Consider the following 230,686-nt stretch of genomic DNA (forward strand, 5'->3'; position numbering starts at 1 on the left):
CTGTCGCTAATTTCAAATTCTGAAGAGGAGGTGTGACATGAATCGATTGACTGGCAGTTGCCTATGCGGTGATGTCCGTTTCGAAGTGACAGGTCAGCCTTACCGCGTGGGCATCTGCCACTGCCTCGACTGCCGCAAACGCCACGGCGCGCTGTTCGGTACCTCGGCCATATTTCCTGAGGATGCGTTGAAGGTCACCGGCGAAACCCGCGACTACAACGGGCGCTTTTTCTGCCCGCGCTGCGGCTCACCGGTGTTCACACGTTCGGCAGATGAAGTAGAGGTCAACGTCGGATCGCTCGATGAGCCTAATCAGTTCAAACCCACCTACGAACTCTGGACTATTCGCCGCGAGTCTTGGCTACCGGCGCTGCCACTAGCTCACCACTACGAGCGTGATCGTGAAAGCACGGGGTGCACTGAGGAATAAAGGATGTAAACCCAATCACATCCCCCTTGTGGGAGCGAGCCTGCTCGCGAAAGCGGTGGGTCATTCAGCTCAAGTTCAACTGACAGATCGCATTCGCGAGCAGGCTCGCTCCCACAGGGGGGAAGTGTACGGCTGCCAATGATCTCAGCCGCGAATAAACGCCAGCAGATCCGCGTTGATCGTTTCGGCCTCTGACGTCGGCATCCCGTGCGGGAATCCCGGATACGACTTCAGCGTGCCATTGGGCAGCAACTTCGCCGACAACGGCCCCGAATCCGCATACGGCACAATCTGATCATCCTCACCATGCATCACCAGCACCGGCACCGTGACCTTCTTCAAATCCTCGGTGAAATCGGTCTGCGAAAACGCGACGATCCCGTCATAATGCGCCTTCGCCCCGCCAATCATCCCTTGCCGCCACCAGTTGGCAATAATCCCTTCCGATGGCGTGGCACCCGGCCGGTTGTAGCCATAAAACGGCCCCGTCGGAATATCCCGATAAAACTGCGCGCGATTCGCCGCCAACTGCGCCTGAAAATCATCGAACACCGCTTTCGGCAGACCACCCGGATTGCTCTCGGTCTGCACCATCAATGGCGGCACCGCACTGATCAACACGCCTTTGGCGACGTTGTCCTGGCCATGCCGGGCGATGTAATGGATCACCTCACCGCCACCGGTCGAGTGGCCGACGTGCACGACGTTCTTCAGACCCAGATGATTGACCACCGCCAGCGTATCGTCGGCGTAATGATCCATATCGTGGCCATCCCAGACCTGACTCGAACGCCCATGCCCACGCCGATCATGGGCAACCACACGGAAGCCTTTGCCCAGAAAAAACAGCATCTGCGCATCCCAATCGTCCGAGCTGAGCGGCCAGCCGTGGTGGAAGTGGATCACCGGCGCGTCTTTCGGGCCCCAGTCTTTGTAGAAAATCTCGACGCCGTCTTTTGTGGTGACAAATCCCATGTTCGCAACTCCAGACCAATCTGATGGATAACCCGCGCGGTGATCGCGGACCGGTTTCGCTCATGACGAGTTTTCTACAGTGCAGGCTCAGTGCGAGCCGTTATCAACTGTAGGTATAAAGCCGACATCTGCATGACCGGTGGTCGCAACGTCTGGCTTCGTACGCAAATTAGGCTTTGCTGAAAGGGATAAGCCGAGGCGCGCGTAGGCATCGATGGCCACAGCGACGCCCCTTCAGAACACCGTGAGTCTGAGGAATTTCCCCGATGCTGACCTTGAATATCAATGGCAAGGATCAGGAGCTCGATGTCCCTGCGGACATGCCGTTGCTCTGGGTCCTGCGCGATGTCGCGCACCTGACCGGTACCAAATTCGGCTGCGGCATGGCCCAGTGCGGGGCCTGCACCGTGCACGTCGACGGGGCGCCGTTGCGTGCTTGCATCACCCCTGCGACGGCCGTGGCGCATGGACAGAAAATCCTCACCATCGAGGGCTTGTCCACCGACGGTTCGCACCCGGTGCAGCAAGCCTGGGCCGAACTCGACGTGGTGCAGTGCGGTTACTGCCAGTCGGGGCAGATCATGTCTGCGGCGGCACTGCTGGCGAAAATCCCCAAACCCACCGACAGCGATATCGATCAGGCGCTCTCCGGCAATATTTGCCGTTGCGGCACCTATCCCCGGATCCGCGCAGCAGTTAAACGCGCATCGGAAATCGGCTGATTCAGTCTGTGGGAGATAGGTGATGAACAGTCCTGTATCGCGTCGGGATTTTCTCAAGGGTAGTGCTGTGTTGGGCGGCGGCTTGATGGTGGCGTTTGTCGTCCCCAGCGGCCACAAGTTTGCCTATGCGGCGGAAAATGAAGGCAAGGTGTTTGCGCCGAATGCGTTCTTGCGCATTGCGGCAGACAACAGCGTCACCGTGTTGCTCGGGCATTCAGAGATGGGCCAGGGCATCTGGACCGGGCTGACCATGTTGATTGCCGAGGAGCTGGACGCGGACTGGTCGAAGATCCGCGTCGAACACTCGCCTGCGTCGGCGGCGGATTACGGCATGCCGGGGTTTGGTGGCATGCAGATTACCGGCGGCTCGACGTCGACGTGGATGGAGTTTGACCGTTATCGCCTGGCCGGCGCGACCGCTAGGCAGATGCTGGTGGAGGCGGCGGCGAAACGCTTTGAAGTGGCGCCATCGGCGATTCGCACCGAATCGGGCGTGGTGATCGCTGGCGATAAACACGCGACCTACGGAGAGCTGGCGGATGCCGCCGGGCAACTGCCGGCACCGGATCCGAAGTCGATTACGTTCAAGGAAGCCAAGGACTGGAAAGTCATTGGCAAGCCGACCAAACGCCTCGATACGCCGGAGAAAATCACTGGCCGTGCCAGGTTCGGCATGGACGTGCAGTTTGAAGGCTTGATGACCGCGATGGTCGCGCGCCCACCGGTATTCGGTGCCAGCGTTAAATCCTTCGAAGGCGCTGAAGCGTTGGCGGTGCCGGGCGTGCACAAGGTGGTGCAAGTGCCGACGGGCGTGGCGGTGATTGCCGAGCATTACTGGGCGGCGAAACTGGGCCGTGATGCGCTGAAGGTCGATTGGGATCTGGGGCCGAATGCAGATCTGAGCAGCGAGAAATTGCTGGCGAGTTTCCGCAAACTGGCCACGACGCAGGGCACATCGGCGAGTCAGGCCGGCGATGCCAAGGGCAGTTTCGGCAAAGCCGCGAAGAAGATCGATGTCGAATACAGCGTGCCGTATCTCGCCCACGCGCCGATGGAACCGCTCAACTGTACGGTGAAGATCAGCGCGGAAAAATGCGAGATCTGGACCGGCACACAATTCCAGACACTGGATCAAATGGTCGCCGGCAAGATCACCGGGCTGAAACCCGAGCAGGTCGAAATCCACACTGAGTTTTTGGGCGGTGGATTTGGTCGCCGGGCCAACCCGACCTCAGACTTTGTCGCCGAAGCAGTGCAGGTGGCGAAAGCCGCCGCGATGCCGGTGAAAACCGTGTGGTCGCGCGAAGACGATATCCGTGGCGGTTATTACCGTTCGATGTTCCTGCATCAAGCGAAGATCGGTTTGGGCGCGGATGGTTTGCCGTCGAGTTGGCAGCACGTGCTGGTCGGGCAGTCGATCATGACCGGCACGTTGATGGAGGCGACGATGGTCAAAAATGGCATCGATCCGACCTCGGTCGAAGGCGTGGCCGACAGTCCTTACGTCAAAGGTCTGGCCAATCACCAGGTCGATCTGCATTCGCCGCAAACCGGCATCAATGTGTTGTGGCTGCGCTCGGTGGGCCATAGTCACACCGGTTTTGTCATGGAGTCGCTGATCGATGAAATGGCCACGGCGGCGGGCAAGGATCCAGTCGAATACCGACGAACCTTGCTCAAGGATCATCCTCGGCATCTCGGTGTGCTCAATCTGGCGGTGGAAAAGGCCAATTGGAAAGCTCCTCTGCCGGACGGCCATGCGCTGGGCGTGGCGGTGCACGAGTCATTCGGCAGTTACGTGGCGCAGGTCGCCGAGGTGTCACAGGACAATCTGAAGATTCGCGTGCACCGCGTGGTTTGTGCGGTGGACTGCGGAATCGCGGTGAATCCTCAGAGCATCGCGGCGCAGATGGAGTCGTGCATCACTTTCGGTCTGGGCATGGCGCTGCACAGCAAACTGACGGTCAAGGACGGCGCGGTGGTGCAGTCCAACTATCACGATTATCAGGTGCTGCGGCTCAACGAGATGCCGGTGGTCGAGGTGCACATCGTGCCGAGCAGCGATAAACCCGGCGGTATCGGCGAGGCCGGTGTGCCGCCGACCGCGCCGGCGGTGGCCAACGCGGTGTTCGCCCTGACCGGGCAACGTCTGCGCGAGTTGCCGTTGCAACTGTCGGGGGTGTGAGATGAAACGACATCTGTTGTTGGGCACGGTGGTTTTGCTGGGTCTGGGTGGCTATGCCTCGGACTTGTTTGCTGATGATCAAGAGGCACTGAAAGCGTTCGGCACGGTGCAGAAAGTCTTTCAAAGTCCGCGCTGCCAGAACTGCCATATTCCCGGGGATTCGCCGCTGCAGTTCGACGCCGGCATTCCCCACGCGATGAACGTGGTGCGCGGCATGGACGGCAAGGGCGCGGCCGGTTTGCCCTGCGCTACCTGCCATGCGGAAAACAATCCGCCGGCCAGTTACGGCCCGCATGCGCCACCGGGGGCACCGCACTGGAGCCTGCCGCCGGCGTCACACAAAATGGCCTGGATTGGCCTGCCGCCGGACAAGCTCTGCGCGATGATCAAGGATCGTTCGAGCAACGGCGATCGCGACTTTGCCGCGCTGATCAAGCACGTCAGCGAAGACAAACTGGTGCTGTGGGGCTGGAACCCGGGGGCAGGGCGCGCGCCGGTGCCAGTGCCGCACGATATTTTTGTCACGCAATTCAAGCTGTGGGCCGATGCCGGCGGGCCGTGTCCGGTGGCGGGGATCTGATGAGAGGAACCCACGCGGATTTAACGCTACGCTGAAGAGCATTGATGCCAACGGAGTGTGCGAATGCTGGTTCCAGGAAAACCCGCGAATGAGGATAAACGTCTTCAAGTGCTGCACGGCCTTGACCTGCTTGACTCGGCCCCGGAGGAGCGGTTCGACCGACTGACACGGCTGGCCAAGCGCCTGTTCAACGTGCCGATTGCACTGGTGACGCTGGTCGACAAGGATCGGCAGTGGTTCAAGTCCTGCGTGGGGCTGGATGCCACTGAAACTCCAAGGGATGTTTCGTTCTGTGGCCACGCGATACTTCAGAACGAACTTCTGTTGGTGCCTGACGCCAGGGAGGATGTGCGTTTCCATGACAATCCGCTGGTGACTGGCGCGCCGAATATCCGCTTCTACGCCGGTTACCCCTTGACCGTGCCCAACGGCAATAAAATGGGCACGCTGTGCCTGATCGACACCAAACCTCGTGAACTCGACGATGAAGAGCGCGCGTTGTTGCGCGATCTGGCGGAAATGGCCGAGCAAGAGCTGACGGCCGTGCAGATGGCGAGCATGGACGAACTGACGCTGCTGTCCAACCGTCGCGGCTTCAAACAATTGGCTCAGCATGCGCTGGACGCCTGCGCCCGATTGGAGCGCCCGGCAACCTTGCTGTTTTTTGATCTGAATGATTTCAAGCAGATCAACGATCTTTATGGCCATGCCGAGGGCGACAGTGCGCTGAAGACCTTCGCCGATGTGCTGCGCATCGCCTTTCGCGAAAGCGATGTGGTCGGGCGCTTGGGCGGCGATGAATTTGTCGCACTGTTGACCGGCTCAAGCCACATCGAAACCACGGCAATCATGGCGCGGCTCAAGGAAATTCTCGAAGAGCGCAATGCCACGTTGCACCGGGGTTATGCGATCCGCTTCAGCGTCGGGCAGATTGAATACGACGCCAAACGCCATGAGACCGTGGATCGACTGTTGGCGGATGCCGATGGCGCGATGTATGCGCACAAGCAGGCACTGAAGCGTTGTTGATTTGACAGTCATCAGGGCAAGCCCGCACTTTCGCGACGGCTTGCTCAGATGTTTTTACGACACCGTAACGTCGTTGTGAAACTGATCTGCGGGACGAACGCACACTAAAGGACTCAGAAAGTCGATGTGAAAGCCGGATGAACCGTCGCCAATTGCTAAATGAATCCCGCTGATGCCTTCGTTCATTTGTGAGTTGATTCCGTAATTAATATCTGCAGCGATGCGCTTGTTCACGCCAACGGCGAACTCTGTCAGTTTCAGCCCTCGATTGCCTGCCGCCAGATCAAGTAGTTTGATCTGTTCTTCATTTTGCACTTTAAGTGAGCTTACAGCGTTGTCTTTTACTGACAACAGAGCGCCTTCTTGTGCAATTCGATTTCGCAACCACTCAAGCGAAGATCTTAATCCTGTGGGCAATGTCGGATTTGGTTTTCTAAGGACGGTTAAAATCCCTGAAATCCTTAACGTGCCGTTAAATGTAAATGGGCATGGCTCATCTGCTTTCATATGCGCGTAATGGACTTCAAAGAGCTCCGCCACAGACTGGACAAAGCTTCCACTCAGATCTTCAGAAAGTAGTGCGTAAGGCTGTGCATGGGGATGAATGACCAATGAAGCATCAGCGTTGTTGCCAGAAAAGCAAAATGTCTGGTGGGAATTCAACATGTGCAGTACGGATCGTTGCGTATTGATGCATTGTTCAATATCGCTGCTGAGCAGAAGCCTCAGGCTATAGAGTGCGGCAGCTACGGACGGCTCAAAAACTTGTGTTGCACAGAAAATACTTCTCTGCAATGGCGTATTTTTCGAGACCTCAAACATCGCTTTTGCTGCATCGTTGCTGAAGGAAAAAACAATACTGTTTTTGGGGAGTTCAGTCAGTTTCGAGAGTTGAGCTGTCTTGAAACCAAGAAGCGCGCACTCTTCAAGAAATTCATCGGAGTCGGCAACAATTGAAAACTCTTCATGGTCGAAAAGTGTAGAAATCATGGTCGAGGTGGACATCGAATGCTCCTTGTTGATAAGTGCGCGACAAAATAGATTGTCGCGCTTTAAGGGCTATTCAATCTTCAGTATGAGCCCAGGCCAGAGGTGCCCATCCAAAGTTTTCAGGGCCGGAAGTGATTCGTTTCAGGTTTTCTTCGTTGTTTATTTCAGATTTCATTTCTATATCCTTATTGGTTTGCAGTTTCTCCCGGGATCGGGAGTGGAAGAATTAATACATGAGCAGTCTGGTCGGTTAAATAATTATTTTGGTGTTTTAAGACCGATTTTTTATTTGCGCTGGCTTTTCTGTGGAATTCTGTTATTTCTGTGGGGAGAGGCTGTAGTCCAGTTCTGAAAGTTTGCTGTTGGTTGTATTTGTTGTTGTGATCGTCAGGTGTTTGTAGTTAGGTTTATTTATGGTCTTTTTATCTGGCTTTTATAAATCGTGGATACAGGGGGCGAATAGTGCGCGTATCGAAGAAATACCTGACAGATGCATCTGTCCACCAGGCTTTGCTATTGAATGATTTAACCGAACAGGCACATCCCGAGCACGCAGTACGGATATTGCTCAATGAAGTGCTTCGAGGACTTGCCACGATCGGCTGGCCTCGAGCACAGATACAGGTGGGGCCGAGGATCGTGTCCGCCGAGGAAAATTACGGCTTGCTCGGTTATGACTCCACCGAGATCACACTCGGCAGTGAGCACACCCGGTGGGTCGATGAGTATTCGCTTCTGCGCACGCAAACCACCAGTCAAATTCCCATAGCGCTTCAACTCGCTGCTCAGGCACGTCAATCGGGACAAATGGTCTTGCTGGCCGCGCCGGGAATCACTTTCAGACGTGACAGCCGGGATCGCTGGCACTGTGCTGAGCCGCATCAGATGGATATTTGGGTACTGGGGGATCCGGAACTGGCATCGCATGGAAATCTGCTGCGTCTGGTGAGCGATATTCTGGGATTCGCTGTTCCTGGAAAGCCTTGGGTCTATAGCGAGAGTCCGCATCACTACACGGAGGGCGGAATTGAAGTGAATGTGTTGAATGAAGGCGCGCCGGTGGAGGTTCTGGAGTGTGGCCGCATCGCGAAATCACTGTTGGAACGCTTGGCAATTGACCCGCAGCGGCATGGCGGGCTAGCGCTTGGCATGGGTCTGGATCGTTTGACAATGTTGCACAAAGGCATTCCGGATATTCGTTTGTTACGCGATCAAAACCCCCGCGTGCAGGCGCAAATGCATGATTTGGAGCCGTGGACTGCGGTCTCTCGCTTACCTTCGATTGTTCGTGATATCTCATTGGCCGTAAGCCCGGGTCTTAGTGAGGAAATTCTGACCGAGCGGATGTTGCAGGCGGCAGGTGATTGTTCGGGCTGGATTGAGGAAATGCAATTAAAGGGACGTTGGCCTTATTCGGATTTGCCGGTGAAAGCCATCGAACGACTCGGGTTGTTGCCGGGACAAGAGAACGTGCTTTTGCGGGTGGTGTTGCGAGATTGCTCGCGATCGATTACGACGGCCGAGGCAAATGCCGTGTATGCGGATATACAAACTGCGATGCATGAGGGCGCGCCGGGGGCGGGGTACAGAATGGATCTAACGAAAGCCTGAAGATCCCGTGTACAGATAACCCGCCAGGTCGGCGGGTTTCTTAGGTGCGCCAGACATCCTGCTCGATCTCACCAGGCATCACATCTTGTCTGACACCGATGCACGACACGGCATTATTTGGGCGGAGTCAGAGTCGCGTAAAACTTCAGCCATTGCTCTTTATTGCCATCGGCATCCTTGAGCGCCGGTGCGATCAGGGCTTGTTGCAGTGCCTGGTTTTCGTAGGCATCGAACAGGTGCCGGACAGCGGTGCTGGCGATGGCTTCGACCTTTTTCGAGGAAAAGGTATCGGGAACGTCGCTGCGTGTCTGCTGCGCCAAGGGTGCGCCGTGAACGTCGAGGCAGCGGATGAGTGCGTTGCACGTGGCGTTGGCGACGGGCGAGGTTCCGTTGCGATAGGCCAGGGCATCGAAAGGCAGCGATTTCGCCTTCGCGTTTGCAGCAGACGGCGTCAGCAGGGCGAGATCGATATCGCGCCGCAGAACCACCTCCGAGCGTTGGGTGAAAATTTCGAAGACCCTGTCGGTCGTCCCGCGTAACAGAGCAATGATCGCGAACGGTGCGGTGTCACCAGCGGGTTTTATTTGCCCCGCAAGTTTTTTTGCCGAGGAGGGCAGCGCCTGCAGGGCGAGCAACTCCAGGGTGTTGTCTTCGATGTCGAGCCGTTGCGCGAGCGGCAAACGGCAGAAGGCTTCCTTGATCAAGGCGATATGGGCGTTTTTCATTTGCTTGAGGCGCGCAGCCAGCGCCGCATGAAAGAGCGTCGGCACGTGGCGGAGCCTGGCAAATGATGCGCTGATTGAGGTCAACGAGACCTGCGCATGGTTCGATTGCCAGGCCTGCATATCGGTGGAGAGCCTGGCCGCCAGGTGCAATTCGATCAGCGAGTAACAGTCATTTTTCGATGCTGGAAGAAACAGCGCCTTGTCCTCCAGATGCGCATGATCGACCAAGACCTTGCGCAGATCATTCAGGGCGAGCGTGGCGGGCGCCGGGAATGTCGCCATAAAAGCATGCCGGTAAAGCAGGCGCATCTGTCGATTGTGGTTGCGAAAGGCAATATCGGCGCGCTTCAGCGAGACGGCGTCATAGACAGTCGCCGAGCTTGCGGATTCGCGCTGGATCAAGCCTCTGACCACTGCCCAGTCCAGCACGGCCGAGGCGCAGGCATTACTGCGCAGGAACGTGTAGAAGTCCGCCGGAACCTGCCCTTTGTTCAGCGTCGACAATTGTTCGTACGTCATCAGGCGTGCCACGCCGGGAAAACGGTTTTCGATATAAAGCACGATCTGTTTCAACCTGACCCAGCGCACGCAACTCATGTAATGCATGTTGGCGGGAATATCACGGATCAAAAATTCCGGGGCAAGGCCGGATAACAAAAGATGGGTGGCCAGGGTCTTGTTTTTTACCAGCGTCAGACCGAATTGGTGATCGATAAAGCGTCGCACCTCCTCGTAACTCTCGCCCCAGAAAAACGGGTCATTCAACGACTGGCCGATGATACGGTCCAGATGCTCACCCGCTGTCGCGTCGAGGCTGAGAATCAGCGCCGCGATGAGCAGGCGCTCGCGATTGGTGGCCAGAAGTGCCTTGGTGTGAACAGGCGCGGCAAGTTTGTCGAGTAATTCATGGCCCAATGACCGGGCTCGCGCGGTGATCAGAATCCGGCTGATCAGATAATCGGCTTTGGCCTTGAGGGTGGCGAGCGGCAGATCGGTATCGACGCCTTCGCTCAGATAATCGATCAATGGTTCCGCGTCCTTGGGCATGAACGCAGCGGTGGTCTCAATGATGATTCGCCGTTGCTCGGCAGTGAAACGCTCGGTCTGTTTGCCAGGCTGACCCAATAAATACCAGGGATTCATGTGCCCGGGGCGCATGTGCAAGTTTGACTTCTCCCATTTGGCGACAAGCAGTGCCTGCTCGACCGTTTTGGGCATTGATATCTGGTAGAAGCCCAGCATTTGCGCAAGGCTGACCTGGCCGCTGACGCGAAGAGCACCGCCGGCTTCACGTGCCTGGTCCCTGAGTCGATCACGCCGGGATTTCAGGCCTGCGTGTTTTTCCACCTGCGGGGTCAGCGTGACCCAGCCGTGCTCGCTGGACGTACCGACGTGACCGGTAGCGGTCAACAGCAGTTGACTGTCCGCAGGCAATTTGTGTTGCAGCAAAATAGCCTGGAACGCCGGATCGGACCGCAGCTTCAGCAAATCACGTTGGCCGATTGCAATACGTTCACCCAGGTCCGAGGCGGCAATCGGTTCACTGAGTTCTTCCAGATCGATTTTCGCCGTGGGGGTCTTGTTCCAGCTCAGGCCTTCCAGACGCCGGACGATATGCCGACAGTCTTCGATATCGGCGAACCCTTCCTGATAGTGCTTGATCCGGATTCCGGTCTGTACATATTCGCTGACGTAGGGCAGCGGCGGCCAGTCGTGCTGTCGCAAGCGTTGCGCAAGCGCCCGAGCCTCCTCGACATTTTCCGGTTGAGGCGATCCGTAGCTCGCCAGCAGCTGACCGAGCTTGAGACGCGGACCGCCGCGCGTGGCCAGGACGGACGCCGAGTTGAGTGACACGGGAGTGTTGGCGAGGCCGCGTTGCTCGAACGGATCGCTGCTGCGCACCACGTTATCGATGGTTTCGGCGATGACCTTGAAGTCCTGCAGCTGCGCGGTCCGTTCCTTGACCACCGCAGAGGTAGTGGTGCCGTTTTGATCGATTGCAGCAAGACCGCCAGCCTTCAATTCGGCGACGATCACTTTCGCCTGAATCGCGTTTTGCGGCTCCGGATAACCGTAAAACGCCAGTACTACTTCACGGGGAAACCGATGCAGCGGATTGGCGGATTTACCACCGATGTAGGGCAAGCCGAGCCTGCCGGGGTCGATGTGCTGGGAAATGGACAATAACATCGGCGCCATCTGCCACCAGCCGGAGTCATCCTCCAGCGTGAAGGTGCGCAGGCTAGTGGTGCCGTTTGCCGGAGTCTGCGCCAGCAGGGTGTCGCCCTTGAGACGCAAGGTATCCAGATCGATGTGGAAGCGGCTGGCCCAGTCCAGAAACTCGGGACGTTCAAGGGCTGTCCAGTAAAGCTCCATCCATTCACGCAGAAGGCATGCGCGAGGGATTTCGAGCGTTCGCGCAGGGGCATCGGGCGTGATCACGGGGGCTGCGGTCAGTTCGGCAATAAGGTTTTGAATCAGGGTCTGTTGCGGGGGCAGGGTGGGTGGTGTGTCGCTCATCTGTGCTCTCCTTGGCGGCTGACAGGCTTCAAGCGCCGATTATCGAGCGAGGGACAACAGGCCGGGCGGTACATATGTAGTGCAGGAGCGGTTTGCTTCAGGCATAAAAAAACCCGCCGGATCGGCGGGTTTTTATCGGCTAAGCGAAGATCACTCTTCGATGTTGCCCATGGCGGTGGTGTTGAAGCCACCGTCGACGTACATGATTTCGCCGCTGATGCCCGACGCCAGGTCGGAGCACAGGAAGGCGCCGGCGTTGCCGACTTCGTCGATGGTGACGTTGCGACGCAGCGGGGTTTGCGCTTCGTTGGCGGCCAGCATTTTGCGGAAGTTCTTGATGCCCGACGCTGCCAGGGTACGGATCGGGCCAGCCGATACGCAGTTGACGCGGGTGCCGTCCGGGCCCAGGGAACCGGCCAGGTAACGTACGCCAGCTTCCAGCGAAGCCTTGGCCATGCCCATCACGTTGTAGTTCGGCATGGTGCGCTCGGCGCCCAGGTACGACAGGGTCAGCAGGCTGCCGTTGCGGCCTTTCATCATTTCGCGGCCGGCTTTGGCCAGGGCCACGAAGCTGTAGGCGCTGATGTCGTGAGCGATGCGGAAACCGTCACGGGTGGTGGCTTCGGTGAAGTCGCCGTCCAGTTGGTCGCCCGGGGCGAAACCAACGGAGTGAACGATGCAGTCCAGGCCGTCCCACTTCTTGCTCAGTGCTTCGAAGACCTTGGCGATTTCTTCATCGCTGGCCACGTCGCACGGGAAGCACAGCTCAGGGCTCGAACCCCAGCCTTGAGCGAATTCTTCAACACGACCTTTCAGTTTGTCGTTCTGATAAGTGAAGGCAAGCTCAGCGCCCTCGCGATGCATGGCGGCAGCGATGCCGGATGCGATGGACAGCTTGCTGGCGACACCGACGATCAGTACGCGCTTACCGGCGAGAAAACCCATGTGTTGCTCCTCTTTCAGGTTATTGCGCAGTGGCTGGTGCCAAAAAAGCGGCTTCCAGCAACTGCTGTGTATACGGATGTTGGGGGGCGGCAAAAATACTTTGCGCGTCTCCCTGTTCGACCACTTGGCCATGCTTGACCACCATCAACTGGTGGCTCAGCGCTTTGACGACAGCCAGGTCATGGCTGATAAACAAATACGTCAGGTTGTACTTGGCTTGCAGTGAACGCAACAGCTCCACCACTTGCCGCTGCACCGTGCGGTCGAGCGCCGACGTCGGCTCGTCCAGCAGGATCAGCGCCGGTTTCAGCACCAAAGCCCGGGCAATGGCGATTCGTTGCCGTTGCCCACCGGAAAATTCGTGGGGGTAGCGGTGCCGGGTTTCCGGATCCAGACCTACCTCCTTCAATGCCGCAATAATCGCCGCCTGTTGTTCCTCAGCGGTGCCCATCTTGTGAATCCGCAGGCCTTCGCCAACGATGTCACTGACACACATGCGCGGGCTCAGGCTGCCAAACGGGTCCTGAAACACCACCTGCATCTCCCGACGCAACGGGCGAACCTCGTTCTGCGTCAGGCAGTCTAGCTGTTTGCCTTCAAAGCGGATCGCGCCTTTGCTGCCAATCAGCCGCAAAATCGCCAGACCCAGCGTGGATTTGCCGGAACCGCTTTCGCCGACAATCCCCAGGGTCTGACCCTGCGGCAGGCTGAAATTGATGCCGTCCACTGCCTTGACGTGATCCACCGTGCGCTTGAGCAGGCCTTTCTTGATCGGGAACCAGACTTTCAGGTCCTCGACCTCAAGCAGCGGCGGCCCGATTTTATTGCTCGCCGGACCTCCGCTGGGCTCCGCGCCGAGCAATTCCCGAGTGTACGGATGCTGTGGCGAACGGAACAGCTCTGCGCACGATGCCTGTTCGACGATGCAACCGCGCTGCATGACACATACGCGATGCGCAATTCTTCGCACCAGGTTCAAATCGTGACTGATCAGTAACAGCGACATGCCCAATCTGGCCTGCAGTTCCTTGAGCAAATCGAGGATTTTCAGCTGAACGGTCACGTCCAGAGCCGTGGTCGGCTCGTCGGCAATCAGCAGTTCCGGCTCGTTGGCCAGGGCCATGGCGATCATCACCCGCTGGCGCTGACCGCCGGACAATTCATGGGGCAGGGCCTTGAGGCGCTTGTGCGGCTCGGGGATGCCGACCATCTCCAGCAGCTCCAGCGTGCGCTTGGTCGCGACTTTGCCGGTCAGGCCTTTGTGGATGCCGAGCACCTCGTTGATCTGCTTCTCGATCGAGTGCAACGGGTTCAGCGAGGTCATCGGCTCTTGAAAGATCATCGCGATGCGGTTGCCGCGAATATGGCGGATGGTCTTTTCGCTGAGGCCCAGCAGGTTTTGCCCGGCATAGTTGATGCTGCCGGCCGGATGACGGGCCATCGGGTACGGCAGCAGGCGCAGGATCGAGTGGGCGGTCACCGATTTTCCCGAGCCGGATTCGCCGACCAGCGCCAGGGTTTCGCCACGCTTGATGTCGAAACTCACGCCTTCGACGACCCGGTGCACACGCTCGCCGAAACCGAATTCGACGGCGAGGTCGCGCACTTCGATCAGATTGTCCTGATTCATTTCACTTCCTCGGGTCGAAGGCATCGCGAGCGGACTCGCCGATAAACACCAGCAAACTCAACATCAACGCCAGCACGGCGAAGGCACTCATGCCCAGCCACGGCGCTTGCAGGTTGGATTTGCCCTGGGCGACCAGTTCGCCCAGCGACGGACTGCCGGCCGGCAAACCGAAACCAAGGAAGTCCAAAGCGGTGAGGGTGCCGATGGCGCCGGTGAGGATGAACGGCATAAAGGTCATGGTCGAAACCATCGCGTTGGGCAGGATGTGGCGGAACATGATCGCACCGTTCTGCATGCCCAGCGCCCGGGCGGCGCGCACGTATTCAAGGTTGCGCCCCCGGAGGAACTCGGCGCGCACCACGTCGACCAGGCTCATCCACGAGAACAGCAGCATGATCCCCAGCAGCCACCAGAAATTCGGCTGGACGAAACTGGCGAGAATGATCAGCAGATACAGCACCGGCAAGCCCGACCAAATCTCCAGAAAACGCTGCCCGGCCAGATCGACCCAGCCGCCATAGAAGCCCTGCAACGCGCCGGCAATCACGCCGATGATCGAACTCAACACGGTTAAGGTCAGCGCGAACAGCACGGAAATGCGGAAACCGTAAATCACCCGCGCCAGCACATCGCGGCCCTGATCGTCAGTGCCGAGCAGGTTGTCCGCCGACGGTGGCGCCGGGGCCGGGACTTTCAGGTCGTAGTTGATGCTCTGATAGCTGTAGGGAATCGGCGCCCAAAGCACCCACGCATCCTTGGCCTTGAGCAGTTCGCGGATGTACGGGCTCTTGTAGTTGGCCTCCAGCGGGAATTCACCGCCGAAGGCGGTTTCCGGGTAGCGCTTGATCGCCGGGAAGTACCAGTTGTTGTCGTAATGCACCACCAACGGCTTGTCGTTGGCGATCAGCTCGGCGCCCAGGCTCAGGCCGAACAGCAGCAAAAACAGCCACAGCGACCACCAGCCACGCTTGTTGGCCTTGAACAGTTCGAAGCGGCGGCGGTTGAGAGGGGACAGGTTCATCTCAATGCTCCCGGCTTTCGAAGTCGATGCGCGGATCGACCAGGGTGTAGGTGAGATCGCCGATCAGTTTCACCACCAGCCCCAGCAGGGTGAAGATGAACAGGGTGCCGAACACCACCGGGTAATCGCGGTTGATCGCCGCTTCGAAACTCATCAGGCCGAGGCCATCGAGGGAGAAGATCACTTCCACCAGCAGGGAGCCGGTGAAGAAGATGCCGATGAACGCCGAGGGGAAACCGGCAATCACCAGCAGCATGGCGTTGCGGAACACATGGCCGTAGAGCACACGATGGCGCGTCAGGCCTTTGGCCTTGGCGGTGACCACATACTGTTTGTTGATTTCGTCGAGGAAGCTGTTTTTGGTCAGCAGGGTCATGGTCGCGAAGTTGCCGATCACCAGCGCGGTCACCGGCAGCGCCAGGTGCCAGAAGTAATCGAGGATCTTGCCGCCGAAACTCAGCTCATCGAAGTTGTTCGAGGTCAGGCCCCTGAGCGGGAACCAGTCGAGATAACTGCCGCCGGCAAACACCACGATCAGCAGGATCGCGAAGAGGAACGCCGGGATCGCATAACCGACGATGATCGCCGAACTGGTCCAGACGTCGAAGTGGCTGCCGTGCCGCGTGGCCTTGGCGATCCCCAGCGGGATCGACACCAGGTACATGATCAGCGTGCTCCACAGCCCCAGCGAGATCGACACCGGCATTTTTTCCTTGATCAGGTCGATGACCTTGGCGTCGCGGAAAAAGCTGTCGCCGAAATCCAGGGTCGCGTAGTTCTTGATCATGATCCACAGGCGTTCCGGGGCCGATTTGTCGAACCCGTACATGTGCTCGATTTCCTTGATCAGCGCCGGATCCAGACCCTGCGCGCCGCGATAGGAGGAGCCGGCCACCGACACTTCGGCACCGCCGCCGGCAATGCGGCTGGTGGCGCCTTCGAAGCCTTCGAGCTTGGCGATCATTTGTTCCACCGGCCCGCCGGGCGCGGCCTGAATGATCACGAAGTTGATCAGCAAGATGCCGAACAGGGTCGGGATGATCAGCAGCAGTCGCCGAAAAATATACGCCAGCATCTGATTACTCCGTGCCCACAGGGTCGGTTTGCAGTTTGGTTTCGACTTCTATCGCCGGTTTCGCGTCCGGCTTGATCCACCAGGTATTGATGCCGATGTCATATTTTGGTGAGACCTTCGGGTGACCGATGTGATTCCAGTACGCCACGCGCCAGGTCTTGATGTGCCAGTTGGGCACCACGTAATAACCCCATTGCAGCACACGATCGAGTGCACGGGCGTGGGCCACCAGGCTTTTGCGCGAGTCGGCGTTGATCAGGTTCTCGACCAGTTGATCGACGATCGGGTCCTTCAACCCCATGGTGTTGCGGCTGCTGGCCTTGTCGGCAGCGGCGCTCATCCAGTATTCGCGCTGTTCGTTGCCCGGCGAGTTGGACTGCGGGAAGCTGCCGACCATCATGTCGAAGTCCCGCGAGCGGACGCGGTTGATGTACTGCGAAACGTCGACGCGGCGGATCACCAGATCTATGCCGAGATCGCTGAGGTTGCGTTTGAATGGCAGCAATACGCGTTCGAATTCGGTCTGCGCCAAGAGAAACTCGATGACCACCGGTTTGCCGGTGGCGTCGACCATTTTATCGTCGACGATCTTCCAGCCAGCCTCTTGCAGCAGTTGGTAGGCCTCGCGCTGCTGGGTGCGGATCATGCCGCTGGCGTCGGTCTTGGGGTTTTCGAACGCTTCGCTGAACACCTGCGCCGGCAGTTTGCTGCGAAACGGTTCGAGAATCGCCCGTTGATCGGCATCGGGCAGGCCGGTGGCGGCCATTTCCGAGTTCTCGAAATAGCTGCGGGTGCGGAAGTAGGCGCCGTTGAACAGTTGTTTGTTGGTCCATTCGAAATCGAACAGCAGGCCCAGTGCCTGACGCACGCGCACATCCTGAAACACCGGGCGGCGCAGGTTGAAGACGAACCCCTGCATGCCGGTCGGGTTGCTGTTGGCGATCTGCTCCTTGATCAAGCGGCCTTCAGTGACGGCCGGAATGTTGTAGGCGTTGGCCCAGTTTTTTGCGGCCATCTCCAGCCAGTAATCGAACTGGCCGGCTTTCAGGGCTTCAAGGGCGACGGTGTTGTCGCGGTAGTAATCGGTGGTCATCGTGTCGAAATTGTAGAAACCGCGATTGACCGGCAGATCCTTGCCCCAGTAATCCTTGACCCGCTCGTAACGCACCGAGCGGCCGGCCTTCACTTCGGCGACCTTGTATGGGCCGCTGCCCAGGGGGATTTCCAGGTTGCCCTTGTTGAAATCGCGATCGGCCCACCAGTGTTTCGGCAGCACCGGCAACTGGCCGAGGATCAGCGGCAACTCGCGGTTGTTGGTGTGCTTGAACTTGAACAGCACCTTGAGCGGGTCTTCGGCGATGACTTCGGCGACATCGTTGTAGTAGCCGCGAAACAGTGGCGAGCCTTCCTTGGTCAGGGTGTTGAAGCTGAACACCACGTCGTCGGCGCGCACCGGGTGGCCGTCATGAAAACGAGCTTCGGGACGCAGGTAGAAACGCACCCAGCTGTTGTCCGGGGCTTTTTCGATTTTGCCGGCGATCAGACCGTATTCGGTGAACGGCTCGTCGAGGCTGTGCTTGGTCAGAGTGTCGTAGATCTGTCCGACGTCATCGGCCGGCACGCCTTTGCTGATAAACGGGTTGAGGCTGTCGAAGCCGCCGAATCCGGCCTGACGAAACACGCCGCCCTTGGGTGCGTCGGGATTCACGTAATCGAACTGCTTGAAATCGGCCGGGTATTTCGGCGGCTCGTTGTACAGGGTCACGGCGTGTTGCGGGGCGGCACAGGCCAGCCCGGCGAACAGCAAGCCGCTGGCCTGGACGAGCAGGGCGCGGATCGGTTTCATTGATCTTTCTCCGAAGACTTCAGCCACCACGCGCTCAGGCCCAGGGTGTAGGGCGGCGTGGTGACGAAGGCCAACCGGTTGCGGTAGGCCAGACGGTGATAATTGAGGTACCAGTTGGGAATGCTGTAGTGCTGCCAGAGCAGCACGCGGTCGAGCGCCTTGCCGGCGGCGACCTGTTCGTCGCGGGTGCGCGCGGCGAGCAATTGTTCGAGCAGGTGATCGACCACCGGATTGGCGATGCCCGCGTAATTCTTGCTGCCCTTGACCCCGGCCTGGCTGGAGTGGAAGTACTGCCACTGCTCAAGGCCCGGGCTTAAGGTCTGGTTGAGCGTCATCGAGATCATGTCGAAATCGAACTGATCGAGGCGCTGTTTGTACTGCGCCCGATCCACGGTACGCAGGCGCGCGTCGATGCCGATGCTGTTGAGGTTCTCGATGTAGGGCTGGTAGAGGCGCTCAAGGTTCGGATTGACCAGCAGCAGCTCAAACCGCAGCGGTTGGCCGTCAGCGTTTTGCAGGCGCTGGCCGTTGAGCTTCCAGCCGGCCTCAGCGAGCAGCGCCAGTGCCTTGCGCATGGTTTTCCGGGGGATGCCGCGACCGTCGGTTTGCGGCAACGTGAACGGCTCGGTAAACAGCCTGGCCGGCAGTTGTTCCTTGTACGGCTTGAGCATCAGCCATTCATGTCCGACCGGCAGCCCAGAGGTCGTGAATTCACTGTTGGGGTAGTAACTGGTGGTGCGTTTGTAGGCGTCGCTGAACAGCGCGCGGTTGGTCCACTCGAAGTCGAACATCAGGCCCAGCGCTTCGCGGGTCTTGACGTCCGAGAACGTAGCGCGGCGGGTGTTCATGAACAGGCCCTGAGTCTGGGTCGGGATCTGATGCGGGATCTGCGCCTTGATCACATCGCCCCGGCGCACGGCAGGGAAGTTGTAGCCGTTGGCCCAGTTCTTCGCCTGATGCTCGATGTAGATGTCGAACTCGCCAGCCTTGAACGCTTCGAAGGCGACATCGCTGTCACGGTAGAACTCGACTTCCATGCGATCGAAGTTGTACTTACCGCGATTGACCGCCAGATCCTTGCCCCAGTAATCCTTGACCCGTTCGAAGATCAACTGCCGACCCGGCGTCACCGAGGTGATGCGATACGGGCCGCTACCCAGTGGCGGTTCGAAGGTGGTGGCCTTGAAGTCGCGGTCTTTCCAATAGTGCTGCGGCAGCACCGGCAATTCACCGAGGCGCAGGATCAACAGCGGATTGCCCGAGCGCTTGAGCACAAAGCGAATGCGCTGTTTATTGAGAATGTCGACGCGCAGCACTTCCTGCAGAGCGGTGCGGTACAGCGGATGACCGTCCTTGAGCAGCGTTCGATAGGAGAACGCCACGTCGTAGGCGGTGATCGGCGTGCCATCGTGAAAACGCGCTTCCGGGCGCAGATTGAACACCACCCAGCTGCGATCTTCGCTGTACTCCACCGATTGCGCGATCAAGCCGTAACTCGACGCCGGTTCGTCGCCGGACGGCGAATACTGGCCGGTGCCGACCATCAACGGCTCGTTCAGCTCGTTGATGCCGTACTGGAGGAAATTCGCTGTGGTCACCGGGCTGGTGCCCTTGAACGTGTACGGGTTGACCGTATCGAAGGTGCCGAACGCCATCACCCGCAACGTACCGCCCTTGGGCGCTTGCGGGTTGACCCAGTCGAAGTGGGTAAATCTGGCCGGGTACTTGAGCGTGCCGAACTGCGCATAACCGTGACTTTCGGTAATCGTCGCGCTTGCGGTTGAGCTCAAGGCCAGGCTGATCAGGAGCAGGAGGAGGGGACGCTTCAAGTCAGATCCGATCCAGGCGGCTTGGGCTTAGTGGGCCGTACAGTAACAGCTTGTCTGGGCAGGAAAAAGATGCGGGTTAATGCGGGGTTAATCGTTTGCGCGAAGAGCCCCTCACCCTAACCCTCTCCCGGGGGGAGAGGGGACTGACTGTGGTGTTTGGGATAGTTGCGCCGACGTGCGACACCGAGTCGAACTCGGATTTTGAAAAGCCCCCCGATCGGCTCCCTTTCCCCCTCGCCCCTTGGGGGAGAGGGCTGGGGTGAGGGGGATCGATCTAAAGCACGCCACAAAGTCCGGACCAAAAAAAGCCCCTGAAATCTCAGGGGCTCTTCTGTCAGTGCGGCTGATAAACCGTGAGCATCTGCCCAGGCTTCAACGCCTTGCCCGCACCCGGATTCCAGCGCTTGAGATGCTGCATCTCAACGTTGAAACGCTTGGCCACCACGTACAGCGTGTCGCCGCGTTTGACCTTGTACTGAGTCTGCTGCGCGCTGTCGTCCTTGCCTTTGCTCTTGCTGTTGGACGCAACCACCGTGTTGACCCGGCCGGACTTGCGAGCAGCCGGCGCGCGTTTGCTGGTGTCCTGCATGACCAAAGTCTGGCCAACCTTGAGGTTCTTGCCGGTCAGCTTGTTCCAGCGTTGCAGATCCTTGACTTCAACCTTGTTGGCCTTGGCAATGGAACCGAGGTTATCGCCACGCTTCACGCGATAAGCACGCTTGAGTTTTGCCACTTCGGAAGGATCGGCGCCTTCGAACACTGGTTTCAGCGAACGCGGGCTGATCAGCTCGTCAGGCCGCATGGTCTGCAAACTGGCGGTCAGCAACTGCGCCTTCGACGTCGGCACCAGCAAATGCTGAGGGCCGTCGATGGTGGTGCGCTGCTTGAACGCCGGGTTGAGCTGGAACAGTTCGTCTTCGTCGATGTTGGCCACCGCCGCAACCTTGGACAGGTCCATGCGCTGGTTGATTTCGACGACCTGGAAGTACGGTTCGTTGGCGATCGGGTTGAGGTTGACCCCGTAGGCTTCCGGCGCCAGGACCACTTGCGACAGTGCCAGCAGTTTCGGCACGTAGGCCTGGGTTTCCGCCGGCAGCGGCAGGTTCCAGTAGTCGGTGGGCAGGCCGAGCTTTTCGTTACGCTCGATGGCGCGGCTGACCGTGCCTTCACCGGCATTGTACGCCGCCAGCGCCAGCAGCCAGTCACCGTTGAACATGTCGTGCAGACGGGTCAGGTAGTCCATCGCTGCCGTGGTCGAAGCAGTGATATCGCGACGGCCATCATAGAAGCGGGTCTGACGCAGGTTGAAGTAACGCCCGGTGGAGGGAATGAACTGCCACAGCCCGACAGCATCGGCCCGGGAATAGGCCATCGGGTTGTAGGCGCTCTCAATCACTGGCAGCAGGGCCAGTTCCAGCGGCATGTTGCGTTCTTCGAGGCGTTCGACGATGTAGTGAATATAGAGACTGCCGCGTTCGCCGGCGTTCTCGAGGAAAGAGGGATTGCTGGCGAACCACAGGCGCTGTTGCTCGATGCGCGGGTTGACGCCGAGGCCTTCCTGCAACTGAAAGCCCTGGCGCATGCGTTCCCAGATGTCCTGAGGAACCTGTGGGCTGGGCTTTTCGGTCAGCCAGATCGGCTTCTGCTTGGCTCGCGCAGCAATGTTCGGCGTATGGGTCGCTTCAGTCTGCGGAGCATGGCTGGAACAGCCCGCCAGCGTGGCGGACACAGCCACCGCGATGGCTTGCGCCAGGCGGGTCAATGCGTCTGAATTGACGGACTTACGTATGGATGACGACATTGGCTGGAAGTAAGTTCCGGGCAAAAATGTCGGGCGATTCTAGAAAGCGCACCCCTCGCGGTCAACCATTCAGAATTTTTGTACCAGGCGGTGGGGTGCTTAGAACTTATCTTTCCATGCCCGCAGAGCCGCAAAAACCTCACTCGGCGCCCGGTTTTGAGCGCCTGCCCGTTCGTCCACTTTTTGTTTAACTAATGTTTCAGTGGTACGTAAAAACGGATTGGTGAGCTTTTCCAGGGCCAGGGTCGAGGGCAGGGTCATGACGCCGTTTTGCCGCTGCTGGCTGACTTTTTCCAGACGGGCGGCAATGTCCGGGTTGCCAGGTTCGACAGCAGCGGCAAACTTCAGATTGCTCAAGGTGTATTCATGGGTGCAGTAGACCAGCGTATCTTCCGGTAAAGCGGCGAGGCGACCGAGCGAATGGTGCATTTGCTCCGGCGTGCCTTCGAACAAGCGGCCGCAACCGGCAGCGAAAAGGGTGTCGCCACAGAACAGCAGGCCGTGGTGGTAATAGGCAATGTGTCCCAAGGTGTGACCGGGCACCGCATAGACATCGAAGTCCCAGCCGAGCACGCTGACTGTGTCGTTGTCCTTGAGCGCCACATCGCGCGCCGGGATGCTTTCGCTGGCCGGGCCGTAAACGGTCGCGCCGCTCGCGGCTTTCAGGCGTTCGACGCCGCCGACGTGATCATGATGGTGGTGGGTGATCAGGATATCGCTCAACACCCAGCCCGGATGCGCTTCGAGCCATGCCTGCACTGGCGCGGCGTCGCCCGGATCGACCACCGCGCAGCGCTGGGTGCGGTGATCCTGTAACAACCAGATGTAGTTGTCGGTGAACGCGGGCAGGGCACTGATCTGTATCATCGTCGGAATTCGCCAAGCGGAAAACATTGGCGCATCTTAGTAGTTCCTGGCGCTTTGGAGAATGCGATGAGTGATAAAGCGTTCGCACAGGCTGATCCTGACTGGCTGGCCCTGATCGGTGCAGCCCGTGAATGGCTGTCCGGCCCGCTCGGGCAATTTCTGCTCGATGAAGAGCGGCGCATGCTCGAAGACGAGTTGGGCCGCTTCTTTGGCGGCTATCTGGTGCATTACGGGCCATCGGCCGAGACCCCGCCGGCAGCGCCGCAAGTGCAGCGCAATGTGCGTCTTGGCGCGCCGTTGCCCGGCGTCGAGATTGTCTGCGAAGAGCAGGCCTGGCCGCTGAGCGAGCACGCCGCCGACGTGGTGGTGATGCAGCACGGTCTGGATTTCTGCCTGTCACCCCATGGTTTGCTGCGTGAAGCGGCAAGCAGCGTGCGCCCCGGCGGGCATTTGCTGATCATCGGCATCAACCCGTGGAGCACTTGGGGCTTGCGCCATGTTTTTGCTCACGACGCCTTGCGTCAGGCGCGCTGCATCTCACCGTCACGGGTCGCCGACTGGCTCAATCTGCTGGGCTTCGCGCTGGAGAAACGCCGCTTCGGGTGCTATCGTCCGCCGCTCGCGTCAGCCAAGTGGCAGGCCCGACTGGCCGGCTGGGAACGCAAGGCTGGTGACTGGCAACTGTCCGGCGGCGGCTTCTATTTATTGGTCGCGCGCAAGATTGTGGTCGGGCTGCGGCCGTTACGTCAGGAACGTCGCGAGCCGATGGGCAAGCTGATTCCGCTGCCGATGGCCAAGGTCAATCGCCGGCGCATCGAACCGTAAACCTTCTTTTATTTGTGGCCGGGTATTTCCCGGCCCGGGCCATCGTCGATCCGTGATCGGCGAGGCAGGCATTTATTCTGGATAGAGTGGCATGAGCGAAAGCGTTGAAAGCGTCGACACCGTAGAACTGTTCACTGACGGTGCCTGCAAGGGCAACCCCGGCCCGGGCGGCTGGGGCGCCTTGCTGGTGTGCAAAGGCGTCGAGAAGGAACTGTGGGGCGGCGAAGCCAACACCACCAATAACCGCATGGAACTGCTCGGCGCGATTCGTGGCCTCGAAGCTTTGAAGCGTCCGTGTGAAGTGCTGTTGGTGACCGACTCGCAATACGTGATGAAGGGCATCAACGAGTGGATGGCCAACTGGAAGAAACGCGGCTGGAAAACCGCGGCGAAAGAGCCGGTGAAGAACGCTGATCTGTGGAAAGAGCTGGATGAGCAGGTCAATCGTCACAAGGTCACCTGGAAATGGGTGCGTGGGCATATTGGTCATCACGGTAACGAGCGGGCGGACCAGTTGGCTAACCGTGGGGTGGATGAGGTTCGCGGTTACAAACAGACCTGATTTTGTCGTTACACCGTGTCGCGGCCTTCGCGAGCAGGCTCGCTCCCACATTGGAATGCGGTTCCCTGTGGGAGCGAGCCTGCTCGCGAAGGCCGCGACACGGTCTGACTGAAACACCCCGCCGAGCGTGTTAACATCCGCGTTTTTTGCAAGATCGACCCGTTGAGAGCTGAACACTGATGGCCACCAGATCCGTTGTACTCGATACCGAAACCACCGGCATGCCGGTGACCGATGGTCACCGGATCATTGAAATCGGCTGTGTCGAACTGATCGGTCGGCGCCTGACGGGCCGGCATTTTCACGTTTACCTGCAACCCGATCGCGAAAGTGATGAAGGCGCCATCGGCGTTCACGGCATCACCAACGAATTCCTCGTCGGCAAGCCGCGTTTCAACGAAGTGGCCGATGAGTTCTTCGAGTTCATCAAAGGCGCGCAGCTGATCATCCACAACGCGGCGTTCGACGTTGGCTTCATCAACAACGAATTCGCCTTGATGGGCCAACAGGATCGCGCTGACATCACGCAACACTGCTCGATCCTCGACACCCTGATGATGGCCCGGGAGCGTCACCCGGGCCAGCGCAACAGCCTCGATGCGTTGTGCAAACGTTATGGCGTCGACAACTCCGGCCGTGAACTGCACGGCGCCTTGCTCGACTCGGAGATTCTTGCCGACGTCTACCTGACCATGACCGGTGGCCAGACCAGTCTGTCGCTGGCGGGTAATGCATCGGACGGTAATGGCACCGGCGATGGCGCCGACAACTCGGCCACGGAAATCCGTCGCCTGCCGGCGGATCGCCAGCCAGCGCGGATCATTCGCGCGACTGAGGATGAATTGGCGGCGCATCTGGTGCGGCTGGAAATTATTGCCAAGTCTGCCGGTGGGCCGGCGTTGTGGACGCAGATCGCCGAAGCTGACGCGCAGGTTTAAAAGATCTTTTGCTTTTGCAGACATGAAGCCAAGTGGCCACCCTCGCCACATTCGCTGCAACCCTCTACCCTGAGTGCATTGGCAGATTCAAACCTGCCGCCTCAGGACACTGAGCCTCATGTACAAAGATTTGAAGTTCCCGGTGTTGATCGTCCATCGCGACATCAAGGCCGACACGGTCGCCGGTGACCGTATCCGTGGCATCGCCCGGGAGTTGGAGCAGGAAGGTTTCAATATCGTTTCGGCCATCGACTACACCGAAGGGCGGTTGGTCGCGTCGACGCATCACGGCCTCGCGTGCATGCTGATTGCCGCCGAGGACGCCAGCACCAACTCGCATCTGTTGCAGAACATGGCCGAACTGATCGGTCTGGCGCGGGTGCGCGCACCGGATCTGCCGATCTTTGCCTTGGGTGAGCAAGTCACTCTGGAAAATGCCCCGGCCGATGCGATGGCCGAGCTTAATCAGCTGCGCGGCATTCTCTATCTGTTCGAGGACACTGTGCCGTTCCTCGCCCGGCAAGTCGCGCGGGCGGCGCGCAAGTATCTGGATGGTTTGCTGCCGCCGTTTTTCAAGGCGCTGGTGCAACACACGGCGGACTCCAATTATTCCTGGCACACCCCCGGCCATGGCGGTGGCGTGGCCTATCACAAAAGCCCGGTGGGGCAGGCGTTTCACCAGTTCTTTGGCGAAAATACCTTGCGTTCGGACTTGTCGGTGTCGGTGCCGGAACTCGGTTCGCTGCTCGATCACACCGGGCCGCTGGCTGAAGCCGAAGAGCGCGCGGCGCGCAATTTCGGCGCCGATCACACCTTTTTCGTGATCAATGGCACCTCGACCGCCAACAAGATTGTCTGGCACTCGATGGTCGGACGCGATGATCTGGTGCTGGTCGATCGTAACTGCCACAAATCGGTGTTGCACGCGATCATCATGACCGGCGCGATCCCGCTGTATCTGTGCCCGGAGCGCAATGAGCTGGGGATTATCGGGCCAATCCCACTGAGTGAGTTCAGCCGCGAATCGATTCAGGCCAAGATCGATGCCAGCCCGTTGACCAAGGGCCGCGCACCGAAAGTCAAACTCGCCGTGGTCACCAACTCGACCTACGACGGCCTGTGCTACAACGCCGAGCTGATCAAGCAAAGCCTCGGCAACAGCGTCGAAGTGCTTCATTTCGATGAGGCCTGGTACGCCTACGCGGCGTTTCACGAATTCTTTGCCGGGCGTTACGGCATGGCCACCTCGCGCAGTGACGACAGTCCGCTGGTGTTCACCACCCATTCCACGCACAAACTGCTCGCCGCGTTCAGTCAGGCCTCGATGATTCATGTGCAGGACGGCGGCGCACGACAACTGGACCGCGATCGTTTCAACGAAGCATTCATGATGCACATCTCGACCTCGCCGCAGTACAGCATCATCGCCTCGCTGGACGTCGCGTCGGCGATGATGGAAGGCCCGGCCGGTCGTTCGCTGTTGCAGGAAACCTTTGATGAAGCCCTGAGCTTTCGCCGCGCGCTGGCCAATCTGCGCCAGCACATTGCCGCTGATGACTGGTGGTTCTCGATCTGGCAGCCGCCGGGTGTCGAGGGTATCGACCGCGTGCGGACCGAAGACTGGTTGTTGCAACCGGATGCCGAATGGCACGGCTTTGGTGAGGTCAGCGACGATTATGTGTTGCTCGATCCGATCAAGGTCACGCTGGTGATGCCGGGACTCAATGCCGGTGGCGCGCTGAGCGAGAAGGGCATTCCGGCGGCGGTGGTCAGCAAGTTCCTCTGGGAGCGTGGGCTGGTGGTGGAAAAGACCGGGCTGTATTCGTTCCTGGTGCTGTTCTCGATGGGCATCACCAAGGGCAAATGGAGCACGCTGCTCACCGAGTTGCTCGAATTCAAACGCAGTTACGATGCCAATGTGCGCCTCGACAGTTGCCTGCCGTGCGTCGCCCAGCAAGATACCGCGCGTTATCGCGGCATGGGCCTGCGCGATTTATGCGATCAGTTGCACGCCTGCTATCGCAGCAATGCCACCGCCAAACACCTTAAACGCATGTACACCGTGCTCCCGGAAATCGCCATGAAACCAGCGCACGCCTACGATCATCTGGTCCGTGGCGAAGTCGAAGCAGTGCCCATCGATGAGCTCGAAGGACGCATTGCCGCAGTGATGCTGGTGCCGTATCCGCCGGGGATTCCGTTGATCATGCCCGGTGAGCGCTTCACCGAATCGACGCGCTCGATCATTGATTACCTGAAATTTGCCCGCACGTTCGATAGCAGCTTCCCCGGTTTTGTCGCTGATGTGCATGGACTGCAACATGAAGACGAAGGCAATGGGCGGCAGTACACCGTCGATTGCGTCAAGGAATGAGGACTTTCCCGAGTATGCAACCGGTCATGAATCCGAAATACCCAGGGTTGTCGGTGCGGGTCGCCGATGAAGGCTTTGCGCCGTATATCTGGGGTAGCGACTTCAGCTTCGAAGTCGCGGCTTATGGGGCCGCCGTGATTGGCCAGCCTGTCGAACAGTGGCGGGTCACGCCGATCGTGCCTTATCGCAAGTGCTACGGCATCGATCCCGAGGAGTTCAGCGCTTTCCACAATGCGCCGGACAGCGCGATTTTCATGGCGTATCTCGACGATGAGCCGGTCGGTCATCTGGTGATCAGCACCAACTGGAATGGCTTTGCGCATATCGATGAACTGGCGGTGCACGCGCCGGCTCGCCGGCATGGTGTGGCCAAGGCATTGCTCGATGTTGCGCAGTTCTGGAGTCGCAAGAAAAAGCTGCCGGGGATCATGCTCGAAACCCAGAACAACAACCTTGGCGCCTGTCGGCTGTATGAGCGCTGCGGTTATGTGATTGGCGGCGTTGACGAGTTGCGCTATCGCGGCATTGATCCGAACACCGCCGAAGTGGCGCTGTTCTGGTACCGATTGTTCGATAACCCGCTGGAAAACCCGCTCAGCTCGAAAGCATCGCCTCGGCTTGTTCCGTGACGATGGTGAGCAGCGTCTGAATCGCCGCTGACGGCGCGGCGTGCTTGAAGGTCAGGGCGAACAGGCTGATCGGCACCGCTGGCGACAGCGGGCAGACATCCAGCCCGGCAGAGCGTGCGCCCAGTGCGGTGAACGGGTCGACGATGGCCAGGCCTTCGCCGGCCTCGACCATGCTGCGCATCATCTGATGGGTTTGGACGCGGGTCTGGATGCTCGGTGCCGGGCGCAGTGCCTGCAGCTTGTTTTCCAGCGCCGGGCTCAGCGGGTCCTGGCCTTCGAGGCCGACCATGGTCTGACCCGCCAGGTCCTGCACGGAAATGTATTTCTGCTTCGGTTGCAACCAACCGTGGGGTGCGAGCAGTTGCAGCTTGCCTTGTGCCAATGGCCGGCAATCGATGTCAGGGTGTTCGGGGTCGTGCAGGCTCAAGCCCAGATCGCTTTCACGCAACAACAGGCTGCGGACAATGTCGCGGGTCGGTGCGCTGAGCAGGCTGCACGGTGCATCGGGCAGACGTCGGCGCAGGGCGGCGAGACTTTGCGGGAGTAATTGTTGCGCCAGCGGCGGGGTGCCGATGATACGCAGGGGCGGGGCGAGGTATTGCTTGAGGCTGCTGGCCAGACGTTGCACCGGCTCCAGCGCTTCATAGACATGGGCAATTTCGATCTGCAATGCCCGCGCTTCGGGCGTCGATTGCAGGCGTCCGCGCACGCTGGCGAACAGCATGAACCCCAACTGACTCTCGGCTTCGCGCAAACGCTCCTCAACCTCGGCCACCGGCAACTGCAGCCATTCGGCGGCAGTGCCCAGGTGACCGGTCTGCAAGAGCGCCTGAATCACTTCGATATGACGTAAACGCATGCGTGAAGTCCATGTTCAGCAGGTGGGGTCAGTGGCTGAATCCTACCCCAAGTCTGCGCATATGACTTCTGCTCATAACGGTCGGTTATGAAGCGACGGTTGGCTCAGGCTCGCGAATCAGGGTGATGCCGGACTGAACCAGTTCGAACGTCTGGTCATCGATCTTTTTGATGCGATCACCAATGGCCAGTCTGTAAATCGGCTCCGAGCCAGTAGAACCGTCGACCGACGGGTTGGATTCCTGGAACTCATGCACGGAATAAACGCGGCCTTCCGCATCTCTTGCATGGAACTGACCGACGAGTACTGCTGCCATCTGCTTAGAACCTCTGGAGATAAAACGCTTGATTTGCGGCTTGGTAGACCGCCATCAAGGCCTGTAAGTTTTCCTACAGGAAAAAAATAATCAGCGCGCGGGAATTTCCCATTGTGTGCTGGTGGAATCGTCACCGGATCATCTATAACTACTGGCTCCTCCCACGGACCATCGAGAGTCTTCCATGAGCAATGTCTACAACGTCGCTGTAGTGGTCGGTAGCCTGCGTAAAGCATCGATCAATCGCAAAGTCGCTCTGGCGCTGGCGGAACTGGCGCCGGCGAACCTCAAACTTGAGATTGTCGAAATTGGCGATCTGCCACTTTATAACGAAGATATCGACGGTGATTCACCGCCGGCAGCCTACAGCACTTTCCGGGAAAAAGTGGGTTCTTCCGACGCGGTGCTGTTTGTCACGCCTGAGTACAACCGTTCGGTGCCGGCGCCACTGAAGAATGCCATTGACGTCGGCTCGCGGCCTTATGGCAAAAGCGTCTGGAGTCGCAAGCCGGGAGCGGTGATCAGCGTGTCGCCGGGGGCGATCGGTGGTTTCGGGGCGAATCAGCATCTGCGCCAGTCGTTCGTGTTTCTCGATGTGCCGTGCATGCAGCAGCCGGAAGCGTATCTGGGCGGCGCGGGTTCAGCGTTTGATGAGGCGGGCAAGTTGAGTGAGTCGGTGAAACCTTTTCTGCAGAGTTTCATCAATGCTTACGGACAATTCGTAGAGCAACACAAAAAATAACCTCACCGAAATCCCCTGTGGGAGCGAGCCTGCTCGCGAAGGCGTCGTCAGTCGTTGCATTTTTGGCGACTGACACTGCGCCTTCGCGAGCAGGCTCGCTCCCACAGGTTTATCTGTTCGGCTCGGCATTAGTCGTGTTCTTTTTACCCAATTATTGAAGGCTGTTGCGGATGCTCGCTGCGTCACTGATTTTCCTGCTGACCATCACCCTTGTCATCTGGCAACCCAAAGGCCTCGGCGTCGGCTGGAGTGCGACGCTTGGCGCCGTATTGGCGCTGATTTTCGGCGTCGTCCATCTCAGCGATATCCCGCTGGTGTGGCAAATCATCTGGAACGCCACCGGCACCTTTGTCGCGCTGATCATCATCAGCCTGCTGCTCGACGAAGCCGGTTTTTTCAACTGGGCCGCGCTGCATGTGGCGCGCTGGGGACGCGGCAGCGGGCGCAAGCTGTTTGCTTTTATGGTGCTGCTCGGCGCGCTGGTTTCGGCGCTGTTTGCCAACGACGGGGCGGCACTGATTCTCACGCCGATCGTGATTTCGATGTTGCTGGCGTTACGCTTTTCCCCGGCGGCGACATTGGCCTTCGTCATGGGCGCAGGCTTCATCGCCGATACCGCGAGCCTGCCGCTGGTGGTGTCGAACCTGGTCAACATCGTTTCGGCGGACTTCTTTCACATCGGTTTCAACCGCTACGCAGCGGTGATGGTGCCGGTCAACTTCGTCAGTGTGGCGGCGACGCTGGGCATGCTGCTGTGGTTTTTCCGCCGTGACATTCCGGCGGCTTACGACCCCGAACAACTCGAACATCCAGAGACCGCGATCCACGACAAAGCGACGTTTTATGCCGGTTGGGCGGTGTTGGTGATCCTGCTGATCGGTTGCTTTGCGCTGGAACCATTGGGCATTCCGATCAGTGCGATTTCCGCCGTGTGCGCCGCGCTGTTGCTGGGCATCGCCGCCCGTGGTCACAAGATTTCCACGCGCAAGGTGATGAAAGAAGCTCCGTGGCAGATCGTGATCTTCTCGCTGGGCATGTACCTGGTGGTCTATGGCCTGCGCAATGCCGGGCTGACCGGTTATCTGGCCGGCTGGCTGGACGTTTTCGCCGGTCACGGTGTGTGGGGCGCGGCAATGGGCACCGGTGTGCTGACGGCGTTGCTGTCGTCGATCATGAACAACTTGCCGACGGTGCTGATTGGTTTGTTGTCGATCGATGCGAGCCAAGCGAGTGGGGTGGTCAAGGAGGCGATGATCTATGCCAACGTGATTGGCAGTGATCTGGGGCCGAAGATCACGCCGATTGGCAGTCTGGCCACTTTGCTGTGGCTGCATGTGCTGGAGCGCAAGGGGATTCATATTGGCTGGGGGTATTACTTCAGGGTGGGGATTGTGCTGACGGTGCCGGTGTTGTTGGTGACGTTGGCGGCTTTGGCTTTGCGGCTTTCGTTGTAGACCGAGGTGGCCCATTCGCGAGCAAGCTCGCTCCCACATTTGGAATGCATTCTAATGTGGGAGCGAGCTTGCTCGCGAAGGGGTCATATCAAACGCCAAAAAACTCAGGGCTGGCCGGGAACATTCGGCCAAAGATCGGACACCAGAAACAACCGCTCCGCCTCTTCCCATTCCCCCTGCGCATTCTCGATCAGGCGCACCATCAACTGCGCCGGGGCCAACGGTTCGAGGTCTTCCAGCCACATCCGTAAATGCTCCAACGTCCATGTCTGATCCGCCGGGTAGTGTGCCGGCGCCAGCCAGGCGTGGCGGGGCAGGGGTTGCCAGCGTCCGGCCGGACGTTGCGCGACGAACGCCGGCCAATCCTTTTGATGCAACCAGCTGCCGCGTAAATGCTGCGGATGCGCACCGCTCGGCGATTCAGCCTGCCCCGGCCATGGGTACAACAGATATCCGCCGAGCCACAGTTGCGCGCTGAACGATTCGATATCCAGCGCCGCGAGCACTTCGCGACTTTCCGCGCGCGCCGAGATTGGTAACTGATGTTCGGCCAGATGCGCCAGTTTGCGGTCGAGCCGATCATGACAACCCGGCCCCAGCCACTGCGCCGGATCACGGCCATCGCCATTCTGCGGGCCGAGGTAAAGCTTGATCGCCAGCTCGAGGTGATGCACGCCATCGCGATCACGCAGCAACATGTCCAGTTCACCGAGGGTGTGGCCCTCGCGGCGGATCGGCAGATTGGCCGCGATCAGTTCAATCCCCGGCGCATGCTCCACGGCAAACTGCCACAGCCGCTCGTAATACAGGCCCAGACGCCGCGTGCGTGCCTGCGATAACCAATGCAGCAGGCCATAACTGTCGCGGTCGAGCTGGCGCAACCAGTGTTCCAGGCGTTCGGGATCGTGCACCCAATCGCTGCCGGCCAGCGGATGGCGCTGCGGCCACGGCGTGCTGGCGAGCATCGGCGGGGCGAGGATCACCCACGCCAGATCGCGCACTTCCGGATGGCGTAATTGGTGAGGCAACTGGAGCAAGTCGGGAAATAGGATCATCTTGCGAGCATAGCCGTAAACACGAGCGCACCCTTGAGGCTGAAAGGATTTTGTCTAACCGGCGCTTTCGCCCATAATCGGGTTTTTCGCGTTTTCGATTGTCCGCAGAGGTCTCATGGAGCAATTTCGTAATATCGGCATCATCGGTCGCCTGGGCAGTTCCCAGGTGCTGGATACCGTCCGCCGACTGAAACGGTTTCTGCTCGATCGTCACCTGCATGTGATCCTCGAAGACACCATCGCCGAAGTCCTGCCGGGCCACGGCCTGCAAACTTCGTCGCGCAAGATGCTCGGTGAAGTCTGCGACATGGTCATCGTCGTCGGCGGTGACGGCAGCCTGCTCGGCGCCGCGCGGGCGCTGGCCAAACACAATATTCCGGTGCTGGGGATCAACCGTGGCAGCCTCGGCTTCCTCACCGATATTCGCCCGGACGAGCTGGAAGTCGAAGTCGCCAAAGTGCTCGACGGCCACTATCTGGTGGAAAACCGCTTCCTGCTGCAAGCCGAAGTGCGCCGCCATGCCGAGGCCATTGGCCAGGGCGACGCGCTCAACGACGTGGTGCTGCACCCCGGCAAATCGACGCGGATGATCGAGTTCGAGCTGTACATCGACGGCCAGTTCGTTTGCAGCCAGAAGGCCGACGGCCTGATCGTCGCCACGCCGACCGGTTCCACCGCGTATGCGCTGTCTGCCGGCGGTCCGATCATGCATCCCAAGCTCGATGCCATTGTGATCGTGCCGATGTACCCCCATATGTTGTCGAGCCGGCCAATTGTGGTCGATGGCAACAGTGAGCTGAAAATCGTCGTGTCGAAAAACATGCAGATTTACCCGCAAGTCTCCTGCGACGGGCAGAACCACTTCACCTGCGCGCCGGGCGACACCATCACCGTCAGCAAGAAAGCGCAGAAACTGCGACTGATTCATCCGCTCGACCATAACTACTACGAAGTCTGCCGCACCAAGCTCGGCTGGGGCAGCAAGCTGGGCGGTGGAGGCGACTGATGCTCGATCCCGCGCGCAGTTATGACCTGATTGGTGACGTGCACGGATGCGCCCTGACCCTCGAACACTTGCTTGACCGCCTCGGTTATCACAAGCAGGGCGGGGTCTGGCGGCATCCATCGCGCATGGCCGTGTTTGTCGGCGACATCATCGACCGAGGCCCGCGCATTCGCGAGGCGCTGCACATCGTCCACGACATGGTCGAGGCGGGGCAGGCGCTGTGCATCATGGGCAACCACGAATTCAACGCACTGGGCTGGAGCACCCCGGCGCCACCGGGCAGCGGCAAGCAGTTCGTCCGCGAACACACGCCGCGCCATGCGCGCCTGCTGCACGAGACCCTGACGCAATTTGAAGACCATCCCGGCGACTGGCACGATTTCCAGCGCTGGTTTTATGAGTTGCCGCTGTTTGTCGACGCCGGACGCTTCCGCGTCGTCCACGCTTGCTGGGATGCCGGCTTGATCGAACCGTTGCGCGCGCTGTTCCCCAATGGCTGCATCGACGAACACTTCCTGCAAGCCTCGGCGGTGCCGGACAGTTTCGCTTGCACCGTGTTCGACCGCCTGCTGCGCGGCACCGACATGCGCTTGCCACACGGTTTGACCATGACCAGCGGCGACGGCCTGGTGCGCTCGTTCTTCCGCACCAAGTTCTGGGAAGATGACCCGAAAACCTACGGCGATATCGTCTTCCAGCCCGATGCACTGCCGGAACCGGTCGCACAGACTCCGCTGACCTCCAGCGAAAAAAACAACCTGCTGCGCTACGGCGTCGACGAGCCGTTGCTGTTCGTCGGCCACTACTGGCGCAGCGGCAAACCGGCGCCGATCCGCCCGAACCTCGCGTGCCTGGATTACAGCGCGGTGCTCTACGGCAAACTGGTCGCCTATCGTCTGGATCAGGAAACTCGTCTGGATCCGCATAAATTTGTCTGGGTCGATGTCGAGCGGCCGGAGGTGCTGCAATGAGTGCGGTAGAGGTATTGCGTCTGCCGTTGGCGGTGGACTTGAGTGGCTTCGTCAAATTGCTGCAACGCATGCAAGTGCCACATCGCGTCAGTGAAGAGGCCGGCGAACAAGTGTTGTGGGCACCGGCGGAAATCAGCGAAGACGTGCGCTCGTTGTACGAACGCTTCCCGGCGGGTGATCCCGATCAGCAAATGGACATTCCCGTCGCGCCGACCTTCAAGCGGCCGAGCTTCGCCGAGCAACTGAAATACGCCAAGGCCACCGGGTTCATCCTGTTGTTGTGCCTGATCGTTGGCGGGCTGACCTACCTCGGTGAAAACCTGCAGACCTTGCGCTGGCTGACCTTCCTCGATTTTCAGGTGGTCGGCGAGTACATCCATTTCACACCGTTAGCCGACAGTCTGGCGGCGGGGCAGTGGTGGCGTCTGGTCACACCGATGCTGATCCACTTCGGCATCCTCCACCTGGCCATGAACGGCATGTGGTACTGGGAGCTGGGACGGCGCATCGAGTCGCGCCAGGGCAGTATTAACCTGATCGGCCTGACGCTGTTGTTCAGCCTGGTGTCCAACTACGCGCAGTTTGCCTGGAGCGGTCCGACCTTGTTCGGCGGTCTGTCCGGCGTACTTTACGGTTTGCTCGGGCATTGCTGGATCTTCCAGCTGCTGGCACCGAACCCGGCCTATCGCCTGCCGCGCGGCGTGCTGGTGATGATGCTGGTGTGGTTGCTGGTGTGCATGTCCGGGCTGATCTCGATGATCGGTTTCGGCGAAATCGCCAACGCCGCCCACGTCGGCGGGTTACTCATCGGATGCTTCACCGGTTTGTTGGGTGGTTTGTATAACCGCCGTAAACTGGCCGCCTGAAATTTTCAGTAGATAAAGAGCACGGAGACCCTGATGTCCTCTTTTAACGACATGATCAACAACATTACCCCGGACATCTACGAGAGCCTGAAACTGGCCGTTGAAATCGGCAAGTGGTCCGACGGTGGCAAGCTCACCGCCGAGCAGCGCGAGCTGTCGTTGCAGGCGATGATCGCCTGGGAAATCCAGAACCTGCCTGAAGACCAGCGCACCGGTTACATGGGTCCGCAGGAATGTGCATCGAAGTCGATCGAAGTGCCGAACATCCTGTTCAAATCGGATGCCATCCATTGATCGAGATTGGCCGCGGTGCAATCAGCAAAATGTCGGCGCGTCTGGACGGGCCGAACGTGCAATACGCGTTTCGTCTGGATGACGTCGAGGTGCCGGTCAACCCGTTGATCGGCACCACGGTGCGTCTGGAATACCTCGGGGCGATCCACTGCACCCATTGCGGGCGGAAGACCAAAACCAGTTTCAGTCAGGGTTATTGCTACCCGTGCATGACCAAACTGGCGCAGTGCGACCTGTGCATCATGAGCCCGGAGCGCTGCCACTATGACGCCGGCACCTGTCGCGATCCCGCGTGGGGCGAGCAGTTCTGCATGACCGATCACGTGGTTTACCTGTCCAATTCGTCGGGCATCAAGGTTGGCATCACTCGTGCTACGCAACTGCCGACTCGCTGGATCGATCAGGGTGCATGTCAGGCGTTGCCGATCATGCGCGTTTCGACGCGGCAGCAATCGGGCTTCGTTGAAGATTTGTTCCGCAGTCAGGTAGCCGACAAGACCAACTGGCGCGCGTTGCTCAAGGGCGATGCGGTGGCGGTCGATCTGGCACAAGTGCGCGATCAACTGTTCGAGAGTTGCGCTGAAGGTCTGCAAGGCCTGCAAGAGCGATTCGGCCTGCAGGCGATTCAGACCATTGCCGACGTCGAACCGCTGGAAATCCGCTACCCGGTCGAGCAATACCCGGCCAAAATCGTCAGCTTCAACCTGGACAAGAACCCGATTGCCGAAGGCACGTTGTTGGGGATCAAGGGCCAGTACCTGATCTTCGATACCGGCGTGATCAATATTCGCAAGTACACGGCTTATCAGCTCGCCGTGCATCAATAAGGACTCCAGCATGCGCACCGAACAACCGAAGATGATTTACCTCAAGGACTATCAGGCGCCCGAGTACCTGATCGACGAAACACACCTGACCTTCGAGTTGTTCGAGGATCACAGCCTGGTGCACGCGCAGTTGGTGATGCGCCGCAACCCGGCGCGTGGCCCGGGCCTGCCGCCGCTGGTGCTCGATGGCCAGCAGCTGGAATTGTTGACGGTAACGCTGGCTGATAAGGAGCTTGGCGCTGCTGACTATCAATTGTCCGAGAATCATCTGACCCTGCAGCCGACCGCCGAAACCTTCACAGTCGACACCAGCGTCAGGATCCACCCGGAAACCAACACTGCGCTGGAAGGCCTGTACAAGTCCGGCACGATGTTCTGCACCCAGTGCGAGGCCGAGGGTTTCCGCAAGATCACTTATTACCTCGACCGCCCGGACGTGATGAGCAAGTTCACCACCACCGTGGTCGCCGAACAGCACAGCTACCCGGTGCTGCTCTCCAACGGCAACCCGATCGCCTCGGGCCCGGGCGAAGACGGCCGGCACTGGGCAACCTGGGAAGACCCGTTCATGAAACCGGCGTACCTGTTTGCGCTGGTGGCCGGTGATTTGTGGTGCGTCGAAGACACCTTCACCACCATGACCGAACGCAACGTCGCGCTGCGCATTTATGTCGAGCCGGAAAACATCGACAAGTGCCAGCACGCGATGAACAGCCTGAAGAAGTCGATGCGCTGGGACGAAGAGGTCTACGGTCGCGAGTACGATCTGGACATCTTCATGATCGTCGCCGTGAACGACTTCAACATGGGTGCGATGGAGAACAAAGGCCTTAACATCTTCAACTCCAGCGCCGTACTGGCTCGCGCCGAAACCGCTACCGATGCCGCCCACCAGCGCGTCGAGGCGATCGTCGCCCACGAATACTTCCACAACTGGTCGGGCAACCGCGTGACCTGCCGCGACTGGTTCCAGCTGTCGCTGAAGGAAGGCTTCACGGTGTTCCGTGATTCCGGCTTCTCCGCCGACATGAACTCGGCCACGGTCAAGCGCATTCAAGACGTGGCTTACCTGCGAACCCACCAGTTCGCCGAAGATGCCGGCCCGATGGCCCACGCCGTGCGCCCGGACAGCTTCATCGAAATCTCCAACTTCTACACCCTGACCGTGTACGAAAAGGGCTCGGAAGTGGTCGGCATGATCCACACCCTGCTCGGCGCCGAAGGCTTCCGTAAAGGCAGCGATCTGTACTTCGATCGCCATGACGGCCAAGCCGTGACCTGCGACGACTTCATCAAGGCGATGGAAGATGCCAATGGCGTCGATCTGACCCAGTTCAAGCGCTGGTACAGCCAGGCTGGCACGCCACGTCTGGCGGTGAGTGAGTCGTACGACGCCGCCGCGAAAACCTACAGCCTGACCTTCCGCCAGAGCTGCCCGGAAACCCCGGACAAAGTTGAAAAACTGCCGTTCGTGATTCCGGTCGAACTCGGCCTGCTCGACAGCCAAGGCAACGAGATTGCTCTGCGTCTGAGCGGTGAAGCGGCGGCGCAAGGCACCACCCGCGTGATCTCGGTGACGGAAGCCGAACAGACCTTCACCTTCGTTGATATCGCTGAACAGCCGCTGCCCTCGCTGCTGCGCGGCTTCTCCGCACCGGTGAAACTGAGCTTCCCGTACAACCGCGATCAACTGATGTTCCTGATGCAGCACGACAGCGACGGTTTCAACCGCTGGGATGCCGGTCAGCAACTGTCGGTGCAAGTGCTGCAAGAACTGATTGGCCAGCAGCAGAAGGGTGAGAGACTGAAGCTCGATCCGCGTCTGGTGTCGGCACTGCGCACGGTGCTGTCGGATGAGTCGCTGGATCAGGCGATGGTCGCCGAAATGCTCTCGTTGCCGGGTGAGGCGTACCTCACTGAAATCAGCGAAGTGGCGGATGTCGATGCGATTCATATCGCCCGTGAGTTCGCCCGTCAGCAACTGGCGGAAAGTCTGTTCGAAGCGCTGTGGCTGCGTTATCAGGCCAACCGTGATCTGTCGAAGCAAACCCCGTATGTGGCCGAAGCCGAGCATTTCGCCCGTCGCGCGTTGCAGAACATTGCGCTGTCGTACCTGATGCTCAGCGGCAAACCGGAAGTCCTGGCGGCGGCGCTGGAGCAATTCGAAGCGGCCGACAACATGACCGAACGCCTGACGGCGCTGGCGGTGCTGGTCAATTCGCCGTTCGAAGAACAGAAGGCTGCGGCGCTGGCGAGTTTCGCCGAGCACTTCAAGGACAACCCGCTGGTCATGGATCAGTGGTTCAGCGTGCAGGCCGGCAGCACCTTGCCGGGCGGGCTGGAGCGGGTGAAAGCGTTGATGCAGCACCCGGCGTTCAACATCAAGAACCCGAACAAGGTGCGTGCATTGGTTGGCGCGTTTGCCGGGCAGAACCTGATCAACTTCCACGCGGCCGATGGCTCGGGTTATCGCTTCCTCGCGGATCTGGTGATCGAATTGAACGGCTTCAACCCGCAGATCGCTTCGCGTCAACTGGCGCCGCTGACGCGCTGGCGCAAATATGACGATGCGCGTCAGGCCTTGATGAAGGGCGAGCTGGAGCGGATTCGGGCGTCGGGGCAGTTGTCGAGTGATGTGTATGAGGTGGTGAGCAAAAGCCTGGCTTGATGGGCCCCTCACCCTAACCCTCTCCCAGTGGGAGAGGGGACTGACCGAGGTGTCTTTGCGCTATACGCCGACCTGAATGGCCGAGTCGAACTCAGGTTTTGAACAGCAAGAAGATCGGCTCCCTTTCCCCTTCGCCCCCTTGGGGGCGGTCCGACGTTTCGGGAGGGCTGGGGTGAGGGGGTACGATCCAGGCCTCACCACAAACCCCAAGCCGTACACATAAAAAAACGCCGCATTAACCAATGCGGCGTTTTTATTGACTAAAAGTTACTTCAGGTCGAAACGATCCAGATTGGTGACCTTCGTCCACGCCGCAACAAAGTCCTTAACAAACTGCTCCTTCGCATCCGAACTGGCATACACCTCGGCCAACGCCCTCAACTGCGCGTTGGAACCAAACACCAGATCCACCCGCGTCGCGGTCCACTTCACACTGCCGGTTTTACGGTCGCGTCCTTCAAACTCATCCGCATCCCTTGAAGTCGGCTTCCACTCCACGCCCATGTCCAGCAAGTTGGTGAAGAAGTCATTGGTCAGCGCTTCAGTCTGCGAGGTGAACACACCATGCCGGGTTTGCCCGACGTTGGTGTTCAACACCCGCAAGCCACCCAGCAGCACAGTCATTTCCGGCGCGGTGAGCGTCAGTAGCTGCGCCTTGTCGATCAGCAGTGCTTCCGCCGAAACGGTGTATTTGCCTTTGCTGTAGTTGCGGAAGCCATCGGCAATCGGCTCAAGGAAACCAAAGGAATCTACGTCGGTTTGCTCCTGGCTTGCATCCGCGCGGCCGGGCGTGAACGGCACGGTGACCGAATGGCCGGCGTTTTTCGCCGCTTGCTCGACCCCGGCGTTGCCCGCCAACACGATCAGGTCTGCCAGTGAGACTTTCTTGCCGGCGCCGCCGCCATTGAACTCGTTCTGAATGCCCTCAAGGGTTTGCAGCACTTTGGCCAGTTGCTCAGGCTGGTTGGCCTGCCAGAATTTCTGCGGTGCCAGACGCAGACGACCGCCGTTCGCGCCGCCGCGCTTGTCCGAACCGCGGAACGTCGAGGCGGCAGCCCAAGCGGTCGAGACCAGTTGCGACACTGAAAGTCCTGACGCGAGGATTTTGCCTTTCAGCGCAGTAGCGTCGCCGTCGTCGATCAGCGGGTGAGCGACAGCGGGAATCGGATCCTGCCACAGCAGTTCTTCGCTCGGCAGTTCCGGGCCGAGATAGCGGGACAGTGGGCCCATGTCGCGGTGGATCAGTTTGTACCAGGCACGGGCGAAGGCGTCGGCCAATTGATCCGGATTGGCGAGGAAACGCCGCGAGATCTGCTCGTAAGCCGGGTCGAAACGCAGCGCCAGATCGGATGTAAGCATGGTCGGCGAGAGTTTTTTGCTCGGGTCATGGGCGTGCGGAACGGTGCCGGCACCGGCGCCGTTTTTCGGTATCCACTGGTGTGCACCGGCCGGGCTTTTGCTCAGCTCCCACTCGAAGCCGAAGAGGTTTTCCAGGTAGTTGTTGCTCCACTTCGTCGGTGTGGTGGTCCAGGTTACTTCGAGGCCGCTGGTGATGGTGTCGGCGCCCTTGCCGGTGCCGAAGGCGTTGCGCCAGCCGAGGCCCTGTTCTTCGAGGCCGGCCGCTTCCGGCTCGGGCCCGACATTGTCGGCAGGGCCGGCGCCGTGGGTTTTACCGAAGGCGTGACCGCCGGCGATCAGTGCCACGGTTTCTTCATCGTTCATGGCCATGCGGCCAAAGGTTTCGCGGATATCGTGGGCGGAAGCGACCGGGTCCGGATTGCCTTCCGGACCTTCGGGGTTCACGTAGATCAGGCCCATCTGCACTGCAGCGAGGGGGTTTTCCAGATTGCGTTCGCCCTGATCGGTGCGGCTTTCTTCTTTGCCATGCAAATCCGGCTCGGCGACCAGCGTGCCGTCTCCGGGCTCCTGCATGGCAGACTTGTCTTTGCCATAACGGCTGTCGCCGCCCAGCCACTCGTGTTCCGAGCCCCAATAAACATCTTCGTCCGGCTCCCACACATCGGGGCGGCCACCGGAGAAACCGAAGGTTTTGAACCCCATGGATTCCAGCGCAACGTTACCGGTGAGAACGATCAGGTCAGCCCAGGAAATGTTGCGGCCATATTTCTGTTTGATCGGCCACAGCAGGCGCCGAGCCTTGTCGAGGCTGACGTTGTCCGGCCAGCTGTTCAATGGTGCAAAGCGTTGTTGCCCGGAGCCGGCGCCACCACGGCCATCGGCGGTGCGATAAGTGCCAGCGCTGTGCCAGGCCATGCGGATGAAGAGGGGGCCGTAGTGGCCAAAGTCGGCCGGCCACCAGTCCTGAGAGTCGGTCATCAGCGCATTGAGATCTTGTTTCAGCGCTTGAAAGTCGAGGCTTTTGAAGGCTTTGGCGTAGTCGAAATCCTTGCCCAGTGGGTTGGACTTTGGCGAATGCTGACTGAGGATTTTCAGGTTGAGTTGATCCGGCCACCAGTCACGGTTCGTCGTACCACCACCGGCGGCGTGGTTGAACGGGCATTTCGATTCGTTTGCCATGTTCGGGTCCTTATCAGGTCTGCTACGGCCGGCTCGTGCCGACTTCGGACTAGTAAGGCTAGACCCGACTTGGAGAGTCAGCTAATAGGCCGACTATTGGACATTGATAGTCAGAACCTTTTACTGCGCGCTCGCCCTTATAGAACTTTGGTCAGGTGGATTGCGCGGTGTCGTCATCCGGCACGTCGTCGAGAATATCCTCTTGCCCCGGCAATTCAGTAATCACACTGAAGTCCGTCACCTCAACCGCACCCAGCCCATACCCCAGCAAATGGAAAGAAAACGCTTTGCGCTCTTGCGGGTTGTCGAAGCTGAAGTTCATTTCCAGTGGCTGGTCGGCGGTTGCGACCATCTCCTCAGGCAGACCGATCTGCACGTCCTGTTCGAATTCCTTGGCCTTGAGCTGAATGTACGCCGCCTGCTGCGGGTCGACTGAACGTACCGTCAGACGCACGCGAGTGTGCGAGCCTTTGGGCATTTCCAGGTACTGCGCACCGATCAGATTGTCGGCCCAGTCATCCTTGATTTGCGCTTGCAGCGGGATGACGTTGGTACTGCCGAACTGATAGCGGTGATTGAGCGGTGTGCGCAGCAGCGACAGGTCGAGGGCGTTGGCGCGCGCGGCGATTTGCCGGGCCGGGTGGCCGCTGTAGTTGCCTTTGTACGTGGCACTTTCGGCGATGAAACCGGCGCTTTCGTAGTAGCGGCAACGGCGTGGCATGTCGCACTCGGAGAAGATTCCCTGACCGTTGTGATAGCGCAGTTTGCCGTTGGTGAACGACATGATTTCGCGGCCGCTGTCGTAGTCGCGAAACAGCGAACGACCGCTCAGCGCGGAAGGCACTGGCAGGTCGAAATAGTCGAGGATCGAGGTGCTCAGATCGACGTGGCCATACACGCCTTTGTTCAGTCGTGGCAGTTGTTCATGTTCTGGCGCCAGGGTCAGATTGAAACCCCACGACGAGGCCAGTCGCACGCCATCGATGCCGTGGGATTCGTCGGAAGTGATCACCACCAGCGTGTCTTTCAGAACACCCTGACGTTCGAGGCCGCTGAGGAACTGTTCCAGCGCGTCGTCGAGATAACCGACGGCGGCTTGTTTTGGCGTTTCGTAGCGCTCCAGATATTCCTCGGGCGCGGAGTAGGGCTGATGGGTGCCGACGGTCAGCAATGTCAGCATCCACGGTTTTTTCTGCTTTTTCAGTTGGCCGACATAATCCAGCGCGCCTTCGAAAAACGCCTTGTCATCCTTGCCCCACGGGAATTCCAGATAGTTGCTGTTGCTGAACCATTCGAGACCATGAGTCGCATCGAAACCGATGTGCGGCATGATCTTGTCTTTGGCCATGAAACGCAGGCCGGCACCTTGCAGATAGTGTGTGCTGAAGCCGTGCTCCCGCAGTTGCGCCGGCAGGCAGGCCTGATTGCGCTCGTTGAGAGTGAGCATCTCCACGCCTTTGGGCGTGCCGTTGTTGAGTTTGTCGTAGTCACCGCAAAGCATCGCGTACAGACCGCGAATGGTCTGGTGCGTATGCAGCACGTAATCCGGGGTGTTCATGCCGCGCTCGGCCCAGCGGCTGAGGTTGGGCATCAGGTCTTCCTGATAATGGCTGCCGATGGCCTCGCGGTTGGCGCGGATGTAGGCACCGGGAATGCCTTCAAGGGCGATGATCAGTACGTTGCTCGCCTGACCTGGTGCGGCCAGCAGCTTCTGCCCGTTGAGGTCGACGTCGGTGAGTCCGGCCATGGCCGGCGCGGGTTCTTCGACATCGCCATCGAGCCATTCCTCGGCCCGGATCTGCAAATCGGCCACTTCGGTGGCCAGCAACTGGTGCGGCAGATTGTACTGGCGCCACGGATCCGCTTCGCTTGGCCACAGGTTTTGCGCGCCCCAGTGCGCGGCGAACAGCGCCAGCGGCGCGCCCCAGACCGCACGGGGAAGGGCTGGACGCGGCGTGCCACGGCCAGCAAATTGGGTCAGCAGCCAGAGCAGCAGGGCGAGCAGCAAGGTGATGCCCAATGCCGGATGCGCCAGCCCGCCGCCGGTGGAGTTCTCGACGAACTGCGGATCGATCAGGTAATGAATGTCGGAAGGTGTCGGCAAACGTCCAACCGCGCTGACCAGCTCAGCCGTCGCCACCGCCAGCAAGCCCCAGAACACCAATACCGGCAAGGCCAGCCACCACACCCGACGATGCAGCAAAACCACCAGCAGGCTGCCGATGGCCAGGTCCGACACATAGCCCAGCGGTGTCGACCAGCCCAGTGCTGCACGCAGGCACACCGGCACAATCAACACGAGAAAAATCAGCGAAAAGAGGCGGGCATACGGCTGCCGCAACCGGTTAAAAAGAGCGCTCACAAAAAAAGACCTTCCAGCCATTAAAACGTCATAAAAGTGTGGGCGATGATACCAAGGGTAGGCTGTCTGATCGCCCTTTTAAACGCACAGCTGATGCGCTGGCGCGGTGCCCTCTGAAGGTGCTGAAATGTCTGCGGCCCTGACCGGGCCTCGTGTGGCAGGGCAATCGGACATATTGCTGCGGGTGGATTTATTGTTTCAGGCTGTTTAACCCGTCATCCGGCAACGAAGATCCAGTGTGGGAGCGAGCTTGCTCGCGAAGGCGATCTTTCAGTCGACAGAGCTTTTGCCTGTGCCGACGCTTTCGCGAGCAAGCTCGCTCCCACATTTGATGTGTAGGCAGACCAGGCAAGCAGAATGAGCCTTTGATCCGTAAAAGCTGCATTTGCGAAACGTTGCGATTTACAATGCGCATCTTCTGTTGGAGATCGGCCTTCGTGGACGTCCTCACACAACTGCTTGCTCAGCTTGAGCGATGGGTGATCACCCCGGTCACCACGCAATTTTTCGGCCTGTTCGACCTCAATGGTCGCCTCGGCGTGGTTTTTCTTTGTGCTTCGTTCAGCATTGCCTACGCACTGTTCCGCTTTAGAAAGTCGCGCCAGCTGACCGATGCGCAGACCTTCTGGCAATACATTGGCGGCCGGCGCGTGTTCGGCCATCGCTCGGCATGGCTCGATTACCGCTACTACTTCATCAAGGCGATACTGAAAGTGGCGCTGGTCTTGCCGCTGGTGGCCTTGGTTGATCCGTACATTCTGCGCTCAGGCGACTATCTGCAGTTTTTCACGCAACTGTGGGGCGCACGCGAGCAAGTGCCCAATCACCCATGGATCGCCTCGCTCTACGGCTTCGGCGTGTTCCTGCTCAGAGACTTCCTGCATTACTGGATTCATCGCGCCTTTCATTCGCGCTACCTGTGGGATTTTCACAAGGTTCATCATTCCGCGCCGGTACTGGTACCGGCCACGGCGAGCCGCATTCATATCGTCGAAACACTGGCAGAAAGACTGGTCATGGCCGTCGGCCTCGCGGCGTTTGCCGGCGTGGTCTGGTACGCCTGTGGTGGTGAAGTCAGCCGCTACACCTTGTTCGGCGTGACCTGGCTGGTGTTGTTCGTCAACAGCCTGGCAGCCAATCTGCGTCACAGTCACGTCTGGCTATCGTTCGGCCCGAGGATCGAGCATGTGCTCAACAGCCCGGCGCAACACCAAATTCACCACAGCGATGCGCCACGTCACCACAACAAGAACTTCGCCACCAATCTGTCGGTGTGGGACTGGATGTTCGGCACGCTGTATCTCACCACTTCGACACCGGAACCGCTGCGCTTCGGCACTGGCGAAGCAGACCGAGAACGTTACCTGACGTTGTACAGCCTGATCGTTATGCCTTTTGTCGACAGCGCCCGGCGCTTACTGCCCGCCAGACGTCCTCGTGCTATCTTTATGCGATAAAGATATTTAATTTCTGTTTTTTATATCTATAAAGTCAGACCTTTCAGCAAACCACCCCATGCTGCGAGGTTGTCATGGCCACACCGTTCAAACGTTCCGGACTGACTCTGTTGGCCGCTTCCCTGGCCGCGAGTGCGTTGTTCAGCACCGGCGCTCAGGCCGAAGGCAAGATCAGCATCGCCCAGCAATTCGGCATCGGTTACCTGATTCTCGATGTGGTGCGCGATCAGAACCTCATCGAAAAACACGGTAAAGAGCAGGGCCTCGACATCAAGGTCGACTGGAACAGCATTTCCGGCGCTACAGCAATGAATGAGGCGCTGCTGACTGGTTCGCTCGATGTGGTTTCGGCGGGCGTGCCGCCGATGCTCACCGTGTGGGATCGCACCAAAGGCAAACAGAACGTCAAAGCCATCGCCGCACTGGGTTCGATGCCCAACTATTTGTTGACCAACAACCCGAACATCAAAACGCTCAAGGACTTCAGCGACAAGGATCGGATTGCTGTGCCGGCCGCCGGTGTCGGCTTCCAGTCACGCACCTTGCAGATCGAGACCGCCAAGGAATTCGGCGACGCCCAGTACAAGAAATTCGACGATATTTCGGTGAGCCTGCCGCACCCCGATGCGACGGCCGCGCTGATTGCCGGCGGCTCGGAAATCAACTCGCATTTCTCCAGCCCGCCGTTTCAATACCAGGCCCTGCAGAATCCCAACGTGCACAAAGTGTTGAGTTCCTACGACGTGCTCGGCGGACAGGCAACGTTCAACGTGCTCTACACCACGGAAAAATTCCACGACGAAAACCCGAAAACCTATAAGGCGTTCTACGACGCGTTGGCTGAGGCTGAGAAGATCATCAAGGCTGACAAACCCGCTGCTGCACAGGCTTATATTCGCGTAGAACAGTCGAAGTTGCCGCTGGCCCTGGTCGAGCAAATCGTCAAGGATCCGGAGATCGACTTCACCGTGGTGCCACAGCGCACGTTTATTTACGCAGAGAAATTGCAGGAACTGGGCGTGCTGAAGAACAAGGCGGGGAGCTGGAAGGATTATTTCTTTGAAGAGGCGCATGGTGGTGCGGGGAGTTGATGGAGAGGCGATATCGGTACTTCGCCTCAGATGTACTAAGGCATGTTGGCGCGTTTCCGAAGAACAGTGGCCTGCCCATATTACAGGCCGCTGTCAGGCAGAAAGTTAGTCAACTACCGTGAGAATTTCATAAGTAAAATGAGGCCCAGGCCACCATTTGATTGTAAGTATTACTTCTTCGCCTGAGATCAAACACCACCTTGGTACGATTCCGTGAGTTTCCATTTTCTTGAGGTCCGTGACATCGGTAGTGTGCGCACGACCGTCTTGCAAGTGCACGCCCACTTCATAGCGGTTCATTTTTACGGCAGGGGTAACTATGGCGCCGAATGTTTCAGTTTTCGACAATGAAATGGTTTTCGCCTGATGATCCAGACCCTGAAATTCAAAGGGCAAGTCATTGATGTGTTTTAAAGCCATTTTTCATCTCTCCGCAAACCCCTGCACATTTTGCAGGCGAGGCCAGCGTAACCAGTGGCCCACCGCATGCCCACTGTAAGAACTGACAGTTTTTTATAACGAAAAGAAATTGCTGTTCGCTGTAACGGCTATATGGATTGATGAGCACCAGCGGCCACAATCAATGTAAAAAAAAGGGGCGGCCTGATCATCGATCAGGCCGCCCCTTTTTTATTGGCGCTCAGTCAGATCAATGCATTTTGCTGTGATCGTGACCTTCCATGTTGGTCAGCGCACGAACCGGTGCCTTCACTTCGATGGTCTCTTTTTCGCCCTTGGCGTTTTCCACGGTCAGGGTCAGCGGAACTGTTTCGCCTTCCTTCAACTGACCATTCAGCTTCATCAGCATCACGTGGTAGCCGTTCGGATCAAGTTTGACGGCTTTACCAGCGGGCAGGTCGACCGACTTCACTTCGCCCATTTTCATCACATCGCCGTTCATGGTCATTTCGTGGATCTGCACATCTTTGGCCTCTGGCGTCGCGACGCTGAGCAACTTGCTGTCGCTGTCGGCGGTGAGGGTCATGAACGCGCCGCTGGCGGTCTGGGTTGGCACGGTGGCACGCACCCAGGCGTCGTCGACTTTGGTCTGCGCGGAGACCTGGAACGCCAGGCCCAGCAGAGACAGACCGATGACAGCGCGTTTGATGTGGTTCAGAACAGGTTGCATCAGCAAACCTCCATAACAGTAAGCAAATCTTCAGTGCATTGTTCTGCCGAAAGCGAGGTGGACAGCCCCAGGCGCAAGCCGCCATTGGAGTCGTAAACGTAACTGGTGGCAGTGTGCGAGATGGTATAGGTGTCGCCGGCGGGGACTTTCTCGTAGAACACGTCGAATTCCTTGGCCGTGGCCGCGGTTTCCTCAAGCGTGCCGTACAGCGCAACGAAGGTCGGGTCGAAGGCTTTCATGTAGGCGTCGAGGATTTCCGGCGTGTCGCGCTCGGGATCGAGGCTGATGAAAATCACCTGCAGACGGTCGCCATCAGCGCCCATCAGCTTCTTGATTTTGGCCGCACGGGCGAGGGTGGTCGGGCAGACTGCCGGGCACTGGGTGAAGCCGAAAAACACCATCGGCATCATGCCGCGAAAGCTCGACAGCGTCATGGTTTCGCCGTCGGTGTTCTTCAGTTTGAAGGTACGTCCCATGATCTTGTTACTCAGATCCTTGCCGTACTTGTACGACAATTGGCCACGGGTGTCGCAACCGGCGAGCAGGCCCAGCCCGAGCACGCCCATTCCCGCAAGCACCTTGCGGCGAGTCAACAAAGCCGTCATCTAATACCGCCTTTTGCAGCCCGTCAGTCGGCAGGACTGGCGGGGGGTTAACCGTAAAAGCGGCGCATGATACCAAACTGAGACCAGACGACGGCTGCGGATCGCCGTGCGGCGTCGGATCGGGCGACAAAAGGTGTAAGAAAAAGTGACGTGGTCTCACTGCACGCGCGGTTCATCTCCCTGCCAGCCACCGCCGAGCGCGGTGTACAGATTGACCTCGGCGACCAGTTGCGCGAGGCGATCGGTGATCAGGCCTTGCTGTGAACTGAACAGCGAACGCTGCGCATCGAGGAACGTCAGGCTGCTGTCGACGCCGTTCTTGTAACGATTCTGCGCGAGGTTGTAATAGGTCTGCGTGGCCTGAACCAGATCGCGTTGCGCCTGCAATTGCTGCTGATACGTGCTGCGTGCGGCGAGGCCGTCGGCGACTTCCTGGAACGCGGTCTGGATCGATTTTTCGTATTCGGCCACGGCCACGTCTTTCTGCAATTTCGAATAATCCAGGCTCGCGCGCAGGCTGCCGGCGTTGAAGATCGGCAGGTTGATCTGTGGTTGAAAGGTCCACGCACCCGAGCCGGCGCCGAACAATCCGGACAGGTCACGACTGGAGGTGCCGGCATTCGCCGTCAGGCTGACGCTGGGGAAAAACGCCGCTCGCGCTGCACCGATGTTGGCGTTGGCCGCTTTCAATTTGTACTCGGCCTGGAGAATGTCCGGGCGCCGTTGCAGCAGATCCGAAGGCAGCCCGGCGGGCAGTTGTTGCACCAGATCGCTGGCCAGCGGACGCGCCGGCAGAGAGTCCGGCACTGGCGCGCCGACCAGCAGGGTCAGGCTGTTCAAGTCCTGCGCGACCTGCCGCTGATAACGCGCCAGATTGGCGCGTGAACTGTCGACGCTGGTCTGCGCCTGCGCCTGCTCCAGGGCCGACGACTTGCCGGCCTCGCGATTGCGCGTGGTCAGGTGCAGGCTCTGTTCGTCGGCGGCGAGGGTGTCGCGGGTCAGTTCCAGCAGCTCCTGATCGGCGCGCCAGGTCAGGTAGGCATTGGCGACGTTGGCCACCAGACTTAATTGGGCGCTGCGCCGCGCCTGTTCGGTGGCCAGCCAGGTCTGCAAGGCCTCCTCGCTGAGGCTGCGCACGCGACCGAAGAAGTCCAGTTCATAGGCGCTGATGCCGAGGTTGGCCGAGTACGTCGAGTTGATCAGCGCTTTGCTTCCGGTCACGCTCGGCGGCATCCGCTGGCGTAACTCGTTGGCGTTGGCCGACACCGCCGGGAACAGGTCGGCGCGCTGAATGCGGTATTGCGCCTGAAAGGCTTCGACGTTGAGTGCCGCTACACGCAGGTCGCGGTTGTTGATCAAGGCGCTTTCAATCAGCTGTTGCAGCGCCGGGTCGGTGAACAGCGTGCGCCAGTCCTCGCTGTTCGTCGCCGCTTGCGTTGCTGTCGGATAGTGCGCGGCACTGGGTGAAACGGGCCGCTGATACTCGGGAATCAATGAACAACCGCCCATCAGCATTGCCATGGACAGCAGGGAAAGTCGCAACGTCAACATCGAACTGCCTCATGCATATAAAGAGCGTTGTGCTCAGGCCCCGGCCATCCATTTCGCCAGACCATGGCGACCACTGACCCCGAGTTTGGCGGTGGCGCGCTTAAGATACGTCTCGATCGAACTGTTTTTGACCCGCAGTTTTTCCGCCATTTGCGGCACGGTGCCGCCCGTCAACAAACCCAGGCAGACTTCTTTCTCGCGCACCGACAGGGCGATGTCGCTGAGCGCCAAGCGCTCATCGAACACTTGCGCCAGCGGTGCCTGATCCAGCTCGGCCAAGGGTTGGCGAGGTTGCCTGGCAAGGATCTGCCGGCTGATCTGCGCATGGCGTTCGATCAGTGGCAGCAGGGTGTCGGACAGACTTTTCAGAAACGACAACTCCGGCAGGGAAAACACCCGTTGCGTATGCGGTCGGTAAAACGAAATCACGCAACGCCGGTTGGACGTGCGCGAGACCAGATTGCATTGGTGGGCGCTGTGTTGCGGATGGCGCGGCTGCAGCGAGGCTCTCAGTTGAATCAGCAGCGAATCGTTCATCTCGATCATTTTCTGCAACAGCGGATGATCGTCGGGACTCTCCAGCGGATCGGGCGGGGCACACGTCTGCGCCGGACCGGCGCTGCCCAAGGGCTTGATGTCGACCACACTGGCCTGACGCTCATCCAGCGTCCACTCACTGAGATCGACCCGGTTGACCGGCACCAGCGTGTCGACCAACTGGAACATGTTCGTGGCGAAATGATCATCGCCGGTACTGGCAATCAGTTCACCGAGTTGCCAGTAGAAATGCGGGTTTTCGGTGTTGCGAATAGTGCCGGTCAGATTCATATCCTTCATCCCTGGTTCAGAGCCATCACTGAATCGTCTGCCGTCTCTGTAAAAGCCGCCCACGCAGTCATTTCTCCTTGAACATGATCTGGAGCGGGATTTAAGCCTATGGATTTGTCCTACGTCTGTAGGGGAAAACAGGGACACAAAGTGCCACTATTTCTGAATCTTGGCGCCGGGGTTCTGACGCCGCTGAACACAGGTGTACCGGTGTGAGTGACTGTTCAGTCACGCTCAGGCCCCTGAAACCCGGGCGATGGTCAATTCTGATCGGCAACGCTCGAGCAAATGGCGGCGCTGCTATGTGGTTTTTTTCCTACAAGCTTTTCAGTATTTCCTCTCCGAACTTTTAGACAGTGCCTGCGACAACCACGCCAGCAAAGCTTCACAGGCAGGTACGGACCGGGTGATTGTCCGGGTTTCAGGTGTCATGTCAGCGTCGGGGCCGATGCTTGAATACCGGCAAAATCACATGAGAAGGATCTTATGCAGCCTACTTCTGCCAACGTGGCGGACGATCTGTCCGTGCCTGTCGAGACATTCGCGCTGACTGCCGCTCAACGGGATATCTGGCTGGACCAACTGAGCCGCGGAGATTCGCCGCTGTATAACATTGGCGGTTATGTCGAACTGACCGGACCGCTGGATCCGGCATTGCTGCAATCGGCACTTGAATATCTGGTTGAAGCCAACGATGCCTTGCGCATTGTTCTGCAATCGGACGTTGGCCACGACGGGCTACCGTTGCAAGGGTTTGCCGAGGCGTTGCCGGTGGTTATGCCGCTGCATGACTTCAGTGGACACCCCGATCCGCAGTCGGCGGCCCGTAAGCTTGTCGAAGAGCAGATGGCGCATGCCTTCGTGTTGCACGGGCAAGCGTTGTTTCGCTTCACGCTGATTCGCCTCGATCGCGATCGCCACTGGTTGGCAGCGCAGGCCCACCACTTGATTATCGATGGCTGGGCTTTCGCGCTGCTGTTCAAGTCGCTGGGCGACATCTACAGCGCGTTGTGCCGTGGCGAGCGCCCGAGTGTGGCGGCACCTTCCTATGTCGGCTTTATCGAAGATGACGCGCGCTACCATCAGTCACCCCGCTATGAGCGAGATCAACGCTACTGGCTGGACAAGTACCGCAGCTTGCCCGAACCCTTATTGACTGCCCGCCATCGCGAATCTCTCGACGTTGAAGCGGCGCCAAGTCGCATCCACGTCGAGGCTTTTCCAGCCGTGCTGCACGAGCACATGAAAGACTGCGCGCGACAATTCGGTGGTTCGGCCTTTCACGTCTTGCTGGCGGCGTTGCATGTGTATTTCAGTCGCACTGCCCAACGTGACGAGTGGGTGGTCGGCTTGCCGATTCTCAATCGTTCCGGTGCCCGCTTCAAAAGCACTCTTGGGTTATTCACCCAAGTCAGTGCAATGCGCATGGGCTTTGGCCGGGCACTGTCATTTGGTGAGTTGATCAAAGCGATTGGCGCTGGCCTGAAGCAGGATTTCCGCCATCAACGCTACCCGCTGAGCGAGATGAACCGCGCACTGGGCCTGTTGCGTGAAGACCGTGCGCAACTGTTCGAACTGTCGGTGTCCTACGAGCAGGACGACCATGACTACCGTTACGGTGAGGCGTTGGGACACTCGGTCAAGGTCTCCAACCAGCACGAGGCGACACCGCTGGCCATTCACCTGCGCAGCAACCGCTACAACGACAAAGCCTGGTTGCATCTGGTGTATTCGCCAGCCTGTTTCACGGCTGACGAGATCGCGTCGTTCACCGAGCGTTTGTTGCTGATTCTGCAGCAAGGTCTGGAATGTCCGGAGCGTGCAGTCGCCGATTTCAACTTGAACAGCCCGGCGGAGCTTGCCCGGCTCAATCAGTGGAACGACACCCGAGTCAGTTATCCGCAGGGCCAGCTGATTCATCGGCGATTTGAATCCCGAGTGACCGAACAACCGGACGCTGTGGTCGCGACTTGTCAGGGGCGGACGCTGAGCTATGCCGAACTGAACCGGCAAGCCAATGCACTGGCCCATCATCTGCTGGGCCTCGGCGTACGGCCTGATGACCGGGTAGCGATCGTTGCCCGCAGAGGCCTCGATACATTGGTCGGGCTGCTGGCGATTCTCAAGGCTGGCGCCGCTTATGTGCCGATTGACCCGGCGCATCCGCCCGAACGCCTGAGCTATTTGCTCAGTGACAGCGCTCCGGTGGCGTTGTTGAGCCAAAGCGATCTGCGTGAGCGTTTGCCTGCAACATCGCTGCCGGTGATCGAGCTTGATCGGCGCGAATGGTCGCTCGACAACACGACCGATCCTGACCTGCCGGGGTTGACCACGAACAACCTCGCTTATGTGATTTACACCTCCGGCTCTACCGGATTGCCCAAAGGCGTGATGGTCGAGCACCGCACACTCGGCAATCTGGTCGACTGGCACTGCGCGGCATTCGGCCTCGGCATCGGACAGCACACCTCGAGCCTTGCCGGCTTCGGTTTCGACGCGATGGCGTGGGAGGTCTGGCCGGCGTTGTGTGCCGGGGCGACGCTGCACTTGTCGCCCGCAAGCGAAGGCAACGAAGACATCGACGCGCTGCTCGACTGGTGGCGTGCGCAGCCGCTGGATGTGAGCTTCCTGCCAACGCCGATTGCCGAATACGCTTTCAGCAAACAACTCGACCATCCGACCTTGCGCACCTTGCTGATCGGCGGTGATCGTCTGCGCCAGTTCAACCGTGCGCAGTCGTTTGCGGTGGTCAACAACTATGGTCCGACCGAGGCCACGGTGGTCGCCACTTCAGGACTGATCGCACCGGGGCAGGCGTTGCACATCGGCAAACCCGTCAGCAATGCCACGACTTACCTGCTCGATGATCAACAGCGCCCGGTGCCGATCGGCATCATGGGCGAGTTGTATGTCGGCGGCGCGGGGGTGGCCCGGGGTTATCTGAATCGCCCGGACCTGACGGCCGAGCGCTTCCTCGACGACCCGTTCAGTGTGCAGCCGGATGCGCGCATGTACCGCACCGGCGATCTGGCCCGGTGGCGCGCCGACGGCAACCTTGAGTACATCGGTCGTAACGATGATCAGGTGAAGGTGCGCGGCGTGCGTGTCGAGCTGGGCGAAATCGAAGCGGCGCTCAGCAGTCATGACGCGGTTCAGGAAGCCGTGGTGCTGGTGCGCGACGGTCAGCTGTTGGCATGGTTCACCGAGCATGAGGCGCTGGATATCCTGCAACTGCACGCGCACCTGACCTCGCGCTTGCCGTCCGCCCTGTTGCCGGCGGCTTACGTGCGCTTGGCGACGTTGCCACTAACCGCCAACGGTAAGCTCGATCGCCAGGCCTTGCCAGCACCGGGACCGGAGGCGTTGATCCGTCGTGAATACGAGGCGCCACAAGGTGACGTCGAAATCGCCCTGGCGCAGATCTGGGCTGAAGTCCTGCAGGTCGAACGGGTAGGGCGTCACGACCATTTCTTTGAACTGGGCGGCCACTCGTTGTTGGCGGTCGGGCTGATTGAGCGCATGCGTCAGATCGGTATGAGCAGCGATGTGCGGGTGCTGTTCAGTCAGCCGACACTGGCCGCGCTGGCGGCAGCGGAGGGCAGTGGCCGCGAAGTCGAGGTGCCGGCCAACCGCATTCCTGCCGATTGCACGCACATCACCCCTGAGCTGCTGCCACTGGTGCAACTGGATCAGGCGATGATCGAACGTATCGTCGCAACCGTGCCGGGCGGTGCCGCCAATGTGCAGGACATCTACCCGTTGGCGCCGTTGCAGGAGGGCATTCTCTATCACCACATCACCGCCGCGCAGGGCGATCCGTACCTGCTGCAATCGCTGCTGGCATTCGACAGCCTCGAACGGGTCGAGGCCTTCGTCGCTGCGCTACGTGAGGTCATGGCGCGGCACGACATCCTGCGTACGGCGGTGGTCTGGGAGGGGCTGACGTCACCGGTGCAAGTGGTCTGGCGCGAGGCCATTTTGCCGGTGCAAGAGGTTGAACTTGATCCTGCCCACGGCGCGATCATCGATCAATTACACCAGCGCTTCGACGCGCGGCGCTATCGCCTCGACGTCAGTCAGGCGCCGCTGCTGCGCCTGATGGTTGCCCGTGATCCGGCGCACAACCGAGTGGTCGGCATCTTGCTGTTCCACCATCTGGCGATGGATCACATCGCACTGGAAGCGATGCGCGAAGAAATTCACGCCAGCCTGTCCGGGCACTCGGAGACGCTGGCGCCGCCAGTTCCATATCGCAACTACGTGGCGCAGACGCGACTGGGCGTCAGTGAGCAGGAGCATGAAACGTTCTTTCGGCAGATGCTCGGCGACATCGACGAGCCGACCTTGCCGTTCACTTTGCAGAACGTGCAGGGTGACGGCAGCAACATCGAAGAAGCCGAGCAAACCCTGGCATCCGATCTCTATCAGCGCATGCAGCAGCAGGCGCGTTCGGCGGGCGTGAGTGTTGCCAGTCTGATCCACCTCGCTTGGGCGCAAGTGTTGGCGGCGACATCCGGCCAGCAAAGTGTGGTATTCGGCACGGTGTTGATGGGGCGCATGCAGGGCGGCGCGGGTGCCGACCGGGCGCTCGGGGTGTTCATCAACACCTTGCCGCTGCGGGTCGATGTCGGTGAGGGCGCGCGCGCGGCGGTGAAGTCCACCCATGCACGGCTGACCGCTTTGCTCGCCCATGAACATGCCTCTTTGGCGCTGGCCCAGCGTTGCAGTGGCGTCGCTGCGCCGGCGCCGCTGTTCAGTGCCTTGCTCAACTACCGACACAGCGATGATGCTGAGCAAAAAAACTCCCGGCAAACCTGGCAGGGCATCGAGACCCTGGCCAACGAGGAACGCACCAATTACCCGTTTACCCTGAGTGTCGACGATCTCGGCACGGGCTTGCGTCTGACCACCCGAACCTTGTCGAACATCGGCGCGCAGCGGATTTGCGCTTACGTGCAAGCAGCGTTGAGCGGTTTGGTCGAGGCACTGGAGACCACGCCGCAGCGGCCACTGAACAGCCTGCCGTTGTTACCGCAGGAAGAACGGCAACGGCTGCTGATCGAGTTCAACGCTACTGAAGTCGATTGCCCGATGGACCAGCCACTGCAGGCGCTGTTCGAACAACAGGTGCAGCGCAAACCGAATGCCATCGCCGTGCAATTCGCCGAGCAGCGCCTGACCTATCGCCAGCTCAACGAGCAGGCCAACCGCCTGGCCCATCATCTGCGCGGGCTCGGCGTACAGCCGGATTCACGGGTGGCGATCTGCGTCGAGCGCGGGCCGGAACTGGTGATCGGTCTGCTGGGGATTCTCAAGGCCGGTGGTGCGTATGTGCCGCTCGATCCGGATTATCCACTGCAACGGCTCAACTACATGTTGCAGGACAGCGCACCGGTTGCGCTGCTGGTGCATGAGGCGACGCGCGATCTGCTTGGCGAAACCGGCGTGCCGCTGATCGACCTCGACCTCGGCGTCTGGCAGGACCATCCCTACGACAATCCGCAGGTGCCGGATCTCGGCGCGGCGAATCTGGCCTACATGATCTACACCTCCGGCTCCACCGGCACGCCAAAAGGCGTGATGATCGAGCACCGCAGCGCCTGCAACATGGTGCACTGGGGCTCGCAGTTGTCGCCGCCGACTGAACACGGGGCGTTGCTGCAAAAAGCACCGTACAGTTTCGACAGTTCGGTGTGGGAGATCTTCTGGCCACTGTGCTCGGGCATGCGTCTGGTGCTGGCGCGGGCCGACGGCAATCGCGATTCGGCGTATGTCACGCAAGTGATCCGCGAGCAGAACATTACCGTGGTCAAGTTCGTGCCGGCGTTGTTGCAACAGTTCATCGAACAGGACGATGTCAGCCAGTGCACCAGCCTCACCGACGTGCTCAACGGTGGCGGTGAGTTGACCGTTGCGCTGGCCCGGCAAGTGCGCGAGCGCCTGCCGTGGGTGCGCCTGCACAACGTCTACGGGCCGACCGAAACCACCGTCGACAGCAGCGGCTGGACCCTGGAACCCGGTGAACCGGTGCCGCAGACACAGGTGCCGATCGGCAAGGCGCTGAGTAACACGCGGCTGTATGTGCTCGATGCCAGCGATCAACCGGTGCCGTTTGGCGTCAGCGGGCATTTGCACATTGGGGGGGTGGGCGTGGCGCGGGGCTATTTGGGACTGCCGCAATTGCAGGCCGAACGCTTTATCGACAGCCCGTTTGTGGCCGGTGATCGCTTGTATCGCACTGGGGATCTGGTGCGTTACGGCGCTGACGGCAATCTCGAATTCCTCGGTCGCAATGACTTCCAGGTCAAGCTGCGCGGGGTGCGCCTTGAGCTGGGCGAGATTGAAGCGCGCCTGCTGGAACACCCGGCCATTCGCGAGGCGGTGGTGCTGGTGCGCGATGAGCGGTTGGTGGCGTATTACACCCTGCGTGCCGAGCTGACTGCGCCAACGCTTGAAGCATTGCGAGCGCATGTATTGGCGCAGTTGCCGGAATTCATGGTGCCCGGCGCCTACGTGATGCTGGTGGCGTTGCCCCTGACGCCCAACGACAAAATCGATCGCAAGGCGTTGCCGGAACCGGGGGCGGAAGCGCTGCTCAGTCGGCCTTATGCGCCACCTGAAGGCGACGTGGAAACTGCCTTGGCGCAGATCTGGGCGCAGGTGCTCAAGGTCGAGCAGGTGGGGCGCGACGACAACTTCTTCGAACTGGGTGGGCATTCGTTGCTGGCGGTCAGTCTGGTCGCGCGCATGCGTCTGGCCGGCCTGCATGTCGACGCGCGGACGCTGTTCAGCCAGCCGACGCTGGCGGCGCTGGCGGCACAGACCTCGCGACAGGCCAGGCACGTCGAAATCGCCCAGACCACCATCCCGAGCCTCAACCGCAAACGCCGCCTCTGATTCTCGGACACAAACCCTGTGGGAGCGAGCCTGCTCGCGAAGGCGTTGGTTCAGTCAATGATGATGTCGACTGACCCACCGCTTTCGCGAGCAGGCTCGCTCCCACAGGGGACTTGCGGTGCTCACGCCGGCGGCTTGTCCCCGCTTCCCATGTCAGACACCCACGCCCCGATGTTTTAGTTTTTCCAGGCTGCGCGCCGTCTGCACGGACTCGCTGCTGCGCGCTCCTTTTTTCCGTATTTACAGCAGGTTACCTCATGCATTTCAGCGAACTGATGGCTGTTATTTCCACCCATGCGATCCGCCTTCAACAGGAAGATGAAGACCTGATCATTCTGGGCAGCGACGACGCGCTGGATGACGCGTTGTGGGACAGCCTCTCGGCGCACAAGGCGCAACTGCTGGAACTGGTTGCAGAACACGGCGGCGACTGGCTGAGCCCGGCCTTTCGCATCACCCCGGACATGCTGCCGCTGGTGAAGCTGAATCAGGACACGCTTGACCGCATCGTCGCCACCGTGCCGGGCGGCGCGGCCAATGTGCAGGACATTTATCCGCTGTCCGCATTGCAGGAGGGCATGCTCTATCACCACCTCTCTGCTACTGCTGGCGACCCTTACATTTCGCAGGCGCGCTTCGTGTTCGACAGCCAGCAACGGCTGGACGCGTTTGCCGACGCGCTGCGCTGGGTAATCAAGCGCCACGACATTCTGCGCACGTCGTTCGTCTGGGAATACCTCGATGAAGCCGTACAAGTGGTCTGGCGCGAGGCGCCGCTGGTGTGTGAGCAAGTCAGCGTCGACAGCGCTGCCGACGTGCTCACGCAACTGCTCGAACGTCACGACCCGCAGCACTTTCGTCTGGACATGCAGCAAGCGCCGCTGCTGCGCATGGTCTATGCGCAGGATCCCGCCCAGGGCCGAGTCGTTGCGCTGTTGCTGTTTCATCACATGATCATGGATCACGTCGCACTGGATGTACTGCGTCGGGAAATCCAGGCCTGTCTGCTCGGGCAGACCGCGCAAGTGCCTGCGGCGGTGCCGTATCGCGATCACTTGGCCAAGGCGCGCAGTGCCGGTAATGAGCAGGCGCAGGAAGCGTTTTTCCGCGACATGCTCGCCGATATCGACGAGCCGACGCTGCCGTGTGGTTTGCAAGATGTGCAGGGTGACGGCCACGCCATCGAGGAAGCCTCGCGGATGCTCGACAGCCGCTTGAGCCGGCAGTTGCGCGAGCAGGCGCGGCAGCTCGGCGTGAGTGTCGCGAGCCTGACGCATCTGGCCTTGGCGCGGGTGTTGGGGCAATTGTCCGGGCGCACGGCGGTGGTGTTCGGCACTGTGCTGCTGGGGCGGATGGATGCGGGCGAGGGTGGCGAGCAAGCGCTGGGCATGTTCATCAATACCTTGCCGCTGCGCGTTGATGTCGGCGCGCAAAACGTGCGCGCGGGTGTACGGGCGACCCATCAGCGCCTGACTGCGTTGCTGGCGCATGAGCAAGCTTCGCTGGCGTTGGCACAACGCTGCAGCGCCGTCGCGGTGCCGACGCCGCTGTTCAGCGCGATCCTCAACTACCGGCACAGCAGCGTCGAAGAAGTCGCGGACGTGGTCGACATTGCCCCCGGTGTGCAGGTGCTCGGCGCCCGCGAGCGCACCAACTATCCGTTGACCATAAATATCGATGACCTCGGCGCAGACTTGCGCATCACCGCGCTGGCGGATGCAGCGCTGGGTGCCGAGCGCATGGCCGCGTACCTGAACACGGCGCTGGAGAGTCTGCTCGCGGCGCTGCAAACCAGCGCCGATGTGCCGCTGCAAACGCTGCAAATCCTCCCGGCCAGCGAACGTGAACAGCTGCTGCGCGGCGTCAATTTGCCGCTGGCGCAGTTCCCTGAAACCCCGATGATCCATCAGCAATTCGAAGCCCACGCGCAGGCTCGACCTGACGCCACGGCGTTGATTTTCGAGGGGCAGACGCTCAGCTACGGCGAGCTCAACCGCCGCGCCAATCAGCTCGCCCATCATCTGCTGGCCCTCAACATCCGCCCCGATGACCGCGTGGCCATCTGCGTCGAGCGTGGCCCACAGATGATCATTGGCCTGCTCGGCGTGCTCAAGGCTGGCGCCGGCTACGTGCCGATCGATCCGGCCTATCCGCTCGACAGAATCAGTTTCACCTTGCAGGACAGCGCCCCGGCAGCGCTGCTGATGCAAGCGGCAACGCGTAATCGCGTGGCTGATCTCGACGTGCCGCAAATTGACCTCGGCAGCGCTCACCTCAAGGCCGAACTCGACAGCAATCCGCAAATTCCCGAGCTGACCCCGGCGCATCTTGCCTATGTCATCTACACCTCCGGTTCCACCGGTTTGCCCAAAGGCGTGATGGTCGAGCATCGCAACGTGACGCGGCTGTTTTCTGCTACTCATGACTGGTTCCAGTTCAATCAGCAGGACACCTGGGCGCTGTTCCATTCCTTCGCGTTCGATTTCTCTGTGTGGGAAATCTGGGGCGCGCTGGCCTTCGGCGGGCAATTGTTGCTGGTCCCGCAAGCCGTCAGCCGCGCGCCGGACGACTGCTATGCATTGCTTTGCGAAACAGGTGTCACCGTGCTCAACCAGACGCCGAGCGCCTTCCGCCAATTGGTCGCCGCACAGGGCCGCAGTCCGTTGCAGCACTCGTTGCGGGAAGTGATTTTCGGCGGTGAAGCCTTGGAGCCGGGCCTGCTCAAACCGTGGTATGCACGGGTCGGCAACGCCGGTACACGGCTGGTCAACATGTACGGCATTACCGAAACCACCGTGCACGTGACCTATCGACCGCTGCAAGCCGCCGACGCGCAGTTGGTCGGCGTCAGCCCGATAGGCGTGCGCATTCCCGACCTGCAACTGTATGTCCTCGATGCGCAGCGCGAACCGGTTCCGGTTGGCGTGATCGGCGAGTTGTACGTCGGCGGCGCCGGGGTGGCGCGCGGTTATCTGAATCGCGAAGCGCTGACGGCCGAGCGTTTTATCAATGATCCGTTTGGCGCAAACGCCGAGGCGCGTTTGTATAAAACCGGCGACCTTGCGCGTTGGGCGGCGGACGGCAGCCTCGAATACCTCGGCCGCAACGACGATCAGGTGAAAATTCGCGGCTTCCGTATTGAACTGGGTGAGATCGAGGCGCGGCTGTCTACTTGCGAAGGCGTGCGTGAAGCCGTGGTGATTGCTCGCGAAGACAGCCCCGGTGATAAGCGTCTGGTTGCCTACTGGCTGGCTGACGCCGGCGCCGCGCCGGATGTGGCGCAATTACGTGAGCATCTGCTGGCGGTGCTGGCTGATTACATGGTGCCGAGCGCCTTCGTGCGTCTGGACACTTTGCCGCTGACCACCAATGGCAAGCTCGACCGCAAAGCCTTGCCGGCGCCGGACAGCGAGGCCTTCGCCCATCGTGGCTTCGAAGCACCGGTCGGTGCCGTGGAAAACCTGATTGCCGAACTCTGGCAGACCTTGCTCGGTGTCGAGCAAGTCGGTCGCCACGACAATTTCTTCGAACTCGGTGGTCATTCGTTACTGGCGGTGAAGCTGATCGAGCGCATGCGTCAACAGGATTTGCATTGTGATGTGCGCGTGCTGTTCGGTCAGCCAAGTGTGGCAGCGCTGGCGGCGACCTTGAGCAGCGAACGCGTCATCGTCGTGCCGGACAATCTGATCGAGGCGGGTTGCTCGCGCATTACCCCGGCCATGCTGCCGCTGGCCGATCTCGATCAGGCCGCGATCGACCGTGTCGTTGCAATTGTGCCGGGCGGCGTCGCCAATGTGCAGGACATCTATGGGCTGGCGCCGTTGCAGGCGGGGATTCTCTATCACCACTTGGCAACCAGCGCTGGTGACCCGTATGTGTTGCAGGCGCAATTCGCCTTCGACGGTCTGGCACAGATCAAAACCTTCGTCCGCGCCTTGAACGGCGTGATCGCGCGCCATGACATTCTGCGCACTGGCATCGTCTGGGAAGGGCTTGAGGAGGCGGTGCAAGTGGTCTGGCGCGAGGCGCCACTGGCGCTGGAACGCGTCGATGCCGATGAACTCGACGGCGATGTACTGGAACAGATGCAGGCGCGTTTCGATCCACGCCACTATCGCCTGGACCTCAATCGCGCGCCGCTGATGCGCTTTGTCTATACCGAAGATCAGCCAAACCAGCGCTGGGTCGGCATTCTTCTGCTGCACCATATCGTCCTCGATCACACCGCACTGGACGTACTGGTCGCGGAAATGAACGACGTCATGCGCGGCGTCAGCAGTGATCTGCCGCCGCCGGTGCAGTACCGCCAATTTGTCGCGCAGGCGCGGCTCGGCGCCGATGATCAGGCCCACGAAGCGTTCTTCCGCGAGATGCTCGCTGACATCGACGAACCCACCGTGGCCTTCGGTTTACAAGACGTGCACGGCGACGGCAGCGACATTCTCGACAGTCATTCCGAGTTGGACGCCGGCCTCGGCGAACGTCTGCGCGAGCAGGCGCGGCGCCTGGGTGTCAGTGTGGCCAGTCTGGTGCATCAGGCCTGGGCGCAGGTGTTGGCGCAGGTGTCCGGCCAGCAGGACGTGGTGTTCGGCACGGTATTGCTCGGGCGCATGCAGGGCGGAGAGGGTGCTGATCGGGCGTTGGGTATGTTCATCAACACCTTGCCGCTGCGCGTCAGTGTCGGGGCAGATTCGGTAGAAAGCGGCGTGCGTGCCACCCATGCACGTCTGGCGCAGTTGCTCGGCCATGAGCAAGCTTCGTTGGCGTTGGCCCAGCGTTGCAGTGGCGTCGCCGGGTCGCAGGCGCTGTTCAGCACCTTGCTCAACTACCGCCACAGTGCGCCGGAGTCGGCCGCTGTCACGTGGGACGGCGTGCAGATTCTCAGCTCCCGCGAGCGCAGTAACTATCCGTTGGTGGTCAGTGTCGACGACCTCGGCGACGGGTTCCGCCTGAACGTGCAAGCGGTGCCGCAAGTGGACGGTGCGCGGGTCTGCGATTTCTTGCAAACCGCGTTGCACAGCCTGGTCACGGCACTTGAGTACACGCCAACGGCGCCGTTGCAGCAACTGTCGATCGTGTCGCCAAGCGAGCGGCAACGCGTGCTGGTCGGCTTCAATATCAGCGCTCGTGAATACCCGCCCGCGCAAACCGTACCGCGTCTCTTCGAAGCACAAGTGGCGGCGCATCCCGAGGCGCTGGCGGTGGTGCAGGGCGAGCAACAGCTCAGCTACCGCGAACTGAATCAGCGCGCCAATCGCCTCGCCCATCACTTGATCGGTCTCGGCGTGCAAGTCGACGACCGTGTTGCGCTGTGCCTGCGTCGCGGGCCGGACATGCTCGTTGCGCTGCTGGCGATTCTCAAGGCCGGCGCGGGTTATGTGCCGATTGATCCTGAATACCCGGCTGAACGCATCGCCTACCTGTTGCAGGACAGCGACCCGATCGCGGTGTTGGCGCAGGCCTCGACGCGTGACTTGCTTGGCAGGGTGCCGGTGATCGATCTGGACGCCAGCGACTGGCAGCACTTGCCGGACAACAACCCGGCACTGTCGAGGCTGACCCCGGCGAATCTGGCCTACGTGATCTACACCTCGGGTTCCACCGGGCAGCCGAAAGGCGTGATGGTCGAGCACCGCACTCTGGAAAACCTCGTGCACTGGCACGCCGACGCTTTTGATCTGCACGCAGGCAGCCACACCGCCAGCGTTGCCGGTTGCGGTTTCGATGCCATGGCCTGGGAAGTCTGGCCGGCGTTGTGCGTCGGCGCGACCGTGCACCTGCCACCGTCATCGATCAACAACGAACATCTTGATGAACTGCTCGAGTGGTGGCGCGCGCAGCCGTTGCAGGTGAGCTTTCTGCCAACCCCAGTGGCCGAATATGCCTTCAGTCGCGGGCTGGGCCATCCGACCCTGCGCACGTTGCTGATCGGTGGCGACAAGTTGCGTCAGTTCCCACGGGATCAGACGTTCGCCGTGATCAATAACTACGGCCCGACCGAAGCCACGGTGGTGGCGACGTCCGGGCGTATCGAACCCGGGCGGGTTTTGCACATTGGCCGGCCGATCGCCAATGCGCGGGTTTATCTGCTGGATCGCCAGCAACAGCCAGTGCCGACTGGCGTGCAGGGCGAGTTGTATGTCGCTGGCGCCGGGGTTGCACGCGGCTATCTGAATCGACCGGAACTGACCGCAGCACAGTTCCTCGACGATCCCTTCAGCGACGAACCGCACGCGCGGATGTACCGCACCGGCGACCTCGCGCGTTGGCTGGACGACGGCCATATCGAATACCTGGGGCGCAACGATGATCAGGTGAAGCTGCGCGGCGTGCGCATCGAGCTCGGCGAAATCGAAGCGGCGTTGAGCGCCCACGACAAGATCCGCGAATGCGTAGTGCTGGTGCGTGACGGACGCTTGGTCGCGTGGTTCACCGCAATCGAGTCTGTCGAGATTGCTGATTTGCACCAGTATCTGCAAGCGCGACTGCCGGACACCCTGGTGCCGGCCGCCTATGTGCGCCTGGATAGCCTGCCGCTGACCGCCCACGGCAAACTCGACCGCAAGGCCTTGCCCGAACCGGATCAGCACGCTTGGCTCAGCCGTGAATATGAAGCGCCGCAAGGCCCGGTCGAGATCGCGTTGGCACAGATTTGGGCCGACGTACTCAACATCGAACAGATCGGCCGTCACGACAATTTCTTCGAACTCGGTGGCCATTCGCTGTTGGCGGTGAGCCTGATCGAGCGCATGCGTCAAGCCGGTTTAAGCGCCGATGTGCGCGTGCTGTTCAACCAGCCGAGCCTGGCCGCGCTAGCGCGAGCCTTGGGCAGTGGCCGGGAAGTCGACGTGCCGGCCAATCTGATTCCAGCCGATTGCACGTACATCACCCCGGATATGCTGACCCTGTCCACACTGGATCAGGCCAGTATCGATCGTATCGTCGCCACGGTACCGGGCGGCGCCGCGAATGTGCAGGATATCTATCCGTTGGCACCGTTGCAGGAAGGCATTCTTTATCACCACCTCAGTGCTGAGCAGGGTGATCCGTATCTGCTGCAATCACGTCTGGCCTTCGACAGCCTCGAGCGTTTACAAACCTTCGCCACGCATTTGCAGCAGGTCATCGCCCGTCACGACATTCTGCGCACCAGCGTGGTCTGGGAAGGATTGCCGAGCCCGCAGCAAGTGGTCTGGCGCGAGGCGCAGATGGTCGTACAGCAAGTGCCGCTTGATGTGCAGGACGGCGACATTCTTGAGCAGTTGCACGCGCGTTTCGATGCGAGGCATTTCCGACTCGACCTCAATCAGGCTCCGCTGATCCGCATGGTCTACGCCGAAGATCCGGCGCAACAGCAAGTCGTCGCCATCGTGCTGTTCCATCACTCGATTCTCGACCACACCGCCATGGACGTGATCGGTCGGGAAATGCACGCGCTGATGTTCAAACAACTCGACACGCTGACGCCGCCGATGCCGTACCGCAACTACGTGGCGCAGGCGCGCTTGGGCGCCGATGCGCAGGAACATGAGGCATTCTTCCGCGAGATGCTCGGCGATATCGATGAGCCGACCTTGCCCTTCGGTCTGCAGGATGTTCAGGGCGACGGACGCGGCATCGAAGAAGCACTGCAAGCGGTCGATGCCGCGCTCAATTTGCGCCTGCGTGAACAGGCGCGGCAGTTGGGTGTCAGCCCGGCGAGTCTGATGCACATGGCCTGGGCGCAGGTCTTGGGCGTGGTCTCCGGGCGCCGCGATGTGGTGTTCGGCACGGTGTTGATGGGGCGCATGCAGGGCGGTGAGGGTGCCGACCGCACCCTCGGGGTGTTTATCAATACCTTGCCGTTGCGCGTTGATCTCGCTGAAGGCGTGCGTGCCGGGGTGAAAACTACCCATGCGCGGCTGACGGCGCTGCTCGGACATGAACATGCGTCGCTGGCGCTGGCCCAGCGCTGCACTGCCATGGCCGGTTCTGCACCGCTGTTCAGCGCGCTGCTCAACTATCGACACAGCGCCGCCGCACAACAGCCGCGCGACAACCAGGGTATCTGGCAGGGCGTGCGCATGCTGGGCGGCGAGGAGCGCAGCAATTATCCGCTGACCTTGTCGGTGGATGATCTGGGCGAAGGCTTTGCCCTTGATGTGCTGGCAGTCGCCGAGATCGGTGCGCAACGGATCTGCAGTTACATGCACACCGCGCTCGAACATCTGGTGACGGCACTGGAAGAAGCACCGCAACGTCCGCTCAATCGTTTGCCGGTGCTTTCGGTGGCTGAATACGAACACTTGCTGGTCGGTTTCAATCAGCACTCAGCGGCTTATCCGCGTGGCGCGACGATTCAGCGCTTGGTCGAGGCGCGGGCCGAGCAGCAGCCGGACGCTCTGGCGGTGGTTCAAGGCGCGCAGCAACTGACTTACGCGCAACTCAATCTGCGCGCCAATCGCCTGGCCCATCACTTGCTCGGGCTCGGCGTGCAGCCCGATGACCGCATCGCCGTGTGCCTGCGCCGCAGCCCGGACATGCTCGTCGCGTTGCTGGCGATCCTTAAGGCCGGCGCCGGTTATGTGCCGGTCGATCCGGCGTACCCGGCGGAACGCATTGCTTATCTGCTGCAGGACAGCGCGCCGATGGCGGTGCTGGCGCAAGCTGCGACGGCTGATTTGCTCGGCGCCGTGCCGCTGATCGATCTGGACCATCCCACCTGGCAGCACTTGTCCGAGAGCAATCCGCAATTGCCGGCGCTGACCCCGGCGCATCTGGCCTACGTGATTTACACATCCGGCTCAACCGGCCAGCCGAAAGGCGTGATGGTCGAACACGCAACACTGGAAAACCTTGTGCACTGGCACTGCGAGGCCTTTGATCTGCGCGCTGGCAGCCACACGTCGAGTGTCGCCGGCTTCGGTTTCGATGCGATGGCGTGGGAAGTCTGGCCGGCGTTGTGTGCCGGCGCGACCTTGCATCTGCCGCCGCAAACGGTGAGCAACGAACACCTCGATGAATTGCTGGAATGGTGGCGGGCGCAGCCGTTGCAGGTGAGTTTCCTGCCGACGCCGGTGGCCGAATATGCGTTCAGTCGCGACCTCGGCCACCCGACTTTGCGCACGCTGTTGATCGGTGGCGACAAACTGCGCCAGTTCCCGCGCGAGCAGACCTTCGCGGTGATCAATAACTATGGCCCGACCGAAGCCACGGTGGTTGCCACCTCCGGCGCGGTCGAGGCCGGGCAGGTGCTGCACATTGGCCGGCCGATGGCCAACGCGAAGATTTACTTGCTTGACGACCAGCAGCGCCCGGTACCAATCGGCGTCGCGGGCGAGTTGTATGTCGGCGGCGCCGGTGTGGCGCGCGGCTATCTGCATCGCCCCGAACTGACTGCCGAGCGCTTCCTCGACGACCCGTTCAGCGACGAACCGCAGGCGCGCATGTACCGCACCGGCGACCTCGCGCGCTGGCTGGCTGACGGCACAATCGAGTATCTGGGACGCAACGATGATCAGGTCAAACTGCGCGGTGTGCGCATCGAATTGGGCGAAATCGAAGCGGCGTTGAGTGCTCACGAGGCTGTGCAGGATTGCGTGGTGCTGGTGCGCGACGGCCAGTTGCTGGCGTGGTTTACCGAACGCCTGAACGTCGACATCGAGGATTTGCGCCGTCATCTGCAAGCGCAATTGCCGCAAGCCCTGGTGCCCGCCGCTTACGTGCGCCTGCCAGCACTGCCGCTGACCGCCAACGGCAAACTCGACCGCAAGGCTTTGCCAGAGCCGGATCAAACGGCGTGGCTGAACCGCGAATACGCCGCGCCACAAGGTTCGGTGGAAATTGCGTTGGCGCAGATCTGGTCGGACGTCTTGAACGTTGAACAGGTCGGGCGCCACGACAACTTCTTCGAACTGGGCGGGCATTCATTGCTGGCGGTGACGCTGATCGAACGCATGCGTCAGGTCGATCTGAGCACGGATGTGCGTGTGCTGTTCAGCCAACCGACCCTGGCCGCATTGGCGGCGGCGGTGGGCAGTGGTCGCGAGGTTGCAGTCCCGGACAACCTGATTGCGGCCGATTGCACGCACATCACCCCGGACATGCTGCCGCTGGTGCAACTGGATCAGGCCAGCATCGAACGCATCGTCGCCACGGTGCCGGGTGGCGCGGCCAATGTGCAGGACATTTATCCGCTGGCGCCGCTGCAGGAAGGCATTCTTTATCACCACCTCAGCGCCGTGCAGGGCGATCCATACCTGCTGCAATCGTGTCTGGCATTCGACAGTCTCGAGCGTTTCCACGCGTTCGCGGTGGCGCTGCGTCAGGTCATGACGCGCCACGACATCCTGCGCACCTCCATCGTCTGGCAAGGGCTTGCGGCGCCGGTGCAAGTGGTCTGGCGGCGTGCGGAGCTGCCGGTACAGGCCGTGGCGCTGGAGCCCGCGCAGGGAGAGACCATCGAACAGCTGCGGGCGCGCTTCGATGCGCGGCACTGGCGTCTGGAGCTGGATCAGGCACCACTGATGCGTCTGGTGTATGCCCTCGACCCGGACAATCAGCGCGTGGTTGCCATGCTGTTGTTCCACCACATCGCCATGGACCACACCGCGCTGGCGGTGGTCAGCGCAGAAATGCAGGCGATTTTGCAGGGCGATGAGCGCCTGCCGGTGGCCGCAGTGCCATACCGCAATTATGTCGCGCAGACCCGCCTCGGCGTCAGCGAACAAGAGCACGAGGTGTTCTTCCGCGAGATGCTCGGCGACATCGACGAACCGACGCTACCGTTTGGCTTACAGGATGTGCATGGCGACGGTAATGACATCGAGGAAGCCTGCCAGCCGCTGCCTGCCGTGGTGGCGCAGGGTCTGCGCAGTCAGGCGCGCTTGCTCGGTGTCAGCGTCGCCAGCCTGTTCCATCTCGCCTGGGCGCGGGTGCTGGCGGCAACGTCCGGTCAGGAACGCGTGGTCTTTGGCACCGTGTTACTCGGGCGCATGCAGGGCGGCGCGGGCGCGGATCGCGGCTTGGGCATGTTCATCAACACTTTGCCATTGCGTGTCGATGTCGACGAAACCACCGTGCGCGCCGGGGTCAAGGCGACCCATGCGCGGCTCAGTGCACTGATGGCCCACGAACATGCTTCGCTGGCGCTGGCCCAGCGTTGCAGCGGTATCGCGGCGCCGTCGCCACTGTTCAGCGCGATGCTCAATTACCGGCATAGCGACAGTGACGCTCAGCAAAATACCAAGCGTGAGGCCTGGCAAGGCATCGAATCGCTGGCCGGCGAGGAACGGACCAATTACCCGTTGACCCTCAACGTCGATGATCTGGGCAACGGCTTCCAACTGACAGTGATGACCCCGGCGCGCATCGGCGCGGCACGCGTCGGCCAGTTCATGCAAAACGCGCTGCTTGCACTGGTTGCAGCGCTGCAACAAACACCCCTGCAACCGTTGAACCGCTTGACGGTGTTGCCGGAGGAGGAGGAGCGGCAGGCGTTGTTGTTCGGCCTCAACGACACCAACGTCGATTACGATTTGCAGCAGACGCTGCATGGCTTGTTCGAGGCGCAGGTGCGGCGTACGCCACAGGCTGTCGCCGTCGTCGCTGGCGAACAGGCATTGAGCTACACGCAGCTGAACGAACGCGCCAATCGCTTGGCCCGGCACTTGATCAGCCTTGGCGTGCAAGTGGATTCGCGGGTGTCGATCTGCGTCGAACGCAGCCTGGAAATGGTCATCGGTCTGCTGGCGATCAACAAGGCCGGCGCTGGTTATGTGCCACTCGATCCGGCTTATCCGCCAGAGCGCCTGGCCTACATGCTCGAGGACAGCGCGCCGGCCGTGGTGCTGGTGCACGGGGCGACCCGAGCGCTGTTGGGGGACATCTCGGAAGCGATGGTCGATCTCGACCAGAGCACTTGGCAATCCTTGTCCGCCGACAATCCGCAAATCCCGGCGCTGACGCCTCAGCACAGCGCTTACGTGATCTACACCTCGGGCTCGACCGGCCAACCGAAAGGCGTGGTCAACGAGCATGCCGGGGTGGTCAACCGCTTGCTGTGGATGCAGGACGCCTATCGCCTGAGCGCTGCCGATTCGGTGTTGCAGAAAACCCCGTTCAGCTTCGACGTGTCGGTGTGGGAATTCTTCTGGCCACTGATGACCGGCGCGCGACTGGTCATGGCGCGGCCAGACGGACACAAGGATCCGCAATACCTCACTGAAGTGATCGAAACCGAAAACATCACCACGCTGCACTTTGTGCCGTCGATGCTCGACGTGTTCCTCGCCAACAGCGACACCACACGCTGCGACAGCGTGCGTCGGGTGATGTGCAGCGGTGAAGCGTTGCCGGGCAGTCTGGTGCGACGTTTCAAACTTCAGTTAACGGGCTGCGAGTTGCATAACCTCTACGGCCCGACTGAAGCCGCCGTCGATGTCACCGCGTGGAACTGCGCCGGGCCTGTCGAGCAGACCCCGGACAACACGCCGATCGGCAAACCGATCGCCAACACCCGCCTGTACATCCTCGATGCGCAGCAGCAACCGGTGCCGCAAGGCGTGATCGGCGAGTTGTACATCGCCGGTGTGCAGGTGGCGCGCGGTTATCTGAACCGACCTGAGCTGAATGCCGAGCGCTTCCTCGACGATCCATTCCAGGCCAACGGGCGGATGTATCGCACCGGTGACGTCGCCCGCTATCTGGCGGATGGCAACATCGAATATCTGGGGCGCAACGATGATCAGGTGAAAATTCGCGGTCTGCGCATTGAACTGGGCGAAATTCAGGCGCGGCTTGCCCGGATCGAAGGTGTGCAGGAGGCCGTGGTGGTCGCCCGTGAAGAAGTGCCCGGCGACAAGCGGCTGGTCGCGTATTACACCGGTGAACGCCTGGAAATCGACGTGCTGCGCGCCCAACTGCTGGGAAATTTGCCGGACTACATGGTGCCTGCGGTGTTCGTACATCTCGACGCTTTGCCGCTGAGCCCCAACGGCAAACTCGACCGCAAGGCGTTGCCGGCGCCTGATCAGCAAGCGCTGAAAACACGCGAATACGAAGCACCGGTCGGCGACGTCGAAATCACCCTCGCACGGCTCTGGGCCGAGCTGCTCAATGTCGAGCGGGTAGGGCGTCACGACCATTTCTTTGAGTTGGGTGGTCACTCGCTGCTGGCGGTCAGTCTGATCGGCCGGTTGCGTCAGGAAGGCATGGAAGCCGATGTCAGGTCGCTGTTCGAACATCCGACCCTAGCCGGCTACGCCGCAATTACCGAAAGAATGGAGATCGTCCTGTGAATGTGCTCGAACTGTTGGCCACGTTGAAGGCTAAAGACATCCAACTGGCGGTCACCGATGATCAGCTGCGGGTGAACGGCAACAAGCAGGCCTTGAGCGATCCGGCATTGCTGGCGTTGTTGCGCGAACACAAACCGGCGCTGATCGAACTGATCAAGGCTGGGCAATACTCGGCCACCAAGGCCGGTCAGGTCGAAGTCCCGGCCAACGGCATCGCTGCCGACGCCACGCAGATCACCCCGTCGATGCTGACCCTGGTCGAGCTGGATCAGGCCAGCATCGACCACGTCGTGGCGCAAGTGCCCGGCGGCGCGGCGAATGTGCAGGACATCTATCCGCTGGCACCCTTGCAGGAAGGCATTCTTTACCACCACGTCAGTGCTGGTGAAGGCGATCCGTATGTCATGCAGTCGCAATTTGCCTTCGCCAGCCGCGAGCATTTTCAGGCGTTCGCGCAAGCGTTGCAAACCGTGATCGATCGCCATGACATTCTGCGCACGTCGGTGCACTGGCAAGGCCTGGACGCACCCGTGCAAGTGGTCTGGCGCCGTGCCGAGCTGCCCGTGGAAGAAGTCGTGGTGCCTGACGCTGGCAGCGATGTGCTGGCGTACCTGCACGAGCGGTTCGACGCGCGACACTTTCGCCTCGACGTCAGCCGCGCGCCGCTCATGCGTCTGGCCCACGCCTGGGATGAAGCCGGGCAGCAAGTGATCGCGACCTTGCTGTTCCATCACATGGCCCTCGACCACTCGGCCCTCGACGTGGTGCGGCATGAAATGCGTGCCTGTCTCAGCGGGCAACGTGAGTTGTTGGGGCGGCCGGTGCCGTTCCGCAATTACGTGGCGCAGGCGCGCCTGGGTGTCAGCGAAGTCGAGCACGAGGCGTTTTTCCGCGACATGCTCGGCGACATCGACGAGCCAACGTTGCCGTACGGCTTGCAAGACGTGCAGGGTGACGGCAGCGAGATTGTTGAATTGAGCCAGCCGATCGAGCCGCTGCTGGGCCAGAGCTTGCGTGCTCAGGCACGCCAGCTCGGGGTGAGTGCCGCGAGCCTGTTTCACCTCGGTTGGGCGCAGGTGCTGGCAGCGTTGACCGGCAAGCAGCAGGTGGTGTTCGGCACGGTGCTGATGGGGCGCATGCAGGGCGCCGAAGCCATTGACCGCGCACTGGGGATCTTCATCAACACCTTGCCGTTGCGGGTGAATGTCGACAGCGCCGATGTGCGCGCCGCCGTCAACGCTACCCATGCGCGGCTGACCTCGCTGATGCGCCATGAATACGCGCCGCTGGCGTTGGCCCAGCGCTGCAGCAACGTGGTCGCGCCGACACCGCTGTTCAGCACGCTGCTCAACTACCGCCACAGCCACAACGTCAGCACGGCCAGCGCTGAAACACTCGCAGCGTGGGAGGGCATTGCCACCCTGCACTCCGAGGAGCGCACCAACTATCCGCTGACCCTGAGCGTCGATGACCTCGGCGACGCGTTCAGTCTGACGTTGCTGGCGAGCACGCAAATTGACCCGCAGCGTATCTGCGCCTACATGCACTGCGCACTGGAAAACCTGCTGCTGGCGCTGGAGCAGGCGCCGCAAACACCGGTCAGTCAACTGCCGGTTCTGCCGGCAGCGGAACTTGAGCAAGTGCTGGTCGGCTTCAACGCTACGCAAATGAGTTTCCCGCCGGCGCAGACCCTTCAGCAACGCTTTGAAGCCCGGGTTGTCGAGCGGCCGGAAGCGCTGGCAGCAGTGTTTGCCGACGCACAATTGACCTACGCCGAGTTGAACCGCCACGCCAATGCCCTGGCGCATCATCTGATCGAGCGCGGGGTAAAACCCGACGACCGCGTGGCCATCGTCGCCCGCCGGGGTCTCGATACGCTGATCGGGCTGGTCGCGATTCTCAAGGCCGGCGCCGGTTACGTACCGGTCGATCCGGCCCACCCGGCCGAGCGTTTGAACTATCTGCTCGGCGACAGCGCGCCGGTGGTCGTCCTCACCCAAACCGATCTGCGTGAGCGCTTGCCGGCGCTGGAGGTGCCGGTGATCGACCTCGACCGCTGCACCTGGCCACTGACCTGCACGCTCAACCCGCACGTGTCAGGACTGACCGCCTCACATCTCGCGTATGTGATCTACACCTCCGGCTCCACCGGCCTGCCCAAAGGCGTGATGGTCGAGCATCACACCTTGAACAATCTGGTCGATTGGCACTGCTCGGCATTCGACCTGTGCGCCGGTCGCCACACTTCAAGCCTCGCCGGTTTCGGTTTTGACGCGATGGCTTGGGAAGTCTGGCCGGCGCTGTGCGCAGGCGCGACCTTGCACTTGGCACCGACCCACAATGGCAATGAAGACATCGACGCGCTCTTGGCGTGGTGGCAGGCGCAACCGCTGGACGTCAGCTTTCTGCCGACGCCGGTGGCTGAATACGCGTTCAGCCAGAACCTCGAACACCCGACCCTGCGCACGCTGCTGATCGGCGGTGACCGCTTGCGCCAGTTCAATCGCAACCAGCATTTCGACGTGATCAACAACTATGGTCCGACCGAGGCCACGGTGGTCGCGACATCGGGGCGGGTCGACAGCAGTGACGCGCTGCACATCGGTAAACCGGTGAGCAACGCCACGGTGTACCTGCTCGATGAGCAGCAACGCCCGGTGCCGATCGGCGTGGCCGGCGAGCTGTACGTCGGCGGTGCCGGCGTCGCCCGTGGTTACCTCAATCGCCCGGAAATGACCGCCGAGCGCTTTTTGCGTGATCCGTTCAGTGACGTGGCCAACGCGCGGATGTACCGCACCGGTGACCTCGCACGCTGGCGCGAAGACGGTACCCTGGAATACTTGGGGCGCAACGACGATCAGGTGAAAATTCGTGGTGTGCGCATCGAACTGGGGGAAATCGAAACCTGCCTCAATCAGTTACCGGGGATTCAGGAAGCCGTGCTGCTGGCCCGCGAAGACCAACCCGGCCAGCCGCGCCTGGTGGCGTATTTCACCGAGCAGGCGCAGGTTGAAGCACTGCCGGTCGGCGAGTTGCGCGCGCAACTGCTGAGCCGCTTGCCGGAATACATGGTGCCGGTGGCATTCGTCAAACTCGAGGCGTTGCCATTGACCGCCAATGGCAAGGTCGACCGCAAAGCCTTGCCGGCGCCGGAGCTGTCGGCGCTGTTCACTCGCGAATACGCGGCGCCCGAAGGCGAGGTGGAAACCGCGCTGGCGCAGATCTGGGCCGATGTGCTGCAGGTCGAGCGGGTCGGACGTCAGGATCACTTTTTCGAACTCGGCGGCCATTCGTTGTTGGCGATGCGCATGGTCTCGCAAGTGCGCCAACGGCTCGGTGTCGAGTTGGCGCTGGCTGATCTGTTCGCCAACGCCGAACTGGTGGCGGTCGCTGCGGTACTGAGCGAGGCGGGGCGCTGCACGCAACCGGAGATTGTGCCGGTGCCGCGTGACGGCGCCTTGCCGCTGTCGTTCGCCCAGCAACGTCTGTGGTTTCTGGCGCAAATGGAAGGCGCCAACACCGCCTACAACATTCCCGTGGCCCTGCGTTTGCGTGGCCGTCTCGATGACGATGCGCTGCAACGTGCATTGGCGCGGATCGTTGCCCGCCATGAAACCCTGCGCAGCCGTTTCGCCCAGTTCAATGATCAGGCACAGGTGTTGATCGCTCCGGTCGACAGCGGCTTGTTGCTGCGCGTGGAAGACCTGCGCCAGCACCCGCAACCCGACGAAACCTTGCAGGCGCTGATTCAGGGCGAAGCTTCGGGGCCGTTCGATTTGCAGGACGATGCGCTGATTCGCGGGCGGCTGGTACGGCTGGCCGACGATCATCACGTGCTGTTGCTGACGATGCACCACATCATTTCCGATGGTTGGTCGATGGGCGTTTTGACCCGCGAACTGATGGCGCTGTATCGAGCATTCAGCCAGGGTCAACCGGATCCGCTGCCGCCGCTGCCGCTGCAATACACCGATTACGCCGTGTGGCAGCGGCGGTGGCTCAGCGGTGAGGTGTTGCAGCGCCAGAGCGAGTTCTGGCAGCAGAACCTCGCGGGGGCGCCGGCGTTGTTGCTGTTGCCCACCGATCGTTCGCGCCCGGCGCAGCAGGACTATGCCGGCAGTAGCGTCGACGTTGTGCTCGACGAGCGCTTGAGCGCCGGCCTCAAGGCGCTGGGGCAACGGCATGGCGTGACGTTGTACATGACGCTGATGAGCGCCTGGGCCATGCTGCTCAGTCGTTTGTCCGGTCAGGCTGAGGTGGTCATCGGTTCGCCCGTGGCCAACCGCAACCGTGCCGAGATCGAAGGCTTGATCGGCATGTTCGTCAACACCCTGGCCATGCGCATCGACACCTCGGGCGAACTCAGCGTCGAAGCGCTGCTGGCCCGAGTCAAGGCGCTGACGCTGGCGGCGCAGGCGCATCAGGATCTGCCGTTCGAGCAGGTGGTGGAAATCATCCGGCCCATGCGCAGCCTGGCGCACAGTCCGGTGTTCCAGACGTTGCTGAGTTGGGACGGTCTGGCAGGCCCGGCACTGGCCCTCGGTGATTTGACCCTGGAAGGCGTGGCCGAGCCCAGTCACTTTGCCAAGTTCGATTTGTCGCTGAGCCTGGGTGAGTCCAACGGTGTGATCCGGGGCTCGCTAGAGTACGCCACCGCGTTGTTCGACGAAGCAACGGTGCTGCGTTTTGTCGGTTATTTCCAGCGTCTGTTGCAGGCGATGGTCGCCAATGAGCAAACGATTCTGGAGCACGCACCGCTGTTGGCGCAGGACGAACAGCAACGTTTGCTGGCCGGGTTCAATGCCACCGACATCGATTACGATCTTGACCAGACGATTCATGGCCTGTTCGAGGCGCAAGTCGCGCGCACGCCGCTGGCGATTGCGTTGCAGAGTGACGCGCAACGTCTGAGTTTTGCCGAACTCAACGCCAGGGCCAATCAACTGGCGCAGCACTTGCGTGGCTTGGGGGTGCGGCCGGATTCACGGGTGGCGATCTGCGTCGAGCGTGGTCTGGACATGGTCATCAGCCTGCTGGCGATCCTCAAGGCTGGCGGTGGTTACGTGCCGCTGGACCCGGCGTATCCGCTGGAGCGTCTGGCCTACATGCTGGAGGACAGCGCGCCGCTGGCAGTACTGGTGCAAGGTTCCACTCGCGGGCTGCTCGGCGAGGTCACCGTGCCGCTGATCGATCTCGATCAACCGCACTGGCATTCGCTGCCGAGCGACCCTCTGTCCACCGCCGAGTTGACTCCGCAACACATGGCGTACGTGATCTACACCTCCGGTTCGACCGGCCAGCCAAAAGGCGTGGTCAACGAACACAGCGCAGTGGTCAACCGCTTGTTGTGGATGCAGGACGCTTATCAACTGACGGCGGCTGACACGGTTTTGCAGAAAACCCCGTTCAGTTTCGACGTGTCGGTGTGGGAATTTTTCTGGCCGCTGATAACCGGCGCACGTTTGGTCATGGCGCAGCCCGGTGGGCACAAGGACCCGCTGTATCTCAGCGACATCATCGAGCAAGAACGGATTACCACGCTGCACTTCGTGCCATCGATGCTCGACGTGTTCCTTGCCCATGGCGACACCGAGCGTTGCTCGGAGCTGCGTCAGGTGATGTGCAGCGGCGAAGCGTTGCCCGGCAGTCTGGTGCGGCGGTTCAAACGGCAATTGCCGGGCAGCGCGTTGCACAACCTCTACGGCCCGACTGAAGCCGCCGTAGATGTCACCGCGTGGAATTGCGCCGGGCCGCTGGAGCAAACCCCGGACAACACGCCGATTGGCAAACCGATCGCCAACACCCGTATGTACATCCTCGACGGCCAACAACAACCGGTGCCGCACGGCGTGGTCGGTGAGTTGTACATCGGCGGCGTGCAGGTGGCCCGTGGTTACCTCAATCGGCCTGAGCTGAGCGCGGAACGCTTCCTCGATGACCCGTTCCAGGCCAATGGCCGTATGTACCGCACCGGCGACGTTGCCCGCTATCTGGCCGACGGCAATATCGAATACCTGGGCCGCAACGACGACCAGGTGAAAATCCGCGGCTTGCGCATCGAACTGGGTGAAATCCAGGCGCGCCTGACCCAGGTCCAGGGCGTACAGGAAGCCGTGGTGCTGGCCCGCGAAGACGTGCCCGGCGACAAGCGTCTGGTCGCGTATTACACCGGAGAGCGGTTGGACATCGAAGCGCTGCGCAGCCATTTGCTGGAGCACTTGCCGGACTACATGGTGCCTGCAGTGTTGGTGCATCTTGATTCGCTGCCACTGAGTCCGAACGGCAAACTCGACCGCAAGGCACTGCCGGCGCCGGATCTGACAGCACTGACCACACGTGAATATGAAGCGCCGATAGGCGAGGTGGAAGTCGCTCTCGCGCAACTGTGGGCCGAATTGCTCAATGTCGAGCGGGTCGGGCGCCACGACCACTTCTTCGAACTGGGCGGGCACTCGCTGATGGCGGTGAATCTGGTGGCGAAAATGCGTCGTGCCGGTCTGAGCGCCGACATCCGCGTGCTGTTCAACCAGCCGACACTGGCCGCGCTGGCGGCGGCCGTGGGTGGTGAGCCGGAGGCCGAAGTACCGGCCAACCGCATTTCGTCTGACTGCACGCGTATAACGCCGGAACTGCTGCCACTGGTAGCGCTCGATCAAGCGACCCTTGACCGCATCGTCGCCAGCATCCCCGGCGGCACGGCCAATGTGCAGGACATCTACCCCTTGGCGCCGTTGCAGACGGGCATTCTGTTCCATCACCTGTCGGCCGCTCAGGGCGACCCCTACGTATTGCAGGCACAGTTTGCGTTTGCCGATGAGCAGCGCCTGAACACCTTCACTGAAGCTCTGCAGAAGGTCACCCAACGCCACGACATTCTGCGCACCTCGCTGTTCTGGGAAGGCCTCGCAGACCCGGTGCAAGTGGTTTGGCGCCAGGCGTCGCTGGTCTGCGAAGGTATTGCGCTGGAGGACGTGAGCGGCGATGCACTGGTGCAGTTGCGCGCTTGCTTCGATGCCAGCCATTACCGCATGGCCGTTAACCAGGCGCCGCTGATGCGCTTGGTCCACGCGTGGGATGCGGTCAATCAGCGGGTTGTCGCGTTGTTGCTGTTCCATCATCTGGTGATGGACCACGTCGCGCTGGAAGTGCTGCAACAGGAAATGCAGGCCTTCCTCAGCGGCCAGCCACAACGTCTGGCCGAGCCGGTGCCATACCGCAATTACGTGGCGCAGACCTTGACCGGGATGAGCGATCTGCAGCATGAAAGCTTCTTCCGCGACATGCTCGGCGATGTCGATGAGCCAACTCTGCCTTACGGCCAGGCCCCGGCACAGCAAGGGTTGGCTGAGCAGGCACGGTTGACCCTCGACCTCGGTCTGAGCCGCGACATCCGCCAGCAGGCGCGGCGTCTGGGTGTCAGCGCCGCGAGCCTGATGCACCTGGCCTGGGCGCAGGTGCTCGGGCAGTTGTCGAGCCGCGACGACGTGGTGTTCGGCACGGTGTTGCTCGGGCGTTTGCAGGGCGGTGAGGGCGCCGAGCGTGCGCTCGGGGTGTTTATCAATACCTTGCCGCTGCGCATCGATCTGACCGCGCACAGCGTCAAAGGCGCGGCCCTGGCCACCCATCAACGGCTGAGCCAATTGCTCCAGCACGAACACGCGCAACTGGCGCGTATCCAGCATTGCAGCGCGATGGCGCCGACCACGCCGCTGTTCAGCACTTTGTTCAATTATCGTCACGGGGCTGCGGCGCCAGCGAGTTCTACCGAGGCCGCAGCGGCCTGGCACGGTATGCAATTGCTGGAAGCCGAGGAACACAGCAACTATCGCCTGACCCTTAGCGTCGACGACCTCGGCGAAGGCTTCAGTTTCAGCGCATTGGCCGGTGCCGGCATCGACGCACGGCGCACCTGTGACTATCTGCAATGTGCTTTGCACAGCCTTGTGCAAGCGCTGGAACAGGCGCCACATCAAGGCTTCGAACGCTTGTCGATCCTGCCGGTCGCAGAGCGCGAACAGCTGTTGATCGGCTTTAATGCCACCCACGCCGATTACCCTCAGGGGTTGACGATTGGCCAGCGTTTCGAGCAGCAAGTGGCTGAGCGACCGCACGCGCTGGCGGCGATTTTTGCAGGCGCGAGCCTGAGTTACGCCGAACTCGACCAGCAGGCCAACGCCTTGGCGCATCATCTGATCGAAGCGGGTGTGCGGCCTGATGATCGTGTGGCCATCGTTGCCCGTCGCGGGCTCGATACGCTGGTCGGACTGGTGGCGATTCTCAAGGCGGGCGCCGGTTATGTGCCGGTGGACCCGGCGCATCCAACGGAGCGCCTGAACTATCTGCTGGAAGACAGCGCACCGGTTGCGGTATTGACCCAAAGCGCACTGCGCGCACGCCTGCCCGAGCTGCAAGTGCCGCTGATCGACCTCGATCTGCGCCAGTGGCCGAGCGCCAGAATGGATACTCCGTCAGTGCCCGCGCTGACACCGCAACACTTGGCGTATGTGATCTATACCTCTGGTTCCACCGGGCTGCCCAAAGGCGTGATGGTCGAGCACCGCACCCTGAGCAATCTGGTCGACTGGCACTGTGCGGCGTTCGATCTGCGCGCCGGCAGCCACACCTCAAGCCTCGCCGGGTTCGGTTTCGACGCCATGGCCTGGGAAGTCTGGCCGGCGTTGTGCATCGGCGCGACGCTGCATCTGGCGCCGGCCCACGACGGCAACGAGGACATCGATGCGCTGCTCGACTGGTGGCGCGCGCAGCCGCTGGACGTGAGCTTCCTGCCGACGCCGGTGGCCGAGTACGCCTTCAGCCAGGAGCAGGCGCATCCAACTCTGAAAACCCTGTTGATCGGCGGTGACCGGCTGCGCCAGTTCAACCGCAACCAGTCCTTCAAGGTGATCAACAACTACGGTCCGACCGAGGCTACGGTGGTTGCCACGTCCGGGTTGATCGAGGCCGGGCAAGTGCTACACATCGGCAAACCGCTGAGCAATGCCAGTGTTTATCTGCTTGATGAGCAACAGCGCCCGGTGCCACTGGGGGTGATGGGCGAGCTGTACGTTGGCGGTGCCGGCGTTGCCCGTGGCTACTTGAACCGCCCGCAAATGACCGCCGAGCGTTTTCTGCACGACCCGTTCAGCCCTTTGCCGAACGCGCGGATGTACCGCACCGGCGACCTTGCGCGCTGGCGCGAGGACGGCACACTCGACTACCTGGGGCGCAATGACGATCAGGTGAAAATCCGTGGCGTGCGCATCGAACTCGGCGAAATCGAGACCTGCCTCAATCAGTTGCCAGGGATTCAGGAAGCCGTGCTGCTGGCCCGTGAAGATCAACCCGGCCAGCCGCGACTGGTGGCGTATTTCATCGAGGCGGCGCCAGCCGAGGCGCTGAGCGTCGGACAAATACGTGCGCATCTTGCGGAGCAACTGCCGGAGTACATGCTGCCGGCCGCTTTTGTCCGGCTCGACGCCTTACCGCTGACGGCCAACGGCAAAGTCGACCGCAAGGCGTTGCCGAAACCGGATCTGGCCGCGTTGTTCACCCGCGACTACGCCGCGCCGCAGGGCGAGACCGAAACCATCCTGGCGCAGATCTGGGCCGAGGTGCTGCAGGTCGAACGGGTAGGGCGCCATGATCATTTCTTCGAACTCGGCGGGCATTCGTTGCTGGCGATGCGCATGGTTGCGCAGGTCCGGCAACGGTTGGGACTGGAGTTGGCGTTGGCGGATCTGTTCGCCAATGCCGAACTGGCGGCGGTCGCTGAGTGCCTGGTGGGTGCCGAGCGCAGCACTCAGCCGTCGATTGTCCCGGTAACGCGTGACGGCACCTTGTCCTTCGCCCAGCAACGCCTGTGGTTCCTGGCGCAAATGGCGGGCGGCAACTCGGCGTACAACATCCCCATCGCCCTGCGCCTGCGTGGTCGGCTCGACATCGATGCGCTGCAAGCGGCGCTGGCGCGCATCGTGGCCCGCCACGAAACCCTGCGCAGCCGCTTCATTAGTTGCGATGACGCTGCGCAGGTGACGATTGCGCCGGTCGACAGCGGCGTGCTGCTGCGTGTGGAAGATCTGCGCCAAGAGCCTCAGGCCGAGGACACCTTGCAGAGGTTGATGACGCAGGAAGCCTCGACGGCGTTTGATCTGCAGAACGACCCGTTGATTCGCGGACAGTTGCTGCGTCTGGCCGACGATCAGCAAGTGCTGTTGCTGACCGTGCACCACATCGTCGCCGACGGTTGGTCGATGGGCGTGCTGACTCGCGAGTTGATGGCCTTGTATCAGGCGTTCAGCCAGGGCCAGCCCGATCCGCTGCCGGCGCTGACGTTGCAATACGGTGATTACGCGGTGTGGCAACGACGCTGGCTCAGCGGCGAAGTGCTGCAACGGCAATGCGAATACTGGCAACAAACCCTCGACGGTGCTCCAGCGCTGTTGACGCTGCCCACCGATCGTCCGCGCCCGGCGCATCAGGATTATGCCGGCAGCAACCTCGAAGTGGTGCTGGACCCACAGCTGAGCGCCGGACTCAAAACCCTGAGCCAGAGCCATGGCGTGACCCTGTTCATGACCCTGACGAGTGCCTGGGCACTGCTGATGAGTCGTCTGTCCGGGCAGGCCGATGTGGTGATCGGTTCGCCAGTGGCCAACCGCACCCGCGCTGAAATCGAAGGGTTGATCGGCATGTTCGTCAACACCCTGGCGCTGCGCATCGATACCTCGGGCGAGCCGAGTGTCGAAACGCTGCTGGCAAGGGTCAAGGTGCAGACACTGGAGGCGCAGGCGCATCAGGACTTGCCGTTCGAACAGGTGGTGGAAATCACCCGACCGTCGCGCAGCCTGGCGCACAGCCCGCTGTTCCAGACCACATTGAGCTGGGACAGTCACGGCGGCCCGCAACTGGCGCTGGGTGAGCTGACCCTGGAAGCGGTGGCCGGCGCGGACGAGGTCGCCAAGTTCGACCTGACGCTGACCCTGGGCGAGGTCAACGGCGTGATTCGCGGCTCGCTGAACTACGCCACGGCGCTGTTCGACGAATCGACCATCCGCCGCTATGTCGGCTATTTCCAACGGCTGCTGCAAGCGATGGTCGGCAATGATCACGCAGTCCTTGAACACGTGCCGTTACTGGCGGCGGAGGAGCGTCAGCGCTTGCTCGTCGACTTCAACGCCAGCGCACGCGATTACCCGCAGACCCTGACCGTGCACGGGGTTTTCCAGCAGCAAGCGGCGGCGCATCCAAAGGCTGTGGCGGCGGTGCATGGCGCGCAATCGCTGAGCTATTTCGAACTGAACGCGCAGGCCAATCGCCTCGCTCATCACCTGATCGGCCAAGGCGTGCAACCGGGGGATCACGTGGCGATCCTGCTGCCACGCTCGCTGGAACTACTGGTGGCGCAACTGGCGATTGCCAAGTGCGCGGCGGCCTATGTACCGCTGGACATCCATGCGCCGAGCGAGCGTCAGGCGTTCATGGTCGAGGACTGTCGGGCGGCCGCGCTGCTGACCCTGAGCGGCGAAATCATCGATTACGCCGCGCCGCGTATCGATCTGGACAGGCTGACCCTGAGCGGGCAACCGACGCATAACCCCAATCTTGTGCAGTCCTCGGAGTCGCTGGCGTACATCATGTACACCTCCGGCTCCACCGGCACGCCGAAAGGGGTGATGGTGCCGCACCGTGGCATCGGCCGTTTGGTGCTCAATAACGGTTACGCCGATTTCAATGCGCAGGATCGCGTGGTGTTCGCCTCGAACCCGGCGTTCGATGCCAGCACCATGGATATCTGGGGCCCGCTGCTCAACGGTGGTCGCGTGGTGATCATCGATCATCAGACCCTGCTGGATCCGCAGGCCTTTGGCCGTGAACTGAATGCCAGTGGCGCGACGATCCTGTTCGTCACCACTGCGTTGTTCAACCAGTACGTGCAACTCATCCCGCAAGCGCTCAAAGGCCTGCGCATTCTGCTCTGTGGTGGCGAGCGCGGTGATCCGGCGGCGTTCCGCACGCTGTTGGCCGAGGCGCCGGATCTGCGCATCGTGCATTGCTATGGCCCGACCGAAACCACCACCTACGCCACGACCTTCGAAGTGCGGGAGGTGGCGGAAAATGCCGAGAACGTGCCGATCGGTGGGCCGATTTCCAACACCCAGGTCTATGTACTCGATGCGCATCAGCAACCCGTGCCGATAGGCGTGACCGGTGAGCTGTATATCGGCGGGCAGGGCGTGGCACTGGGTTATCTGAACCGAGCCGATCTGACCGCTGAGAAATTCTTGCGTGATCCATTCAGCGATAAACCCGGCGCGTTGCTGTATCGCACCGGCGACCTCGCGCGCTGGCTGGCACCGGGGCAACTCGATTGCGTCGGGCGCAACGACGATCAGGTGAAAATCCGTGGTTTCCGTATCGAACTGGGTGAGATCGAAAGCCGTTTGCTCAACTGCGCGGGGATCAGGGAAGCCGTGGTGCTGGCGCGCCGCGACGCTCAGGAAACCCCGCGTCTGGTCGCCTATTACACCGCGCACGCCGGGCAACTCGACAGCACCGAATTGCACGCGCAACTGTCGGCGCGCTTGCCGGAGTACATGGTGCCGACGGCGTGGGTGCAACTGGAAGTGTTGCCGCTGAACAACAACGGCAAGATCGACCGCAAGGCGCTGCCGGCACCGACCCAGGCCGCCATGCTCAGCCGGGTCTACGTGGCGCCGGTCACGACGCTGGAGGAAAACCTGGCGCGCATCTGGGCCGGGTTATTGCAGGTCGAGCAAGTCGGACGACATGACAATTTCTTCGAGCTGGGCGGGCATTCGTTGCTGGCGATGCGCATGCTGTCGCAGGTTCGCCAACAGCTGGATGTGGAGCTGACACTGGCCGAGCTGTTCGCCAATCCGGAACTGGCGGCCGTGGCACAGGCGTTGAGCCGGGCCGCACGCAGCACGTTGCCGGAGATTGTGCCGGCAGCGCGTGAGCAAGCACTGCCGTTGTCGTTTGCGCAACAGCGCCTGTGGTTCCTGGCGCAAATGGACGGTGGCAACACGGCGTACAACATTCCGCTGGGCCTGCGTCTGCGCGGGCGGCTGGATGAAGACGCGCTGCAACGGGCACTGGCGCGCATTGTCGAGCGCCACGAAACCCTGCGCAGCCGCTTCACCCAGATCGACGATCAAGCGCAGGTGCTGATCGTGCCGGCCGAGGCCGCGCTGTTGCTGCAAGTTGAAGATTTGCGCCAGCACCCGCAGGCCGATAATGCTTTGCGTGGGCTGATCGAAGAGCAAGCCGGCGCACCGTTCAATCTTGCTTGCGATTCGCTGATTCGCGGACGTCTGGTGCGTCTGGCCGACGATCACCATGTGCTGTTGCTGACGCTGCATCACATCATCTCCGATGGCTGGTCGATGGGTGTGCTGACCCGTGAGTTGGCGGCGTTGTATCAAGCTTTCAGCCATGACCAGCAAGACCCGTTGCCGGCGCTGGCGTTGCAGTACAGCGATTACGCGGTGTGGCAACGCCGCTGGCTCAGTGGCGAGGTGCTGCAACGGCAGAGCGATTACTGGCAGCAAACCCTGGCCGGTGCTCCGGCGTTACTGACGCTGCCGACCGATCGCCCGCGTCCGGCGCAACAGGACTTCGCCGGCAGCCATATCGATGTGGTGCTGGGCGCGCCTCTGAGTCGCGGACTCAAAGCGCTGTGCCAACGTCGCGCGGTGACGCCGTACATGGTGATCTTGAGTGCCTGGACGATGTTGCTCAGTCGCTTGTCCGGGCAGACCGACGTGGTCATCGGCTCGCCGGTGGCCAACCGTACCCGCGCCGAAATCGAAGGCTTGATCGGCATGTTCGTCAACACCCTGGCCCTGCGCATCGATACGTCGGGCGCACTCAGCGGCAAAGCGTTGCTGGCGCGGGTCAAGGCGCAAACCCTGGCGGCGCAGGCGCATCAGGATCTGCCGTTCGAGCACGTGGTGGACATCAGCAAACCGCTGCGCAGTCTGGCTCACAGCGCGCTGTTCCAGACACTGTTGAGCTGGGACAACAATGACGGCCCGAGCCTGCAGCTCGGTGACCTGACCTTGGAAGGCGTGGCGGGGGAAAGCCACTTTGTGAAGTTCGACCTGTCGCTGAGTCTCGGCGATAGCGCCGACGGCGTTCGCGGCTCGCTGCGTTACGCCACGGCGTTGTTCGATGAGTCGACGGTGCGACGTTTTGTCGGTTACTTCCAGCGCTTGCTGGCGGCGTTGGTCAGCGATGAACAAACGCTGCTGGAACAGGTGCCGTTGCTGGCGCAAGACGAACGTCAGCGCCTGTTGCACGACTTCAACGCGAGCGAAGTCGATTGCCCGCTCGAACAGCCGTTGCACTGCTTGTTTGAAGCGCAGGTGCGGATTAAGCCCGAGGCCATCGCCGTGCAATCCGAAGCCGGGTGCCTCACCTATCGCGAGCTCAATTCGCGGGCCAATCAACTGGCTCATCACTTGCGCGAACAGGGCGTGCAGCCGGATTCACGTGTGGCGATTTGCGTCGAGCGCGGGCTGGATCTGGTGGTCGGTTTGCTCGGTATTCTGAAGGCAGGCGGGGCGTATGTACCGCTGGATCCGGGGTATCCGGCGGAACGTCTGGCGTACATGCTCAAGGACAGCGCGCCGGTTGCGGTGCTGGTGCAAGCGGCGACGCGTTCGCTGTTCGACGCGCCTGCAATGACCTTGATCGACCTCGATCAAGGTCATTGGCAACAGCTGCCTGATCATGATTTGCAGGTACCGGACCTGAGCGACGCGAACCTGGCCTACATGATCTACACCTCCGGTTCCACCGGCCTGCCGAAAGGCGTGATGATCGAGCATCGCAGCGCCTGCAACATGGTGCATTGGGGCTCGCAGATCAGTGCGCCGACCGAGCATGGCGCACTGTTGCAAAAGGCCCCGTTCAGCTTCGACAGTTCGGTGTGGGAGATCTTCTGGCCGCTGTGTTCCGGCCTGCGCCTGGTATTGGCGCGGCCGGATGGCAACCGCGATTCGGCTTATGTGGTGCAGGCGATTCGCGAGCAGCAAGTGACGGTGGTCAAGTTCGTACCGGCGCTGCTGCAGGACTTCATCGAACAGGCCGATGTCAGCCAGTGCACCAGCCTCACCGATGTGCTCAACGGTGGCGGCGAACTCACTGCCGCGCTGGCGCGTCAGGTGCGCGATCGCCTGCCGTGGGTGCGTTTGCACAACGTTTACGGCCCGACCGAAACCACGGTTGACAGCACCGGCTGGACGCTTGAACCGGATCAACCGGTGCCGCACAGCGTGGTGCCGATCGGCCAGGCGCTGAGCAACACACGCTTGTACGTGCTCGATGCTTACGATCAACCGGTGCCGCAGGGTGTCAGCGGCCAGTTGCACATTGGCGGTGTGGGTGTGGCACGCGGTTATCACGGACTGCCGGAGATGCAGGCCGAGCGTTTCATCGACAGCCCGTTCGTGGCCGGTGATCGGCTGTACCGCACCGGCGATCTGGCGCGCTACAACAACGACGGCGATCTGGAATTTCTCGGACGCAATGACTTCCAGATCAAGCTGCGCGGCTTGCGTCTGGAACCGGGTGAAATCGAAGCGCGGTTGACCGAACATCCGGCGATCCGCGAAGCGGTGGTCATGGTGCGCGATGAACGCTTGGTGGCCTGGTACACGTTGCGAGCAGGGATCGAAACGCCAAACCTGGAGATTTTGCGTGCCCATGTGCTGGAACGATTGCCGGAATACATGGTGCCCGGTGCCTATGTGCTACTCGACGCATTGCCGCTGACCCCCAACGACAAGGTCGATCGCAAGGCCTTGCCGGAGCCGGGCGCCGACGCCGTGATCAACCGTCCTTATGTGGCGCCGCAAGGCGAGGTGGAAACCGCGATGGCGCGGATCTGGGCCGAAGTGCTCAACGTTGAGCAAGTCGGGCGTCATGACAACTTCTTCGAACTGGGTGGGCATTCGTTGCTCGCGGTGCGACTGGTCAATCTGCTGCAACGCGGCGGAATGCAGGTGTCACTGGCCGAGTTGTTCCAGCATCCGAGCATCGAGTCGGCGGCGGCTTTGCTCGCTCAGGACGAAATCGCCGGACTGCCGGAGGGGCTGGTCGTGTTGCGTACCGGGACGCGCGGCACGCCGCTGTTCCTGGTGCATGAGTTCAGTGGCCGCGACGTGTATTTCCCGACGCTGGCGCAGCACATTGGCGGCGAGTTTGCGATTTATGGCCTGCCCGGCGTGCCGCTGGGTCAGCCACAGCTGCGCACAATCGAATGCATGGCCACGCGGATGGCCGGGATCATCCGTTCGGTGCAGCCACACGGGCCGTATCGTCTGGCGGGCTGGTCATTCGGCGGGGTGCTGGCCCATGAAGTTGCCCAGCAATTGCTGGGTCAGGATCAAGCGGTGGACTTCATCGGCATGCTCGACAGCTACGCGCCCAACTCGCTTGCTCAGGACAAGGCGATGTGGAGCGGCAAGGATCTCGACAAGCGCCAGTTGCTCGGGCATTGCCGGGGGCGTGCGCTGATGCTCGGTGCCGAAGGCGCCACCGCGTTGGCGTCGGTCGAGGCGCTGGAAGCCGAGAGGGAACAGTTGGATTTCCACGCGCTGTTCCAGCGTTGCCAGGTGCAGCAACTGACCGATCCGGAACTGGCCACGGTCAGCGCGGCCGACGCCTGGCATTACTTTGATCGCGAGGCGGCGCATCGTCTGGCCTTGGCGCATTACCGGGTCAGCCCGGCGAGCCAGACGATTCATCTGTTCCGCGCCCAAGAGCTGATGGTCGGGCAGTCTGTGCCAAGCCCGACACGCGGTTGGGAGGAGCGCTTCGACAGTCGTCTGTTGCAGTGCATCGATATCCCCGGTGATCACCGCAGCATGATGAAAAATCCGCATATTCAGGCGTTGGGGCAGGCCATCACTCAGGCACTTGAGGCGGTAGTCGCGCCCGCCACTGCGGTGTATCAGCCGCTGCTGACGATCCAGAGCGGGCACCTGGGGCATGCGCCGATTTTCTGTGTGCCGGGGGCGGGCGACAGTGTCACCGGGTTCATTCATCTGACCGAAGCGATGGGCCCGGAGTGGCCGATCATCGGCCTGCAACCGCGCGGGCTGGACGGCAGCAGTGTGCCGCACAGTCAGGTCGAGGCCGCTGCCGCGTCTTATCTGCAGGCGATCGTGCAGGCTTACCCGCAAGGCCCAGTGCACCTGATCGGCCATTCTTTTGGCGGTTGGGTCGCGCATGCCATGGCAGCGCAGTTGCAAGCGGTCGGGCGCGAGGTGGCTTCGTTGACGTTGATCGACAGCGAAGCCCCGGGCGATAACGGTACGGCGGGCAAACCGTACACCGGCACGGCGGCGCTGGAGCGCTTGATCGACACCCTGCAACTGTCCAGTGGCAAGTCGCTGGAAATCGATCCGCAGACCTTCGCCGACGAGGATGACGCCACGCAAATGCGCCTGTTGCATGCCGGTATGGTGCACGCCGGCGTGCTGTCGGAGCGCGCCGCGCCCGATGCGATGCATGGCCCGGTCCGCACCTTCGCCACGGCATTGCGCACGGTCTATCAACCACAACTGGCATACACCGGGCCCGTGCGGCTGGCGCTGGTCGATGACCCGACGCTGGATGCGTGGGGCAATCAGCGCGAGCAAGCGGCGATGGTTGAGGGTTGGCAGCGCCAGGTGACGGATCTGGCGGTGTGGTACGGGCCGGGCAACCACTTCACGATTCTCAAGGCGCCTAACGTCTTCAGTCTCGCGGCGTGGTGGCATGACGGCCTGAAAGTGCCGGCCGGCCAAGTGCTGTCCTGATTGTTGTTTATCTACCAGAGCCCGGCCGCTGGCCGGGTTCACCCCTGAACGGACTTGTGGTTATTTATGGAAAAGTCGAAGTTGCGCAAAGTCGGTATGGGTTTGGCGTTGGTTGCGGTGGCGGGATTGGCGTTCTACGCGGTGCAGGCACCGGCCGAGGCGCCGCAATACCTGACCGCCCCGGTGGAACGCAGTGACATCGAAAACGCGGTGCTGGCCACCGGGTTGCTCGAAGGCATCAAGCAAGTGGACGTCGGTGCGCAAGTGTCCGGGCAATTGAAGTCGCTCAAGGTCAAGGTTGGCGACAAGGTGAAGAAGGGGCAGTGGCTGGCGGAAATCGATCCGCTGGTGTTGCAGAACACGCTGCGCCAGGCTCAGGTCGATGAGGAGAACCTGCAAGCGCAAAAACGCGCCACCCAGGCTCAGCTCAGGCAGACCAAAGCGATTTACGAGCGCTACAAGAACTTGCAGGACGACGCGTCGATCTCGCGCCAGGATTTTGAAACCGCCGAGTCGAACTATCAGGTACAACAGGCCAACCTGATGTCGCTGGATGCGCAGATCAAAAGTGCGCATATCCAGATCGACACGGCCAAGGTCAATCTGGCCTACACGCGGATTGTCGCGCCGATAGATGGCGACGTGGTCGGCGTGGTCACGCAGGAAGGGCAAACGGTGATCGCCAGCCAACTGGCGCCGGTCCTGCTAAAACTGGCGGATCTGGACACCATGACGGTCAAGGCGCAGGTGTCCGAGGCCGATGTGATTCATATCGCCCCGGGTCAGGAGGTGTATTTCACCATTCTTGGCGAGGACAAACGCTATTACGCGAAATTGCGCGGCACCGATCCGGCGCCACAGAACTTTCTTGAAACGCCGCCCGCCGGTACGCCGAAGCAAAGCAGCGCGGTGTTCTACAACGCCTTGTTCGAGGTGCCCAATCCCGACCATCGTTTGCGCATTTCGATGACCGCGCAGGTGCGCATTATCCTCGACACCGCCAAGGCAGTGCTGACCGTGCCGGTGGCGGCGCTCGGTCCGCGCAATGCCGATGGCAGCTTCCCCGTGCGCGTGCTCGACGCCAAGGGCCACGCGCAGTCGCGCAATGTGCAGACCGGGATCAACAACAACGTCAAAGTGCAGATCAATGGCGGTCTGGCCGAAGGCGATCGCGTGGTCATCGGTGATCCGCTGACCAATGTGGCGGGGGCCTGAGCATGACCGAACCACTGCTACAGCTGACCGGCATCACCCGCAGTTTTACCGCTGGCGACCGCGAATTTCTCGCGCTGAAGAACATCAACCTGACAATCAATGCCGGGGAAATGGTCGCGATCATTGGCGCTTCGGGTTCCGGCAAATCGACGCTGATGAACATCCTCGGCTGCCTCGATTACGCCACCGCCGGCAGCTACAGGATCAACGGTCAGGAAACCCGCGATCTGGACAATCAGGCACTCGCCGAACTGCGCCGCGACTACTTCGGTTTCATCTTCCAGCGATATCACTTGCTGCCGCATTTGAGCGCGATGCACAACGTCGAGATGCCGGCGATTTACGCCGGAACGCCGCAGCTTCAGCGCCATGCCCGTGCCCGTGAATTGTTGGCGCGGCTGGGCCTGGAGGGGCATTTGACGCATCGGCCGAGCCAGCTCTCAGGCGGTCAGCAACAACGGGTGAGTATCGCCCGAGCCTTGATGAATGGCGGCGAAGTGATCCTCGCCGACGAGCCGACCGGCGCCCTCGACACGGCCAGCGGCAAAGAGGTGATGCGCATCCTGCTGGAGCTGCACGCGGCGGGGCACACGGTGATTCTGGTGACCCACGACCCGAAAGTCGCGGCCAACGCCGAGCGCATCATCGAAGTCAGCGACGGCGAAATCCTCAGCGACCGTGCCAACGAACGCGACACCACGCAACTGCTCAGCAACGAACCGGTGACGCCGAAAGCCAACGCCTCTCGACGTCTTGTTGCCAGTCTCGGGTTGTTCAAAGAGGCGTTCGCCATGGCCTGGGTGGCGTTGATTTCCCATCGCATGCGCACCTTGCTGACCATGCTTGGCATCGTCATTGGCATCACCTCGGTGGTGTCAATTTCAGCGGTGGGCGAGGGCGCGAAGAACTATGTGCTCAAGGACATCGCCGCGATTGGCAGCAACACCATCGATGTCTATCCCGGCAGCAGTTACGGCGACAAACGTGCCGCCGCCATCGAAACCCTGACGCCGGCCGATGTCACCGCGCTCAATCAGTTGTATTACGTCGATAGCGCCACGCCAATGATTGGCCGCAGCCTGTTGCTGCGCTATCGCAATATTGACCTGGATGCGCAGGTCAACGGCGTCAGCGACCAGTACTTCAAGGTGCGCGGGATCAGGATGGCAGCGGGTATCCCGTTCAGCGAAAACGATGCGCGGCGCCAGGCGCAGGTGGTGGTCATCGATCACAACACCCGGCAGCGCTTGTTCGGGCAAGACGTTGATCCGTTGGGTCAGGTGATCCTGATCGGTAACCTGCCGTGCACGGTGATCGGTGTGGCCGCGCAGGATAAAAGCCTGTTCGCCTCGGGCAAGACCCTCAACGTCTGGGTGCCCTACGAAACCGCCGCCGGGCGGGTGCTGGGCCAACGATATCTGGACAGCATCAGCGTGCGCATGAAGGACGGCCAACCAAGCAAAGTGGTGGAAGAGCACGTCACTCAACTGCTGCTGCAACGCCACGGCACCAAGGATTTCTTCACCAACAACCTCGACAGCGTCTTGCAGACGGTGCAGAAAACCAGCCGTTCGCTGGCGTTGCTGCTGTCGTTGATTGCGGTGATTTCGTTGGTGGTGGGTGGTATCGGGGTGATGAACATCATGCTGGTGTCGGTGACCGAACGCACCCGCGAGATTGGCATTCGCATGGCAGTGGGCGCGCGGCAGTCGGACATTCGTCAGCAGTTTCTGGTGGAGGCGGTGATGGTGTGTCTGTTGGGCGGGGCGATCGGGATTTCCCTGTCGTATGCGATCGGGCATTTGTTTTCGGTGTTTATCAAGGAGTGGGAGATGGTGTTTTCGCTGGCGTCGGTGCTGACGGCGGTGGTGTGCTCGACGTTGATCGGGATTGTGTTTGGCTTTGTACCGGCGCGGAATGCTTCGCGGCTGGATCCGATTGAGGCGTTGGCGCGGGATTAAAAGCGGACCCTCACCCTAACCCTCCCCCGGAGGGAGAGGGGACTGACCGAGGTGTTCTTTCGAGTTACACCGACGTGGGATACTGAGCCGAACTCAGGTTTTGAACAGCACAAAGATCGGCTCCCTTTCCCCCCTCGCCCCCCTGGGGGAGAGGGCTGGGGTGAGGGGGTAAATCCCACTGACACACCGCAAAACCTCGAACCACCGCCATCCAGAATTTCCATCAATAAACACCACGCCGTGAGCGCGTTTAAATTACACGAACCGTTACGTCATACCGCCTACAACACCTTGCGTCGTTACCTACGTGTACGCCAGAATCCGCCGGCTTACGCGGCTATGGGTCGGGATATATCGTTTGCCTGTCACTGCAAATCAGTGATCGGGTTTGGTAGCCCGCTTCGGTACCGCCGTATGGCGCCACCTTATGCAGTCTTTTTGCGGCTGCGTTTTATATGGTGGACATGCGTGGGGCTCATTCATGAGCGCCGGGTTTCCGTATCGACCGGTCTACCAACCCGCGCATGGCCGCCACCTTCGTTTGGTAGCGAAAGTGATGGCTCCGGTTAATTTCGATACGAGACTTTATCTATGTTCAAAGCCACACCCAACCCACCAGATACCGATCCAATCCCCTACGACGCCGCACTGGAACCTCAAAACATCAAAGAGGCCACAGAACGGGCGATCAATTTCTACCTCAATCCTTCCGCGCTCAAAACCTCAAAACCCACCCGCAAAACCGGCAAGATCTACCTGATCGACCCCACCGTTGATGACGAAACCCTGCTCGTCGAAGCCTACGAATCGCTGTCCTCGGCCAGTGACATGGCCCGCGATCTTGCCGACTCGGTCGACAGTCCTCACCGCAAGAAAATGCTGATCCTGCAACAGGTGATCATGTTGAGTGAATTGGTGGTGAGTCGCGTCCTCGACAACCAGCGCTTGCCCAACTAATTGCGAAACAGCCGCGTGAGGGAGCCTGCTCCCTCACTGTGCAGAAGGAGCTTGAGCTTATGTCCAAGACACCCGATCCGCCGGTGACTGCGGCCAACATCATGGCCACGCCCTACACGCCCAACGCTATGTTCCGGGTCAACCCGCAAATTGATACCGAATCCCTACTGGCAAACGCCTGTGAATCGCTGGCATCCGCCTCGGTCATGTTGTGTGATTTTGCCGGGATGCTGGAGGGGCCGCACCGCAATACCTTGCTGGGTATTGCGCAAGTGGTGATGTTGGGGGAATTGGCGGTGAATCAGGCATTGGAGCACGTCGCGGGATTGCCCTCACCCTAACCCTCTCCCAGTGGGAGAGGGAACTGACCGCAGTGTTTGCTGGAGATGCACCGACGTGAACTACCGAGCCGAACTCAGGTTTTGAAAAGCTCAAAGATCGGCTCCCTTTCCCCCTCGCCCCCTTGGGGGAGAGGGCTGGGGTGAGGGGGGAATCTCACTGACACACCCAAAAAACCGAAACTCTCACTATCCCGATGTATCAAGCCGCACTCGACGCTAACGTCTCCAACGGCGAATACATCCAGCGCATCAACGAATGCCGCCCGCTGATGCCCAACTTGATCGCCGCCCGTTTCAAATAGCTCTCCACGGTGTTGACCTTCAACGCCAGTTGTTCAGCCAGTTCCGGCGCCGTGCGGCCGGCGAGCAGGCCGACACACACTTCGGTTTCACGGTTGGACAGGCTCAGCCCCAGTTGCTCCAGGCGCTCGTCAAAGCGCAGGCGCAAGGTTTCCAGACCGTTGCCTTCGGCGGCCTCGGGTGGGCTTTGTGGGTCAGGGGTGGTCGGTTGCAGGGCGTTGATGTGTTTTTCCACCATCGGCAGCAGCACCGGGGAGATGTCCTGCAACAGGCTGCGCTCCTGCGCGGAAAAACGCTGTGACTCGCCATTGCGGTACACCGAAATCACGTAGCGGTAGCCGTCCTTGCGCCGGGTCAGGTGCAGTTGCGAAGCGTCTGCGCTGGTCGCGGCCGGCGGATTTTGTAAATGGTGGGCCGCCGCACTGTGTTCGGAAAACACTGTTTCGGCGAGCAGGGCGGGCTCTTTCTGCGGCTCAGGCTCATTGCGACTCGATGCGCGGCCGACCGGTTCGACGCGCATCTGCCGGATGTGCGTAGCGTCCACCGCCAGTTGCGTCAGGATCAGGTCATGCAGCATGCGCGGAAAGTGCCGGCTGCCGGTGCTGGCGATGACCTTGCCGATGTGGGGGAACAAGTGTGAATTCATATGCGTGTCATCCCTGAGAGGCGTTAATTCAAAAACGTCTGCAGCGCCGTCGACGATCTCCTTGGTCGACGAAATACCGCAGACTTGGATCCTATCCTAGTACAACGTTTGAGCGACGGTTTAATGAAGGTGTTATTAGCTAATAACCGCGACTCTGCTGGGTCGAAGGTGAAAACGCCGAGATTCCGGTGGCGAATTGTCCCGTTCAGGTTGACGGTGAAACGCGTTTCAACCGATTTATCCCTTTTCGATGCGTCAGTAACCTGTACACAACTTGAACGCAACAACAACTTCCAACATTGAAAAGGGACGCAGACCATGACCACTCCAACCTACAACCGCCTGAACAAAGACGACGCCATCGTGCTGCTGGTCGACCACCAGACCGGCCTGATTTCTCTGGTCCAGGACTTCTCGCCAAACGAGTTCAAGAACAACGTCCTCGCTCTGGCGGATCTGGCGAAGTTCTTCGAACTGCCGACCATCCTCACCACCAGTTTCGAACAAGGCCCGAACGGCCCACTGGTACCGGAACTGAAAGAGATGTTCCCGGACGCGCCGTACATCGCTCGCCCAGGCCAGATCAACGCTTGGGACAATGAAGACTTCGTGAAGGCGATCAAGGCCACCGGGCGCAAGCAGATCATCATTGCCGGTGTGGTGACGGATGTCTGCGTAGCGTTCCCGACCTTGTCGGCGCTGGCGGAAGGCTTTGATGTGTTTGTGGTCACCGATGCGTCGGGCACCTTCAACACCACCGTGCAACAAGCCGCATGGAGCCGCATGACTCAGGCCGGCGCACAGATGATGAACTGGTTCTCGGTGGCGTGTGAGCTGCACCGTGACTGGCGCAACGATATTGAAGGGCTGGGCAATCTGCTGTCGCAGCGGATCCCTAACTATCGCAACCTGATGAACAGCTATTCAGCGCTGACCGCTCAGCAAAAGTAAGCCTGCGCGACCGAACAAAAGCCTGCCCTGAAAAGCAGGCTTTTGTCGTGTCTGCGCTTTAAAGCGCTGGCAGCGTTGCGATGGCGTTACTTCAGGTTTTGGCTGAAGAAGCTGGTCAATTTGGCGAAGGGAATCAGGTTGACCCGGTCGTACAAGTCGACATGGCCGGCCCCAGGAATGATCAGCAGCTCTTTGGGCTCGGCCGCGCGCTGGTATGCGTCTTCACTGAACTCGCGGGAGTGCGCCTGAGCACCGGCAATGAACAGCAGCGGGCGCGGGGAGATGCTCTCGATGTCATTGAACGGGTAGAAGTTCATGAACTTCACATTGCTGATCAGCGTCGGCATGGTGGTGGTCTGCGGCGAAGCGCCGGCCGGAGTGACCTGACCACGCGGGGTGCGGTAGAAGTCGTAGAACTCGTCACCCACGGCGTTGCCGGTGAGTTTGAGCGGTGTGCCGCCGGTGTAGCGGACCGGGCCGCCCCAGGACTGCGCGTTACGCTGCTGCGCCGCCTGTTCAATGATGGATTGGCGTTGCGCTGGCGTGAGCGAATGCTTCAGGCCATTGCGGTTGGCGGCGCCCATGTCGTACATGCTGACGGTGGCAATCGCTTTCAAACGTGGGTCGATCTTGGCGGCGCTGATGGCGAAGCTGCCGCTGCCGCAAATACCGATGACGCCGATGCGCTCGCGATCGACCAGTGGGCGAGTGCCGAGAAAGTCCACCGCCGCGCTGAAGTCTTCGGCATAAATGTCCGGTGCAACCGACTGGCGTGGCTGGCCCTCGCTTTCGCCCCAGAAGGACAAGTCGAACGACAGCGTGACGAAGCCTTGTTCGGCCATTTTGGTCGCGTAGAGATTGGCGCTTTGCTCTTTCACCGCGCCCATCGGGTGGCCGACGATGATCGCGGCATTTTTTGACTGTGGATCTAGGTTCTTCAGGCTGAACAGATTGCCTGCGACCTTCATCCCGTACTGGTTCTTGAAGGTGACCTTTTCCACGGTCACTTTATCGCTGGTGTAGAAGTTGTCTGCGCCGTTCGACATATCGGCTCCCATGGCTGAAAAAGTACTGAAGAGCAGCCCGAAGGCCAAGCAAAAACCTTTCACTGGAATGTCCTTGCGATTGAGGGTTTATTCGTCTGATCCTGTGCACGAACATTCTCTCTATCGGCTCTTCAGCGTCGTAGTGCATTCCTCTGGATTGCTTGCCTGATCCACTGAATCTGGATTTTCAACGCCGCGCAGACACGAGATGGCGGCGATGAGAGGGCAGGGAAGGGATATGGATTACGCTGAGGATTCAGCGCTGGCCTCGATCACGCCGCTTTCAGCCTGACGACCGCTGCGCTGAGTCTCCGGAACCCCGACCCCGAGCAACACAACCGCCACCGCCGCAATACCGGCCAGGGTCAGAAACGCTGCACTGTAACCAGCCTCCTGCACAACGAACCCGGCGAGGCCGTTGCTCAGTGCCGCGCCCAGTCCGAAGGCCGTCGTCAGTGCGCCAAGGCTGATGTTGAAGTGACCAGTGCCTTGGGTGAGGTCTTTGACCATGATCGGAAACAAGGCGCCGAACAGACCCGCGCCGACGCCATCGAGCATCTGCACCGCGACCAGCCAATAGGCATCGTCCGACAGCGTATAGAGCACACCACGCAAGGGCAGGATCAGAAAACCGGCCAGCAGCAGCGGTTTGCGCCCCCACAGATCGGCTTTCGCTCCGACCAGCAATGCCGCCGGCACCATCACCAGTTGCGCGGCGACGATGCAGGCGGAGGTCAGCGGGGTCGCCATCTGCAAATTCGCTTGCGCAAGTTTTTGGCTCACCAACGGCAACATCGCCGCATTGGCCAGGTGGAACAGCGCACAGCAAATGGCGAACAGCAACAGTGACCGGTTACCAAGCAACACGGATAAACCGGAAGGCTGGCGATGCCCGGCGTCGGCGGGATCGAGTCCGCGTGCCAGATCATGGTCGATGGCTTGCGGCGACACGCAGGCTATGGCGATGACACTGGCCAGCGCCATGGCCGCCATCAGATAGAACACCGCCACCGGGCCGAACAGATAAGCGAACACACCGGCCAGCAGGGCGGCGCAGGCATTGCCAGCATGATTGAAGGTTTCGTTGCGCCCGGTTCGGCGGGTAAACGCCCGTGGCCCGGTCATGCCCAGGGTAATCGCGCAAATGGCCGGGGCGAATATCGAAGCGGCCATCGCACTCAGGGTTTGCGTCAACGCCACCCACGTGAAGGAAGTCACGAAGGGCAGCAGCAGGCAACTTCCGGTCACCAGCAGTGCCGCGATCGCGATCAATGCACGTTTACGCCGGCTGTTGTCGACCCAGGCGCCGGCGGGTGTCTGGGTGATCAGCGCGGCGACCCCGGCGATGGTCATGACCAGACCTATGCTGGCCGGCTCCCAGTGATGCACCGCCAACAGGTAAATGGCCAGATAGGGGCCGAGACCGTCGCGCACGTCGGCGAGGAAAAAATTCAGGCTGTCCAGAGACAGGTTGTTGCGGCGATCCAGATCAGCGGCCACGGCAGTGTCTTCAATGTTCGAGGTCTGCGGATGGATTCAACCTCAGCAAGCCTAATGACCTGTGGCCACGAATATAAGTTGCAGGCCGCTGCCATGTCGTTGCGAAACAGCGCCAAGGGCCTGAAAACGTCGTTCCGTCACATGGTTGCTGCGCGTTCGACGCGCTACTTGTATCCTTGCGCCGGTCGAGGAGATACGACCGCTGTTATTGCCTTGAATCAGTAACGGCCGGAACGGGAAACCGGACTTTCCATTAGGTACTTTCGTGAAGCGTGATACCCACCTCGTCACCCTCTTGCTGCTGGTCATCGGCTGCTCTCTGGCGTCGCTGACCATCTGGAAAGTGCTGTCTTCGCGCGATCGCGCGCTGGAGGAAGTCAACGTGCACGGGCTGAACCTGACCCAGGCACTCGAGACCTATTCCGAGGGTATCGTCCGGCAAAGTTCGCTGCTGCTGCTCGGGCTGGTCGAACGCCTGGAAACAGAAGGCAGTGGCCCCGCGCAGATTCAGCGCCTGAGTGCGCTGATCAACCGCCAGCAGCCGCTGATGCCACAGCTGAGCGGTATCACCATCTATGACCGCCATGGTCACTGGCTGATGTCGTCGAACCGGCCGATTCCGGCGGGTGCCAACAGCAGTGACCGGGCCTATTTCATTCATCATCGTGACGACCCGAGTCGCGAACCCTTTATCGGCCCACCGATCCGCAGCCGTTCCAATCAGGAATGGGTGATCACCGTCAGCCGCCGTTTCAATGATGATCACGGCGAGTTTGCCGGGGTCGTCGCCGTGACCCTGGGCGTGGAAAACTTTCTGCGCCTGTTCGGCAAACTCGACGTCGGTCAGGACGGGGCCATCGGCTTGTCCTATACCGACGGCACCTTGCTGGTTCGCTATCCTTTCCGCGAGCAGGATATGGGTCGCAACTTTTCCAAATCGCCGATCTACGCCAAATATCTGGTCGATCAATCGGTCGGCACCGCGTCTTATTCCTCCAGCCTGGATGGCGTCGAGCGCCTCTACGCCTTCCGCAAAAGTGAAAAATTGCCGCTGATCACCACGGTCGCCATCGGCAAGCGCGAAGCGCTCGCAGCCTGGCGAACCGAGGCGCTGTTGTCGGCGGTGGTGGTGGCGGGGTTGTTGGGGCTTACCGGTCTGATTGGCTGGTGCTTGATCCTCGATATCCGTCGCCGGACCCAGGTTGAAGGCGAACTGCGCATCGCTCAGCAGCAGTTGCTCGGTTCCAATCGGCAACTGGAACTGTTGGCCATGAAGGATGCGCTGACCGGGTTGGCAAATCGGCGCAGCTTTGACGAAACCCTGGCCATAGAGGCGCGGCGGGCAAAGCGCGACGGCTCGTCGCTGGCGTTACTGATGATCGATATCGACTATTTCAAGCGGTTCAATGACGCGCTCGGGCACGTTGCCGGCGACATCTGTCTGCAAGCCGTCGGTAGCGTGCTGGATGCGTGTGTGCGGCGGCCATCGGACGTGGTGGCGCGCTATGGCGGCGAAGAGTTCGCCGTGATCATGCCTGACACCCATATTGACGGGGCCGAAGTAGTTGCGCAGCTGATTATCGAGCGCTTGCAGCAAGCCAACATTGCCCACCCCACCAGTCCCGTGGGCCGCGTGAGCCTGAGCATCGGCATCGCTGTCGCGCGCGGTACGCATCTGCACCCGGTGCAGGGGCTGATCGAGTGCGCCGATCAGGCGCTGTATCAAGCGAAGACGGCGGGGCGCAACAGGTTCATGGCGGCCCCTGGGCAGCCCTCATTCGATGTCGATGGACAGCAAACCATTGACCCGTGACACCAGTGTGTCGACGGCAAACGGTTTGGTCAGCACCTGCATGCCCGGACCTAGCTGACCGTTACCGATCACCGAGTTTTCCGCGTAGCCGGTAATGAACAAGGTCTTCAGTTCTGGTCTGATTTGCCTGCCCGCATCGGCCATCTGCCGGCCGTTCATGCCGCCCGGCAAGCCGACGTCGGTAATGAGCAGATCGATGTGCGCGCGGGAGCGCAATACCTCCAGCCCTTCGACGCTGTCAGCGGCTTCGAGCAGATTGAAGCCGAGGTCGTTCAGCACGTCTTTGAGCAGCGTGCGAACGGTGGGTTCGTCGTCGACAATCAGAATGGTCTCGCCGGGCTTGGCCTGCAGGGTTGCCGAGCTTTGTGCGTCATCGTGATTGCGCGGCGTTTCACCGAGATAGCGCGGCAGGTAAACGCACATCGTGGTGCCTTGACCCACGGTCGATTGCACCCGCACCTGCCCGCCGGATTGCTTGGTAAAACCGTAGATCATCGACAGCCCAAGGCCCGTGCCCTGGCCCAGCGGTTTGGTGGTGAAAAACGGGTCGAAGGCCTTGGCCATTACTTCGGCGCTCATACCGGTACCGGTGTCGGCGACCGACAGGCACAGGTATTGCCCTTCGGGCATTTCACGTACACGCGCCGATTCCGCATCCAGCGTTCGATTGGCGGTCTCGACGGTGATGCTGCCGCCATCGGGCATCGCATCGCGGGCGTTGATGCACAGGTTGAGCAGGGCGTTTTCCAGCTGACTGGCATCGACCAGAGCCGGCCACAAATCGGCGGCTACGACCGTTTTCAAGTTAATGCTCGGGCCGACGGTGCGCTGGATCAGTTCGGTCATGCCGGCAATCAGCGCGTTGACCTCTGTTGGCCGTGGATCGAGGGTCTGCCGGCGGGAGAAGGCCAGCAGGCGATGGGTCAGGGCGGTGGCGCGTTTGGCCGCGTCCTGGGCGATCAACATGTATTTGTCGATGTCGTTCAGCCGGCCTTGGCCGATGCGTTTTTCCATCAGCTCAAGGGATGCGCAGATGCCCGCCAACAGGTTGTTGAAGTCATGGGCCAGACCGCCGGTGAGTTGCCCGACCGCTTCCATTTTCTGCGATTGCCGCAGTTTCTCTTCGGCCTGCATCAGTTCTGCGGTGCGCGCCGAGACCCGTTGTTCCAGTGTGTCATTGAGGGCTTTTAACGCGGCGGTGACCCGGTCGCGCTCGGCTTCGACATTGCGCCGGTCTTCGACATCGATGAGCACACCGGGAAAGCGTAAAGGCGTGCCGTCTTCAGCGCACTCGACGCGGCCGTTCGCTTCGATCCAGGTGTATTGGCCATCCGCGCCGCGCACTCGGTATTGGTGCGAATAGGGACCGCCGCGAGCGATGACTTCGTTGATTGCCGCCGTGAGTCCAGCCCTGTCATCCGGGTGAACGCTCATCACCACTTGCTCCAGGCTCAGACCGTCGAGACCCCAAGCGGGATCGAGGTCGAAAACCCGAGCGAAGGCTTCATCGACGCTGAAGCGATCGCTGGGCAGGTGCCAATGCCAGGTGCCGATAATGGCGCCGGCGGCCAGGGCGAGTTGTACCCGCTCGACGTTTTCCCGGGCGACGGCCTCGCTGATGCGCAAACGCTCTTGCGCATCGCGGCGCTCGGTGACATCGCTGAAGAAGATCGCAATCTGCCGATCGGCCGGGTCACCGACACGGACGGCGCGCACATCGAACCAGCGTTCGAAGGTGTTGGCATAGTTTTCGAAGTTGGCCGGCTCGCCGGTCTTGGCCACATGGCCGTAAGTCTCGAACCAGAATTTCTCCAGATTGGGCGCAAACTCGGTGACCCACTTGCCCCGCAGGTTGACCCCGGCCTGACGCTCGAACGCCGGGTTGGCTTCGACGAAGTAATAGTCGATGGGGTGATCGTCGGCGTCGAATTTGACTTTGACGATGGCGAACGCGGCTTCGATGGTTTCCAGAATGGTGCTGAAGCGTTCTTCGCTACGACGCAATGCGGTTTCGGCACTGCGCGAGCGGGTCAGGTCGAGCATCGCGCCGATCATGCGCTCGGCTTTGCCATCGGCACTGCGGATCAGATGTCCGCGATCAAGCACTTCGGCGTATGAACCATCGTGGCAGAGGAAGCGGTACTCAGCGCTCCAGATCGTGCCAGAACCGTCAATTGCCGAGCGAATCGAAGTTGTCACGCGCGCGCGATCCTGCGTGTGAATCTGCGCAAACCGCCAGTCACACGTCGGTTCTATGGCTGTGGACGCGTAGCCATAGGCCTGTTGCAGCGAGTCGTTCCAGACGACCTGGTTGGTTTTCAGATCCCAGTCCCAGACGGCGTCGCAGGTCGCCTTGACGGCCAGACGCAGGCGCGTGACCTCAGACTCAAGCTCCTCGCGAGTAAGCTGTTTCAGGATGTCCACCCTTTATGCGTTGATGGTTGGCTTGCGTTCAATTGGCGGGTTTCAAACACTCTGCTTCACAAGCTTTGTGAGCCATTGACCCGAGGCCTCATGCTTAAGTTGCACGCGGGCCAGGGATGCAGACGTTTTCATAACGATTCGCCGCGATCCAGTCTGTCGAGCAGCCCTTGCCCGCGTTGCCACAAAGCCTGCTGTTTTTCCAACGGCATGCGATCAAGGTTTTTGTACATCATGCCCATGCGCTGATTGCCGCGCAGAAGGTCACCGTGGCGCATCAGGAAATGCCAGTACAGGGCATTGAAAGGGCACGCATTGTCAGCGGTGGTTTCGCGCACCGAGTAGGCACAGTCGCGACAGTAGTCGGACATCCGGTTGATGTACTGACCGCTGGCGCAATAAGGTTTGGAACCGAGGTAACCGCCGTCGGCGTGCATGACCATGCCGAGGGTATTGGGTAGCTCGACCCAGTCGAAAGCGTCCATGTAAATCGCCAGATACCACTCACAGATCTGGCTCGGTGCGATGCCGGCGAGCAGGGCGAAATTGCCGGTCACCATCAGGCGCTGGATGTGATGGGCGTAGGCGTGTCTGAGGCTTTGACCGATGGCCTGGCGCATGCAGTTCATCTGTGTGTCGCCGGTCCAGTAGAACTCAGGCAAGCGCCGTGTGTTACCGAAGGCATTGCCCTCGGCGTACTCCGGCATCTGCAGCCAGTAAACGCCCCGCACATATTCGCGCCAGCCGATCAGTTGCCGGATGAAACCCTCGGCGGCATTCAGCGCGATGTTGCCTGACCAATAGGCAGACTCCACGTCACTGCAGAGTTGGCGCAGGTCGAGCAAACCAATGTTCAGCGCGGCGCTGATGCGGGCATGGAACAGAAACGGTTCGTCGCTGGCCATGGCGTCCTGATAATCGCCGAAGCCCGCCAGTCCGTAGTCGAGAAACCAGGCCCACAATGCCTGGGCATCGGCATGCGTCACCGGATAGTTGAAATCATCCAGGCTGCCGTAGTGACTGGCGAAGCGTTCCTTGACCAGTGCGAGGACTTCGAGGGTGATTGCGTCGTTGGTAAAACCAGCCGGGTAGGGCGGCTTGACGGTTTTCGGCAGGGCTTTGCGATTGTCGGCGTCAAAGTTCCAGGCGCCACCGACCGGGGTGCCGTCGCCGTTGAGCAGCAGGCGACTCTTGCGGCGCATCTCGCGATAGAAGAACTCCATGCGCAGCTGTTTTTTGCCAGCGGCCCACGCACGGAATTCGTCGCGGCTGCACAGGAAACGGTTGTCGGCATGCCAATGGATCGGCAAGCCACAATCTTTCAGCGATTGCTCCAGACGCCAGTCGCCGCATTCGGTCAGGTGCAATTCTTGCGCTTGCAGCAGTGCCTGCCAGCGCATTAATTCGCCGGGCACCGAGCCGCTGTTGTGCGGGTCGTCGAGGGTCACGTAATGCACGTGAAAGCCTTGTTCTTTCAGTGCCTGAGCGAAGTGACGCATGGCACTGAAAATCAGCGCGATCTTCTGCGGGTGATGGGCAACATGGCTGGCTTCTTCCATGACCTCGACCAGCAACACACGGTCGTGGTCGCGATCCAGACTGGCCAATGACGCCAGATCAAACGATAACTGGTCACCCAGAACGAGGCACAGCCGATGGGTTTTGTTCATTTCACGGATTCAGCGTAATGAGCAGCAGGCTGCCGAGTGGACGTTTGAGTGCTAAGTCCAGATAGTTGTACAGATTGTAGTTTGTGTATAGGTTTTTGTGCGGTGAATTGCGTGATATTCAGATCTCCCCTGTGGGAGCGAGCCTGCTCGCGAAGGCGTCGTCACATTCAACATGTTGGCTGACTGACACGCCGCTTTCGCGAGCAGGCTCGCTCCCACAAGGGCTTGCACTCCGACTAGGATGAACGTTCCCGCTGTTGCGGGAGCGCTTGACGCCGCGAGGAAAGGCTTAGCCGGGATAAACGGGGTAGTCGGTATAGCCTTCGGCATTGCCGCCATACACCGTCGCCGGGTTCAGTGCATTCATCGGCCAGTCATTGGCAATGCGCGCCGGCAGATCAGGGTTGGCCATGAATGGACGGCCGAAAGCGACGAAGTCTGCCAGCCCGGATTCGAGCAGTTGCGCCCCGGATTCTGCGGTGTAGCGCCCGGCATAAATGATCGCGCCGCTGAAGGTGTCGCGCACCGCCTGACGGAACGTTTGTGGCATCGCAGGCGCGTTGTCCCAATCGGCTTCGGCGATGGACAGATAAGCAATGCCGACGTCTTGCAGGATTTTGATCGCTTCGATGTAAGTGGCGTGCGGATCTTCCTCGACCATGCCCAGGTAAGTGCGCGCTTCATCGGTGGTGGTGAACAGCGGGGCGAAACGCACGCCGACTTTTTCCTTGCCGATGCACTCGGCGACGCCAGCCACCACTTCCTTCAAAAAGCGCAGGCGATTGTCCAGCGAACCGCCGTACTGATCGTCGCGCAGGTTGCTGTGAGCCGAGATGAACTGGTTGACCAGATAACCGTTGGCGCAGTGCAATTCGATACCATCAAAACCCGCGTCCATGGCGTTGCGCGCCGCCTGAATGTACAGCTGAACCAACTCCTGAACTTCATCGGTGCTCAGTGCGCGCGGTGCCGACGGGGTGACCAGTTCCCCGGCGCCGGGCGCGGTTTCGATAAACACGCTGACCCGCTCGGTGGCCACGGCGGAGGCGGAAACCGGGGCCGCGCCGTCAGGTTGCAACGCGGTGTGGGAGACACGGCCAACGTGCCACAACTGGGCGAAAATCACCCCGTCCACGGCATGTACGGCTTCGGTGACTTTGCGCCATCCGGCGATTTGCTCTGCGGTATGAATGCCCGGCGTCCACGCATAACCCTGGCCGCGAGGTTCGATCTGCGTGCCTTCGGTGACCAGCAGACCGGCGCCGGCACGTTGCTGGTAATACTCGGCCATCAGCTCATTGGCGATGTTGCCCGGTTGGGTGCTGCGCTGACGCGTCAGGGGCGGCAGGACGATACGGTTTTTGAGGGTGTGATGGCCAAGTCTGGCCGGGGTGAAGAACGAGCTGCTATTCATGGATTACCTTGTCTATGGGTTTATTAGACCAGTCGACTAGTTGGTGGGCGAAAAAATAACGCCGGGTGATACGCCCCCGGCGTTCGATGAGGTTGCAGGGTTTTAGCCGAGCATTTCCAAAAGCTTTTTAGCAACAGCGGCAGAGCTTGCAGGGTTCTGGCCAGTGACCAATTGTCCGTCGGCGACCACATGCACCTGCCAGTCAGCGACTTTCGAGTAATAACCACCGAGACGCTGGAACTCGTCCTCGATCAGGAACGGCACCACGTCCGTCAGGCCAACTGCCTCTTCTTCGGCATTGGTGAAACCGGTGACCTGGCGATGCTGGACCAGCGGTTTGCCGTCAGCGCTGAGGGCGTGACGCAATACACCCGGCGCATGGCAGACAAAACCGTGGGGTTTGTTGGCGCGGTCAAACGCTTCGATCAACGCGATCGACTGCTTGTCTTCGGCCAGATCCCACAGTGGGCCGTGGCCGCCCGGGTAGAACACCGCATCGAAATCATCAGCGCTGACGTCAGCCAGGCGTCCGGTGTTGGCCAGTGCCTGTTGCGCGGCGGAGTCTTTGCGGAAGCGATCAGTCTCGGCAGTCTGCGCGTCTGGCTCATCGCTTTTCGGGTCCAGCGGCGGCTGACCACCGGCGGGCGAAACCAGGGTGACGTCGGCGCCGGCGTCCTTGAAGGCGTAGTAGGGCGCGGCGAACTCTTCCAGCCAGAAGCCGGTTTTCTTGCCGGTGTTGCCGAGTTGATCGTGGGACGTCAAAACCATCAGGATTTTCATAGAGCACCTTGAGTCGATCAGGTGTCTTCGATTGAGCGAAGGATTCGCCCATCGGCCACACCGGTCAGAAAACGTTTGTCGGGGCGCAGCATAGATTCCAATTAGACCAGTCGTCTAGTAATTTTTTATCCTGCGGTTTTTCATCGACAGGTATGGCAAACTTCCGTTCCTCCGAAAATACGACTGGTCTATTGCCTGGTAATTTGCGCCCCCATGAAACCGACCTACGACGACACCCGCCAACATTTGCTCGACACCGGCCACCGGATGATGGCCGAGAAGGGCTTCACCAGTGTCGGCCTCAACGAGATCCTGCAAACCGCCGGTGTGCCCAAGGGTTCGTTCTATCACTACTTCAAATCCAAAGAGCTGTACGGCCAGGCGTTGCTTGCGGACTACTTCGTCGGCTACCTCGCCGACATGGAGCAGCGCCTGACGCTGCCGGGGCTGAGCGCCTACGAGCGGTTGATGGATTACTGGCAGGGCTGGCAAAACCGCTGCACCCTCGAAGGGCACGGCGATGAGTGTCTGGTGGTGAAACTCAGTGCCGAAGTCGCCGACCTGTCGGAGTCGATGCGCCTCACATTGCGCGATGGTGCCGAGCAAGTGGTAGCGCGTATCACCCAGTGCATCGAGCAGGGTCAGGCCGACAACAGCTTGCCCGAGGGCGATGCCCGGCATCTGGCGGAAACCCTGTATCAGCTGTGGCTGGGCGCCAGTTTGCTCAACAAGCTGCAGCGCACCGGGCAATCTTTGGAAACATCGATGGCGATGACGAAGCGGCTTTTGCGCGTTTGACCAGGATTTTTGCGCGACGCAATGGATGACATACGTATCGGCATTCGGCCGGACAAACATACGAATGGGAATAAGTTTCAATAACGGAACGCTTGGTATACCATCCGCGGCGCTTTGCTGGCGGTTTTGCCCTTCGTTCTGGCCTATTCGTAAGGTTGTGATTTCATGCGTCGAACTCTGCTTTCAATCTGTGTGCTGCAAGCGCTGTCCCCGTCCTCGTGGGCTGAACAGGCCGACTCAACAAACTCAGCGCTAGAGCTGGAGGCGACCGACGTGGTCGGCACGGCGGATTACGAACGGGCCGATGGCCCGGTGCAGGGCTATCGCGCGACGCGTTCTGCCAGTGCCACCCGTACCGACACCTCGATCCATGAAACCCCGCAATCGATCAGCGTAGTGACCAAGGATGCGGTCGAAGACCTCGGCGCCACGCGTCTGCAAGATGCACTGGACTATGCCGGCGGCGTAGGCCGGGCAAACAATTTCGGCGGGCAGGGCCTGACCACGTTCACCGTACGCGGCTTCACCACTGGCGAGTTCTACCGCAACGGCTTCCCGATCAATCGCGGCTACCCGAACATGCCCGACGCCAACACCATCGAGCGTCTGGAAGTGCTGCGCGGGCCGGCAACCATGCTCTACGGCCGTGGCGATCCGGGCGGCACCTTCAATGTCGTGTCCAAGCAGCCGTTGGCCGAGCGCACGGTGACTGTCGGCAGTCAGTTGAATGATCAAGGCATGAAGCGCGGCACCCTCGACGCCTCCGGCCCACTGGACGAGGAGGGGCGTCTGGCCTATCGACTCAACGTGGTGGGCGAGGGCGGCGATACCTTTCGTGATCACGTCGAAACCGAACGCTACGGCGTGACCCCGGTGCTGACCTGGCAGGCCAGCGATGCCACCCGAGTGATCTTCGAGGGTGATTTCATGCGCAACAATCATCCGCTGGATCGCGGCGTGACGCGTTACCCCAAGCAGATCGGCACCGCCTCGCGGGATACGTTTTTCGGCGAAAAAGACGCCGGCAAATTGCACAACGACAACAACATGGCGCAGCTTCGTTTCGAACATCTGCTCAATGATGACTGGACGCTGGGCGGTGGCTTCCAGTGGCTCGACGGTTCGCTTGAGGGCAATGCGATCGAAGCCAACGGCATTGCCGATGACGGTCGAACCCTGGGACGCAATTTCAACTACCGCAAACTGGAGTGGACCGACAAGGACACCCAGCTCAATCTGACCGGTCACTTCAGCACGGGTGGCCTTCAGCACACCTTGCTGACCGGCATCGAATATGAAGATTACGACTACAAGTCGATCATTCAACGCTCCAGCGGCGCGGTCGGCGCCTACCCGATCGACATCTTCGATCCGGTCTACGGTCAACCGCGTCCGGCATTGACCCGCACGCCGACCCACGACAAGGAAAACCTCAAGACCTATGCCGCATTCGTGCAGGATCAGGTGGCGTTGACCGAACGCTTGAAAGTGTTGGCCGGGGCGCGTTTCGAGCGATTCGAACACGACTATGAAACCTACGTGCCGGGTGGCAAAAACTGGCAGGCCAGTGACAACGCGGTGACCCCGCGCCTCGGCGTGACCTACGACCTGACCGACACGCTGGCGGTCTATGCCGACACCGCGCGCTCGTTCAAACCCAACACCGGCGCGAGCCGCACGGGCGGAGGCTTCGCCCCAGAGAAAGGCAAGTCCTACGAAATGGGCGTGAAGTGGGAAGCGCTGGATCAGCAGTTGAGCGTCGACGCGGCTATTTATCAGATCGAAAAACGCAACGTGCTGACCACCGACCCGGTGGACTCGACCTTCAGTGTGGCGGCCGGGGAAGTGCGCAGCCGTGGTTTCGACCTGAACGTCGCCGGCAACCTCACGCCAGAATGGCGCGTCATCGGCGGCTACGCCTATGTGGATGCCGAAGTGACCAAAGACAACGTGATCCGCTCGGGCACGCGGCTGATGAACATTCCGCAAAACAGCTTCAGCCTGCTCAACGTCTATGAGTTTCAGGACGGCGCGCTTAAAGGCTTGGGTCTGGGTACCGGGCTCAAATATGTCGACGAGCGCGCCGGGCAAACCGCCAATACTGCCTTCTCGATGGACAGCTACACGGTTGTCGATTTGCTCGGCTTCTATAAGGTCAACGAGAAAGTGCGGCTCAATCTTGACGTGAAGAATCTGTTTGACCGGGATTATGAAGAGGGCGCGTTCGGTAATGTCTACGCCTATCCGGGTGCGCCGAGAACGGTGCAGGTCGGGATTTCCTACACCTTGTAAGCCGTTGCAACGGCGGCCCCTCACCCCAGCCCTCTCCCGGGGGAGAGGGAGCCGACCGAGGTGTCTTGCGTTATGCATCGACCTGACAGATCGCGTCGATTATGGATTCATCGGTAATGCCTGACGGCATTGGATTCACAGGCGCTATTGCACGTTGGCGTGCATCCACTACGGATTCATCGCTGATGTCTGGCGGTAGTGGATTCACAGACGCTATTGCACGTCGGCATTTATCGCCAATATCCCCCAATCGGTTCCCTCTCCTGGGGGAGAGGGCTAGGGTGAGGGCAGCTGTTTCGGCACGCGCCACTTAGCCAGTGACGCAACCCTCCGGCGTCTTCCCGGCAAAGCTGTCGAGCAAACTCGCCACCACCATCTCACCCATCCGCGTGCGCGTCTGCAAGGTCGCGCTGGCGCGGTGCGGTTGCAGCACCACCTGTTCGTTGCCGAACAAGGCTTCTGGCACATTCGGCTCATCGACAAACACATCCAGCCCGGCACCGGCGATCTCACCGGCATTCAGCGCCGCCAGCAAATCAGCCTCGTTGACCAGTTTGCCCCGTGCCACGTTGATCAGATACCCATCCTTGCCCAACGCCTTTAGTACTTCGGCATCGATGATGGCCTCGGCCTTGTCGGCAGCGGCGGCGAGAATCAGCGCATCGCTGTCGCGAGCCAGTTGTTTGAGGTCGGCGACGAAGGTGTGGCTGATGTCGCTCATCGGTTGCAGGTCGGTGTAACTGATCGGGCAGCCGAAGGCCGCCGCACGACTGGCCACCGCGCGGCCAACCCGGCCCATGCCGACGATGCCGATACGCATGCCGGACACCTGACGCGCGAGCGGCAGTGGCGCCAGCGGCGTCGGACTTTGCGGCCATTGGCCCGAACGTACGTAACGATCACTGGTGCACAGTCCGCGGCACACGGAAATCAGCAAGCCGATGGCGAGGTCAGCGACGTCTTCGGTCAACGCGCCAATGGTCGCGGTCACGCGGATGCTGCGATCACGGGCGTAGGCCAGGTCAACCGCATCGGTGCCGACGCCGTTGACCGCGACCACCTCAAGATTCGGCAGTTGCGCCATCAGCGCCTGGGTAATACCCGTATGCCCGCCGGTGATCACGCCACGAATATTGGCGCCGTGCTCTTGCACATAGGCGGCTTTGTCCGCCTGCTGGAAATAGCGTCGGACCGTAAACAATTCGTCGAGACGCGCATTGATTTCAGGAATCAGAATCGGGCTCAACTGCAGGATTTCTGGCTTCATGTAAACCTCACTTACCGAATAAAAAAGGCCGGTTCAACCGCGACCGGCAAACGGCATGGCTGTGGCCATGACGGTCATGTTCAGAACGTTGGCCGACAGCGGCAGGCCGGCGATGTAGCGCACGGCATCAGCGACATGCTTGACGTCGACCATCGGCTCGACGGCGATGCTGCCGTTGGCCTGGCGCACGCCCTTGGTCATGCGCACCGACATTTCGGTGAGGGCGTTGCCGATGTCGATCTGGCTGCAAGCGATGTTGAATTCACGACCGTCCAGCGCCAGCGATTTGGTCAGTCCCAGCACTGCATGTTTGCTGGCGGTGTAGGCGCTGCTGAATGGCCGCGGCGTGTGCGCCGAAATCGAACCGTTATTGATGATGCGCCCGCCCTGCGGCTGTTGACGGCGCATCAGGCCGAAGGCGCCACGGGCACACAGGAAAACCCCGTTGAGGTTGGTGTCGATCACGTTGCGCCACTGTTCGAACGTCAGTTCGTCCAAGGGCACAGCGGGGGCGTTGACCCCGGCATTGTTGAAGACCACATCCAGTCGTCCGTAGACCTCGGCAATGGTTGCGAACAGCGCATCGACACTGGCCGGGTCGCGCACATCGGTGGGCACCGCCAGGGCTTCGTGCCCCTCGCTTGCCGCCAGTTCGACCAGCGCCTGTAACGGTTCCGGCCGGCGACCGGCAAGCACCAGGGTGTAGCCGTCGGCCAACAGGCCAAGCGCAACGGAGCGACCGATTCCGCTGCCAGCGCCAGTGACCAGCGCGACTTTCAAAGGTTGAGTGATGGACATTTTGTTGTTCTCCTGTCTTCAAATCACTGCGGCGTTCAGGCCCGCGGGCCGACGCGCATTTCCAGTTGGCCGATGCCGTCGATTCCGGCGTTGATCACATCGCCCGGTTGCAGGCCGTCGACGCCGGCCGGGCTGCCCGTCATGATCAGGTCGCCGGCCCTGAGCGCCACTGACCGGGAGATCCGGCTGATCACTTCAGCGACCGACCAGATCTGGCTGTCGAGGCTGTCGCGCTGACGCTCCTCGCCGTTGACGTTCAACCACAATTCGCCTTCGGGATGGCCGGCGCGGGTCACCGGGACGATGGCGGTCATCGGCGCGGCTCCGTCAAATACCTTGGCGCCTTCCCACGGCAAACCATTGCTCTTGGCTGCGCGCTGAACGTCGCGGCGGGTCAGGTCGAGGCCGGCGGCATACCCCCAGACATAAGCCAGCGCCTCGCTTTCGGGGATATTCGCGCCACCTTCACCGATGGCTACCACCAGTTCGATTTCGTGGGCGAAATCATCGGTCAGCGCCGGGAACGCCACCTCACCGACCGCGTCGACGACATTGCTCGCCGGTTTCATGAAAAACACCGGCGGCTGGCGCGACTGGCCGACGGCGTCTGGCCACGGGTAGTTGCGGCCGACACAAAACACCCGTCCGACGGGAAAGCGCTGCTCACTGCCGACAACCGGCAAAGTCACGGGCAGATCCGGTGTGAAGACGTATTCAGTCATGTTCATCCTGTTGTGGGTCCTGTGTGTCGCATCAGCGTACGGCGGCATTCGTTGGCGAAGTTGGACGAAAGCCGCCTCCAGTTGGAGAAAACGGTGGTGTTGACTCAGCGCACTTTCAATTCGATGCGGTACAAACGCCCGAGCAACAACGAGTAGGAGAGGGTGCCGATCAGGGCGACGCCGCCAATGAACCAGAAGGCCCAGGCGAAGGAACCGGTGGCATGCACAATCGCGCCAATCACGATCGGCGTGACGATGCCGCCGATGTTTGCAGCGAGGCTGGTGATCCCGCCGGTCAAGCCGATCAGTTCCTTGGGCGCCACTTCTGATACCGCCGCCCACGAAGACGACGCGATGCCTTGCGCAAAGAACGCAATGGTCAGCACCGCGATGCAGATCGTGTTCGAGTCGGTGAAATTCACCAGCACGATGGACATGCCCAGCATCGAGCCGATCACCAGTGGCAACTTGCGAGCGAAGGACATCGAATAGCCACGGCGGATCAACAAGTCAGAGACGATGCCGGCGAGGAGGATGCCGACCGTTGCACCGACGAAGGGCAACACGGCGAAGATCCCGGCCTTGATCATGGTCAGCTTGCGTTCTTCGATCAGGTAGGTGGGGAACCACGTGAGGAAGAAGTACAGCGCCGACGTGCTGGCGAATTTGCCGATGCAAATCGCCCAGATCTGGCGGTAGCTGAACAGTTCAGCGATTTGCCGCCAGTTGAAGCGAGTGCGCTCCTGGCTGCTTTTGACCAGACCGCCGCCGGCTTCGATGTACTTCAGTTCTTCTTTGCTGACTTTCTTGCAGTTCAGCGGGTCGCGATACAGGTACAGCCACAACACTCCGAACACGATGCCGAGTACGCCGGTGCTGTAGAACACGTGACGCCAGTCGAAGGTGGTCGCCAGCCAGAGCAGGGCACCGGTAAACAGCGCCGTCCCCAGATATTGCCCGCAGACGTAGATGCTGCTGGCCAGACCGCGCTCCCGCGCCGGGAACCACACCGTCACCGCACGGCTGTTGGCCGGAAACGCCGGTGCTTCCATCGCACCGACCGCCAGACGCAAACCGAACAAGGACGCGAAGCCCGTGGCAAAGCCCTGGCACACGGTCACCGTCGACCAACTGATCAGGGAAACGCCGTAAGTGAAGCGCGAACCGAAGCGATCGGCGATGAACCCGGCCGGCACCAGGGCCAAGGCGTAAGTCCAGGCAAATGCCGAGAAAATCAGGCCCATCTCGATCTTGTCCAAGCCAAGATCCTTGGCCATGAACGGCGCGGCAATCGAGATATTGACCCGGTCGATGTAGTTGATGATCGTCGCAATCAGCAACAGCGAGAGCATGAACCAGCGCCGCCGCGAGGGCAGACGCTGCGGCACGACGGCGTCCCGGGCGCGGTCTATCACCGGCGGCACGGTGGCTTGGGAAGCATGTGAATTCGACATGGAGAGACCTCGTTATTGTTAGAAGAATCGAGATGTTTTCGCGCAGCCGAAGGCGTTGCCCGCATCGGGCGGGGCATGGCAATCGAGACTGAAATGTGCGGCTGCGTCAGACGTCAGGTACGTCTTCCGGGCGGCGTGATCGGGGAGCAATCGGGCGGGTCAGCGGGGGGCAATAGCAGGATCATGACGTGCACACCTTTGATTGTTTTTGGAAGAGGTTGGGCTGCGTTGGTTATCACAGTGGTCGTACAACATCTTCTAATCAACTGCGGTGTTAGATCATTTTTTCCATATGAAAATGGCTTTGATAAACCTGTCCAAGAAAATCAACCGCAAGATTGTTTATTTTATAGGTGAGGAATGTTTTTCAACATTATGAAAACAAACATAAAAAAGTTTTTATTCTTTCATGGGTTTTTTGGACAGGCTAATCGCCACCCTGCGGCGAAATAAATTCGCATCGGCAAAGTCATCGTATGACTTCTTGATGCGCTGCCCGCATGCCTGCAAGATGACGGTCGCCCGTTTACGCCCCAATGTAGCTGTCGAGGATCTTCCGCAGATGTCGTCACCGCACCGCATTCCCACCTATGTCATGCAGCAACGCAGCGAATTGACGGACTTCTACATCCGCGACAAAAAGGGTCGCCGGGCCGAGACCAGTCCGCATCGGCACGAGTATTTCCAGATTCAGATCAACCTTGGTGGCGACACCGTGCAGCACATTGGTAACGTCGAGCGACCGTTCCCGCGCAACACCCTGGCATTCATCCTGCCGCACCGGGTGCATGTGATTCCGCATCCGGCTGACAGCAACTTCATAGTGATCAATTTTTCCCAGACCTTTCTGCTGCCGCATTTGCAATGCGACCCGATGGATCTCGAAGAAGTGTCGATCCTGCTGGCGCCGGAGTTGTCGCCGTTCCGTTTTCAGGAGCACCTGGATTTCATTCTGGGCGATGAGGATTTCGCCAAGGTCTGCGCCCTGATCGAACAGATGCGCGCGCTGGACGAAAACCGCCAGTTCGGTACGCGAGAGATGCTCAAGGGCTTGCTGTTGCAACTGATCGGCAGCGTTTGCTTTCTATACGCCGAGCCGCTCAAACGCCTGGCCGAAGAGAACGCGGCCGAGGCCAGCCGGCGGGATGCAATGAGCCGGATGTTCGAGTACTTGCGCAAAAACATCGCTGATCCCGATCTCAATCTGATCAAAGTGGCGGCAGCGACTTACCTGTCACCGACGTATCTCACGCACTGGTTGCGCAAGGAAATCGGCAAGACCTTCACCGAACTGGTACTCGAACGCAGGATGCACGCGGCACGCAATTTTCTGCTCAACAGCACGCGCTCGGTGGGCGAGGTCGCACGGTTGTGCGGCTTCGCGGACGAGGCGTATTTCTCTCGTCGCTTTCGGCAGATTCACGGCCAGCCGCCGGGGCAATTTCGTCGCCGCCAGCTCAATCCCGATACGCCGCAAACACCGTTGGACACCTGAGTCATGAGACCGGGGGCGTCTAAGGTTCGAGCATCAACGGTCGCCAGACAACAGGCGCCGAGCTGAGCATCGTGCCTTGCAGTGCAGGCTTGGACGACGCCTGCTCAGTTTCCTTTTGGCTCTGCAAGTCGTGTTGTTCATCGGCAGCAGGCTCTTCGGTGGTGCAGGTTGCGTTTTCCATATGTCTTTCGCCAGATGAGGACCGACCTGCCGCTATTTGACCCGAACGATTACTTTGCCTTTTGCGCGACCCTGCTCAACGTACTTCAGGGCTTCACTCGTCGACTCGAAGGCAAAGGTGCGGTCCAGCACCGGTTTGATCTCGCCAGCCTCGATCAGGGTGGTGATGTCGTTCAGTTGTGCACCGTCAGGCCGCATGAACAGAAAGCTGTAACGGACATCATGCTTGCGCGCCTTGCGCCGAATACTCAGGCTCAACAAACGCATGACTTGCCGCAGTGGCCAGGCTAATCCTTGCGTCTTGGCGAACTCGGCAGTTGGCGGGCCTGATATGGAAATCAGCTGGCCACCCGGTTTGAGTACCTTCAGCGAGTTTTCCAGCACGTCGGTGCCGAGGCTGTTGAGCACCACGTCGTAGTCGCGCAGTTCCTGCTCGAAGTGCTGCTGTTTGTAATCAATCACCACGTCAGCACCGAGCGCCTTCACCCACTCGACATTCGCGGTGCTGGTGGTGGTCGCGACAACAGCGCCGAGGTACTTGGCCAGTTGAATGGCGATTGTGCCGACGCCGCCGGAACCGGCGTGAATCAAGACCTTCTGGCCCTTTTGCAAGCGGGCGATGTCGACCAGCGCTTGCCAGGCTGTCAGGGCAACCAAGGGAATGCCGGCGGCTTGCTCCATACTGAGGTTGGCGGGTTTCAATGCCACGGCGTTTTGCTCGACGGCGATTCGCTCGGCGAATGTGCCGATTCGTTGTTCGGGCACGCGCGCATACACCGCGTCGCCGGGCTTGAAACCCTTGACCGCTGCGCCAACCTCAATCACCACGCCGGCACAATCGTTGCCCAGCACCAAGGGGAATGAGTACGGCAGAATCAGTTTGAATTCGCCGCTGCGAACCTTTGAATCGAGTACGTTGACGCTGGCAGCATGTACTTCAATCAGCACGTCATGGGCGCCGGCTACAGGCTCGGAGACATCGCCAATACCCCCGTTCTGCTTGCCGTAGCGATCGATAAAATAAGCTTTCATGTTGGGGACGGCTCTCACGGTTCTGGGGGAGGGCAGGGTTGCCTGAGCAGACTGGTTCAGCTATCGAGAAACGCCTGCGCCTTACTGACAAAATCAGCGTAGTTCTGGAAAATCGCGCCGTGTCCGGCGTCTTCATAAATGATCAATTGCGCGCGGAGAATCCGGTTCGCCAGATCAATCGAATTGACCGTGGGCACCATGATGTCGTTGTCACCGTTGACCACCAGCGTCGGAATTTGCAGGCCGCCAAGGTTCTGCGGCATTTGTTTTCCCCATGCCTTGATGGCTTTCAACTGCCGCAGAAAAGCGCTGGGTGTCGGGCGCTTGTCGCGGTCTTTGCGGCGTTCTTTCAGGCGTTGCAAAAAGTCTGTTGCGGCCCGCCGTCCGTTGGCGGTTGTGGTGAAAAACAGGTGGAACTTCGGGTCGCGCAGGGTCAGCAAACCCTTGAACATCAGTGGCCAGGAAACCGCACCGACCTTGGCGATACCGACTCCGCCAGCAGGTCCGGTGCCGGTCAGAATCAGCCGCCGCACCAAGGAGGGATCTTTGAGCGCGATGTCCTGAGCAACGAATCCGCCGAGGGAAAAACCCAGCAGATCGACGCTGGTGAATTCCAGCGCAGCGATCAGGCTGATGACGTCGTCGGCCATCTGCGCGACGGTCAGGGGCGCGGTGCCACCTGAGCCACCGACACCGCGATAGTCAATGGCGATCACGCGCCGGGTTCTGGCCAAGCCATCGACGATTCGCGGATCGAAGTCGTCCAGTACCGCGCCCCAATGATTGAGCAGGATCAGCGGCACCGCCGTTTTCGGGCCCAAGTCTCTATAGGCGAACGCCGTGCCGCCGACCATGATCGATTGGTTGGCGGCGTTGACGAAAAGCATCTGCTTCATTGCACTCACGCCAGATAGCGCTGGGCGACTGCCGACTGGCGGATCTGCGCCAACAGGCCCTGCCGCGCGGTTTGCAAGGCATCCCAGCGCTCACCTTCATGCAGCGGCGGAATGGTCACCGGCTCGCGACGATCGAAACCGACCAACGCTGCATCGACCAGATCGGTGACTTCCATGATCTCGCTCAAGGTGTTGATGTCGATGCCCGCGCGATCCCAGATCTCGGTACGCGTCGCGGCCGGCAGCACCGCTTGCACGTAAACGCCCAACGGCGAAAGCTCCAGGCTCAGCCCCTGAGACAGAAACAGGACAAATGCCTTGGTCGCGCCGTACACCGACATGCCGAACTCCGGGGCCAGACCGACTACCGAGCCGATGTTGATAATGGCGCCGTCACCGGCCTTCGCCAGACGGGGTGCGATGGCACTGGCGAGCCGCACCAGTGCCGTGGTGTTGAGGGCGACCAGATTGGCCACTTTGTCGGTGCTCTGCTCGATGAAGTTGCCGGACTGCGCGGCGCCCGCGTTATTGACGAGGATGCCAATGCGCGCATCGTCGCGCAGGCGCGTTTCGACGGTGGTCAGGTCTTTGAGTTGGGTCAGGTCGGCCTGAAGCACGTCCACGGCGACGCTGTGTTCGCTACGCAGTTTCGCGGCGAGTGTTTGCAGGCGCTCAAGATCGCGGGCAACCAGCACCAGGTCATGCCCGCGTTGGGCGAAACGTTCGGCGTAAACCGCGCCGATGCCGGTAGAGGCGCCAGTGATGAGAACAGTAGGGCGGGTAGTCATGGGATCATCTCTTTGTCAAAAAACATCGATTAGGGTTGATGCATGAGGCAGCAATCACGGCGGGGTTCGGCTTGCTGAGCAGTAGCGCTCCGTGGCTGTGAGTGCAGCCGTAACCTCTGTAATTAGGATGATGATCGAAATCTAAGCTGTCAATGGTTTTGATTATGGCTGACATCTATGTATCATCGACGCATGATTTTTCAGCGGAGGAATTGCACGTGAGAGTGACCAAAGCCCAAGCGCAGGCAAACCGCGAGCACATCGTCGAGACCGCGTCGGTGTTGTTTCGTGAGCGCGGTTTTGACGGTGTTGGCGTCGCAGATCTCATGGCGGCGGCCGGATTTACCCACGGCGGCTTCTACAAACATTTCGGTTCGAAGGCTGACCTGATGTCCGAAGCCTCGGCCAACAGCCTTGCTCGATCATTGACCGGTGCCGAAACGCTCGATGTTCAAGGCTTTATTGACGTCTATGTATCGAGAGAACATCGCGATGGGCGGGGCAGCGGTTGCACCATGGCCGCTTTGTGCGGCGACGCAGCGCGTCAGTCTGACGATGTGAAAACCACGTTTGCCGACGGCATCGAGCGCACGCTGCAAACGCTTGGCGACAAGTACCCGACAGGGCCCGACGCGGCATCTGGTGAGGGGAGGGTGAAAATGATCGACATGCTGGCGCGTGCGGTTGGCGCGATTATCCTCTCGCGTGCCTGTCCGGATGACTCAGCGCTGGCCGATGAAATACTCGCGGTATGCCACGCTGAAATGACCGCGTCATTGCTGATGTCTGCCGACAGTGCAGAAGTGCCTGGTTGATCGGTATTGTCCCTTTTGAGTTGACGGTGAAACGCTTTTCAGCCGATTTATCCCGTCCCTGTGCGTCAGTAATCTGTACCCAACTTGAACGCAACGACAACTTCAAAAACTCAAAAGGGACGCAGACCATGACCACTCCAACCTACAACCGCCTGAACAAAGACGACGCTATCGTGCTGCTGGTCGACCACCAGACCGGCCTGATTTCTCTGGTCCAGGACTTCTCGCCAAACGAGTTCAAGAACAACGTCCTCGCTCTGGCGGATCTGGCGAAGTTCTTCGAACTGCCGACCATCCTCACCACCAGTTTCGAACAAGGCCCGAACGGCCCGCTGGTGCCAGAGCTTAAAGAGATGTTCCCGGATGCGCCGTACATTGCTCGCCCAGGTCAGATCAACGCGTGGGACAACGAAGACTTCGTGAAGGCAATCAAGGCCACCGGGCGCAAGCAGATCATCATTGCCGGTGTGGTGACGGATGTCTGCGTAGCGTTCCCGACCTTGTCGGCGTTGGCAGAGGGGTTTGATGTGTTTGTGGTGACCGACGCTTCCGGCACGTTCAACACCACCGTGCAACAAGCCGCCTGGAGCCGCATGACTCAGGCTGGCGCACAAATGATGAACTGGTTCTCGGTGGCGTGTGAGCTGCACCGTGACTGGCGCAACGATATTGAAGGGCTGGGCAACTTGCTGTCGCAACGGATCCCTAACTATCGCAACCTGATGAACAGCTACTCGGCGCTGACGGCTCAGCAGAAGTAAGCCTGCGCGATTCAAACGAAAGCCTGCCCTGAAAAGCAGGCTTTTGTTCATTGTGACGTCGCAATCCAGATTTCAGCAGCGATGCTGAATCATTCGACAGGCAACCCGCGATACGCTTTATAAAGTCGCTGAACCTCGGGATCATCCAGGCTTCCATACGTGATCCCTTCCTTGTCCAGTCCATCCAGACCTTTTATCCCGCCAATCATTGCCGGCCATTCTTCGCGGCTCGAGATGTCGATGACGAAGGGTTTCAGATAAGCATCAAGATGGCCATTGGAAGGGGCTCTAATCTCGTCGGCGAGCGCTCTCAAGTAGTCGTCTTTATTGGTTTTCGACCAATCAATGGCGAAATTGCTCCGATAGCACAATTCCATGTAGATGAGCAGAATTGTGCGGCCATTGCCATCCAGAAACGGGTGGGCGAAGGCCAACTGCCCCATTACCTCTCCGGGACGTTCACGAAAGCGTTTTTTGTTTGCAGCGAGTTCAAAAGCGTATTCGACGGACCTTTTTATCAGTTCAGGTCGTTCAAATATCGTGTGATGCGGATCATCTTTCGATCCCTTGAAAACCGCCAGGTGGGGGACGAGTTCGTTTCTGTCTTTCCCCGCCCACGGGTAAAAACCGGAGAAAAGGATTTCGTGAGTCTTGAGAACAGCTTTGTAGTCGATGGGCTTTCTCTTGGCGAGATACGCGAGGGCATCTTCGATACTGGCTTCGAAGGAGAGATGCTCGGACTCTTTGACTTCAAGAGAGTCTTTCAGTTTGAGCGAGTTTTGAAGATAACCTTCAGTCTCGAAATCGCCGAAGGGGTCAAAAGTCATGCGCTAAGTTGCCTCTTGCCACGCCTTTTTTCTTGAAGGTAGCGTCCTTGAAGGGCCATGATTTCTGTTTTGTTGAGAACACCTTTACGCTTGAGGTTGACGAGCAATTGCTCAATGCCATCCAGCTCGACAGCATCGCCTGCCAGGCGAGTAATGGTCGCAGCCATGCAGCTAATGCCGTCACGCTCAGCGGTAACCTTATGCTTTTGGGCGAGTTTGCGAACTTCGCTCGCAACGTCGCCATTGGCTGAACCAGTCATTTAAACCCCTCGTTTTCTCTCTCAGAGCATAGCATGGCGTTGGCTCTGTAAATTTTCCAGCAGCCCCCGGCGGTCAGCAACAGCATTGCGTTGTTCGGGTTGACTGCGAAACGCCTTTCAACCGATTTATTCCTTGTTCAGCGTTACACCTGCGCCCACTCATCACGAAACTGCAACAGAAAGTCGACAAACGCCCTGACCCGTTGCGGCACATAGCGGCCGTGCGGGTAGAGCAAGGTGTAAGGTCGCGAGCGCCCGGCATAAGGTTGTAGAACCTCGACGAGGCTGCCGTCGGCCAGCTCTTTTTCAACGATGAACCTGTAGGTCTGGAAGACCCCCGCGCCGTGTTTGGCCAAGGTGACGCCGCCGAGCACATCGTCTGAGCAGGAGTAGCCCCCCTCAGAAATCACTTCTCGATCATCGCCGTTTTCCTGGAACAGCCAAGAGATCCGTCGTCCGCTGCTGGGCAGTTCGAACTGAATGCACTCGTGTTGCACCAGATCCTCAAGCGTCTGCGGTGTACCAGCCTTTTTCAGATAGTCGGTGGAGGCGACCACCACCAGTTTTGCATCCTCCAGCAGTCGCGCGACCATGGTCGAATCCGGCTGGGCGCGGACGCGGATCGCCAGATCGTAGCCTTCGCCGACAAAGTCGATATTGCGGTTGCCCAAGTGGATGTCGACGTTGACGTCAGGGTAGAACGCGCGGAATTTTGGTAGCAGCGGCAGGATGCGGTGATGCCCGTAAGTGGTGGGCAGGCTGATGCGCAACAGCCCTGACGGTGACGTCTGTGCGCCCATGACTTCCTGTTGCGCTTCGATCAGTTGCGTCAGCGCCTGGCTGCACTGGACGAAAAAGTTTCTGCCAGCTTCGGTCAAACGAATGCTGCGCGTGGTGCGGGCAAACAGGCGCGAACCCAAGCGCTGTTCCAGACGCAGAATCGACCGGCTCACTGCGGCTGGCGTTACACCTGCAAGCTGGGCGGCAGCGGTGAAACTGCCGGCTTCAGCGGCGAGGCAGAACAGTTCGATACTGCCCAGTTGCAAGTCATCAAAGTGGCGCTTCATGTGAGTACACCGAGGATCAACTGACATTTCATCCTCCGCCTTATCTCATGAAGCGGCACCGCCGGTACACACCGGCAGTGCTGCGCGGCGGTTTCAGTGGCCAGCGCTCTGACCACCGTCGACATGGAGGATTTCGCCGGTGACGAAGTTCGCGCTGTCCAGGTAAAGGATCGCTTGCACGATGTCGTCGATTTCGCCCATACGACCAACCGGATGCAGGCTACCGAGGGCGGCGTGGGTTTCTTCGCCGTGCATCGGGGTCTTGATGATGCCGGGCGATACCGCATTGACCCGAATGCCGCGCTTGGCGTACTCGATGGCCAGCGATTTGGTCGCCGCGTTGATGCCACCCTTGGTCAGCGACGCGAGCACCGACGGTACGCCGTCAATCGCGTGATCGACCAGGCTGGTGGTGACGCTGACGATGTGACCGCTGGCGTTTTTCTCCATTTCGGCAATGGCCAATTGCGAGATGTGGAAGAAGCCGCTCATGTTGGTCGCCACCACTTGTGCGTAGTCTTCCTTGCTGTATTCGGTGAACGGCTTGGCGACGAAAATCCCGGCGTTATTCACCAGCGTGTCGATACGACCGAAGCGTGCAACGGCTTCGCGGATCACCCGCTCGGCGGTCTGCGGGTCGGCGATGTCACCGGCGACGGCGAGAATGTCCGGGTCGGTGGACGGTTTGATCGAGCGCGAGGTCGCGACAACCTGATAGCCGCGCTCACGGAAACCCTTGACCAGACCTGCGCCGATGCCTTGCGAGGCGCCGGTGATCACTACAACTTTTCTGGACGTGCTCATGATGTTTCCTCATGCAATCTGAATGGTTTGAATAAACGGATTTCGCAAGTCAGGCGTGAGCCGCAACCTGTGCTGCCTGACGTAATGCTGGGTGGTAATAAGCGACGGACCGGGAACCGGGATTGAGCTGTTTGTCATCGAGAACATGGCCGGAACCGATCTGTTCGCCGCGCTCGATGATCATCGCGTTGCGGTCCGCCGCTTGCTCGGCGCAGCGACGCCCAACGCGCATCAGGGGCAAACGACATCCGAGACGAAGTCGATTTTCACGGTACGGCTCACGACTGCGAATCCGCTAACTGCTGGCGATACTCGGTGGTGGTGATGCCGGCATAACCCCAGTTATCGGTGTCGACTTCTTCGATGACGATGTGGGTGAGTTTCGGATCCTTGTGCAGCACCCGCTGCATCGTTTCGGTGATTTCCTTGATGACCTGGGCTTTCTGCTCCCGGGTCACGCCGTCACGGGTGATGCGTACGCTGATGAAAGGCATTTGGGGACTCTCCAGTCGCTGGCCCGTCGAAGTGATGGGCGGCTGTTGGAGAGGACTTTAAGAGGAGGGTGGGCGTTGATAAATGGGGTTTGAGGTACATCATTTGTGATGCGGTGTATCAAATAAGGGCGCGCGCCTTTCCAGCGAAACGCCGGCGCTCAGGCCAGCAGTTCGCTAATCCAGCGTGTCTGTTGCGTCAGGTCTTGCACCTTTCCATCCGGTAAACCCTGCTGCGCATGGGCGAGCTGACTGAGCGTCTTCTGCTTGTGGCGAAGTTTGTGCTGCCATTTGTGCAGAAACTCGGGGCTGCGGGTCTGCATTTGCAAGGGGCCGAAGTACAGTTCTCTGGCGGAATAAGTCACCGGTTGCGCGCGCTCGGCCACGATGATTTCATAGTGGAAGCGGTTCTCCCGCAGCAGCTCTTCGCTGAGGATGCGGTAGCCGTTTTCCATCAGCCATAGGCGCAGTGGTTGTTCGCCGCCATTAGGTTGCAGGATCAGGCGCTCTTTGCCGCTCAAACGGGCCTTGCCGCTGTCGAGGATGTCGCGGATGGTTTCACCGCCCATGCCGCAGATCGTGATGGCGGTGATGCCGTCGTCAGGTTCGATGGCCGCCAGACCATCAGCCAGGCGCACGCTGATGTGGGGCTGCAGATCATTCTCGCGCACGGTGCGTGCGGCCGCGTGGAACGGCGTCGACGCGACTTCACCCGCCACGGCCGCTGCGATCAGGCCACGGCGCATCAGCGCCACCGGCAGATAGCCGTGGTCCGAGCCGATATCGGCCAGCCGCGCGCCGGCCGGCACGTGTGCAGCCACGCGCTCAAGGCGCATGGACAATGTCTGTTCGTTCAACGGCAACCCTTCGATGGCAGGCAAAGGGGTGCGACTCTGGCGAGCATCGCCGGGCCTGTCAAATCCCGGCGACGGAATTCAACGGCTGATTGGCCACACCTTGCTGCCAATCAGCCGTTTGCGCTTAGCCAGCCAACGTCGCGTTGTCGATCACGAAGCGATATTTCACGTCACCCTTGAGCATGCGCTCGTAGGACTCGTTGATCTGGTCGGCGCGGATCAGTTCGATGTCGGAAACGATGCCGTGCTCGGCGCAGAAATCCAGCATCTCCTGAGTTTCGGCAATGCCGCCGATCATCGAACCGGCAATCGTGCGGCGCTTCATGATCAGGTTGAACACGTTCGGCGAAGGATGCGAGGTGGCCGGCGCGCCAACCAGCGTCAATGCACCATCGCGCTTGAGCAGCACGAGGAAAGCATCGAGATCGTGCGGCGCCGCGACGGTGTTGAGGATCAGGTCGAAACTCTTGGCGTGCGCGGCCATTTCTTCGGCATTGCGCGACACCACAACCTCATCGGCGCCCAGCGCCTTGGCCGCTTCACGTTTGGATTCAGAGGTGGTGAACGCAACAACGTGCGCGCCCAGAGCATGGGCCAGTTTGATGCCCATGTGACCGAGACCACCGATGCCGACCACGCCGACTTTCTTGCCCGGCCCGGCGTTCCACTGACGCAGTGGCGAGTAGGTGGTGATGCCGGCACACAGCAGCGGTGCGACGGCGGCCAGTTGCGCTTCGGGATGACGGATGCGCAGCACGTAGCGTTCATGCACGACGATGTTTTGCGAATAGCCGCCCAGCGTCCAGCCTGGTGCATCCGGGGTCGGGAAGTTGTAGGTGCCGATCATGCCATCGCAGTAGTTTTCCAGACCGCTTTCGCAGTCATCGCAATGTTTGCAGCTGTCGACGATGCAGCCGACGCCGACCAGATCACCGATCTTGTAGTCCGACACATGGGCGCCGACGGCGGAAACGCGGCCGACGATCTCGTGCCCCGGTACGCACGGAAATTGCGTGCCGGCCCATTCCGCGCGCACCTGGTGCAGGTCGGAATGGCAGATGCCACAGAACGCGATATCGATCTGCACATCATGGGCGGCCGGCGCGCGGCGGTTGATCTGCATCGGCTCAAGGGGTTTGTCGCCCGCGTGGGCGCCGTAGGCTTGTACAAGCATGGAAACATCCTCGATCGGTTTGTCGTGGTGACATTCTTGCTGTTCTGCCGCACCGCGCAGTAGTGCATTCCTGTGCGATCCTTGCCTGATCCTGTGAGCGGTTGTGACATTGCGCGGACAGACGCTCGCGGTGTTTGCAGGTAATCTGCCGCTCTGACTAAAACAAAACAAAAGCGGAGTCATTGATGCAACCAATCCGTCTCGGTCTGGTGGGCTACGGCAAGATTGCCCAGGATCAACACGTTCCGGCAATCCTCGCCAATCCCGCCTTCCACTTGGTGTCGGTCGCCACCCAAGGCAAGCCCTGCGCGGGCGTTGAGAACTTCCAATCCTTGGGTGAGCTGCTGGAAAACGGCCCGCCGGTGGATGCGATTGCCTTCTGCACGCCGCCGCAAGGGCGTTTTGCGCTGGTGCAGCAAGCGTTGGCCGCCGGCAAACATGTACTGGTGGAAAAGCCGCCGTGTGCCACGTTGGGTGAGGCATTGGCCTTGGTCGATCAGGCCGCAGAGCAGGGCGTCAGCGCATTGTTTGCCTGGCATTCACGCTACGCGCCCGGTATCGAAGCCGCTCGCGACTGGCTCGCCTCGCGCACTTTGCAAAGCGTGCAGATCGACTGGAAAGAAGATGTACGCAAATGGCACCCCGGCCAAACGTGGATCTGGCAACCCGGCGGCCTCGGCGTATTTGATCCGGGGATCAATGCCTTGTCGATCGTGACTCATTTACTGGCGCTGCCGCTGTTTGTCGAATCGGCCGAACTGCGCGTACCGAGCAACTGCCAGTCACCGATTGCCGCATCGATCCAAATGTCTGACGCCCGCCGCCTGGATGTGCGCGCGGAGTTTGATTTTGACCATGGCCATGATGAGCTGTGGAGTATCGAGGTTCGTTGCGCCGAGGGTGTTCTGCGCCTGGATAACGGTGGTGCGTTGTTGAGCATCGACGGCGTGCGCCAGGCCGTGACGGAGGAGGGCGAGTACGCGGCGGTGTATCGGCATTTTCAGCAATTGATTGGCGATAAGGCCAGTGATCTGGATGTGCAGCCGTTGCGCTTGGTGGCGGACAGTTTCTTTGTCGGCAGTCGGGTGTTGGTCGAGGCGTTTTACGATTAGAGGCAGGCTGGCCCGGCACGGTTATTTCAGTCGCCAAGCGAAAGCCTGCCCTTGAACGGCAGGCTTTTTTCGTTGGCGCACCGTTCGTCCATTGCCCGGCACTTGCGCGGTGCCGTTACCTCTCACGTTTAAGCGCGGATATCCCGCGTACAAGAACGGAGAAACAAGCATGGACATCGATGAAAATGCACCGGGCAACCGGTCACAGCAAGACGTGACACGGACGACGGACAATGAGACGGGGCATGATCCGAAACGTAACCCGCCCGAGGTTCCACTGCCCGCCGATGAAGAGTCGCCGGTCGATGAAGACATGACGGATGTGGCGGCCAACAACTCGGTGTCGAGCGAGCATCCCGAGTCGTAATGACCCGATTGAATAAGTGTGGGGGACAGGCCATGAACACGCCATTCAAGGTCGGCGACGCAGTTCAGTGGAACAGCGAGGCTGGCGAGATTCGCGGCAAGGTGGTCAAGGTCCACACCCGGGATGTCGAGTTCATGGGCCGGCATCGGCCTGCTTCAAAGGACGAGCCGCAGTACGAAGTCAAAAGTGACAAGACCGGACATCTGGCGATGCACCACAGCGCGGCGCTTCATCCCGCGAAATGACGATCTAATGCGAGGATACGAATTCGGAAGGCGTTGTCGGCGGCGGCAATGAGTACGTCGCCTTCATCCATTCAATCTCCGCCTGCGGCGTCCGGCCGAAAAACCGTTTGAACTCGCGACTGAATTGCGAGGCGCTTTCATAACCGACGTCGAACGCTGCCGCCGAAGCGCTCATGGCTTGGCGCAGCATCAGCAGTCGCGCCTGATGCAGGCGTGTCGACTTCAGGTATTGCATCGGCGAGGTATCGGTCACGCTGCGAAAGTGCAGGTGAAAACTCGGCACGCTCATGCTCGCTTCGTGGGCCAGTTGCTCGACGTCGAGGCGCTGCTGATAACAGCTGTGAATCTTGCGGATCGCCCGGCTCACCTTGCCGAAATGTCCGCGACGATGCAGCGCGGCACGCATCGAGCCACCTTGCTCGCCCGTGAGAATGCGGTAATAGATCTCACGTACCAGCGCCGGCCCGAGAATTTGCGCTTCACCGGCGACGCTCATCGTCTCGAGAAAACGCAAGGTCGTGGTGCGCAGCGCGTCGTCCATCGGCGAGGCGTACATGCCTTTTGGCTCAGCATCGCTGACGCCATGCACCTCATCGACTTGCAACATCAACTCGCTGGCCAACTGAAAGTCCAGTTGCATATAAATCGCGAGCATCGGCTCGGATTCTGTGGCATCGGTCTCCATGGTGAAGGGGATCGGCACCGAAACCACCAGATAATGCTGCGCGTCATAGACGTAGGTGTCCTCACCCAGATAACCGCGCTTGCGACCCTGGCAGAGGATGACAATGCCGGGGTCGTACAACACCGGCGTGCGGGTCAGTGGGCGATTCGAGCGCAGGAAGCGCACGTCATCGAGCACGCAGAGGTTGTAGCCCTCGACCGGCGCGAGGACTTCCATCAGTTGCACCATGCGCGCGGTGCTTGCATCGACCTGCGTCATCACATCCTCTCTCAATGATCGGTGGACCGACTCAGCGCTTCCCATTGATCGATCTCGTTGGCCGCATATTTCAGTTTGTCACGGACCAGGCTCAAGGCGTCACTGCCCAGCAGCAAGTGGGCGGGTGGTGCCGGGCTGGCGATGATCTGCAACATCGCTCGGGCAGCCTTTTGCGGGTCGCCGAGTTGCTTGCCGCTTTTCTCCTCTCGCGCTTTACGGATAGGGTCGAAACTGGCGTCGTAGTCGGCAATGCTGCGCTCGGTGCGTTGCATCGAACGACCCGCCCAATCGGTACGGAACGAGCCCGGCGCCACGGCAGTGACGAAAATATTAAAGGGCCGCAGCTCCTTGCTCAGGGTATCGGAGATCCCTTCGAGGGCAAATTTGCTGCCGCAGTAATAGGCGATGCCCGGCATGGTGATGGTGCCGCCCATGGAGGTGATATTGAGGATATGCCCCGCGCGGCGCTGGCGGAAGAACGGTAGACAGGCTTTGATCATCGCCACCGCACCGAACACATTGACGTCGAACTGACGGCGCATCTCCTGCAAGGGTGATTCTTCGAAGACACCTTCGTGGCCATAACCGGCGTTATTGACCAGCACATCGATCGGGCCGTGCGTGGCTTCGACTTGCGCAACGACACTGTCGATCCGCTCGAAATCGGTGACATCCAGCAGCACGCCGTAAGCGTTGTCCGAAGACAGTGCCTGGAACTTTTGCAGATCAGTTTCACTGCGCACCGTGCCGATGACACGATGGCCTGCGGCAAACGCTTCTTTGGCCAGCGCATGGCCGAAACCGCTGCTGACGCCGGTGATGAACAGGGTTTTGGTGTGAGTCATGTCGAGCTCCCATTGGGTCAGGTCTGAGGCCATGGTAGCGATCAACAAACGGCGCACCTATGCCGGTTTATCTTTGAGCATTGCCTATTCCTATCAGGCTGAACTTCTACGACGGACGCCATTAAACAGAAAAAGACTGCCATGACGGACGCGCCTCGATACGAGGTCAAGAGTGGCAGGACCGGTCCCCGAAGATAGTAACGGCGTGCTCGTTTCAGCTCGTGAGCGCGAATTGTCTCGTAGCAGACACCGGGCTTCACTTTCCTTCGTGGCTGGTCAACAATGCGCGCTCTGTTCCGGGGTAGTTCAGCGGTGGAACACTCGGCTCTTAACCGGGTGGGCGCTGGTTCGAATCCAGCCCCCGGACCCATTACATTGCAGGGTCACAAGGAAGTATGTCCAGGGACGACGGTGAGTTCGGCGAGCACGATGGCGTGAATGCAGGTTATGCGGTGTTCCAGCTCTCACGAGCGTTGATCGCTACACAGCGCGACGCTGACCCGCAGGTACGCAACCGAGTCGAGCGCTGGCAGCGGGTAGTCGAACACCTGATGCAGGGCAGTGCACAATACGGTTCACGTGAGCCTTTCGCCGATTTGCCACAGTGGGTCACGCTGGACGTGGCGACGGGTGGATTTGCCACCGGGCAACTTCCTGCCGGTGGCGCTTTGACTTCATATGAGCGCCACTTGGCCGCGTCGATCCCCGGCATCCGTGCTGGTCATGAACGGTTCGATCTCAACATCTGGCATCTATCGGATGTGGGCGTCGCAACGCTGCAAGAGCGTTTGGCGAACGGAACCTATCAAATTGACGTTCCGGAGGAAGCCGCACTGCTGACAGTGTCATGGCTTTTGCGGCATCAGCGTACTGACGAGGCGCGAATGCTGATCGAGCAGATCGTACCTTTTTTCGATCGCCTGCGTTTCTTCCCGACTGCCGTTGACGAGCCGCCGATTTCCACGGCTGAGGTGCATGTTTTTGATAGCGCCAGTGTCAGGCAGCGGCTGAACCGGCAATTGGCTCAACCGCGTCTGGCCGTTCAAAAGCATGTGGTTGAAAATCGTCTGCCTCTCTACGACGCTGCGGTCTCACTGTTTCTTTTGACCTGTCAGGATGGCTGGCCTTGCAGACACTACCCTGAAGGCTGGTTCGAACGCGCAACGGCACTTGGCGCGCAGATTGCTCGGACCTGTAGCGCTGAACACCGCAGCAACGGTTCTTTCAAGACCCGGGCGGCAGAACTGTTTGCGTTGCTCGGTCAGTGTTTGCGCGATCAAGCATCATTGACCGGCCGTCAGGTCGGTCGCATCCGGCGCATTGTTGATGACTTTGTGGCCAAACACGGGCATCCCGATTCCGCCGCACATTCCCTTAAACGAGCAGAGCAGCGCCAACATGTGGCGGCCCCCGGGCATCATTTGATTGCCCGGGCTGTCTCGGCACGTCTGGCAAATTACCCGGGTTCGGACGGCGTCAGTGACTTTTCGCCGTTGCTTGAACCGATCACCGATGAGGAGGCGAATCGTCACCGGCTGCCCTTTGGGGTGATAATTCCGCCTGCTGTTCGCCGACGCCTTGAGCGTTGCCGCAAGGGAACCATTACCGAGTTGATTGATCATGGCTTGATCTCATCCGCCGATACCGTGGCGCAGGTTCTGCCAGCAATGACGGCGCAAATCTGTAGCGCTGTATACCGGGATGGAATGCTGCAGTCGTTGGCGGGCGCTACGTATCGTGCCTTCCGTCGTCGGCGGTCGTTGCTGCTGCTCAATCTGCAAAGTCAGGTCAGAATTGCAGAGCTGCCGTGGGTCGCGGCTTTAGAGGGAGAGCGTGAGGCGAGTGCTATCTCCGCCACGGGCGCCAGGCAAGCGTTGGTCGAGGCCTCTGCAATGACTCTCTCGGCGTTTCCACAGGCCATTCTTCCGAACAAGCTGTTACAGGAATTTGTTTCACTGGCTGAAACGGCGAAGTTGGAGCTGCCTTTCGTCGACGAGGTGGCGGCTGACATTTTCATGGGCGCGTTCTCCAGCAAGTTCACGAGAGCAGCCAGGCAATCGGCCAGATTTATAGCCGGAACGCTTTACGCTCGTTATTACGACATTGATACGGATGGTCTGGCAGGCCTTCCCGATCAGCGCAGAAGCAACAGCCGTGATGCATTGGCGACGCTGTGCGCGCAGCGTGCAAACGCCACCTTTGGCACGTGGCGGCCAGCGGTCAACGGCACGATACTCGAACAGCAGCAAATTCTGACGACGCAAAACCTCGCGCTCCTGTTCGGCGAATTGAACCTGAAAACACTGTTGCATCATCGTTTGAGCGCGCTGGCGCTGGCGTGCTTCGAGTGGATTTGCAAGCGGCAACAAATGCACATCACGCATTACCATGCACGTCTGGTGATGTTGAAGAACACGGCGTATGCCTGGCGTCAGATGATGTTTTACTTGTCGATGCTGGATGGCGAGCTGTTGCATTCTGCGCTCGAAAGTCTTGAGTCGAATTTTGCAGCGCAATCGAGCGAATTCCGGGAAAGATTTCTGCCAGCGATGATTGGGTTGCGCGTTGCAGCTGCCGGGCAGCGGCTAACCTTGAGTCGCCAGAAAGATGAGGGCGCGAGAATTTTTCTGGGGTGGACCACTGAGCGCCACTGGTTAATGCCTTTGTAGCGCCTGCCGATCTGCCAGTGCGCGGCCACAAGCCTGCGCCGGAAAGCAGGCTTGTGGATCAGAAACTTCCTTTCAGAAACGATCGAGCCTGTACGGTTCGTTGAGTGGCAGGCTGCAGGCATCTTTTGCAATCGCAGGCAAAGCCATCCGCACCACTATCTCCGCCGTCACCGCCGCCTGCGTCAACCCCAAATGCTGATGCCCGAACGCAAGCAACACCTTGCCCTCACACACCTGATCAATCACCGGCAACGAATCCGGCAACGATGGGCGAAAACCCATCCACGGCGTCGCTGCGTCAGCACTCAGATCCTTGCGAAACAGACCCTGACTCAACCGATGCAACTGCCATGCGCGTTCCATGCTCGGCGGTTTTTCCAGCCCGGCGAACTCGACAGTGCCGGCCAGACGTAACCCTTCGGTCATCGGCGTCAAGATGAACTTGCGTTCCAGCGAGGTCACGGGGAAGGGCAGGCGATCGTGTTCCTGAGGCAGCATCAGGTGATAACCGCGCTCGGTGTCCAGCGGTACTTTTTTGCCGGTGAGGGCGGCGGTGAGTTTCGCCGAATGTGCACCACAGGCGATCAGCACGCGGCTGGCAGTCAGACCGCCATCGCCGGTGGTCAGCGTCACTCCGTGCTCTTGCACATAGCCGCCCTGAACCTGTTGTTGGACAAAACTCACGCCACAAGCCTTGGCCGCTTCGACCAGTTCGCAGACCACGCGGTAGGGATCGATGAAATGCCCGGTGCGCGGAAAGAACAAGCCGCCCTGAATCTGTTCGCTGAGTTGCGGCGCGGTTTCGCGTATAGCGCCGGACTGCCAGTAATCGACCGGCACTTGCTGCTGATGCAGGCGAGCCTGTAATGCCTGGATTGCCTGACGCGATTCGGCACGTTCGAACACCAGCAACGAGCCATCGATCTTCAGCAGGTCCGGCCGCTGGATGTCGGCAAGCAAGCGCTGCCAGGCATCAAGACTGCTTTCATTCAGCGCGCGCAATCCGACCACGGTGTTCTGAAAAGGCGCCGGACGCAGATTCAACAGCAGTCGGGCGAACCACGGCAAGGCGCGCGGCAGGTATTGCCAGTCCAGCCGCAACGGCCCCATCGGGTCCATCAGCATGGCGGGCAGGCGCTTGAGGATGGACGCGTCGGCAATTGGAAACACCTGCTCGGTCGCCAGATGCCCGGCGTTACCGAACGAGGCGCCGTGGCCGGGTGGCTGCTGATCGATCACCACCACGCGCAATCCTTGGCGAGCCAGACGCAGTGCGCAGGCGACGCCGATGATGCCAGCGCCGACCACAGCAATGTCGTGGGAGACGTTATTCACCATGGCGCTGCGCTTCCCTTTGCCCATCGAGCAGACGGCGTAATTGCAGCGGATTGCCTTGTTTCAATGCGTCAGGCAGCAAGCTGTCGGGGAAGTCCTGATAGCAGACCGGGCGCAGGAAACGCAGGATCGCCGCTGTACCGACTGATGTTGCGCGTGCGTCGGACGTGGCCGGGAAAGGCCCGCCATGCACCATCGCGTCACACACCTCGACCCCGGTTGGCCAGCCGTTGATCAGCAGGCGGCCGGCCTTGCGTTCCAGGGTTGGCAGCAATGCGCGCGCCTGTTCAAGGTCTTGGTCATCCAGGTGCAACGTGGCGGTCAACTGGCCTTCCAGGTGTTCGCAGAGCTGACGGATTTCTGCCTCACTGCTGCATTGCACGATCAGCGCAGCCGCGCCGAACGCTTCGGCTTGCAAACTGTGATCGGTGAGAAAGTCGGCGGCCTCGGTGACGAACAGGTGCGCCTGACATTGGTTCGGGCCGCTGCCGTTCTGACCCACACCGCTGTGGCGTGCAGCGGCATTCTCGGCCAGTGCATTCACGGCAGATTCGTAAGCGCTGAAAATGCCCGGTGTCAGCATCGTCTGCGCCGGACTGCGTTGAATGATCTCGGCGGTGGCGGCAATAAACCTGTCGAGCGCCGGTCCTTTAAAGGCAATCAGCAATCCCGGATTGGTGCAGAACTGGCCCGCACCCAGTGTCAGCGAGGCCACAAACCCTTCAGCCAACGCCTGCGTGCGATTATCCAGCGCCGCCGGAAACAGCAGCACCGGATTGATCGAACTCATTTCCGCGTACACCGGAATCGGTTCGGGCCGCGCTTGCGCCGCTTGAATCAGCGCCAGGCCACCGCTGCGCGAACCGGTAAAACCCACCGCTTTGATCCGTGGGTCTGTGACCAGTGCGATGCCCACTTCGCGGCCGGAACCGTACAGCAACGAGAACACGCCCTCCGGCAAGCCAGAGTTTTTTACCGCCCGAGCAACCGCGCGACCGATCAGTTCGCTGGTGCCGGGATGCGCGCTGTGCGCCTTGACGATCACCGGGCAACCGGCGGCCAATGCTGAGGCGGTGTCACCGCCCGCCACCGAAAACGCCAGCGGAAAATTGCTCGCACCAAACACCGCGACCGGCCCCAGCGCGATCTGACGCTGGCGCAGATCCGCACGTGGCAACGGCTGGCGTTGCGGTTGTGCGCTATCGACGCGCACATCCAGCCATTCACCGCCACGGACCGTGCGGGCGAACATTCTCAATTGTTGGCAAGTGCGCCCGCGTTCGCCCATTAAACGCGCACGCGGCAGGCCGGTTTCGGCGTGGGCGCGGTCGATCAGTTCATCGCCGATGGCTTCGATTTCCATGGCAATGCTTTCGAGAAATTCAGCGCGAACATTCAGCGCCGTCTCGCGATAAACATCGAACGCTGCCCAGGCCAGTGCACAGGCCTGTTCGACATGCTCGGCCGATCCACCGGCATACGCGGGCTCCAGCGTTTCATTGGTAGCCGGATTGATTCCGCGAATGGCGGCGCGATGGCCAGCAACCGTGTGCTGTCCGAGCAGCATGTGGCCCGTCAGAGTCATGGTGTCTTCCTGATGAAAAGGGAAAGGCCTGCCGCGTAGCACAACGCATCGCGGCAGGTGAGGCTTGCTGTGTCAGGCGAAATTCTGTTCCGCCGACCAGTTCTCGTACCAGTGACGGAACAGCGAATACTGCTTCTCCGCATAACGCCGCTGCGAATCGCTCAACGCATCGGTTTCGTTGAAGTGCAGGGTGTATTCCTTGTCGCCGTTGAGCACCATCAGGTGCTTGTAATACAGCACCAGATCGCAGCCTTCATCGAACGACGACAGCACCGCCAGCGCCGATTCCAGTTCCCGCGCCTGACGACGGGCCTTGGCATCACCCTTGGCCGCTTGCTTGCTCAGCGCCACCAGTTGCAGCACTTCGCGCGGCAGGGCGTTGCCGATACCGGTGATGGCGCCGGTGGCGTTGCAGTTGACGAAACCGTGGACCACTTGCGTGTCGACACCGACCATCAGGGTCACGTCATCGTCCTTGGAGGTGATGTTTTCGGCGGCGTAGCGCAGGTCGGCGGCACCGCCGAATTCCTTGAAGCCAATCAGGTTCGGGTACTCGCGACGCAGTTCGAAGAACAGATCGGCGCGGGTGGCGAAGCCGTAGTAAGGGCTGTTGTAGATCACCGCCGGCAGGTTTGGCGCGGCTTGCAGAATCGCGGCGAAATGGGCCTTTTGCGCAGCGACCGAAGCGCCACGGGACAGCACGCGGGGAATTACCATCAGACCCTGAGCGCCGACTTTTGCCGCGTGGGCCGCGTGGGAAACCGCTTCACGAGAGTTCACTGCGCCAGTACCGACAATGGTTGGAACCCCGGCGGCGACCAGACGCGCCACGCCTTCCTGACGTTCGGCTTCGGTCAGCAGCGGCCAGTCGCCCATCGAGCCGCAATAGACCACGGCGCTCATGCCGATATCGATCAGCTCGCGACCCTTGGCCACCAGTGCATCGAAGTCCGGTTTGCGCTGGGCAGTGCACGGGGTCATCAGGGCCGGCATGCAACCGGTGAAGATGTTGTCGCTCATTGTTTTAACTCCTTGGCACATCATTCAAATTGAGGTGAAAAGTCAGCGCGGTGGCTCAGATGCCCCACGCGAACGGGTCTGCTTCGTCGATCAGCAAAGTGCTGTCGGCGGTCATGTAAGCGCGGCCGGTAATGAACGGGCGAATGCGCTCGCCGTCCCATTCGAAGCGGCCTTCGAACTGGCTGCCGGTGATGCTCGCTTGCACCCAGGTCGCGCCGGGTTGCAGCTTGTCGTCGGCGGCCAGGCAGGCGAGTTTGGCGCTGGTACCGGTGCCGCACGGTGAGCGGTCGTAGGCTTTGCCGGGGCACATGACGAAGTTGCGGCTGTCGGCTTCGTTGTCATCGGCGAACAGTTCGATGTGATCGATCACCGCGCCGTCTTCGCCGTAAATGCCTTGGTCTTCGAGGGCTTTGAGCATGGCCCAGGTGTACGCGGTGAGGTGTTCGACGTTGTCCATCGTCAGCGTCTGGCCGTGTTCCGAGACAAGGAAGAACCAGTTGCCGCCATAGGCGATGTCGCCAAATACTCGGCCGAATCCCGGCACATCCACCGGCACCTGTTTGCGATGTCGATAGGCGGGTACGTTGCCCAAGGTGACGGCTCCGTCGTCATGCAACGTGGCGCTGACCGGGCCGACTGGCGTGTCGATCTTGTGGATGCCCGGCTGGATTTTTCCCAAGTACTGCAACGAATTGATCAGGCCAATCGTGCCGTGGCCGCACATGCCGAGATAACCGGCGTTGTTGAAGAAAATCACCCCACAGGTCGCGTCTGCCGAGACCGGCGCGCAATACAATGCGCCGACCAGCACATCGTTGCCGCGCGGCTCCAAAAGGCACGCGCGGCGCCATTGATCATGCTGAGTGCGCAAGGCGTCACGTTTTTCGGCGATGGTGTTGCCGGGTAGATCAGGGAAGCCGTTCATCACCAGGCGCGTCGGTTCACCGCCGGTGTGGGAATCAATGACGTGTAGTTCTTTCATGAATAGATTCCTTTAGGTGATTTCAGTAGGCGCCGGCAGGGCGCGCAGCCACGGTCGAGGCGGGGGCGGCGACTTCGCTTTCCTCATCGTCCTCTTCCAGACGCAGCAGATGCGCCGGCACACCGGTCGCGGCGCCCCAGTAATAAATGCCGGTGGCGCAAGCAGCGACGACGATGGTGTCGAACGGATGAGCGAGGATGCCCAGGCCACCGAAGGTGCCGAGTTTCGACAACACGATGGTCACCGCGTAGAAAGCGATCAGCCACGCCGAGGAGCGCACCTGACGCGCCAGATTCAGGTGGGCGGTCGGCACAAAACGTCCGCAGAGCAGGTAGACCACGAACATCAGGATTTGCAGGCCGAGCAGCCACGACACGGTGTTCCAGCCCGACCAGTAGACGATCAGCGCGGCGATGATGAACGACACCGGCCCGAGCAGACCCATGCACTTGACCCGGAACGGCCGCGGCATATTCGGCGCGTTGCGGCGCAGCGCTGCCACGGACACGGGCGCCACGGCGTAGCTCAACACCAGCGCGGCGGAGACCACATTGATCAGCGCTTCCCACGACGGGAACGGCAGGGTCCAGAACACCGATAGGGCAAAGGTCAGCCACAGCGCCGGACGCGGAATCCCTGACTTCTCATCGATATGGGTGAAGACCTTGAAGAAGGTCCCGGTCTGCGCCCAGCCGTAGATCACGCGTGGGGTGGCGTTCATGTAGATGTTGCCGCAGCCGCTCGGCGAGATCACCGCGTCGGCGACCACCAGATAGGCCAGCCAGCCCACACCCAGTGCCAATGCGATGTCGCGGTACGGCAGGGAAAACTCCTTGCTGATACCAGCCCAGCCATTGGCGAGCATTTCGGTTGGGATGCTGCCGAGAAAGGCCATTTGCAGCAGTACGTAAATCAGTGTCGACAGCAGCACCGAGAGGATCAATGCGATGGGAATAGTGCGCTGCGGATTCTTCACTTCACTGGCCACCGAGATGATCGGTGTCAGCCCCAGATAAGCGAAAATCACGCCACCCGCCGACACCGCCATTTCGATACCGGACAAGCCGAACGGGGCAAATCCTTGCACATGGAAGTTGGCCGGTTTGAAGAAAGTGAACAGCACACCAATCACCAACAGCGGCACGATGAACTTGAATACGCTGACCAGATTATTGGCCTTGGCGAAGGTTTTCACGCTGCGGTAGTTGAGCAGGAAAAACACGCACAACAGGCCGAACTGCACCATCCAGCCGAGGATCGTCGGATCGCCAGAGCCCGCCTTGGTCAGCTCGGGAAACCACGCTGCCGCGTATTGGCGCGAGGCGACCACTTCGATCGCCACCAGACTGGAAAACGCAATCAGGGTGATGAAGCCCATCAGGTAGCCGAGCAGCGGCCCGTGGGAGTAAACCGGATAACGCACCACGCCGCCGGCACGCGGTAACGCCGCGCCCAGTTCGCAGTAAACGATGCCCAGCAACAACACGGCAAAACCGCCCAGCAGCCAGGAGAAAATCCCCGCCGGCCCGGCGATGGCGGACACATGACTGGCCGCGAACAGCCAGCCGGAGCCGAAGATCGCACCGAGCCCGATAAATGTGAGGTCGATCAGTGAAAGCTGTTTTTTGAACTTGCCTTGGCCTGACATGGCATCGCCTTCTTGTGAGTTATTGGATAGGCAGTTGTGTCACTGGGACGCCCAGACTTTGAACTTGTCGACGCAGTGGCGATTGATGTTTTGCGGCGGCTTCGATGACGAAATCAGCACAGTCGCGCTGAATAAACGTGGCCCTCGACACGTCTTGAACGATGCTGCAATCTGCACGCGAAGGCCGCATGGCGGGCGCTTCGTCTATCCACGTTACGAGAGGATTGTTTGATGCAGCAGGCGTTTTCGATCCTGTCTCAAGGCATTGATGGGCATCGCCCGCAGACACTTGAGGAGCTGTTGGCCGGCGCGGCACTGCTGTTGCCGATGCTCGATGTGATCCCCAATGCGGCGATTTTCATCAAGGATGTGCAAGCCCGGTATGTACTTGCCAATCGCACGCTGGTGCAACGCTGTGGCTTGAAGGATTTGCGCCCGCTACTTGGCAAAACCAGTGCGCAGGTGTTCCCTGCGCAACTCGGGCCGGGTTACACCGAGCAGGACCGCAAGGTGCTGGAAGAAGGCTTTGTGCTGGAGGATCAGCTTGAACTGCATCTGTACGGCAGCCGCGAACCGGGCTGGTGCCTGACGCACAAGCAGCCGCTGTACAACCGTGACGGGGTGATCATTGGTCTGGCGGGGATTTCCGTGGACCTGCAATCGGCCAGTGAAACCCATCCGGCGTTCGAGCGGCTGGCGGCTGTCGATGAGCATATCCGCGCACATTTCAATCGTCGGGTCACCCTCAGTGAATTGACCCGAATCGCCGGTATTTCAGTCGCGCAACTGGAGCGTTACTGCAAACGCGTGTTCCACCTGACGCCACGGCAGATGATCCAGAAAGTGCGGCTCGAACACGCGCACCGATTGCTGCATACCGATCTGCCGATTACCGACGTGGCGTTGCAATGCGGCTATACCGATCACAGCGCCTTCACCCGCCAGTTCAAGGCATCGACCGGGTTTACTCCGCGCGAGTATCGGCAGGCCACTTCACCCTGATGAAATGGTATTGAAGCGCTATGTGGTGGAGTCATGCCAGGACTGTCAGCCATGCCGAAAGCAGCAGCAACAACGCCAGTGCGGTGTTCATGCGCTTGAACGCCTTTGGCGATCCCATCAGCCGCGCACTGCCCACGCCCATCAACGCCCACAACGTCATGCACGGCAGCGACACCAACAGAAACGCCAGCGTCAACACCAATAGTCGCAGGGTCTTGTCGCCGCCGCCGACAAACACACTGACCACCGCCATGGCCATCATCCACACTTTGGGGTTGACCAGTTGCAGCATCGCCGCGCCGAGCACGCTGAAACCTTCTGCTTGCGCCTCGGCAGGGTCCAGCGACGGCGGTGCACTGCGAAAGATCTGCCACGCCAGCCAGCTCAACCAGAGCACACCGCCCCAGGCCATGGCTTGTTGCACGCGCGGATAGCGCAGCAAGGTTTCGCCGGCACCGAGGCCGACCACCAGCACAATCAATGCCGCCGCCGCGCAGGCGCCAAAAATGATCGGCAGCGTGGCGAGCAAGCCTTGGCGCGAACTGTGGCTCAACACCAGAATATTGGTCGGCCCCGGTGTGATCGAGGCAACGAAAGCAAACAGCAGAAAGGGCAGTAATGACGCCATGATCCGGATTCCCTGAAAGTAAACACAGGAAGCCATGATCGCCAGTCGGTGTACGTCAGTCTGGAAGGTTTGAGCAGCGCTTGCGGTAGTCGGCAGGTGTGAGTTGGTAGGCCCGGCGGAACCAGCGCCCGAGATGACTCTGGTCGGCAAAACCGAGCACGCTGGCGACCTGTGCCGGCGTTTCACCCCGGGCCAGCAACTGCCGCGCCTTGGCCAGGCGCAACTGGATCAGATAAGCGTGCGGCGCCAGGCCAAACGCTGTCTTGAAGGCGCGGCTGAGGCGAAAACGGTCTACCCCGCAGACCTGCGCGAGATCATCGAGACCGATATCTTCATAGGTATGCGCGTGCAGATAATCCCGCGCCAGTTGTGCCACCAATGGCAGGCGCGGATCGAAAACCTGCCGCTTGCGCCAGTCGAGATGGCGCGTGAGCGAGCTCAGCAAACCATCGATGGCGGTCTGCCGAACGATGCGCAGATCGCCGTCATGCAACGCATGGAAAGCGTGACTGATCGCTGTGGCCAGACGCGGGTCCTGACTCAGCGTGTCGGCAAAACCGGGCTGGCTGTCGGCCGGGGCGTCTTCGAACAGCGCGTGCATTTCACGCTCCAGCCAGTGCGGATCAAGGTAGAGCATCGAATAGGTAAAACCTTCTTCGGTCGGCGCTTGCCCATCGTGGATTTCCCCCGGCTCCAGCAGGAACACGTTGCCCGGCGTACTGCGATGGCGCACGCGGCGGCAATTGAACTGCTGCACACCTTGCTCGGTCACGCCGACGAGGAAACTGTCATGCCAGTGCGGATCGTAGGCATGCCCCTCGAAGTGAGCTCGAATCGATTCAATCCCGGTATCGACATCCTGGGACAGCTCGATCCAGTTGCGTTTATCCACGAAGGCTCCAGTGTTCGCTGTTGAAAGGTGCGGCCCGATAAAATACCGCGCAATGGCCATCAACGTTTAGAAGATTTGTGCAGGTGAGGGGGCTAGACTCAGCAGGTTACGACCCCTTTGGCGACAGGTGAAATGCGATGATTAACCGATGCTCGCGTGGGGTTTTACTCACCTTGATCGCGCTCAGCCTGGTGCTGACGGCAGGCTGCTCGAGCCGCAAACACTATCCGCCTTCCGGCGTCGGGGACGCCTGCTATGCCAAAGCCTTGCCGTCGGTCGGCGAGGGCGGTCTGGCGTGGGGCTCCAGTTTGAACATGGCCCGGCAGAAATCGATGAACAACTGCATCCGCTATGCCGGGCGCTCTGGGGGCACGCCGGATACCTGTCAGGTGGTGTTGGCCAAGTGCCGCTAGCTTTCTGTTGACATGGTTGCTTTTGGCAAATATATAGTTGCCTTAAGCAATTAACTGAGCATTTGCCATGTCGAGCATCGATCTCCTTGAGCAAGCCGACGTCGTGCGCGGCTTCAATCGCTTCTACACCCATCAGATCGGCGTACTGCAGGAGCATCTGCTGCAAAGCGACTACTCGCTGACCGAGTTGCGCATTTTATATGAGCTGGCGTCGCGCGGTGACCTGACCAGCGCTGATCTGCGCCAGATGCTCGGCCTGGACGCTGGCTACATGAGTCGGATCATCAGCGGTTTCGAGAAACGCGGGCTGATCCAGAAAATCCCGTCGCCCACGGACGCCCGCGCTGCACAATTGCATCTCACCGACTTCGGGCGCGAAATTCTGGTCCCGCTGGAAAAGGCCTCCCGCGAACAGATCGTCGCCATGCTCGAGCGATTGCCTGAACCGCAGCAGAAACAACTGATCGGCGCCATGACGCTGATCCAGACACTGCTCGAGGGCAGCAAGGATTCAACTTACCTGTTGCGCGATCCGCAGCCCGGCGACATGGGCACGGTGATGCAACAACAAGCGGCACTCTATACCCGCGAATACGGTTGGAATGCCGAGTTCGAGGCGCTGGTGGCCGAGGTGGTTGCCAAGTATCTGCGTGATTACGACCCAACGAGCGAGCGCTGCTGGATTGCGGAAAAGGACGGCAAGGTCATCGGTTCTGTGTTCATTGTCCGCCAGGATGAAACGACCGCCAAACTGCGCATGCTCTACGTCGACGCCAGTGCGCGGGGCTTGGGCATTGGCAGTCGTCTGGTCGAGGAGTGCCTGCGTTTCGCCCGCCAGGTTGGTTACCAGAAAATGACCTTGTGGACGACCAGCAACCTGACGGCAGCGCGCAAGATTTATCAGCAGGCCGGATTTGAGTTGGTGGAGGAGGAGGCGGTTCACAGCTTTGGCAAGGATCTGGTGAGTCAGACCTGGGCGCGGGTGTTGTGATTTGTTTTTCGTCGTCGGGTGCAGTGAAAAGGCAGACGAAAAAAAACCACCTTAGCGGGGTGGTTTTTTTGTGAACCTTGGTTTGCGACCGAGGTTTGTTGCTTCACTAGCCGAACTGACGTGTGAGGATAGTATGAGCCTTTGCGCCACCTTGCAACGGTAACAGCTTTTTTTGAACGACTTTTTCCAGATCTGTTTATTTTAATAAACAGACAGAAATAACGGTTTACAAAGGCAATAGAACTCTCTGCATGAAATCCTTTTATTGAGGTTATGATGCAGGCGCTCATATGTTGGTTCGTTAGTGAGGTCTGGCTGGAAAACTTAACAGTTTCATTCCCTTTGACACGGTTTTGCACCCGTGCCGGGATGATGGCTCAGAGGGCTTTCAACCGGCCGCCTCACTAGTCGAACTGACGTTCAGGCTGAAAGCAAGCATGGTCCGGTAAGCTTGCTGGAGGTTTGGCCCCCAGCCCTGGAGGCCAAAACGTATGAAGCTTTTGCTGCGTGCGCTGAGCCTTGTATGGAGATTGTTTAAAGCCTTTCGCTTTTACGAGTTCCTGCGAGACCACTTTGACGACTTGAAGTAACGGCCGTTGAGGTGGGAAAAGCCCGTTTCGGTTTCGACTGAAACGGGCTTTTTTTGTGGTAAACAACCTGTCATTAGTAGGAATTATGCAAGTTCGATCTCTCGACCCTGTAGGGCATTTCGTCGACACGTGTGGGTGTTGTCCCAAAGCCTCTCCACCACCACAAAAAGTGTTCGATTATCGAGCACCAAAACCTTCGTCCAATTGCCCGCCCTGACACTCCGGCGTACTGTGACTCGTGATGCCTGAAACCCCGTGAAACCAAAATAACGACAACAACGAGCAATGCCCCATGGACAGCCATCTGCTGAGCGATCGCAGCAGCGTGTTTCGTCACGCTGACCCTTATGCCGTCTCCGACTATGTCAATCAGCACGTCGGCCAGCACTTCATCGGCCTGTCCAGAACCACCCACCCGCAAGCCAGCCTCAACCATCGTAAACTCGCCAATCTCGATCTGGCCCGCATCAGCTATGGCGGCAGCGTACGCGTGACCTCGGTGGCGCTGGAGACCGTTTACCATCTGCAAGTGCTGCTGCAAGGCAATTGCCTGTGGCGCGGGCACAAGCGCGAGCAGCATCTGGTGCCGGGCGAGTTGCTGTTGATCAACCCGGATGATCCGGTCGATCTGACGTACTCAGACGATTGCGAGAAATTCATCCTCAAGGTGCCGGTCAGCGTGCTTGAATCGGTGTGCGACGATCAGCGCTGGCAGCGTCCGGCAAGCGGTATCCGTTTCCTGCGCAATCACTATCGGCTGGATGAGCTGGAAGGCTTCACCAATCTGCTGGCGATGATCTGTCAGGAAGCCGAGGCCAGCGACCCGTTGCTGCGGGTGCAGGAGCATTACGCGCAGATCATCGGCAGCAAACTGATCTCGCTGATGAACACCAACGTCAGCCGTGAATGCCTGAGTGCACCGAACGTCAGCTTCGAACGCATCGTTGATTACATCGAGCGCAATCTGAAACTGGATTTGCCGGCTGAACATTTGGCCGCACAGGCGAGCATGAGCCCGCGCTCGCTGTACACCTTGTTTGAACGCCAACTGGGCGTCACGCCGATGCAATACATCCGCCAACGCAAGCTTGCGCGCATTCACGCCTGCCTCAGCGACCCGAGCTGCCCGGTGCGCAACCTCACCGAACTGGCGCTGGACTACGGCTTCCTGCATCTAGGCCGCTTTTCCGACAGCTATCGCCAGCAGTTCGGTGAACTGCCGTCGCAGACCTTCAAACGCCGCCACTAACACTCCCCGCTCAAACTTCCCCGAATCACTTGCCGCGCCATCCTGCACAAATCGGATAGCGATCTGCAGGATTCGGCTATTGCCCCGTGCTACGCCTCCCTAATCTGACCTGGCCTGAACAATAACAATGGAGGCCCCGGCCATGTCCCTGGGAATCGACTACCTCAATGCCATGCTTGAAGAAGACAAAGAGAAGGGCGCCTACCGCTGCAAGCGGGAGATGTTCACCGATCCGCGTCTGTTCGAACTGGAGATGGCGCACATCTTCGAAGGCAACTGGATTTACCTCGCCCACGAAAGCCAGCTCCCCAACAACAACGATTTTCTGACCACCACCATGGGGCGCCAGCCGATTTTCATCGCGCGCAACAAGGACGGTGTACTCAACGCATTCCTCAATGCCTGCAGTCATCGCGGCGCGATGTTGTGCCGGCACAAGTCCGGTAACCGTTCCAGCTACACCTGCCCGTTTCACGGCTGGACGTTCAACAACAGCGGCAAACTGCTCAAGGTCAAAGACCCGAGCGAAGCCGGTTACCCGCAGGGTTTCAACTGCGAAGGCTCCCATGACCTGACCAAGGTCGCGCGTTTCGAGTCCTATCGCGGTTTTCTGTTCGGCAGCCTCAATGCCGATGTGAAATCCCTCGCTGAGCACTTGGGCGAATCCGCGAAGATCATCGACATGATCGTCGACCAGTCGCCAGAAGGCCTGGAAGTGCTGCGCGGTTCCAGCTCTTACATCTACGAAGGCAACTGGAAACTGACCGCCGAAAACGGTGCCGACGGCTACCACGTCAGCTCGGTGCACTGGAACTACGCCGCCACCCAGAACCAGCGCCAACAGCGCGAAGCGGGTGAAGCGATAAAGACCATGAGCGCCGGCAGTTGGGCGAAGAAGGGCGGCGGTTTTTACTCCTTCGACCACGGCCATCTGCTGCTCTGGACCCGCTGGGCCAACCCCGAAGACCGTCCCGCCTATGAGCGCCGTGATGAACTGGCCCGTGATTTCGGACAGGCCCGTGCCGACTGGATGATCGAAAACTCGCGCAACCTGTGCCTGTACCCGAACGTGTATCTGATGGACCAGTTCAGTTCACAGATCCGCATCGCCCGACCGATCTCCGTCGACAAGACCGAAATCACCATCTACTGCATCGCCCCCAAAGGCGAGAGCGCCGAAGCCCGCGCCAAACGCATTCGTCAGTACGAAGACTTCTTCAATGTCAGCGGCATGGCCACGCCGGATGATCTGGAAGAGTTCCGCTCGTGCCAGACCGGTTATGGCGCTGGTCGCGGCTGGAATGACATGTCCCGTGGCGCCACCCACTGGGTTGAAGGCGCCGACGCTGCCGCCGAGGAAATCGATCTCAAACCACTGCTCTCGGGCATGCGCACCGAGGACGAAGGCCTGTTCGTGCTGCAACACAAGTACTGGCAGGAAACCATGCTCAAAGCCGCTGCCACCGAGCCACAACTGATCCCCATGGAGGCCGTGTGATGAGCAAGCTCTACGACAGCGTGCGTGACTTCCTCTACCGCGAAGCGCGTTATCTCGATGACGGCCAATGGGATCAATGGCTGGAGCTGTACGCCGCCGACGCCACCTTCTGGATGCCGGCCTGGGACGACAAAGACACCCTCACCGAAGACCCGCAAAGCGAAATCTCGCTGATCTGGTACGGCAACCGTGGCGGCCTCGAAGACCGGATCTTCCGGATCAAGACCGAACGCTCCAGCGCGACCATTCCCGACACCCGCACCTCACACAACCTGAGCAACATCGAGATCGTCGAGCGCAGCGAAGACCAATGTCAGGTGCGCTTCAACTGGCACACCCTGAGCTTTCGCTACCAGGTCACCGACAGCTACTTCGGCAGCAGTTTCTACACCCTCGATCTGCGCGGCGAACAGCCGCTGATCACGGCCAAGAAAGTCGTGCTGAAAAACGATTACGTCCGTCAGGTCATCGACATCTACCACATTTAGTCGACACGGCGAGGTGCACCATGAATTTCCAGATTGCGCTTAATTTTGAAGACGGCGTCACCCGTTTCATCGAGGCTGGCGACCATGAAACCGTGGCCGACGCGGCGTATCGCCAAGGCATCAACATCCCGCTGGACTGCCGTGATGGCGCCTGCGGCACCTGCAAATGCTTCGCCGAGGTCGGGCAGTACGACATGGGCGACAACTTCATCGAAGACGCCTTGAGTGCTGACGAACTCGCGCAAGGTTATGTGCTGACCTGCCAGATGCGTGCCGCCAGCGATTGCGTCGTGCGAGTGCCGGCCGGCTCGCAGCTGTGCAAGACCGAACAGGCCAGTTTCCAGGCCTCGATCAGCGATGTGCGGCAGTTGTCCGAGAGCACCATCGCGCTGTCGATCAAGGGCGAGGCACTGAGCAAACTGGCGTTTCTGCCGGGTCAATACGTCAATCTGCAAGTGCCGGGCAGCGCGCAGAGCCGCGCTTATTCCTTCAGCTCGTTGCAAAAGGACGGCGAGGTCAGCTTCCTGATTCGCAACGTGCCCGGTGGCCTGATGAGCAGCTTTCTCACCGGGCTGGCCAAGGCTGGCGACAGCATGAACCTGGCTGGGCCGCTGGGCAGCTTTTACCTGCGTGAAATCCGCCGACCGCTGTTGCTGTTGGCGGGCGGCACGGGCCTGGCGCCGTTCACCGCGATGCTGGAGAAAATCGCCGAGCACGGTAGCGATCATCCCGTGCATTTGATCTATGGCGTGACCAACGATTTCGATCTGGTCGAACTCGATCGTCTCGAAGCCTTCGCCGCCCGCATTCCGAACTTCAGTTTCGGCGCCTGCGTGGCCAACCCGCAGAGCGCGCATCCGCTCAAGGGCTACGTCACCCAGCACATTGAGCCACGCCATCTCAATGAGGGCGACGTCGATGTGTACCTGTGCGGCCCACCGCCGATGGTTGAAGCGGTCAGCCAATACATCCGCGAGCAGGGCATCACCCCGGCGAACTTCTACTACGAAAAATTCGCCGCAGCGGCTGCCTGAAACCCTTCTTTCGAGGTTGTCATGAACGACAGATTTTCCAACAAGGTCGCGCTGGTCACCGGCGCGGCGCAGGGTATCGGCCGCCGCGTGTGCGAACGCCTGTTGCGCGAAGGTGCGCTAGTGGTTGCCGTCGATCGCTCCGAACTGGTTCACGAACTGCAAGGCGAGGGCGTTCTCGCGCTGACCGCCGACCTTGAGCAATACGCCGATTGCGCCCGGGTCATGGCCGAAGCCATCAACACGTTTGGCCGTCTCGACATCCTGATCAACAACGTCGGCGGCACGATCTGGGCCAAGCCGTTCGAGCACTACGAAGTCGAACAGATTGAAGCGGAAGTGCGCCGCTCTCTGTTTCCAACCCTGTGGTGTTGCCACGCTGCACTGCCATACATGCTCAAGCAAGGTCGCGGCGCCATCGTCAACGTTTCATCGATTGCTACCCGCAGCGTCAATCGCGTGCCTTACGGCGCGGCCAAGGGTGGCATCAACGCACTCACGGCTTGCCTGGCATTCGAAAACGCCGAGCGCGGGATTCGCGTCAACGCTACCGCACCGGGTGGCACCGAAGCACCGCCCCGGCGCATCCCGCGCAACACCAGCGAACCGTCGGCGCAGGAGCAGGCCTGGTATCAGGAAATCGTCGCGCAAACCCTCGACAGCAGCCTGATGAAGCGCTACGGCAGCCTCGACGAACAGGTCGGCGCGATCCTCTTTCTGGCTTCCGATGACGCCTCTTACATCACCGGCGTGACCCTGCCAGTCGGTGGCGGCGACCTTGGTTGATCACTCTGTAAAGGACACAGACATGCAACGAATTCTGATTGAAAGCCTGTCGACCATCATCGTCGACCTGCCGACCATTCGCCCGCACAAGCTGGCGATGCACACGATGCAAAAGCAGACTCTGGTGATTCTGCGCCTGCGCTGCAGCGATGGCATTGAAGGCATCGGCGAAGCCACCACCATCGGCGGTCTCGCTTACGGTTATGAAAGCCCGGAAAGCATCAAAGCCAATATCGACGCGCACTTGGCGCCGGCGTTAGTGGGCATGGAAGCGAACAATATCAACGCGGCGATGCAGCGGCTCGACAAGATCGCCAAGGGCAATACTTTCGCCAAGTCCGGCATCGAAAGCGCATTGCTCGATGCGCAAGGCAAGCGCCTCGGTCTGCCGGTCAGCGAACTGCTCGGCGGCCGCGTACGTGACAGCCTCGAAGTGGCCTGGACCCTGGCCAGCGGCGACACCGCCCGCGACATTGCCGAAGCCGAACAGATGCTCGACGCGCGCCGTCATCGCATCTTCAAATTGAAGATCGGCGCCAACCCGCTGGAGCAGGATCTCAAGCACGTCGTGGCGATCAAAAAAGCCTTGGGCGAGCGCGCGAGTGTGCGGGTCGACGTCAACCAGTATTGGGATGAATCCCAAGCGATTCGTGGCTGTCAGGTCTTGGGTGCCAACGGTATTGACCTGATTGAGCAGCCGATCTCGCGGGTCAATCGTTCCGGACAGATTCGCCTGAACCAGCGCAGCCCGGCGCCGATCATGGCCGATGAATCGATCGAAAGCGTCGAGGATGCTTTCAGCCTCGCCGCTGACGGCGCTGCCAGTGTGTTCGCCCTGAAAATCGCCAAGAACGGCGGCCCGCGTGCCGTGTTGCGCACCGCACAAATCGCCGAGGCAGCGGGCATCGCGCTGTACGGCGGCACCATGCTCGAAGGCTCCGTCGGCACGCTGGCCTCGGCGCACGCCTTCCTCACGCTCAAACAACTGACCTGGGACACCGAACTGTTCGGCCCGTTGTTGCTGACCGAAGACATCGTCACAGAAACGCCGCAGTACCGCGATTTCCACCTGCACATCCCGCGAACTCCGGGCCTTGGCCTGATGCTGGACGAAGAGCGTCTGGCGCGTTTTCGCCGCCACTGAATCAGGAGAGCCACCATGTTGTTCCACGTAAAAATGACCGTGAAGTTGCCCGTCGATATGGACCCGTCTCTGGCCAATCGGCTCAAGGCTGACGAGAAGGAACTGGCCCAACGGCTGCAACGCGATGGCGTCTGGCGGCACTTGTGGCGCATCGCCGGGCACTACGCCAATTACAGCGTGTTCGATGTGCCGAGCGTCGAGGCGCTGCACGACACGCTGATGCGCTTGCCGTTGTTTCCCTACATGGACATCGAGGTCGATGGCCTCTGCCGGCATCCGTCGTCGATCCATTCCGACGATCGCTAATTCTGAGCTCGTCGCATTTCCCTTGTGGGAGCGAGCCTGCTCGCGAAAGCGGTGAGCCAGTCACATAGATGCTGAATGACACAACGCATTCGCGAGCAAGCTCGCTCCCACAGGGGAAGTGCGCTGAGTAAGAGAACTGCGCCGAAAAACAACAAGATGAGGTAAACCACCATGACCGTGAAAATTGCCCACACCGCCGAGCTGCAGGCCTTCTTCAAAGAAGCCGCCGGTTTCGCCAACGACGACGGTAACTCTCGTTTGAAAACCATCGTCCTGCGCATCTTGCAAGATAGCGCCAAGATCATCGAAGACCTCGACATCAGTGATGACGAATTCTGGAAAGCGGTCGACTATCTCAACCGACTCGGCGCGCGTTCGGAAGCCGGACTGCTGGTTGCCGGCCTCGGAATCGAGCATTTTATCGACCTGTTGCAGGACGCCAAGGACGCGCAGATCGGCTTGACCGGCGGCACACCGCGCACCATCGAAGGCCCGCTGTACGTAGCCGGCGCGCCCCTGTGCGAAGGTGAATGCCGAATGGATGACGGCAGCGAGGAGGGCGTCGCCACGGTGATGCTCCTCGAAGGCCAGGTGTTCGATCTTCACGGCCAACCGTTGGCCGGTGCCACGGTTGACCTGTGGCACGCCAATACCAAGGGCACGTACTCGTTTTTCGACCCGAGCCAGTCCGAGTACAACCTGCGTCGACGCATCATCACCGACGCCGAAGGCCGCTACCGCGCTCGCAGCATCGTGCCGTCCGGTTATGGCTGCGACCCGCAAGGCCCCACCCAGGAATGCCTGAACCAACTCGGCCGCCATGGCCAGCGCCCGGCCCATGTGCACTTCTTCATCAGCGCGCCGGGGCATCGGCACCTGACGACGCAGATCAATCTGTCGGGTGATCAGTATTTGTGGGATGACTTCGCCTATGCGACCCGTGAAGGCCTGGTCGGCGAGGTGGTGTTTCGTGAGGACAAAGCGTTGGGGCGTTATGCCGAGCTGAAGTTCGACTTCCGGTTGCAACCGGCGCCGGACGCCAGTGCCGAACAACGCAGCCAACGGCCGCGTGCGTTGCAAGACGCTTGATACCGAGTCGTCTGGTTCCCTCACCCAAACCCTCTCCCAGAGGGAGAGGGGACTGACCGGGGTGATCTGGAGCGCTACGTCGACCTGAACGTTTTGTACCGAATCCAACCCGGTTGTTCAGGTCGCCGTATAACGCAAGACAACCCGGTCAGCTCCCTCTCCCTCTGGGAGAGGGCTGGGGTGAGGAGACTGACCGAGGTGATCTGGAGCGCTACGTCGACCTGAACGTTTTGTACCGAATCCAACCCGGTTGTTCAGGTCGATGTACACCGCAAGACAACCCGGTCAGCTCCCTCTCCCTCGGGAGAGGGCTGGGGTGAGGGGAAATCAGGCCTAAGGTAATGCGAAAAAGATATTGGCTCAGCGTTTTTAAGATCGTTTAGTTTTGACTTAACGACGAATCAAAACGCATCAAACCGATAGACCCCCGATTGCCATGACGGCACACGCTGAATCGATCACAGGTTCTTCAGGTTTGATTCACACGGGAGTGAATCATGCCGCATACCCTCGACATCACCGCATTACCGACGCTGGACCTGTCGCAGTTCGAAGGCACAGCGCAACAGCGCTATGAATTTCTCGAAAACCTGCGCCACGCCGCACGCGACGTCGGCTTCTTTTATCTGACCGGTCACGGTATCGACAGCGACTTGCTCAAGCAAGTACAGGCCCATGCCCGGCAATTCTTCGCTTTGCCCGACACTGAGAAAACCGCCGTCGGCATGATCAACTCACCGCACTTCCGCGGGTACAACCGTGCCGCCTCGGAGATCACCCGTGGCCAGCCTGATCTGCGTGAACAGTTTGATCTGGGCGCCGAGCGCGAGGCGCTGCCCTTGCAGGCGGACAGCCCGTTCTGGGCGCGGCTGCAAGGTCCCAACCAATGGCCGGCGGCACTGCCGGAGCTAAAACCTTTGCTGCTGGAATGGCAAGAGGCGATGACGCGGATGTCGTTGCGTCTGCTGCGTGCGTTCGCTCAGGCGTTGTCGCTGCGCGCCGATGCGTTCGATCAACTCTACGGCGACAAACCCAACGAACACATCAAGTTGATGCGCTATCCCGGCCAGTCCAGCGAGTCGAGCCATCAAGGCGTCGGCGCACACAAGGACTCAGGTTTCCTCAGCTTCCTCCTGCAAGACCAACAGGCCGGTCTGCAGGTCGAGATCGAAGAGGGGCGTTGGATCGATGCGTTGCCGCGCGAGAACACCCTGGTGGTGAACATCGGCGAACTGCTCGAACTGGCCAGCAACGGTTATCTGCGCGCTACGGTGCATCGCGTGGTTTCGCCACCGGCGGGTAGCGAACGCCTGTCTGTCGCGTTCTTCCTCGGCGCGCAACTGGACGCCGTGGTGCCGCTGTATCCGCTGCCCACCGCACTGTTGCGCGAGGCGCGCGGGCCGGCGAGTGATCCGCTCAATCCGCTGTTTCGCGATGTCGGCTGGAACTACCTCAAGGGTCGTCTGCGCTCGCATCCCGATGTCGCCCAGCGCTTCTACGCCGATGCGCTGCTGCCGCCACCGCCCGTTCGCAAATCCGCCTGACTCATCACTCGCTCAAGGACTCCGCACATGATCAACAAAGCAGGTTTGACCCTGGCCGTGCTCGGCGCGCTGCTGACGTCGTTCGGTGCGCAGGCGCTGGAGCCGTTGCGCGTCGCCGCCGATCCGGTGCCCCACGCGCAGATTCTGGCGTACATCCAGAAAATCGATCCGCAGCTGAATCTCAAAGTCATCGAGATCCCCAACGGCGTGAACTCCAACGAACTGTTGGTGCACGGTGACGTCGACGCCAATTACTTCCAGCACCTGCCGTACCTGAAATCCCAGGAAAAGGCCCTCGGCGAGAAACTTGCTGTAGCGGCCACGGTGCATATCGAACCCTTGGGTATTTACTCGCATCGGCATAAAAGCTTCGCTGATGTACCGGTAAAAGGCACCGTCGCCGTGCCCAACAACGTCACCAACCTGAGTCGCGCGCTGTACCTGTTGCAGGACAACGGCCTGATCAAACTCAAACCCGGCTTCAACGATCCGGCCGCCGATCAGGCAACGCCCAAGGACATCGCCGAGAACCCGAAACAGCTGAAGATTCTCGAAATCGAATCACCGCAGATTCCGCGCTCGCTGGACGACGTCGATCTGGCCGTGATCAACGGCAACTACGCGCTCGACGCAGGTTTGGTGCCGGCCAAGGATGCCCTTGGCCTGGAGAAAGCCGAGCACAACCCCTATGCCAATATTCTGGTGACCACGCCCAAGCTCGAACACGACCCGCGTATCGCGCAACTGGCCAAGGACCTGACGTCGCCCGAGGTCGCCAAGTACATCACCGACAACTTTGCCGGCTCGGTGATTCCGGTGGCGGGCAGCAAGCCATGATCGCCGTCGAGCAGTTGAGCAAGACCTATCCTTCGGCCGCGCAACCGGCACTCGATCAGGTCTCGCTGAGCATTCCCGACGGTGCGGTCTTCGGGATTCTAGGGCGTAGCGGGGCGGGCAAGTCGACGCTGCTGCGCTGCCTCAATCTGCTCGAACGACCGAACAGCGGCCGGATCCTGATTGACGGTGTGGATCTGCTGACGTTGTCCGACAGTGACTTGCGCAAACAACGCCAGCGCATCGGCATGATCTTCCAGGGCTTCAATCTGCTGCATTCGCGCACGGTATTCGACAACATCGCGGTGCCGCTGGAGATCGCCAAGGTCGGCAAACCATGGCGCCATGTGCGGGTTCGCGAATTGCTCGAGCTGGTCGGCTTGAGTGACAAGGCGCAGGCCTTTCCCTCGCAATTGTCCGGCGGGCAGAAACAGCGCGTCGGCATTGCCCGTGCCCTGGCCGCAGAGCCGGCGTACCTGCTCTCGGACGAGGCCACCAGTGCACTCGACCCGGAAACCACCGCGTCGATCCTTGAACTGCTGCGCGATATCAATCGGCAACTGGGCGTGACCATCGTACTGATCACCCACGAACTGGAGGTGGTCAAGTCGATCTGCGACCACGCCGCCTTCATGGCCAACGGACGTCTGGTCGAAGCCGGGCCGGTGCCCCGGCTGCTGGCGGATGCGCAATCGCAACTGGGAGCCTCGTTGCGCCCGACCTGCGGCTTGCCGTTGGGCCACGACGCACCGGGCCTGAGTTTTCTCAAGCAATACGGCGTACGGGCGGCGCACTCATGAACCGCACGGTCAATTGGGATGAAATTCTGCAACTGCTGTTCAACGCCACCGGTGAAACCCTGTACATGGTTCTGCTCGCGGGGCTGTTCACGCTGCTGATCGGCTTGCCGCTGGGCGTGTTGCTGTTTATCAGTCGTCGCGACGGGCTGTTGCCGTTGCCACGCTTGAATGCCGTGCTGGGTGGCGTGGTCAACCTCGGCCGTTCGCTGCCATTCGTGGTGATGCTGATTGCCCTGATTCCGCTGACGCGGCTGCTGGTCGGCACAACACTGGGCAGCACCGCCGCTGTGGTGCCGATCACCATCGGCGCGTTTCCGTTCTTCGCCCGCATCGTCGAAAACGCGCTGGACGAAGTCGACAAGGGCCGCATCGAAGCGATCCTCGCCATGGGCGGCGACATCGGCCATGTGATTTTCAAAGTGTTATTGCCCGAAGCGCTGCCGGCATTGCTTGCGGGTATCACGCTGACGCTGGTGATGCTGATCGGTTTTTCCTCGATGGCCGGCGTGATCGGCGGTGGCGGGCTGGGTGATCTGGCGATCCGTTACGGCTATCAGCGATTCAACAATGAAGTGATGGTGGCCACGGTGGTGGTGTTGGTGATCCTCGTTCAGGGCGTGCAAAGCCTGGGCGATCGGTTGGTTCGTTCGCTGGCGCATCGCCGCTAAGGAATTGTATGAGTGTGCCGGTCGCCGTCGTTCGCGAGCCGCTGATTCGTGTACGTGAGCTAAGCAAAATATTTGGCGCGAGTCGGGCGCTGGATGCCGTCAGCCTGGACATCTATCCCGCCGAAGTGGTGGCGTTGCTCGGTGCCAATGGCGCAGGCAAGTCGACCCTGGTGAAGATTCTCGCGGGCAGCCAGACCGCCGACGCTGGCGAGATCTGGCTGGAGGGCGCGCCGCGACATTTCAGCTCGCCGCTGTCGGCGCGGCGCTTCGGCATTGTCGCAGTGCACCAGCAGATCAACGAGGGCATCGCACCGGGTTTGAATGTCGCGGAAAACCTCCTGCTCGATGAACTGTGCAAGCCGGATGCGGACTTCTGGCTCAATCGTAAACGCCTGCTGGAACGCGCCGCGAGCATCGCCGCCGGGCTGGGTCTGACCTTGCCGCTGGAGCAGCCAATCGAGCATCTCGGTCAGGCCGAACGGCAATTGGTGGTGCTTGCCCGGGCCTTGGCGTTGCAACCGCGTCTGCTGATTCTCGATGAGCCGACGGCAGCGCTCTCCGACACCGAGGCGCAGCGCCTGTTTGGTTTGATCGACACTTTGCGCAGTCGCGGCGTGGCAATTCTGTACATCTCCCATCGACTCTCCGACCTGCAACGGGTGGCAGATCGCGCCATCGTCCTGCGTGATGGCCAGTTCGCGGGCGAGTTCACGGCGCGGCAATTGCCGCAAGCGGTGAGCGCCATGCTCGGGCAGGCGCTGGCCGGGCATGTTTATCAGCCGTGCGTGGCCGGGCGCGAGGTGTTGAAACTCAACGCCATGCAGATTCTGCCGCGCTCAGCCGCGTTTGATCTGCGCCTGCACGAGAACGAAGTGGTGGTGCTCACCGGGCTGTTGGGTGCCGGTAAAAGTGAAATCGCCGAGGTGCTGTTCGGCCTGCGTAAGGCGGCCTCGGGCAGCGTGCAACTGGATGGCACTGACTGGCGTGCGGACTCACCGCGCCAAGCCATTCAAAGCGGGGTTTTCTTCGCTGCCGAAGACCGCGCCAGTCAGTCGCTGGTAGCGGATTTCTCCCTGCGCCGGACCTTGACCTTACCGTTTCTGCAACGCTTCAGCCGTGGCGGATTTATCCGTAACCGCGCCGAAGCGGCAGCGGTCGAAGCGCAAGTAGCAGCGCTCGGAATCAAGACTGCCGGCATCGATGTACCAATGTCTGCGTTGTCGGGCGGCAATCAACAGAAAGTCGTGCTCGGCCGCTGGCTGCTCGGCGAAGGGCGGGTATTAATCCTCGATGAACCCTTTCAAGGCGTCGACGTGCGCGCCCGCCGCGATATCGGCCAACTGCTGCGCGACAGCGCCAAGGGGCGCGCGACGTTAGTGATTTGCGCCGACGTCGATGAAACCCTGGAAATTGCCGACCGCATCCTGTTGGTGCGCGATCACGCCGTGGTCGCCGAGTACCCGCGTGCCGGCCTCAATCGTGCTGATCTGGTGGCCGCACTGGCCGGCAGCGACGTGACCGAACATTCCCCTCAAGCCACGCCAAGGAGCAGAGCGAGTGCCTGATTCAAGTTCACTGTTATCGACCGAACCGGCACGCGCCGAACGTCTGCTGCACGGGTTGATCCGCTATGGCCTGTTATGGCTGCTGGCGCTGATCGTGGTGTTTTTCAGTGTGGCCGAGCCGGCATTCCTGCGCGTCGGCAATCTGTTCAGCATCTTGCAGTCGGTGTCGATTGTCGCGCTGCTGGCGCTCGGCGTGACGCTGACCATGGCGGTCGGCGGTCTCGATCTGTCGATTGGCGCCGTGGCGGCGATGAGCCTGATGATCGCCAGTTACGTGATGGTCGTGCTCGGCTGGGGCGCGGTGCCGGCGGTATTGATCAGTCTCGCGGGCGGGGCGCTGGTCGGCCTGCTCAACGGCTGGCTGATCGTCAAATTACGGGTGCCGGACATTCTCGCGACGCTGGGCAGCATGTTTCTGGTGATTGGCGTGCAACTGATTCCCACCGGTGGGCGTTCGATTGCGGTCGGCATGACTTTGCCCAGCGGTGAGGAAACCGAAGGTACCTTCAGTACCGCGTTTCTGGCGCTGGGGCGTGGGCGGTTGTGGGAGGTGGTGCCGATTCCGGTGTTGATCACGGCCGTGGTCGCGATCGCAGTGTGGCTGTTTCTCGAGCGCACGCGCATTGGCCGTTTGTTCTATGCCATCGGCGGCAACGAGCAAGCCGCACGATTGGCTGGCGCGCCGGTGCAGCGTTTCAAATTGCTGGCTTACGTGCTCTCGGCGTTGCTCGCATCGCTCGGCGGATTGTTGCTGGCAGCGCGCTTGGGTCGCGGCGATGTCAGTTCGGGCAACGGTCTGGTGCTGGATGCCCTCGGCGCTGCGCTGATCGGGTTTGCCGTGCTCGGCGCGAAGAAGCCCAACGCCTTTGGCACCCTGGTCGGGGCGCTGCTGGTGGCGGCGCTGCTCAACGGCCTGACCATGCTCAACGCGCCGTATTACGCGCAGGATTTCGTCAAGGGACTGGTGTTGGTGCTGGCCCTGATGTTCACGTTCGGCCTCGCGCATCGGGCGCGTTGAGCCGCTTTATTCAAGGAAGTTGCATGCACGCCTCAATCACACAGTTCGCCCGTCATTGCCTCGCCGGTGCGCTGCTCTCGGCAATGGCGCTAAGCGCTCAGGCCAAAGCCTTGCCCGGCGCGCCGGCACCGTTCGACAAAGGTCAGGTGCAGATCGCGTTGGTGGGGTATCTGTTTTCCGGGGACTTTCCCGAGGCGTATCTGCGCGGTGTCGAGAAGCAGACCGAAGCGCTGGGGGCCAACCTGCGGGTATTCGATGCCCGGCAGCAGGCGGCGAGCCAGGGCGAGATGATCGATCAGGCGATCGATCTGGGCGTCGACGGCATCATCGTTCAGCTCGGCCTGGCCGAAACCCTGAAAGCGCCGATTGAACGGGCCATCGCCAAGGGCATCAAGGTCGTCGCTTTTGACGTCGATCTGAACACCCCGCAAGTGACTCAGGTCGAGCAGGATCACCATGCGCTGGCGCGTCTGGCGTTGGATCAGGCCATCAAGGACAACGGTACGAAGTTCGATGCCGGCTACGTGTACATCAGTGGTTTTACACCGATGGAGCGCCGCGATGAAATCTGGAGTCAGGTCAAGAAAGCCAATCCCGGGATCGTCGAGAAGGCGCGGTTCGGCACGTTGAATCCGCCGATCGCCAACTCGGTGGCGGATCAGGCCAGCGCCGTGCTTCGAGCCAACCCGGGCATCAGCGTGATTTTCGCGCCGTTCGATGAATTCGCCAAAGGCGCGAAAATCGCCGTCGATGAGGCAGGGCTGACGAGCAAGGTGAAGATCTACAGCGCCGACATTTCCACCGCCGATATTCAGATCATGAAAGAACCGGACAGCGCCTGGGCGGCGACGGCGGCGGTCAACCCGCAAGTCGCCGGGGCGATCAGCGTGCGCAGTCTGGCGATGTTGATTGCCGGGGAAAATCCCGGGCATCAGGTGCTGGTGCCGCCGACGCTGATTACCCGTCAGCAGTTGCTGGATCTGGACGTGAAGAACGTTCGTGATTTGGCGCAGAAGCTTCCGAGCTTCGGTGACACCGCGAATGTCGCACGGGCGCCGTGGATTCCGGTGGACAACTAGAACATTCGCCACGACATCGCCCATGTGGGAGCGAGCCTGCTCGCGAAAAGGCCCGATCAGTTGATATCTCTGTTGATTGACCCACCGCTTTCGCGAGCAGGCTCGCTCCCACAGGGGTAAGGCACAGTGCGGAAACTGAGGTTCACATGCACAACAAAGCTTCGCGCTTACGCAAAAGCCGTTCACCGGCGACGGATCCGGCATACGGCAATCGACTGCCCCCAGGCCAGGTGCTGACGGAACGTTTTCCAATCCTCCATGAAGGCGAAGTACCGGATTACGATCTCGCCAACTGGTCGCTGCACCTGTTCGGCACACTCGCACGGCCAATCGAATTGCGTTACGCCGATCTGCAGGCGCTGCCGCAACGACAATTGCGCTGCGACATCCATTGTGTGACGCGCTGGTCGAAGTTCGACACCGAGTGGAGCGGGGTGCATCTGCAGGACTTGTTGCAGGCGTTCGATATCCAGCCGACGTCGGCGTTCGTCATGGCCCACGCCGACCACGACTACCAGACCAACTTGCGACTTGAGGATTTGCTGCACCCTGACACGCTGCTGGCCACCCATTACGCCGGCCAGCCGCTGACCGCGCAACATGGCTGGCCGCTACGGCTGGTGGTGGCGGGGCGGTATTTCTGGAAGAGCGCGAAGTGGCTGCGCGGGCTTGAATTCGTCGAGCAGGAACAACCGGGGTTCTGGGAGCAGAACGGCTTTCACCTGCACGCTGATCCGTTTGCCGAACAGCGATTCAGTGGTGATGAACTGGATATTGCCGAGGATGCCTGGCTGGAAAAAGCGTTCGACTAAGTCTCCAGGACGCAACCTGTTCAAACATGGAAATACGATCAACCTGTGGGAGCGAGCTTGCTCGCGAAGGGGCCTTTTCAGTGACCTATTCGTTGACTGATCTACCGCATTCGCGAGCAAGCTCGCTCCCACAGGGGGATGTGTTTGCATAGCTATTTAGTTGTTGATTAGTTGGTGCTGGTGTTGGCTCAGCAACACTTCTGCTGAACTAAGAACACTCCTTTAGAGCGATCTAACCTAAGCGTTATTGGTTCTTTTACGAGCACTGGCAGCTCGTCTAGCATCGAGTTTCAAGGGGAAACGTCTCACGCTGGGGAAACTGCAACTCACCGTAAAAAAGCCTTCACTGCCTTCCAGAAATCCAAAACTACAGCAGACATTGCCGCGCATTGCTTGCCGAACTTTATTGTCGGCAACGGCCGGGTATTAACTGCGATTCAAGGAGCTGTTATATGCATTACCGTCCCCGTTCATTACTGGCGGCTGCTGTCGTGTCCGCTATCTGGCAACTTCCGGCCAACGCCGAAGAAACGTCGGCAGGTGCCGACAGCGAATCCCGACTTGGCACCGTATTGGTCACCGGCACCCGTGGCACTTCACGCACCGTGCTGGATTCGCCGGTGCCAGTCGATGTGCTCACCGCCGAAGACCTCAAATCCGCCGGCGCCGCTGATGGCGAGTTGGGTGCGGCGTTGCAGACGTTGCTGCCATCTTTCAGCCTGCCGCGCCAATCCAACTCCGGCGGCGCCGACCATGTGCGCGCCGCGCAACTGCGTGGCATGAGTCCGGATCAGGTGCTGGTGCTGGTCAACGGCAAGCGTCGCCACACGTCAGCGGTGGTCAACGACTCGTCGAAGATTGGCCGCGGTACCGCGCCGGTCGACTTCAACTCGATCCCGATCAGCGCGATCAAACGCATCGAAGTGTTGCGTGACGGCGCCGGTGCACAGTACGGCTCCGACGCGATTGCCGGGGTGATCAACATCATCCTCGACGACGCCCCCGAGGGCGGCGAAGTGTCGACGAGTTATGGCGCCTATCACACCCATCAAGACGCCATCGACAAGACCACCACCGACGGCCAGAACAGCGTGACCACCGCGAAGATCGGCACGCGTTTGGGTGAGGAGGGCGGGTTTATTCGTGGCGGCACCGAATACAAGGATCGCAACCCGACCAACCGCGCCGGTTTCGACGGTTTTGCCGACAGCCCCGGCCAGCGCAACTATGTGATGGGCGACGGCGTCGCGCGCGACGTCAATCTCTGGTTCAACAGCGAACTGCCGCTGGCCGGCGGCAAAGCCTACAGCTTCGGCACCTACAATCAGCGCCACACCACCGGCGCCGAGTTCTATCGCTACCCGTCCGAACAGCCGCAGTTCTACCCCAACGGCTACTTGCCACAATCGCTCGGCGACAATAAAGATGTCTCCGCCACTGCCGGTTTCAAAGGCCTTATCGGGGAAGAGTGGGATTTCGACAGCAGCGTCACCCATGGCCGCAACCGCTTCGAGGGCTCGACTCGACGCACGCTTAACGTCAGCCTCGGTGAGGACTCGCCAACAAAGTTCGACACCGGCGATTACGAGCTGCGGCAGACCACCACCAACCTCGACTTCAGTCGTGAACTGCGTCTTGGCGAGCGCTCGTTCGTACTGGCGGTCGGCGGTGAGTACCGCTACGAAAACTACCTGACCTACGCCGGTGACGAGGCTTCGTATATCGGCTCCGGAGCCGACGGCGCCAACGGCCTGCGGCCGAGCGAAGAGTCGGATCTGGATCGCAATGTTTTCGGCACTTACGCCGAGTTGTCCGGCGATCTCACCGAACGCTTCTTCGTTGACGCCGCCACGCGCTGGGAGCATTACGACGATGCCGGCAGCAAACTCACCGGCAAACTCAGCGGTCGCTACAAACTCACCGAACAATGGGCCTTGCGCGGCGCAGTCTCGAACAACTTCCGCGCACCGTCGCTGGCGCAGAGTGGCTTCCAGAACACCACCAGCAACTTCGGCGATGGCGGCACGCTGACTGACATCCGTGTGCTCTCGGTCAACGACCCGATCGCCCGCGCACTGGGCGCTGAAAAACTCGATCCGGAAACCTCGAAGAACTTCAGCCTCGGCCTGACTTTCCAGTTGAACGAACGCTTCGACGCGTCGCTGGACGTGTTCCGAATCGACGTCAAGGATCGCATCACCCTGTCGCAACGCATCGGCAGCGATGCCCTGGAAAACTACATCAACGACAACTTCGGCGTTGCTGGCGTGCACGACGTCAACTTCTTCACCAACGCCGCCGACACCAGCACCCACGGCGCCGAACTGGTGCTCAACTACCATCAGCCGTTCTACGAAGGGCAACTGGGCCTGACCACGGCGTACACCTACAACCACACCAAAGTCACCAGCACCAAAGGCACGCCATCGCAACTGACGGCGCTGGGCATCGGCAATGACGCCCTCGTTGGTGTCGAAGAAACCAACACCCTGACCGACGCGGCACCGAAGGATCGTTTCATCTTTTCCGCCAACTGGGCCAGCGAACACTGGGGCTTGCTCGGTCGCTTGACGCGTCAGGGCGAGACCACCCGGGTGTTCGATTTCGGCGACTCGCAGCCCGAGCAAACCTATGGCGCGGTGTGGCAACTGGACGCCGAAGTGGCTTACAAATTCACGCCGAAATTCAACATTGCCGTAGGCGGCAACAACCTCACCGACAACTACCCGGAACGTTCCGGTTCGGCAATCAACTACGGCGGCAACCTGCCGTACGACGTGCTCTCGCCAATCGGCACCAACGGCGCCTACTACTACGCCCGCGCCACCTATGGTTTCTGACGCGGGGCCGGGGCGGCATCTGCCGGTGTTTCAGGCGTTGCTGATCACGCTGGGCATGGTGATCACCACCGACATCCTGAAAACCGCGCCGACCGTGGCCCTCAATGTCGGGCCGGAGCATTTCTACCTGGTGTGGGTGCTGGGCGGCGTCGCCTCAATGATCGGCGCGCTGTGTTTTGCCGAGATGGCCACGGCGTTTCCGCACCCGGGCGGCGATTATCACTTTCTGCGCACGGCGTATGGCGAGCGCATGGGATTCTTGTTCGCCTGGTCGCGGTTTTCGGTGATGCACACCGGATGGATAGCGTTGTCGGCGTTCATGTTTGCCGATTATGTCGGTGCGGTGGTGCCGCTGGGGCATTACGGTTCCGGTTTGTTTGCCGGGGCGGTGATTGCGGCGCTGGTGCTGCTTAATCTCACCGGCAAGCACATTGGTTTTATCACTCAGACATTGTTGGTGGGGCTGTTGGCACTGGGTTTTTTGAGCATAGCCAGTGCGGGTGTTTTTCTGGCCTGGCAAGGTATCGAAGCGCCTGCGCCGGGTGTCTCGCCTGTCGCGGAAAACACCGGTATGGCGGGGTTATCGGCGGCGATGATTTTTGTGTTTCTGGCGTTCGGCGGCTGGAGCGATGCGGCGACGTTATCGGCAGAGGTACGCGATGGTCGGCGGGGGATTTTTATCGCCATGCTCGGTGCGCTGAGCGTGTTGATGGCGATCTATCTGGCGCTCAATTGGGCGTTCGTTCAGGGACTGGGGTTCGCTGGATTAGCGGCCAGCAATGCGCCGGCGGTCGAGTTGTTGAACCGGGCCTTCGGTGCGCCGGGTGTCATGCTGATTTTGCTGATGGTCGGTATCGCCGCGATTGCCACGATCAACTCGACCCTGTTGGTCGGCGCGCGCACCACCTACGCTGCTGCGCGCGATGTGCCGCAACTGCGCAGTTTCGGCACTTGGGACGATCGGCATGGCGTACCGCGCAAAGCGATGCTGGCAGAAGGAGCGGTGGCGTTGTTGCTGGTACTGTTTGGCAGTTTCACTCAGAGCGGCTTCAACACCATGGTCGAGTACCTCACCCCGGTGTACTGGCTGTTCTTGAGCTTGAGCAGTGTGGCGCTGATCATCCTGCGGCGGCGCTTTCCCGAGGTGCCGAGGCCAGTGAAGGTGCCGTTGTATCCGCTGTTGCCGCTGCTGTTTTTCGGGTTGTGCCTGTACATGCTGTATTCCAGCGTGACGGTGGTGGGGGTTGGGGCGTTTTTCGGGATTGGGGTGTTGTTGGTGGGGGCGGTGATACTGGCAGTATTGAGCCGACTAACGCCAAGCCCTCACCCCAGCCCTCTCCCGGAGGGAGAGGGGGCCGACCGAGGTGTCTTGCGTGATACATCGACCTGAAAGACCGAATCGATTATGGCTTGAAACAAATACAGATCGAGGTCGATTAAGGATTCAGTGAGGCAAAAACAGGTTGAGGTCGATTAAGGATTCAGTAAGGCAAAAACAGGTCGAAGTCGATTATGGATTCAGTGAGCCACGCTCAGGTCGGCGTACTTCTCCAATATTCCCGGATCGGTTCCCTCTCCCTCTGGGAGAGGGCTAGGGTGAGGGGCTCTTAAAAGGACACCTCCGCCGGCTGCGACAACCGCAGCACCGACAAATCCCCCGTAACACGCTTGTAAGCCAAACGAATCGCTTCGATGCTGGCCCCATTCTTCGCATTGTTCTCATGCAGGATCACAATCACCTTGGTGCTCAAGCGCTCAGGCTCTTTCGCGCCCTTGTCCCGCCACTGCCCATAAGCATCCAACACACTGAAACCATCAGGAAACCGCGACGTAACCTCCTGATCAAGAAACTCACGCCAGCGCGCCGGACTGACCGCAGCGTCCTTGCCATCGATCGAACCCACCGAGAAATACAGTTCGGTGCGAATCCACTGCGCCTGCGCAGGACGCGAGGCGTCGCCTTGCAGAGTGGAACTGGCTGGATCGTGGGTGTGAACAGACGCGGGAGGAGGACTGGCGCAACCGGCGACTGTGATGAACAGTGCAGCCAGTAACAAGCGTTTTGGCATGGAGCTTTCCTTCTTGTGAATGAGTACAGGTGGGCAATTATAGATTGCGAGCTTGATAGCGATAAAAGATTAAAAAACTTACTTGGCCTTTATTTCTGGAATAAGAGGTTGCTGAGTTGTTAATGCGCTCAGTCTCTGGGGAGTTAATGCGATGTGTTGCTGGTTGAGTGACGAACTTTTCTTTTTAAATAGTCGGACAATTAATTAGTCATCTCAGATGCTCGCGAATTTTGCGTATCAGATTTTTTATAGTAGAGCATTGGTCAGTTGGGGGTGGCATAACCCGCTGATAAATATGCTGTTTAAAAAATTTATAATTTTTTGAAATAAGCTGTGGGGGCTATTTGGCTGTTTGTGTTTAAAGAAGTTTTTTCTTTATGGGAATCAGCTCGTTGTGTTTGAGATTTATTTTTTAAATTGACGCTCTAAGGGGGCGAGACTAGGTTCTTTCTTCACAAGTTAACTTGACTAAGTATTGGTTCGATTTCGCATGTCGCGCGATTTTTCGTGTGGGTTTTTCGCATGCCTTATAGCGCCTGTGTCCTGCGTAAGCGCAGGAAGGTTATTCACACTCAATGGTATGAAGGAGTGTCATTGGTCATGGATTGTTTAAGAGAAACACGTGTCGGAAATGTACTGTCAGGATGGAATCACTTATCGGTAGTTGGGCCGATAAATGTGCAGAATACTGCGGGTGCGCGTATTCAATTGTCCTCAGGTGAATGGTGTGACGATTATATTATGGGCTGGGGTTCATGCCTGTTGGGGCACGACAGTCCGGTCATCAAACATTCGATTGGCAAAGCCCTGGAGCGAGGTTTTCTCCAACAATACGAAACCGATGAACATCGCCTGTTGAGCGAGAAGTTTTGTGCGGTGGTGCCCTGCGCCGAGAAGTTGCGACTGGTGAACTCCGGCCTGGAAGCCACCATGTACGCAACGCGCATCGCCCGTGCGGTTACCGGCAAACGAATCATCATCAAGTTTGAAGGCCATTTTCATGGGCTCAATGACTCGCTGACCTGGAACGTGGATTCTTCGCCACGCTCGGGTGAAGTACTGGCCGGCGGAGAACTGGAACGTTTGTCAGGCACTGTGGGTATTCCAAACGAATTCGGAAGTTTGACGGTGGCGGTTTCGTGGAACGATCTGGAAGCGGTGGAGCACGCCTTTGAAAAGTACAAGGACGACGTCGCGGGCGTGATACTGGAACCTGTCGCCCTGAACCTCGGCTGCATCAAGCCGGACGAGGGATTTCTGCAAAAGTTGCGGGCGCTGACGACGCGGCACGGCGCGCTGTTGATTTTCGATGAAGTGCTGACCGGATTCCGCGCCAACATCGGCGGTGCGCAGAAAGATTTTGCGGTCATTCCCGACATTGCCGCCTTCGGCAAGGCGTTCGGTTGCGGTATGCCTATCGCCGGGATTGCCGGTAAAGCCGAGTACATGGACATCATCGCGCCCCGCGGTCCGGTGCAGATCAGCGGCACCAACACCGGTCGCTATCTTTCTGTGTCCGCCGCACTCGCCGCTATCGATCACCTGCAGGATGGTGCAGTGCATCGGCATGTTGCCGGGCTGGAGTCTCAGTTGAAATCGGGCCTTCGGGATGTGTTCGATAAACACCGGATTCCCTGCCATATCGATGGTTATGGCGGTCGAATCGGCGTCCATATCGGAACTTCCGAACGTCCTCGGACAATGAGGGAGATAGAAAGCTTTTATCCCATCGATTTTGCCCAGAAGTTGTTTTATCTGTTGTCCTGCGAATACAACTTGTATGGCTTCCTGATGCCCCTTGGTTACTGTCCGGAGCCGGTAACACTCAGCGCGGCGCACACAGCGCAAATGATCGCGGACGCCTGTGAGCGACTGGATTCGGCACTGAAGAGGATTCCATTCCATGGAAAATGAACTTGATGGTGATATTTGCATTCGCCGATTCATAAAGTCCGATATGCCGGCAGTGCTGGCACTGGTTGCGCAAATCGGGTCTGGCGAGGACTTGGCTGAATCTGCCGGTGAACAGTTTGCCCGGGAACTCTCTGACCCAAAACATGAGGGCGATCGTTTTGTTGCCGCACTTGGCGATGTGGTTATCGGAACGATGGGGTGCGCCGCGGGCCCCATCCCGTCAAAGCATGTGTTATGGGCGGACTGGCTGATTGTTGACAGTGAATATCGTCGATATGGCGTTGCTTCCTTGTTATATGACGAGATTGAAAAGTTTGCACTGCAACATAAAAAGTCCTGGCTGTGCCTCGATATCGGCAACATCGACAGAGAACGAGCGGCCTACCGCTTTCATTTGCGCAATGGTTTTCAGATTGTCGGGCAACTTCCCGATTATTGGGGTGACTTTGAACACTTGAACATCATGGCTAAATCTCTCAAATCAAAGGATTGAACCTATCATGGGCGTTTTGAATGACATTACTGCATTGCAGGACGAGGCTGATTATTGCCGCGAAAAAGGGTTGAAGATCGGGCTTTGCCACGGTTGTTTCGACATTGTTCACCCTGGGCATATTTATCATCTGCAGCGCGCCAGTACGATGGTCGATCGACTGTTCGTCTCCGTCACCGCAGACCCCTATGTGAACAAAGGCGCGGACCGGCCGGTATTTCCGGATCAAAAGCGCGCGGAGTTTCTCGCATCCATCCGTTATTGCGATTTCGTCATCGTCAACCATACGGCAACCGCTGAATTCATGATCAAGACATTGCGACCCAAATATTATTTCAAGGGCGCGGATTACACCGATGGATCGGACGTCAGACTTCAGGCGGAGCGGGCGCTGGTTGAAAGCGTGGGAGGGCAAATGGTGCTGACAGACGACAAGATATTCGACTCGACTTCCAGGATCGCTCAACTGGTCATGGCCAAGAACAACTGACAGGTAATCAACCATGTCAAAACTTTTGCTGATTGATCTCGACGGAACAATGATCGACACCCCGCATTTCGAAGCCTGGCGCAATGCAGCCCTTGAGTTTTCAGGACAGCAGTTGACGCCGCAGCAATACATCGAGCACATCGCCGGGCGGCCACGCATGGAAGGCGCTTCACGACTGCTGGCGCTGACTACCCGTCATGCCGGCGGTGCAACGTCCGCAACGTTCAGCGCAGACGATCTGGCCGCGTACAAACAGGAGGAATTCCAGCGGCTCTCAGCGGACACCGAGCTGTTCGAGGATTCATTGCGATTACTCAAGCGGATTGAAGCAACCGCGCAGCCGGTGATGTTCTATACGGCGTCGCTGAATGCTCCGCAATTGTTCGAGGCGGCGCTGAAACGGGCGAAAGTATGGGGACAGGCGCCGGTATCGATTACCCGGCAAGCACCACATCAAACCCGCGACAAACTGGTTCAACAACTGGTCGGCGATCACGCTCCGCAGGATGTTCACCTGATCGATGACAGCCCCTATGCGACGGATCTGGCCTGCGGCCTGGGCGTTCGGGCCTGGCAGATCCGCCGTCATCCGGCTGAACCCAAGGCCAGCCATCCACGCGCTTCAATACTGTCATCGCTAGATGAATTCACGCTGGCGCACTCACCACAGGGAAGGAATTAACCATGAAAAAGAATTCAGCTGTGCTTGTTACGGGCGGTGCTGGCTATATTGGCTCGCGTCTGGTGCCCAAACTGCTCGCCGCCGGGTACCGCGTCCGGGTGCTGGATGCATTGTATTTCGGCAATGGCCTCGAAGGTTTGCTGAACCATCCTGGCCTGGAATTCATCAAGGGCGACATACGCGATCCGGCGCTCGTGGAAACGTCGCTGCAAGGTGTCGACACCGTTGTGCATCTTGCTGCGGTGGCGAACGATCCGAGTTTCAATTCGGCCCCCGAACTGGGCCAATCGATAAACATCGACTGCCTGCCGCATTTGATGAGCAGCGCCAAACGTCTGGGTTGCCGGCGTTTTATCTACGCGTCTTCGGCGAGTGTCTACGGCGTCAATGCAGAACCGTTTGTCGACGAACGCCAACCCTGCGTGCCCATCACCGACTACAACCGGTTCAAGGCTGACGGCGAGAAAATACTCTTTGAACTGACCGATTCATCGTTCGAGACTGTCGCGGTTCGAGCCGCCACGGTGTGCGGCTGGTCACCCCGCCAGCGCCTGGATCTGACCGTGAACATCCTGACCGCCAGTGCGCTGGCGCGCGGTGAAATCACCGTATTCGGCGGCAGTCAGTATCGCCCCAACGTACACATCGGCGATCTGACCCGGCTGTATACGATGCTGGTCGAACGGGAGTCCCTGGGCGAGGTGTCCGGGACGGCAATCAATGTCGGCTACGAGAACCACACGGTGACCGATATTGCCAGTCAGGTGAAAGAGATCGTCGACCGTTACTTCCGTACCAATGTGCCGATTACCACGACCCACAGCGACGATGTTCGATCTTACCGGCTGGACTCCCGACGGGTGCAACAGACGCTGGGTTTCGAATTCATCTTTTCGATCCGCGATGCGATCGTGGAGATCTGTGAGCAGTGGCAATCGGGGAACTTCCAGGACAGCGGCGATGTGTTAGCGGATGTCCGTTATCACAACGTACGCAACATGCTGCACAACGACTGGTCGTTCCAGGCGTCAGGAGGCGCATCGTGCTGAGCATTTCCTACGGTGAGCAGCGCGAAGACATCGTCGCGATCGACGCGAGGTCTTCGTCCTTCGCGGCGTGCGTGGCGACCCTGGCCAATCCGTTGCTCGGTGTGCGTCCGTACATGCCCAACGCATCGGCTCGCTGCCGGCGCACGCAGTTGCTGTTGGCGGGGGGCTATGCGGCCGGTGTCGGCGTCTCGCGGGAAATCATTGCCTTGCCCGCACCGACCATCCTGCGGCTTTACGATGTTGACACGGGGTTGCCGCTTGAGTCGGCAAGCAACGAAGCCGTGGTGGTGTTGGCGCTTGATCAGGCAACAGTCAGCAGTTGCGAGCAATTTCAGCTGGCCGGTGTGAAATACGAGCTGACGGTCACGCAGTTCATTGACGCCCCGGATCAGGCTGCGGTGTCGACGCAGATCGGTTTGAAACGCCTCGGCACCGGCACCGCGCCCCATCGATTGAGGCTTGATTACGGATTGGATGGCAGCGCGTCGAACGAATACCTCGGGGCTTGTGACTGGCTGACCGCACGGCATTACGATTTCGGGCAAAGCCTGATCGACCAATCTTTTTTCAGCCAGATCGTCGACACCGCCGAACAGCGGCTGCGTTATGACGTGCGGGTCGAACAGGTGGATTCAGCGGCGAGTTCCGTCGTTTCCTGGCGGCAGGGGCAAGAGGGTTGTGTGGCTTCGGTGACCCTGGACTTTGCAACTGTCAGCCAGCACCGGTTGGTGACGCATTGGCGGGTGGGCGTCGATGGCGCTCACAGCCCCCGCGACGGGTTTGCCGCAGAGTTTGATGTCGCAAGGATTCAGGGCCGTCATCTGAGCCAATGGAACAGCCTCTGGCGTGAGCATGAAGTCACCGTTCAGACCCCGCAGCCGGGCACTGATCTGGGCATGAAGTACGCAGTATTCCAATTGCTGCAACATGGCCTCAGCGCCGCGCATGGCGCCAATGGCACGATATCGCCGGCGCGAGGTTTGACCAGCACTTACCATTCTGGCGCGACGTTCTTCGACACTGAACTGCACAAGTGCATGTTCTGGATCTGGAACGCGCCGGACGTTGCCAGGGCGCTGATCGACTACCGCTACACGTTCATGGAACAAGCCCGGCAGTTCGCCCGCGCCAGCGGCTTTTGCGGCGCACGTTTCGCGGAGGCATCCAACGATCGGGGCGGCGAAAATGGCCCGCATTACGTGTTGTCCTATCCTGAGCAGGACATAAGGCGAGAGTGGAGTGTCGATGAGGTGCTGCACATTTCGGCAGACGTCAGCTATGCCGTGAACAAGTACTGGGCAGTAACCGGTGACAACGCGTTCATGGAGTCTCGAGGCTACGAAATCCTGATTGAAAGCGCTCGATTCGCGGCATCGGTGTTCAAGTGGTCAGAGAGCAAGCAGGCCTACGTGGTGAATTCGGTCATGGGCCCGGACGAGTATCACTACCATGTGAACAACAGTTTCTTTACCAATTACCTGCTGCGCTGGAGTCTCCGGCGGGTGCTTTCATTGCTCGACCGGCCGGGTTTTCCCGGTGTATCTGCCGCGCAACGTCGACTCTGGCAAGCGATAGCCGATAACGTCTATCTGCCGTGGATCACCGTGGACGGGGTGGCCATTCCGGAGGAGTTCGAAGGTTATGCGGCATTGCCGGACACCCGCCTGCGTGTGGTCAAACAACGTGGGCCGCAGTTTGCCGACGAGATCGAGCGCGACAGCGCGGAGAAACTGCAAAATTTCGATTCGCAACTGGTCAAACAGGCTGACATCGTGCTGTTGATGTCGATGTTTCCCGACGATTTTTCAGCGGCCGTGAAGCGCGCCGCGTTCAATTACTATGAACCGCGTACGGTGCATGAGTCCTCGTTGAGTTACGGCCCGCATGCCGTCGTTGCCGCGCATCTGGGCGAGACGCACATCAGCGCCGATTTCATTGCCCGGGCCAGCCGCTATAACCTCGACTTCACGCCGGTCGACAATTACAGCAACGGGCTGCACCTTTCCGCCTACGCCGGCGCTTGGCAAGGATTGGTCGAGGGGCTGTCGGGGCTTTCTGTCGAATCGGGTCAACTGGCCTTCCGACCGAAATTGCCCGCACACTGGCAGGCTTACCATTTCACCCTGCAGTTCCGGGGGCGACGACTGCGGATTTCCGTGCTCGGTGACGACGAGCTGGAGGTTCGCCACGGCGATCGCCAACTGGCGACCCAGCGCAGCGAGGATGGACGAATAGGCCTCAAGGAGGGGCACCCATGATCTCTATCAAAGAACGCTTGTCACCTTACAACGATGCCTTGAGTGTCTTGCCGTTTCGCAAGTTGCTGATTGGCCAGGGCCTGTCGATGGCCGGCGATGCCATCTGCCTGGCGGCGCTGCCGATCGCACTGATTCGCGACGGTTTCGGTGGTGATGTATTTGGTTTCATCATGGCTGCCGTCGGTGTCGGAACCGTTATCGGTGCTCTGGCCGGGGGGATGCTGGCGGATCGCAAATCGCCCCGGCAGGTGCTCATCTATACCGATACGGCGCGAGGCCTCGCGCAACTGGCCGCCGTTGCGCTGCTGATCACAGGGGCGCACTGGGGTTTTTTGGTGCTCGCGTATCTGATCTTCGGTATTGGCATTGGTGTATCGAAACCCTGTGCACAGGTGTTGCTGGTTAATCTGTTGCCAAAAAAAGCCCTGGTGGCGGGCAATGGGGCGATGAATTTCATCGATAACCTGGTTGCCATTCTGTTTCCGGCCACGCTGGGGGTGTTCATCATTCTTTGGGACCCGGTGTGGGGGATCCTGATCGATGGGCTGACCTTCTTCTGCGCCGCCGTTTACACCGCGCAGTTGCCGAACGTCGGCCACCATGAATCGGAGGAAGAGTTTTCGCTGCGTGAAGCGCTCAACGGCATCACCGTGGTCGTCAACAACGCCACGCTGCTGCTGGGTTTTGCCGCGACGCTGGTGGTGAACGTGTTGTGTTTTCCGATCTTTCTGGTCGTTGCCCCTTATGCGATCAGTCAGCGCTTCAGTGAAGACATGTGGGGCTATTGCCTGGCGGCATCGGGATTCGGCGCCTGCATCGGTTCGGTCATCACGGTGCTGGCCTCGGGGCATGAGCGACTGGTGGGGCTCGCCGTCACTTGCGGATTGTTCCTCGCGGGGGCAATGGCCCTGCTCGGGCTGGGCACATCGGCGTGGATGGCGATTCTCGGGGCGACGTTCGTCGGCATCGTCGAAGCGTCCTGGCTCACTGGCTGGGCAACCGCCATGCAGACCCATTCCCCCGAGAGGGATCTGGGCAAGGTGGTGGCGGTCGATACCTTCGTGACCAGCGGCGTGCACCCCTTCATCTATCTGGGCAGCGGTGTGGTCGGCGGAATCGTCGGCTACTCCCAGACCTTGACGCTTACCGCAGTTGTCAGTGCGGTCGGGACTCTGCTGATTGTCCTGATTTCCCTCATGTTCATGCCAAGGAGTGCGCGAAATGATCAAGTGCAATAACGTCCAGGAGCAGGCACAGGACCTCTCGAGCGAGATCTTCGAGCGCTGGCAGGCGCTCCTGCAGTCAGGCGAATTCATCCTGGGTGAAGAGGTTCTGGCGTTCGAAGCCTGGATGTCGGATCGCTGTGGCGGGGCGCATGCTGTGGCCCTCAATTCAGGCACGGATGCGTTGTTTCTGGCATTGCGTGCGCTGGATATCGGGCCCGGCGACGAAGTCATTACCTGCGCCAATACCTTTGTTGCCACCGTCGGTGCCATTGTGGCTGCAGGTGCCCGGCCGATCCTGGCGGACGTGGGCGCCGATGAGCTGATGAATGTCGATACGATTGCGCCCCTTTTGAACGCGCGGACCAAAGCGGTCATTCCGGTCTATCTGCGCGGACGTCCGCTGAATATCGATGCCATCCTCGACCTGTGCCGTGCCCGCGCAGTGGCCGTCATCGAGGATTGCGCACAAGCGATCGGCACCACCCTCGACGGTCAGCAAGTCGGCACTCGAGGCGATGCCTCAGCTTTCTCCATGCATCCGTTGAAGACACTCGGGGGGCTGGGGGATGGCGGGATGCTGGTCACCCGCAATCCGAAGATTGCCGAATACGCGCGCATCGCGCGCAATCATGGCCTGGAAACCCGTAACGAATCAGTGCGGTTCGGTATCAATTCACGCCTCGACTCGTTGCAGGCCGCGGCGCTCAATGTCAAAGCGCAGTATCTGGATCAATGGCTGAAAAGACGTGTGGAAATCGCCGCTTTCTATGATGACGTCCTCGGCGCAACCCGCACGGGGACCGATCTGGGTGGGGGCAAGCCGGGAAATTCCTATTATCACTATGTCGTGCAGTCGGATAATCGTGATCGCTTGCAGGCATTTCTGGCGCAGCACGATGTGCAAACGGCCATTCATTATCCGGTGCCCATCCATTGGCAAAAAGCCTGGTTGAGCAGTCAGCCGCGCATCGTGCTGGCCAATACAGAACGTCTGTCCCGGCAAATGCTCACCCTTCCTTGTCACCATCATTTGTCGGATGGCGAGGTGGAGAAGGTCACCATGCTGATCAAGCAATTCGAGCGCACGGAGGGGCGGTGAATATCGATATCGAATGCGTGGTGATCGGCGCCGGTGTGCTCGGGCTTGCGGTGGCCCGGGCACTGGCCTTGAGCGGGCGTGAAGTGATTGTGGTGGAGGCGGGCGAGGGCATCGGGACGGGCATCAGTTCGCGCAATTCAGAGGTCATCCACGCCGGTATCTATTACACCGGCAACAGCTTGAAGGCGCAGATGTGTGTGCAAGGCAACCGCCGTCTATATGCCTTTTGTGAGGCGCACGCCGTGGCTTGCCAGCGTCTGGGCAAGCTGATCGTTGCGACCGATGACGCGCAGCGCGGTGCCCTGCAGCGCTTGTGGGAGCAGGGGCGGCGCAACGGTGTCGAGGGCTTGCAGCTGCTCGACGCCCGCCAGGCGCTGGCGCTGGAGCCGGAACTGTCCTGTGTCGCGGCTCTCTGGTCGCCCTCCACCGGAATTGTCGACTCCCATGCCTTGATGCTCGCCCTGCAAGCGGATGCCGAGTCCATGGGCACCTCGTTTGCCTTTCATACACCGTTTGAATCCGCTCGGTGTCACCCTGACGGGATCGAGCTGCGCATGGGCGGCGCGCAGCCCATGACCCTGGGTTGCCGCGAACTGGTCAACTGTGCGGGTTTGTCTGCGCCGCAAGTGGCAAGTCGTATCGCCGGCCTGTCCTCATCGTTCATTCCCCTGGCGCGGTTGTGCAAAGGCAGCTATTTCAGCTTCAGCGGGCGGATACCTTTTCGCCATCTGGTCTACCCCGCACCCGAAGCTGCCGGGCTCGGCGTCCATATGACGCTCGACCTCGCCGGGCAGGCGCGCTTCGGGCCGGATGTGGAATGGGTCGGGCAGGTTGATTACCGCGTGGACCCGCAGCGGGCCGACAGCTTCTACCAGGCGATTCGCCGCTATTGGCCGGGGTTGCCCGATGGCAGCTTGCAACCGGCGTACAGTGGCATTCGCCCGAAGATCAGTGACGAACACCAACCGGCGGCGGACTTTGTCATCAGTGGCCCAGCGGCGCACGGCGTGCCGGGTCTGGTGAATCTGTTCGGCATCGAGTCTCCGGGGCTGACGAGCTGTCTGGCTTTGGCGGACCGCGTCGTGCAGGAAATCGGCGGTTGTTCGCCTCATTGATTTTTCAGCTACTCGCCGCCGGGTGCGCCAGCGCAATTCCCGCCGCCCCCAGACGCTTGAGCACTTCGAACAAAAGATCGCTCTTGGTCACCCCGACAATCCTCGGGCTAGCCACGTACCCGGTCACCGTCAAGGTAATCCCGTCCGACGACAATTTGCTGAAGCGCACAAACGGTGCCGGTTTATCGAGGATGGTTTCGTTCTCCCGGTAAGTGTTGAGCAACAGGTCCTTGACCTCTTCAGGATCGATGTCCAGCGGGAACACCAGTTCCAGCGATGCCACGCCTTGCGCGCTGCCGCCCAGCGTGACGTTGCGCAGGTTCTGCGAGATCAGTTGCGAGTTGGGCACGATGACGATCGAGCGGTCGCTGAGCTGGATTTCCGTGGCGCGCACGTTGATGCGGCGGATGTCGCCTTCCACACCGCTGATGCTGATCAAGTCGCCGACCTTCACCGGTCGTTCCGTCAGCAGAATCAGGCCCGAGACAAAATTCTTCACGATCTCCTGCAAACCAAAACCGATGCCTACCGACAGCGCACTGACAATCCACGCCAGATTGGTCCACTGCACGCCCAGCGACGACAGTGTCAGCAGAATCACAAAGGCATAACCGATGTTGGAAAACAGCGTGCTCAGCGAGGCACACATGCCCGGGTCCATGTCGGTCTTGGGTAAAAACTCGTTGTCGAGCCAACGGCGCAGGGCGCGAATCAGCCAGATGCCGATCATCAACGCCAGCACGGCATTGAGCAGATGGCCGGGGACGATGTTCAGCTTGCGCAGACCGGCGCCGCCGAGGATCGCCATGATGTTGCTCGCCAGTTGTCCAAGCGTGGTGCCGATGCCGCCGACAAACAGCGCGATCACCGCCAGCAACAACAGCGCGGCCCGGCTGAAACCCGACAGCAGAATTTCGATCTGACCCAGTCGGCGATCGCCAATGCCGAGCAACTGTTTGAGTGCCTTGCCGCTGGCATGTCGGGGTGAAAACACGTGTTCGCAGGCGTCCTTGATCAATTGAATCAGCAAATAGAAACCTGACAGAACAATGTACGCCCACACCAGCTCATAACTGATGAACCGCGCCAGCGACACGTAACCGGTGAGCAGGGCAATCGCCGAGACAAACATCGAAATGCTCGCGATGGTGTAAATCACCCCGGCAAACGTGCTGTTGGCCGCCGCATCATTGGCCGCGACCAGCGCCTTGCGCACCTTGCCAACGCGCAGCAGCAGGACCGTCACGATCGCCAGCACCACCATCGAAATGACCCCGCGCCCGGCAATCACGATCTGGCTGCTCATGCCGGTGGCGTTGCTGACCTGCACCAGCGTGACCAGCACCAGTAACGTGCAGGACAAAATGCGCGGGTAAGGCTTGAGCGCCTGCGCCACCGCATCGGCGATCGCCGGCAAACGCCACGACGGATGCTGCGTCGACAGCAACGCGCGGCTCAACCCTGTGATCAGCACACAGGCATACACAACCTTCTCGAACTCCTCAGAGAAGGTTTCCAGCACTGGCGGCAATGGTTGGTGGCGGGTGCAAGCGTAGAACAACAATTTCAAGGCAATGCCGGTGGTGGCGATGGTTGCCAGTGCCGAGGCGAACGCCAGCGCACTACGACGCAGGCGACCCTCGGGCATGCGGTGAATGCACACCCAGGTCAGACCGCGTTCAGCCAGCCTGCGGCCGAACGTCCAGATGATCAGCGCCATTAACACCAGCAGACTGGTGTAGAACCGCTCCCCCGGTGCCCACACGGTGGCCCAGGTGTCACGCACCTGCGCGACGAAAAAGCGTAAACGCTCACGGTCGTCGTCACTCGGACTCAACAGCGGTGACCAGAAGCTCGGACTCAGCACGCTGTCAGTGCCCAGCGTCAGCTCGCTTTCCAGCAACGTGCGGCGGATACCGGCAATCTGCGTAATCAGATCCGCCGCGCTCTGCTTCAGCGCCGCCAGGCTTTTCAGCGTGCCGTCGACCTTGCTCTTTTGCTCCGCCAGGGATGCCCGTTGCGCGACGATATCGGCGTGTTCCGCCGCCAGATCGGCATCCGGCGCAGCCCCTAGCACGCCCAACTGCACCGCCAGTTGCGCCTGCTGCGGCAACAACGCTGCCGATAAGCGATCGACATCGAGAATGAACGCCTGCACCCGATCCTGCGGGCCTTCGAGCTGGTTGTAATTGTTCGCTGCAGAAATCTGTTGCTTGAGGCCGTCGAGGCGTTGTTGCAAGGCCTGCAGATCACTTTGCGAAATCACCGGCAACGGCGCGGCGGTGGTGCTGGCCGGCGCCGGCAAATCGGCTGCCCACAGCGGCGGACTGCCGCCAACAAGCAGCATGAACGCGACAAAAAACAACGACTTCAATGTGTTGCGCATGGGTACGGCGGCTCGAGTGGATCACACAGTCTATGAGGTTAGGTGATCGAGCCGAACGGGGAGGAAAACTTTCCGGCAGAGCAGGGCGGGTGAGCAGATGTCCAGACGAAAAAAGCCCGACGGGTAAGGTCGGGCCTTTCTTCGGTGACTGCGCTGAAGCGCTGCATTCAGACGGCGCGGCGTTCGAGCAAACGGTCTGAACCACCCTCGGCAACGGCATCACTGAACAGCGGGTCGGTTTCAGTGGCGGCGGCAACTGCGTCGCTGAACAGCGGATCAGTCTGGGTTGCGGCGGCTACTGCGTCGCTGAACAGTGGATCAGTCTGGGTGGCAGGCTCAGCGGCAAAAGCATTCAGGGCGAACAGTGAGAAAGCGATGCTGAAAAGGGCTTGGCGTTTCATGAGTGTGTGCTCCGTGGGGTAGTGGTTGGGTCTGGAGCCGATCTTACGCCGCGAGCCTGATAAGAGAACTTCATTGAATCAATGGTTGTTATTGACGCGGTTAATGATTGTTTTTTTGAAGGCCTCACTCATACCCCATCTTCACCTGAGCACTGATCAGTTCAGCCAGCATCCGCACGGGTTCTGTAAAAGTCTGCCGCGACCGGTGCACCAGTCCGATATCACGGTGGAAGGTGTGCTGCCCGAGGTCGAGCACCCGGACACCGGCAGGCCATTCGAAATCGGGCGCCGTTTGCGGCACCAATGCCACGCCGACACCGTTCTCGACCAGTTTGATAATTGCTTCCAGCTCATCCAGCTCGCAGACCTCACGCAGTGTGAAGTGCATCTGCCGCAAAAAACGGTCGACCTGCCTGCCGCCAAAGGAGGAGCGGTCATATCGAATGAACGGCTGGCTGGAAAGCAACTGGGTCCAGTCATCTCCCGGCACGTCTCGGGGCACGATCAATCGGTAAGGCTCCAGCGCCAAGGTCGTCCAGCGCAGGTCGCTCTGCAGTGAGAAGGGTGGGCGGATGATCACGGCCATGTCGATCTCGCCAGCATCCACCAGGTTGACCAGTTCCATCGACAACCCGGGCACCACGCGGGATCGGCACTGCGGGCAGTGCTGGTGAAACTTCGCCAGTGCATCAGGTAAATAAGAGCGCTGCACCGACGCAATCGCGCCAATGTTGACCAGCACGCTGGGCGGCAGACCCACCGTTGTCGAACCGAGGCTGTCGTAGAGCCTGAGCAGTTCCTGCGCTTGCAGAAGGATCTGATGGCCCATTCTGTTGAGGTGTGCCGAGCGCCCCTTTCTATCGAACAGCTCGAAGCCAAGCTCGGCTTCCAGGCGCTGGATCTGTGCGCTGACGGCGGCCTGGGTGAGGCCGATTTTGTTGCCGGCAGCAGCGAAAGTACCTTCGCGCGCAACGGCGATGAGTGTCTTGAGTTCTTTGATCATTCACAAATATTAATTGTGATTCTAAGAAATATATATTGATTTTTATGTTTTGTTTTCCGCCCTAGGATGTTTTCCATCCCCGGCAGCGGCTGAACCCAAGGCGCCGATGACGGCAGGAATGTTCGCCAACCCACAAAAACATGATCGGAGTTCTGATGAGCCTCTCGCCTTTCCACCTCGCTATCCCCGTTTACGATCTGGCTGCAGCGCGCACCTTTTACGGTGAAGTCTTTGGTCTTGAAGAAGGGCGCTCCAGTACTCAGTGGGTCGACTTCGATTTTTATGGCCACCAACTGGTCATCCACGAACACCCGAAAACCGCGTCCCAGGAAAGTGTTCACAGCAACCCGGTCGACGGTCACGACGTTCCGGTTCCGCACTTCGGCATCATCCTGGGCTGGCAACAGTGGGAAGCCTTGGCCGAACGCCTGAAGTCCTTTGGCACCGAGTTTGTGATCGAACCGTACATTCGCTTTCAGGGGCAGGTCGGCGAGCAAGCCACCATGTTTCTCTTTGATCCATGCGGCAACGCTCTGGAATTCAAGGCTTTCAAGGATATGAGCCAGCTCTTCGCCAAGTGACACCCGTCATGGCACAACCCGGTTGTGCCATTTGGTCTCAAGTGAGCTGGAAGCTCATGACTCTAGCAACTGCCTTTAGCGCAGACCTTTCCTTCCAACAAAAAGGCTAGACATGAAACGTATTCCCCTGGTGTGGCAAATCGTTGCCGGGCTGTTGCTTGGCGTGCTCGTCGGTTGGTATTTCAATACCCATCCGCAGTATCAAACATGGGTCAGCGCGGAGATCCTCAAGCCTCTGGGCGACATCTTTATCAAGATGATGAAGATGGTGGTGGTACCGATTGTGTTCTGCTGCATGATTCTGGGCATTGCCGGCGGTGGCGATAACAAGTCGTTTGGCCGCATGGGCATCAAGTCGCTGGGGTATTTCTTTGCGATTACCGCGCTGGCGATTGTGGTCGGCCTGTGTTTCGCCAACCTTTTCGAGCCGGGGACCGGCACCGATATTTCCGGCCTGTCCCACGGCACGGCATCGATCAACATGGAGCCGTCAAAAGGTGCGTTGGTGATCCTGCAGAACATCGTGCCGGACAATGTTCTGGTGGCGATGTCGGAAGCGAAATTGCTCTCGGTGCTGTTCTTTGCCGTGCTGTTCGGCCTCGCCTTGAATGCGCTGCCGAGAGAAAAAAGTGCACCGGCCATTGCGCTGGTTCAGAGCATTTCCGATGCGATGTTCAAGGTCGTCTCAATGGTGATGGCCTACGCGCCGATTGGGGTCTTCGGCATGATCGGCGCAACCGTGGCGACGTTTGGTTTTGCCTCGCTGTTGCCGTTGCTCAAGTTGATCGGCGTGGTTTACCTGGCGCTGGTGGTCTTCGCCTTGGTGATACTCGGCGGAATTTGCTACTTGATTGGCGAGAACATTTTCAAATTGATTCGCTACTTCCGCAGTGAATTGATTCTGGCGTTCTCGAGTGCCGCATCGGCCGCCGTCATGCCGCAGTTGATGACCCGGTTGGAGAGCTACGGCGTACCGCGTCGGATCGTCAGTTTCGTGGTGCCGGTGGGTTATGCATTCAATCTGGACGGCGCTTCGATCTTCCTCGGTGTGGCAACGATTTTCGTGGCGCAACTCTATGGCATCGACCTGTCGCTGTCGCAGCAGATCCTGCTGGTGGTGACGATGGTGCTGACCTCAAAAGGCGCGGCGGGGGTGCCTGGGTTTGCCATCATCATTCTTTCCGCGACGTTGGCTTCAGCCGGTCTGCCCTTGGAGGGTGTGGCATTGATCGCGGGTATTTTCAGGATCATCGACAGCGGTACCACCACGCTGAATGTATTGGGCAATGCCATCGCACCACTGGTGATTGCCAAGTGGGAAAGAGCAACGCTTGAACCTGCACGCGTTCGTCCAGCGGCCGAAGTGTGAGTTTTTAGTCGCCACCCGGCACGACGGATATCTGCTTGTTAAACCGCACTGATGACGAGTGCTCGCCCGCTAACAAAGGGGCGTTTTTTTCGGTCTGTTTACTAGACGACCGGTCTATTGATTTGGAGTTTTTATGATTGATAACGCTGTGGATACCGACCTTTTTTCGCCCATGGCCATGGGCGCGCTGCAATTGGCCAATCGAATCGTAATGGCGCCCGTGACGCGCAGCCGGATGGCTGACGACGGTGTGCCGAATGAAATGCACGCGACGTATTACGCCCAGCGCGCCAGTGCCGGTTTGATCATCGCCGAAGCGACGAACATTTCCGCTCAGGGCCGTGGCTATGCGATGACTCCGGGAATCTGGTCGCAAGAGCAAGTCTCGGGGTGGAAAAAGGTCACCGATGCCGTGCACGCGGCCGGCGGAAAAATCGTCAGCCAGTTGTGGCACGTCGGGCGTTTCTCCTGTGTCGAGTTGCAACCCAATGGTCAAGCACCGGTCGCGCCTTCGGCGATCAAGGCTGAGGGCAGCACGTACACCGAGAATGGTTTCGTCGAAGTGTCGATGCCGCGCGCGCTTGAGACCTCGGAAATTCCGGGAATCATCGAGCAATACAAACTGGCTGCCGAGAACGCCAGGCAAGCCGGCTTCGATGGTGTGGAAGTGCATTCCGCCAACAGCTATCTGCTCGACCAGTTTCTGCGCGATTCGACCAATCAGCGCACCGATCAGTACGGCGGCTCCATCGAAAACCGTGCGCGGCTGACGCTGGAAGTGACGGAAGCGGTGGTTTCGATTTGGGGCAGCGACCGCGTCGGTATTCGACTCTCACCGGTAACGCCCGATGCCGGCAATACGCCGCCCGACAGCAACGTCATGGCGACTTATGGCTACCTGATCCAGCAACTCAATCGGTTCAATCTGGCCTATCTGCATTTCGTCGAAGGCGCTACGGCCACGTCTCGAACCGTGCCAGCGGGCGTGGATCTGGACGCGTTGAGTGCGCAGTTCGAAGGCGCGTTCATTGGCAACAACAACTACGACCTGGCGATGGCGCTTGAGCGTCGGGCGCAGGGCCGTATCGACGCGGTGGCGTTTGGTCGCTTGTTCATTGCCAACCCCGATCTGGTGGAGCGTCTGCGGCGTGGTCTCGAACTGACCATTGCACCGCGTGAGAGTTACTACGGCGGGGGCGCCAAAGGCTACATCGATTGGCCCACCGCCAACGCCTGAATGACTGCCCGGACGCAATCGCATTCACTGTAAAGAGGAATGGAACATGAACTATCTGCACAACAAAGTCGCCATCGTCACCGGCGCATCCTCCGGCATCGGGGCGGCAACCACACGGGCGCTGGCGGCACACGGCGTTCGCGTCGTGGCCGCCGCGCTGGATGAGCACGGTCTGGCAGCCTTCGTCGCCGAATTGCGTGAGGCCGGTCATGACGTAGCCGCTTTCACCACTGACGTCACCCAGCCGGGCCAAACCCGGGCGCTCGCCAGATTCGCCCAGGACACCTATGGCGCTGTCGACATTCTGGTGAACAACGCCGGGCTGATGCTGTTCTCCAACTGGGTCGATCTGGCCGTGGAGGATTGGGACAAGATGATCGACGTGAACATCAAGGGCTATCTCAATGCCATAGCAGCCGTGCTGCCCATGATGCTGGAGCACAAGTCCGGGCAGATCCTCAACATGGACTCGGTTGCCGGCCATCAGGTCGGCCCGGCGGCAGGCGTTTACAGCGCCACCAAATTTTTCGTGCAAGCCATGACCGAGTCCATGCGCAAGGAGCTGGGCGTGCAGCACGGCATCCGCGTCAACACGGTCAGCCCCGGGGTCATCAATACCGGCTGGGCGGACAAGGTCAGTGACCCAGAGGGGCGCAAAGCCGCCCAGGAACTGAACCGCATCGCCATCGCGCCCGACGATATCGCGCGTGCCGTGATCTACGCGCTCAACCAACCGGAAAACGTCACCGTCAACGACCTGATCATTTCGCCGACGCGCCAGGACTGGTAACCGTCGGCTGTTCCTGCTGCCGGGTGCCAATCCTGGCTCCCGGCAGCCTTTGTCACTCACCCCCCAACGATAGGAAACAACCATGTCCAAGAACATCAAAGCCGTGCCGACGGCTGAATACAACGCTGTCATCGCGACCGCCAATCAATACGTCGAAGGCCTTCGTATTGGCAGCGCGCAAGGCGTCGCTCAAGCCTTCCATAAAGAGGCAGTGATGTACGGCTTCACCAACGGCGAACTGCTCGGCGGCCCAATCAAGAACCTGTTCGACTTTGTCGAGAAGAACGGCGCAGCCCCCGAAATCAGCACGCGACTCGACGTGCTGGCGATCACCCCGACCACCGCAGTGGTGCGTGTGGACATGGAAACGGATGCGATTGGCGCCGACTACAACGACTACCTGACCCTGATCAAAATCGACGGCGCCTGGAAGGTCATCGCCAAGGTTTATCACCAGTTCGAGGGCTGAGTACCCATCGGTCCCGGCAGCCGGCTGCCGGGATCGGCGAACATCAATTTCAAGGATTCATGTTATGCCAATGGTTGAGTTTGCCGCTGTCGTGGACGGCGATGCACAACGGGTCTGGAACGTGGTGAAGCAGTTTGGCGAAATCCAGCACTGGCATCCTGCGATTGTGAGTAGCCATATCGAAGGCGGGGGCGCTGAAAGGGTGGGTTGCATTCGCACACTCTCGCTGACCGATGGGGCAGTTGTCAGAGAGCGTCTGTTGTCGGTTGATGACTCAGCATTATCGCTGTCCTACCGCTTTGAAGAGGCACCTTTGCCGCTCGACAATTATGTGGCCAGCGTGAAGCTGGTCGCTTTGACCGGGCAAGACAAAACGCTCCTCAGTTGGTCGGCGAGTTTCGATGTTCGAGAGCCGAATGACGCTGAGCACTATCAGGCACTGATCCGCAGCCTGATCGTCGACGGTCACAATGGGCTGCAGGCATTGCTGGCTCAGCATTAACAACACACGGTTCACACGCCCTCATTCCCGCAAGGAATGCAGGGCATGAAATTAATGAATTTTTCTTATCTGGCGTCTCGGCGTAGGTTCCTCTGAAACAACAAGGAGCCTCGTCGTGAACCCAACGTCAGCAGAAAAATTCGACACCTCCCGCGCCAGCGAATACGCCCGACAAAGTCGCATCGCCCTGGCCGGTTACGACGCCTGTCACGATCTGGCGGCCTGCATGTTGGCGGCCAGTCTCGGTTCGCGCCCGGCCAACATACTGGTGGTTGGCGCCGGCGGTACGGCGCAGGAAATCATTGCGATGGCGGCGCTGGAACCGCAGTGGCGTTTCATTGCCGTTGATCCTTCCGCGCCGATGCTGGAAGCCGCCGTGCAGCATCTGCAGGCCAACCACTTGCTGCATCGGACGCAGGTTCATCTCGGGCATGTCGACGACCTGCCCGCCGATGCGTCATTCGACGCGGCGACGTTGATCGGTGTGCTCCATCATCTGAATGGGGACGATCCCAAGCGCCAGATTCTGCAATCGATTCAGGCACGTCTCACGCCGGGCGCGCCGCTGATTGTCGCGGGCAACCATTACGCCTATGCCAGTCAACCGTTATTGCTGCAAGCGTGGGGGCAGCGGTGGCGGCAGCAGGGGGCGAGCGCGGAGGAGGTGAAGGCCAAGCTTGGCAAGATTCTGCAAGGCGCCGATCCGCCGCACTCCGAGGCGGCGGTTCAAGCGTTGCTGCGTGAAGCGGGGTTTGGCGAGGCGACGCGGTTTTTCAGCAGTTTGTTCTGGGGGGCGTGGTTGGCGTGTAAAAGCGACAGCCTCTAAAAGTAGCGACTTGGTACTTCCCCCAGTACTTGCTTGAATACCGTCGCAAACGCACTGGAACTGCTGTAGCCCAAGTCCATGGCGACCTGTGTGACCGACTGACCTTTTCCCAGCATGACAATCGCCGCCAGCAGGCAGGCTTGCTGCCGCCATTCGATAAAGCTGATCCCGGTGTGCAGTCGAAAATGGCGGGTAAAGGTGCGCCGGCTCATTCCCGCACGTTGCGCCATGTCGTCGATACCGACCTCCAGCGAAGGCTGCTGCAGAAACGCCCGGCACACGGCCGCCAGTCTTGGCTCTGCCGGCAACGGCGCATTGAGCGAAAGCACGGGCATGCTGGCGATTTCGTGCAGCAGCAATCCCATCAAATGGGCGTCATGCCCTTGCGTGGAATAGCGCGCCGGGACATCGATGGCTTTCAACAGCAGATGGCGCAACAACGGCGACACGTCCAGCACCTGGCATTGCCCCGGCAGTCCGAGGCGCTGCGCTGCTTGTTTGCGGATGTAGGTGTTGTGCAGCGTGACCGGCCCGCGCATTTGCATGGAGTGCGGCAGTTGCGCAGGAACCCAGATGCCACGTTGCGGCGGCACGACCCAGTTACCGTCATCGGTAAAAACGGTGATGACGCCGCTGGCGGCGTAGGCGAACTGGCCGCGCTGATGATCGTGCAGCGGGAACAGCGTCCCGTCCGCGTAATCGATGGCGGTGACGACGGCATCGCGCGGGGTGTTTTGATAGGGATGGCGGGTGATTTCTCGCATGGCCCGATTCTAATGAAAGTTGGCCTGTGACTGAAAGCAGGCCATAACGATTGCCGGCATATTTCTCCGCGCTCGAGTACTTCCGCTCGGCACCGGGAAAGATTGACCATGCAAAAGAAGCATCTGCTACTCGCCGTTCTGGTGACGGCTGTCTGGGGATTGAACTTCCCCGTGACCAAACTCGGGCTGGCCGCGATCGACCCGCTGTTGCTCACCGCGCTGCGTTTTACGTTGGCGGCCTTGCCTTGGGTGTTTTTTGTCGAGCGTCCTCGTGTGGCGTTCCACTGGCTGGCTGCTTACGGATTGATTTTCGGTGTGGCCATGTGGGCATTGATCAACCTGGGCATCGCCTGGGGCGTGCCACCCGGAACCGCATCGCTGCTGATCCAGTTCAGTGCGTTTTTTACCTTGGGCTGGGGTGTGGTTTTTTTTGGCGAACGCTTGGGACGGCTGCAATGGCTTGGCACTTTGCTGGCCGCATCAGGCCTGACAGGCATCGTACTGAGTCGCCCCGGCGACGCCTCGACGGCCGGTTTGGCACTGGTCATTGGCAGTGCCTTGGCGTGGAGCATCGGCAACGTCGTGATCAAGGTCTCGAAGGTGCGTGAGATCTTCGCGTTTGTGGTGTGGGCGAGCTTGTTTCCTCCCATCCCGCTTATCCTGCTGACATGGCTGCTGCACGGCTCGGCACCGTTCACTGCGCTGCCGTCACAGCTCAATGCGATGACCGTTTTTTCGCTCGCGTTTCAGGTTTACGCGGCGACGCACTTCAGTTATTGGGGATGGAACCTGCTGTTGCGCGAATACCCGATGTCGCGTGTCGCGCCGTTGTCACTGTTGATTCCACTGTTTGGGATCTTCAGTTCGATGGCGATTTTCGGCCAGTATCCAAGCCTCTTTGACTGGTTTTCGATCTTGCTGGTGTTACTCGCGATCCCCTTGGGATCAGGGCACGTGCACGCCGTGCTGCTGCGCCTTCGGGTTCGCCAGCCACTGTGCCCGGGATAACCCGTAGCACTTGCACAGAGCAGGTGCCCCGGAAAGGTTCAATTCGGCGTCATACAAGTGCCCGGCGCCGATTTTCAACAGCGCTTTTTGCGAGCGAAGGTTGGCGGGGCCGACGTGGAAATAGACGGTGTCGTAGACCTTGAAGGCATGTTCCAGCATCAGTCGTTTCAACTCACGATTGGCATCGCCACCCCATTTCGCCCGCACCCGAAAGGTATAGCCGATGGCGATACTTTCAGGCAGATCCGGCGGCGTGTAGTAGCTGGACATCCCCACGATCTGCCCCGACTCCTTATCGATGACGGCGAGTGCTTTTGCGCTGGCCAGGCGTGCAGCAAAGTACGCTTCAAACACTAGCCGTTCATAGCGATCGCTGGCGGGGTGGCCGGCCCAGATGAGTGGATCATTGGCCGCCAAAAACAGTGCTTGAAAATCACTGGCGATCAACGCCCTGAGTTTCAGCGTGCTTCCATCAAGGACGGGTTGGCAGTCGAAGTTGCGCAAAGGCATGGTTTCCGTTCCTGGTCGATCCGGGGAGTGCGACCAGATTAGTGCGGCGAACAGCTAAGGAAAGATCCAATCCGAGGTAATTTCGTGGTGCCAACGGTTTGAGGTTTTCATCAGTCTGGTTTTTATCCGGAAAGAAAGTTGCCTTATATCATTCTAAGCAACGCAGCTTTGATAATGGCTTCTGAACGTGTTGAAGAGTTCATCTTTCGGGTGAACTGTTTGACATGAAAGTAGACGGTTGCGCGCGTGACATTGATGGTGTCGGCCACTTGCTTTGACGTCAGGCCATCAGCAAGCAGTCGCATGATGCGTACTTCACGCGTATTTAATTGACTACTTGCAGCGGATTGGCTGCATTTCGACAGATGACTTATTTTTTGGGCGAGCATTCGTGATTCCGAAAACAATGTTTCGTAGGTTTCATTGAAGTCAATGTTGGGTCGGTCTGTGTTCGCCCAAATCAGAGTCAGTGACGCCACGCTGCCGTTTCGCACCGGGTAAATTAAAGTCGAAGCATCTGCCACGCGGTTGGCTACGGACGTTTTTACCAATGTGACGATGCTTGGCAAGGACATGCGCAGCCCGTTGCTCCAGTGATGTATTTCTACATCACTGGCTAGATCCAGAACCGGATCCGTCATCCAGATTTTTTCCTGGTCGTAGATAACCCGACAGGAAAAGTCAAAGTTGTCAGTGAGATAGACTTTCGGAAGTGATACAGGTACTGCCGCCTTGTAGAAAATTGCGTAATGGCTGCAGTTTGTCTTTAGCTGGATCCTCCTTGTTAGTTCCTTTTGAAACGTGCCAGCGAACGAAACTCGTGCATAGTCGAATGCTTGTCGAAAATCAACGTTATGTTTAGCCACGACCATATCTATCCTTGATTCGGTATCAGGGGCGAACCGTCAGGCTAGCTAGAGGTTGCGGAGTTTTCAACCAGACAGGTGCAAGTCTATTCAGGGTAAGGTCGCGTAGCACATAAATACGTTGAAAAACTATGAACATTAGTAGTGATCGGGCTTTTTTTTCAACCACCCTGAGCGTGGCTGCCGTTGATGCGCAGCCGAATGGGTGAAGAATCTGCCTGAAATAATGGAGAAAACTATCATGAATGATATCGACACGATCACGAACGCTTGGGGGCGCTGGAAAACTGCTCAATATGGAACAACTTGCTGGTTTACTGAAAGCACACAGTATGCCCGTAACAAAGACACCAGGAACTACATGCAGTATCAAACCAATGTGACGCCACCGAAAGATCTGGTGTACTCGAGTTTTGTGCAAAAAGATGGTGGCAGTGCTCTATTAGGCAAATACGACACTATCAATGACGGCGGTCAGGTCATTGAACATGTGGTGAGCCTGCAACAAGGTTTGACCGACACGTTTACCTGGAGCGTCACGGAACAACTCAAAGTCGGCGTCACGGTTAAAGCCAATGCGGGCATTCCACTTGTGGGTGGCGCGGAAACAAGCAGTACCGTTGAAATGACCCTGTCTTCCACGCAGGGCGCCAGCGAGTCCAAAGCCTCCAACTATGGTGCGTCGACCAAAGTGCCAATTTCTCCCCACACCCACGGATGGGGTGAGGTTGACTTGAGTTTTACCGAGCTGAACACCCAGTGGGTCGGGAACGTCTGGCTGCAAGGGTGCGTTGCCATCTGGTTCAATAATAAAGTGGCAATCAACAATAACGGTGATTACCACTATTTGTGGTTCATCCCGGTTGAACAGGTTTTTTCCGAGTGTATTCAACACAACATCATCAGCACTTCCGGCTATATCGTACAGGGCGGCGGGGTGACTGCTCAGGCCAGTGGCACGTTCCACAGCAGTATGGGCCTGAGCTTGAAAACCATCGCCCATGAACAGCCGTATCCCGGAAAATCCGAAGCGGTCAAAACCTATTACGGGTATGTGAGTACTCGACCAGATGCAGAATTCAAAAGCATTTCAGCTATCAATGAATCGAGAGATAACGTGGATTAATGGTTGTTTCTGATTAATCAGCAGACCCGGCCAGCGCTTCTGAAAAAAGCAGGGCTGGCCAGGTTCCCAGTCTGTTTCCGGTGGGAAGCTGCCAAAGCGGAGTGCCTGTGTATCCATGACAATTTATTGATTGTCTCGACTCGCCAACTCTACGATGAGCCTTCGGTTATCTGGCTTGAGGCTCATCATGCAAATCGCCATTCTGACGTTTGAAGGTTTCAACGAACTTGATTCGCTCATTGCGTTTGGCATTCTCAACCGGGTTCGCCAGCCGGGTTGGCGCGTGTCTATCGCTAGCCCCTCGGCCACGGTGCAGTCAATGAACGGTCTGACGATCGAGGCGCAGGTATCGCTGGAAGAGGCATGCGATGCCGATGCTGTGCTGGTAGGCAGTGGAAAATTGACCCGGGATGTCGTCGCCAATGCCGAACTGATGTCGCGTCTGCGCCTTGATCCGGCACGCCAGCTCCTTGGCGCCCAGTGTTCCGGCGCGCTTATCCTGGCCAGGCTTGGCATGTTGAACAATGTTCCAGCGTGTACGGATCTGATCACCAAACCGTGGGTCGAGGCCGCGGGAGTGGCGGTGCTCGATCAGCCGTTTACAGCCAATGGTAACGTCGCTACCGCAGGCGGTTGCCTGGCCTCGCAGTATCTGGCTGCCTGGTTCATCGCGCGCCTTGTCGGTGTGGCGGCGGCAAGCGATGCGCTTCACTACGTCGCACCGGTGGGTGAGAAAGACCTCTATGTCCAGCGGGCGCTGACGAATATTTCGCCGTTCTTGTAAGGCGTACTGCCGCGAAAGGTCGAGCGTAAAATGTCGTCGACCACGTACGGTCGGGATCAGCGCTCGCTGGTATCAACCGATCCCGTAGCGACCTCGGCCTCCAGTTTCGCCCGATCGGCCTTGCTGATGTATTTAGGCTTTTTCGGCGCCAGTTTGGCGCTGGCCTTTTTGGCTTTTTCCTTGAACAACTGCTTCAGTTTTTTCTGGCGATTCATGTGTTCTGCTCTGCGTGTAAGGATAAATATCGGCAAGCGAAGGGCGTAAAACGAGTAGACGCTCCACGTTTGCCGCCTTCGCTGAAAAAGCGGGCGAATCCTGACGTAAGCCTCGGGCCAAGGCAATGCCAATTCCTCACATCGCGATAAAGTCGCGCACGGCCTTGATGGTCGGTGCCGGGGCTTCCTCCATCAACCAGTGCCCGGCTGCCGGAATCACTGCCTCGGTGACGTTGTCCGCAGCATTGCGCATGACGATCGCTTCGTTGTTGCCGAAGGACTTTTCACCACCGACGGCCAGCACCGGCATGCTCAAGTGTTTCTGCAGGACGGGAGCGTTATCGAGGGCGTCCTGACGAATGCTGCGGAACTGGGCGAATGCGGCGTGCATGGCGCCAGGGCGGGCGTAAAGCTTGGCGTAATGCTGGCGGGTGCCTTCATCGACTTTCGCCGGGGTGCCGGCGAATTCGTTCCAGAAGCGGTCGAGGTAGATGCGCTCACGCCCGGCGACCAAGCGTTCCATGTCCGCACCGCCAAAGTCGAAGTGCCAGAGCATCGGCGAACGAACGATGTCGTTCCACGGCGTGATGCCAGGCACGGGCGCATCCATCACCACCAGGCGCTCGGTCAGCTCTGGATAGCGCGCGGCATAGGCAAACGCGACCATGGTGCCGATGTCATGCCCGATGACCACCGAGTGCTCGATCTTCAACGCGCTCAACACCTGGCGAATGTCGCCGGCCTGGGTCTTCTTGTCGTAGCCGCCCTGTGGGATCGATGACAAACCCATGCCGCGCAGATCCGGCACCACCACGGTGTGATCGCGGGCCAGATCCACCGCCAGCGGCGCCCACATATCGCCGGTATCACCGAAGCCATGCAACAACACCACGGCCGGGCCTTTGCCACCGACACGCACGTGCATCGTTGCGCCTTCTACATTGATATCTTGAGTATGGAAGGTGGCGGGGAAGGGTGTGACGTCGGCGTGGACCTGGAAACTCAGGGCGAGCAGGGCGAAGCCAGTCAGCAGCGGTCGGGTCATGACGAAGTCTCCAGGCGTAGGGGGATGGAGAGAGCGTAGACGTATCGATCAGGGCCGGCGGAGTTTCATCTGGAAGCAAACGCTTCTTCGATAAACGCCCCCAGCGCTTTCTCTTCAAGAATCTCGAGAGAGAAGTGGCCGAAGCGCTTGGGCAACCAGATGATGCGTTTTCCGTTTGGTGATTGCAGGTCCTCAAGGCTCAGCGGATGACCGTTTTCATCTTCCGGTTGAACCCCGCTGGCGACCAGTTCGGCGTAGGCCAGTTCGATATCAGGCGTCGTGTAGCAATGACGGTAAATCATGCCTTCACCGACCGTATCCAGCAGCTCCTTGAGGTTTCCCGCCAATGGCTGGACCAGCATGAAGCGTTCCTCGCCGATCAGCGCAATCGCGAAACGCACGTGCAGGCCACCGCGTTGCCAGATCTGCGTGGTGGAGATCCGCGCCTTGAGTATCTTTGCTTAGTAGGCGCAGGCTTCTTCAAGGTCTTTGACCAGAACGTCGATGTGGCTGAACTTCAAATCCATGAAAGGTCTCCTGTCAGGCAATGCCGAGGTCACCGTGTGCTCCGATGGAATCGAAGGTCGGCCAGCCGGAATAAACCAAGCTGATGTGTAACGTCAAGATGACACAGGAGCATCCCCGCATGAAGGCGCGCCGCACGATCAGGTCTTGTACGCTGGTTGTAACGGTTTCTTCCCTCGTGCTGGTTTTCAGCAGCGCGATGGCATTCGCTGACCCCGGTAATGGAAAGGGGCAGGGTAACGGCAAGGGTAATTCGCAGAACGTGCCGGGGCACGGTAACCAGAAAGGTAATGGCAACAAGGGCAACAACTCGGGGGGTGACTGGAGTCATGGCCCAAGCATCGATCGCGGCAATGTGCTCGGGATTGTCGGCGGCTATCGCGACTACTGGAACCCGGGCCCGTCGCTACCACCGGGCATTCAAAAGAACCTAGCACGCGGCAAGCCACTGCCGCCCGGTATCGCGAAAAAGCTCGATGGACGCCTGGTCGGTCATCTGCCGCATTACGATGGCTACGAATGGCAGCAGGCGGGCACGGATCTGATCCTGGTCGCGCTGGCCACCGGCCTGATTTACGAGGTGCTCAACGGGGCATTTGATTAAGATTTCCTGCCCCACTGCGCACCACTCACCCCAATCAAACGATTTTCAAAGCACTCAGCACGATCAGTGATTGCTCGGCAAACGCCTGGGCCTGTTCAGTCAGTGCGGCGATGTTGGCTTCGGCGGTGGTCAGCGTTTTGCCGTCCTTGACCAGTACTTCGTTTTGTTCGGCAATGACGCTCCACGCCAGTTGCGCCCACTCCGCCGGGTGCTGTTTGCCCTGGCGGATTGCAATCAGGAACAGTTGCTGGAAGCGGCTGACCGTGACGCCACCCCCGGTGACCGGGCTGCTCAGCACCTGAATGTCGGCGTTGAACAGCGCGCGCTTGCACAGTTGCAGGTTGAACGCGGCGCAGCGTTCGTACACCCGCGCCTCGGCGGCTTCGCTCTGGCACGGGGCTACCGCGCCCATGCTGACCAGGATGGCGATGGCCTGTTCGAGATCGTCATAGGCCATTGGCGACACTGCATCGAGCAACTGCTGCATCGTTTTGGCTTCGTACGTCTGGCCGGCGAGTGCATCGAGGACCGGGCCGTAAATTTCCGGTTGCAGTGATGCTTCGCCTGCCGGGCCGGTGACGCTGGACGCTACGTTTTCTGCCGGTTGCATCAGCACAAATCGCGTATTGAGCATGCGCGACCGGCGCTCGGCGGCGCAGAGTCGGTTGGCACCGCGCACGTACAGGTCGCGACGGAAAGCCTGGTTGACGAAGTAGTCACGCGCCTGCTCGCGCATCACCGGGTGTTCGATACCGTCGAGAAAAGCCAGACCTTCGGCGCTCAGGTTGAGTACGTCGACCGAATCCAGCGGCACCGCTGTCGTGACGTAATCGAGCTTGGCCGGGGCCAGCGCATCCACCATGTCGGCGAAATACATGCAATTCCAGTCGCGATTGAAATATTCGTGGGCGACGTATTGGCGGTCCTGACCTTTGATGGTTTGCAGCCTGGCCCCCAAGTGCGGCGCCGCAATGGCGTACTTGGGACTGGCCGCAAGCAACGCTTCGGAAAACTGCAACGCGGCATCGATGCGCTGATCCGAACGTGTCGAGTGACTGGCAAAGCGGTCGTGCAGGCTGAACAATTGGCGCAATGGCGCCGAAGGCGACCAGCCCGGGAAGGCGTTGTAACTGACATAGAGATGACCACCCGGTTTGAGGTGGCGGCGGGCGAATTCGACGATCAGTTTCTGGTTGTCTCGGCTGACCCAGGTCCAGATGCCGTGCAGGCTGATGCTGTCGAACTGCGGCAGATCATGGCGCGCCAGCAGTTGCTCGAAGCTGTCGTCATACAGCTGCGCACCGTTGTTGCCAAGCGCTGCCAGTTCAATGGCATGGGCTGCCTGACCGGGGTGGAAGTCCGTACCGACGAAGCCGGCAGGGTTGGCCGTGGCGTGAATATTGATTGACACGCCCTGACCAAAACCGAGTTCGCAGTGGTAACCGTCGGGGTTGTCCAGACCGGCAAAGCCGCGCAACAACAGGCAATAGCGCTGGAATACCGGATTGATTTCCCGGCTATAGCTGTAGGTGTAGCCTTCGTCGGTGAAATAACCTTCGTTCCAGGCGTTGCTCATGGGTGCAGCCTCTTGAATCAAAAATGAGGGATTGGACTTGCGTCGTTCAATCTTGCGTTGTCCACCGGGAGGTTGTCGGCAGGATCAAACCATTCGATAGGGTCCATGCGGATATTTCGCAGAGCCACGGTTTGAAGGTGTGACGCGTACAGCGGCTCGGCCCAGTAGTTGATCAGAATCGAACGCCGGCGGCCACCCAGCAGGTTTCGGCTGCCGGCATGCAGCAGGTCGACATCGAACACCAGAATGTCGCCCGCACAGCCCGCGAGCTGAACTGCTCGCGTCTCATCATTGACGTCTACGGGCGGCGCTCCGGACGCGGGGCGATGGCTGCCGGGGACGAGGCGGGTCGCGCCGTTGTCGGCGCCATAGTCATCGAATAAAGCCAGTGCCACCACACAGTCGCCGGGTCGTTGCGCGGACAAGTCGCGATGCAATTGCTGATGGCCGCCTCCCGCAAGCGGTTCGCGACCTTCAACCTGGGACAGAAAGAAGCGCTCCGCGATCAGCTCACCGACCACGGCCAACAGCGTGGGCAAGCGGCACACCGCGCGCACGGTCGCATGCTCATCCAGCAGCGAATGGCGCCAGTCCTGACCCCGTGGCACGGGCCATCGATCGGATGGCAGCACACCCGCATCGAACGCCTGGCGCAGGTCGTCCAGCCACTCGGCGGGTATGGCGCGACGGAGCAGGGCGAAACCCTGCTGATGGAGCTGTTCACGGTTATTCATGATCGGATGTGTTCGCTCCTCACAATCGAACGCCCATCTCCAGGGCACGGGTCTCGAAGCCGAACTCGGCATACATGCGCACCGCGCGCTCGTTGAAAGGCCAGACCGTCAGGCGCAGGTCCTGCGCATTCTGCTCGATGGCCCAGTCTTTTACCCGTTGAATCAGCGCGCGACCAATGCCTTTGCCCCAAAACGGCTCGGCCACACAGACTGAGCCGATGCGAACAACATTCTGCGGCTGCATCAACGGCCCGGAACTGGCGGACAGGTTGGCGGTAATGAACGCGGCGGGCTGATCCCCAACACTGGCGATGAAGGCAATCTGGCCGGGCTTTTCGAACACGCCGGCCCAGTGCGGCAAGTCGCGGGCAAAATCTTCGGTGGCGGCGGCATAGATATCGGGGCGGGCGGCGTGGTGTACCGAATTGAGCAATTGGCCCAGTTCGCTCATTGCCAGCGCATCGTCGACAGTGGCGGTGCGGTAGGTGATGACTTCTTCCATGACAAATATTGCTCCTTGGGTGTGTGCATAAGCTTCGCATCCTGCGGTAAACGGCGAAATAAAGCATCCCGCATCCCGCGGGCATTTCTACGAAGCAGGAAGCACCTGGGTCGCTTTTTCAGGCCAATCTGTGCATTGAATGTTGCTGCGTTAAACGAATAATCGAGCGCTCGAATCCTTTGGAGTTGGGCACTGTATGGAAGTCTTACGCATTCATTTTGATGATGTTCTTGCAATGCCGGCGATCGACGCGGGGAGCCGCCCATGAGCCTGCATACCCGCACCAAACGCCTGACCGTGCCGCAGTTGGTCGCCATGAAAGGCCAACAGAAAATCGTCTCGCTCACGGCGTATTCCAGCAGTATCGCCAAACTGATCGACCCCATCGTCGACTTCATTCTGGTCGGTGATTCAACGGCCATGGTCGGTTATGGCCGCCCCTCGACGCTGAGCATGCAGCTCGAAGAAATCATCGGCCATACGCGGGCGGTGGTCGATAGCACGCGCCTGGCCTGTGTGGTGGCCGACATGCCGTTCGGCAGTTATCAGGAATCCAATGAACAGGCCTTTCGTAATTGCGCTCAGGTATTGGCGCGGACCGGTTGCGATGCGGTGAAGCTGGAGGCCAACAAGACCTTGGCATCGACGGTCGAGTTTCTCGTGGCGCGGGGTATTCCGGTCATGGCCCATGTCGGGTTGATGCCGCAGTTCGTTAATGTCATGGGCGGTTTCAAGGCTCAGGGTCTGACGGCTGAAACCGGTGCGGTGATTGCCGAAGATGCCCGGGCCAATCTCGATGCGGGCGCCTTCAGCCTGTTGCTGGAAGGGGTGGCCGAAGGCGTGGCACGGCAGATCACGCTGGACTCGAAAATGCCCACCATCGGCATCGGCGCTTCACCGGCCTGCGACGGGCAGGTGCTGGTCACCGAAGATGTGCTTGGCTTGGGCGGTGAGCATCTGCCGCGTTTCGTCAAACACTACGCCGATGTTGGCGCGGTGATCAGCGAGGCGTGTGCGCAGTTTGCCGAGGATGTGCGCCATGGGCGGTTTCCTGAAACGCGGCATTGCTATGGACTGTAGACGCGGGTTTCTTCGGTGATCGCCTGCGCCAGTCGTTGCACTGCGTGGCCGATGTTCTTGTCCCAATCGAGGCTATAGCTCAGGCGCAGGTGTTGTTTCCAGGCGCCTTGCTGGCTGAAGATTTCGCCGGGGGCGATGACAATCCGCTCGGCCAGCAGGCGCTCGAACACCCGTTGCATGTCGATCGGACGCACAGCCTTGAGCCAGAAGCTCGCACCGCCCTGTGGGGCGACTACCTGCCACTGACCGTTACCGTGTTCTTCCAGCAAGGTCTGTAGCTGTTGCATGCGCTTGCGCAACAGTGCTCGCAGGGTGGTCAGGTGCTGGTCGATGCGCCTGGAGCTGTAGAGTCTGGCAATCGCTTTCTGCCGCATCGGCGAGAGGCGAAATCCGCGCTGCATAAACAGTCGATGAAATTGCGCGGCCTGCTGGCGACACAGCACGTAGCCGTACGGCGCTTCGCCGCCAATAATCTTGTCGAATGTCGAGAACACCAGCAGCTTGTCCGGATCGGCAAAGTCGCGATAACGCGCGGCTGACTTGGAGAAACTCAACTCGCCCCACGTGTCGTTTTCGAACAGCCAGATTTCCCGCTCGGCCAGCCAGCAACAGATCTGCTGTTTATCCTGCGCCGGCATCAACTGGCCTTGGGGAATATTCACCGTGGAGGAGAGCACCGCCAGCCGTATCGGTTCGCGCTTGAGCAGTTCGTTCAGCGTGGGCAGATCGAAGCGGCCGTCTTCACCGAGGGGCACTTCGATGACACGAATGTTGGCGGCCTGCAATTGGCGCAGAATCGCCCACGAGCAGGGCGACTCTACCAACGCCACGCTGCCGCCTAGATTCAAGGCACTGAGTGATAATTCCAGCACGCTACGGAGGTCCGCGCCGATGTACACCTGCTCGGCCTGCCAATGGCTGTGTGCGGAACGGGTGTAGTGTTCGGCCAGCACTGCGCGCAGTTCCGGCTCGCCGAATGGCTGATAGAGCGGTGCATTCGAGGGCGGGTATTGGCGAGTCAGCTCACGCTCCATCATCAACAACGGCCCCTGCAGCGACAGCAGCATTGCCGGGGCATCGCTGCTCAGCGCCAGAATGCCGGGCTGACGGGCGCTGGCGAAGACGTGGTCCAGCAGATTGCCGGAGTTGGCCGTCACAGGCGCCGCCGGTAGTGGTCGGGTGAAATAGCCGAATCTGGCTTTGGCGTAAATTCGGCCCTCGTCTTCGAGCAGTGCATAGGCGTATTTGGTCGTCGACACCGAAACGCCGAGTCGCAGGGCCAGTTGTCGCAGGGACGGCAGTTTCTGCTCAGTCGTGCCACTGGCCGCCTCGATCAGGCCTAGGAGGTAGTGGTAGACCGTCTGATAGGCGAATGAAGCGTCCTTGCGTACCGTCAATGCTGCTCTCCTTGAATGTCAGCGCGTCAGCGTCGGGTGCATTGAGGTATTGGCGACATCGGGCAGTTCAGCCAGAAATTCCGAAATCTGCTGCCTACTGCGCAAGTGAATGACTGGAATCTGCAGCCCGACGGTAACACGCATCGCCTCGATGCCGGGGCGATTGACCCGGTCAAAATTCCACACGTACTTCAGGAACTGCAAAAACGCGCGGTCCAGCCGCTCGGTGCAGCCAACCGGCAGATCAGCGCGTGGGCGATTCAGTGCGCTGCGCAGCATGACCCGTTTCATGCAGGTCAGCCGCGGCGTATCCAGCCAGATAACCAGGTCGGCGCGGGGCAATCGCAGATCGAAGGTTCGGCGCGAATAATTGCCTTCACAGATCCAGGTATCGCCCGCCACGGCTTGGCGAACCCGTTCGCGGAACGCTTCATTGTCCGGCTCAACCCAGCCCGCCTCCCAGAACAGCGGGTCGAGGTGAACCACTGGCAAGTTCAGACGCCGGCCGATTTCGCGGGCGAGGGTGGATTTTCCGCTGCCCGAGTTGCCCAGAATGACGATGCGTTGCATGTGCAAATCCCTTGCTGCAAAAAGTCGGCAAGTCTAAATCAAGCGTCACCGCAATTCTGAAAAAAAACGCTCTGGGCGGCACGATTCAAGGGCCGCAGAGGACTGGTGATCCAGCAGCTCTTCACTGGCGAGGCGCCCAACGATTGCCGCCAGCGTTACACCGGGATGCATCGCGCAAACGTAAACTCCACCGACCCCAGGCAAGTAACCGACAACGGGGAGGCCATCAGCGGGCATGGGCCGAAGCCCGACGGCGACGGTTTGCGGCGCAATGGAAACTACCCCGTGAAGTTCTTTGCGTATGGTTTCGGCGGTTTGCCGGGCGATGTCTCTCGGTGAGTTGCCTGGCGTCTCTCCCCAATAATCTTCAGCGGCCAACAACGTGCCGTCGGCACTTTGCCGAATCTCCATGCCGGGGCTGGAGATGATGCCTTTGACCAGGCCCTGCTGGGTCTTGTAGCGGATGAAAATGGCGGGCGAGGCTTCGATGGGCAGGGAGGCGTTGAGCATCCGTGTTAACTGCCGGGTGCCAGTCCCTGCGGCAAGCACAACAAGGTCAGCATCAAAGGTGCCCGCTGTGGTTTCAACGCCGGTGACATCTGCGTTGCAGGTTTTGATAGCGGTCACTCGGGTTTGCGTGAGCAATTGCGCCCCCAGCGCCCGGGCTCCTGCAATCAATGCATGAGTGGCCTGCACGGCGTCGAGCGCACCTTCGTCAGCGCGAAATAACGCGCACGGTGGGAGATTTTTCAGATTGGGTTCGCGGGCAAGCACCTCGGCAGACGATAACAATGTCGCCGACGCCGGATACTCTGCTGATTCGCTGTACGACAGTGCTCCGGTCCAGCGAATCTGCAAATCCGGCAGCTCGGTTTCGAGTCGTCGGTATGCTTCTATGGCCATACCGCGCAACTGCGCAATCGGATCAGCGCCGGTGTGCGTGGTATTGATCCAGGCGAAAGAGCGTCCCGTCACGCCGCTGGCAATCTCGCCGTCCTCGATCAACGTGACCTGCGCACCTTTGCCGGACAGGTGATACGCAAGAGAGGCACCGACGATGCCTGCACCCACCACCACAATTCGCCCACGTGTTTTCTGTTTCATTTCAACATTCCCTGTTGTCGACGGCTGATCCTGCAGCAGGGAGACGCGGCGAGCAACCAGAAAAAAGCCCGGCCGAAGCCGGGCTCGTACGCTGAAACCGGGCTAAGCGGCCATATTTCTCGCGGCCATTTGCCGTGCCAGTCCGTGGCGGATGCTCAATCGCTCTGGATCAAGGGCTCGCGACGTCACAGGTAAAAAGCCTTCGTGCAGCCTGCATGAAGAGGGCGTTGCTGGCATAGCAGATCACAGCTTCGTCAGTCGGCAAACCCCGCACCACGGCGAAAGCATCAGGTTACGACGCCGAATGCTGACTGACATGCTTGGGCCCCGCCAACGCCCAGGCAATCAAGCCGAACAATGGCACAAACACGATCAGCACAATCCACACGCCCTTATTGCTCGCTTTCCCCTCGCTCTTGCGCACCCGATTGATGGCCCAGAGTTCGATTAGCAGAAGAACTGCCGCCAGTACGATCCACACGGTTTCGATTTGCATTGGCTACCTCCTGATGGTCTGTTCGTTAGGTGGCGTGGGGTGCGGCGGGTTCATTTATTTTTCTTCAAGGCGTTGAGCTGGCGGGCCAGTTCCAAAGCGACGCGGCCGCTGTTGAAGGTCGGCAGCAGATGGGTGAAAGGGATCTCGATGATGCGGTTCTCGCGTACCGCGCGCAGTTGTGACAACACCGGATCGTGGGTTAGCAGGTAGCGTTTGCGGCGCGCGGGAGACCATTCGGCGTCGGCCAGCAGAATCACGTCCGGGTCGCTGGCCAGCAGGGTTTCGCGGTTGACGGTGACTCGATACAGATTGATCTCGGCGTACACATTGCGTGCCCCGGCGGCGGCCAGCAGCGGGGTGACAAAACCACGTCGGCCTTCGGTGTCTAGGCCTTTGACTTCGCTGTCGAGATAGAACACTGACAGCGGTTTACCTGGAACGGCCAAGGCTCGGGCGCTGGCGAGATCGGCGTCCATTGCCTCGCTCAATTGCCGCGCTTGCGGCTGCTTGTGCAACAGCTTGCCCAGCGTCAGCAAGTCATTGCGTACATGCGCGAAATAATCCAGCGAATGCCCGTTGCAGGCCGACTCCAACAGATACGAACCCACGCCATTACGCGCCAGCCCTGAGCGTGAAGTCACGCCGTCACCGAATGCCGTGGCAAACCCGCCGATCACCAGATCCGGTTTCTGTGCGTAAAGCACTTCGCTGGCCGGGTACTGCCGCGCGATCACCGGCACGCCGAAATACTCGGAAGGCCGCTGACCGGCATCGGTGTCATCCAGATAGGCCACGCCGACCAGCGCTGGCCCCGCACCCAGTGCCAGCACGAGATCCGCCGCATGCTGATTGAGCGCGACGATGCGCGAAGGCGCAGCGGCGCGCCAGTCCTCGCCGCAATTACGGAAATGGTCGGCGAACGCGGGCGCCGCGCAGAGCAGGGCGCTTAACAACAGCCACAACCGGCTCATGTCCGCACCTTGATCAGCAGATCCGCGACAATTTCACCGCCCGCCAGATGCCCTTCGACCAGCCGCTGCACATCTTCATTGCTGCGCACGCCATACCAGCAGCGCTCCGGATACACCGTAACAATCGGCCCCAGATTGCACGGAAACTGGCAGTGCGTGCGGGTCAGCAACGCGCCGCCCGGGGTTTCGATGCGATCGTGCTCCAGCAGGTGCCGGCGCAAGGTTTTCCATAGCTGTTGGGCGCCGCGCTGGGTGCAGCGCGGGCCGGTGCAGAGAAACACATGGCGCGAATGCTCAGGCACGTGCGACCAGTCCGGGTGCGTGTCGACGCCGTCGACGGTTTTGATGTCACTCATCAGAAGCGGTACGTGTAGCGCACTTCGGAAGTGAACGGTCGGCCAAGGTTGTCGACGTTGCTCGAACGGCTGGTGACGTAATCGCGGTCGAACAGGTTTTCCACCAGCAGGCTCACGCGGTGTTGATGGGCATTGTCGAGGTAGCGATAAGCATCGGCGTCGACCACCGAATAATTGCCGTACTCGACCTGCTTCGAACTTTTGATGTCGCGAATGTAGCGGATCGCAGCGCCGGCACCCCACAGACGATTTTCCGATTCATAACCGACCCGTGAACGGGCGAAGAAGCTCGGAATATCATTGATGCTCACACCGGTGCGCGACTCGGTGAGGTTGCGCGTCATGTCCGCTTGCAGGCTCCACTGATCGTTGAGCGCCAGTTTCGCGTCAGCCTCGAAACCGCGCATACGCACTTGGCCTTCACCGTTGACCCACTGAATGTCATCGAGGGTGATCAGGTCGTCGATCTTGCGTTTGAACAGGGTCACGCTGGCGCTGAATTCACGATCGAGCAAGAAGCCTTTGTAGTCGACACCCAGTTCCGCGTTGCGGCTTTTTTCCGGTTTGAGATTACGGTTGCCGATCTCATCGCCCGGTTCGTTGACGAACAGCTGCTCGGCGTTCGGCAGTTTGTAGGCGCTGCCGTATTGACCGCGCACCGACCAGTTGTCGTTGAGGTCATACAGCGAAGTGAGCATGCCGACCGTGGCGCTGTCGCCACCGCTCATGGCCTCGTGGCGCACGCCGATACTCGGGTGCCAGTCGGGCAGGGCGTCGATCTGCGGGCGCAGTTGAGTGTAGAACGCGTGGGCCTCGGCCTTATCGTTGTCGATGATCAGCACATCGTCCTGGCCCTTGAACCACTGGTTGTCGCTGCCGAACACCAGCACATGGCCGCCGGGCAATTCAGCCTTGCCTTCGGCCTGCACGCCCCAGTCGGTGAAGCCCCAATAGTCGTTGTGGTTGATGACGTTGGTGCCACCGCCGACGACGTTGTTGACCCGCGTGTAGCGGGTGTCCCAGTCGTTGATATGGCCTTTGACGAAATAGCTCAGACGCTCGTTGACGGTCTGCTCGAAGGTCGCCGTGGCGATCTGCTGCACGCGATCGTTGGTGGTCTTGTGGTTGTCGACCGGGCGGGCGAAGTCGAGATTGGCGTCGGCGTATTGGTAGAACAGCTCCAGCCGCGAATCATCGCCGAATGACTGAATCGCCTTGCCGCCGAAGGTGGTGACTTCGTAGGCGCGGTTTTTCCCTGAATCGTTTTTCATGTCGCGGTTGCGATACGGCTGATAGCCGTCGGAGACGTTGTGGCTGACATACGCCAACAATCCGAGATCGCCGAATCCATTAGTGAAGATATTTTCGACCCGCGCATCTTCGGTGGTGCCGCCGAAGCTGTCGACGCCCAGGTTGACCTCGCCAGAGGCTTTGCGCGATTGCGGGCTGCGGGTGACGAGGTTGATCACGCCGGAAACGGCCTGAGTGCCGAACAACAGACTCTGGCCACCCTTGAGTACTTCGATGCGCTCGATGGCGTTGGCCGGCAGAGTGTCCAGATAGAGGCCGCCGTACAGGCGATTGTTCAGGCGCACGCCGTCGAGCAGGATCAGCGTGTCGTCGTTGCGCCCGCCCAGCAGCGAATAGGTGCCGTAGTCGAACGGGCCGTTTTTCGGTGCTACGTACAGGCCGGGGATGAACATCTGCATCACGCGGCTGACATCGGCGCTGGGGCCGGCGCGCTCGATCTGCTCGCGGGTAACAATCTCGACTTTGCTGCCGAACTTTGCCATGTCAGCGACAGTGGTGGACTCCACCGACGGTGCAGAAACGATTTGCTGGTTGAGTTCCAGTGGCGCGTCATCCGCCAGCAGCAGCGGGCTGAACAGACAGCCGAACAGAAAGGTTGGAGCCGAAGTGTAGAAAGGTCGAATCATTGTCTTCTCGAAAAGGATCTTCGCAGAAGAGCATGCAGGAGAAGGCATCGCGCACAGCCAATACCGGCCCATGCCCGCCCACCGCAGGATTTTGCCAAACGAAATTTCAGGCCGGTCTCCGGGCTTGCGCGTATCGAGGCTTTCACCTTCCCATGGCCGTGCGGCCACAGTGGTGTATCGAAAGCATCACGCGCATACCGTTGCGGGGGCAGCACCGGACTTGTTCGAAAAGAACGTACCGGTTTCCCGTTTCACCCCATGCACGGCGGCATGGGACACCTGAAACTGGGCGGCATCTGAACACTCGACAGACCGTTCGTCAACTTGCCGATTATCGGCTGGGGGGCGACGGCGATAGCCATGAGGATGTCTGCATACACCGCAATACCCTGTAGGCCTTCGCCTGCTCGCGATAGCGGAGTGTCTGTACCGAATAGGTTGACTGACACTGCGCAATCGCGAGCAGGCTCACTCCTACAGGGGAGTTGTGGTGAGCACAAGATTGGTGTGCAACCTGTCTGCCAGCATTGGCCGTCGAATCCTTGAAGGTTTAAAGTTGACTTCAAAGTCATTTGCAGCTCAGGTCAATCATGAAAATCGGCGAACTGGCAAAAATCAGCGGTCTGGCGCCTTCGCGCATCCGCTTCTATGAGGCGAGTGGGCTGATCAAGTCGGTCGGGCGCAAGGCCAACGGCTATCGCGATTACGCCCCGGAAACCGAGTGGATCCTGCAGATCATCACCGGCGCGCAGTCAGCGGGGTTTTCCCTCGAGGAAATCCGCCAGTTACTGCCGGTGAACGCGCAGGAATGGCAGCACGAAGAAATGCTGGTCGGGCTCAAACGCAAGGTCGAAGAAATCGAAATCCTCCAGCAACGCCTGGCGCATAACAAGGCGCAGTTGCTGCGGGTCATTCACGGCATCGAGAGCAAACCCGCCGACGTCGGCTGTGCCGACAACGCGCAGTTGTTGATCAGCCAGATGCGTGAGGAGAAGGTGCCGGTAATTTCCGGCCTGCGTGTCATGGCCTCCGGGAAGTAAAAGCGTATTGAAAGGCCGCCGTTTGACGGTGTTGGCCGATAGATTTAGAGACTCTAATTTGAGTTCACTGAGAGTCAACGCTTGGCATCACTGTCATGAGAGGATGCCAAGCGGGTATGAGATAGTTACTGGTAAGAGTGAACTACGGGTGCCAACATGCTCTGGAAATTGGCAATCGTCGGGTCAATGAGTTTTTTCAGGTTATATTTTTTCAAGGGCCCCACGTTGTCAAAACGCGCTTCGATTGCGATTCTTACGTTTTCCCAAAAGTCCAGTTCGAGTGTGAGTTCGTTGCTGCCATGATTGGATCTTAAACGGTCCGTAAGATAACGCTCTGAGGCAATCTCAATGAAGTCAGCAATCGCTGTATTAGGAGCCTCGACAAGCGCAGTAACGAACAGATCCACATCAACATCCGTGAAGAACACAGTATGGCGGTGCTCGGTGATCAGTAATTTAACGAGTGTCGTCCGGTTGCCTTGTTTAATGGCCGTATAGAAGCTAGAAAGTTTGTCTGAAACGTGAGTTTTGGATTTTTCAATCTGGGCTTTTTTGAAAGCGTCCGCGTGCGCACTTATAAAAAACTCGAACGAGTGTGCCAGTTTTTCGTTGCTCTTCAGGTTGGCCACTTCCCACTGAATAAAGTCATTAAGATTGCAATTTTTCCAACTGTCGGAGCCTTGATGTTTTCTCGGGTAAGCACTTATACAGTTAGCCAAGTCAGTGGCTTCCATATGACTCAAGTCATGTTCAATTAACTTTGCCATCAACTCCGCCTTTCTAAGGAACTTTAGCGGGTGTTCATCTTCAAGGCTTAAAATTTCACTTTCCAGCGTATTGTTGAGGACGAGGAACTCATCATCTTCCAGAGAATGAAAGTAGTTGATTTTTTCCAGCGTGTCCTGCTCGGGTGTCTCCTGTTTTGCAAAAAATGGCAATGACTCTGAGAGTAAGTTGATTTTTGAGTGGTCGCCGTTAAACAGAACATCGAACCAAAAGTTATCTCTCAAGATTGGTAGTTCCGAAGGGAAGTATTTTTTTGTGAAAACCGTGCCTGATTGGAAAATATTATTGGATAACAGGTCTTCCTTACGAATCTTGGCAGACCTGACTTCCATGCTGAGTGCAAAAAAGGTTTTGGCTAGCAAGTTTGCGTATTTTTCATGGTCTTGAAATTTACGTTCAAGGGTATCCCACATTTGGGAGAAATCGTCGATTGCCTGTTTTAGCGATCGGAGGTTGCGACAGTCCGACGCGGCATAGGCTTCTACAATTATTTTTTTGAATTGCTGGATATTGTCTGCGTCGTCATGGAGGAATCGCTCAATGACGTCTTCAGCACTGTGATTGACCAGAAAAGTCTTGCTGATAACTTTTTCTTTGAATTTTGTATAGCTCTCTTCCTGCCCTCTTTCGAGTTCCGCTTCGTTGGCAATCAATATGGTTTTTATCTGGCAGGTTTCCACGATGTGGTTGATGTAACCTAGTAAATCCTGGAGTGGGATTCTAGAGCGTTCAACATCGTCAAGAATCAGCGCGTAGTCAGATTTTCCATCGATGAGCAGGTTGTATAAGTTGATATCTCCTGCATTAGCGCTCATGGAGATTTCAGTTTTCATGTCTCCGGGCGATTCCAGCTTTATTGCGGTCGCCAGTTTTTTGACCGAGCTCCCCAAGAGCTTCATTGCTTTGGAGTTCATGACAGGATAAAAGAAACCTAGTATGCGGTCTTCCACTTCGGATATTTTATGGAGTCCAAACAGGCTGACTTTAACCAGTTTAAGGTTTTTAATTTTGTTGTTTGTGATAAAGAAATTGATGAAGTGAGTTTTACCACAACCCCAATTTCCGGTGAGTAAAATGGCTTGGCTCGAGTGTTTGCTATTTAGGTAGTGAAGTAAATTCGTTTCGATATTTTCGTTGACTGATTCGGTCATGTGTCATTTCCCTATGAATTTCGAACGATATTAAAAATGCAGTAGAAATTTTCTCTAGCATTAAATGCGGATTCTGGCCTAGAGCCACCATGCGCAGTGTCTACCTTTCATTCAGGCCAGCGCAATCCCTTTGCCCGTTTCCAGACACCCTCCCGCGTCTGGAACCTTATTCGGAAGCTTTCGAAAAAACGATTGACCTTAAAGCTGACTTTAATCTTATGGCGTGTCCCACGCCCAATCGAGGACTCCTCATGAACGTGTTCGACAACCTGATGCTCCCCAACGGTTCGACCCTCAAGAACCGCATCGCCAAAGCCGCCATGGAAGAAAACATGGCCGACGCCGATCAGGCACCTTCGGAAGAACTGATGCGCCTGTATCAAGCCTGGGCCGACGGCGGCGCCGGGCTGTTGATCACTGGCAACGTCATGGTCGATGGCCGCGCGATGACCGGGCCGGGTGGCGTGGTTCTGCAGGATGATCAGCAACTGGCCAAGTTCAAGCGCTGGGCACAGATTGGCCGCTCGGGCGGCGCGCAGTTCTGGCTGCAGATCAACCATCCCGGCCGACAGATGCAGGCCAATCTCGGGCAGAAAACCTGGGCGCCATCAGCGGTGCCGCTGAACATGGGCAGCCTGTCCAAACACTTCGCCACGCCCCACGCGATGACCGCCAGCGTGATCGCAGAGGTCGTTCAGCGTTTCGCCCGCAGCGCACAGCTTGGCGAGCAGGCCGGCTTCACCGGTGTGGAAATCCACGCCGCCCATGGTTATCTGTTGAGTCAGTTTCTGTCGCCGCTGACCAATCAGCGCACGGACCAGTGGGGCGGTTCGCTGGAGAACCGCGCGCGGCTGTTGCTGGACATCGTCAAAGCTGTGCGTGCGCTGGTTTCTGCGCAGTTTGCGGTGGCGGTGAAGCTCAATTCCGCCGACTTTCAGCGCGGCGGCTTCAGCGCCGATGACGCGCGACAAGTCGTCGAATGGCTCAACGATCTGGGCGTGGATCTGGTCGAATTGTCCGGCGGCAGCTACGAAGCCCCGGCCATGCAGGGCGAGGCACGAGATGGTCGCACCCTGGCACGTGAGGCGTATTTCGTCGAGTTCGCCCAAGACCTGCAGAAAGTCGCGCGGATGCCGCTGATGGTGACCGGCGGCGTACGTCGTCGGCCCATCGCTGAAATGGTCATTAACAGTGGCGTGGACATGGTCGGCATCGGCACGGCACTGGCCATCGATCCGAACCTGCCGCGTGACTGGTTGCAGGGCAAGGACAGTGCCCCCGAGCTGCCGCCGATCACCTGGAAGAACAAGGCCATGGCCTCGCTGGCCAACATGGCGGTGGTCAAGTTCCAGTTGCGCAAACTCAGTCAGGCGAAAACCCCCGATCCGCACGTGTCACCGCTGCGCGCGCTGATCATGCAACAAATCGGCAACGCCTTGCGTACCCGCCAGTACCGCAAGTGGGTGGCGAGCAACTGATCTGAATGGCTTGCTGACGTTCGGCCCTATATCCTGCACGCCTGTTTGAAGGATTGAATTAGGGAAGAATTGCATGCCGTTCAGGGTGATGGTGGTCGGTGGTTACGGAAACTTCGGCAGCATTGTGTGCCGGCATCTGGCGCTGATGCCGGACATCGGCCTGGTGCTTTCGGGTCGTGATCCGCGCAAGTTGCAGCGCAAAGTCGATGAGCTGAACAGCCAATCGGGCAACGTCTGCGAAGGCTGGTGTGGCGATGCCATGGGCAGCGAGTTCAAGGCCGCATTGCGGGCGCTTGACATTCAGCTGGTCGTGCACACCGGAGGGCCGTTTCAGGGGCAATCCTATGCCGTCGCCGAGAGCTGCATCGACGCCGGTGTGAACTATTGCGATCTGGCTGACTGCCGCACGTTCGTCAACGGCATCCACGTTCTCGACGCGCGAGCGAAGCAGGCCGGCGTGGCCATCCTCAGCGGTTGCAGCTCAGTGCCGACATTGTCGTCGGCGATCATCGATGAGCAGCGTCAACGTTTTTCGCGCATTGATTCGATCGAACACGGCATTTCTTCATCGGCGAAAATGCCTGGGCTGTCGACCATCGAAGGCGTACTGGCTTACGCCGGCAAACCGATCAAGCAACTGAAAAACGGCAAGGTGCACGAAGTGTCCGGCTGGCTGGACCTGACCTTGCGCAAAATGCCGCAGATGGGCACGCGGTTGCTGGCCAATGTTGATGTGCCGGATATGGATATTTTCGCCGGCCGTTATGGCGCGCACACCCTGAAGTTCAAGGCCGGCGCCGGGCTAAAACTCGGCGGCATCGCCAACGGTCTGCTAGCCCAGGCACTGAAGATCGGACTGGTGCGCGACCATGCTCTTTGGGCTGCAAGATTGCATCGCCTGGGCACGCGATTCGAACGTTTCGGCGACGGTAAAAGCGCGATGTACATCGATGTGCAGGGCCTTGGCGTTGACGGCAAACCGCTGTCGATGACCGCGCAACTCACCGCTCTGAACGACAGAGGCCCGGAAATCCCCAGCTGCGCCGCCGTCGCGCTGGCCACGAAAATGGCTCAAGGCTACACGCCGCCACCCGGCGCCCGTCCGTGCGTGGGTGAAATCAGCGTCGCCGAATACATGGCCGCGATCAACGACCCGGCCAACCTGAGTCTGGCCGTGCAGTTCTCGGACGGGCAGCGCTGACATGCTCTACCTCTGCCTGAAATACCTGCACATCATCGCCGCGATCTTCCTGTTCGGTTTCGGCATGGGTTCCTACCTCTACCTGATCGCCGCCAGCCGCACGCGCAACCCGCAAGTGATTGCCCACGTCGCGCGCATGGTCGTGGGCTTTGACACGTGGATCACCACGCCGGCCGGGTTCGTGCAGATCATCACGGGTTATCTGTTGATGCGACTTTCCGGGCTGAGCATGAGCACCGAGTGGGTGCTGACGTCGTTGATCCTCTTCTTCTGCGTGGGCGCTCTGTGGCTGCCGGTGCTGCTGTTGCAGAAGCGGCTGTGCGTGATGGCCGCAAGTGCGAGCGAGGTGGGCGCGGGGCTTGATGAGCAATATCAAGCCGTATACCGCAAATGGTTCTGGATGGGCGTGATGGGGTTCGCCGGGATGTTTGTCATCGTGTTGATGATGGTGACGAAGATGACGCCGGTGCAGTTGTTCAGCTTTCTGCTGTAGGTGCGGTGGCTTTCAGAAAACGCTGTTCATGGTCAGGCGTGGGTAGCAGGCAGGTGTCGTATTTCCCGAACAGGCGATAGCGGTTCAGCGCGATGCGGTCGTAGGCCCAGTCGCGTAGACCACGAGGGAAGATGCGCAGCAGTCGCAACGGCTGCCAGCGGGCGGGTAATTGGCTGATGACTTCGAGAAAAGCGTCGGAACGTTCCCAGTAGTGACGGTCGCGGATGACGGCCATGGTGTCGAATTGATCGATGGGGAGGCCGGCCCACGCCAGAAGCGCCTGGCCCTCGGGAGATTGCACGGCGGCCAGACGTACGCGACGTTGATGATCATGACGAATCAAAAAACGCGCCCAGCCGTTGCAGAGTTTGCAGACGCCGTCGAACAGGACCACGGATTCGCCGGGGTTGAGGAGCGGGGCGGGGGTTGGGCGGATTTTTGGGGTGGGCATGGGGTTTGTGTTCAAGAGGTCGAGTGTTGCGATCATAGCGCTGCAAGCCGTTGTTCGCGAATGACTGCACTTGGTCAGAAACCCGGATGGAAGGGACAGACGATGTTTAGGCGCGTGATCTGTCTCCTGGCGCCGTCAAGCCGTTGCCTCACCTTCCCGAACTTCCCTCACTCGATCTTTCGATCCGGCTCGAAGCGCATGCCGAAGCGTCAGCGCCGGCCGCTCGACGCAGTAGTACGAAACGGCACTCAGCAAGAACGACAGCACCAGCACCGTTGCCACCTTGTGCCAATCGAAATAGGTGATCGGCCAAAGCCCGTGCAGGAAGTAAATCACCACGAAGTGATTCAGGAACACGCCGTAGCTGATGTTCCCCAGGAATTCGTCAATCCGGTGAAACTTGAGCTTCGTCAACCAGTACACCGCGGGGATGCCCAGCGCAATGCCGGCGGCGACTTCCGCGTTGGACGGCCGGCGTTCGATCCAGCCCGCCATGATCGCCACAAAGATCAATGCCGCCACAGCGGTTCCTGCGGCGATTACTAATCCTTTGGCCTGCGGTTTGTAGAGGTAACTGCCGCACAGGAATATGAACAGAACACCCGGCAACAAGCGGAAGCCGTAGTAGTCGGTGTTGATGATACCCAGGCACGCGGGGATGAAGACCGCAATGGACAAGGCAAAGGCCACGCCCCGTGCTCGGTAGATGAGCAGGAACGGGATCACCAGGTAGAAGCACATCTCCAGGCCGAGCGAGCAGGCCGGAGGCAGAATCCACGTTCCGCTCGCGCCGAACATATAGAAACCGAGGGGCACGATCGCGAGGTTCGCGGCGATGTTTCTGAAGGTCAGTTCGGCCCACTGTGGCGTGCCGGGCAGCAGGAAATAGATCACAGTACAAGAAGCGATGAAGTAGAACAGGAATTGCGGGTAAAGACGCAAGGCCCGGTCCAGGTAGAACCGACCGATTTTTTCGGGCGCCTTGTAGTTGCGCTCGATCAGTGAGGTCATCACGAACCCGCTGATCCACAAGAAGGAAATCACCGCAACCACGCCCGGGTTGAACCCCATGAACAACTTGCCCATATGCGAAACAGCGACCAGAACGGCCAACAGCAGACGATAGGCTCCCACGTGTATCCCCAAACGACCTTGTAGTTATGGCGGGTAAATTACGATGCTTCGCGGGCGGATAACAGGTTTTTTTCCGCGCTCGGTCTTTCCGGAAAAGGGTTTGCCGGGTGGTATTGAGCAACTGGCGAAGAACTAATCCTCGCTTAATACTGATGCGCTTTTATCTTGCGCATCCAACGCCTCGCACGAGATTGCTGCGAGACCGTGTCCAATCGATTGTTCGCGCCAATTCCGACGGCTACACTCAAACCCCATGAAACGCTACCTGCGGCTTTGCCTCATCTTCGTGATCAGCCTGGCGCTTCCCCTCAGCGGGATGGCGGGGGTGCAGGCGCCGACAGAACCGTGCCCGATGAAGACGATGGGCATGGCGATGATGGACGACATGGGCATGGATTGTTGCAATGACATGAAAAGCCCGACCGAGCATGGCAAACCCTGCAAGCCGGGTCAGGAATGCAAGGCGGGCGGGATGCTGCAAGTCTCGATCGTCAAGCCGCCCGTGACCCTGTTCAGCCCCGTCGTGCTGGCCTTTGCCAGCGATTCCGTTCCTGTGCCCACCCCGTCCGGGGTCTGGCGACCGCCCCGCGTCTGATTCCTGTCCGTTATTGAACCTCATCCTGTTTTAACGGGATGGCATGGCTGTGCGCAGGTCGTTTGACGCGCGCAGCGGATCATCACAGGAATCGCAAACATGAACTCCAAGTGCTGTTGCACAGGTTGGTCCCTCGTGGCCGGCCTGCTGGCAAGCGTGCTGGCCTTGCCGAGCCTCGCTGCCGCTTTGACGCTAGATGAAGCCTTGCGACTGGCGGAAAACACCGCACCATCGCTGGCGGCGCAGGATGCGAAGATTCAGGCTGCCAGCAGTGCGGCTGTTCCAGCGGGGGAATTACCCGACCCGAAGCTGCTTGCCGGCCTGCAGAACTATCCCATCGGCGGCCCGGACCGCTGGAGTGTCAACGACGACTTCATGACCATGCAAATGGTCGGGGTCAGGCAAGACATGCTCAATGCTGACAAACGCAAGGCGCGCATCGACGTAGCCAACGCTGGTGTCGATCGTGCTGCCGCCGAGCGTCAGGTCGAACGCCTGAACGTTCGCCAGGCCACGGCGCTGGCCTGGATCAGCAGCTATTCGGTGGAACGCAAGGACGCGCTGTTTCAGGACTTCTATAAAGAGAATCGCCTGCTGAGCGACACCGTCCGCGCGCAGATTGCCGGCGGTCTTGCGCAACCGGCCGATGCCGTGACACCGAAGCAGGAAGCGGCGCAACTGGCCGAGCAGCAGGACGATCTGGTTCGCCAGCGTGCCCAGGCACGCGCGGCACTGAAACGCTGGATCGGTCTAGCTGCCAACGAAACGCCGGTGGGCAGTCTGCCGCAGTGGCCGATCAATAATTCAGGCCTGTCTCATAAGCTGCAACACCATCCTGAGTTGGCCGCGTACGGGCCGATGACCCGCGAAGCGCAAGCCAGGGTGCGCGAGGCGCAGGCGGAGAAAAAGTCCGACTGGAGTTGGGAGGTGGATTATCAGCATCGCGACCGGCAGTTCGGCGACATGGTCAGCGTGCAACTGTCCTGGGATCTGCCGCTGTTTGCGCAGACCCGACAGAACCCGAAAATCGCCGCGCGAGAAGCGGAAGTCAACCAACTCGAATCCGAGCGCGAAGCCTTGTCGCGCGAGCACACCGAGCAACTGGAAAGTGCGCTGGCTGACTATGAACGGCTGAATCGCGCGGTCCAGCGCAATGCGCAAAGTCTGGTGCCGCTGGCCAAAGAGAAAGTCGAACTGAACATGGCCAGCTACCGCGCCGGCAAAATCGATTTGAATGCGCTTGTCGCTGCCCGCCGAGAACTCATCGAGGCTCGTCTTAAGCAGATCGACGTGGAGGAGCAGCGAGCGCTGACCAGCGCACGGCTCTACTTTGCCTACGGGGAGGTCAGCCAATGAGCCTTAAATGGAGCGGGGCATTGCTGGCCGGCGTTGCAATGGCAGTGGGCGTTGTCGGTGGTTACTGGCTGGCGCCTCAACGCATCAGCAACGTGCAGGCCGCTGCGCCTGAGCAGCACCTCAACACGGCGAACGATCGCAAGGCGTTGTACTGGTACGACCCGATGTACCCGCAGCAAAAATTCGACAAGCCAGGCAAGTCGCCCTTCATGGACATGCAACTGGTGCCGCAATATGCCAGTGGCAGCAGCGATCAAGCGACGGTCAGCATCGATCCCGGCGTGGCTCAGAATCTCGGGTTGCGCTCGGCAGCGGTCGCCCGTGGGGTGTTTGACTCCTTTCTCGACGTGACGGGGATCCTCGCTTTCAACGAGCGGGATGTCGCGGTCATCCAGGCCCGCACTCCGGGCTTTGTCGAGCGGGTTTACGCCCATGCGCCAGGTGATCTGCTCAAAGCCAACGCGGCGTTGGCGGATATTCTGGTGCCCGAGTGGGCGGCGGCGCAGACCGAGTTCCTGGCACTCAAAAACAATGGTGATCGCGATTTACTCGCTGCGGCGCGCCAGCGCTTACGGCTCACCGGAATGCCCCCGGCATTGATTGCGCAGGTCGAGCGCAACGGTAAGGTCCAGCCTTACCTGACGCTGACCAGCCCGATTGGCGGCGTGTTGCAAGAGCTCAGCCTGCGGATCGGCATGACCGTCGCGGCGGGCGAGACGCTGGCGCGGGTCAATGGTTTGAGCCGTGTCTGGCTGGCGGTGGCCGTTCCCGAATCAGAGGCTGGCACCATTGCCGTGGGCCAGTCGGTTGAGGCGCAATTCCCGGCCTTTCGCGGAACCAGGGTCATAGGCAGGGTCAGCACCATTCTGCCGGACACCAATGCGGACAGTCGCACCTTGCGCGTCCGCGTCGAACTGCCCAATCCGGACGGGCTCCTCAAGCCCGGTTTGACGGCGCAAGTACGCTTGATTCGTTCAACCGGGCAGAGTGTGTTGTGGGTGCCGAGCGAGGCGATCATTCGCACTGGCCGACGTGCCCTGGTGATGCTTGCCGAAGACGCTGGACGCTATCGTCCCGTGGAGGTGCAACCGGGGCAGGAGAGCGATGGCAAAACCGTCATTGTCAGTGGCCTGCAGGAGGGGCAGAAAGTCATCACGTCGGGGCAGTTCCTGCTCGACTCAGAGGCCAGTCTCAAAGGCATCGTCGCCGGTTCTGAAGACGCGAAATCGGGAGGTCAGCCATGATCGCTGCCCTTATTCGGTGGTCCGTCGCCAATCGTTTTCTGGTGCTGCTGGCGACGCTATTTGTCACCGCGTGGGGCGTCTGGTCGGTGCAGAGCACGCCTGTCGATGCGCTGCCGGACCTGTCCGACGTGCAAGTCATCATCCGCACGCCCTATGCGGGACAAGCCCCGCAGATCGTCGAGAACCAGGTGACCTATCCATTAGCGACCACCATGCTCTCGGTGCCGGGGGCGAAAACCGTGCGCGGTTACTCGTTCTTTGGCGACAGCTTTGTCTATGTGCTGTTCGAGGACGGCACCGATCTTTACTGGGCGCGTTCGCGGGTGCTCGAGTACCTGAGCCAGATCCAGAGTCGACTGCCGGCGAGTGCCAAACCGGCATTGGGGCCGGATGCCACAGGGGTTGGCTGGATCTATCAGTACGCGCTGGTGGATCGCACCGGTGGGCATGATCTGGCGCAACTGCGCGCACTGCAGGACTGGTTCCTCAAGTTTGAGCTGAAAACGCTGCCCAATGTCGCGGAAGTGGCCACGGTCGGCGGCATGGTCAAGCAGTATCAGGTGCAACTTGAACCGCTGAAAATGGCCAGCCTCGGTATCACGCAGAGCCAGATAGCCGAAGCCATCGGCAAAGCCAATCAGGAAACCGGTGGTGCGGTGCTGGAGATGGCCGAAACCGAGTTCATCGTGCGGGCGTCCGGTTACCTGAAGTCGCTCGATGATTTTCGCGCGATCCCGCTCAAACTCGGCGCCGGCGGCGTACCGGTGACGTTGGGCGATGTCGCGACGATTCATTTGGGCCCGGAAATGCGCCGTGGCATCAGCGAACTCGACGGCGAAGGCGAGGCGGTCGGTGGCGTGGTGATTTTGCGCAGCGGCAAGAACGCCCGGGACACCATTGCAGCAGTCAAAAACAAACTCGACGAACTGAAAAGCAGCTTGCCGGCCGGCGTTGAAATCGTCACCACCTACGATCGCAGCAAGCTGATCGATCGCGCGGTCGAAAACCTCAGCCACAAACTGCTCGAAGAGTTCATCGTCGTGGCACTGGTGTGCGGGATCTTTCTGTGGCACTTGCGCTCATCGCTGGTGGCGATCATTTCCCTGCCGGTGGGCGTGCTGATTGCCTTTATCGTCATGCGCTATCAGGGCCTCAACGCCAACATCATGTCGCTGGGCGGGATCGCCATTGCCATCGGTGCCATGGTCGACGCCGCCGTGGTCATGATCGAGAACGCGCATAAAAAAATCGAGGCGTGGCATGCGGCCAATCCGGGAGAGGAACTGCAGGGCGAGCGGCATTGGCAGGTGATGACAGAAGCGGCGGCAGAAGTCGGCCCCGCGCTGTTCTTTTGCCTGTTGATCATTACGCTGTCGTTCATCCCGGTGTTCACACTTGAGGCGCAGGAGGGCCGGTTGTTCGGGCCGTTGGCGTTTACCAAGACCTATGCCATGGCGGCAGCGGCGGGTTTGTCGGTGACACTGGTGCCGGTACTGATGGGCTACTGGATACGCGGACGCATTCCAGGTGAACAACAGAACCCTTTGAATCGCTGGCTGATCCGGATCTACCAACCGGCGCTGGACGCGGTGCTTCGTCGTCCAAAAATCACCTTGCTGGCAGCACTATTGGTGTTCGTCAGTGCGCTATGGCCGATGTCGCGTTTGGGTGGCGAGTTTCTCCCGCCGCTGGACGAGGGCGATCTGCTTTACATGCCGTCGGCTTTGCCTGGGCTGTCGGCGCAGAAGGCCGCGCAATCGCTGCAACAGACCGATCGCCTGATCAAGACCGTGCCCGAAGTGGCGCACGTCTTCGGCAAGGCCGGCCGCGCCGAAACGGCCACGGACCCGGCGCCGCTGGAGATGTTCGAAACCACCATTTCGTTCAAGCCCCACGAGCAATGGCGCGCCGGGATGACCGCAGAAAAACTGGTGGAAGAACTTGACCGCGTAGTGCGTGTGCCCGGTCTGACCAACATCTGGATTCCGCCGATTCGCAATCGCATCGACATGCTGGCCACCGGGATCAAAAGCCCCATAGGCGTAAAAGTCGCTGGCGCCAACCTCGCCGAAATCGATGCCGTCACCCAAGCGGTCGAGGGCGTCGCGAAAAACGTCTCCGGCGTCAGTTCCGCACTGGCCGAACGCCTGACCGGCGGGCGCTACATCGACGTTGATATCGACCGCAAAACGGCGGCCCGCTACGGCTTGAACATCGCCGATGTGCAAGCCATCGTTGCCGGCGCCATCGGCGGTGAAAACGTCGGCGAAACCATTGAAGGCCTCGCGCGTTTCCCGATCAACCTGCGTTACCCACGCGAGTGGCGTGACTCGCCGGGTGCCCTGGAACAATTGCCGATCTACACCGCATCAGGCCTGCAGATCACCCTCGGCACCGTGGCCAAAATCAACATTACCGACGGTCCCCCGATGCTCAAAAGCGAAAACGCCCGCCCCTCAGGCTGGGTGTACATCGACGTGCGCGGACGGGACATCGCCTCGGTCGTCGCCGATCTGCGCCGTGCCGTCAACGAACAGGTCAAATTGCAGCCCGGTATGAGCCTCAGCTACTCGGGCCAGTTCGAGTTCCTCGAAAGGGCCAACGCACGCCTCAAACTGGTAGTCCCGGCGACGCTGTTGATCATCTTCGTGCTGCTCTACCTGACCTTCACCCGCTTCGACGAAGCTCTGCTGATCATGGCCACGCTGCCGTTCGCACTGACGGGCGGCGCGTGGTTTCTCTATCTGCTCGGCTACAACCTGTCGGTCGCCACCGGCGTCGGCTTCATCGCCCTGGCCGGGGTTTCCGCCGAGTTCGGCGTGATCATGTTGCTCTACTTGAAGAATGCCTGGGCTGAACGCATAAACCTCGGCGACACCTCCGAGCGCGCACTGGTCGCAGCCATTCGCAAAGGCGCCGTGCAGCGAGTGCGTCCCAAGGCCATGACGGTGGCGGTGATCATCGCCGGGTTGTTGCCCATTCTGCTGGGGAGTGGATCGGGGAGTGAAGTGATGAGCCGTATAGCTGCGCCGATGGTGGGTGGGATGGTCACGGCGCCGTTGCTTTCGTTGTTTGTGATTCCGGCGGCGTATCGGTTGATGCGTCGGCGGGGGTTGGCAGTTGAACGTGTCATTAATGAAGGGGAAGTTGTATGAAGCTGGGTTTGATTGCGGTTTTCGGGATTGCCGGAATGTTGTCGTTTGCTGCTTGGGGGGAGGACATGGCAGGGATGAAAATGGAGCAGGCGTCGCAGCCAGCAGCTGTTGCGAGTGCTGAGGGGACGATCAAGGCGATTGATCCTGTGAAGCATACGGTGACGCTGGCGCATGGCGCAGTTCCGGCATTGCAGTGGCCGCCGATGACGATGGGGTTTTCAGTGGCGGAGGAGCAGTTGGCAGGGTTTGAGGTTGGGGATCGGGTGTTGTTTTCGTTTCGGGTGGATGGGGGGAGGGCGGTGATTGTTTCCATGAAAAAATGAGGTGTTGAGGGAGCGTTTGCCGGCACGGGTTACTGTGCCGGTTTTGCTAACAAGTTATTCCGAGGCGGGCCGTAGTCCAGCTGAGGTGCGCTCATTTTCGACCGGTAGCTTTCGGCCAGAAGCGGTCGTACGACCGTCGCATCACATACACTAAGCCCCCCTTGGGTAGTACAAACAGCAACTACGCCGAAAGCCGGAAACCCGGCACTGCGCCTGACCTTCGTCGACATTCTAAAACCTTCACTTTAAAGCGCTTTAAGCTCTCCAGTCGCCTTACGCATAGAGGCTCACGCATAATTCGAGCCTGATCCGGTTGAAAAAGCTCAACTCAGCGGCGCAGTGATAAAGCGTCTCGGTTCGGCGTTACGCCGAAAACCTTCTTGTATTCTCGACTGAACTGAGAGGGGCTGGCGTATCCGGTCTCAAATGCGACACCTGTAACATTGGATGCTCCGGATGCGAGCAGCCGTCGGGCAGTTAGTAGCCTCAGTTGTCGCTGGTAAGCGAGCGGACTATGTGCAGTAACCGCCTTGAAATGTCGGTGGAACGAGGTGACGCTCATACCGACCTGAGCGGCAAGCCAATGCACACTCATTGGCTTATCGGCGTTCGCGCTGATCCAGTCTGCCGCGATTTTGATTTGTCCAAACCGGGTGTTGTGCGTTCCAATTTGGCGGAGCCTGGAGCCTAGCGGGCTTAACAATAGACGGTAGTAAAACTCGCGCTCGAACTGGGAGCCAAGCACTTTAAGCTCTGCTGGCGTATCAAGCAGACCGATGAAACGAACCAACGGCTCGACAAAACTGCTATCGGCTTGGGCTAACGAGATAGCGCCCGCCTGCGGAGCTGGTTGGGTCGACTCGCTCATATCGAGAAGCAAGCCAGCGACGATCCCTGCGTCGAGCATCAATTCGACACTGATATAGGGTTGTTCCGGGCTCGCCTCTACCACTTCACTCACGAACGGTAACCCGACCGCTGCCACTGCACAGGTGCCCGGATGGCAATCGAACGTACTATCGGCAATGTTCATCCGCTTGGCGCCTTGCAGTAGCAGATAAAACTTCGGCGCGAACAGAGCCGGGGTCGGAGGAACCGGAGCGTCTGTGGATCTGATTGTCAGTTGGGGAAGAGCGTTTGATAGATCGGCGCAGCCGCGATGTCGGCTCGCGATTGCGAGGAGATGTTCCAACATGAGGGATGTCGATCCTAGTCGTGCTCGCTATAAGCCAGCGGTTTCTCAAGCTAAAGCAGTTGGTAGGATCAGGCAAGGCTTTAGCACTATGTAGGATGTGGTCAGGCCGGTTTTTTGTGAAAGTGGCGGCATCCAACGTAACTTGATTTAGAGGAACGACGATGTCAGACCAACACTCACGCTTGCAGCAATTTATGGACGAGGCGTCCATCCGAAACACCATTGCACGTTTCGCCGACAGCGCGACACGCGCAGACCCCGCAATGTTTCACTCGGTTTGGGCTGATGATGGCGAATTCATCATTGGTCAAACACCTCACGGCCAGTACTCTAAAGGCGCAGACAACAATGTGGCGCTGCTTCACAAACTGCGCTCAGGCAAGGAGTTCTTCGTTCAGTTCGCACTGCCGGGGGTGATTGTTATCGACGGTGATCAGGCAACTACTCGCACATTCGTGCATGAGTCTGCACGCGGCCCAGGCGAGAAGTACTACCGCAATCACTGCATTGCGTTCGATGTGCTACAACGCTCGGGAGACGATTGGGTTTTCAAAAGCAGATCCTTTCAGTACCTCTGGCTCGACACCGGAGCGTTCGGCGGAAACGGATTCCCGCTGTTCCCGGCGGCATAGTGCCTGGCCTGACTACCTGCCCCCCGTGACAGGGCTATTCATAGGTCGATACGCGGCTGGTTGGGGCCACAAAGGGCGAGATGTAGTCGCCCGCTTACCAACGATTTGGTCTAGGCAGAACAGCTCACATACGGGCTCTGAAACCGCTTGCGAGCTTCGCAAAAGCGTCAGAGGCAACGCTTTGATACCCGTTTTTTCGACGTAACAATGCCGCTGTGCGACTAGGCAATAAGTGGGTTGTCTGAAGCTCACGCAATCCAGCTTGCTCACGCACTATCGCGTCGGGAAGGATGGTTGCCATGCGACCTTGCTTGGCGACCTTGAGCAAGATGGCAATTGAGTTCGCTTCCAGCACGATGTTCGGCGTGAAACGTTGCTTCTGGCACCAGGCATCCACTGCCGTCCGGGTCGCAAACCCAGGTGCCAGCAATGCGAAACGGAGGGTTTTCAGGTCTGCGAGTGTGAGAGGCGCCTGCATCGGACCGGTTTTTCTAGACGTATCCACCGTCCGCATTTGGTCGGTTAGCGACGGCCTGACTTCGACCGTCGCTATGCATGATCAAACCTCAGTCTGTTCCGCCATCTCCAGTGCGTCATCGACCTCAATCCCCAGATATCGAACAGTGCTCTCCAGCTTCGTATGGCCGAGCAGCAACTGAACCGCCCGTAGGTTCTTCGTTCTGCGATAGATTAGTGATGCCTTCGTACGTCTCATTGTGTGAGTGCCATACATGGCTGGATCAAGGCCTACGGCTTTCACCCAGCCTTTGACGATACGAGCGTATTGACGAGTGGATAGATGGTCTGAGGTATGCAGCCGGCTAGGAAAAAGGCAGTCCTCGCTGCGTAGTTGTGCCTGATGTATCCAGGCCACGAGAGCTGACCGTGTTTGCTCAGTGATCTCAAACTGCACTGGCCGCTGCGTTTTCTGCTGCATCACCATGGCTCGTGATGATACGTGCTCGCCATGAGCGACATCGCGCACGCGGAGCTTGGTTAAGTCGCAGGCTCGAAGCTTACTGTCGATGGCCAGATCGAAGAGAGCCAGATCCCGGGTTCTTTCCGCAATTTGAAGCCTTACTCGGATGGCCCAGATATCTCTCAGTCGGAGTGGGGCTTTCTGCCCGACTAGTTTTCCTTTGTTCCAGGGCTGACGGCTGCAGGTAGCGATGATGTTCATGACAAGTCCTCCACGTGTGGAAAGACAAGGATGGCTAATCAGAGCGACGGTTGCTAACCGGCCAATAGCTGCCATTCATAATGAGCAGTAAACCACCCATTGCAGCCGGTCGCGCCCGACGCAGTCGATCAAAATCATCTGCTCATTCACGGTTGTGAGGGGGCGGAAAAAATTCAGACGCCTTGAAGGTCGATGTCTCAGCCCCTGTAGAGTAACGCTTCAACTACAACGCCAAACGCTGATGAGTGTTCGCGACGATTGGGGTAGTAGAGATGGTAACCGGCAAAGGGTTGGCACCAATCCTCCAACACCCGAACAAGGCTACCGTCGGCAAGCTCCTTCGCCACCATGTCCTCTGGCAGGAAAGCCAAGCCACATCCCGCCACGGCCGCACGCAGAATTGGCACGCTGCTGTTGAATGTCCATTGGCCTTCGACGCGGGCCTTGAGTTCGTGGCCATCCTTTTCGAAATCCCATTGCATCAGGCTGCCGTGAGTCGGCAGGCGCAGGTTGATGCAGTTGTGCGCCGCCAGATCTCCCGGTTCCATCGGGTAAGGCCGATGCTGGAAATACTGCGGCGAGCCGACAACGGCGATGCGTAACGAAGGCCCGATCGGCACGGCGATCATGTCCTTGGCCACCTGATCACCCAGTCGAACACCAGCGTCATAGCGCTGCGCGACGATGTCAGAGAGGGCGTAGTCCACGGTGATTTCGACTTTTATGTCCGGGTAGTCGGGCAGCACTTTCAGCAGCTTCGGCCAAAGAATATTGTTCGCGGCGTGTTCCGACGCTTGGATTCGCACATTGCCGGCAGGAGTGTCGCGAAATTCGCTGACGGCGGCCAGTTCCAGTTCGATCTCATCGAACCTCGGTGCCATCGATTGATACAACCGCTGACCCGCCTCGGTCGGCGAGACGCTGCGTGTGGTGCGCGTCAGCAGGCGCACACCCAAGCGGCTTTCCAGTGCGCGCATGGTGTGGCTCAGCGCCGACTGCGAGACGCCGAGTTGTGCGGCAGCACGGGTAAAGCTGCCTTCGCGGGTGATGATCACGAAGGCTTGCAGGTCGTTGAGATTGGCGCGGGACATTGATGAGAACCTCTCATGAGGGGGCGCGGAATCAATCCATGAAAGCAGGTTGCGCACAGATGCGCGACCCCCAGAGAGTTGATTACAAGGTGCGGGCGTAGAACGTGGTCAGTTTGCCAATCGCGGCATCGACATAACGCGGCACCCAGTAGGTTTCAATGTGGGTGGCGCCATCGAGGATGAACACTTCCTTGTCGGTGGTGCCGGTGGCTTTGGGGAACGCATCCTGGGTCATGTACAGGCTGTCGGCCTTGCTGCCGGCGATCATCAGCAACGGTTGATTGATCAACTCGATATGGTCGGTGGCGTCGAAACGCATCAGGTCAATAAGGCTGCTGGTGGTGTATTTGAAGGTCGAGTTCGGGTGCGCGTGGGTTTTCCAGTAGTACTCATAGCCTTGGCGATACAGTTCGAAAGGCAGTTTGACAATCTGCTCGTCGGTGAGGTTGGCATCCCCCGAATACAGCACCGCGCCCCCCGCTGCTTCTTGCGCGCGGGCAGCTGATGCCTACTGCAAACGTTGCTGGATGCTGTCCATTTGCGAGTCGTTGTAGCCGTTGCGGCGTACTCGACCCGAGTTGAACATGCTCACCGTCGCCAGGGATTTGAAGCGTTTGTCGGTTTGCGCCGCCGCCAACGAATAACCACCGCCGCCACAAATGCCGAGCAGGCCCAGACGATTGTCATCCACGCCAGCGAACTGGCTGATGAAATCGGCCATGCCGTGAATGTCTTCGATGCGATACGCCGGTTTATCGATGCTGCGCGGCTGGCCACCGCTGGCGCCCTGATAGGCCGCATCGGCCGTGATGGTGATGTAGCCCTGTTCGGCGAGCCGCTGGGCATAGAGACCGGCGACTTGCTCTTTTACGCCGCCATTGGGATGCGCAACCACCACGGTCGGGTAGTTCTTCTTCGCGTCGTAGTTGGCAGGAGTGTAGACATTGGCGGCGATGTCCAACCCGTTGAGCTTATAGCTGACCGGGTGGATGTTGACCTTGCCCGGCTCGTTCTTGCTGATCGCGCCGTCATAGGCGAGTGTGAACGGGTTCTTCTTGTAGTCAGCGGCTAACGCTTCGCCCGCCGAGAGACCGACCAATGCCGACATGAGCGTGGCTTTGAGAGTGTTTTTCACGTGAAGCTCCTGAGCAAAAAAAGGGCGGCAGTTGCAAAAGTATTTGGGTCAGTCCAGCTGTTTTTCTTTGAGGAACTGCGCGACCAGGTCAGCGATCTGCTCGTTGTTCAGATCCGACATGGGGAAATGGGTATTGCCGTGAATGCCAATCTCCGGCAGGTGTATCAGTCGCACATCACCGCCATGGCGATTGACCGCGTCACGCCAGAGCCGGGCCATTTTCAGGCGTGCGCGCCAACTGTCCTGAGCGGGCAGATCGACTGTCTGTTCCGGAATGTTGTCTCCGTACAGGATCAGGATCGGAATGCGCGTCAGTGCCATGAATTGCTCCATCGGCACCGCTGTGCCTTGCACCGTGTCGAACGCGCTGGGAATCGGCGCCGGCACTTCACCGTCAGCAAACACGAAACTGCTGCCCGGTTCGAACGCCACGATGGCTTTGACCTTGTCGTTCTTGATCGCCGTCAACCAGCCCGGCCCGCCACCCTGAGAATGCGTAAACAGGATGCCGGGGCCGATTTTGTCGAACAGCGCCGACACACCATCGGAGACCACGCCCATGTCAAACGGCCCGGTGTTCGGCGTCATTGCCCTGAAAAACTGCTCGCGGGTCTGGGCGTCCTGTGCCACTTGCACGCCGTTGAAGTAGCGGGGCCAAAGGCCGATGCGGAACTGGTTGAACCACAGTTGTTCGTCCGGCACAGGCTTGATAGTGGTCTCGACCATGCTGCGCCCGGCATCACCACGCCGGGGCTGATCGATCAGATAGACGCCGTAGTGGCGGCGCAGAAAGATGTTCTGAAAACCCTCGCGACCATCGGCGGTGGTTTCCCAGGTCTTGGAAAACTGACCCGCGCCGTGCCACATGACGATGGGCAGCTTTCGCGCGTCCGCCGGGATTTGATAGAAGGCGTAGGCGTGGTCCCCGTGGTAGGTCTGGCCGTTGGGTGTCATCGGTTGGCGCGGGTTGAAGGTGCCCGGTGCCGTGGTCATCGTTCCGCCGGCGGCGAAGCTGCCTTGTTTCTGGATCAGCAGCGGGCCTTCGGAGTGGTTCGCGCAGGCCGCCAACAGGCTCAGCAGCGTGACGCTCAGTAAATGCTTTGCAGATTTCATGTCATTTCCCCGCTGTTGCGAGCGCTTGGGTCAGCGCTGCGCTTGCCCGCTTGGCAGTCTGTGTATCGCCATGCTTTTCAAGCAGCTCGGTGACCTGGCGCAACTGTGCCGCACTCAGCCCGACGCGCAGGCTCGCCGCCATGTGCGAACGCAGTTGCGATTCCACGCCCGGGGTCGCTGCCAGCGCCCCGACTGTCGCCAGTTCGCGGCTTTGCCAGTCGAGGTTGTCGCGCTCGAAAATGTCGCCGAACAGATGGGTTTGCAGGAACCGGTTGATCACCGGAGCGAACTCGAACACCGGGCCTTTGACCGGGGCGCCGGAGATTTTCGTTTGATTCGCCGTACCCGCTGCCAATAGCTCATCCCCGACCGGAGTCGCCCGGCTCGGCTCACGTCCCGGCGCATCGTCAAGGCCGCGTTGTTTGCGCGCCTGCACCACGGTCATCAATTCATTCAAGGCGTTGAGGCTGCGCGGGAAGCCGACGTAGGCGTAGAGCTGCACGAGAACTTCGCGGGTTTCGCTAATGGTCAGGCCGGCATCAAGCCCTTGGTTGAGCGCCGTATTGAGGTTGGGCATGTCGCTGGTCGCCATGAACGCCGCGATCAGTGGAATGGCTTGTTGCTGGCTCGACAAGCTGGCTGCGCTGGCGGGTGTGCTGGTCATGGTGGGCGAAGCCTCTGCTGCTTGAGTGGTGACGCTGAACATCGCCCCGACGCCAAGGCAGAGCGCCATGAGTGTGGGAAGTGTAGTGCTGTTGCGGGTGTCAGTGATCATCGTGAAGGGCTCCATCCATTGCGGGGCGCTGCGGTGTCGCTGAATCGTACGGAGGTTGGTTATGGCGATTAACCCTGATATTGCGCATGGGTTCCTGAGCAGAACTCATGAATCGCCGGAGCAGTCATCGCAGAAATCCCGACGCAACCCCGCAGATTCGGGGCTTAGACGTCGACTAGTCGATTGCCCCCAACGTGCCGGGAGCGCAACTTCGACACATTCCGTAACTTCATTTACCGGCGTATTGCGCATCCGAGACCTGTTCCGCCCAAGTGACGGTCTTGCCATCCTCGGCTTCAGCGATGGCGATGTGGGTCATGCCGTTGCTGGCCGTGGCGCCATGCCAGTGACGGGTGTTCGGAGGAATCCAGACACTGTCGCCCGGACGGATCTCCTGACGCGCGCCACCCTCTTGCTGCACATAGCCGACGCCGGCAGTGACGATCAGCGTTTGCCCCAGCGGATGGGTGTGCCACGCCGTGCGTGCGCCCGGCTCGAAGGTCACTGTGCCGCCACCGATGCGCGCCGGCGCATCACCTTTGAACAGGCCATCAACGCGCACCGTGCCGGTAAAGTTTTGCGCCGCGCCCTTGACCGAGGGCTGCGCGCCGTTTGGCGTGATGCGGATTTCGCCGGCGGCCTGGGACTCTGCCGCCATCAGTGACAAAGCAACGAGTGGCGCAATCAATCGGTTCATCGGATTGGTTCTCCGGTCAGACAAGAAAAGCGGCGCCGCCCGTGGCGCCGCGTTGGGCAGACTCAGAGTCCGGTCATTTTCAGTGCCGATTCCGGCAGGCGTTCACCGTGCACTTGAATCTGCGCGATCTGCTCGTTGATCACGCGCAGATCGTCGCCGGTCAATTGCAGTTCGACCGCGTCCAGATTCTCTTGCAGTCGATGGGGTTTGGTCGTGCCAGGGATCGGCACAATCCACGGTTTTTGTGCGAGCAACCAGGCTAGCGCGACTTGCGCAGGTGTCGCGTGCTTACGCTCAGCGACGACTTTCACCACATCGACCAGCGCCAGGTTGGCCTTGCGCGCTTCGGGGGAAAAACGCGGGACGAAGTTGCGGAAGTCGCTGGCGTCGAACTGCGTGTGCTCATCGATCTGACCGGTGAGAAAACCGGCGCCCAGCGGGCTGAACGGTACGAAGCCGATCCCCAGTTCTTCCAGCACCGCCAGAAGCTCCAGTTCCGGGCCGCGCCAGAACAGCGAGTATTCGCTCTGTACCGCCGTGACCGATTGTACCGCGTGGGCCCGGCGGATGGTTTCTACACCTGCCTCAGACAGGCCGAAATGCTTGACCTTGCCCTCGGCGATCAATTCCTTGATGGTGCCGGCGACGTCTTCAATGGGCACCTGCGGATCAACGCGGTGCTGATAAAACAGGTCGATGTGATCGGTACGCAAGCGCTTCAACGACGCCTCGGCGACAGCGCGGATACGCTCCGGCCGGCTATTGGTGCCGCCGCCTCGTGCGCCGGTGATCGGGTCGATATCGAAGCCGAACTTGGTGGCGATGACGACCTGCTCGCGGATCGGCTGCAAGGCCTCGCCCAGCAGCTCTTCATTGGCGAACGGGCCATACGCTTCGGCGGTGTCGAACAAGGTGACGCCTTGCTCGTGGGCCGAACGAATCAGCTTGATCATGCTGGCTTGGTCGGCTGCCGGCCCGTAGGCCGACGTCATGCTCATGCAGCCAAGGCCCAATGCAGACACTTCCAGGCCATTGCCCAACGTGCGGTTTTTCATGATGTCACTCCGTACAGAATTCGATTAATGCGTGAGAGGGTGATCGTTCAGCCAGCCGTTCACGCGTTCCATGGTCTTGCGCTCCTGCTCACCCTCCATCACAAATCCTTCCAGCACTTTGGCCTTCGGCGTGTGCTTGACCAGCACACTGCGGCTGTTGCCCAAGCCGTAACCGCCGTGGGTGTTGAAGGGGATGAGGGTCTTGCCGGTCAGGTCGTGGGCGCTGAGGAATGCGCGCACGATCGGCGGCGCGGTTTCACCCCAGATCGGAAAACCGAGATAGATCGTGTCGTAGTCGCTGAGGGCATGAACCTTGTTCTGCAGCTCGGGCTCGAAGCCACTGTCACGCTCCTGGCGGGCCTGCTCCACGGTTTTCAGATAGTCCTCGGGGTAAGCGTGGGCCGGACAAATCTCGAACAGATCGGCACCCAGTCCACGCTGGATCAGCCCGGCAACCACACGGGTATTGCCCGAGCGCGAAAAATACGCGACCAGAATGCGCGAGCCAGAACGCGGTGTTTCACCGGCACTCTGCGTGTCGGCAAGCGACAGCAGTGGCGCGCTGGCCAATGCGGCGATCACCGTGCGCCGCAGCGGATTGTGATCGTTACTCATCGGCCGACACGCGCCTTGAGGGATTCGGGGTAGCGCTCGCCTTCGATGCGGACTTGCGCCAGCGCGGTATCAATCGCTTTGAGTTCGGCCGCATCGAGCGTGATCTCCGCGCCGCCGAGGTTTTCTTCTAGGCGATGCAGTTTGGTCGTGCCCGGAATCGGCACAATCCACGGTGCCTGCGCGAGCAGCCAGGCCAGCGCGATCTGCGCCGGTGTCGCTTGTTTCTGCGCGGCTATCTGACGGACCAACACCACCAGCGCCTGATTGGCCTGGAGCGCCGATTGGCTGAAACGCGGGACGATGCTGCGGAAATCGTCGCTGCCGTAAGTGGTCTCAGCCGTCACCGTGCCAGTGAGAAACCCCTTCCCCAGCGGACTGAACGCCACGAAGCCAATGCCCAGCTCCCAAAGCGTCGGCAGGATTTCCTGCTCGGGCTCGCGCCACCACAGTGAGTACTCGCTTTGCAGCGCCGTGATCGGCTGCACCGCATGCGCACGGCGAATGGTCTGCGCACCGGCCTCCGACAGGCCGAAGTGCTTGACCTTGCCTTCGCCAATCAAGTCCTTCACTACGCCGGCGACGTCTTCGATCGGCACGTTTGGATCGACGCGGTGCTGGTAGAGCAAGTCGATGTAATCGGTCTTCAAACGACGCAACGAGCCCTCGACGGCTATTCGAATACGTTCGGGGCGGCTGTCCAGATTCTGCTTTGTATTGTCGGCGCCGACGGCGAAGCCGAATTTTGTGGCGATCACGACCTGGTCGCGAACTGGCGCCAGCGCCTCGCCGACTACTTGCTCATTGATATAGGGGCCGTAGAATTCGGCGGTATCGAAGAACGTGACGCCTCGCTCAACGGCTGAGCGGATCAGTGCGATGGCTTGTTCGGTATCCGTGGCCGGGCCATAACCATGGCTCAGACCCATGCAGCCGAGGCCGAGGGCGGATACTTCGAGTGAACTGTTGCCGAGTGTGCGTTTGTGCATGTTGATCTCCCGTTGGGCATGGGAAGAACAGTAAGCGCGCTAACGACTGAGGACTAGACGGGTAAATCGGCAAAGCTTGATGAGGTTTGCTCATCAGTCCCGGAAAAGGGGAGTTGGCGACTGCCGAATGAAAGCCTGAGTCACGGTAGGCCATCACCGCTCGCACACAAAAAATCTGACACTCTCTTGACCGTCCGCTTTTGGCCGATAGCAGACGCATTAAGCACTCTTAATCCCTATGCGGCGGCAACCTGACCGCCGCCACAAAGGGATGTCCCCTCAATCCACCGGCACAACTTTATCCAGTGCTTTATTCACCGCCAGTTCCCCCAGCATCACCACTTGCGCAATCCCCAGCGCAGTTTTACGGTGGCCTGGGTCTAGGAGGGCGGCGAAGTTGCAGAGCATTTCGGTGGCTGAGCTGAGGGATTCGCTGGCGTTGACGAGCAGGGATTCGCTGTCGTAGTCGGAGTTGGCGAGAAACATGGGCGCGTGTGTTTTGTCGCTGCCCATGATGCGTTGGGTTGGCGTGAGGTAGTAATCAAGGGCGCGTTCGGCGGCTTCGTGGAATTTACTGGAATCGGGAGATTCGTACGGGGAGGCCGGATCTGTTTCCGGCGGGTTCGGCGTGATCTTGAACATGTTCTTCTTTTTCCTGTGGTGTGGCCGCCGCACCGAGCTACTAAACAAGGGGTGGCAGCTGTACGCAGGTTAGTAGACCGGGGAAAAGAAGAAAGCCGGCGCGCCCGAGGGCGCCCTACGCACAGCCGCCATCAAGTGCAGGTACGTGAATACCTTTTGACGGACGCTTGTGCACTTTCATTTACCACGGGCTACTAAACCCGATCACTGGGAATCAGTGACGCGAACCAAGTTACCGGTGGCCCTTGAAGCGCACAAGCCGGCGGATTCTGGCGTAGTCGTAGGCAATGGCGCAAGACGTTGTAGCCTTGAGCCGGTAACGCGGCGTGTCTTTTAAACAGTGATGGAAAACTACTAAACACGTCGTTCAAAATGACGCTCGTCAGTCTGTCCTCCAATAAAAAACGGTAGGTTTTATTTCTAGAACCTGGGGACGGGTTTGAGGCAAACCACGCGCAGATACATGGTCTGGTCTCGCATGATCCCTCGACCTTTTCTACTCCGGAAACGGCCCACAGGCTTCAATCGCTTCGTCATCAGTACGGCTATCGATACCACCATCCTCCCCGATGTAAACATCAGTATTCGGCCATTTCGGGTTAACCCGGATGCAATGTGATTTCCCGCCGTTGTTCCAGTCGAACTCCATAAAAAACTGGCTGTTCGGGAAAATATGTCCTGCGCCTCCAGTAACTTCACCCGGGTAGATCTCGCCTTTTGAGATGTCGTGTTGAACATTCAGAATGTAACCGAGGCGCCCCTGTCCCTTCTCAGAGAAGTGGAAGCTCACTTGTGGAGTCGCGACATACCAAAAGGCGATGGGTGCGAGCAACAACGCCACCGCCCAGCGCCAGAAATGCCGTTTCGGTTTATTTGCAGACGTGGTCACGTGTGCCGTCTCCCCAGCTTGAACGTGGTAGTGCTAAAACTTCGCCCATTACCATTTTTGCCGTAATCCCTCCGTTGGGGTGCTGCTTGTAGAGTTTGACGCCAATGCTGATCGAGACTCGGTCGCCTATGTCGTCCCAAGCCCGCATGCCTTCGATGAGAAATATTTTATCCGGCAGCTATCGGCCAGGGAGTCTCAGTCCTTGGCCCATAGCAGACGCGTTGAATATACGTTCCCCACTGTGGCGGCGACCTCACAGCCGCCACAGTGGGAATTCCCATCAATCCACCGGCACAACTTTATCCAGTGCTTGGTTAACCGCCAGTTCCCCCAGCATCACCACTTGCGCAATTCCCAGCGCAGTTTTGCGGTGGCCTGGGTCCAGAAGGGCGGCGAAGTTGCAGAGCATTTCGGTGGCTGAGCTGAGGGACTCGCTGGCGTTGACGAGCAGGGATTCGCTGTCGTAGTCGGAGTTGGCGAGAAACATGGGCGCGTGTTTTTTGTCGCTTCCCATGATGCGTTGGGTTGGCGTTAGGTAGTAGTCGAGGGCGCGTTCGGCGGCTTCGTTGAGTGCTCGGGAATCTGGGAATTTGTAGGGTGAGACTGGATCGGTTTCTGGGGGATTCGGCGTTGGTTTGAACATAGATGAAGCTCCATATGGGACTTAAGGAGCCATCACCTTCGCTACCAAACGAAAGGTGGTGGCCATACGAAGGTTGGTAGACCGGCCCATATGGAAAATCCGGCGCGCCCGAGGACGCCCTGCGCATGGCCACCATAAGACAAACGCTGAAAGAGCATCTGCGCACGGTGACGTTATGCGTCATATGGAAGCGGGCTACCAAACCCCATCACTGTTTTTCAGTGACCCGGAAACGATAAAACCCGCGCCCCAGACGCACAAGCCGGCGGATTCTGGCGTAGTCGTAGGCAATGGCGCAAGAAGTTGTAGCCTTGAGCCGGTAACGCGGCGTGTCTTTTAAACAGTGATGGAAAACGCCTAAACACGCCTCATCAACACGCCGTTCAAAATGACATGCGTCAATACTCGGATCACTGCGTTGGAACCCTCGCGACAGGGAACGCACCAACACTAAGTTGCAACCCAAAAAAGACGAGGAAGGATACCCATGTCAGTTCATCCGATTTTGTTTCTGGGCGGATCCGGCGCCATCGGCCACCGTTCTGCCAAAGCCCTGCGCGCCGCCCATCCCGATGTCCCTTTGCTGATCGGCGGCCGCGACATGGCCAAGGCTCAGCAAGCCGCCGAGGAAATGGGCAGGGCGCAGGGCGTGGTCATTGATCCTGCGGCCGATGATCTGGGACTGGGCGATCGCCCGATTAGCGCCGTGGCGGTTTTCTACATGGATCATTCCCTGGCCGGGCTGCGTTTTGCGCAGCAGCGCAAGGTGCCGCACTTGAGCATTTCGTCCGGCATTTTCGAGATTGCGCCGCAAATCGCCAGTTACATCCATCGCCCTGACGCGTCCTCCATCGTGCTGGGTTACGAGTGGATGGTGGGTGCAACGACAGTGACGGCGCTGCACCTTGCCGAGGCGTTTGCCCGGGTGCGCGATATTCGCATTGATGCGTTGGTTGACGAGCAGGACGGCGGCGGGCCGGCCGTGGCCAAAGATTTTGAACACTTGAGCAAAATGCTGCCCGCCGCCCTGACGCGGCGCGATGGCAATTACATCTGGCGTGAAGGTGAGGAGCAGAACGTCAGCTTCCGTGCGGTGGACGGCACGTCGATGCAAGCCTCTGGCTTCTCGTCCATTGATGTTACCGGGCTGGCTGCCGCCACCGACGCGCCAAATGTGCAGTTCAATCTGGCCAGCGGGGTGAGTTCTTCGCGGCGCGCGGGTCGGCCGATGTCGACCGAAATTCTCATCGAAATGGTCGGCGAGGATCGCCAGGGCCGGACGTTGCACACACGTCATGCCGTCGTTCACCCGGCAGGCGCCGCAGCGTTGACAGGGCTCAGCGTGGCCATGTTGCTGGAACGACTGCTCGGGCTGGACGGCAAACCACCCACTCCGGCAGGTCTGTACTTCCCTTATCAGTTGCTCGATGCCGGTGCGTATCTGGAGCGTTTGAGTAAAGAGGGCGGTGAGTTGCTTGAATTGAAAGTGCAGTAAGGAAATTTCTTTCGTTAATGCCGACCGTTCTGATAGATCCGCTGGCGAGCCTTGATGTGCTCGCCAGCGGTCAGTTGCCCTCACGGCGACTGCCAAGCCCCGCCCTCCGCAACAGGCACCTCACCCAGATCATAAGGGTTGACCCCTTCAAGACAGCCGACATTGAAACCAAACTCATGCGGATTGGTGCTGCGTCGGTGATGTGTGTAGATCCCGCAGTTGCCGCAGAAAAAGTGCTCCGCCACTTGCTGGCCAAAGCTGTACTTCAATAACGCTGATTTACCGCGAATTACCGTCAAGTCAGCCGCTGGCACCGCCGCCACAATTGCGCCTCGACGCTTGCAGAACGAGCAGTCGCAGCGATGGGGCGGGGGCAGGCCATCGGGCAAATGGATTTCGAGAATGACCGCGCCGCAATGGCAACTCGCGCGATGGTCACGGCGGATCAGCGTATTCCCGATTTGTTTAAGCATGACTATGCCTCCGTCCAGTCCACGGTCACCGTTTCACGCCATTTCACTTCAGTGATGCCAAAGCGCTCGGCTTGAGGTTTCGAGATCACTTTCAACGGCGGTTTGCCGGGTTTGGGAATTGGCGCGATGCCGGCATCGCAACTCGCCCAATGCCAGGCATCGGCATTGCGCATGGTTTTCGCGCGGATGACGAATGATTTTGGCTGGCCGTGCAGTTTGTATTCGATGACAAAGATGTCGACGTTGCTCATGCGTTCCTCCTTACGCTCATACGCAAATGAGTTTTGCCGACAAAAAAAATTCAAAGGATTTTCGGAGTTTGTTTCAGGCTGCTGAGAATTGTTTTGAGTTGAACGGCTGGAGCGGGCGCAAGCCTAAAAATCAAGCCTTGCCGAGTAGACAAGGGGACGAAAAATCCCATCGATTTCAACCCCGGAGGTAGCCGGTGACCAAGACGATCAGTGCCAGGGATTTGAACATTCACCTCCAGCACAACGACGACGGTTCCCTGTTCAAATGGCTGCTTGCCAGTTTCCTGATGGGCAAGCGGATACAAGCCGAAATCGCCGCAGAAGCCTATCGGGTGATTGCCGATAAGCACGGGCGCGATACACCGCGCAAACTGGCCGCGTGCAGCCATCGTGAACTGGTCGCGATGCTCGGGGAGGCGCATTACGTGCGTTATGACGAGACCACCGCCGTGCGGCTTCACGCCTTGGCACGCCGTTTAAACGACGAGTACGCGGGCAAGGTCAGCCATATGGTCGAGGCCAGCGCTGACCGCCAGGCGTTTGAGAAACGGCTGCTGGAGTTCGACGGCATCGGTCCGAAAACCGTGGAAATCTTCATGCGCGAAGCAAGCGCTGTACTTGGCTTGTGATCGCGGGCAGCAATCCAGTCACGGTCACTGCCGGGATCATTCGAAGACTACCTGACTCGACGACCAGAACGATTGATCGCCAACAGGCACAGCCCGACCAGCAATGCAGTGCCTGC

The 230,686-nt window shown here is 59.7% G+C and carries 184 protein-coding genes, 1 tRNA gene, 3 pseudogenes and 1 riboswitch (1 of these 189 cut by a window edge); of the genes and pseudogenes, 95 read left to right on the plus strand and 93 right to left on the minus strand.

Translation table 11 applies throughout. The features are described from left to right. Positions 1 to 37 precede the first annotated feature (37 nt). Positions 38 to 430, plus strand: a complete 393-nt coding sequence (locus L8H52_RS12445; protein ID WP_242207286.1) for a GFA family protein — start codon at positions 38 to 40, stop codon at positions 428 to 430. 144 nt (positions 431 to 574) lie between these two features. Here the strand turns inward: L8H52_RS12445 and L8H52_RS12450 are convergent, their stop codons facing one another. After that, on the minus strand, positions 575 to 1,405 hold the full coding sequence (locus L8H52_RS12450; RefSeq protein ID WP_242207287.1) for an alpha/beta hydrolase: 831 nt from the start codon (positions 1,403 to 1,405) through the stop codon (positions 575 to 577). A gap of 266 nt (positions 1,406 to 1,671) precedes the next feature. Between L8H52_RS12450 and L8H52_RS12455 the strand changes: the two genes are divergently transcribed. The 4 genes from L8H52_RS12455 to L8H52_RS12470 all read left to right on the plus strand — a co-directional run bounded on the left by L8H52_RS12455 (position 1,672) and on the right by L8H52_RS12470 (position 5,921). Beyond that, on the plus strand, positions 1,672 to 2,127 hold the full coding sequence (locus L8H52_RS12455) for a (2Fe-2S)-binding protein (RefSeq protein WP_003224136.1): 456 nt from the start codon (positions 1,672 to 1,674) through the stop codon (positions 2,125 to 2,127). Between the two features lie 22 nt (positions 2,128 to 2,149). Beyond that, entirely contained in the window at positions 2,150 to 4,312 is a 2,163-nt protein-coding gene (locus tag L8H52_RS12460; RefSeq protein ID WP_242207288.1) for a xanthine dehydrogenase family protein molybdopterin-binding subunit, read from the plus strand. A 1-nt stretch (position 4,313) separates the two neighbouring features. Then, positions 4,314 to 4,892 carry a hypothetical protein gene (locus tag L8H52_RS12465; RefSeq protein WP_242207289.1) on the plus strand — a complete coding sequence of 193 codons (579 nt, stop codon included), beginning with the start codon at positions 4,314 to 4,316 and terminating at the stop codon, positions 4,890 to 4,892. A 63-nt stretch (positions 4,893 to 4,955) separates the two neighbouring features. Beyond that, entirely contained in the window at positions 4,956 to 5,921 is a 966-nt protein-coding gene (locus tag L8H52_RS12470) for a sensor domain-containing diguanylate cyclase (RefSeq protein ID WP_242207290.1), read from the plus strand. A 54-nt stretch (positions 5,922 to 5,975) separates the two neighbouring features. Here the strand turns inward: L8H52_RS12470 and L8H52_RS12475 are convergent, their stop codons facing one another. After that, positions 5,976 to 6,926, minus strand: a complete 951-nt coding sequence (locus L8H52_RS12475) for a hypothetical protein (RefSeq protein ID WP_242207291.1) — start codon at positions 6,924 to 6,926, stop codon at positions 5,976 to 5,978. Between the two features lie 447 nt (positions 6,927 to 7,373). On the opposite strand from L8H52_RS12475, the gene L8H52_RS12480 reads away from it, so the two are divergent. Then, positions 7,374 to 8,522 carry a hypothetical protein gene (locus L8H52_RS12480; protein ID WP_242207292.1) on the plus strand — a complete coding sequence of 383 codons (1,149 nt, stop codon included), beginning with the start codon at positions 7,374 to 7,376 and terminating at the stop codon, positions 8,520 to 8,522. A 113-nt stretch (positions 8,523 to 8,635) separates the two neighbouring features. Here L8H52_RS12480 and L8H52_RS12485 read toward each other — a convergent pair whose 3' ends face one another. The 9 genes from L8H52_RS12485 to gloB all read right to left on the minus strand — a co-directional run bounded on the left by L8H52_RS12485 (position 8,636) and on the right by gloB (position 22,781). Then, on the minus strand, positions 8,636 to 11,767 hold the full coding sequence (locus L8H52_RS12485) for a hypothetical protein (RefSeq protein WP_242207293.1): 3,132 nt from the start codon (positions 11,765 to 11,767) through the stop codon (positions 8,636 to 8,638). 150 nt (positions 11,768 to 11,917) lie between these two features. Beyond that, positions 11,918 to 12,712 carry an enoyl-ACP reductase FabI gene (fabI, locus tag L8H52_RS12490; RefSeq protein WP_007910591.1) on the minus strand — a complete coding sequence of 265 codons (795 nt, stop codon included), beginning with the start codon at positions 12,710 to 12,712 and terminating at the stop codon, positions 11,918 to 11,920. A 19-nt stretch (positions 12,713 to 12,731) separates the two neighbouring features. After that, entirely contained in the window at positions 12,732 to 14,342 is a 1,611-nt protein-coding gene (locus tag L8H52_RS12495; protein ID WP_242207294.1) for an ABC transporter ATP-binding protein, read from the minus strand. A 1-nt stretch (position 14,343) separates the two neighbouring features. Further along, the gene (locus L8H52_RS12500; RefSeq protein ID WP_242207295.1) at positions 14,344 to 15,363 is read right to left on the minus strand and encodes an ABC transporter permease; all 1,020 of its coding nucleotides are present in this window, start codon (positions 15,361 to 15,363) and stop codon (positions 14,344 to 14,346) included. Position 15,364: 1 nt separating this feature from the next. Further along, positions 15,365 to 16,438, minus strand: a complete 1,074-nt coding sequence (locus L8H52_RS12505) for a microcin C ABC transporter permease YejB (RefSeq protein ID WP_242207296.1) — start codon at positions 16,436 to 16,438, stop codon at positions 15,365 to 15,367. A 4-nt stretch (positions 16,439 to 16,442) separates the two neighbouring features. Further along, positions 16,443 to 18,284 (minus strand): extracellular solute-binding protein, encoded by a 1,842-nt coding sequence (locus L8H52_RS12510; RefSeq protein WP_242207297.1) that lies wholly within the window; start codon positions 18,282 to 18,284, stop codon positions 16,443 to 16,445. Continuing rightward, positions 18,281 to 20,113, minus strand: coding sequence for an extracellular solute-binding protein (locus tag L8H52_RS12515; protein ID WP_242207298.1), 1,833 nt, complete (start codon positions 20,111 to 20,113; stop codon positions 18,281 to 18,283). Before L8H52_RS12515 ends, L8H52_RS12510 begins: the two co-directional genes overlap by 4 nt. Positions 20,114 to 20,447: 334 nt before the next feature. Beyond that, the gene (locus tag L8H52_RS12520; RefSeq protein WP_242207299.1) at positions 20,448 to 21,914 is read right to left on the minus strand and encodes a transglycosylase SLT domain-containing protein; all 1,467 of its coding nucleotides are present in this window, start codon (positions 21,912 to 21,914) and stop codon (positions 20,448 to 20,450) included. Between the two features lie 99 nt (positions 21,915 to 22,013). Beyond that, entirely contained in the window at positions 22,014 to 22,781 is a 768-nt protein-coding gene (gene gloB, locus L8H52_RS12525; RefSeq protein WP_242207300.1) for a hydroxyacylglutathione hydrolase, read from the minus strand. Positions 22,782 to 22,847: 66 nt separating this feature from the next. Here gloB and L8H52_RS12530 point away from each other — a divergent pair, with 66 nt between their 5' ends. The 5 genes from L8H52_RS12530 (at position 22,848) to L8H52_RS12550 (ending at position 28,109) form a co-directional block, all read left to right on the plus strand. Beyond that, complete coding sequence (locus tag L8H52_RS12530) at positions 22,848 to 23,606, plus strand: methyltransferase domain-containing protein (protein ID WP_016987126.1); 759 nt, start codon at positions 22,848 to 22,850, stop codon at positions 23,604 to 23,606. A 91-nt stretch (positions 23,607 to 23,697) separates the two neighbouring features. Further along, positions 23,698 to 24,168, plus strand: a complete 471-nt coding sequence (rnhA, locus tag L8H52_RS12535) for a ribonuclease HI (RefSeq protein WP_064390484.1) — start codon at positions 23,698 to 23,700, stop codon at positions 24,166 to 24,168. Positions 24,169 to 24,347: 179 nt separating this feature from the next. Continuing rightward, positions 24,348 to 25,106, plus strand: coding sequence for a DNA polymerase III subunit epsilon (gene dnaQ, locus L8H52_RS12540; RefSeq protein ID WP_242207301.1), 759 nt, complete (start codon positions 24,348 to 24,350; stop codon positions 25,104 to 25,106). A gap of 118 nt (positions 25,107 to 25,224) precedes the next feature. Continuing rightward, positions 25,225 to 27,480 carry an Orn/Lys/Arg decarboxylase N-terminal domain-containing protein gene (locus L8H52_RS12545; RefSeq protein WP_242207302.1) on the plus strand — a complete coding sequence of 752 codons (2,256 nt, stop codon included), beginning with the start codon at positions 25,225 to 25,227 and terminating at the stop codon, positions 27,478 to 27,480. Between the two features lie 14 nt (positions 27,481 to 27,494). Then, positions 27,495 to 28,109, plus strand: coding sequence for a GNAT family N-acetyltransferase (locus L8H52_RS12550; protein WP_242207303.1), 615 nt, complete (start codon positions 27,495 to 27,497; stop codon positions 28,107 to 28,109). On the opposite strand, the gene L8H52_RS12555 is transcribed toward L8H52_RS12550, so the two are convergent. Both L8H52_RS12555 and L8H52_RS12560 read right to left on the minus strand, forming a co-directional pair. After that, positions 28,075 to 28,968 carry a LysR substrate-binding domain-containing protein gene (locus L8H52_RS12555; protein WP_242207304.1) on the minus strand — a complete coding sequence of 298 codons (894 nt, stop codon included), beginning with the start codon at positions 28,966 to 28,968 and terminating at the stop codon, positions 28,075 to 28,077. The genes L8H52_RS12550 and L8H52_RS12555 overlap by 35 nt on opposite strands. Before the next feature lie 85 nt (positions 28,969 to 29,053). Beyond that, the gene (locus L8H52_RS12560) at positions 29,054 to 29,284 is read right to left on the minus strand and encodes a hypothetical protein (RefSeq protein WP_242207305.1); all 231 of its coding nucleotides are present in this window, start codon (positions 29,282 to 29,284) and stop codon (positions 29,054 to 29,056) included. 184 nt (positions 29,285 to 29,468) lie between these two features. On the opposite strand from L8H52_RS12560, the gene L8H52_RS12565 reads away from it, so the two are divergent. After that, positions 29,469 to 30,026, plus strand: a complete 558-nt coding sequence (locus tag L8H52_RS12565) for an NAD(P)H-dependent oxidoreductase (RefSeq protein ID WP_242207306.1) — start codon at positions 29,469 to 29,471, stop codon at positions 30,024 to 30,026. Between the two features lie 170 nt (positions 30,027 to 30,196). Next, positions 30,197 to 31,480: an arsenic transporter gene (locus L8H52_RS12570; RefSeq protein WP_016987132.1), complete on the plus strand. Its 1,284-nt coding sequence runs from the start codon at positions 30,197 to 30,199 to the stop codon at positions 31,478 to 31,480. A gap of 104 nt (positions 31,481 to 31,584) precedes the next feature. Here L8H52_RS12570 and L8H52_RS12575 read toward each other — a convergent pair whose 3' ends face one another. Then, positions 31,585 to 32,535 carry a DUF1853 family protein gene (locus tag L8H52_RS12575; RefSeq protein ID WP_242207307.1) on the minus strand — a complete coding sequence of 317 codons (951 nt, stop codon included), beginning with the start codon at positions 32,533 to 32,535 and terminating at the stop codon, positions 31,585 to 31,587. 115 nt (positions 32,536 to 32,650) lie between these two features. Here L8H52_RS12575 and L8H52_RS12580 point away from each other — a divergent pair, with 115 nt between their 5' ends. The 6 genes from L8H52_RS12580 to pepN are packed head-to-tail and all read left to right on the plus strand — an operon-like array spanning position 32,651 to position 39,167. Continuing rightward, positions 32,651 to 33,541, plus strand: coding sequence for an NAD(+) kinase (locus tag L8H52_RS12580; RefSeq protein WP_003224174.1), 891 nt, complete (start codon positions 32,651 to 32,653; stop codon positions 33,539 to 33,541). Further along, positions 33,541 to 34,512, plus strand: coding sequence for a metallophosphoesterase (locus tag L8H52_RS12585; RefSeq protein WP_242207308.1), 972 nt, complete (start codon positions 33,541 to 33,543; stop codon positions 34,510 to 34,512). Before L8H52_RS12580 ends, L8H52_RS12585 begins: the two co-directional genes overlap by 1 nt. After that, positions 34,509 to 35,378, plus strand: a complete 870-nt coding sequence (locus tag L8H52_RS12590; protein WP_242207309.1) for a rhomboid family intramembrane serine protease — start codon at positions 34,509 to 34,511, stop codon at positions 35,376 to 35,378. Before L8H52_RS12585 ends, L8H52_RS12590 begins: the two co-directional genes overlap by 4 nt. A gap of 33 nt (positions 35,379 to 35,411) precedes the next feature. Continuing rightward, positions 35,412 to 35,672, plus strand: coding sequence for a DUF1315 family protein (locus L8H52_RS12595; protein WP_007919229.1), 261 nt, complete (start codon positions 35,412 to 35,414; stop codon positions 35,670 to 35,672). After that, positions 35,669 to 36,499 carry a DUF2797 domain-containing protein gene (locus L8H52_RS12600; protein ID WP_038366003.1) on the plus strand — a complete coding sequence of 277 codons (831 nt, stop codon included), beginning with the start codon at positions 35,669 to 35,671 and terminating at the stop codon, positions 36,497 to 36,499. The genes L8H52_RS12595 and L8H52_RS12600 overlap by 4 nt, the downstream gene beginning before the upstream one ends. Positions 36,500 to 36,509: 10 nt before the next feature. After that, positions 36,510 to 39,167 carry an aminopeptidase N gene (pepN, locus tag L8H52_RS12605; protein WP_242207310.1) on the plus strand — a complete coding sequence of 886 codons (2,658 nt, stop codon included), beginning with the start codon at positions 36,510 to 36,512 and terminating at the stop codon, positions 39,165 to 39,167. Between the two features lie 267 nt (positions 39,168 to 39,434). Here the strand turns inward: pepN and katG are convergent, their stop codons facing one another. Together katG and L8H52_RS12615 are read right to left on the minus strand one after the other, a co-directional pair. Continuing rightward, on the minus strand, positions 39,435 to 41,705 hold the full coding sequence (gene katG, locus L8H52_RS12610; protein WP_242207311.1) for a catalase/peroxidase HPI: 2,271 nt from the start codon (positions 41,703 to 41,705) through the stop codon (positions 39,435 to 39,437). 151 nt (positions 41,706 to 41,856) lie between these two features. Beyond that, the gene (locus L8H52_RS12615; protein WP_242207312.1) at positions 41,857 to 44,067 is read right to left on the minus strand and encodes an LTA synthase family protein; all 2,211 of its coding nucleotides are present in this window, start codon (positions 44,065 to 44,067) and stop codon (positions 41,857 to 41,859) included. Between the two features lie 437 nt (positions 44,068 to 44,504). On the opposite strand from L8H52_RS12615, the gene L8H52_RS12620 reads away from it, so the two are divergent. Both L8H52_RS12620 and L8H52_RS12625 read left to right on the plus strand, forming a co-directional pair. Then, entirely contained in the window at positions 44,505 to 45,524 is a 1,020-nt protein-coding gene (locus tag L8H52_RS12620; protein ID WP_242207313.1) for a sterol desaturase family protein, read from the plus strand. Between the two features lie 74 nt (positions 45,525 to 45,598). Next, a complete protein-coding gene (locus L8H52_RS12625) occupies positions 45,599 to 46,615 on the plus strand; it encodes an ABC transporter substrate-binding protein (protein ID WP_242207314.1) in 1,017 nt (338 codons plus the stop codon). 105 nt (positions 46,616 to 46,720) lie between these two features. Here L8H52_RS12625 and L8H52_RS12630 read toward each other — a convergent pair whose 3' ends face one another. The 5 genes from L8H52_RS12630 to L8H52_RS12650 form a co-directional block, all read right to left on the minus strand. Then, the gene (locus L8H52_RS12630) at positions 46,721 to 47,035 is read right to left on the minus strand and encodes a hypothetical protein (protein WP_242207315.1); all 315 of its coding nucleotides are present in this window, start codon (positions 47,033 to 47,035) and stop codon (positions 46,721 to 46,723) included. Positions 47,036 to 47,264: 229 nt separating this feature from the next. Next, positions 47,265 to 47,744: a copper chaperone PCu(A)C gene (locus L8H52_RS12635; protein WP_242207316.1), complete on the minus strand. Its 480-nt coding sequence runs from the start codon at positions 47,742 to 47,744 to the stop codon at positions 47,265 to 47,267. Next, positions 47,744 to 48,349: an SCO family protein gene (locus L8H52_RS12640; protein ID WP_008079652.1), complete on the minus strand. Its 606-nt coding sequence runs from the start codon at positions 48,347 to 48,349 to the stop codon at positions 47,744 to 47,746. Before L8H52_RS12640 ends, L8H52_RS12635 begins: the two co-directional genes overlap by 1 nt. Positions 48,350 to 48,505: 156 nt before the next feature. Continuing rightward, on the minus strand, positions 48,506 to 49,900 hold the full coding sequence (locus tag L8H52_RS12645; protein WP_242207317.1) for an efflux transporter outer membrane subunit: 1,395 nt from the start codon (positions 49,898 to 49,900) through the stop codon (positions 48,506 to 48,508). 33 nt (positions 49,901 to 49,933) lie between these two features. Continuing rightward, positions 49,934 to 50,728 carry a helix-turn-helix transcriptional regulator gene (locus tag L8H52_RS12650; protein WP_242207318.1) on the minus strand — a complete coding sequence of 265 codons (795 nt, stop codon included), beginning with the start codon at positions 50,726 to 50,728 and terminating at the stop codon, positions 49,934 to 49,936. A gap of 486 nt (positions 50,729 to 51,214) precedes the next feature. Here L8H52_RS12650 and L8H52_RS12655 point away from each other — a divergent pair, with 486 nt between their 5' ends. The 7 genes from L8H52_RS12655 (at position 51,215) to L8H52_RS12685 (ending at position 93,201) form a co-directional block, all read left to right on the plus strand. Beyond that, positions 51,215 to 57,625 (plus strand): non-ribosomal peptide synthetase, encoded by a 6,411-nt coding sequence (locus L8H52_RS12655; protein ID WP_242207319.1) that lies wholly within the window; start codon positions 51,215 to 51,217, stop codon positions 57,623 to 57,625. Positions 57,626 to 57,882: 257 nt separating this feature from the next. Continuing rightward, complete coding sequence (locus L8H52_RS12660) at positions 57,883 to 70,902, plus strand: non-ribosomal peptide synthetase (RefSeq protein WP_242207320.1); 13,020 nt, start codon at positions 57,883 to 57,885, stop codon at positions 70,900 to 70,902. Next, the gene (locus L8H52_RS12665) at positions 70,899 to 88,727 is read left to right on the plus strand and encodes a non-ribosomal peptide synthase/polyketide synthase (protein WP_242207321.1); all 17,829 of its coding nucleotides are present in this window, start codon (positions 70,899 to 70,901) and stop codon (positions 88,725 to 88,727) included. The genes L8H52_RS12660 and L8H52_RS12665 overlap by 4 nt, the downstream gene beginning before the upstream one ends. A 66-nt stretch (positions 88,728 to 88,793) precedes the next feature. Then, the gene (gene macA / locus L8H52_RS12670) at positions 88,794 to 89,942 is read left to right on the plus strand and encodes a macrolide transporter subunit MacA (protein WP_242207322.1); all 1,149 of its coding nucleotides are present in this window, start codon (positions 88,794 to 88,796) and stop codon (positions 89,940 to 89,942) included. A gap of 2 nt (positions 89,943 to 89,944) precedes the next feature. Next, on the plus strand, positions 89,945 to 91,903 hold the full coding sequence (locus L8H52_RS12675; RefSeq protein ID WP_242207323.1) for a MacB family efflux pump subunit: 1,959 nt from the start codon (positions 89,945 to 89,947) through the stop codon (positions 91,901 to 91,903). Positions 91,904 to 92,494: 591 nt separating this feature from the next. After that, positions 92,495 to 92,860 carry a DUF6124 family protein gene (locus L8H52_RS12680; RefSeq protein WP_186624360.1) on the plus strand — a complete coding sequence of 122 codons (366 nt, stop codon included), beginning with the start codon at positions 92,495 to 92,497 and terminating at the stop codon, positions 92,858 to 92,860. Between the two features lie 59 nt (positions 92,861 to 92,919). Continuing rightward, positions 92,920 to 93,201: a DUF6124 family protein gene (locus L8H52_RS12685; protein WP_242207324.1), complete on the plus strand. Its 282-nt coding sequence runs from the start codon at positions 92,920 to 92,922 to the stop codon at positions 93,199 to 93,201. A 199-nt stretch (positions 93,202 to 93,400) separates the two neighbouring features. On the opposite strand, the gene L8H52_RS12690 is transcribed toward L8H52_RS12685, so the two are convergent. Then, entirely contained in the window at positions 93,401 to 94,147 is a 747-nt protein-coding gene (locus L8H52_RS12690) for a helix-turn-helix transcriptional regulator (RefSeq protein WP_242207325.1), read from the minus strand. 318 nt (positions 94,148 to 94,465) lie between these two features. On the opposite strand from L8H52_RS12690, the gene ycaC (L8H52_RS12695) reads away from it, so the two are divergent. Next, positions 94,466 to 95,098 carry an isochorismate family cysteine hydrolase YcaC gene (gene ycaC / locus L8H52_RS12695; protein ID WP_007916011.1) on the plus strand — a complete coding sequence of 211 codons (633 nt, stop codon included), beginning with the start codon at positions 94,466 to 94,468 and terminating at the stop codon, positions 95,096 to 95,098. 86 nt (positions 95,099 to 95,184) lie between these two features. On the opposite strand, the gene L8H52_RS12700 is transcribed toward ycaC (L8H52_RS12695), so the two are convergent. After that, positions 95,185 to 96,156: an alpha/beta hydrolase gene (locus L8H52_RS12700; protein WP_242207326.1), complete on the minus strand. Its 972-nt coding sequence runs from the start codon at positions 96,154 to 96,156 to the stop codon at positions 95,185 to 95,187. Positions 96,157 to 96,387: 231 nt separating this feature from the next. After that, a complete protein-coding gene (locus L8H52_RS12705) occupies positions 96,388 to 97,644 on the minus strand; it encodes an MFS transporter (RefSeq protein WP_242207327.1) in 1,257 nt (418 codons plus the stop codon). Between the two features lie 265 nt (positions 97,645 to 97,909). Here L8H52_RS12705 and L8H52_RS12710 point away from each other — a divergent pair, with 265 nt between their 5' ends. Continuing rightward, positions 97,910 to 99,457, plus strand: coding sequence for a sensor domain-containing diguanylate cyclase (locus L8H52_RS12710; protein ID WP_242207328.1), 1,548 nt, complete (start codon positions 97,910 to 97,912; stop codon positions 99,455 to 99,457). Here the strand turns inward: L8H52_RS12710 and L8H52_RS12715 are convergent. After that, complete coding sequence (locus L8H52_RS12715) at positions 99,419 to 101,881, minus strand: PAS domain-containing protein (RefSeq protein WP_242207329.1); 2,463 nt, start codon at positions 101,879 to 101,881, stop codon at positions 99,419 to 99,421. The two genes, L8H52_RS12710 and L8H52_RS12715, sit on opposite strands and share 39 nt — an antisense overlap. A 128-nt stretch (positions 101,882 to 102,009) precedes the next feature. Further along, positions 102,010 to 103,548 carry a cryptochrome/photolyase family protein gene (locus tag L8H52_RS12720; protein ID WP_242207330.1) on the minus strand — a complete coding sequence of 513 codons (1,539 nt, stop codon included), beginning with the start codon at positions 103,546 to 103,548 and terminating at the stop codon, positions 102,010 to 102,012. Between the two features lie 95 nt (positions 103,549 to 103,643). Between L8H52_RS12720 and L8H52_RS12725 the strand changes: the two are divergent. Next, positions 103,644 to 103,769: pseudogene (locus L8H52_RS12725) on the plus strand (metal ABC transporter ATP-binding protein); the annotation flags it as partial. 68 nt (positions 103,770 to 103,837) lie between these two features. On the opposite strand, the gene L8H52_RS12730 reads toward L8H52_RS12725, so the two are convergent. Both L8H52_RS12730 and L8H52_RS12735 read right to left on the minus strand, forming a co-directional pair. Continuing rightward, a complete protein-coding gene (locus tag L8H52_RS12730; RefSeq protein WP_242207331.1) occupies positions 103,838 to 104,962 on the minus strand; it encodes an alkene reductase in 1,125 nt (374 codons plus the stop codon). Positions 104,963 to 105,064: 102 nt separating this feature from the next. Continuing rightward, entirely contained in the window at positions 105,065 to 105,742 is a 678-nt protein-coding gene (locus L8H52_RS12735; RefSeq protein WP_242207332.1) for a type 1 glutamine amidotransferase domain-containing protein, read from the minus strand. Positions 105,743 to 105,955: 213 nt separating this feature from the next. Here L8H52_RS12735 and L8H52_RS12740 point away from each other — a divergent pair, with 213 nt between their 5' ends. Beyond that, positions 105,956 to 106,540, plus strand: a complete 585-nt coding sequence (locus L8H52_RS12740) for a TetR/AcrR family transcriptional regulator (protein WP_242207333.1) — start codon at positions 105,956 to 105,958, stop codon at positions 106,538 to 106,540. Between the two features lie 165 nt (positions 106,541 to 106,705). After that, positions 106,706 to 108,832 carry a TonB-dependent siderophore receptor gene (locus L8H52_RS12745; RefSeq protein ID WP_242207334.1) on the plus strand — a complete coding sequence of 709 codons (2,127 nt, stop codon included), beginning with the start codon at positions 106,706 to 106,708 and terminating at the stop codon, positions 108,830 to 108,832. Between the two features lie 310 nt (positions 108,833 to 109,142). Here L8H52_RS12745 and L8H52_RS12750 read toward each other — a convergent pair whose 3' ends face one another. From L8H52_RS12750 to L8H52_RS12765, 4 genes are all read right to left on the minus strand, one after another. Next, positions 109,143 to 110,099: a 2-hydroxyacid dehydrogenase gene (locus L8H52_RS12750; RefSeq protein WP_242207335.1), complete on the minus strand. Its 957-nt coding sequence runs from the start codon at positions 110,097 to 110,099 to the stop codon at positions 109,143 to 109,145. Between the two features lie 33 nt (positions 110,100 to 110,132). Next, positions 110,133 to 110,891, minus strand: a complete 759-nt coding sequence (locus L8H52_RS12755) for an SDR family oxidoreductase (protein WP_034155520.1) — start codon at positions 110,889 to 110,891, stop codon at positions 110,133 to 110,135. Between the two features lie 41 nt (positions 110,892 to 110,932). Continuing rightward, a complete protein-coding gene (locus L8H52_RS12760; protein ID WP_242207336.1) occupies positions 110,933 to 111,625 on the minus strand; it encodes a fumarylacetoacetate hydrolase family protein in 693 nt (230 codons plus the stop codon). A 98-nt stretch (positions 111,626 to 111,723) separates the two neighbouring features. Then, positions 111,724 to 113,073: an MFS transporter gene (locus L8H52_RS12765; protein WP_347340733.1), complete on the minus strand. Its 1,350-nt coding sequence runs from the start codon at positions 113,071 to 113,073 to the stop codon at positions 111,724 to 111,726. Between the two features lie 562 nt (positions 113,074 to 113,635). Between L8H52_RS12765 and L8H52_RS12770 the strand changes: the two genes are divergently transcribed. Beyond that, positions 113,636 to 114,568, plus strand: coding sequence for an AraC family transcriptional regulator (locus L8H52_RS12770; RefSeq protein WP_242207337.1), 933 nt, complete (start codon positions 113,636 to 113,638; stop codon positions 114,566 to 114,568). A gap of 19 nt (positions 114,569 to 114,587) precedes the next feature. Here the strand turns inward: L8H52_RS12770 and L8H52_RS12775 are convergent, their stop codons facing one another. Genes L8H52_RS12775 through L8H52_RS12790 form a run of 4 tightly spaced genes read right to left on the minus strand, consistent with a single transcriptional unit; the run spans position 114,588 to position 117,464 of the window. Further along, positions 114,588 to 114,749 carry a hypothetical protein gene (locus L8H52_RS12775; protein WP_242207338.1) on the minus strand — a complete coding sequence of 54 codons (162 nt, stop codon included), beginning with the start codon at positions 114,747 to 114,749 and terminating at the stop codon, positions 114,588 to 114,590. Between the two features lie 32 nt (positions 114,750 to 114,781). Next, on the minus strand, positions 114,782 to 115,780 hold the full coding sequence (locus L8H52_RS12780; RefSeq protein WP_242207339.1) for an NADP-dependent oxidoreductase: 999 nt from the start codon (positions 115,778 to 115,780) through the stop codon (positions 114,782 to 114,784). A gap of 56 nt (positions 115,781 to 115,836) precedes the next feature. Then, entirely contained in the window at positions 115,837 to 116,676 is an 840-nt protein-coding gene (locus tag L8H52_RS12785) for an alpha/beta hydrolase (protein ID WP_242207340.1), read from the minus strand. Between the two features lie 5 nt (positions 116,677 to 116,681). Further along, positions 116,682 to 117,464 carry an SDR family oxidoreductase gene (locus L8H52_RS12790; RefSeq protein WP_242207341.1) on the minus strand — a complete coding sequence of 261 codons (783 nt, stop codon included), beginning with the start codon at positions 117,462 to 117,464 and terminating at the stop codon, positions 116,682 to 116,684. Between the two features lie 218 nt (positions 117,465 to 117,682). Here L8H52_RS12790 and L8H52_RS12795 point away from each other — a divergent pair, with 218 nt between their 5' ends. Continuing rightward, on the plus strand, positions 117,683 to 118,279 hold the full coding sequence (locus L8H52_RS12795; RefSeq protein ID WP_242207483.1) for a TetR family transcriptional regulator: 597 nt from the start codon (positions 117,683 to 117,685) through the stop codon (positions 118,277 to 118,279). A gap of 128 nt (positions 118,280 to 118,407) precedes the next feature. Beyond that, positions 118,408 to 119,040, plus strand: a complete 633-nt coding sequence (ycaC, locus tag L8H52_RS12800; protein ID WP_007916011.1) for an isochorismate family cysteine hydrolase YcaC — start codon at positions 118,408 to 118,410, stop codon at positions 119,038 to 119,040. A gap of 89 nt (positions 119,041 to 119,129) precedes the next feature. Here the strand turns inward: ycaC (L8H52_RS12800) and L8H52_RS12805 are convergent, their stop codons facing one another. The 8 genes from L8H52_RS12805 to L8H52_RS12840 form a co-directional block, all read right to left on the minus strand. Next, positions 119,130 to 119,867 (minus strand): Fic family protein, encoded by a 738-nt coding sequence (locus tag L8H52_RS12805; protein ID WP_242207342.1) that lies wholly within the window; start codon positions 119,865 to 119,867, stop codon positions 119,130 to 119,132. After that, the gene (locus L8H52_RS12810; protein WP_242207343.1) at positions 119,864 to 120,127 is read right to left on the minus strand and encodes a hypothetical protein; all 264 of its coding nucleotides are present in this window, start codon (positions 120,125 to 120,127) and stop codon (positions 119,864 to 119,866) included. The genes L8H52_RS12805 and L8H52_RS12810 overlap by 4 nt, the downstream gene beginning before the upstream one ends. 143 nt (positions 120,128 to 120,270) lie before the next feature. Then, a complete protein-coding gene (locus L8H52_RS12815; RefSeq protein ID WP_242207344.1) occupies positions 120,271 to 121,194 on the minus strand; it encodes a LysR family transcriptional regulator in 924 nt (307 codons plus the stop codon). A gap of 93 nt (positions 121,195 to 121,287) precedes the next feature. Continuing rightward, positions 121,288 to 121,998, minus strand: a complete 711-nt coding sequence (locus L8H52_RS12820) for an SDR family NAD(P)-dependent oxidoreductase (protein WP_242207345.1) — start codon at positions 121,996 to 121,998, stop codon at positions 121,288 to 121,290. Between the two features lie 49 nt (positions 121,999 to 122,047). Then, entirely contained in the window at positions 122,048 to 122,239 is a 192-nt protein-coding gene (locus L8H52_RS12825) for a hypothetical protein (RefSeq protein ID WP_242207346.1), read from the minus strand. 37 nt (positions 122,240 to 122,276) lie between these two features. Next, positions 122,277 to 122,492: a 4-oxalocrotonate tautomerase family protein gene (locus L8H52_RS12830; protein ID WP_016987787.1), complete on the minus strand. Its 216-nt coding sequence runs from the start codon at positions 122,490 to 122,492 to the stop codon at positions 122,277 to 122,279. A gap of 158 nt (positions 122,493 to 122,650) precedes the next feature. Continuing rightward, positions 122,651 to 123,346, minus strand: a complete 696-nt coding sequence (locus L8H52_RS12835) for a tRNA (adenine(22)-N(1))-methyltransferase TrmK (protein ID WP_242207484.1) — start codon at positions 123,344 to 123,346, stop codon at positions 122,651 to 122,653. Positions 123,347 to 123,470: 124 nt separating this feature from the next. Continuing rightward, entirely contained in the window at positions 123,471 to 124,520 is a 1,050-nt protein-coding gene (locus tag L8H52_RS12840; protein ID WP_242207347.1) for an NAD(P)-dependent alcohol dehydrogenase, read from the minus strand. 185 nt (positions 124,521 to 124,705) lie between these two features. Here L8H52_RS12840 and L8H52_RS12845 point away from each other — a divergent pair, with 185 nt between their 5' ends. From L8H52_RS12845 to L8H52_RS12855, 3 genes are all read left to right on the plus strand, one after another. After that, complete coding sequence (locus L8H52_RS12845; protein WP_242207348.1) at positions 124,706 to 125,632, plus strand: Gfo/Idh/MocA family oxidoreductase; 927 nt, start codon at positions 124,706 to 124,708, stop codon at positions 125,630 to 125,632. Between the two features lie 169 nt (positions 125,633 to 125,801). Beyond that, entirely contained in the window at positions 125,802 to 125,999 is a 198-nt protein-coding gene (locus tag L8H52_RS12850) for a hypothetical protein (RefSeq protein WP_242207349.1), read from the plus strand. 32 nt (positions 126,000 to 126,031) lie between these two features. Further along, positions 126,032 to 126,244, plus strand: coding sequence for a DUF2945 domain-containing protein (locus L8H52_RS12855; RefSeq protein WP_242207350.1), 213 nt, complete (start codon positions 126,032 to 126,034; stop codon positions 126,242 to 126,244). 4 nt (positions 126,245 to 126,248) lie between these two features. Here the strand turns inward: L8H52_RS12855 and L8H52_RS12860 are convergent, their stop codons facing one another. Together L8H52_RS12860 and L8H52_RS12865 are read right to left on the minus strand one after the other, a co-directional pair. Then, positions 126,249 to 127,187, minus strand: coding sequence for an AraC family transcriptional regulator (locus L8H52_RS12860; RefSeq protein WP_242207351.1), 939 nt, complete (start codon positions 127,185 to 127,187; stop codon positions 126,249 to 126,251). An 11-nt stretch (positions 127,188 to 127,198) separates the two neighbouring features. Further along, positions 127,199 to 128,032 carry an oxidoreductase gene (locus L8H52_RS12865; protein WP_242207352.1) on the minus strand — a complete coding sequence of 278 codons (834 nt, stop codon included), beginning with the start codon at positions 128,030 to 128,032 and terminating at the stop codon, positions 127,199 to 127,201. 295 nt (positions 128,033 to 128,327) lie between these two features. On the opposite strand from L8H52_RS12865, the gene L8H52_RS12870 reads away from it, so the two are divergent. Together L8H52_RS12870 and L8H52_RS12875 are read left to right on the plus strand one after the other, a co-directional pair. Beyond that, a tRNA-Lys gene (locus L8H52_RS12870) sits at positions 128,328 to 128,402 on the plus strand. Positions 128,403 to 128,427: 25 nt separating this feature from the next. Then, positions 128,428 to 130,701 carry a hypothetical protein gene (locus L8H52_RS12875; RefSeq protein ID WP_242207353.1) on the plus strand — a complete coding sequence of 758 codons (2,274 nt, stop codon included), beginning with the start codon at positions 128,428 to 128,430 and terminating at the stop codon, positions 130,699 to 130,701. A gap of 72 nt (positions 130,702 to 130,773) precedes the next feature. Here the strand turns inward: L8H52_RS12875 and L8H52_RS12880 are convergent, their stop codons facing one another. The 5 genes from L8H52_RS12880 to L8H52_RS12900 form a co-directional block, all read right to left on the minus strand. Further along, positions 130,774 to 132,039, minus strand: a complete 1,266-nt coding sequence (locus L8H52_RS12880; protein ID WP_242207354.1) for an FAD-dependent oxidoreductase — start codon at positions 132,037 to 132,039, stop codon at positions 130,774 to 130,776. Beyond that, positions 132,029 to 133,621, minus strand: a complete 1,593-nt coding sequence (locus L8H52_RS12885; RefSeq protein WP_242207355.1) for an aldehyde dehydrogenase (NADP(+)) — start codon at positions 133,619 to 133,621, stop codon at positions 132,029 to 132,031. Before L8H52_RS12885 ends, L8H52_RS12880 begins: the two co-directional genes overlap by 11 nt. 72 nt (positions 133,622 to 133,693) lie before the next feature. Next, entirely contained in the window at positions 133,694 to 134,641 is a 948-nt protein-coding gene (locus L8H52_RS12890) for a dihydrodipicolinate synthase family protein (RefSeq protein WP_242207356.1), read from the minus strand. A 55-nt stretch (positions 134,642 to 134,696) separates the two neighbouring features. After that, positions 134,697 to 135,623, minus strand: a complete 927-nt coding sequence (locus tag L8H52_RS12895; protein WP_242207357.1) for a 4-hydroxyproline epimerase — start codon at positions 135,621 to 135,623, stop codon at positions 134,697 to 134,699. Positions 135,624 to 135,645: 22 nt separating this feature from the next. Next, the gene (locus tag L8H52_RS12900; protein WP_242207358.1) at positions 135,646 to 137,271 is read right to left on the minus strand and encodes an APC family permease; all 1,626 of its coding nucleotides are present in this window, start codon (positions 137,269 to 137,271) and stop codon (positions 135,646 to 135,648) included. 231 nt (positions 137,272 to 137,502) lie between these two features. Here L8H52_RS12900 and L8H52_RS12905 point away from each other — a divergent pair, with 231 nt between their 5' ends. Beyond that, positions 137,503 to 138,273 (plus strand): AraC family transcriptional regulator, encoded by a 771-nt coding sequence (locus tag L8H52_RS12905; protein ID WP_242207359.1) that lies wholly within the window; start codon positions 137,503 to 137,505, stop codon positions 138,271 to 138,273. Positions 138,274 to 138,304: 31 nt separating this feature from the next. On the opposite strand, the gene L8H52_RS12910 is transcribed toward L8H52_RS12905, so the two are convergent. Continuing rightward, positions 138,305 to 138,901, minus strand: a complete 597-nt coding sequence (locus tag L8H52_RS12910; protein ID WP_242207360.1) for a LysE family translocator — start codon at positions 138,899 to 138,901, stop codon at positions 138,305 to 138,307. 55 nt (positions 138,902 to 138,956) lie between these two features. After that, a complete protein-coding gene (locus L8H52_RS12915; RefSeq protein ID WP_242207361.1) occupies positions 138,957 to 139,793 on the minus strand; it encodes an AraC family transcriptional regulator in 837 nt (278 codons plus the stop codon). Positions 139,794 to 139,930: 137 nt separating this feature from the next. On the opposite strand from L8H52_RS12915, the gene L8H52_RS12920 reads away from it, so the two are divergent. The 20 genes from L8H52_RS12920 (at position 139,931) to L8H52_RS13015 (ending at position 161,928) form a co-directional block, all read left to right on the plus strand. Continuing rightward, complete coding sequence (locus L8H52_RS12920; RefSeq protein ID WP_242207362.1) at positions 139,931 to 140,206, plus strand: hypothetical protein; 276 nt, start codon at positions 139,931 to 139,933, stop codon at positions 140,204 to 140,206. 67 nt (positions 140,207 to 140,273) lie between these two features. Further along, a complete protein-coding gene (locus L8H52_RS12925; protein ID WP_242207363.1) occupies positions 140,274 to 141,197 on the plus strand; it encodes a helix-turn-helix domain-containing GNAT family N-acetyltransferase in 924 nt (307 codons plus the stop codon). Between the two features lie 882 nt (positions 141,198 to 142,079). Then, positions 142,080 to 143,036, plus strand: coding sequence for an AraC family transcriptional regulator (locus L8H52_RS12930; protein WP_242207364.1), 957 nt, complete (start codon positions 142,080 to 142,082; stop codon positions 143,034 to 143,036). A gap of 142 nt (positions 143,037 to 143,178) precedes the next feature. Further along, complete coding sequence (gene benA / locus L8H52_RS12935) at positions 143,179 to 144,534, plus strand: benzoate 1,2-dioxygenase large subunit (protein WP_242207365.1); 1,356 nt, start codon at positions 143,179 to 143,181, stop codon at positions 144,532 to 144,534. After that, positions 144,534 to 145,022 carry a benzoate 1,2-dioxygenase small subunit gene (gene benB / locus L8H52_RS12940; RefSeq protein WP_242207366.1) on the plus strand — a complete coding sequence of 163 codons (489 nt, stop codon included), beginning with the start codon at positions 144,534 to 144,536 and terminating at the stop codon, positions 145,020 to 145,022. The genes benA and benB overlap by 1 nt, the downstream gene beginning before the upstream one ends. 20 nt (positions 145,023 to 145,042) lie before the next feature. After that, positions 145,043 to 146,056, plus strand: a complete 1,014-nt coding sequence (gene benC / locus L8H52_RS12945; protein WP_242207367.1) for a benzoate 1,2-dioxygenase electron transfer component BenC — start codon at positions 145,043 to 145,045, stop codon at positions 146,054 to 146,056. Positions 146,057 to 146,077: 21 nt separating this feature from the next. Beyond that, positions 146,078 to 146,839, plus strand: a complete 762-nt coding sequence (locus L8H52_RS12950; RefSeq protein ID WP_242207368.1) for a 1,6-dihydroxycyclohexa-2,4-diene-1-carboxylate dehydrogenase — start codon at positions 146,078 to 146,080, stop codon at positions 146,837 to 146,839. A 22-nt stretch (positions 146,840 to 146,861) separates the two neighbouring features. Further along, positions 146,862 to 147,983, plus strand: a complete 1,122-nt coding sequence (locus tag L8H52_RS12955; protein WP_242207369.1) for a muconate cycloisomerase family protein — start codon at positions 146,862 to 146,864, stop codon at positions 147,981 to 147,983. Between the two features lie 15 nt (positions 147,984 to 147,998). Continuing rightward, positions 147,999 to 148,289: a muconolactone Delta-isomerase gene (gene catC, locus L8H52_RS12960; RefSeq protein WP_242207370.1), complete on the plus strand. Its 291-nt coding sequence runs from the start codon at positions 147,999 to 148,001 to the stop codon at positions 148,287 to 148,289. A 171-nt stretch (positions 148,290 to 148,460) separates the two neighbouring features. Then, the gene (gene catA / locus L8H52_RS12965) at positions 148,461 to 149,378 is read left to right on the plus strand and encodes a catechol 1,2-dioxygenase (protein WP_242207371.1); all 918 of its coding nucleotides are present in this window, start codon (positions 148,461 to 148,463) and stop codon (positions 149,376 to 149,378) included. A gap of 497 nt (positions 149,379 to 149,875) precedes the next feature. Further along, positions 149,876 to 150,922, plus strand: a complete 1,047-nt coding sequence (locus L8H52_RS12970) for an isopenicillin N synthase family oxygenase (protein WP_242207372.1) — start codon at positions 149,876 to 149,878, stop codon at positions 150,920 to 150,922. A gap of 27 nt (positions 150,923 to 150,949) precedes the next feature. After that, the gene (locus L8H52_RS12975; RefSeq protein ID WP_242207373.1) at positions 150,950 to 151,759 is read left to right on the plus strand and encodes a MetQ/NlpA family ABC transporter substrate-binding protein; all 810 of its coding nucleotides are present in this window, start codon (positions 150,950 to 150,952) and stop codon (positions 151,757 to 151,759) included. Further along, positions 151,756 to 152,556, plus strand: a complete 801-nt coding sequence (locus tag L8H52_RS12980) for a methionine ABC transporter ATP-binding protein (protein ID WP_242207374.1) — start codon at positions 151,756 to 151,758, stop codon at positions 152,554 to 152,556. The genes L8H52_RS12975 and L8H52_RS12980 overlap by 4 nt, the downstream gene beginning before the upstream one ends. Then, positions 152,553 to 153,224, plus strand: a complete 672-nt coding sequence (locus L8H52_RS12985; protein WP_242207375.1) for a methionine ABC transporter permease — start codon at positions 152,553 to 152,555, stop codon at positions 153,222 to 153,224. The genes L8H52_RS12980 and L8H52_RS12985 overlap by 4 nt, the downstream gene beginning before the upstream one ends. Before the next feature lie 8 nt (positions 153,225 to 153,232). Then, on the plus strand, positions 153,233 to 154,789 hold the full coding sequence (locus tag L8H52_RS12990) for a sugar ABC transporter ATP-binding protein (RefSeq protein WP_242207376.1): 1,557 nt from the start codon (positions 153,233 to 153,235) through the stop codon (positions 154,787 to 154,789). Then, a complete protein-coding gene (locus L8H52_RS12995; RefSeq protein WP_242207377.1) occupies positions 154,782 to 155,807 on the plus strand; it encodes an ABC transporter permease in 1,026 nt (341 codons plus the stop codon). The genes L8H52_RS12990 and L8H52_RS12995 overlap by 8 nt, the downstream gene beginning before the upstream one ends. Before the next feature lie 23 nt (positions 155,808 to 155,830). Next, entirely contained in the window at positions 155,831 to 156,886 is a 1,056-nt protein-coding gene (locus L8H52_RS13000) for a substrate-binding domain-containing protein (protein ID WP_242207378.1), read from the plus strand. 146 nt (positions 156,887 to 157,032) lie between these two features. Next, positions 157,033 to 157,698 carry a sulfite oxidase-like oxidoreductase gene (locus tag L8H52_RS13005; RefSeq protein ID WP_242207379.1) on the plus strand — a complete coding sequence of 222 codons (666 nt, stop codon included), beginning with the start codon at positions 157,033 to 157,035 and terminating at the stop codon, positions 157,696 to 157,698. A 452-nt stretch (positions 157,699 to 158,150) separates the two neighbouring features. Next, on the plus strand, positions 158,151 to 160,538 hold the full coding sequence (locus L8H52_RS13010; protein WP_242207380.1) for a TonB-dependent receptor: 2,388 nt from the start codon (positions 158,151 to 158,153) through the stop codon (positions 160,536 to 160,538). Further along, the gene (locus tag L8H52_RS13015) at positions 160,528 to 161,928 is read left to right on the plus strand and encodes an APC family permease (RefSeq protein WP_242207381.1); all 1,401 of its coding nucleotides are present in this window, start codon (positions 160,528 to 160,530) and stop codon (positions 161,926 to 161,928) included. Before L8H52_RS13010 ends, L8H52_RS13015 begins: the two co-directional genes overlap by 11 nt. A gap of 217 nt (positions 161,929 to 162,145) precedes the next feature. Here the strand turns inward: L8H52_RS13015 and L8H52_RS13020 are convergent, their stop codons facing one another. Then, entirely contained in the window at positions 162,146 to 162,607 is a 462-nt protein-coding gene (locus tag L8H52_RS13020; protein ID WP_242207382.1) for a DUF3574 domain-containing protein, read from the minus strand. A gap of 600 nt (positions 162,608 to 163,207) precedes the next feature. On the opposite strand from L8H52_RS13020, the gene L8H52_RS13025 reads away from it, so the two are divergent. From L8H52_RS13025 to L8H52_RS13065, 9 genes are read left to right on the plus strand one after another with little or no spacing between them, the layout of a single operon-like run. After that, positions 163,208 to 164,521 carry an aminotransferase class III-fold pyridoxal phosphate-dependent enzyme gene (locus L8H52_RS13025; protein WP_242207383.1) on the plus strand — a complete coding sequence of 438 codons (1,314 nt, stop codon included), beginning with the start codon at positions 163,208 to 163,210 and terminating at the stop codon, positions 164,519 to 164,521. Further along, on the plus strand, positions 164,511 to 165,014 hold the full coding sequence (locus tag L8H52_RS13030) for a GNAT family N-acetyltransferase (protein ID WP_242207384.1): 504 nt from the start codon (positions 164,511 to 164,513) through the stop codon (positions 165,012 to 165,014). Before L8H52_RS13025 ends, L8H52_RS13030 begins: the two co-directional genes overlap by 11 nt. A 7-nt stretch (positions 165,015 to 165,021) precedes the next feature. After that, positions 165,022 to 165,504: an adenylyltransferase/cytidyltransferase family protein gene (locus L8H52_RS13035; protein WP_242207385.1), complete on the plus strand. Its 483-nt coding sequence runs from the start codon at positions 165,022 to 165,024 to the stop codon at positions 165,502 to 165,504. A 25-nt stretch (positions 165,505 to 165,529) separates the two neighbouring features. Then, entirely contained in the window at positions 165,530 to 166,186 is a 657-nt protein-coding gene (locus L8H52_RS13040; RefSeq protein WP_242270256.1) for a hypothetical protein, read from the plus strand. Positions 166,187 to 166,188: 2 nt separating this feature from the next. Continuing rightward, positions 166,189 to 167,235, plus strand: a complete 1,047-nt coding sequence (locus tag L8H52_RS13045) for an NAD(P)-dependent oxidoreductase (protein WP_242207387.1) — start codon at positions 166,189 to 166,191, stop codon at positions 167,233 to 167,235. Then, complete coding sequence (locus L8H52_RS13050) at positions 167,229 to 169,493, plus strand: glycosyl hydrolase family 65 protein (RefSeq protein WP_242207388.1); 2,265 nt, start codon at positions 167,229 to 167,231, stop codon at positions 169,491 to 169,493. The genes L8H52_RS13045 and L8H52_RS13050 overlap by 7 nt, the downstream gene beginning before the upstream one ends. After that, entirely contained in the window at positions 169,490 to 170,731 is a 1,242-nt protein-coding gene (locus L8H52_RS13055; RefSeq protein WP_242207389.1) for an MFS transporter, read from the plus strand. The genes L8H52_RS13050 and L8H52_RS13055 overlap by 4 nt, the downstream gene beginning before the upstream one ends. Continuing rightward, positions 170,715 to 171,818: a DegT/DnrJ/EryC1/StrS family aminotransferase gene (locus L8H52_RS13060; protein WP_242207390.1), complete on the plus strand. Its 1,104-nt coding sequence runs from the start codon at positions 170,715 to 170,717 to the stop codon at positions 171,816 to 171,818. Before L8H52_RS13055 ends, L8H52_RS13060 begins: the two co-directional genes overlap by 17 nt. Then, positions 171,815 to 172,933 carry an NAD(P)/FAD-dependent oxidoreductase gene (locus L8H52_RS13065; RefSeq protein ID WP_242207391.1) on the plus strand — a complete coding sequence of 373 codons (1,119 nt, stop codon included), beginning with the start codon at positions 171,815 to 171,817 and terminating at the stop codon, positions 172,931 to 172,933. Before L8H52_RS13060 ends, L8H52_RS13065 begins: the two co-directional genes overlap by 4 nt. 4 nt (positions 172,934 to 172,937) lie before the next feature. Here the strand turns inward: L8H52_RS13065 and L8H52_RS13070 are convergent, their stop codons facing one another. From L8H52_RS13070 to L8H52_RS13080, 3 genes are all read right to left on the minus strand, one after another. Further along, the gene (locus tag L8H52_RS13070; protein ID WP_242207392.1) at positions 172,938 to 175,319 is read right to left on the minus strand and encodes a DUF3772 domain-containing protein; all 2,382 of its coding nucleotides are present in this window, start codon (positions 175,317 to 175,319) and stop codon (positions 172,938 to 172,940) included. A 167-nt stretch (positions 175,320 to 175,486) separates the two neighbouring features. Continuing rightward, on the minus strand, positions 175,487 to 175,720 hold the full coding sequence (locus tag L8H52_RS13075) for a hypothetical protein (RefSeq protein WP_141128278.1): 234 nt from the start codon (positions 175,718 to 175,720) through the stop codon (positions 175,487 to 175,489). 124 nt (positions 175,721 to 175,844) lie between these two features. Next, positions 175,845 to 176,723 carry a LysR family transcriptional regulator gene (locus tag L8H52_RS13080; protein WP_242207393.1) on the minus strand — a complete coding sequence of 293 codons (879 nt, stop codon included), beginning with the start codon at positions 176,721 to 176,723 and terminating at the stop codon, positions 175,845 to 175,847. Between the two features lie 155 nt (positions 176,724 to 176,878). Between L8H52_RS13080 and L8H52_RS13085 the strand changes: the two genes are divergently transcribed. From L8H52_RS13085 to L8H52_RS13115, 7 genes are all read left to right on the plus strand, one after another. Next, the gene (locus L8H52_RS13085; protein WP_026000724.1) at positions 176,879 to 177,304 is read left to right on the plus strand and encodes a VOC family protein; all 426 of its coding nucleotides are present in this window, start codon (positions 176,879 to 176,881) and stop codon (positions 177,302 to 177,304) included. Between the two features lie 112 nt (positions 177,305 to 177,416). Next, positions 177,417 to 178,673 carry a cation:dicarboxylase symporter family transporter gene (locus L8H52_RS13090; protein ID WP_242207394.1) on the plus strand — a complete coding sequence of 419 codons (1,257 nt, stop codon included), beginning with the start codon at positions 177,417 to 177,419 and terminating at the stop codon, positions 178,671 to 178,673. Positions 178,674 to 178,806: 133 nt separating this feature from the next. Further along, positions 178,807 to 179,910, plus strand: coding sequence for an alkene reductase (locus tag L8H52_RS13095; protein ID WP_242207395.1), 1,104 nt, complete (start codon positions 178,807 to 178,809; stop codon positions 179,908 to 179,910). 46 nt (positions 179,911 to 179,956) lie between these two features. Then, positions 179,957 to 180,700: an SDR family oxidoreductase gene (locus tag L8H52_RS13100; RefSeq protein WP_242207396.1), complete on the plus strand. Its 744-nt coding sequence runs from the start codon at positions 179,957 to 179,959 to the stop codon at positions 180,698 to 180,700. Between the two features lie 82 nt (positions 180,701 to 180,782). Beyond that, positions 180,783 to 181,169, plus strand: a complete 387-nt coding sequence (locus tag L8H52_RS13105; protein ID WP_034155449.1) for a nuclear transport factor 2 family protein — start codon at positions 180,783 to 180,785, stop codon at positions 181,167 to 181,169. A 64-nt stretch (positions 181,170 to 181,233) separates the two neighbouring features. Next, entirely contained in the window at positions 181,234 to 181,671 is a 438-nt protein-coding gene (locus L8H52_RS13110) for an SRPBCC family protein (RefSeq protein WP_242207397.1), read from the plus strand. 115 nt (positions 181,672 to 181,786) lie between these two features. Then, positions 181,787 to 182,497 carry a class I SAM-dependent methyltransferase gene (locus L8H52_RS13115; protein ID WP_242207398.1) on the plus strand — a complete coding sequence of 237 codons (711 nt, stop codon included), beginning with the start codon at positions 181,787 to 181,789 and terminating at the stop codon, positions 182,495 to 182,497. Here L8H52_RS13115 and L8H52_RS13120 read toward each other — a convergent pair. Beyond that, positions 182,494 to 183,261, minus strand: coding sequence for a helix-turn-helix transcriptional regulator (locus tag L8H52_RS13120; protein ID WP_242207399.1), 768 nt, complete (start codon positions 183,259 to 183,261; stop codon positions 182,494 to 182,496). The genes L8H52_RS13115 and L8H52_RS13120 overlap by 4 nt on opposite strands. A gap of 108 nt (positions 183,262 to 183,369) precedes the next feature. Here L8H52_RS13120 and L8H52_RS13125 point away from each other — a divergent pair, with 108 nt between their 5' ends. Further along, the gene (locus tag L8H52_RS13125) at positions 183,370 to 184,269 is read left to right on the plus strand and encodes an EamA family transporter (protein WP_242207400.1); all 900 of its coding nucleotides are present in this window, start codon (positions 183,370 to 183,372) and stop codon (positions 184,267 to 184,269) included. Here the strand turns inward: L8H52_RS13125 and L8H52_RS13130 are convergent. Together L8H52_RS13130 and L8H52_RS30525 are read right to left on the minus strand one after the other, a co-directional pair. Continuing rightward, positions 184,207 to 184,779, minus strand: coding sequence for a GNAT family N-acetyltransferase (locus L8H52_RS13130; protein ID WP_242207401.1), 573 nt, complete (start codon positions 184,777 to 184,779; stop codon positions 184,207 to 184,209). The two genes, L8H52_RS13125 and L8H52_RS13130, sit on opposite strands and share 63 nt — an antisense overlap. 143 nt (positions 184,780 to 184,922) lie before the next feature. Next, positions 184,923 to 185,645, minus strand: coding sequence for a LuxR family transcriptional regulator (locus L8H52_RS30525; RefSeq protein ID WP_242207402.1), 723 nt, complete (start codon positions 185,643 to 185,645; stop codon positions 184,923 to 184,925). A 241-nt stretch (positions 185,646 to 185,886) separates the two neighbouring features. On the opposite strand from L8H52_RS30525, the gene L8H52_RS13140 reads away from it, so the two are divergent. Together L8H52_RS13140 and L8H52_RS13145 are read left to right on the plus strand one after the other, a co-directional pair. Continuing rightward, positions 185,887 to 186,771, plus strand: coding sequence for an ETX/MTX2 family pore-forming toxin (locus L8H52_RS13140; RefSeq protein ID WP_242207403.1), 885 nt, complete (start codon positions 185,887 to 185,889; stop codon positions 186,769 to 186,771). Positions 186,772 to 186,958: 187 nt separating this feature from the next. Continuing rightward, the gene (locus L8H52_RS13145) at positions 186,959 to 187,555 is read left to right on the plus strand and encodes a DJ-1/PfpI family protein (RefSeq protein ID WP_242207404.1); all 597 of its coding nucleotides are present in this window, start codon (positions 186,959 to 186,961) and stop codon (positions 187,553 to 187,555) included. 56 nt (positions 187,556 to 187,611) lie between these two features. On the opposite strand, the gene L8H52_RS13150 is transcribed toward L8H52_RS13145, so the two are convergent. The 3 genes and pseudogenes from L8H52_RS13150 to L8H52_RS13160 form a co-directional block, all read right to left on the minus strand. Then, positions 187,612 to 187,770 (minus strand): DUF2986 domain-containing protein, encoded by a 159-nt coding sequence (locus L8H52_RS13150; protein WP_242207405.1) that lies wholly within the window; start codon positions 187,768 to 187,770, stop codon positions 187,612 to 187,614. A gap of 136 nt (positions 187,771 to 187,906) precedes the next feature. Continuing rightward, positions 187,907 to 188,815 carry an alpha/beta hydrolase gene (locus tag L8H52_RS13155; RefSeq protein ID WP_242207406.1) on the minus strand — a complete coding sequence of 303 codons (909 nt, stop codon included), beginning with the start codon at positions 188,813 to 188,815 and terminating at the stop codon, positions 187,907 to 187,909. A 65-nt stretch (positions 188,816 to 188,880) separates the two neighbouring features. Beyond that, positions 188,881 to 189,342, minus strand: a pseudogene (locus L8H52_RS13160) (methylmalonyl-CoA epimerase). Positions 189,343 to 189,461: 119 nt separating this feature from the next. Here L8H52_RS13160 and L8H52_RS13165 point away from each other — a divergent pair. After that, positions 189,462 to 189,944, plus strand: coding sequence for an anti-virulence regulator CigR family protein (locus L8H52_RS13165; protein WP_242207407.1), 483 nt, complete (start codon positions 189,462 to 189,464; stop codon positions 189,942 to 189,944). A 34-nt stretch (positions 189,945 to 189,978) separates the two neighbouring features. Here L8H52_RS13165 and L8H52_RS13170 read toward each other — a convergent pair whose 3' ends face one another. Genes L8H52_RS13170 through L8H52_RS13180 form a run of 3 tightly spaced genes read right to left on the minus strand, consistent with a single transcriptional unit; the run spans position 189,979 to position 192,756 of the window. Next, entirely contained in the window at positions 189,979 to 191,520 is a 1,542-nt protein-coding gene (locus tag L8H52_RS13170; protein ID WP_242207408.1) for a class I SAM-dependent methyltransferase, read from the minus strand. A 17-nt stretch (positions 191,521 to 191,537) separates the two neighbouring features. Next, complete coding sequence (locus tag L8H52_RS13175) at positions 191,538 to 192,254, minus strand: phytanoyl-CoA dioxygenase family protein (protein WP_242207409.1); 717 nt, start codon at positions 192,252 to 192,254, stop codon at positions 191,538 to 191,540. A gap of 19 nt (positions 192,255 to 192,273) precedes the next feature. Continuing rightward, entirely contained in the window at positions 192,274 to 192,756 is a 483-nt protein-coding gene (locus tag L8H52_RS13180) for a GNAT family N-acetyltransferase (protein WP_242207410.1), read from the minus strand. 264 nt (positions 192,757 to 193,020) lie between these two features. Between L8H52_RS13180 and panB the strand changes: the two genes are divergently transcribed. Continuing rightward, positions 193,021 to 193,836, plus strand: a complete 816-nt coding sequence (gene panB, locus L8H52_RS13185; protein ID WP_242207411.1) for a 3-methyl-2-oxobutanoate hydroxymethyltransferase — start codon at positions 193,021 to 193,023, stop codon at positions 193,834 to 193,836. Here the strand turns inward: panB and L8H52_RS13190 are convergent. From L8H52_RS13190 to L8H52_RS13220, 7 genes are all read right to left on the minus strand, one after another. Beyond that, positions 193,824 to 195,233, minus strand: coding sequence for a PLP-dependent aminotransferase family protein (locus tag L8H52_RS13190; RefSeq protein WP_242207412.1), 1,410 nt, complete (start codon positions 195,231 to 195,233; stop codon positions 193,824 to 193,826). The genes panB and L8H52_RS13190 overlap by 13 nt on opposite strands. 18 nt (positions 195,234 to 195,251) lie before the next feature. Further along, entirely contained in the window at positions 195,252 to 195,803 is a 552-nt protein-coding gene (locus tag L8H52_RS13195) for an AAA family ATPase (RefSeq protein WP_242207413.1), read from the minus strand. 45 nt (positions 195,804 to 195,848) lie between these two features. Next, entirely contained in the window at positions 195,849 to 196,907 is a 1,059-nt protein-coding gene (locus L8H52_RS13200) for an FAD-dependent oxidoreductase (RefSeq protein WP_242207414.1), read from the minus strand. 292 nt (positions 196,908 to 197,199) lie between these two features. Then, positions 197,200 to 197,403: a PLD nuclease N-terminal domain-containing protein gene (locus L8H52_RS13205; RefSeq protein WP_007916127.1), complete on the minus strand. Its 204-nt coding sequence runs from the start codon at positions 197,401 to 197,403 to the stop codon at positions 197,200 to 197,202. A 50-nt stretch (positions 197,404 to 197,453) separates the two neighbouring features. Continuing rightward, complete coding sequence (locus tag L8H52_RS13210) at positions 197,454 to 198,374, minus strand: ABC transporter substrate-binding protein (protein ID WP_242207415.1); 921 nt, start codon at positions 198,372 to 198,374, stop codon at positions 197,454 to 197,456. After that, complete coding sequence (locus tag L8H52_RS13215; protein WP_242207416.1) at positions 198,371 to 198,730, minus strand: (2Fe-2S) ferredoxin domain-containing protein; 360 nt, start codon at positions 198,728 to 198,730, stop codon at positions 198,371 to 198,373. The genes L8H52_RS13210 and L8H52_RS13215 overlap by 4 nt, the downstream gene beginning before the upstream one ends. Continuing rightward, positions 198,730 to 200,667 (minus strand): TonB-dependent receptor, encoded by a 1,938-nt coding sequence (locus tag L8H52_RS13220; protein WP_242207417.1) that lies wholly within the window; start codon positions 200,665 to 200,667, stop codon positions 198,730 to 198,732. The genes L8H52_RS13215 and L8H52_RS13220 overlap by 1 nt, the downstream gene beginning before the upstream one ends. 91 nt (positions 200,668 to 200,758) lie before the next feature. Beyond that, a riboswitch (cobalamin riboswitch) is annotated at positions 200,759 to 200,965 on the minus strand. 292 nt (positions 200,966 to 201,257) lie between these two features. On the opposite strand from L8H52_RS13220, the gene L8H52_RS13225 reads away from it, so the two are divergent. Next, complete coding sequence (locus L8H52_RS13225; protein WP_242207418.1) at positions 201,258 to 201,707, plus strand: MerR family transcriptional regulator; 450 nt, start codon at positions 201,258 to 201,260, stop codon at positions 201,705 to 201,707. Positions 201,708 to 201,832: 125 nt separating this feature from the next. Here the strand turns inward: L8H52_RS13225 and L8H52_RS13230 are convergent, their stop codons facing one another. Further along, positions 201,833 to 203,644, minus strand: a complete 1,812-nt coding sequence (locus L8H52_RS13230) for a P-loop NTPase fold protein (protein WP_242207419.1) — start codon at positions 203,642 to 203,644, stop codon at positions 201,833 to 201,835. A 251-nt stretch (positions 203,645 to 203,895) separates the two neighbouring features. On the opposite strand from L8H52_RS13230, the gene L8H52_RS13235 reads away from it, so the two are divergent. The 3 genes from L8H52_RS13235 (at position 203,896) to L8H52_RS13245 (ending at position 206,816) form a co-directional block, all read left to right on the plus strand. Further along, positions 203,896 to 205,122: an NADH:flavin oxidoreductase/NADH oxidase family protein gene (locus tag L8H52_RS13235; RefSeq protein ID WP_242207420.1), complete on the plus strand. Its 1,227-nt coding sequence runs from the start codon at positions 203,896 to 203,898 to the stop codon at positions 205,120 to 205,122. A 73-nt stretch (positions 205,123 to 205,195) separates the two neighbouring features. Further along, positions 205,196 to 206,323, plus strand: coding sequence for a saccharopine dehydrogenase NADP-binding domain-containing protein (locus tag L8H52_RS13240; protein ID WP_242207421.1), 1,128 nt, complete (start codon positions 205,196 to 205,198; stop codon positions 206,321 to 206,323). Between the two features lies 1 nt (position 206,324). After that, entirely contained in the window at positions 206,325 to 206,816 is a 492-nt protein-coding gene (locus L8H52_RS13245; protein WP_242207422.1) for a DUF2269 domain-containing protein, read from the plus strand. Here the strand turns inward: L8H52_RS13245 and L8H52_RS13250 are convergent. Together L8H52_RS13250 and L8H52_RS13255 are read right to left on the minus strand one after the other, a co-directional pair. Continuing rightward, a complete protein-coding gene (locus tag L8H52_RS13250; RefSeq protein ID WP_242207423.1) occupies positions 206,800 to 207,267 on the minus strand; it encodes a thiol-disulfide oxidoreductase DCC family protein in 468 nt (155 codons plus the stop codon). The genes L8H52_RS13245 and L8H52_RS13250 overlap by 17 nt on opposite strands. 135 nt (positions 207,268 to 207,402) lie before the next feature. Next, positions 207,403 to 208,401 (minus strand): acyltransferase, encoded by a 999-nt coding sequence (locus L8H52_RS13255; RefSeq protein ID WP_242207424.1) that lies wholly within the window; start codon positions 208,399 to 208,401, stop codon positions 207,403 to 207,405. A gap of 253 nt (positions 208,402 to 208,654) precedes the next feature. Between L8H52_RS13255 and L8H52_RS13260 the strand changes: the two genes are divergently transcribed. The 5 genes from L8H52_RS13260 (at position 208,655) to L8H52_RS13280 (ending at position 215,074) form a co-directional block, all read left to right on the plus strand. Continuing rightward, positions 208,655 to 208,996 carry a hypothetical protein gene (locus tag L8H52_RS13260; protein WP_242207425.1) on the plus strand — a complete coding sequence of 114 codons (342 nt, stop codon included), beginning with the start codon at positions 208,655 to 208,657 and terminating at the stop codon, positions 208,994 to 208,996. A gap of 99 nt (positions 208,997 to 209,095) precedes the next feature. Further along, complete coding sequence (locus L8H52_RS13265) at positions 209,096 to 210,352, plus strand: TolC family protein (RefSeq protein WP_242207426.1); 1,257 nt, start codon at positions 209,096 to 209,098, stop codon at positions 210,350 to 210,352. Beyond that, the gene (locus L8H52_RS13270; protein WP_242207427.1) at positions 210,349 to 211,596 is read left to right on the plus strand and encodes an efflux RND transporter periplasmic adaptor subunit; all 1,248 of its coding nucleotides are present in this window, start codon (positions 210,349 to 210,351) and stop codon (positions 211,594 to 211,596) included. The genes L8H52_RS13265 and L8H52_RS13270 overlap by 4 nt, the downstream gene beginning before the upstream one ends. After that, positions 211,593 to 214,751: an efflux RND transporter permease subunit gene (locus L8H52_RS13275; RefSeq protein ID WP_242207428.1), complete on the plus strand. Its 3,159-nt coding sequence runs from the start codon at positions 211,593 to 211,595 to the stop codon at positions 214,749 to 214,751. The genes L8H52_RS13270 and L8H52_RS13275 overlap by 4 nt, the downstream gene beginning before the upstream one ends. After that, positions 214,748 to 215,074, plus strand: a complete 327-nt coding sequence (locus tag L8H52_RS13280) for a copper-binding protein (protein ID WP_242207429.1) — start codon at positions 214,748 to 214,750, stop codon at positions 215,072 to 215,074. The genes L8H52_RS13275 and L8H52_RS13280 overlap by 4 nt, the downstream gene beginning before the upstream one ends. A gap of 328 nt (positions 215,075 to 215,402) precedes the next feature. Here the strand turns inward: L8H52_RS13280 and L8H52_RS13285 are convergent, their stop codons facing one another. Beyond that, entirely contained in the window at positions 215,403 to 216,269 is an 867-nt protein-coding gene (locus L8H52_RS13285; RefSeq protein ID WP_219268422.1) for an AraC family transcriptional regulator, read from the minus strand. Positions 216,270 to 216,430: 161 nt separating this feature from the next. Here L8H52_RS13285 and L8H52_RS13290 point away from each other — a divergent pair, with 161 nt between their 5' ends. Next, positions 216,431 to 216,901, plus strand: a complete 471-nt coding sequence (locus tag L8H52_RS13290) for a nuclear transport factor 2 family protein (RefSeq protein WP_219268423.1) — start codon at positions 216,431 to 216,433, stop codon at positions 216,899 to 216,901. Positions 216,902 to 217,025: 124 nt separating this feature from the next. On the opposite strand, the gene L8H52_RS13295 is transcribed toward L8H52_RS13290, so the two are convergent. The 13 genes and pseudogenes from L8H52_RS13295 to L8H52_RS13355 all read right to left on the minus strand — a co-directional run bounded on the left by L8H52_RS13295 (position 217,026) and on the right by L8H52_RS13355 (position 227,722). Continuing rightward, positions 217,026 to 217,454, minus strand: a complete 429-nt coding sequence (locus L8H52_RS13295) for a LysR substrate-binding domain-containing protein (RefSeq protein WP_347340740.1) — start codon at positions 217,452 to 217,454, stop codon at positions 217,026 to 217,028. A gap of 6 nt (positions 217,455 to 217,460) precedes the next feature. Next, on the minus strand, positions 217,461 to 218,081 hold the full coding sequence (locus L8H52_RS13300) for a tyrosine-type recombinase/integrase (protein ID WP_177000253.1): 621 nt from the start codon (positions 218,079 to 218,081) through the stop codon (positions 217,461 to 217,463). 197 nt (positions 218,082 to 218,278) lie between these two features. Continuing rightward, complete coding sequence (locus L8H52_RS13305; RefSeq protein WP_242207430.1) at positions 218,279 to 219,172, minus strand: LysR family transcriptional regulator; 894 nt, start codon at positions 219,170 to 219,172, stop codon at positions 218,279 to 218,281. An 82-nt stretch (positions 219,173 to 219,254) separates the two neighbouring features. Then, positions 219,255 to 220,307: pseudogene (locus tag L8H52_RS13310) on the minus strand (alpha/beta hydrolase). A gap of 48 nt (positions 220,308 to 220,355) precedes the next feature. Beyond that, on the minus strand, positions 220,356 to 221,300 hold the full coding sequence (locus L8H52_RS13315; protein ID WP_242207485.1) for an alpha/beta fold hydrolase: 945 nt from the start codon (positions 221,298 to 221,300) through the stop codon (positions 220,356 to 220,358). A gap of 121 nt (positions 221,301 to 221,421) precedes the next feature. Continuing rightward, positions 221,422 to 222,195 carry a carboxymuconolactone decarboxylase family protein gene (locus L8H52_RS13320; protein ID WP_122612084.1) on the minus strand — a complete coding sequence of 258 codons (774 nt, stop codon included), beginning with the start codon at positions 222,193 to 222,195 and terminating at the stop codon, positions 221,422 to 221,424. 229 nt (positions 222,196 to 222,424) lie between these two features. Then, complete coding sequence (locus L8H52_RS13325; protein ID WP_122612085.1) at positions 222,425 to 222,892, minus strand: cupin domain-containing protein; 468 nt, start codon at positions 222,890 to 222,892, stop codon at positions 222,425 to 222,427. Positions 222,893 to 222,954: 62 nt separating this feature from the next. Further along, the gene (locus L8H52_RS13330) at positions 222,955 to 223,947 is read right to left on the minus strand and encodes an aldo/keto reductase (protein WP_242207431.1); all 993 of its coding nucleotides are present in this window, start codon (positions 223,945 to 223,947) and stop codon (positions 222,955 to 222,957) included. A gap of 24 nt (positions 223,948 to 223,971) precedes the next feature. Further along, the gene (locus L8H52_RS13335; RefSeq protein WP_242207432.1) at positions 223,972 to 224,562 is read right to left on the minus strand and encodes a flavodoxin; all 591 of its coding nucleotides are present in this window, start codon (positions 224,560 to 224,562) and stop codon (positions 223,972 to 223,974) included. Beyond that, positions 224,559 to 225,548 carry an aldo/keto reductase gene (locus tag L8H52_RS13340; RefSeq protein WP_242207433.1) on the minus strand — a complete coding sequence of 330 codons (990 nt, stop codon included), beginning with the start codon at positions 225,546 to 225,548 and terminating at the stop codon, positions 224,559 to 224,561. Before L8H52_RS13340 ends, L8H52_RS13335 begins: the two co-directional genes overlap by 4 nt. 279 nt (positions 225,549 to 225,827) lie before the next feature. After that, positions 225,828 to 226,190, minus strand: a complete 363-nt coding sequence (locus L8H52_RS13345; RefSeq protein ID WP_242207434.1) for a hypothetical protein — start codon at positions 226,188 to 226,190, stop codon at positions 225,828 to 225,830. A 496-nt stretch (positions 226,191 to 226,686) separates the two neighbouring features. Next, positions 226,687 to 227,079: a hypothetical protein gene (locus tag L8H52_RS13350; RefSeq protein ID WP_242207435.1), complete on the minus strand. Its 393-nt coding sequence runs from the start codon at positions 227,077 to 227,079 to the stop codon at positions 226,687 to 226,689. Between the two features lie 280 nt (positions 227,080 to 227,359). Further along, complete coding sequence (locus L8H52_RS13355) at positions 227,360 to 227,722, minus strand: hypothetical protein (protein ID WP_242207436.1); 363 nt, start codon at positions 227,720 to 227,722, stop codon at positions 227,360 to 227,362. 487 nt (positions 227,723 to 228,209) lie between these two features. Between L8H52_RS13355 and L8H52_RS13360 the strand changes: the two genes are divergently transcribed. Further along, positions 228,210 to 229,217 (plus strand): NAD(P)-dependent oxidoreductase, encoded by a 1,008-nt coding sequence (locus L8H52_RS13360; protein WP_242207437.1) that lies wholly within the window; start codon positions 228,210 to 228,212, stop codon positions 229,215 to 229,217. 80 nt (positions 229,218 to 229,297) lie between these two features. Here the strand turns inward: L8H52_RS13360 and L8H52_RS13365 are convergent, their stop codons facing one another. Together L8H52_RS13365 and L8H52_RS13370 are read right to left on the minus strand one after the other, a co-directional pair. Continuing rightward, positions 229,298 to 229,690, minus strand: coding sequence for a GFA family protein (locus L8H52_RS13365; RefSeq protein WP_242207438.1), 393 nt, complete (start codon positions 229,688 to 229,690; stop codon positions 229,298 to 229,300). Between the two features lie 2 nt (positions 229,691 to 229,692). Continuing rightward, positions 229,693 to 229,941: a DUF6555 family protein gene (locus tag L8H52_RS13370; RefSeq protein ID WP_242207439.1), complete on the minus strand. Its 249-nt coding sequence runs from the start codon at positions 229,939 to 229,941 to the stop codon at positions 229,693 to 229,695. A 194-nt stretch (positions 229,942 to 230,135) separates the two neighbouring features. On the opposite strand from L8H52_RS13370, the gene L8H52_RS13375 reads away from it, so the two are divergent. Further along, the gene (locus L8H52_RS13375; protein ID WP_242207440.1) at positions 230,136 to 230,570 is read left to right on the plus strand and encodes a DNA methylase; all 435 of its coding nucleotides are present in this window, start codon (positions 230,136 to 230,138) and stop codon (positions 230,568 to 230,570) included. A 47-nt stretch (positions 230,571 to 230,617) separates the two neighbouring features. Here the strand turns inward: L8H52_RS13375 and L8H52_RS13380 are convergent, their stop codons facing one another. Beyond that, positions 230,618 to 230,686, minus strand: the final stretch of a protein-coding gene (locus L8H52_RS13380) for a short chain dehydrogenase (protein WP_242207441.1). The gene runs 408 nt beyond the window's last position; only the last 69 of its 477 coding nucleotides appear in the window; the start codon falls outside the window, past its right edge; it ends in the stop codon at positions 230,618 to 230,620.

Origin of the sequence: Pseudomonas sp. CROZ-RG-20F-R04-15 (genome assembly GCF_022662375.1) — a bacterium.
Taxonomy (GTDB): domain Bacteria; phylum Pseudomonadota; class Gammaproteobacteria; order Pseudomonadales; family Pseudomonadaceae; genus Aquipseudomonas.

Bases quoted from the DNA above. Each gene is read 5' to 3' on its own strand.
- L8H52_RS12640 (WP_008079652.1), bottom strand. From the start codon at position 48,349: ATGACGGCTTTGTTGACTCGCCGCAAGGTGCTTGCGGGAATGGGCGTG.
- ycaC (WP_007916011.1), top strand. From the start codon at position 94,466: ATGACCACTCCAACCTACAACCGCCTGAACAAAGACGACGCCATCGTG.
- L8H52_RS13070 (WP_242207392.1), bottom strand. From the start codon at position 175,319: ATGCGCAACACATTGAAGTCGTTGTTTTTTGTCGCGTTCATGCTGCTT.
- L8H52_RS13280 (WP_242207429.1), top strand. From the start codon at position 214,748: ATGAAGCTGGGTTTGATTGCGGTTTTCGGGATTGCCGGAATGTTGTCG.
- L8H52_RS13250 (WP_242207423.1), bottom strand. From the start codon at position 207,267: ATGCCCACCCCAAAAATCCGCCCAACCCCCGCCCCGCTCCTCAACCCC.
- L8H52_RS13020 (WP_242207382.1), bottom strand. From the start codon at position 162,607: ATGCCAAAACGCTTGTTACTGGCTGCACTGTTCATCACAGTCGCCGGT.
- L8H52_RS12465 (WP_242207289.1), top strand. From the start codon at position 4,314: ATGAAACGACATCTGTTGTTGGGCACGGTGGTTTTGCTGGGTCTGGGT.
- L8H52_RS12770 (WP_242207337.1), top strand. From the start codon at position 113,636: ATGTCGTCACCGCACCGCATTCCCACCTATGTCATGCAGCAACGCAGC.
- L8H52_RS12635 (WP_242207316.1), bottom strand. From the start codon at position 47,744: ATGCAACCTGTTCTGAACCACATCAAACGCGCTGTCATCGGTCTGTCT.
- L8H52_RS12890 (WP_242207356.1), bottom strand. From the start codon at position 134,641: ATGAGCGACAACATCTTCACCGGTTGCATGCCGGCCCTGATGACCCCG.
- L8H52_RS12865 (WP_242207352.1), bottom strand. From the start codon at position 128,032: ATGACTCACACCAAAACCCTGTTCATCACCGGCGTCAGCAGCGGTTTC.
- L8H52_RS12900 (WP_242207358.1), bottom strand. From the start codon at position 137,271: ATGTCAGGCCAAGGCAAGTTCAAAAAACAGCTTTCACTGATCGACCTC.
- L8H52_RS12735 (WP_242207332.1), bottom strand. From the start codon at position 105,742: ATGAAAATCCTGATGGTTTTGACGTCCCACGATCAACTCGGCAACACC.
- L8H52_RS12475 (WP_242207291.1), bottom strand. From the start codon at position 6,926: ATGTCCACCTCGACCATGATTTCTACACTTTTCGACCATGAAGAGTTT.
- L8H52_RS12690 (WP_242207325.1), bottom strand. From the start codon at position 94,147: ATGAATTCACACTTGTTCCCCCACATCGGCAAGGTCATCGCCAGCACC.
- L8H52_RS12545 (WP_242207302.1), top strand. From the start codon at position 25,225: ATGTACAAAGATTTGAAGTTCCCGGTGTTGATCGTCCATCGCGACATC.
- rnhA (WP_064390484.1), top strand. From the start codon at position 23,698: ATGAGCGAAAGCGTTGAAAGCGTCGACACCGTAGAACTGTTCACTGAC.
- L8H52_RS12925 (WP_242207363.1), top strand. From the start codon at position 140,274: ATGTCGAGCATCGATCTCCTTGAGCAAGCCGACGTCGTGCGCGGCTTC.
- L8H52_RS12855 (WP_242207350.1), top strand. From the start codon at position 126,032: ATGAACACGCCATTCAAGGTCGGCGACGCAGTTCAGTGGAACAGCGAG.
- L8H52_RS13230 (WP_242207419.1), bottom strand. From the start codon at position 203,644: ATGACCGAATCAGTCAACGAAAATATCGAAACGAATTTACTTCACTAC.
- L8H52_RS13330 (WP_242207431.1), bottom strand. From the start codon at position 223,947: ATGAAAAACCGCACGTTGGGCAATGGCCTGGAAGTGTCTGCATTGGGC.
- L8H52_RS12455 (WP_003224136.1), top strand. From the start codon at position 1,672: ATGCTGACCTTGAATATCAATGGCAAGGATCAGGAGCTCGATGTCCCT.
- L8H52_RS12980 (WP_242207374.1), top strand. From the start codon at position 151,756: ATGATCGCCGTCGAGCAGTTGAGCAAGACCTATCCTTCGGCCGCGCAA.
- L8H52_RS13200 (WP_242207414.1), bottom strand. From the start codon at position 196,907: ATGAAACAGAAAACACGTGGGCGAATTGTGGTGGTGGGTGCAGGCATC.
- L8H52_RS13215 (WP_242207416.1), bottom strand. From the start codon at position 198,730: ATGAGTGACATCAAAACCGTCGACGGCGTCGACACGCACCCGGACTGG.
- L8H52_RS12485 (WP_242207293.1), bottom strand. From the start codon at position 11,767: ATGAGCGACACACCACCCACCCTGCCCCCGCAACAGACCCTGATTCAA.
- L8H52_RS12720 (WP_242207330.1), bottom strand. From the start codon at position 103,548: ATGAACAAAACCCATCGGCTGTGCCTCGTTCTGGGTGACCAGTTATCG.
- L8H52_RS12765 (WP_347340733.1), bottom strand. From the start codon at position 113,073: ATGTCGAATTCACATGCTTCCCAAGCCACCGTGCCGCCGGTGATAGAC.
- L8H52_RS13025 (WP_242207383.1), top strand. From the start codon at position 163,208: ATGGATTGTTTAAGAGAAACACGTGTCGGAAATGTACTGTCAGGATGG.
- L8H52_RS13220 (WP_242207417.1), bottom strand. From the start codon at position 200,667: ATGATTCGACCTTTCTACACTTCGGCTCCAACCTTTCTGTTCGGCTGT.
- L8H52_RS12650 (WP_242207318.1), bottom strand. From the start codon at position 50,728: ATGAATCTGACCGGCACTATTCGCAACACCGAAAACCCGCATTTCTAC.
- L8H52_RS13260 (WP_242207425.1), top strand. From the start codon at position 208,655: ATGAAACGCTACCTGCGGCTTTGCCTCATCTTCGTGATCAGCCTGGCG.
- L8H52_RS12580 (WP_003224174.1), top strand. From the start codon at position 32,651: ATGGAGCAATTTCGTAATATCGGCATCATCGGTCGCCTGGGCAGTTCC.
- L8H52_RS12895 (WP_242207357.1), bottom strand. From the start codon at position 135,623: ATGAAAGAACTACACGTCATTGATTCCCACACCGGCGGTGAACCGACG.
- L8H52_RS13145 (WP_242207404.1), top strand. From the start codon at position 186,959: ATGCAAATCGCCATTCTGACGTTTGAAGGTTTCAACGAACTTGATTCG.
- L8H52_RS12460 (WP_242207288.1), top strand. From the start codon at position 2,150: ATGAACAGTCCTGTATCGCGTCGGGATTTTCTCAAGGGTAGTGCTGTG.
- L8H52_RS12555 (WP_242207304.1), bottom strand. From the start codon at position 28,968: ATGCGTTTACGTCATATCGAAGTGATTCAGGCGCTCTTGCAGACCGGT.
- L8H52_RS13170 (WP_242207408.1), bottom strand. From the start codon at position 191,520: ATGAGCAACGCCTGGAACGAAGGTTATTTCACCGACGAAGGCTACACC.
- L8H52_RS12520 (WP_242207299.1), bottom strand. From the start codon at position 21,914: ATGTCGTCATCCATACGTAAGTCCGTCAATTCAGACGCATTGACCCGC.
- L8H52_RS12675 (WP_242207323.1), top strand. From the start codon at position 89,945: ATGACCGAACCACTGCTACAGCTGACCGGCATCACCCGCAGTTTTACC.
- L8H52_RS12740 (WP_242207333.1), top strand. From the start codon at position 105,956: ATGAAACCGACCTACGACGACACCCGCCAACATTTGCTCGACACCGGC.
- L8H52_RS12445 (WP_242207286.1), top strand. From the start codon at position 38: ATGAATCGATTGACTGGCAGTTGCCTATGCGGTGATGTCCGTTTCGAA.
- L8H52_RS13210 (WP_242207415.1), bottom strand. From the start codon at position 198,374: ATGAGCCGGTTGTGGCTGTTGTTAAGCGCCCTGCTCTGCGCGGCGCCC.
- L8H52_RS12990 (WP_242207376.1), top strand. From the start codon at position 153,233: ATGAGTGTGCCGGTCGCCGTCGTTCGCGAGCCGCTGATTCGTGTACGT.
- katG (WP_242207311.1), bottom strand. From the start codon at position 41,705: ATGGCAAACGAATCGAAATGCCCGTTCAACCACGCCGCCGGTGGTGGT.
- L8H52_RS13035 (WP_242207385.1), top strand. From the start codon at position 165,022: ATGGGCGTTTTGAATGACATTACTGCATTGCAGGACGAGGCTGATTAT.
- L8H52_RS12850 (WP_242207349.1), top strand. From the start codon at position 125,802: ATGGACATCGATGAAAATGCACCGGGCAACCGGTCACAGCAAGACGTG.
- L8H52_RS12510 (WP_242207297.1), bottom strand. From the start codon at position 18,284: ATGAAACCGATCCGCGCCCTGCTCGTCCAGGCCAGCGGCTTGCTGTTC.
- L8H52_RS12950 (WP_242207368.1), top strand. From the start codon at position 146,078: ATGAACGACAGATTTTCCAACAAGGTCGCGCTGGTCACCGGCGCGGCG.
- L8H52_RS13205 (WP_007916127.1), bottom strand. From the start codon at position 197,403: ATGCAAATCGAAACCGTGTGGATCGTACTGGCGGCAGTTCTTCTGCTA.
- L8H52_RS13010 (WP_242207380.1), top strand. From the start codon at position 158,151: ATGCATTACCGTCCCCGTTCATTACTGGCGGCTGCTGTCGTGTCCGCT.
- L8H52_RS12985 (WP_242207375.1), top strand. From the start codon at position 152,553: ATGAACCGCACGGTCAATTGGGATGAAATTCTGCAACTGCTGTTCAAC.
- benC (WP_242207367.1), top strand. From the start codon at position 145,043: ATGAATTTCCAGATTGCGCTTAATTTTGAAGACGGCGTCACCCGTTTC.
- L8H52_RS12550 (WP_242207303.1), top strand. From the start codon at position 27,495: ATGCAACCGGTCATGAATCCGAAATACCCAGGGTTGTCGGTGCGGGTC.
- L8H52_RS12955 (WP_242207369.1), top strand. From the start codon at position 146,862: ATGCAACGAATTCTGATTGAAAGCCTGTCGACCATCATCGTCGACCTG.
- catC (WP_242207370.1), top strand. From the start codon at position 147,999: ATGTTGTTCCACGTAAAAATGACCGTGAAGTTGCCCGTCGATATGGAC.
- L8H52_RS12595 (WP_007919229.1), top strand. From the start codon at position 35,412: ATGTCCTCTTTTAACGACATGATCAACAACATTACCCCGGACATCTAC.
- L8H52_RS12885 (WP_242207355.1), bottom strand. From the start codon at position 133,621: ATGACTCTGACGGGCCACATGCTGCTCGGACAGCACACGGTTGCTGGC.
- L8H52_RS13225 (WP_242207418.1), top strand. From the start codon at position 201,258: ATGAAAATCGGCGAACTGGCAAAAATCAGCGGTCTGGCGCCTTCGCGC.
- L8H52_RS13240 (WP_242207421.1), top strand. From the start codon at position 205,196: ATGCCGTTCAGGGTGATGGTGGTCGGTGGTTACGGAAACTTCGGCAGC.
- L8H52_RS12470 (WP_242207290.1), top strand. From the start codon at position 4,956: ATGCTGGTTCCAGGAAAACCCGCGAATGAGGATAAACGTCTTCAAGTG.
- L8H52_RS13365 (WP_242207438.1), bottom strand. From the start codon at position 229,690: ATGCTTAAACAAATCGGGAATACGCTGATCCGCCGTGACCATCGCGCG.
- L8H52_RS12680 (WP_186624360.1), top strand. From the start codon at position 92,495: ATGTTCAAAGCCACACCCAACCCACCAGATACCGATCCAATCCCCTAC.
- L8H52_RS13305 (WP_242207430.1), bottom strand. From the start codon at position 219,172: ATGTCCCGCGCCAATCTCAACGACCTGCAAGCCTTCGTGATCATCACC.
- benB (WP_242207366.1), top strand. From the start codon at position 144,534: ATGAGCAAGCTCTACGACAGCGTGCGTGACTTCCTCTACCGCGAAGCG.
- L8H52_RS13335 (WP_242207432.1), bottom strand. From the start codon at position 224,562: ATGAGTAACGATCACAATCCGCTGCGGCGCACGGTGATCGCCGCATTG.
- ycaC (WP_007916011.1), top strand. From the start codon at position 118,408: ATGACCACTCCAACCTACAACCGCCTGAACAAAGACGACGCTATCGTG.
- L8H52_RS13140 (WP_242207403.1), top strand. From the start codon at position 185,887: ATGAATGATATCGACACGATCACGAACGCTTGGGGGCGCTGGAAAACT.
- L8H52_RS12815 (WP_242207344.1), bottom strand. From the start codon at position 121,194: ATGAAGCGCCACTTTGATGACTTGCAACTGGGCAGTATCGAACTGTTC.
- L8H52_RS13095 (WP_242207395.1), top strand. From the start codon at position 178,807: ATGATTGATAACGCTGTGGATACCGACCTTTTTTCGCCCATGGCCATG.
- L8H52_RS12570 (WP_016987132.1), top strand. From the start codon at position 30,197: ATGCTCGCTGCGTCACTGATTTTCCTGCTGACCATCACCCTTGTCATC.
- L8H52_RS12820 (WP_242207345.1), bottom strand. From the start codon at position 121,998: ATGAGCACGTCCAGAAAAGTTGTAGTGATCACCGGCGCCTCGCAAGGC.
- L8H52_RS12585 (WP_242207308.1), top strand. From the start codon at position 33,541: ATGCTCGATCCCGCGCGCAGTTATGACCTGATTGGTGACGTGCACGGA.
- L8H52_RS13130 (WP_242207401.1), bottom strand. From the start codon at position 184,779: ATGCCTTTGCGCAACTTCGACTGCCAACCCGTCCTTGATGGAAGCACG.
- L8H52_RS12930 (WP_242207364.1), top strand. From the start codon at position 142,080: ATGGACAGCCATCTGCTGAGCGATCGCAGCAGCGTGTTTCGTCACGCT.
- L8H52_RS13100 (WP_242207396.1), top strand. From the start codon at position 179,957: ATGAACTATCTGCACAACAAAGTCGCCATCGTCACCGGCGCATCCTCC.
- L8H52_RS12785 (WP_242207340.1), bottom strand. From the start codon at position 116,676: ATGAAGCAGATGCTTTTCGTCAACGCCGCCAACCAATCGATCATGGTC.
- L8H52_RS12910 (WP_242207360.1), bottom strand. From the start codon at position 138,901: ATGGCGTCATTACTGCCCTTTCTGCTGTTTGCTTTCGTTGCCTCGATC.
- L8H52_RS13075 (WP_141128278.1), bottom strand. From the start codon at position 175,720: ATGAAACGCCAAGCCCTTTTCAGCATCGCTTTCTCACTGTTCGCCCTG.
- L8H52_RS13180 (WP_242207410.1), bottom strand. From the start codon at position 192,756: ATGGAAGAAGTCATCACCTACCGCACCGCCACTGTCGACGATGCGCTG.
- L8H52_RS12845 (WP_242207348.1), top strand. From the start codon at position 124,706: ATGCAACCAATCCGTCTCGGTCTGGTGGGCTACGGCAAGATTGCCCAG.
- L8H52_RS13000 (WP_242207378.1), top strand. From the start codon at position 155,831: ATGCACGCCTCAATCACACAGTTCGCCCGTCATTGCCTCGCCGGTGCG.
- L8H52_RS13195 (WP_242207413.1), bottom strand. From the start codon at position 195,803: ATGCAACGCATCGTCATTCTGGGCAACTCGGGCAGCGGAAAATCCACC.
- L8H52_RS13155 (WP_242207406.1), bottom strand. From the start codon at position 188,815: ATGACCCGACCGCTGCTGACTGGCTTCGCCCTGCTCGCCCTGAGTTTC.
- L8H52_RS13345 (WP_242207434.1), bottom strand. From the start codon at position 226,190: ATGTTCAAGATCACGCCGAACCCGCCGGAAACAGATCCGGCCTCCCCG.
- L8H52_RS12730 (WP_242207331.1), bottom strand. From the start codon at position 104,962: ATGAATAGCAGCTCGTTCTTCACCCCGGCCAGACTTGGCCATCACACC.
- L8H52_RS13120 (WP_242207399.1), bottom strand. From the start codon at position 183,261: ATGCGAGAAATCACCCGCCATCCCTATCAAAACACCCCGCGCGATGCC.
- L8H52_RS12970 (WP_242207372.1), top strand. From the start codon at position 149,876: ATGCCGCATACCCTCGACATCACCGCATTACCGACGCTGGACCTGTCG.
- L8H52_RS12745 (WP_242207334.1), top strand. From the start codon at position 106,706: ATGCGTCGAACTCTGCTTTCAATCTGTGTGCTGCAAGCGCTGTCCCCG.
- L8H52_RS12805 (WP_242207342.1), bottom strand. From the start codon at position 119,867: ATGACTTTTGACCCCTTCGGCGATTTCGAGACTGAAGGTTATCTTCAA.
- L8H52_RS12975 (WP_242207373.1), top strand. From the start codon at position 150,950: ATGATCAACAAAGCAGGTTTGACCCTGGCCGTGCTCGGCGCGCTGCTG.
- pepN (WP_242207310.1), top strand. From the start codon at position 36,510: ATGCGCACCGAACAACCGAAGATGATTTACCTCAAGGACTATCAGGCG.
- L8H52_RS13055 (WP_242207389.1), top strand. From the start codon at position 169,490: ATGATCTCTATCAAAGAACGCTTGTCACCTTACAACGATGCCTTGAGT.
- L8H52_RS12530 (WP_016987126.1), top strand. From the start codon at position 22,848: ATGAGTGATAAAGCGTTCGCACAGGCTGATCCTGACTGGCTGGCCCTG.
- L8H52_RS13235 (WP_242207420.1), top strand. From the start codon at position 203,896: ATGAACGTGTTCGACAACCTGATGCTCCCCAACGGTTCGACCCTCAAG.
- L8H52_RS12750 (WP_242207335.1), bottom strand. From the start codon at position 110,099: ATGAAGCCAGAAATCCTGCAGTTGAGCCCGATTCTGATTCCTGAAATC.
- L8H52_RS13270 (WP_242207427.1), top strand. From the start codon at position 210,349: ATGAGCCTTAAATGGAGCGGGGCATTGCTGGCCGGCGTTGCAATGGCA.
- L8H52_RS12860 (WP_242207351.1), bottom strand. From the start codon at position 127,187: ATGACGCAGGTCGATGCAAGCACCGCGCGCATGGTGCAACTGATGGAA.
- L8H52_RS13245 (WP_242207422.1), top strand. From the start codon at position 206,325: ATGCTCTACCTCTGCCTGAAATACCTGCACATCATCGCCGCGATCTTC.
- L8H52_RS12565 (WP_242207306.1), top strand. From the start codon at position 29,469: ATGAGCAATGTCTACAACGTCGCTGTAGTGGTCGGTAGCCTGCGTAAA.
- L8H52_RS12875 (WP_242207353.1), top strand. From the start codon at position 128,428: ATGTCCAGGGACGACGGTGAGTTCGGCGAGCACGATGGCGTGAATGCA.
- L8H52_RS13355 (WP_242207436.1), bottom strand. From the start codon at position 227,722: ATGTTCAAACCAACGCCGAATCCCCCAGAAACCGATCCAGTCTCACCC.
- L8H52_RS12905 (WP_242207359.1), top strand. From the start codon at position 137,503: ATGCAGCAGGCGTTTTCGATCCTGTCTCAAGGCATTGATGGGCATCGC.
- L8H52_RS13085 (WP_026000724.1), top strand. From the start codon at position 176,879: ATGAGCCTCTCGCCTTTCCACCTCGCTATCCCCGTTTACGATCTGGCT.
- L8H52_RS12630 (WP_242207315.1), bottom strand. From the start codon at position 47,035: ATGGCTTTAAAACACATCAATGACTTGCCCTTTGAATTTCAGGGTCTG.
- L8H52_RS13320 (WP_122612084.1), bottom strand. From the start codon at position 222,195: ATGATCACTGACACCCGCAACAGCACTACACTTCCCACACTCATGGCG.
- L8H52_RS13030 (WP_242207384.1), top strand. From the start codon at position 164,511: ATGGAAAATGAACTTGATGGTGATATTTGCATTCGCCGATTCATAAAG.
- L8H52_RS12495 (WP_242207294.1), bottom strand. From the start codon at position 14,342: ATGAATCAGGACAATCTGATCGAAGTGCGCGACCTCGCCGTCGAATTC.
- L8H52_RS12700 (WP_242207326.1), bottom strand. From the start codon at position 96,156: ATGGGAGCCGATATGTCGAACGGCGCAGACAACTTCTACACCAGCGAT.
- L8H52_RS12660 (WP_242207320.1), top strand. From the start codon at position 57,883: ATGCATTTCAGCGAACTGATGGCTGTTATTTCCACCCATGCGATCCGC.
- L8H52_RS13175 (WP_242207409.1), bottom strand. From the start codon at position 192,254: ATGAATAACCGTGAACAGCTCCATCAGCAGGGTTTCGCCCTGCTCCGT.
- L8H52_RS13125 (WP_242207400.1), top strand. From the start codon at position 183,370: ATGCAAAAGAAGCATCTGCTACTCGCCGTTCTGGTGACGGCTGTCTGG.
- L8H52_RS13360 (WP_242207437.1), top strand. From the start codon at position 228,210: ATGTCAGTTCATCCGATTTTGTTTCTGGGCGGATCCGGCGCCATCGGC.
- L8H52_RS12590 (WP_242207309.1), top strand. From the start codon at position 34,509: ATGAGTGCGGTAGAGGTATTGCGTCTGCCGTTGGCGGTGGACTTGAGT.
- L8H52_RS13005 (WP_242207379.1), top strand. From the start codon at position 157,033: ATGCACAACAAAGCTTCGCGCTTACGCAAAAGCCGTTCACCGGCGACG.
- L8H52_RS12760 (WP_242207336.1), bottom strand. From the start codon at position 111,625: ATGAACATGACTGAATACGTCTTCACACCGGATCTGCCCGTGACTTTG.
- dnaQ (WP_242207301.1), top strand. From the start codon at position 24,348: ATGGCCACCAGATCCGTTGTACTCGATACCGAAACCACCGGCATGCCG.
- L8H52_RS13090 (WP_242207394.1), top strand. From the start codon at position 177,417: ATGAAACGTATTCCCCTGGTGTGGCAAATCGTTGCCGGGCTGTTGCTT.
- L8H52_RS12645 (WP_242207317.1), bottom strand. From the start codon at position 49,900: ATGTTGACGTTGCGACTTTCCCTGCTGTCCATGGCAATGCTGATGGGC.
- L8H52_RS12780 (WP_242207339.1), bottom strand. From the start codon at position 115,780: ATGAAAGCTTATTTTATCGATCGCTACGGCAAGCAGAACGGGGGTATT.
- L8H52_RS12685 (WP_242207324.1), top strand. From the start codon at position 92,920: ATGTCCAAGACACCCGATCCGCCGGTGACTGCGGCCAACATCATGGCC.
- L8H52_RS13285 (WP_219268422.1), bottom strand. From the start codon at position 216,269: ATGTTGGAACATCTCCTCGCAATCGCGAGCCGACATCGCGGCTGCGCC.
- L8H52_RS12880 (WP_242207354.1), bottom strand. From the start codon at position 132,039: ATGGTGAATAACGTCTCCCACGACATTGCTGTGGTCGGCGCTGGCATC.
- L8H52_RS13370 (WP_242207439.1), bottom strand. From the start codon at position 229,941: ATGAGCAACGTCGACATCTTTGTCATCGAATACAAACTGCACGGCCAG.
- L8H52_RS13015 (WP_242207381.1), top strand. From the start codon at position 160,528: ATGGTTTCTGACGCGGGGCCGGGGCGGCATCTGCCGGTGTTTCAGGCG.
- L8H52_RS12840 (WP_242207347.1), bottom strand. From the start codon at position 124,520: ATGCTTGTACAAGCCTACGGCGCCCACGCGGGCGACAAACCCCTTGAG.
- L8H52_RS12505 (WP_242207296.1), bottom strand. From the start codon at position 16,438: ATGCTGGCGTATATTTTTCGGCGACTGCTGCTGATCATCCCGACCCTG.
- L8H52_RS13060 (WP_242207390.1), top strand. From the start codon at position 170,715: ATGATCAAGTGCAATAACGTCCAGGAGCAGGCACAGGACCTCTCGAGC.
- L8H52_RS13165 (WP_242207407.1), top strand. From the start codon at position 189,462: ATGAAGGCGCGCCGCACGATCAGGTCTTGTACGCTGGTTGTAACGGTT.
- L8H52_RS12500 (WP_242207295.1), bottom strand. From the start codon at position 15,363: ATGAACCTGTCCCCTCTCAACCGCCGCCGCTTCGAACTGTTCAAGGCC.
- L8H52_RS12625 (WP_242207314.1), top strand. From the start codon at position 45,599: ATGGCCACACCGTTCAAACGTTCCGGACTGACTCTGTTGGCCGCTTCC.
- L8H52_RS13105 (WP_034155449.1), top strand. From the start codon at position 180,783: ATGTCCAAGAACATCAAAGCCGTGCCGACGGCTGAATACAACGCTGTC.
- panB (WP_242207411.1), top strand. From the start codon at position 193,021: ATGAGCCTGCATACCCGCACCAAACGCCTGACCGTGCCGCAGTTGGTC.
- L8H52_RS13290 (WP_219268423.1), top strand. From the start codon at position 216,431: ATGTCAGACCAACACTCACGCTTGCAGCAATTTATGGACGAGGCGTCC.
- fabI (WP_007910591.1), bottom strand. From the start codon at position 12,712: ATGGGTTTTCTCGCCGGTAAGCGCGTACTGATCGTCGGTGTCGCCAGC.
- L8H52_RS12560 (WP_242207305.1), bottom strand. From the start codon at position 29,284: ATGGCAGCAGTACTCGTCGGTCAGTTCCATGCAAGAGATGCGGAAGGC.
- L8H52_RS12775 (WP_242207338.1), bottom strand. From the start codon at position 114,749: ATGGAAAACGCAACCTGCACCACCGAAGAGCCTGCTGCCGATGAACAA.
- L8H52_RS13110 (WP_242207397.1), top strand. From the start codon at position 181,234: ATGCCAATGGTTGAGTTTGCCGCTGTCGTGGACGGCGATGCACAACGG.
- L8H52_RS13045 (WP_242207387.1), top strand. From the start codon at position 166,189: ATGAAAAAGAATTCAGCTGTGCTTGTTACGGGCGGTGCTGGCTATATT.
- L8H52_RS12450 (WP_242207287.1), bottom strand. From the start codon at position 1,405: ATGGGATTTGTCACCACAAAAGACGGCGTCGAGATTTTCTACAAAGAC.
- L8H52_RS13080 (WP_242207393.1), bottom strand. From the start codon at position 176,723: ATGATCAAAGAACTCAAGACACTCATCGCCGTTGCGCGCGAAGGTACT.
- L8H52_RS12920 (WP_242207362.1), top strand. From the start codon at position 139,931: ATGATTAACCGATGCTCGCGTGGGGTTTTACTCACCTTGATCGCGCTC.
- L8H52_RS13265 (WP_242207426.1), top strand. From the start codon at position 209,096: ATGAACTCCAAGTGCTGTTGCACAGGTTGGTCCCTCGTGGCCGGCCTG.
- gloB (WP_242207300.1), bottom strand. From the start codon at position 22,781: ATGATACAGATCAGTGCCCTGCCCGCGTTCACCGACAACTACATCTGG.
- L8H52_RS13275 (WP_242207428.1), top strand. From the start codon at position 211,593: ATGATCGCTGCCCTTATTCGGTGGTCCGTCGCCAATCGTTTTCTGGTG.
- L8H52_RS13300 (WP_177000253.1), bottom strand. From the start codon at position 218,081: ATGAACATCATCGCTACCTGCAGCCGTCAGCCCTGGAACAAAGGAAAA.
- L8H52_RS13315 (WP_242207485.1), bottom strand. From the start codon at position 221,300: ATGACCACGGCACCGGGCACCTTCAACCCGCGCCAACCGATGACACCC.
- L8H52_RS12655 (WP_242207319.1), top strand. From the start codon at position 51,215: ATGCAGCCTACTTCTGCCAACGTGGCGGACGATCTGTCCGTGCCTGTC.
- L8H52_RS13340 (WP_242207433.1), bottom strand. From the start codon at position 225,548: ATGCACAAACGCACACTCGGCAACAGTTCACTCGAAGTATCCGCCCTC.
- L8H52_RS13325 (WP_122612085.1), bottom strand. From the start codon at position 222,892: ATGAACCGATTGATTGCGCCACTCGTTGCTTTGTCACTGATGGCGGCA.
- benA (WP_242207365.1), top strand. From the start codon at position 143,179: ATGTCCCTGGGAATCGACTACCTCAATGCCATGCTTGAAGAAGACAAA.
- L8H52_RS12830 (WP_016987787.1), bottom strand. From the start codon at position 122,492: ATGCCTTTCATCAGCGTACGCATCACCCGTGACGGCGTGACCCGGGAG.
- catA (WP_242207371.1), top strand. From the start codon at position 148,461: ATGACCGTGAAAATTGCCCACACCGCCGAGCTGCAGGCCTTCTTCAAA.
- L8H52_RS13150 (WP_242207405.1), bottom strand. From the start codon at position 187,770: ATGAATCGCCAGAAAAAACTGAAGCAGTTGTTCAAGGAAAAAGCCAAA.
- L8H52_RS12790 (WP_242207341.1), bottom strand. From the start codon at position 117,464: ATGACTACCCGCCCTACTGTTCTCATCACTGGCGCCTCTACCGGCATC.
- L8H52_RS12810 (WP_242207343.1), bottom strand. From the start codon at position 120,127: ATGACTGGTTCAGCCAATGGCGACGTTGCGAGCGAAGTTCGCAAACTC.
- macA (WP_242207322.1), top strand. From the start codon at position 88,794: ATGGAAAAGTCGAAGTTGCGCAAAGTCGGTATGGGTTTGGCGTTGGTT.
- L8H52_RS12575 (WP_242207307.1), bottom strand. From the start codon at position 32,535: ATGATCCTATTTCCCGACTTGCTCCAGTTGCCTCACCAATTACGCCAT.